General features: G+C 40.6%; 200 protein-coding genes and 3 pseudogenes (1 of these 203 cut by a window edge). 86 read left to right on the top strand and 117 right to left on the bottom strand.

Annotation, left to right across the window (positions count from 1 at the left end):
- Positions 1 to 186: the 3' portion of a beta-carotene hydroxylase gene (crtR, locus tag VF06_RS04730; protein WP_099067356.1), read on the top strand. It extends 705 nt beyond the left edge of the window; the window shows 186 of its 891 coding nt (coding positions 706–891); its start codon lies off the left edge, out of view; it ends in the stop codon at positions 184 to 186.
- A 235-nt stretch (positions 187 to 421) separates the two neighbouring features.
- On the opposite strand, the gene aroH is transcribed toward crtR, so the two are convergent.
- The 3 genes from aroH to VF06_RS04715 form a co-directional block, all read right to left on the bottom strand.
- A complete protein-coding gene (gene aroH / locus VF06_RS04725) occupies positions 422 to 835 on the bottom strand; it encodes a chorismate mutase (RefSeq protein WP_099067355.1) in 414 nt (137 codons plus the stop codon).
- Positions 836 to 937: 102 nt separating this feature from the next.
- Positions 938 to 1,759 (bottom strand): signal peptide peptidase SppA, encoded by an 822-nt coding sequence (gene sppA, locus VF06_RS04720; protein WP_099067354.1) that lies wholly within the window; start codon positions 1,757 to 1,759, stop codon positions 938 to 940.
- 932 nt (positions 1,760 to 2,691) lie between these two features.
- Entirely contained in the window at positions 2,692 to 2,988 is a 297-nt protein-coding gene (locus VF06_RS04715) for a hypothetical protein (RefSeq protein ID WP_099067353.1), read from the bottom strand.
- 323 nt (positions 2,989 to 3,311) lie between these two features.
- Between VF06_RS04715 and VF06_RS42390 the strand changes: the two genes are divergently transcribed.
- The 5 genes from VF06_RS42390 (at position 3,312) to plsY (ending at position 7,305) form a co-directional block, all read left to right on the top strand.
- Positions 3,312 to 3,443 (top strand): hypothetical protein, encoded by a 132-nt coding sequence (locus VF06_RS42390; RefSeq protein WP_257207461.1) that lies wholly within the window; start codon positions 3,312 to 3,314, stop codon positions 3,441 to 3,443.
- A 27-nt stretch (positions 3,444 to 3,470) separates the two neighbouring features.
- Entirely contained in the window at positions 3,471 to 4,268 is a 798-nt protein-coding gene (locus tag VF06_RS04710; protein ID WP_099067352.1) for an MlaE family lipid ABC transporter permease subunit, read from the top strand.
- A gap of 359 nt (positions 4,269 to 4,627) precedes the next feature.
- A complete protein-coding gene (locus VF06_RS04705) occupies positions 4,628 to 5,044 on the top strand; it encodes a DUF3119 family protein (RefSeq protein WP_099067351.1) in 417 nt (138 codons plus the stop codon).
- 194 nt (positions 5,045 to 5,238) lie between these two features.
- A complete protein-coding gene (locus VF06_RS04700) occupies positions 5,239 to 6,516 on the top strand; it encodes a DUF3086 domain-containing protein (RefSeq protein ID WP_099067350.1) in 1,278 nt (425 codons plus the stop codon).
- 108 nt (positions 6,517 to 6,624) lie between these two features.
- Positions 6,625 to 7,305: a glycerol-3-phosphate 1-O-acyltransferase PlsY gene (gene plsY / locus VF06_RS04695; RefSeq protein WP_099067349.1), complete on the top strand. Its 681-nt coding sequence runs from the start codon at positions 6,625 to 6,627 to the stop codon at positions 7,303 to 7,305.
- Positions 7,306 to 7,332: 27 nt separating this feature from the next.
- Here the strand turns inward: plsY and VF06_RS04690 are convergent, their stop codons facing one another.
- From VF06_RS04690 to gloA, 21 genes are all read right to left on the bottom strand, one after another.
- Positions 7,333 to 8,724, bottom strand: a complete 1,392-nt coding sequence (locus VF06_RS04690; RefSeq protein WP_099067348.1) for a PP2C family protein-serine/threonine phosphatase — start codon at positions 8,722 to 8,724, stop codon at positions 7,333 to 7,335.
- Between the two features lie 715 nt (positions 8,725 to 9,439).
- On the bottom strand, positions 9,440 to 11,080 hold the full coding sequence (ftsY, locus tag VF06_RS04685) for a signal recognition particle-docking protein FtsY (protein WP_099067347.1): 1,641 nt from the start codon (positions 11,078 to 11,080) through the stop codon (positions 9,440 to 9,442).
- A gap of 178 nt (positions 11,081 to 11,258) precedes the next feature.
- On the bottom strand, positions 11,259 to 11,900 hold the full coding sequence (gene nusB / locus VF06_RS04680; RefSeq protein ID WP_099067346.1) for a transcription antitermination factor NusB: 642 nt from the start codon (positions 11,898 to 11,900) through the stop codon (positions 11,259 to 11,261).
- A 122-nt stretch (positions 11,901 to 12,022) separates the two neighbouring features.
- The gene (locus VF06_RS04675; RefSeq protein WP_099067345.1) at positions 12,023 to 12,736 is read right to left on the bottom strand and encodes a DUF502 domain-containing protein; all 714 of its coding nucleotides are present in this window, start codon (positions 12,734 to 12,736) and stop codon (positions 12,023 to 12,025) included.
- Positions 12,737 to 13,149: 413 nt separating this feature from the next.
- Positions 13,150 to 14,058 (bottom strand): glycosyltransferase family 2 protein, encoded by a 909-nt coding sequence (locus VF06_RS04670; RefSeq protein WP_099067344.1) that lies wholly within the window; start codon positions 14,056 to 14,058, stop codon positions 13,150 to 13,152.
- Between the two features lie 131 nt (positions 14,059 to 14,189).
- Positions 14,190 to 15,032, bottom strand: coding sequence for a hormogonium polysaccharide biosynthesis protein HpsJ (gene hpsJ-B / locus VF06_RS04665; RefSeq protein WP_099067343.1), 843 nt, complete (start codon positions 15,030 to 15,032; stop codon positions 14,190 to 14,192).
- Positions 15,033 to 15,399: 367 nt separating this feature from the next.
- Entirely contained in the window at positions 15,400 to 16,080 is a 681-nt protein-coding gene (locus tag VF06_RS04660; RefSeq protein ID WP_099067342.1) for a TIGR04282 family arsenosugar biosynthesis glycosyltransferase, read from the bottom strand.
- The gene (locus VF06_RS04655; protein WP_180267248.1) at positions 16,058 to 16,618 is read right to left on the bottom strand and encodes a pilus assembly FimT family protein; all 561 of its coding nucleotides are present in this window, start codon (positions 16,616 to 16,618) and stop codon (positions 16,058 to 16,060) included. The genes VF06_RS04660 and VF06_RS04655 overlap by 23 nt, the downstream gene beginning before the upstream one ends.
- A gap of 105 nt (positions 16,619 to 16,723) precedes the next feature.
- Positions 16,724 to 17,794 (bottom strand): glycosyltransferase, encoded by a 1,071-nt coding sequence (locus VF06_RS04650; protein WP_099067341.1) that lies wholly within the window; start codon positions 17,792 to 17,794, stop codon positions 16,724 to 16,726.
- A 1-nt stretch (position 17,795) separates the two neighbouring features.
- On the bottom strand, positions 17,796 to 18,836 hold the full coding sequence (gene hpsE / locus VF06_RS04645) for a hormogonium polysaccharide biosynthesis glycosyltransferase HpsE (RefSeq protein ID WP_306474298.1): 1,041 nt from the start codon (positions 18,834 to 18,836) through the stop codon (positions 17,796 to 17,798).
- The gene (gene hpsE / locus VF06_RS04640; protein WP_099067339.1) at positions 18,800 to 19,768 is read right to left on the bottom strand and encodes a hormogonium polysaccharide biosynthesis glycosyltransferase HpsE; all 969 of its coding nucleotides are present in this window, start codon (positions 19,766 to 19,768) and stop codon (positions 18,800 to 18,802) included. Before hpsE (VF06_RS04640) ends, hpsE (VF06_RS04645) begins: the two co-directional genes overlap by 37 nt.
- 310 nt (positions 19,769 to 20,078) lie before the next feature.
- Entirely contained in the window at positions 20,079 to 20,780 is a 702-nt protein-coding gene (locus VF06_RS04635) for a prepilin-type N-terminal cleavage/methylation domain-containing protein (RefSeq protein ID WP_099067338.1), read from the bottom strand.
- A gap of 37 nt (positions 20,781 to 20,817) precedes the next feature.
- A complete protein-coding gene (gene hpsC, locus VF06_RS04630; protein WP_099067337.1) occupies positions 20,818 to 21,816 on the bottom strand; it encodes a hormogonium polysaccharide secretion pseudopilin HpsC in 999 nt (332 codons plus the stop codon).
- Between the two features lie 143 nt (positions 21,817 to 21,959).
- Complete coding sequence (gene hpsB, locus VF06_RS04625; RefSeq protein WP_099067336.1) at positions 21,960 to 22,664, bottom strand: hormogonium polysaccharide secretion pseudopilin HpsB; 705 nt, start codon at positions 22,662 to 22,664, stop codon at positions 21,960 to 21,962.
- 30 nt (positions 22,665 to 22,694) lie between these two features.
- A complete protein-coding gene (gene hpsA / locus VF06_RS41930) occupies positions 22,695 to 27,272 on the bottom strand; it encodes a hormogonium polysaccharide biosynthesis protein HpsA (protein WP_099067335.1) in 4,578 nt (1,525 codons plus the stop codon).
- Positions 27,273 to 27,891: 619 nt separating this feature from the next.
- On the bottom strand, positions 27,892 to 31,422 hold the full coding sequence (gene metH / locus VF06_RS04615) for a methionine synthase (protein ID WP_099067334.1): 3,531 nt from the start codon (positions 31,420 to 31,422) through the stop codon (positions 27,892 to 27,894).
- Between the two features lie 281 nt (positions 31,423 to 31,703).
- The gene (locus VF06_RS04610) at positions 31,704 to 32,057 is read right to left on the bottom strand and encodes a type II toxin-antitoxin system PemK/MazF family toxin (protein WP_099067333.1); all 354 of its coding nucleotides are present in this window, start codon (positions 32,055 to 32,057) and stop codon (positions 31,704 to 31,706) included.
- Positions 32,038 to 32,241 carry a hypothetical protein gene (locus VF06_RS04605; protein WP_099067332.1) on the bottom strand — a complete coding sequence of 68 codons (204 nt, stop codon included), beginning with the start codon at positions 32,239 to 32,241 and terminating at the stop codon, positions 32,038 to 32,040. Before VF06_RS04605 ends, VF06_RS04610 begins: the two co-directional genes overlap by 20 nt.
- 158 nt (positions 32,242 to 32,399) lie before the next feature.
- Positions 32,400 to 35,042, bottom strand: coding sequence for an ATP-dependent chaperone ClpB (gene clpB / locus VF06_RS04600; RefSeq protein ID WP_099067331.1), 2,643 nt, complete (start codon positions 35,040 to 35,042; stop codon positions 32,400 to 32,402).
- Positions 35,043 to 35,044: 2 nt separating this feature from the next.
- Positions 35,045 to 35,176, bottom strand: coding sequence for a histidine kinase (locus VF06_RS04595; RefSeq protein ID WP_099067330.1), 132 nt, complete (start codon positions 35,174 to 35,176; stop codon positions 35,045 to 35,047).
- A 129-nt stretch (positions 35,177 to 35,305) separates the two neighbouring features.
- Positions 35,306 to 35,740, bottom strand: coding sequence for a lactoylglutathione lyase (gene gloA / locus VF06_RS04590; RefSeq protein ID WP_218963839.1), 435 nt, complete (start codon positions 35,738 to 35,740; stop codon positions 35,306 to 35,308).
- Between the two features lie 399 nt (positions 35,741 to 36,139).
- Between gloA and VF06_RS04585 the strand changes: the two genes are divergently transcribed.
- Positions 36,140 to 36,802, top strand: coding sequence for a class I SAM-dependent methyltransferase (locus tag VF06_RS04585; RefSeq protein ID WP_099067329.1), 663 nt, complete (start codon positions 36,140 to 36,142; stop codon positions 36,800 to 36,802).
- A gap of 940 nt (positions 36,803 to 37,742) precedes the next feature.
- A complete protein-coding gene (locus tag VF06_RS04580; protein WP_099067328.1) occupies positions 37,743 to 38,090 on the top strand; it encodes a hypothetical protein in 348 nt (115 codons plus the stop codon).
- On the opposite strand, the gene VF06_RS04575 is transcribed toward VF06_RS04580, so the two are convergent.
- The 4 genes from VF06_RS04575 to VF06_RS04560 form a co-directional block, all read right to left on the bottom strand.
- Entirely contained in the window at positions 38,087 to 39,241 is a 1,155-nt protein-coding gene (locus VF06_RS04575) for an amidohydrolase family protein (protein ID WP_099067327.1), read from the bottom strand. The genes VF06_RS04580 and VF06_RS04575 overlap by 4 nt on opposite strands.
- Before the next feature lie 118 nt (positions 39,242 to 39,359).
- Complete coding sequence (locus VF06_RS04570) at positions 39,360 to 41,933, bottom strand: GAF domain-containing protein (RefSeq protein ID WP_099067326.1); 2,574 nt, start codon at positions 41,931 to 41,933, stop codon at positions 39,360 to 39,362.
- Between the two features lie 92 nt (positions 41,934 to 42,025).
- Positions 42,026 to 43,375: a glutamine synthetase family protein gene (locus tag VF06_RS04565; RefSeq protein ID WP_099067325.1), complete on the bottom strand. Its 1,350-nt coding sequence runs from the start codon at positions 43,373 to 43,375 to the stop codon at positions 42,026 to 42,028.
- Positions 43,376 to 44,153: 778 nt separating this feature from the next.
- Positions 44,154 to 44,609, bottom strand: coding sequence for a DUF4385 domain-containing protein (locus tag VF06_RS04560; protein ID WP_099067324.1), 456 nt, complete (start codon positions 44,607 to 44,609; stop codon positions 44,154 to 44,156).
- A 168-nt stretch (positions 44,610 to 44,777) separates the two neighbouring features.
- On the opposite strand from VF06_RS04560, the gene VF06_RS04555 reads away from it, so the two are divergent.
- Complete coding sequence (locus VF06_RS04555) at positions 44,778 to 45,245, top strand: VOC family protein (protein ID WP_099067323.1); 468 nt, start codon at positions 44,778 to 44,780, stop codon at positions 45,243 to 45,245.
- 27 nt (positions 45,246 to 45,272) lie between these two features.
- Positions 45,273 to 45,566, top strand: a complete 294-nt coding sequence (locus tag VF06_RS04550; protein ID WP_099067322.1) for a hypothetical protein — start codon at positions 45,273 to 45,275, stop codon at positions 45,564 to 45,566.
- Positions 45,567 to 45,716: 150 nt separating this feature from the next.
- Here the strand turns inward: VF06_RS04550 and VF06_RS04545 are convergent, their stop codons facing one another.
- Positions 45,717 to 46,436: a class I SAM-dependent methyltransferase gene (locus tag VF06_RS04545; protein WP_371411459.1), complete on the bottom strand. Its 720-nt coding sequence runs from the start codon at positions 46,434 to 46,436 to the stop codon at positions 45,717 to 45,719.
- 45 nt (positions 46,437 to 46,481) lie between these two features.
- On the opposite strand from VF06_RS04545, the gene VF06_RS04540 reads away from it, so the two are divergent.
- Positions 46,482 to 47,300 (top strand): class I SAM-dependent methyltransferase, encoded by an 819-nt coding sequence (locus VF06_RS04540; RefSeq protein ID WP_099067320.1) that lies wholly within the window; start codon positions 46,482 to 46,484, stop codon positions 47,298 to 47,300.
- 360 nt (positions 47,301 to 47,660) lie between these two features.
- Positions 47,661 to 49,904: a cation:proton antiporter domain-containing protein gene (locus VF06_RS04535; RefSeq protein ID WP_257208110.1), complete on the top strand. Its 2,244-nt coding sequence runs from the start codon at positions 47,661 to 47,663 to the stop codon at positions 49,902 to 49,904.
- Between the two features lie 13 nt (positions 49,905 to 49,917).
- Here the strand turns inward: VF06_RS04535 and VF06_RS04530 are convergent, their stop codons facing one another.
- From VF06_RS04530 to VF06_RS04520, 3 genes are all read right to left on the bottom strand, one after another.
- Positions 49,918 to 51,486 (bottom strand): metallophosphoesterase family protein, encoded by a 1,569-nt coding sequence (locus VF06_RS04530; RefSeq protein WP_099067318.1) that lies wholly within the window; start codon positions 51,484 to 51,486, stop codon positions 49,918 to 49,920.
- A 173-nt stretch (positions 51,487 to 51,659) separates the two neighbouring features.
- Positions 51,660 to 52,085, bottom strand: coding sequence for a type II toxin-antitoxin system VapC family toxin (locus VF06_RS04525; RefSeq protein ID WP_099067317.1), 426 nt, complete (start codon positions 52,083 to 52,085; stop codon positions 51,660 to 51,662).
- A gap of 7 nt (positions 52,086 to 52,092) precedes the next feature.
- Positions 52,093 to 52,308 carry an antitoxin family protein gene (locus VF06_RS04520; protein ID WP_099067316.1) on the bottom strand — a complete coding sequence of 72 codons (216 nt, stop codon included), beginning with the start codon at positions 52,306 to 52,308 and terminating at the stop codon, positions 52,093 to 52,095.
- Between the two features lie 347 nt (positions 52,309 to 52,655).
- Between VF06_RS04520 and hflX the strand changes: the two genes are divergently transcribed.
- The 4 genes from hflX (at position 52,656) to gshB (ending at position 57,154) form a co-directional block, all read left to right on the top strand.
- Positions 52,656 to 54,404, top strand: coding sequence for a GTPase HflX (hflX, locus tag VF06_RS04515; RefSeq protein WP_099067315.1), 1,749 nt, complete (start codon positions 52,656 to 52,658; stop codon positions 54,402 to 54,404).
- A 249-nt stretch (positions 54,405 to 54,653) separates the two neighbouring features.
- Entirely contained in the window at positions 54,654 to 55,379 is a 726-nt protein-coding gene (locus tag VF06_RS04510) for a PEP-CTERM sorting domain-containing protein (protein WP_099067314.1), read from the top strand.
- A gap of 327 nt (positions 55,380 to 55,706) precedes the next feature.
- On the top strand, positions 55,707 to 55,979 hold the full coding sequence (gene grxC, locus VF06_RS04505; protein WP_099067313.1) for a glutaredoxin 3: 273 nt from the start codon (positions 55,707 to 55,709) through the stop codon (positions 55,977 to 55,979).
- A 200-nt stretch (positions 55,980 to 56,179) separates the two neighbouring features.
- Entirely contained in the window at positions 56,180 to 57,154 is a 975-nt protein-coding gene (gene gshB, locus VF06_RS04500; RefSeq protein ID WP_099067369.1) for a glutathione synthase, read from the top strand.
- 487 nt (positions 57,155 to 57,641) lie between these two features.
- On the opposite strand, the gene ftsZ is transcribed toward gshB, so the two are convergent.
- Both ftsZ and VF06_RS04490 read right to left on the bottom strand, forming a co-directional pair.
- The gene (ftsZ, locus tag VF06_RS04495; protein WP_099067312.1) at positions 57,642 to 58,943 is read right to left on the bottom strand and encodes a cell division protein FtsZ; all 1,302 of its coding nucleotides are present in this window, start codon (positions 58,941 to 58,943) and stop codon (positions 57,642 to 57,644) included.
- 1,067 nt (positions 58,944 to 60,010) lie between these two features.
- A complete protein-coding gene (locus VF06_RS04490; RefSeq protein ID WP_099067311.1) occupies positions 60,011 to 60,865 on the bottom strand; it encodes a cell division protein FtsQ/DivIB in 855 nt (284 codons plus the stop codon).
- Between the two features lie 978 nt (positions 60,866 to 61,843).
- Here VF06_RS04490 and VF06_RS04485 point away from each other — a divergent pair.
- Together VF06_RS04485 and VF06_RS04480 are read left to right on the top strand one after the other, a co-directional pair.
- Entirely contained in the window at positions 61,844 to 63,175 is a 1,332-nt protein-coding gene (locus tag VF06_RS04485) for a P-loop NTPase fold protein (RefSeq protein WP_099067310.1), read from the top strand.
- A gap of 87 nt (positions 63,176 to 63,262) precedes the next feature.
- Entirely contained in the window at positions 63,263 to 68,314 is a 5,052-nt protein-coding gene (locus tag VF06_RS04480) for a WD40 domain-containing protein (protein WP_099067309.1), read from the top strand.
- 54 nt (positions 68,315 to 68,368) lie between these two features.
- On the opposite strand, the gene VF06_RS04475 is transcribed toward VF06_RS04480, so the two are convergent.
- Complete coding sequence (locus tag VF06_RS04475; protein WP_099067308.1) at positions 68,369 to 68,716, bottom strand: hypothetical protein; 348 nt, start codon at positions 68,714 to 68,716, stop codon at positions 68,369 to 68,371.
- Between the two features lie 464 nt (positions 68,717 to 69,180).
- Here VF06_RS04475 and VF06_RS04470 point away from each other — a divergent pair, with 464 nt between their 5' ends.
- The 9 genes from VF06_RS04470 to VF06_RS04425 all read left to right on the top strand — a co-directional run bounded on the left by VF06_RS04470 (position 69,181) and on the right by VF06_RS04425 (position 80,610).
- A complete protein-coding gene (locus VF06_RS04470) occupies positions 69,181 to 70,014 on the top strand; it encodes a photosystem II manganese-stabilizing polypeptide (protein WP_099067307.1) in 834 nt (277 codons plus the stop codon).
- 716 nt (positions 70,015 to 70,730) lie between these two features.
- On the top strand, positions 70,731 to 71,507 hold the full coding sequence (locus tag VF06_RS04465) for an RNA polymerase sigma factor SigF (RefSeq protein WP_099066790.1): 777 nt from the start codon (positions 70,731 to 70,733) through the stop codon (positions 71,505 to 71,507).
- A gap of 165 nt (positions 71,508 to 71,672) precedes the next feature.
- Complete coding sequence (locus VF06_RS04460) at positions 71,673 to 72,539, top strand: hypothetical protein (protein WP_099066691.1); 867 nt, start codon at positions 71,673 to 71,675, stop codon at positions 72,537 to 72,539.
- A gap of 3 nt (positions 72,540 to 72,542) precedes the next feature.
- Positions 72,543 to 72,794, top strand: a complete 252-nt coding sequence (locus VF06_RS04455) for a hypothetical protein (RefSeq protein ID WP_099066692.1) — start codon at positions 72,543 to 72,545, stop codon at positions 72,792 to 72,794.
- A 478-nt stretch (positions 72,795 to 73,272) separates the two neighbouring features.
- Complete coding sequence (glyA, locus tag VF06_RS04450; protein ID WP_099066791.1) at positions 73,273 to 74,556, top strand: serine hydroxymethyltransferase; 1,284 nt, start codon at positions 73,273 to 73,275, stop codon at positions 74,554 to 74,556.
- 189 nt (positions 74,557 to 74,745) lie between these two features.
- Positions 74,746 to 75,996, top strand: coding sequence for a competence/damage-inducible protein A (locus VF06_RS04445; RefSeq protein ID WP_099066693.1), 1,251 nt, complete (start codon positions 74,746 to 74,748; stop codon positions 75,994 to 75,996).
- A gap of 491 nt (positions 75,997 to 76,487) precedes the next feature.
- The gene (locus tag VF06_RS04440) at positions 76,488 to 77,168 is read left to right on the top strand and encodes an OB-fold-containig protein (protein WP_099066694.1); all 681 of its coding nucleotides are present in this window, start codon (positions 76,488 to 76,490) and stop codon (positions 77,166 to 77,168) included.
- A gap of 20 nt (positions 77,169 to 77,188) precedes the next feature.
- Positions 77,189 to 79,123, top strand: coding sequence for a flotillin family protein (locus tag VF06_RS04435; RefSeq protein ID WP_099066695.1), 1,935 nt, complete (start codon positions 77,189 to 77,191; stop codon positions 79,121 to 79,123).
- 734 nt (positions 79,124 to 79,857) lie between these two features.
- Entirely contained in the window at positions 79,858 to 80,610 is a 753-nt protein-coding gene (locus VF06_RS04425) for a PEP-CTERM sorting domain-containing protein (RefSeq protein ID WP_099066697.1), read from the top strand.
- Positions 80,611 to 81,095: 485 nt separating this feature from the next.
- Here VF06_RS04425 and VF06_RS04420 read toward each other — a convergent pair whose 3' ends face one another.
- Entirely contained in the window at positions 81,096 to 81,446 is a 351-nt protein-coding gene (locus tag VF06_RS04420; RefSeq protein ID WP_096536804.1) for a carbon dioxide-concentrating mechanism protein CcmK, read from the bottom strand.
- A gap of 86 nt (positions 81,447 to 81,532) precedes the next feature.
- Positions 81,533 to 81,844: a carbon dioxide-concentrating mechanism protein CcmK gene (locus VF06_RS04415; RefSeq protein WP_099066698.1), complete on the bottom strand. Its 312-nt coding sequence runs from the start codon at positions 81,842 to 81,844 to the stop codon at positions 81,533 to 81,535.
- A gap of 318 nt (positions 81,845 to 82,162) precedes the next feature.
- On the opposite strand from VF06_RS04415, the gene VF06_RS04410 reads away from it, so the two are divergent.
- On the top strand, positions 82,163 to 83,053 hold the full coding sequence (locus tag VF06_RS04410; protein WP_099066699.1) for an alpha/beta fold hydrolase: 891 nt from the start codon (positions 82,163 to 82,165) through the stop codon (positions 83,051 to 83,053).
- A 144-nt stretch (positions 83,054 to 83,197) separates the two neighbouring features.
- On the opposite strand, the gene VF06_RS43475 is transcribed toward VF06_RS04410, so the two are convergent.
- The gene (locus VF06_RS43475; RefSeq protein ID WP_099066700.1) at positions 83,198 to 83,416 is read right to left on the bottom strand and encodes a helix-turn-helix domain-containing protein; all 219 of its coding nucleotides are present in this window, start codon (positions 83,414 to 83,416) and stop codon (positions 83,198 to 83,200) included.
- 172 nt (positions 83,417 to 83,588) lie between these two features.
- On the opposite strand from VF06_RS43475, the gene VF06_RS04400 reads away from it, so the two are divergent.
- Together VF06_RS04400 and VF06_RS38930 are read left to right on the top strand one after the other, a co-directional pair.
- Positions 83,589 to 84,173, top strand: coding sequence for a DUF2087 domain-containing protein (locus VF06_RS04400; protein ID WP_099066701.1), 585 nt, complete (start codon positions 83,589 to 83,591; stop codon positions 84,171 to 84,173).
- Complete coding sequence (locus tag VF06_RS38930; protein ID WP_143861626.1) at positions 84,158 to 84,313, top strand: DUF2087 domain-containing protein; 156 nt, start codon at positions 84,158 to 84,160, stop codon at positions 84,311 to 84,313. Before VF06_RS04400 ends, VF06_RS38930 begins: the two co-directional genes overlap by 16 nt.
- 17 nt (positions 84,314 to 84,330) lie before the next feature.
- Here VF06_RS38930 and VF06_RS04395 read toward each other — a convergent pair whose 3' ends face one another.
- The 4 genes from VF06_RS04395 to VF06_RS04380 form a co-directional block, all read right to left on the bottom strand.
- Positions 84,331 to 86,322 carry a HAMP domain-containing sensor histidine kinase gene (locus tag VF06_RS04395; RefSeq protein ID WP_099066702.1) on the bottom strand — a complete coding sequence of 664 codons (1,992 nt, stop codon included), beginning with the start codon at positions 86,320 to 86,322 and terminating at the stop codon, positions 84,331 to 84,333.
- Between the two features lie 12 nt (positions 86,323 to 86,334).
- Positions 86,335 to 87,204 carry a substrate-binding domain-containing protein gene (locus tag VF06_RS04390; RefSeq protein WP_099066703.1) on the bottom strand — a complete coding sequence of 290 codons (870 nt, stop codon included), beginning with the start codon at positions 87,202 to 87,204 and terminating at the stop codon, positions 86,335 to 86,337.
- Positions 87,205 to 87,579: 375 nt separating this feature from the next.
- Positions 87,580 to 88,362 (bottom strand): ABC transporter ATP-binding protein, encoded by a 783-nt coding sequence (locus VF06_RS04385; protein WP_099066704.1) that lies wholly within the window; start codon positions 88,360 to 88,362, stop codon positions 87,580 to 87,582.
- On the bottom strand, positions 88,352 to 89,485 hold the full coding sequence (locus tag VF06_RS04380) for a branched-chain amino acid ABC transporter permease (RefSeq protein ID WP_099066705.1): 1,134 nt from the start codon (positions 89,483 to 89,485) through the stop codon (positions 88,352 to 88,354). The genes VF06_RS04385 and VF06_RS04380 overlap by 11 nt, the downstream gene beginning before the upstream one ends.
- Positions 89,486 to 90,032: 547 nt before the next feature.
- Between VF06_RS04380 and VF06_RS04375 the strand changes: the two genes are divergently transcribed.
- The 3 genes from VF06_RS04375 (at position 90,033) to VF06_RS04365 (ending at position 92,291) form a co-directional block, all read left to right on the top strand.
- Positions 90,033 to 90,230 carry a hypothetical protein gene (locus VF06_RS04375; RefSeq protein ID WP_099066706.1) on the top strand — a complete coding sequence of 66 codons (198 nt, stop codon included), beginning with the start codon at positions 90,033 to 90,035 and terminating at the stop codon, positions 90,228 to 90,230.
- A 104-nt stretch (positions 90,231 to 90,334) separates the two neighbouring features.
- Positions 90,335 to 90,592 (top strand): cytotoxic translational repressor of toxin-antitoxin stability system, encoded by a 258-nt coding sequence (locus tag VF06_RS04370; protein ID WP_099066707.1) that lies wholly within the window; start codon positions 90,335 to 90,337, stop codon positions 90,590 to 90,592.
- 112 nt (positions 90,593 to 90,704) lie between these two features.
- Positions 90,705 to 92,291: a glucose-6-phosphate isomerase gene (locus tag VF06_RS04365; protein ID WP_099066708.1), complete on the top strand. Its 1,587-nt coding sequence runs from the start codon at positions 90,705 to 90,707 to the stop codon at positions 92,289 to 92,291.
- A 325-nt stretch (positions 92,292 to 92,616) separates the two neighbouring features.
- On the opposite strand, the gene VF06_RS04360 is transcribed toward VF06_RS04365, so the two are convergent.
- The 4 genes from VF06_RS04360 to VF06_RS04345 form a co-directional block, all read right to left on the bottom strand.
- Complete coding sequence (locus tag VF06_RS04360; RefSeq protein ID WP_099066709.1) at positions 92,617 to 93,273, bottom strand: Nif11-like leader peptide family natural product precursor; 657 nt, start codon at positions 93,271 to 93,273, stop codon at positions 92,617 to 92,619.
- Positions 93,274 to 93,693: 420 nt separating this feature from the next.
- A complete protein-coding gene (locus VF06_RS04355) occupies positions 93,694 to 95,154 on the bottom strand; it encodes a DUF1802 family protein (protein ID WP_099066710.1) in 1,461 nt (486 codons plus the stop codon).
- Between the two features lie 2 nt (positions 95,155 to 95,156).
- Entirely contained in the window at positions 95,157 to 97,145 is a 1,989-nt protein-coding gene (locus VF06_RS04350) for a P-loop NTPase fold protein (protein ID WP_099066711.1), read from the bottom strand.
- A gap of 46 nt (positions 97,146 to 97,191) precedes the next feature.
- On the bottom strand, positions 97,192 to 97,851 hold the full coding sequence (locus VF06_RS04345) for a hypothetical protein (protein WP_099066712.1): 660 nt from the start codon (positions 97,849 to 97,851) through the stop codon (positions 97,192 to 97,194).
- 338 nt (positions 97,852 to 98,189) lie between these two features.
- On the opposite strand from VF06_RS04345, the gene VF06_RS04340 reads away from it, so the two are divergent.
- Both VF06_RS04340 and VF06_RS04335 read left to right on the top strand, forming a co-directional pair.
- Positions 98,190 to 98,678, top strand: coding sequence for a hypothetical protein (locus VF06_RS04340; RefSeq protein ID WP_099066713.1), 489 nt, complete (start codon positions 98,190 to 98,192; stop codon positions 98,676 to 98,678).
- 76 nt (positions 98,679 to 98,754) lie between these two features.
- On the top strand, positions 98,755 to 99,084 hold the full coding sequence (locus tag VF06_RS04335) for a translation initiation factor (protein WP_099066714.1): 330 nt from the start codon (positions 98,755 to 98,757) through the stop codon (positions 99,082 to 99,084).
- A gap of 169 nt (positions 99,085 to 99,253) precedes the next feature.
- On the opposite strand, the gene mdh is transcribed toward VF06_RS04335, so the two are convergent.
- The 5 genes from mdh to VF06_RS04305 form a co-directional block, all read right to left on the bottom strand.
- Positions 99,254 to 100,228: a malate dehydrogenase gene (gene mdh, locus VF06_RS04330; protein WP_099066715.1), complete on the bottom strand. Its 975-nt coding sequence runs from the start codon at positions 100,226 to 100,228 to the stop codon at positions 99,254 to 99,256.
- A 341-nt stretch (positions 100,229 to 100,569) separates the two neighbouring features.
- Positions 100,570 to 100,785, bottom strand: coding sequence for an NAD(P)H-quinone oxidoreductase subunit O (locus VF06_RS04325; RefSeq protein ID WP_099066716.1), 216 nt, complete (start codon positions 100,783 to 100,785; stop codon positions 100,570 to 100,572).
- A gap of 254 nt (positions 100,786 to 101,039) precedes the next feature.
- Positions 101,040 to 101,966, bottom strand: a complete 927-nt coding sequence (locus tag VF06_RS04315; RefSeq protein WP_099066718.1) for a DNA-formamidopyrimidine glycosylase — start codon at positions 101,964 to 101,966, stop codon at positions 101,040 to 101,042.
- 255 nt (positions 101,967 to 102,221) lie between these two features.
- Complete coding sequence (locus VF06_RS04310) at positions 102,222 to 102,434, bottom strand: photosystem I reaction center subunit IV (protein ID WP_099066719.1); 213 nt, start codon at positions 102,432 to 102,434, stop codon at positions 102,222 to 102,224.
- A gap of 338 nt (positions 102,435 to 102,772) precedes the next feature.
- Positions 102,773 to 103,357 carry a PAP/fibrillin family protein gene (locus VF06_RS04305; protein WP_099066720.1) on the bottom strand — a complete coding sequence of 195 codons (585 nt, stop codon included), beginning with the start codon at positions 103,355 to 103,357 and terminating at the stop codon, positions 102,773 to 102,775.
- Positions 103,358 to 103,598: 241 nt separating this feature from the next.
- Between VF06_RS04305 and VF06_RS04300 the strand changes: the two genes are divergently transcribed.
- From VF06_RS04300 to VF06_RS04275, 6 genes are all read left to right on the top strand, one after another.
- Positions 103,599 to 103,838, top strand: a complete 240-nt coding sequence (locus VF06_RS04300) for a DUF3134 domain-containing protein (RefSeq protein WP_099066721.1) — start codon at positions 103,599 to 103,601, stop codon at positions 103,836 to 103,838.
- A gap of 80 nt (positions 103,839 to 103,918) precedes the next feature.
- Positions 103,919 to 105,022, top strand: a complete 1,104-nt coding sequence (gene mraY / locus VF06_RS04295) for a phospho-N-acetylmuramoyl-pentapeptide-transferase (protein ID WP_099066722.1) — start codon at positions 103,919 to 103,921, stop codon at positions 105,020 to 105,022.
- Between the two features lie 277 nt (positions 105,023 to 105,299).
- On the top strand, positions 105,300 to 105,572 hold the full coding sequence (locus VF06_RS04290) for a hypothetical protein (protein WP_099066723.1): 273 nt from the start codon (positions 105,300 to 105,302) through the stop codon (positions 105,570 to 105,572).
- On the top strand, positions 105,550 to 105,780 hold the full coding sequence (locus VF06_RS04285; RefSeq protein WP_218963824.1) for a hypothetical protein: 231 nt from the start codon (positions 105,550 to 105,552) through the stop codon (positions 105,778 to 105,780). Before VF06_RS04290 ends, VF06_RS04285 begins: the two co-directional genes overlap by 23 nt.
- Positions 105,781 to 105,970: 190 nt before the next feature.
- A complete protein-coding gene (locus VF06_RS04280) occupies positions 105,971 to 106,231 on the top strand; it encodes a type II toxin-antitoxin system ParD family antitoxin (RefSeq protein ID WP_099066725.1) in 261 nt (86 codons plus the stop codon).
- Positions 106,232 to 106,233: 2 nt separating this feature from the next.
- Complete coding sequence (locus VF06_RS04275; RefSeq protein ID WP_099066726.1) at positions 106,234 to 106,416, top strand: type II toxin-antitoxin system RelE/ParE family toxin; 183 nt, start codon at positions 106,234 to 106,236, stop codon at positions 106,414 to 106,416.
- Here the strand turns inward: VF06_RS04275 and VF06_RS04270 are convergent.
- From VF06_RS04270 to VF06_RS04245, 6 genes are all read right to left on the bottom strand, one after another.
- Entirely contained in the window at positions 106,383 to 107,009 is a 627-nt protein-coding gene (locus VF06_RS04270; protein WP_099066727.1) for a Uma2 family endonuclease, read from the bottom strand. The genes VF06_RS04275 and VF06_RS04270 overlap by 34 nt on opposite strands.
- A 388-nt stretch (positions 107,010 to 107,397) precedes the next feature.
- The gene (locus tag VF06_RS43470; RefSeq protein ID WP_371411455.1) at positions 107,398 to 107,835 is read right to left on the bottom strand and encodes a tetratricopeptide repeat protein; all 438 of its coding nucleotides are present in this window, start codon (positions 107,833 to 107,835) and stop codon (positions 107,398 to 107,400) included.
- Positions 107,836 to 107,886: 51 nt separating this feature from the next.
- Positions 107,887 to 108,390: a MogA/MoaB family molybdenum cofactor biosynthesis protein gene (locus VF06_RS04260; protein WP_099066728.1), complete on the bottom strand. Its 504-nt coding sequence runs from the start codon at positions 108,388 to 108,390 to the stop codon at positions 107,887 to 107,889.
- Positions 108,391 to 108,531: 141 nt separating this feature from the next.
- Positions 108,532 to 108,870, bottom strand: coding sequence for a photosystem II reaction center protein Psb28 (gene psb28 / locus VF06_RS04255; RefSeq protein ID WP_099066729.1), 339 nt, complete (start codon positions 108,868 to 108,870; stop codon positions 108,532 to 108,534).
- Between the two features lie 220 nt (positions 108,871 to 109,090).
- Positions 109,091 to 109,543, bottom strand: coding sequence for a D-aminoacyl-tRNA deacylase (gene dtd, locus VF06_RS04250; RefSeq protein WP_099066730.1), 453 nt, complete (start codon positions 109,541 to 109,543; stop codon positions 109,091 to 109,093).
- A 129-nt stretch (positions 109,544 to 109,672) separates the two neighbouring features.
- Positions 109,673 to 110,779, bottom strand: a complete 1,107-nt coding sequence (locus VF06_RS04245; protein WP_099066731.1) for a CobW family GTP-binding protein — start codon at positions 110,777 to 110,779, stop codon at positions 109,673 to 109,675.
- Between the two features lie 277 nt (positions 110,780 to 111,056).
- Between VF06_RS04245 and cysS the strand changes: the two genes are divergently transcribed.
- The 5 genes from cysS (at position 111,057) to grxD (ending at position 116,563) form a co-directional block, all read left to right on the top strand.
- A complete protein-coding gene (gene cysS, locus VF06_RS04240) occupies positions 111,057 to 112,532 on the top strand; it encodes a cysteine--tRNA ligase (protein WP_099066732.1) in 1,476 nt (491 codons plus the stop codon).
- A 142-nt stretch (positions 112,533 to 112,674) separates the two neighbouring features.
- Entirely contained in the window at positions 112,675 to 114,114 is a 1,440-nt protein-coding gene (locus VF06_RS04235; RefSeq protein WP_099066733.1) for a TldD/PmbA family protein, read from the top strand.
- A gap of 140 nt (positions 114,115 to 114,254) precedes the next feature.
- Positions 114,255 to 115,601, top strand: a complete 1,347-nt coding sequence (locus tag VF06_RS04230) for a TldD/PmbA family protein (protein ID WP_099066734.1) — start codon at positions 114,255 to 114,257, stop codon at positions 115,599 to 115,601.
- A 251-nt stretch (positions 115,602 to 115,852) separates the two neighbouring features.
- Entirely contained in the window at positions 115,853 to 116,110 is a 258-nt protein-coding gene (locus VF06_RS04225; RefSeq protein ID WP_099066735.1) for a BolA family protein, read from the top strand.
- 129 nt (positions 116,111 to 116,239) lie between these two features.
- Positions 116,240 to 116,563, top strand: a complete 324-nt coding sequence (grxD, locus tag VF06_RS04220) for a Grx4 family monothiol glutaredoxin (RefSeq protein WP_099066736.1) — start codon at positions 116,240 to 116,242, stop codon at positions 116,561 to 116,563.
- A 308-nt stretch (positions 116,564 to 116,871) separates the two neighbouring features.
- Here grxD and VF06_RS04215 read toward each other — a convergent pair whose 3' ends face one another.
- Entirely contained in the window at positions 116,872 to 117,120 is a 249-nt protein-coding gene (locus tag VF06_RS04215; RefSeq protein WP_099066737.1) for a DUF6761 family protein, read from the bottom strand.
- A gap of 581 nt (positions 117,121 to 117,701) precedes the next feature.
- Between VF06_RS04215 and VF06_RS04210 the strand changes: the two genes are divergently transcribed.
- Positions 117,702 to 118,472, top strand: coding sequence for a response regulator transcription factor (locus VF06_RS04210; protein ID WP_099066738.1), 771 nt, complete (start codon positions 117,702 to 117,704; stop codon positions 118,470 to 118,472).
- 80 nt (positions 118,473 to 118,552) lie between these two features.
- Here the strand turns inward: VF06_RS04210 and VF06_RS04205 are convergent, their stop codons facing one another.
- The 3 genes from VF06_RS04205 to VF06_RS04195 all read right to left on the bottom strand — a co-directional run bounded on the left by VF06_RS04205 (position 118,553) and on the right by VF06_RS04195 (position 120,564).
- Positions 118,553 to 119,332 (bottom strand): ABC transporter ATP-binding protein, encoded by a 780-nt coding sequence (locus tag VF06_RS04205; protein WP_099066739.1) that lies wholly within the window; start codon positions 119,330 to 119,332, stop codon positions 118,553 to 118,555.
- Between the two features lie 158 nt (positions 119,333 to 119,490).
- A complete protein-coding gene (locus VF06_RS04200; RefSeq protein ID WP_099066740.1) occupies positions 119,491 to 120,048 on the bottom strand; it encodes a hypothetical protein in 558 nt (185 codons plus the stop codon).
- A 54-nt stretch (positions 120,049 to 120,102) separates the two neighbouring features.
- A complete protein-coding gene (locus tag VF06_RS04195; protein WP_099066741.1) occupies positions 120,103 to 120,564 on the bottom strand; it encodes a DUF4079 domain-containing protein in 462 nt (153 codons plus the stop codon).
- 137 nt (positions 120,565 to 120,701) lie between these two features.
- Between VF06_RS04195 and VF06_RS04190 the strand changes: the two genes are divergently transcribed.
- A complete protein-coding gene (locus VF06_RS04190; RefSeq protein ID WP_099066742.1) occupies positions 120,702 to 120,911 on the top strand; it encodes a hypothetical protein in 210 nt (69 codons plus the stop codon).
- Positions 120,912 to 120,990: 79 nt separating this feature from the next.
- On the opposite strand, the gene VF06_RS04185 is transcribed toward VF06_RS04190, so the two are convergent.
- Positions 120,991 to 121,386, bottom strand: a complete 396-nt coding sequence (locus VF06_RS04185) for a DUF1830 domain-containing protein (protein ID WP_099066743.1) — start codon at positions 121,384 to 121,386, stop codon at positions 120,991 to 120,993.
- 587 nt (positions 121,387 to 121,973) lie between these two features.
- Here VF06_RS04185 and VF06_RS04180 point away from each other — a divergent pair.
- The 4 genes from VF06_RS04180 (at position 121,974) to VF06_RS04165 (ending at position 125,995) form a co-directional block, all read left to right on the top strand.
- Positions 121,974 to 123,566, top strand: a complete 1,593-nt coding sequence (locus VF06_RS04180; RefSeq protein ID WP_099066744.1) for a photosystem II high light acclimation radical SAM protein — start codon at positions 121,974 to 121,976, stop codon at positions 123,564 to 123,566.
- Between the two features lie 105 nt (positions 123,567 to 123,671).
- Positions 123,672 to 125,060: a DICT sensory domain-containing protein gene (locus VF06_RS04175; RefSeq protein ID WP_099066745.1), complete on the top strand. Its 1,389-nt coding sequence runs from the start codon at positions 123,672 to 123,674 to the stop codon at positions 125,058 to 125,060.
- The gene (locus VF06_RS04170) at positions 125,057 to 125,695 is read left to right on the top strand and encodes a pentapeptide repeat-containing protein (protein ID WP_099066746.1); all 639 of its coding nucleotides are present in this window, start codon (positions 125,057 to 125,059) and stop codon (positions 125,693 to 125,695) included. Before VF06_RS04175 ends, VF06_RS04170 begins: the two co-directional genes overlap by 4 nt.
- A gap of 57 nt (positions 125,696 to 125,752) precedes the next feature.
- Positions 125,753 to 125,995, top strand: a complete 243-nt coding sequence (locus VF06_RS04165; protein WP_099066747.1) for a hypothetical protein — start codon at positions 125,753 to 125,755, stop codon at positions 125,993 to 125,995.
- 11 nt (positions 125,996 to 126,006) lie between these two features.
- Here VF06_RS04165 and VF06_RS04160 read toward each other — a convergent pair whose 3' ends face one another.
- The 3 genes from VF06_RS04160 to clpS are packed head-to-tail and all read right to left on the bottom strand — an operon-like array spanning position 126,007 to position 128,157.
- Complete coding sequence (locus VF06_RS04160; protein WP_099066748.1) at positions 126,007 to 126,939, bottom strand: S1 RNA-binding domain-containing protein; 933 nt, start codon at positions 126,937 to 126,939, stop codon at positions 126,007 to 126,009.
- 56 nt (positions 126,940 to 126,995) lie between these two features.
- The gene (locus tag VF06_RS04155; RefSeq protein ID WP_099066749.1) at positions 126,996 to 127,826 is read right to left on the bottom strand and encodes a CPBP family intramembrane glutamic endopeptidase; all 831 of its coding nucleotides are present in this window, start codon (positions 127,824 to 127,826) and stop codon (positions 126,996 to 126,998) included.
- A 49-nt stretch (positions 127,827 to 127,875) separates the two neighbouring features.
- Complete coding sequence (gene clpS / locus VF06_RS04150; RefSeq protein WP_099066750.1) at positions 127,876 to 128,157, bottom strand: ATP-dependent Clp protease adapter ClpS; 282 nt, start codon at positions 128,155 to 128,157, stop codon at positions 127,876 to 127,878.
- Positions 128,158 to 128,456: 299 nt separating this feature from the next.
- Here clpS and VF06_RS04145 point away from each other — a divergent pair, with 299 nt between their 5' ends.
- Positions 128,457 to 128,828, top strand: a complete 372-nt coding sequence (locus VF06_RS04145) for a hypothetical protein (protein WP_180267251.1) — start codon at positions 128,457 to 128,459, stop codon at positions 128,826 to 128,828.
- Between the two features lie 112 nt (positions 128,829 to 128,940).
- Here the strand turns inward: VF06_RS04145 and VF06_RS04140 are convergent, their stop codons facing one another.
- The 3 genes from VF06_RS04140 to VF06_RS04135 all read right to left on the bottom strand — a co-directional run bounded on the left by VF06_RS04140 (position 128,941) and on the right by VF06_RS04135 (position 130,593).
- Positions 128,941 to 130,116, bottom strand: a complete 1,176-nt coding sequence (locus VF06_RS04140) for an LL-diaminopimelate aminotransferase (protein ID WP_099066751.1) — start codon at positions 130,114 to 130,116, stop codon at positions 128,941 to 128,943.
- 45 nt (positions 130,117 to 130,161) lie between these two features.
- The gene (locus VF06_RS42380) at positions 130,162 to 130,296 is read right to left on the bottom strand and encodes a hypothetical protein (RefSeq protein WP_257207463.1); all 135 of its coding nucleotides are present in this window, start codon (positions 130,294 to 130,296) and stop codon (positions 130,162 to 130,164) included.
- Between the two features lie 96 nt (positions 130,297 to 130,392).
- Positions 130,393 to 130,593 (bottom strand): hypothetical protein, encoded by a 201-nt coding sequence (locus VF06_RS04135; RefSeq protein WP_099066752.1) that lies wholly within the window; start codon positions 130,591 to 130,593, stop codon positions 130,393 to 130,395.
- 480 nt (positions 130,594 to 131,073) lie between these two features.
- Here VF06_RS04135 and VF06_RS04130 point away from each other — a divergent pair, with 480 nt between their 5' ends.
- The 4 genes from VF06_RS04130 (at position 131,074) to VF06_RS04115 (ending at position 138,758) form a co-directional block, all read left to right on the top strand.
- Positions 131,074 to 131,403: an STAS domain-containing protein gene (locus tag VF06_RS04130; protein WP_099066753.1), complete on the top strand. Its 330-nt coding sequence runs from the start codon at positions 131,074 to 131,076 to the stop codon at positions 131,401 to 131,403.
- 361 nt (positions 131,404 to 131,764) lie between these two features.
- Positions 131,765 to 134,473, top strand: a complete 2,709-nt coding sequence (locus VF06_RS04125) for a TIGR03936 family radical SAM-associated protein (protein ID WP_099066754.1) — start codon at positions 131,765 to 131,767, stop codon at positions 134,471 to 134,473.
- Between the two features lie 1,505 nt (positions 134,474 to 135,978).
- Complete coding sequence (gene rne / locus VF06_RS04120) at positions 135,979 to 138,072, top strand: ribonuclease E (protein WP_099066755.1); 2,094 nt, start codon at positions 135,979 to 135,981, stop codon at positions 138,070 to 138,072.
- An 8-nt stretch (positions 138,073 to 138,080) separates the two neighbouring features.
- Entirely contained in the window at positions 138,081 to 138,758 is a 678-nt protein-coding gene (locus VF06_RS04115; RefSeq protein ID WP_099066756.1) for a ribonuclease HII, read from the top strand.
- Positions 138,759 to 138,897: 139 nt separating this feature from the next.
- Here the strand turns inward: VF06_RS04115 and VF06_RS04110 are convergent, their stop codons facing one another.
- On the bottom strand, positions 138,898 to 139,485 hold the full coding sequence (locus tag VF06_RS04110) for a DUF1997 domain-containing protein (RefSeq protein WP_099066757.1): 588 nt from the start codon (positions 139,483 to 139,485) through the stop codon (positions 138,898 to 138,900).
- A 496-nt stretch (positions 139,486 to 139,981) separates the two neighbouring features.
- On the opposite strand from VF06_RS04110, the gene pheA reads away from it, so the two are divergent.
- Entirely contained in the window at positions 139,982 to 140,854 is an 873-nt protein-coding gene (gene pheA / locus VF06_RS04105) for a prephenate dehydratase (protein WP_099066758.1), read from the top strand.
- A gap of 50 nt (positions 140,855 to 140,904) precedes the next feature.
- Here pheA and VF06_RS04100 read toward each other — a convergent pair whose 3' ends face one another.
- The 9 genes from VF06_RS04100 to VF06_RS04060 form a co-directional block, all read right to left on the bottom strand.
- The gene (locus tag VF06_RS04100) at positions 140,905 to 141,552 is read right to left on the bottom strand and encodes an LON peptidase substrate-binding domain-containing protein (protein WP_099066759.1); all 648 of its coding nucleotides are present in this window, start codon (positions 141,550 to 141,552) and stop codon (positions 140,905 to 140,907) included.
- A gap of 227 nt (positions 141,553 to 141,779) precedes the next feature.
- On the bottom strand, positions 141,780 to 142,097 hold the full coding sequence (rpsJ, locus tag VF06_RS04095) for a 30S ribosomal protein S10 (RefSeq protein WP_008232935.1): 318 nt from the start codon (positions 142,095 to 142,097) through the stop codon (positions 141,780 to 141,782).
- 158 nt (positions 142,098 to 142,255) lie between these two features.
- The gene (gene tuf / locus VF06_RS04090; protein ID WP_099066760.1) at positions 142,256 to 143,485 is read right to left on the bottom strand and encodes an elongation factor Tu; all 1,230 of its coding nucleotides are present in this window, start codon (positions 143,483 to 143,485) and stop codon (positions 142,256 to 142,258) included.
- A 22-nt stretch (positions 143,486 to 143,507) separates the two neighbouring features.
- Entirely contained in the window at positions 143,508 to 145,586 is a 2,079-nt protein-coding gene (gene fusA, locus VF06_RS04085) for an elongation factor G (RefSeq protein ID WP_099066761.1), read from the bottom strand.
- Between the two features lie 137 nt (positions 145,587 to 145,723).
- Complete coding sequence (gene rpsG, locus VF06_RS04080; RefSeq protein ID WP_099066762.1) at positions 145,724 to 146,194, bottom strand: 30S ribosomal protein S7; 471 nt, start codon at positions 146,192 to 146,194, stop codon at positions 145,724 to 145,726.
- A 528-nt stretch (positions 146,195 to 146,722) separates the two neighbouring features.
- On the bottom strand, positions 146,723 to 147,106 hold the full coding sequence (rpsL, locus tag VF06_RS04075) for a 30S ribosomal protein S12 (RefSeq protein ID WP_099066763.1): 384 nt from the start codon (positions 147,104 to 147,106) through the stop codon (positions 146,723 to 146,725).
- A gap of 134 nt (positions 147,107 to 147,240) precedes the next feature.
- Positions 147,241 to 147,567, bottom strand: a complete 327-nt coding sequence (locus VF06_RS04070; RefSeq protein ID WP_099066764.1) for a HesB/IscA family protein — start codon at positions 147,565 to 147,567, stop codon at positions 147,241 to 147,243.
- 530 nt (positions 147,568 to 148,097) lie between these two features.
- Positions 148,098 to 148,517, bottom strand: coding sequence for a cupin domain-containing protein (locus VF06_RS04065; RefSeq protein WP_099066765.1), 420 nt, complete (start codon positions 148,515 to 148,517; stop codon positions 148,098 to 148,100).
- Positions 148,518 to 148,850: 333 nt separating this feature from the next.
- Positions 148,851 to 150,887, bottom strand: a complete 2,037-nt coding sequence (locus VF06_RS04060; protein ID WP_099066766.1) for a phosphodiester glycosidase family protein — start codon at positions 150,885 to 150,887, stop codon at positions 148,851 to 148,853.
- A gap of 742 nt (positions 150,888 to 151,629) precedes the next feature.
- Between VF06_RS04060 and gltB the strand changes: the two genes are divergently transcribed.
- Positions 151,630 to 156,333 carry a glutamate synthase large subunit gene (gltB, locus tag VF06_RS04055; protein WP_099066767.1) on the top strand — a complete coding sequence of 1,568 codons (4,704 nt, stop codon included), beginning with the start codon at positions 151,630 to 151,632 and terminating at the stop codon, positions 156,331 to 156,333.
- Positions 156,334 to 156,453: 120 nt separating this feature from the next.
- Here the strand turns inward: gltB and VF06_RS04050 are convergent, their stop codons facing one another.
- Complete coding sequence (locus VF06_RS04050; RefSeq protein WP_099066794.1) at positions 156,454 to 157,362, bottom strand: polysaccharide deacetylase family protein; 909 nt, start codon at positions 157,360 to 157,362, stop codon at positions 156,454 to 156,456.
- A 1,299-nt stretch (positions 157,363 to 158,661) separates the two neighbouring features.
- Between VF06_RS04050 and lepB the strand changes: the two genes are divergently transcribed.
- The gene (gene lepB / locus VF06_RS04045) at positions 158,662 to 159,234 is read left to right on the top strand and encodes a signal peptidase I (RefSeq protein ID WP_099066768.1); all 573 of its coding nucleotides are present in this window, start codon (positions 158,662 to 158,664) and stop codon (positions 159,232 to 159,234) included.
- 54 nt (positions 159,235 to 159,288) lie between these two features.
- Here lepB and VF06_RS04040 read toward each other — a convergent pair whose 3' ends face one another.
- Both VF06_RS04040 and VF06_RS04035 read right to left on the bottom strand, forming a co-directional pair.
- Positions 159,289 to 159,822: a ComEA family DNA-binding protein gene (locus VF06_RS04040; RefSeq protein ID WP_099066795.1), complete on the bottom strand. Its 534-nt coding sequence runs from the start codon at positions 159,820 to 159,822 to the stop codon at positions 159,289 to 159,291.
- A gap of 14 nt (positions 159,823 to 159,836) precedes the next feature.
- Positions 159,837 to 160,211: an NINE protein gene (locus VF06_RS04035; RefSeq protein ID WP_099066769.1), complete on the bottom strand. Its 375-nt coding sequence runs from the start codon at positions 160,209 to 160,211 to the stop codon at positions 159,837 to 159,839.
- A 293-nt stretch (positions 160,212 to 160,504) separates the two neighbouring features.
- Here VF06_RS04035 and VF06_RS04030 point away from each other — a divergent pair, with 293 nt between their 5' ends.
- Together VF06_RS04030 and VF06_RS04025 are read left to right on the top strand one after the other, a co-directional pair.
- Positions 160,505 to 161,437 (top strand): J domain-containing protein, encoded by a 933-nt coding sequence (locus tag VF06_RS04030; RefSeq protein WP_099066770.1) that lies wholly within the window; start codon positions 160,505 to 160,507, stop codon positions 161,435 to 161,437.
- Positions 161,438 to 161,562: 125 nt separating this feature from the next.
- Positions 161,563 to 161,886: a DUF1825 family protein gene (locus VF06_RS04025; RefSeq protein WP_096536737.1), complete on the top strand. Its 324-nt coding sequence runs from the start codon at positions 161,563 to 161,565 to the stop codon at positions 161,884 to 161,886.
- 198 nt (positions 161,887 to 162,084) lie between these two features.
- Here VF06_RS04025 and VF06_RS04020 read toward each other — a convergent pair whose 3' ends face one another.
- Positions 162,085 to 164,010 (bottom strand): transglycosylase domain-containing protein, encoded by a 1,926-nt coding sequence (locus VF06_RS04020; protein ID WP_099066771.1) that lies wholly within the window; start codon positions 164,008 to 164,010, stop codon positions 162,085 to 162,087.
- A gap of 174 nt (positions 164,011 to 164,184) precedes the next feature.
- Here VF06_RS04020 and tyrS point away from each other — a divergent pair, with 174 nt between their 5' ends.
- The 3 genes from tyrS to VF06_RS04005 all read left to right on the top strand — a co-directional run bounded on the left by tyrS (position 164,185) and on the right by VF06_RS04005 (position 166,785).
- A complete protein-coding gene (tyrS, locus tag VF06_RS04015; RefSeq protein ID WP_180267252.1) occupies positions 164,185 to 165,375 on the top strand; it encodes a tyrosine--tRNA ligase in 1,191 nt (396 codons plus the stop codon).
- Positions 165,376 to 165,389: 14 nt separating this feature from the next.
- Entirely contained in the window at positions 165,390 to 166,121 is a 732-nt protein-coding gene (gene pyrF / locus VF06_RS04010) for an orotidine-5'-phosphate decarboxylase (RefSeq protein ID WP_099066772.1), read from the top strand.
- A 76-nt stretch (positions 166,122 to 166,197) separates the two neighbouring features.
- Entirely contained in the window at positions 166,198 to 166,785 is a 588-nt protein-coding gene (locus VF06_RS04005) for a hypothetical protein (protein WP_099066773.1), read from the top strand.
- Here VF06_RS04005 and VF06_RS40300 read toward each other — a convergent pair.
- The 4 genes and pseudogenes from VF06_RS40300 to VF06_RS40285 form a co-directional block, all read right to left on the bottom strand.
- Positions 166,775 to 167,152, bottom strand: a complete 378-nt coding sequence (locus tag VF06_RS40300; protein WP_218963815.1) for a hypothetical protein — start codon at positions 167,150 to 167,152, stop codon at positions 166,775 to 166,777. The two genes, VF06_RS04005 and VF06_RS40300, sit on opposite strands and share 11 nt — an antisense overlap.
- A 683-nt stretch (positions 167,153 to 167,835) precedes the next feature.
- Positions 167,836 to 168,240: pseudogene (locus VF06_RS42375) on the bottom strand (uracil-DNA glycosylase); the annotation flags it as partial.
- Between the two features lie 234 nt (positions 168,241 to 168,474).
- Positions 168,475 to 169,152 (bottom strand): annotated as a pseudogene (locus VF06_RS42370) (hypothetical protein); the annotation flags it as partial.
- A gap of 48 nt (positions 169,153 to 169,200) precedes the next feature.
- Positions 169,201 to 169,590: pseudogene (locus VF06_RS40285) on the bottom strand (uracil-DNA glycosylase); the annotation flags it as partial.
- Between the two features lie 274 nt (positions 169,591 to 169,864).
- Here VF06_RS40285 and VF06_RS03990 point away from each other — a divergent pair.
- On the top strand, positions 169,865 to 170,539 hold the full coding sequence (locus VF06_RS03990; protein ID WP_099066775.1) for a phosphoribosyltransferase: 675 nt from the start codon (positions 169,865 to 169,867) through the stop codon (positions 170,537 to 170,539).
- Between the two features lie 33 nt (positions 170,540 to 170,572).
- Here VF06_RS03990 and VF06_RS03985 read toward each other — a convergent pair whose 3' ends face one another.
- Positions 170,573 to 170,752: a zinc ribbon domain-containing protein gene (locus VF06_RS03985; protein WP_099066776.1), complete on the bottom strand. Its 180-nt coding sequence runs from the start codon at positions 170,750 to 170,752 to the stop codon at positions 170,573 to 170,575.
- A gap of 923 nt (positions 170,753 to 171,675) precedes the next feature.
- On the opposite strand from VF06_RS03985, the gene VF06_RS03980 reads away from it, so the two are divergent.
- Positions 171,676 to 171,969, top strand: a complete 294-nt coding sequence (locus tag VF06_RS03980; RefSeq protein WP_099066777.1) for a hypothetical protein — start codon at positions 171,676 to 171,678, stop codon at positions 171,967 to 171,969.
- A gap of 207 nt (positions 171,970 to 172,176) precedes the next feature.
- On the opposite strand, the gene uvrC is transcribed toward VF06_RS03980, so the two are convergent.
- The 4 genes from uvrC to VF06_RS03960 form a co-directional block, all read right to left on the bottom strand.
- Positions 172,177 to 174,054, bottom strand: a complete 1,878-nt coding sequence (uvrC, locus tag VF06_RS03975; RefSeq protein WP_099066778.1) for an excinuclease ABC subunit UvrC — start codon at positions 174,052 to 174,054, stop codon at positions 172,177 to 172,179.
- A 583-nt stretch (positions 174,055 to 174,637) separates the two neighbouring features.
- Complete coding sequence (locus VF06_RS03970) at positions 174,638 to 175,069, bottom strand: NUDIX hydrolase (protein WP_099066779.1); 432 nt, start codon at positions 175,067 to 175,069, stop codon at positions 174,638 to 174,640.
- Between the two features lie 8 nt (positions 175,070 to 175,077).
- On the bottom strand, positions 175,078 to 175,530 hold the full coding sequence (locus VF06_RS03965; protein ID WP_099066780.1) for a DUF3531 family protein: 453 nt from the start codon (positions 175,528 to 175,530) through the stop codon (positions 175,078 to 175,080).
- Between the two features lie 161 nt (positions 175,531 to 175,691).
- Positions 175,692 to 176,624: a Sll0314/Alr1548 family TPR repeat-containing protein gene (locus VF06_RS03960; protein WP_099066781.1), complete on the bottom strand. Its 933-nt coding sequence runs from the start codon at positions 176,622 to 176,624 to the stop codon at positions 175,692 to 175,694.
- Between the two features lie 352 nt (positions 176,625 to 176,976).
- On the opposite strand from VF06_RS03960, the gene VF06_RS03955 reads away from it, so the two are divergent.
- From VF06_RS03955 to rsmG, 3 genes are read left to right on the top strand one after another with little or no spacing between them, the layout of a single operon-like run.
- Positions 176,977 to 177,651: an ABC transporter ATP-binding protein gene (locus VF06_RS03955; protein ID WP_099066782.1), complete on the top strand. Its 675-nt coding sequence runs from the start codon at positions 176,977 to 176,979 to the stop codon at positions 177,649 to 177,651.
- 1 nt (position 177,652) lies between these two features.
- On the top strand, positions 177,653 to 177,826 hold the full coding sequence (locus tag VF06_RS40275) for a hypothetical protein (RefSeq protein WP_180267851.1): 174 nt from the start codon (positions 177,653 to 177,655) through the stop codon (positions 177,824 to 177,826).
- Between the two features lie 31 nt (positions 177,827 to 177,857).
- A complete protein-coding gene (rsmG, locus tag VF06_RS03945) occupies positions 177,858 to 178,595 on the top strand; it encodes a 16S rRNA (guanine(527)-N(7))-methyltransferase RsmG (RefSeq protein ID WP_099066784.1) in 738 nt (245 codons plus the stop codon).
- Between the two features lie 158 nt (positions 178,596 to 178,753).
- Here rsmG and VF06_RS03940 read toward each other — a convergent pair whose 3' ends face one another.
- Positions 178,754 to 179,515: a superoxide dismutase gene (locus VF06_RS03940; RefSeq protein WP_099066785.1), complete on the bottom strand. Its 762-nt coding sequence runs from the start codon at positions 179,513 to 179,515 to the stop codon at positions 178,754 to 178,756.
- A 94-nt stretch (positions 179,516 to 179,609) separates the two neighbouring features.
- On the opposite strand from VF06_RS03940, the gene VF06_RS38915 reads away from it, so the two are divergent.
- Positions 179,610 to 179,795 (top strand): hypothetical protein, encoded by a 186-nt coding sequence (locus tag VF06_RS38915; RefSeq protein ID WP_143861622.1) that lies wholly within the window; start codon positions 179,610 to 179,612, stop codon positions 179,793 to 179,795.
- A 3-nt stretch (positions 179,796 to 179,798) separates the two neighbouring features.
- Here the strand turns inward: VF06_RS38915 and VF06_RS03935 are convergent, their stop codons facing one another.
- Positions 179,799 to 181,220, bottom strand: a complete 1,422-nt coding sequence (locus tag VF06_RS03935) for an NADP-dependent isocitrate dehydrogenase (protein ID WP_099066786.1) — start codon at positions 181,218 to 181,220, stop codon at positions 179,799 to 179,801.
- Positions 181,144 to 181,365 carry a hypothetical protein gene (locus VF06_RS38910; RefSeq protein ID WP_143873471.1) on the bottom strand — a complete coding sequence of 74 codons (222 nt, stop codon included), beginning with the start codon at positions 181,363 to 181,365 and terminating at the stop codon, positions 181,144 to 181,146. The genes VF06_RS03935 and VF06_RS38910 overlap by 77 nt, the downstream gene beginning before the upstream one ends.
- 196 nt (positions 181,366 to 181,561) lie before the next feature.
- On the opposite strand from VF06_RS38910, the gene VF06_RS03930 reads away from it, so the two are divergent.
- The 3 genes from VF06_RS03930 to VF06_RS03920 all read left to right on the top strand — a co-directional run bounded on the left by VF06_RS03930 (position 181,562) and on the right by VF06_RS03920 (position 184,801).
- Positions 181,562 to 182,281 carry a GUN4 domain-containing protein gene (locus tag VF06_RS03930; protein ID WP_099066787.1) on the top strand — a complete coding sequence of 240 codons (720 nt, stop codon included), beginning with the start codon at positions 181,562 to 181,564 and terminating at the stop codon, positions 182,279 to 182,281.
- A gap of 107 nt (positions 182,282 to 182,388) precedes the next feature.
- Positions 182,389 to 183,495, top strand: a complete 1,107-nt coding sequence (locus VF06_RS03925) for an ABC transporter ATP-binding protein (RefSeq protein ID WP_099066788.1) — start codon at positions 182,389 to 182,391, stop codon at positions 183,493 to 183,495.
- Between the two features lie 346 nt (positions 183,496 to 183,841).
- Complete coding sequence (locus tag VF06_RS03920) at positions 183,842 to 184,801, top strand: hypothetical protein (RefSeq protein ID WP_099066789.1); 960 nt, start codon at positions 183,842 to 183,844, stop codon at positions 184,799 to 184,801.
- A gap of 391 nt (positions 184,802 to 185,192) precedes the next feature.
- On the opposite strand, the gene VF06_RS03915 is transcribed toward VF06_RS03920, so the two are convergent.
- The 6 genes from VF06_RS03915 to VF06_RS03890 form a co-directional block, all read right to left on the bottom strand.
- The gene (locus VF06_RS03915; protein WP_099071913.1) at positions 185,193 to 185,840 is read right to left on the bottom strand and encodes an OmpA family protein; all 648 of its coding nucleotides are present in this window, start codon (positions 185,838 to 185,840) and stop codon (positions 185,193 to 185,195) included.
- 115 nt (positions 185,841 to 185,955) lie between these two features.
- Entirely contained in the window at positions 185,956 to 187,605 is a 1,650-nt protein-coding gene (locus tag VF06_RS03910; protein WP_099071912.1) for a hypothetical protein, read from the bottom strand.
- 67 nt (positions 187,606 to 187,672) lie between these two features.
- Positions 187,673 to 190,957, bottom strand: coding sequence for a tubulin-like doman-containing protein (locus VF06_RS03905; protein WP_099073177.1), 3,285 nt, complete (start codon positions 190,955 to 190,957; stop codon positions 187,673 to 187,675).
- Positions 190,958 to 190,976: 19 nt separating this feature from the next.
- Complete coding sequence (locus VF06_RS03900) at positions 190,977 to 192,116, bottom strand: hypothetical protein (protein WP_099071910.1); 1,140 nt, start codon at positions 192,114 to 192,116, stop codon at positions 190,977 to 190,979.
- Between the two features lie 338 nt (positions 192,117 to 192,454).
- On the bottom strand, positions 192,455 to 194,275 hold the full coding sequence (locus tag VF06_RS03895; RefSeq protein WP_099071909.1) for an ABC transporter ATP-binding protein: 1,821 nt from the start codon (positions 194,273 to 194,275) through the stop codon (positions 192,455 to 192,457).
- Between the two features lie 88 nt (positions 194,276 to 194,363).
- Positions 194,364 to 195,164 (bottom strand): DUF6816 family protein, encoded by an 801-nt coding sequence (locus VF06_RS03890; RefSeq protein ID WP_099071917.1) that lies wholly within the window; start codon positions 195,162 to 195,164, stop codon positions 194,364 to 194,366.
- A gap of 544 nt (positions 195,165 to 195,708) precedes the next feature.
- Here VF06_RS03890 and VF06_RS03885 point away from each other — a divergent pair.
- Positions 195,709 to 196,047 carry a carbon dioxide-concentrating mechanism protein CcmK gene (locus VF06_RS03885; RefSeq protein WP_099071908.1) on the top strand — a complete coding sequence of 113 codons (339 nt, stop codon included), beginning with the start codon at positions 195,709 to 195,711 and terminating at the stop codon, positions 196,045 to 196,047.
- Between the two features lie 68 nt (positions 196,048 to 196,115).
- Here the strand turns inward: VF06_RS03885 and VF06_RS03880 are convergent, their stop codons facing one another.
- The 7 genes from VF06_RS03880 to ffh form a co-directional block, all read right to left on the bottom strand.
- Positions 196,116 to 196,520: a ChuX/HutX family heme-like substrate-binding protein gene (locus tag VF06_RS03880; RefSeq protein ID WP_099071907.1), complete on the bottom strand. Its 405-nt coding sequence runs from the start codon at positions 196,518 to 196,520 to the stop codon at positions 196,116 to 196,118.
- A 137-nt stretch (positions 196,521 to 196,657) separates the two neighbouring features.
- Positions 196,658 to 197,611, bottom strand: a complete 954-nt coding sequence (locus VF06_RS03875) for a PhoH family protein (protein WP_099071906.1) — start codon at positions 197,609 to 197,611, stop codon at positions 196,658 to 196,660.
- Positions 197,612 to 197,792: 181 nt separating this feature from the next.
- Positions 197,793 to 197,966 carry a 30S ribosomal protein S21 gene (gene rpsU / locus VF06_RS03870; protein ID WP_099071905.1) on the bottom strand — a complete coding sequence of 58 codons (174 nt, stop codon included), beginning with the start codon at positions 197,964 to 197,966 and terminating at the stop codon, positions 197,793 to 197,795.
- Between the two features lie 176 nt (positions 197,967 to 198,142).
- Positions 198,143 to 198,577, bottom strand: a complete 435-nt coding sequence (locus VF06_RS03865; protein ID WP_099071904.1) for a KH domain-containing protein — start codon at positions 198,575 to 198,577, stop codon at positions 198,143 to 198,145.
- On the bottom strand, positions 198,540 to 198,800 hold the full coding sequence (gene rpsP, locus VF06_RS03860) for a 30S ribosomal protein S16 (RefSeq protein ID WP_073644048.1): 261 nt from the start codon (positions 198,798 to 198,800) through the stop codon (positions 198,540 to 198,542). Before rpsP ends, VF06_RS03865 begins: the two co-directional genes overlap by 38 nt.
- Positions 198,801 to 198,858: 58 nt before the next feature.
- Positions 198,859 to 199,041, bottom strand: a complete 183-nt coding sequence (locus tag VF06_RS38905) for a hypothetical protein (protein WP_143861621.1) — start codon at positions 199,039 to 199,041, stop codon at positions 198,859 to 198,861.
- A 24-nt stretch (positions 199,042 to 199,065) separates the two neighbouring features.
- The gene (gene ffh / locus VF06_RS03850) at positions 199,066 to 200,529 is read right to left on the bottom strand and encodes a signal recognition particle protein (RefSeq protein WP_099071902.1); all 1,464 of its coding nucleotides are present in this window, start codon (positions 200,527 to 200,529) and stop codon (positions 199,066 to 199,068) included.
- A 176-nt stretch (positions 200,530 to 200,705) separates the two neighbouring features.
- Here ffh and VF06_RS03845 point away from each other — a divergent pair, with 176 nt between their 5' ends.
- Together VF06_RS03845 and VF06_RS03835 are read left to right on the top strand one after the other, a co-directional pair.
- Positions 200,706 to 201,383: a Uma2 family endonuclease gene (locus VF06_RS03845; protein ID WP_244917923.1), complete on the top strand. Its 678-nt coding sequence runs from the start codon at positions 200,706 to 200,708 to the stop codon at positions 201,381 to 201,383.
- 231 nt (positions 201,384 to 201,614) lie between these two features.
- The gene (locus VF06_RS03835; RefSeq protein WP_099071901.1) at positions 201,615 to 202,259 is read left to right on the top strand and encodes a 2-hydroxychromene-2-carboxylate isomerase; all 645 of its coding nucleotides are present in this window, start codon (positions 201,615 to 201,617) and stop codon (positions 202,257 to 202,259) included.
- A gap of 53 nt (positions 202,260 to 202,312) precedes the next feature.
- Here VF06_RS03835 and VF06_RS03830 read toward each other — a convergent pair whose 3' ends face one another.
- Both VF06_RS03830 and VF06_RS43660 read right to left on the bottom strand, forming a co-directional pair.
- Positions 202,313 to 202,807 (bottom strand): hypothetical protein, encoded by a 495-nt coding sequence (locus VF06_RS03830; RefSeq protein ID WP_180267573.1) that lies wholly within the window; start codon positions 202,805 to 202,807, stop codon positions 202,313 to 202,315.
- Positions 202,808 to 202,881: 74 nt separating this feature from the next.
- Positions 202,882 to 203,247: a hypothetical protein gene (locus VF06_RS43660; RefSeq protein WP_503423043.1), complete on the bottom strand. Its 366-nt coding sequence runs from the start codon at positions 203,245 to 203,247 to the stop codon at positions 202,882 to 202,884.
- Positions 203,248 to 203,861: 614 nt separating this feature from the next.
- Here VF06_RS43660 and VF06_RS03820 point away from each other — a divergent pair.
- From VF06_RS03820 to VF06_RS03805, 4 genes are all read left to right on the top strand, one after another.
- Positions 203,862 to 204,596: a response regulator transcription factor gene (locus VF06_RS03820; protein WP_099071899.1), complete on the top strand. Its 735-nt coding sequence runs from the start codon at positions 203,862 to 203,864 to the stop codon at positions 204,594 to 204,596.
- Between the two features lie 48 nt (positions 204,597 to 204,644).
- The gene (locus VF06_RS03815) at positions 204,645 to 206,537 is read left to right on the top strand and encodes a sensor histidine kinase (protein ID WP_099071898.1); all 1,893 of its coding nucleotides are present in this window, start codon (positions 204,645 to 204,647) and stop codon (positions 206,535 to 206,537) included.
- Between the two features lie 75 nt (positions 206,538 to 206,612).
- Positions 206,613 to 207,350: a DUF928 domain-containing protein gene (locus VF06_RS03810; RefSeq protein ID WP_099071897.1), complete on the top strand. Its 738-nt coding sequence runs from the start codon at positions 206,613 to 206,615 to the stop codon at positions 207,348 to 207,350.
- Between the two features lie 248 nt (positions 207,351 to 207,598).
- Entirely contained in the window at positions 207,599 to 209,350 is a 1,752-nt protein-coding gene (locus VF06_RS03805; RefSeq protein ID WP_099072098.1) for a ShlB/FhaC/HecB family hemolysin secretion/activation protein, read from the top strand.
- Between the two features lie 31 nt (positions 209,351 to 209,381).
- On the opposite strand, the gene VF06_RS03800 is transcribed toward VF06_RS03805, so the two are convergent.
- Entirely contained in the window at positions 209,382 to 209,825 is a 444-nt protein-coding gene (locus VF06_RS03800; protein WP_099072089.1) for an aspartyl protease family protein, read from the bottom strand.
- 121 nt (positions 209,826 to 209,946) lie between these two features.
- Positions 209,947 to 213,201, bottom strand: a complete 3,255-nt coding sequence (locus tag VF06_RS03795; RefSeq protein ID WP_099072090.1) for a two-partner secretion domain-containing protein — start codon at positions 213,199 to 213,201, stop codon at positions 209,947 to 209,949.
- A 329-nt stretch (positions 213,202 to 213,530) separates the two neighbouring features.
- Between VF06_RS03795 and VF06_RS03790 the strand changes: the two genes are divergently transcribed.
- Positions 213,531 to 215,957 (top strand): S8 family serine peptidase, encoded by a 2,427-nt coding sequence (locus VF06_RS03790; RefSeq protein ID WP_099072091.1) that lies wholly within the window; start codon positions 213,531 to 213,533, stop codon positions 215,955 to 215,957.
- 29 nt (positions 215,958 to 215,986) lie between these two features.
- Here VF06_RS03790 and VF06_RS03785 read toward each other — a convergent pair whose 3' ends face one another.
- Positions 215,987 to 219,433 carry a two-partner secretion domain-containing protein gene (locus VF06_RS03785; protein WP_244917922.1) on the bottom strand — a complete coding sequence of 1,149 codons (3,447 nt, stop codon included), beginning with the start codon at positions 219,431 to 219,433 and terminating at the stop codon, positions 215,987 to 215,989.
- A gap of 341 nt (positions 219,434 to 219,774) precedes the next feature.
- Here VF06_RS03785 and VF06_RS03780 point away from each other — a divergent pair, with 341 nt between their 5' ends.
- Both VF06_RS03780 and VF06_RS03775 read left to right on the top strand, forming a co-directional pair.
- Positions 219,775 to 220,659 carry an isopenicillin N synthase family dioxygenase gene (locus VF06_RS03780; RefSeq protein WP_099072093.1) on the top strand — a complete coding sequence of 295 codons (885 nt, stop codon included), beginning with the start codon at positions 219,775 to 219,777 and terminating at the stop codon, positions 220,657 to 220,659.
- A gap of 241 nt (positions 220,660 to 220,900) precedes the next feature.
- Positions 220,901 to 222,025, top strand: a complete 1,125-nt coding sequence (locus VF06_RS03775; RefSeq protein ID WP_099072094.1) for an NAD(P)/FAD-dependent oxidoreductase — start codon at positions 220,901 to 220,903, stop codon at positions 222,023 to 222,025.
- Positions 222,026 to 222,124: 99 nt separating this feature from the next.
- Here VF06_RS03775 and VF06_RS03770 read toward each other — a convergent pair whose 3' ends face one another.
- A complete protein-coding gene (locus VF06_RS03770) occupies positions 222,125 to 224,728 on the bottom strand; it encodes a CHAT domain-containing protein (RefSeq protein WP_244917921.1) in 2,604 nt (867 codons plus the stop codon).
- A gap of 320 nt (positions 224,729 to 225,048) precedes the next feature.
- Between VF06_RS03770 and VF06_RS03765 the strand changes: the two genes are divergently transcribed.
- Complete coding sequence (locus VF06_RS03765; protein WP_143861620.1) at positions 225,049 to 225,558, top strand: hypothetical protein; 510 nt, start codon at positions 225,049 to 225,051, stop codon at positions 225,556 to 225,558.
- Positions 225,559 to 225,978: 420 nt separating this feature from the next.
- A complete protein-coding gene (locus tag VF06_RS03760; RefSeq protein WP_099076631.1) occupies positions 225,979 to 226,488 on the top strand; it encodes a GNAT family N-acetyltransferase in 510 nt (169 codons plus the stop codon).
- A gap of 382 nt (positions 226,489 to 226,870) precedes the next feature.
- Here the strand turns inward: VF06_RS03760 and VF06_RS03750 are convergent, their stop codons facing one another.
- From VF06_RS03750 to VF06_RS03735, 4 genes are all read right to left on the bottom strand, one after another.
- Positions 226,871 to 227,275, bottom strand: a complete 405-nt coding sequence (locus VF06_RS03750) for a hypothetical protein (protein ID WP_099072932.1) — start codon at positions 227,273 to 227,275, stop codon at positions 226,871 to 226,873.
- Positions 227,276 to 228,103: 828 nt separating this feature from the next.
- A complete protein-coding gene (locus VF06_RS03745; RefSeq protein ID WP_099072933.1) occupies positions 228,104 to 228,304 on the bottom strand; it encodes a cyanobactin biosynthesis PatC/TenC/TruC family protein in 201 nt (66 codons plus the stop codon).
- A 70-nt stretch (positions 228,305 to 228,374) separates the two neighbouring features.
- Positions 228,375 to 229,277, bottom strand: a complete 903-nt coding sequence (locus VF06_RS03740) for a LynF/TruF/PatF family peptide O-prenyltransferase (RefSeq protein ID WP_099072934.1) — start codon at positions 229,275 to 229,277, stop codon at positions 228,375 to 228,377.
- Positions 229,278 to 229,494: 217 nt separating this feature from the next.
- A complete protein-coding gene (locus tag VF06_RS03735) occupies positions 229,495 to 230,397 on the bottom strand; it encodes a LynF/TruF/PatF family peptide O-prenyltransferase (protein ID WP_099072935.1) in 903 nt (300 codons plus the stop codon).
- Positions 230,398 to 230,686: the final 289 nt, after the last annotated feature.

Here is a 230,686-nt window from a genome sequence, read left to right as displayed (position 1 = left end):
CACTTAATTCATCATTTATGGCCTTCTATTCCTTGGTATAATTACCAGCCTACTTATTACTTGATGAAGCCTCTTTTAGATGAAAAAGGTTGTTATCAGACTTCTGGTTTGTTACAAAAAAAAGACTTTTTTGAATTTCTTTATGACATTTTTTTAGGAATTAGATTTAATCATCATAAGGAATAGTGTTGTTAGATAAAGCGATCGCTACGTGACAACAGTACATCATGAGCAACACAAGCCTTCAAAATCAACTGAGTGCGATCGCTGTACAATTCCATATTTTTGAATGTGTTCCTTCAATGGCAAATCACAACAAAAAGTTAGTAATATTTTCCCATCAATAACACCACGTTCAGCAGCCCAATTACCAATGTAATAGTTTATTCAATTTTCTTTTTTACATATTTGTCTAAATAATTTACACTTTTGACTTAACTGCTGGCTGTGAAGTTTGTAAAGACTGTGGCAAACTCCAGTCTGGACGCAAGCTAGCGGCATTGCGTAAATAAATATGATGAATTGAGGCGGAAGCTGGCAGGTAGGCGTGAATTAAGAAGCGGATACAGCGCTGTAAACTGCCTTCGACATGCATTTGTTGGACATCTAACATTGCCACATTATCCCAACCCGGACGCGATCTGGCGATGGCAGCCGGAAAAATAGCATCTAAATCCCGTGTCACTGAAAAAGTGACACTAATAATGTCACTCGTTTGGAATTGATTCCGGTTTTCTAGTTCATCAAGTAATTCTGTAACCACTTCTCGCATTGCTTCAACAGTATTTTCGGCAACTGTTGTTGCCCCGCGAATAGCCCGCATTTGCCACTCCACGCCAAAATCCTCCTTAAAACAGAAAAGTTAGGAGTCAGGAGTTAGGAGTTAGGAGTTAGGAGTTAAAACTCTTAACTTCTGACTCTTAACTCCTAACTGATGTTAGGGTCGATACAACCACAAGGGTAAACCACTAGTAGACATTTCAAATTCCAGCCAATCTATTCCAGATCGAAGTCCGGATGAAACCTGGCGGCTCCCTGGTAGAACCCGACTCAATAACGGTTTACGTTCTTCTAGGGTATAGCAAAGAGTTTTTTCTGGATCGAGTCCCACTAGTTCTGCTGTCCAACGACGGGCATCTTCTTCTGTACCCAGGCGGTCTACAATACCTAATTCTAGGGCTTGCTGCCCAGTAAAAATCCGTCCATCGGCGAAACTTCTAACGGTTTCTACTGCCAAAGAACGGGCATCAGCTACTGTTTGGACAAACTGCTGATAACTTGTGTCAATCAATTCTTGAAGAATGTTTGCTTCTGGTGGAGTTAGTTCTCGGTCAAAAGCCAAAATATCTTTGTAAGGGCCGGACTTAATTACCTTAAAAGAAACGCCGATTTTTTCTAATAAGCGTTCCAAATTATTCCCACGCAGAATCACACCAATACTACCTGTAATCGTACCTGGGTTAGCCATGATGTGTTCGGCTCCCATACCGATGTAGACTCCTCCAGAAGCCGAAATATTGCCAAAGCTGGCAACGATTTTAATTTTTTCCCGCAAACGCTTGAGGGCACTGTAGATTTCTTGAGAATCTCCCACTGTACCGCCAGGGCTATCGATACGCAGTAATAAAGCCGGAAATTTTTTTTCTTCTACAGTTTTCAGGGCTTCTAAGACGCGTTTGCGAGTAGCGCCGGCGATCGCACCAGTAATTTCAATGCGCGCAATTTGTTTCTTAAACTTGGGCTTAAACGGCCAAACCATGAGTTATCAACATACCTCGTAATAAACTTAATATAAGATGCCCAGCGCTCAAACGACTTTCTTTGTTCTGTGAAAAAACATCAGCAGGGATAATTTCCTGAAAATTTTAATAAATTTTTTGTATTTCCAGAGACTTTGATGTGGCATTTTCGCTGGATGCTGATGGAGTTGTTGTAGATTGTGGCTAATATAAAATACCAAATTCTAGTTTAGCGTCCACTGGGATCGTTAATAAAGGCTATGTTCGCTATTCTTCCGACTGGAAAATTGCAGAATATTTGGTGTCATCCTATTTCAGCAAATAAATGATACAAATCATTTCTCCTGTTGCGTCTTTACTGAATAGTCCTGAAACTTGAGTAAATTTATCAACATTAAAGTGAAATCGTGTTACAAAAATCATACTTGATTGAGTGAAAAACTCGCCCTTACATTAAAAAGGTTGATTCCTTACTTACTACCCAAACAAATAATTTTATCAATCGAGTCAGATTCTTATTATGGTCACACATTTAGGCTAGTTATGAGATTTTAAGTTTGTAGTAAGGACTTTAGTCCTCTAATAAGGACTGAAGTCCTTACTACAAGCAAAAAAAATGATTTTTTGTGACACTTGCGTAAGTCCTGTTAGAAATGAATAACTAATAATTTAAGAAGTATTTAATGAGTAATTTTAACTAATAAAAAACTTATTGAACAAAACTAATGACTATCTATAGAACTCCTATTTAATTGGGTGAAAATAACTCCGTACACCTATATTCTCTGAAACCCTTTTGCCTGTTGCCTATTGGCTATTGCCTGACTACGCATCATTTGAGATATCAAACCGGATTCCTATAGAATGCTCTAGCAAGACTTTGACTTTGGTCAACATAACTTTTTTAGTTTTGTCAATTCATGAGTATCTCAATCAAAGCTATTTTCACTACTTAAGAATCGATTCGTAAAATTTGACCCCGATAACAAACGTAAATGTCAAACAGGGTACCAACAAAACCACAGGTTAAACTGATGACAAATAATCCTCGTAGAGGAGTACCACTACCGAAAGTGGCGAGAAAATGGACAATTCCAGTTGCGATGGCCTCAGTTAAATCTTGTAAGCCAGGAAACTGACCGATTACGAACAACAACAGCAATCCTGTGCCAACCAGAAAAATCGGAGCGACAAAACTAAAAACGAACGTTAGTACCAAGGAGCGGAGAAAGTTAGTGAAAATAGTCATTGAACACAAACTCCGTGAATGAAGATGACAATAGCTAGATAGAGGTTTGTCATTTTCTACAATACGTGCGATCGCTTGCAAGCAGGCAATCTGTCAAAAATCTTAAGTTTTCATTAAAAGAAACTGCCACAAGTTACGCCACATTCCAAAGATATTAAAAACCACTTAGATTTACAAAACACTTGTATAGCAAGGCTTACAGCCGAAGTTAGCACCTATTAATTTCTCACGAACGCGTTTAATACCAGCTTTATTTTCTGAGAACATCTTTAAACTAAGTTAATCTTCTGGGGTTTCAATTGGGCAGTGGGGAGGTGGGGGAGATGGGGAGATGGGGAGTGAGGGAGCAAAGGAACAGGGGAGATGAGTTTTTCCCCTCTGCCCCATGCCCAATGCCCCATGCCCCATTCCCCAATGCCCCATTCCCCATTCCCCATTACTTCCGCTATTCTTAAGGCAGTTACCGAGTTAGCTACAGAACATTGAACCAGACTACATCCAAATCCAGTTTAGGAGAGTGGAGTCAGCGATTGCTGGCAGCGATTTTTTTGGGTGGGCAAGTACTAGTTCACCTATTAAGGGGTAAAATCCATCGGCGCAACACCATAGAGCAAATGGCAACAGTTGGGCCAGATTCCCTTTTTATTGCTTTATTAACGGCTATTTTCGTGGGCGCGGTGTTTACCATCCAGGTAGCACGAGAATTTATTAATTTTGGTGCAGGAAACATTATTGGCGGAGTACTTTCCGTGGCTTTGACACGAGAACTTTCTCCTGTATTAACAGCAGTGGTTTTGGCGGGGCGAGTGGGTTCTGCCTTTGCAGCAGAAATAGGTACTATGCGGGTAACAGAACAAATCGATGCTATGTTGATGCTCAGAACAGATCCAATCGATTATCTAGTTATTCCCCGCGTCCTTGCTTGTTTGTTGATGCTACCAATTTTAACCCTATTGTCTTTGGTCACAGGGATGTTTGGGGGATTTCTAGTTGCGACAAGTATTTACAACCTATCTGATACAGTGTTTCTAGACTCAGCCCGTGACTTTCTTCGCGCTTGGGATATTGTGAGTGCCACTATCAAAGCGTGCTGCTTTGGTATTCTCATCGCTGTAATTGGTTGCAGTTGGGGCTTGACAACGACAGGAGGAGCTAAAGGTGTAGGACAGTCTACTACAACTGCTGTTGTGACTGCCTTGCTAATTATCTTTGTTAGCAACTTCTTTCTTTCTTGGTTAATGTTTCAAGGAACTGGCAGTGCATTCCTGCAAGGATTCTAAAAGTTAAGAGTTGAGATTAAAAGTTAAGAGTTAAGAGTGAGGAGTTAAGAGTTAAGAGTTGAGATTAAAAGTTGAGAATTAAGAGTGAGGAGTTATCAGTGATGGCAGGGAACAGGCAATAAGCAAAAAGTAACAGGCAAAGAAAGTCTCATCAGGTCAGGGTTTTAGGAGCAGTTTATGTCTTAAACTATGTTTTAACCGCTATATGAGTCAAAGCTCCTAACTCCTAACTCCTAACCCCTAACTCCTAACCCCTAACCCCTAACTCCTAACTCCTAACCCCTAACCCCTAACTCCTAACTCCTAACTCCTAACCCCTAACCTCTAACTCCTAACCCCTAACTCCTAAAATAAAAGAGATATGTAGTAACAAAGCAGGATTTAAGACTGTGACCACTTCATTTGCCCCTAACTCCACTGCAACTGTGGAACTCAAGCCTAGTTACAATATACCTGTGGTGTTGGCGATCGCTGCTATTCCACTAATATTGCTACAACCGTGGATAGGCTCTATTGTCATGCTGTTTGGCTTGTTTTTGATGTTTCAAACCTTAACACTGCGCTTGCAATTTACCGCTACCGATTTAGATATTTACAGAGGCGAAAAATTGATTCGACGTTTTCCCTACCAGGAATGGCAAAATTGGCGTATCTTCTGGAATAAAGTCCCCATATTGTTTTACTTTAAAGAAGTTAAAAGCATTCACTTTTTGCCTATTTTATTTGACCCCAACACCTTGAAAACTTGCTTGGAACAACGTTGTCCGCATATTTAGTACTAAGTCTTGACTCACAAAAGATTTGAGCGGTAAAAGCCGCCGCTCAAATTTATGTAGTAATGACAAGTAGTTCTAATCTATACTCAAAGCCTAAAATTGAGTACCTCCCAAAACTTAGAACTTTGAAAGCTTGTTAATTGTAATATTTCTGAAAGTTATTTATTCGCATCATAGGAATTACAGTATTGTTTATGAACCCAGAGGCATCTCAAACCCCAGAACCAATTGATGAATGGTTGACACAAGAAGAACAAACCAATGGAGTCGAACATCCAACAAACCCATCTGTTGATTCACTGCCAGAAACAGCACCTATTGGCTCATCAGAAGAGGACGCAAGTTTTGATTCAACTATTTCTAATACAGCCGATGAGGTAAATTCTACGGTAGAGCCAACAGAAAGTTCCAATGGCGAATTTTTACAGCAGTTGGAACCGGAAACTGCCACACTGGGTTCAGACACATTAAAATCAGAAGACAGTTTATTATACGTTGCAACAGAGCAGCGAGTAGCAAAGTTGCAGAGTACTGAAGCAGCACTGAAAGAAGAAATAGCTAACCTGCAAGCTTCTTACAAAATCCTTCAGGCACAATTGAGTGAAACTCAAACTTCTCTGGGACAACTCGTAAAAGAATCACTAGTGCAGTTAGAACAACGCAAACAAGCCCTGCAAATTTCCATAGAACAGCTTGAACGTCGTCAAGAACGTATCCGCAACGAAATGCGAACCACTTTTGCGGGAGCATCCCAAGACTTGGCAATTCGAGTGCAGGGTTTTAAAGATTATCTCACGGGTAGCTTACAGGATTTGGCCGCTGCTGCTGAGCAGCTGCAACTAACGCCAGCTGTGGTGGAAAGAGAAAAACCGAATATCAAAGAGGTGAAACCAGCCGAACCTCAACCAGGAATACCGCAATTTGCCCAACAACAGTTTCAAGATACTACAAAGCAAATTCGCCGTTTAATTGACCAATACCGCAATAAGCCAGATTACTATGGCCCCGCTTGGCAGTTACGCCGGACGTTTGAGCCAGTCCATGCAGAACGAGTTTCTAATTGGTTTTTCAGCCAAGGAGGACGGGGTGCTTTGCGGACGATGGGTAGTCGCTTGCAGAATATCCTAATTGCCTCTGCTGCAATTTCGATATTACACAAGCTGTATGGCGATCGCGTCCGTACTTTAGTTTTAGCTAATACACCAGAGCGATTAGGTGAATGGCGTCGCGGCTTGCAAGACTGCCTGGGAATAGGTCGCCCAGATTTTGGCCCAGACAGAGGCGTGGTATTATTTGAGGCATCGGAAGCTGTAGCCCAAAAAGCAGATCGGTTGGTAAAAGCCAATCAATTGCCTTTAATTATTATTGATGATTCAGAAGAGCAAATCAGTTTGTCTCTGCTGCAATTTCCTCTATGGTTAGCCTTTGCCCCCGACCCCAAAACAGTGAGAAACTATGATGATGACTTTTAATTTAGTCATTGGGCATAGGTCATAGGGCATAGGGCATTGGGAAAGAGTTTTTGAATTTTGAATACTTCGGCTGCGCTCAGTACAAGTTTTGAATTTTGAATTGTTATCATGGCTATCTGGTTAACTCTGTGCGGAGTAACTGTATTTATAGCTTACCTACTGGGTTCCTTTCCCACCGGGTACATTGCTGTCAAGCAGTTAAAAGGTATTGATATTCGAGAAGTTGGTTCTGGTTCCACTGGCGCAACAAATGTGCTAAGAACTTTGGGTAAAGGGCCAGGAGCATTCGTTTTAGTACTTGATTCCTTGAAGGGAGCATTAGCGATCGCTCTTGGTTATTGGTTGTTCAATTTTGCCACTAGTCAAAATATTATCCCTCCAACGGTAGATGTAAAATTATGGCAACCGTGGGTAGTAACTTTAGTTGGTTTAGCTGCGATTCTTGGACATAGTAAATCAATTTTTTTAGGCTTCACTGGTGGTAAATCCGTTGCTACCAGCTTGGGGATTTTGTTGGCAATGAATTGGCAGGTAGGTTTGGCAACAGCAGGTGTATTTGCCGTTGTTGTAGCTATATCGCGGATTGTTTCTTTGAGTTCAATAGCAGGGGCGATGGCTGTTTCTATTTTTATGTTGCTTTTGCGTCAACCTTTACCATATATTTTGTTTGGTATTGCTGGTGGGTTATATGTGATTTTGCGCCATCGTAGTAACATAGAACGACTAATTGCTGGCACTGAGCCAAAAATTGGGCAAAATTTATCCACAGAACCGAAACAAACTGCATAGTTAGCAATAGGCAATAGCCTGCCATAACTAAAGAATTTGCAAAACAACTAGTGTCATATCATCGGTATTTTGCTTATCAGCACCGATGAATTTCTGAACTTGGTCGAATAAATAATCGACAATTTCCTGCGGCCCGTTGCAGTATTTACAAGCTGTATTGAAATCAGCAATAAAGTTTTCTTCGTCAAAGCGATCGCCACTAGCTGCCGCAGCATCCGTCAAACCATCTGTATAGTAAATAATTGTATCTCCAGGTTCTAGCTGTGCCTGGGCATCTTCATATTGGCTGTTAGCATCTAAACCAATCAGCATTCCTAAAGTATCTAAACGGCTAACAGTTTTCGTAGCGGCGTGCCACCATAAGGGAGGGTTGTGTGCTGCATTGCTATAAGACAAAACTCGATTATGGGGATTATATTCTGAGTAAAAAAGCGTTACAAAGCGATGCGAATTTTCTAAATCCGCATACATAACTCGATTTAAGTTTTGTAGAATTCCGGCTGGAGAATTACCGTGTAAAACTTCTCCTCGTAGCATTCCCCGCATCATTGTCATAATCAGCCCAGCGGGAACACCTTTGCCCATAACATCTCCAATCACCAAACCCCAACGACCAGTTCCTGTGCCATTTTTAGCGTTTGACTGAATTTGATTATTATTAGTAGCAATAAAGTCGTAATAATCTCCACCTACCCGATTGGCAGGTTTACAACGTGCTGCCAAGACTGCACCAGGTATTGTAGGACATTGCCGCGGCAGAAGTCGCCGTTGAATTTCTGCGCCAATCTCTAGTTCTTGGTCTAAACGTTCTTTTTTTCTCAGTTCTACAGCTAGTTCATCGTTTTCGATGGCTACTGCTGTTTGGTCTGCCACTAACCTAACTAATTTTTGCCTGGTTTCCGTCCAGCTATATTCCGGATCGCGACTCAAAACATACAGCCAACCCCTTTCTGTATGCTTGACTAAAATCGCCGTTCCAAAGATTTGCACATCTGGCCCCAAATAGCGATGCATTTGGTCATCCAAAATCCCTGTAGTACTTGCTAAAGGGGCAGCGTTGGGTACAAGTGTGATTTGACTGCTAGCTATTTCTAGTGCCTTGCGGATATTCTTTCGCTGGTGGCTATCTTGCCAGTGTAGTTGTTCTAACCTGACTTGACCATTAGGTTTGTAAAGAAACAAGGCGCTACCATCAGCATCTGTGACCCTTGTTGCCATCAGCGGAATCAGTTCCAAAAACTGATTCAAATTGTTGAAGCTTCTAAGTGCGAATCCAAGAGAACTGAGCAAATCTTGAATTTTATTCTGTTCCCGGTGCAACCTTGCCACGAGTTCTTTCAGCGCTACGACTGGTGTGACATCAGTCGTGGCACTACTATTGTTGTCAGTGGGTTGAGAGGGCAGTTGAGACACAGGCACAGTTTTTTTACACTTTATTTTTGGTAGGTTTGAAATTATTTATAAATTTTGTCGCTTTAATATTGCTAAACCATATTTAGACAAGACTTGTGATTTTAGCAAGAGTATAAAGACGTAACAGGTAAATTTTATGAGTATTTTATTTGCTAATTACATTCTTGATTCCAGATTCCTCAGTTGTAATTCTATATTTTTAATCAAAATCTAATCTCTCAAAAATCGTAATTTGGGATGACACTTGGCGGGGTTTTTCATTTTTTCATAACTGAAGTGCCAAAACATATCTCTCTAGTTGTAAAAATATTTTAATCAAAGAATAATTACTCAGGTTTTTAGAGGAAGTGTTGGTTTTGTCCTTCATCATTTCTTCATAATGACCAATGACTAGTAACCAAATGTTTTAAATTTCCAGATTTACTTCACAAAAGATTATTGGATACTTTCGGGAGTATTAGATTTAAAGAGGCTTGAGAGTGGGGAAGCATTTTAATCACAGGAGTTGATGATTTTAGGACTTAAACTGTTTCCGGTATTTTGTTTGTGGTTAATTCCAGCGATAATATCAGATTAAGTGACTCCTAAATGTATCATTTTGTCAACCAAATTTTTAAGCTCAATTTTTCGGACTACTCATCTGTCAAGCCAAGTTTGCAGAATTTAAAACAGTCCATATCCCCCATCCCTCTCAAGTTGCCACTTTTGACTTAAGGAATTGCTAACCGCTTAACAGGGCTTCAACAAACTCGTAGCTAGAAAAGGGGCGGAGGTCTTCAATACCTTCACCAGCACCAATAAAGCGAATGGGTAAACCTAATTGTTGCACAACAGCAAGGGCAACACCGCCTTTGGCAGTGCCATCAAGCTTGGTTAAGACAACGCCACTTAGTTGGGCAGCTTGGGAGAAAACTTCAGCTTGCCGCAGTCCATTTTGACCTAAAGTGGCATCTAGAACCAACAGTGATTCTACTTTTGCATTTGGGGCTTTTTTATCGATAATTCGGCGAATTTTACTGAGTTCGTCCATTAAATTTTTCTTATTTTGCAGTCGCCCAGCAGTATCTACGAGAAGTAATTCTGTTTGACGTGCTTGGGCGGCAGCGATCGCATCGAATACAACTGCTGCTGGATCTGTATTCTTTCCGGGATTGGCAATGACTTCAACGCCACTTCTGCTACCCCAAACTTTGACTTGTTCTACAGCCGCAGCACGGAAAGTGTCTGCTGCTCCAATCAAACATTTATAACCAGATTTTTGCCCCAGGTGGGCAATTTTGCCAATGGTGGTGGTTTTGCCAGCACCATTTACCCCAGTGATTAACCAAATGTTTAAAGTTTCTTTTTCTGGGGCAAAGCTAGATTTGTGGGATGTTTTGTTTGGTGCATCTAGCATATCCCGGAGAATTTTTTTCAAATAAGCGATCGCTTCTTCTGGCGGAGTGACTTCTTGGAGTAATTTTTTTTGTAGGGCATCGATAATCAAATCTGTGGCTTCTACTCCCACATCAGCTTGCAGCAGCAACGACTCTATTTCTGATACCGCAGCTTGGTTAAGGGGCCCTTGGCCAACGATCGCTTTTAGTTGGTTGAGGATGTTACGGCGAGTTTTATCTAAACCTTGCCGCAGCTTTTTGAGCCAGGTAATTTCTTCAATAGAAACGTCTTGTGCGCGTCTACCTTGGGCTGCTAACACTTCCGCTGACCAGACAAATCCATCATCAAATACTAGTTCGGGGATTTCCTCTTCTGTTTTTGATGCTGGCTGTACTACCTCTGGTTCTGGGACTTCAATGGCGCTGGCTATGAGTTGTTCCAGCTTTGCTTGCCGTTCCGCCGCCGCACGTTCTAGGAAGGATGGTGCTGTTGGCTGTGTTGCCTCTGGCGTAGTTTGTGGTTCAACGGGTGTTGTCTGTACTTCACTTGTGGTTAATTCTGAGCTGGAGACATCCGGTTCCTTAGTAATTGCAGCCACTACAGAATCTTCTGTAGTTTCTTCCTCTGTAGTAGATTCTTCTGTGGTTGTGTGGATATCTTGTACCTGTGTTGCTTCTGGGCTGGTGACAGCAGGTTCCTCAGTAACTTGAGTTTCTACAGTTTCTTGAGAAGTTGTAGTTTCAGTAGCCTCAGCGGCTTCTGTTGATGAATCAGGCGGAGTTTCTACTGTCTGAGATTGTTGTTTTTGTTGGATATTTTTGTAAGCAGCTTTAGCGAACGCTAACAAGTCTGCTGTTGTACTATCTGAGGAAGTTTCGGCTGTCTCTGGTTGGGGTTCTTGTACAGCAGGAGTTTCTTCCTGCTTCTCAACAGAGGAGGAGTCAGACGGATCGTTATATTGACGGCGGAACCAGTTAAAAACCATTGCAGCAGTATTACTTGTTGTTATAAGTTACGAATTATGAGTTTAATTTAACTTGTACCAAATGGGGCATTGGGCATTGGGAAGAAGCAGTTCTTGGCAGAGGGTAAGATTTTCTCCCCTGCTCCCCTACCTCCCTCATCTCCTCCTCTCCCTGACTTGAGAAATTAAGTATAAAAAACTATGCACTTTTCTTTTGCTCGCTAACTCGGCGTAAAACACCGTTAATAAACCGATGACCTTCGTCTCCACTGTACCGTTTAGCTAGCTCCACAGCTTCGTTAATGGCAATACTATCTGGAACTCCTAAGAATTTCATTTCTGCTACAGCGATTTGCAAGATATCCCGGTCAATTTGAGCAAGGCGAGTTACTTGCCAATCTACCAGGGCATTGGATATGAGTTCATCTATAATTTGTCGGTTTTCGTTCACTGTAATTACAAGCTCTTTAGCGTAATTGCGAACTCCCTTATCCTGATTAGCTAGCTGAATTAATTCTGGAAAATCAACGGCAGTACCCAACTGATTAATCGCTGTTTGGGTACATGCGATGGCCTCTTGCAGCATGGTTCTAGCAGTGTTGAGGTCAGAGGCGCGAGTTTGGCTACTCAAAAGGCGATCGTTACTGCGTTGCAGTTCACCTGCGGCATTATTTAGGGTATCTTGCACTTCTGAAGTCAAGGTGCGTACTGCTCCTAGCACCAACTTTGATACTAGTTGCTCGTCTTCTAATTTATCTAATTTCTTCGGGCTGACTGGCAGTTGGCTAAGGCTTAAAAGTGCCAATTCACGAGCAATTTGCTGGGGTTTACGAGGTTGCATAAAAGTGAAGGGTGATTGTGCAAGAATTGATTAACCAGGAGTGACAAGCTTATCAGTCTATCAATTTTGGCACAGTCAAACAACAAAATTACGCATTTGCTTGTGACTTTGCCTGATAGAGTTTAAGTTTCTTCTACGTGAATCACTTGCTGTCTGGTTGCGTCGTGTTTCATTTCCAATGTCGAGTCTTTGGGTAAAATCAACGGCGTATTGGGGGCGACAATTCCACCTGACACAACTATTTTAAAAGCGTCTTCAATGGACATGGAAAGGTTCACCACTTCATCCTCTGGAACGGCTGCATACCATCCAGTAGTGGGATTTGGAGTGGTGGGAATAAAAACACTCAGCATCGGACGAGACATTTGGGCTTGGATATCACTGCTGATTGCACCAGTTACAAAGGCGATGGCCCAAATTCCTCGGCGCGGATACTCCACTAAAACTACACGCCGAAATTTGCCATTGGAGTCTTTGAGTATTGTTTCTAAAAGCTGTTTGAGTGTTTTATATACCTGTCCAGCTAGAGGAATTGCCTGTAATAAACGCTCACCGAAATCTAACAACCAACGCCCAAAAATATTTCTAGCCATTAAGCCAATTACGAGAATACTCAGCAATGGTACGGCTAGACCTACTAATAGATTCAGTATATTTACTAAGATGGGATGTAAGCCATCAAAGGGATTCAGTTGTTTAGGAATTTGGGTGAGAAAGTTGATTACCCAATTCGCAATGGTAATTGTTAGCCAGATGGTAGTTGCTAGAGGAATGACTACCAACAAACCAGCAATCAGGTCATTTTTTAAGTCCTGCTTTAGGCGATCGATTACCAAGCGCCGATTCTCCTGTTTTAAGCTATTTTCCTACAAGAATACACACAGAAATGAATTAACTGAATAACCACTGGCTATTCTGAGAAGATGTTACTTTTCTTTATATAACTTGTAAATGATTGTTACAAGTTTCTCAAGTTATTACTAATTTATCGCGTAGAGTGAAAAGTTGCTCATGATTCTCAAAGCACGACTGGGTAAGCTGAAGAATTATTTTGTTTGCTCAATTCTTGACACATTGCCGAGAACAGCTTTTGTGAAAAAACTGCGTTAAAAATATTAACTTCTTCTAAAGAAAGCACGTATAGGGACGCACAGCTAGCTGTGCGTCCCTATAAATGGCTATTTTCTTATGAATTCTGATAAATGCGATCCTACGGCGAGGGCTTTGCCCAACCTAGTAACTTTAGTCTTTAAATTACATCAGCGTGTGTGGATTCTGAACTCCCGCACTGCACCTGTTGTGTGCTTTCCTGAGCCACTGTTGCTTTTGTGTTTAAGTCAGGTTGTGGTAGATACTTCATTTCCCAAACTTTGAGCAAAATCAAGTATTCGTAAAATGCTTGCAATGTACACCAAGCAAGACCCGCACTTCCGTCTAAGCAACCGCCCAAAAGAAAATACATATATATAAAGCGTAACAAAGGTCTAGCAGGCAGACGCAGAGACAAATCTTTGAGAGCGCGGCGTCTTTCGACTTCTGATTTGCCAAAAAATAGCTCTTGCCAGTTTATCTTACCTTGTTCTAATTGATATAAAGTTTCTTGAGCCTCATCAGTGGAATAACGGTTATGCTTTTCAATCCAGCGAGTTAAGCCTTTGCTACAAGTATAGTGGGGATATGTTTCTTTTAAAAAGCTAGTTGCACCGTCACAAACTTCTCGTTCAGTGTGGCCGTAGTCAGTGAACCAAACTTTACCGTGACGAAACAAGCGCATTTGATAACGGGGATACTGCGTGCTGTAACGAATCCAGTGATTCATGAACATAACGCGTTCAGCGACATAGTAGCCGATGTAGTCTGGACTTTGACTTGCCTTTTGGCATTCCGCGAACAATTCCGGTGTCATCCGCTCATCAGCTTCCAGAATGTAAACCCATTGATACTTTGGGGGAATAGACTCTAGCATCCAGGTACGTTGGCGTCCGTGGCTTTCAAAGGCGTGTTGGACAACGCGGATGGGATAGCGATTAGCGATTTCCACAGTGCGATCGCTACTGCATGAGTCTACAACAATGATGTCATCAGATAGCATCGCTGATTCGATACAAGCAGCAATATCTAATTCTTCGTTATATGTCAGTATGTAAATTGAGAACATTCCCCAGGTTTTATACTTATAAAGTTAAAATTTATTGGGCATAGGGCATAGGGCATAGGGCATTGGACAGTCAACAGTCAACAGATAACTGTCATCTCCCCATCTCCCCATCTCCCCATCTCCCGAAAAAATTAGCGCGCACTAGCTTTGGGTTTACCACCTTGTAAAGCACCCCTGCTTCTTAAGCCTACCCAGCCGATGATGATGTAACCAATAGACAACAGTAAACTGCTAATACCAATCCGCAATCCAGACTTCCATGCACTATCTCTAGCTTGTTTATCAGCTTCATCCCTGCGTTGGCGAATTTGGCTCAATTGTTGAGTTCTTAAGGTCTGAATATCTGTTTGTTGTTCGATGGCTTTGTCAAGTGCTTGGGGATCTGTTTTAGCCTTTTTTAGTAAGTCCTTGATAGCTGGAGGAACTTGGGAACTTTCAAGTGCTTGCTTGTATCTTTGGTCGTCTTTGAGTAATTCTGTAAACTGAGCTTTGGTCTGAGTTCGCAGTTGTTCTAGCTGGGTTTTTCCTTGTTCGGTATTTAGTTGTGCTTGCAATTGCGATAAGCGATTGTTAAGTTGATTTTCTGCTTGATCTGCTTCTTCGATAATTCGGTTCACTGTTTGATTTTTGGCTTGATTCACATTATTAAGATGCAGAGGAAAAATCAGTAAGAACATCAAGCCTAAAATACTTGAGAGAATTAGAGCCGGAAATCTTAAGTCAACACCTTGGGTGCGATCGCTTCCTGCTTCAGCGCTATCAATCCAATAGCCAGCGAACAAAAGCCCCAAACCCACCAAAGGAACAATTCCCCGATCCACTAGTGCTGTTGCCAAATTTATTTGCCATCCGCGATCGGTCGGTTGAAAAGGCAACAAGAGAATCAAAAAGTCAACAAAAAACGACAAAATGCAGATTATTCCAACTACCTTAACAGTGAGGGCAGTACTCACGGAAGTAAAACGGTTAACCATAGTTTTTCAAACTTGCAGTCAATACGAATGATTTTCATATTTCAAGTTACTCGAATATTGTGCCCATGACCGTAACTGTTCTATAGAAACACAAATCAGATTCAAGAATTGTGAACTTTCTGGCCTCTTGGTTTTCAACTAGGCCACAGTAACATTTGTTATGCCCGGTGTCTTCAGAAAATTCCTAGTGTTTGAAGATACGAAGTTTATGCGGGGCTGTAGATTCAGATTCTCGATTTCTCGTTAAAGTTAGATTTCTAGAGACTTAAGGGAAAAGAGGCACAAATTTAGGTAGCTATGGCGACTTGAAGGAAGTAATGCCCAAAGCTTTAACTTCTTCACCGCGTCGCCGTACTTTCTTGTTACTTTATCCTTCTGTCACAAAGGATTGTTGCCAAATACATAGATCCTCTGGTCGGTCAACGTCAGCCAAAGACACCAAATTCACATATGATAAATTAACTTTCTGGGCAATCTCCACAGTTTTCTGGAATACGTTAGCAGTTCCCCACTCGATATTAGCGAATAATTCGGGAATGAGTTGCCGCAAACCAATTAAGTAATATCCACCGTCCAATGCTGGGCCAAGTACGAGGTCAAAGGTGCGTAACTTATCAAAGGCTGTTGCTAAAATTTCAGCATTTAGTCCAGGGCAATCTGTACCGATGATAATTGCTTTTTCTGCACCAGATTGAAAAGCTTGGAGGAGCGATCGCGCCATCCGCAAACCTAGATCTCCTTCCCCTTGAGGCTGGTAAACTAAATCCGACCCCAACCATTTTTGCATCAGTTGTAAATCGCCATCGGAAAACCATATTTCTACAGATATGTCAATGGCTTTTTGCAATTGTTTAACCTGCAATATTGTGTGTTCAGTCATTCGGCGTTGAAGATTAGCAGCGCCAACAGATCCCAAAACAGGTATCAGCCGGGTTTTCGTCTTACCTGGTTCAGGGTAGCGAGTAAAAATAATCAAGCGTTGTTTTGAGCTACGCAATACTTTACTTGAAGAAACTAAGAATATATTAATAGCAATACTTACCCCCATCGGCTCTAGTATGTTCCTTTGCAGTTCGTATTGCTCCTATGATTGTAGAAACAATAACACAACGCTTCGCTTTACCACCAGACTTACTCGATAGGGTAATTCGTCCTAAATCTTTAGCGTTACCTCTGTAGTCAAATCTAACTTGCTGTACTGTAGTGAGGGCTTCAAAGTTTGTCTCCGAATCAAGGCGCACATTGCCATCTAAATTATTCCAATTTGCATTAGATGGGCTTACTGTAGCAGGATGAACAGCCCATTGAACAATGCCGTTTTGCTCGCGAAAACTAGCTTGCCAAGTCGATTTTTCTTTGGTTGCTTGTGTTTGAGCTTGCCGCATCGCATAGTAAACTTCGCTTTGAGCAGTATTAAGTTGGCGAGTAGCCACAAAAGTTATCCAGTTCGGTATTCCTAGTGCGGCTAATAAACCAATCAGTACAACAATTACTAAAGTTTCAAGGACAGTAAAACCACTACTATAGCGATTATTCAAAACATTCTTTGTATTAACTAGAAACGGTAAATACACCTGGGTATTCATTGTTAGTTTCTGGTCTTTTTTCAAGTACAAGAATTATGCAGGCTTGGTTATTTTTTGAGACTGGATGTAAACGTTTAAGGGTATAGATCTAAGCATTTTGAAAACTTACACCTCTATACCCTTACAGCCTTTCCCAAACTTTTGATTTTTCGGATCGCTGCGTAAGTCCTGAACCACCCAGTTATTGAGTAATATTTCAGTTTTTTCGCTTTTGAGTTGACGCTGGCTAGTAATACTGTGAAAGAAGGTAGGCAGTATGATAATTATGAGAATTTTCAATAATAATTTCGAGCTAAAATTTATATTTTGAAATCTTGAAGAATCATGAATAAAATATCTCCACAAAAATTTAGCTGCGGTTATACCTTTTTTGCGGTTTAATGGCTTTTGCAAAGCTTTACAAGTAAGATATTTATATAGATTTGCAATGCTTATGCTCCAATTTTGCTTGAATGTTGATGGTCTTTCTTGATATGCTCTTTCAAGTAACTGCAAGCAAGCTTTTTCTTGTCTGACAAGATTTGAAGAAACTGAATTAGCACTAATTCGGTATAATATTTGCACAGATGGCACACAGACGAAATCAAATTTAGATGCTAATCGCAGCCACATATCCCAATCCTGAGCCGCAGCTAGAGATTCATCAAAGCCACCTAATGAATTTAAAGCTGTTCTATAAATTAAAGGATTAGAGCCATTCTCTAGAAAGTTACTAACTAATAAATTTTCGTAAACATCTCCATTGATATTTATGCGTTTACCTGAAAGGACATAATCACCATTGATATCAATGTAATCAGTCCAACTATAAGCAACTTTAGCACTCAAATTTTTTTCCAGAGCTTTTAATTGAGATTCAAGTTTATTAGGTGTCCAAAGATCGTCAGCATCTAGGAAACTAACAAATTCTCCAACTGCAAGTTTTAGTCCTCTGTTACGACTGACATTTCCACCTGCATTAGAATAAGAAAATACTTTGATTCGTGGGTCTTGAATTTGCTTAACAATATCCAGAGTAGAATCTTGCGAACCATCATTAATTACAATTAATTCTAAATCAGTAAAAGTTTGATTTAAAACAGAATTAATTGTATGAATAATAGTATTTTCACTATTGTAAGCAGGTATAATTACAGAAATTTTTGGTAAGTTTTGGCTTTGGCTACAATTAATCATTTTATATGGCTGCCTTGTTTTTGAATAGTTTCCTTAAATTACATTTCAAGTAATAAAAAGGACTTATCATACTAGCCAAATAAAATTCCATTTCAACAACTGCAATTAGATTGTGTTTTAATTGTCCTTTATATTGAACAAGAGACTGTAATACTCGCCGTAAATTTCCTAAAACAGTTTTGACAAATACTATTGGCTTTTGCCAATTTTTAGCATTTATTAACCTGAGTTGAAAAATACATAAACCACAACCACGTGCAAGATTTATTAGATAATCTTTTTCAAATCGCCAGCTTGGTATTTGGTGGTAAGTATGCATGGTTGGATTATACCAAATTTGCCAGCCGGCATTGTGTATATAAAGTAATGGTTCATAATCTTCACCTTGCACTAAAGTCCCAGGTAACTTACCGCTTAAAATAGGCCGTTCTGGTACGTTTTCACGCCACGCTTTTTTGCGAATAATAAGTGCTGCACCAGGGGGAAGCCTTAAATTATCTACATCAAATAAATATGGTTTTGAACCATGTTCTCTGATAGCAAGAAACCCTTGAATTTTTTCAAAGTTCTCTGGCGGTTTTACTTGAAAATCACCATGAATTTGTCCACTCCAAACACCAGCTTGAGGATACTCTAATCCAAAAGCATATCCTTGGGCTAACCAATCAGGTGCAGGTAAGTTATCATCATCTAAAAATGCAATTAGCTCGCCTCTAGCTTCCTTTCCTGCTCGCAATCGTGCAAAAGCCGCTCCTTGTTCTTTTTCAAAGACATATCTTAAATGGCAATTTCCATCATATAGTTGTTGATAATTTTGGATGATTTCAGATGTATTGTCAGAACTATTATTATCGATAATAAGAACTTCCCATTTAAGATTTTGTACATCTGTTTGGGTTAATAGCTTATCCAAAATCTTAGGTAAACGGCTTGCTCCGTTATATGTAGGAATAGCTACAGTAATATCTAATTTTTCATTCGCTGATTCAGGCATGATTATTAATGTTATGATAATTTGTCTTTCAAATAACCATTCTTCCAAAGATAAAAAGGACTTATTAAACTACTTAAAAAAAGTTGCATTTCGCAAGCAGCTACTAAATCATCTTTTAACTGAGTCCGATATTTAAGCAAATGTAAAGTTATTTTACGTAGGTCATTAATCATGTATGCTAAAAAAGCGATCGGTCTATAGTAAGGTTGTATATTTACCATTCTAGTTACATAACGACTGAGTCCAATTCCGCGAAAAAATGGAATTAAATAATCTTTTTGTAATCGAGAATTTGGTATTTTGTGAGAAATTTCCATTTCTGGGTTATACCAAATTTCCCATCCTGCTTTTTGAATATAAGACAACATTTCTAAATCTTCGCTGGTAAGCATATTACCTTTAACTCTGCCAGTTAAAATGCACTTATCTGGTAAGCTTTCTAGCCAAGCTTGTTTACGGACAACGAGTCCAGCGGAAGGAGGTAATAATTTATTTTTAGCTTCATATAATAAAGGTAAATTACCTCGTTCCGTAATTGCTAAAAATGGAGCGATTCTCTGAAAATTTTGTGGTGGTTGTACTTCCCAATCAGGATGAATTTGGCTACCATAAGCCCCTACTTTGGGATATTTTTGGGCAAAACTATAAGCTGCGGCTACCCAATTTGATATTGGGTAATTATCATCATCTAGAAAACCTATCAATTTACCTTTAGCTTCTGCTACTGCTTTTTTGCGTGCATAAGCCGCACCTTGCTTTACTTCAAAGCAGTACTTTAAGGGGTAAGGACATTGCCAATTTTTTTGATAAGCTTGAACAATTTTAGCCGTGTTATCAGTGCTGTTATTGTCTACAACTATAATTTCCCAAGATAAATTTTCCGTATGAAGTTGATTTTTTAGCCGCTCTAGTAGTTCAGGCAAACGACTTTCACCGTTGTAAGTTGGGATAGCTACAGTAAAATCTAAGCAATCAGTCATGATGTGAAAGTATATTTTGAGATTTTGATAGATAGGTAGATATGGCTAAACATTAAATAAAATCCTCATTGGTAGTCAGCGCTTAATAGCTGATTCAGGATTATCGTGACTAAAGTCATGACTACAAACTTTAATTTATTTATGCCTAATTAATTACTTATTCTGCGAATCTCCAATCTGTAACGCAGTAATCAACAAATCAAATCGATAGAATAAAAAACTACACCTGATGCTTCAATTTTGCTATCAATGTGCAGTTTTATGTTCAGTATTATTTCGTATTTTTATAAATTTTTGCTATGAAAATTACTTAATTACATTTGGAGTCTTTTCCTGTAATCATTGAGCCTAACAAAGTTTGGACAATCACGCATCGCTTGACGCTACTAGCAGATGTAGAATTTGCAGCACTTGGTATAGCTACCACAATTTTTAATCCAGGTGGCTCTGTTGAACCTGTTGGGATTGTGCCAAAGTTTGCATTTGGTAGAGTTCCCATATAGTTAAAGGTAATTTTATATAATGTGTTTAAAGGGTAATCTACAGGAGAATTTTCAGTAAGTTTAGCTGTGTTTTCTCCACTCAGATTTCCGCCCAGAAGTAATTTCTCAGAATCGACTCCTACATCCGTTCCCAAAGGTTTCCATGTAGAGATTTCAGCATCAGTAAAATTACTACCATCACTCTTTTTAGTAGGATAAATGGCAACCTCTACATTTTGGGTTGTGTCAACTTTCCGAAAACTGACACTGTAACTAAGTTTTTTCTTTTGGGCTTCTCGTTGTGCTTCCTGTAGTGCAGCTAAAACAGCATCATTAGCTTTATTTACTCGCTGTCGATTTACAAAGGCAAGCCAACCAGGAGCAGCGATCGCTGCTAAAACTGCAATAATTAACACCACTACAAGTACTTCTATTAAAGTAAAACCAGCATCAGATTGAGGATGAAATCGCTCCTTGGCGTCTTGATTACAGATCCTAGTGTGCAATAACTTTAAAGTTAGGTTGTCCATAATCCCCCACCATTTATTGTGGTGTGTATTGTTAAGTTCATCTTGTAAATAAATATCCCCGTCCTTGGACGCGGACGCTTGCTGTGGGAAAATAAGTTTTGTTATTTGAAGAGTAATCAAAATTACTATTTTGCAACCGAGCTAGTGCATTGCCTCGTAAAAATACCTGTGCTGCTGTATTAGCAACATCAATACAAGCATAAAAGCCCATAAAACTACCTTTCCTAAGCGTTCCAGAAGGGCAAGTAAGACTTGTCGAGCCAATAGAGGTTTGATCGATAAAATCGATTAGTACCACAGGTTGTTGAGTGTAAGCTGACGAAACTGTTTTCCATGAATTCATTTGTTGAGTTATACCTGCGGCACCTGGTAGATTCAGGTTAAAACGCTGAAAACCAGCATCGGGGCAATGGTTAGTATCAACATATTTATCATTTGGATAATCAGTACCACAACTGACACCACCAGCAACGAGAACTCCATCACTAATTTCAAATCGTGCAATTCGAGCTGCTTTTGACCAAGTGGTGCTATTATCTTTGATTAAATAATAGGAAACTAGTGAGTAAACAAAAGTGTCATCTTTGCTTGTTACCGTGCTAGAAGGTGTAATAGCATTTTGAATAAACTTACGTTTCCAAAAAACCAAAATTGGTTCGCAAGTAACACCTGTAGCAGAAGAATCACAAACACCAGCTTTTTTAATAGGAGGTATTTGGTCTTTAATTCCTGAGTTTGTTGGGGTAGTGTTTGAATTGGTAGTTAATGCAGTTGCATTATATATGTAAACAGCTTGTTGTAAATCATTGGCAATGTAATCAGCTGCCATCTGGATTTCTTGTTCAGAATTTGCCTTTGCTTGCTCCTTCTGATCTGTACTGAGAATATTAATCATGAATCCTAGCAGTGGTGTCAGCACTAAGAATGCTAGCAACAAAGCCACCAAAAGTTCTATCAGGGTAAAACCATTAACTTGTCGAATAAACTTAGAGTGTTTCAGCTGAATGCTAAGAAGAAATCTGAATAAATTCTTCATAACTATGGTCTGCTCCTTAGTGATAGAACACACCTATAAAATAATGGTGTACGCTTAGACGATGAATTCACAATGTTAACCATTACAGTTGTTAAATGACTACCTTATTAAAAGTCTTATCTTTTAATATCGCTGCATAGAAATTAATTACAAGTGGTGTTACTAGTAGTGCTGCTAGTAATAGCAAGACGTTGACACAGAGCATTGAAAGAAGTATTTCTAGAGCCAATTTCGGTTGTCATTTCTACTAATGGCGATTGACGATCGCCTAAAGTTCCAGTGAAAGTGTTTTGTGTTTTCTTGTCAGTACCATTGCTAGCTTTGGCATTAGTGAAATCAATATCTGACCGATAAACGCGAATTCCTAGACGGTAACCATCTTTTGGTATACCTGTGCTATCAGCTGGGGTGCTTCCTCTTACTATAATTTTTGCAGCCTGGATGTAAAATATTTTGTCTGGGTTGCTTGTACAATCTGGATCTTTTAGAACAGCTAAGTTGTTGTTTGTGTCTTTTGTCACGCAATATAAATATTGCGATGTTGATGTTACAGGAGCTTGCATATTTGCAGTGTTAAGTAAATTGCCACCTAATGTTCCATTCTGTTCAATAGTAGTAGCAGGAGTTGTCACTGCTCCTGTTTTCACACCATCAATGAAAGTTCTGGCAGCTTGCGTGGCTAGTTCGACCCGTTTTGATTGAACGCGAGTTGCTGTTGCAATTATGATGGTAGGTGCGATCGCTGCCAGCAAAATAGTAATTAATAGTATTGCTACCAGCGACTCAATGATCGTAAAACCAGCCTCATCAGATGGGTGACTTACTTGCTGTTGTTTGCGCTTAATCATAGTTATTCACCAGTTTCTAGAAATTGAAGATTAACTACAGCCACGACGCTGCTCGGCATCGAGAAGATAATTACTATCTGAAGCTTTTTTGGCACACAACAACGTTTGCACCCATGCATCATCTCGGCCAACTTCACGGAAGTATTCATTGGGTTTGTCATCTGGTGTTATCGCTAACTTTTGAGAAAATGCATCTGGTGATTGCGACAGCAAGCCAACATCGTAACCCCACTGCCTTTTAGGAGCTAGATAAAAAGGTATTTGACCACCAGAATTAGTGAGCGGATATGCTGCCAAAGATGAGCCATTTAAGTATGCTACAAATGGTGCAGTTGCATAGGCACTACGAGATCTTTGAATAAAGGAGCCATTAATCTTAGCCGCAATAGCAGCATTTACGTCTCCAGTTGGGTTCCAATTCTCTAAGAACCGAACAAAATTATGTAAACCACCATTATCTTCTGTAGGGCGGGCTGGTGTATCTCCTCCTGCTGCGGCTAGGTTAAAGGTGGTAGGTGTTGCCCACTGCATCCAATAAGTATTCTGTGTATTGCCAGGGCCCATTAGGTTACTCTGTCCTGATGGTGATGCTGCTTGATCGTTAGTGCTGAAAGCCACATTAATTTGTAACACTGGCGATAAAATTGGTTGGATTGTTGTATTAGCAGTAAATGTTGTTGGTGAAAATATTGGGGGATTATTGACATCACTGCTGTTTGATTTGAACCATAGAGCATTAGCTGTCAAATCTGGTCTATTGCTAGCACTAAAACTACTCAGTAGAAATGAAGTGATTTGCCCGCTCTTGATACCTATAATCGTTGGTTGATTGCTACTAAGCGTGAGTTGTCCCAATGTACTAACATCTGTACTACGGAGAAAGGCAACACGCCGAGGATAGCTCAGATATTTAGAATTAGTTGGTAATTTTGCTGTTGTACCTGCTAAATGTGTAGCTAGAGAAAAAGTTTGTCCAGGAGTACCAGTAACATCCGAGGCTCTGAGACCTGCTGGATATGCAGCAAGGTCGCCAGGTAGTGTTACCCACCAATCAGTACCCGGATCGCAAGCTGAAACAGGTAGTTTCGGACAAACTTCCATTAAATATTCTGGTTTTAAATTACTTGTATCATTTATCCTTCGCTGGATGGGTGTAACAAAGTTATTGAGGTAAGAACTACTTTTACTGCTAAGGGGCAAGCCATCACTACCATACCAAGCAGCATTGATAACATTGGCGTTGTTGGTAGCAAACCCATTGTTCCGAAATGCAGTAATTGAAGGGTTATCCCCCAGGTTATTATTTAGATCATAGTCTCCATCACTGCGGTAACCCCCGTTAAAGTTATTAGAAAGAAGCGTAATAGCATCTGACAACACACTGGCAGGTCGCCATTGATCTCCATCTGGCCGACACTTGTTTGGTAGCCTGGTGTCTTCTTTACGACAAGCAAACTGAGTATTACGGGTTGATGCAGTGCGAGAGTAAAAATTGCTCCAATCACTAGCTAGAGCTGTTGTAAACTCTTCTTGGCTATGTATATTAAAGTCACCTCTAATATACACGGGTAAATTAGAAGCTAGAATCAAACCTTTTTCTCCATCTCTGTAATCACTTGTACGCCAAATTGGGTTGCCATTGATCAACGCAATGGCGTTAGGACGGCGAGTTGGGTCAAGTCTAAAGTCTACAGGGCTATTTAATTTTTGAGTATCTTTTTTGTTCTGTTTTTGTGTATCTGTGTCCGATGCTGTAATCCCAGCAGCAGCACTCAAATCTAAAAGTGCATCATCCCGCGTAGCGTAAATAATACCGCTATTAGGAATTAAATATTCTTGTGGTGTTGCTGTACCATAAGTTGTTGTCCGTAACTTACTAATGTCTAATACAGTGGCACGAATTTCTAGGGGTTGGCGGTTTTCTTTAGCAAGTTCGTAATCTGTAGATGGGTTTGCTACAGTTCCAGTACCATCTCCATTGACACCATCGGCGTTGGTAAATGTTTCTACACCAGCGGTTGATACGTCTCTATGAATTGCTTTAATCTGCCTTGCATCTAAAAAGGCAGTTTCGTAAATTGCACCATGAGGGATAACGGTATTATCTGGGTTGCCGATAGTACCGTCTAATATTTGGGCGGCACAAATGGCAGCATCAATGGCAGACTGCTCTGAAATTGTCCGAGAGGAAGCTGTTTTTGGCAGAGCGTTGCTCAGTAATTCATTCACCAACCGCCCATTGGGATACTTTAAACTAGCTTGGTAGTCTAGTAAATACTGATAGTCAGAAACAGTCTTTGTTGGAGCTGCGTAAACAATACCATTGTGGGATCTACCATCTGTGGCTTTGTCATAGATAAAACCTGTCGCAGAGGGAAGACTATTGAGGTTCTTAGCTGTAGTGCTATTAGTAGGGTCATAGTAACTACTTATACAAGCAATTGGTGTAGGGGTTTTTGAGTCGTAGCCACTTTTTTGGTAGTGATAAACTGCTGTGGCCCGCATCCGTAAATATGGTTGAGTTGATACTTGGATTGTTGAGTAGTCAAAACCGCCTGCTATATCTCTAGCATCAACGCTTGTTCCAACAGTAGCTGATTCCGAAGGTACTGGCATCATATCTGACCAGATTTTGGTTACAGCTCCGGTGAACTGTGCTTGGGAGCTACTAACAATCAAATTACTAGGTAAATAAATCCCTGCACCAGTTACTACCCTTAAACCACCTACAGGATCTTGGGGTGTAGTTGGTACTGTAGCAGCTGCCGATTCCCAGTCACCATCTCGGTCAACAGTTCCTAAATCAGCTAGTTGCTGTACGCGACTACGGCGATTGCGAGTTCCAGTGCCATCATCCCAGTTAATATCTTTAATATCTTGGGTATCTGTACTATCCGAACCAATAAATCTCGTCCCGTTCCACCACAATGCAGGTAGGTTATTACCAAGCAAAATGCGATCGCCAATATACTGTTCTTTACCTAGTTGTTGTTGCTTAGTTGGCTCTGTAGCACTAGGTAACAGTTTAGTACTATCAGAAGTATTAGGCTTGAGCGTTAAATTCGCATAATTAGTTCTAGTTTTACCATCACTGGGATCGAAGGGATAAACCCAAGTGTCTGGTGGACGTAGTGAATCACCACTAGTTCCTCCTAGTACTGTAGTGCTAGTATAAGTCCCTAATGCATTTCCACCAAAACCAATCTCAGCATAGGGTACACGCCGTGTACGTTTTTTAAAATAAAGTGCTAGCTGGTTATTACGGATACTAGCTTGTAGCTCTGTGGAGGCAGTGGATGTATCTAACTTTAATACTTTTAGTTGCTGTGCGATGCCATCTTTGACTTCTTGTGGGTCAGTAGATGCAGAGTTAGTAGCCTGTGCCTGCACTAAAAGATTAATTCGCTGTACATAAGCTAAACTATTATACGCAAGCTTATTGGCTGTTCCATTTACTGATTTGTTATCTCTAACCCCATAAGAAGTATTTGGATTAGCTCCTTTGCCTTGAAATAAATGCACTAAAGTACTTACGTTTGCATCATCAGTATCACTGGTGAAAAGACCTGCACCTAAATTGCCACCAACAACAATTTTGGCGTTCTCATCATCATAGAAGCAGGAATTTTTACTACTGACCTGATACAATGTGACTCCATTACCATTACTACCAGTGAGGAAGTTACTATTAGTTAATATCCGTCCGTTGAGATTAAATATAGGGCCGGGAGTAAGTTCTATATCATCCTCATAAACCACTGCATTGTTAACTAGCGGTAGTTGTACGCGGTCTTGTTGATACTCTAAACCTGAAAAGCCTTTATTCCCTTTAAAAGGTTCGTAGTCAGTCGTAGGTGGGTTAGTGATGGGAACATTAGCGGTATAAACAAAAAAGCTTTTCTTGAGCTTACCAGCAATATTAAACCAGCCAGTACTCCCCACTAAAGTAGCACTCGTTCCTAGAGTATCTTCACAACCGTTGCTCACACTACCAGAGGTCATGGGTGGAGTTCTGGCCTCTAGAGGATTTCTCGCACGATTATATGTGCCGCTAGTTATAGGCGGATTTCGGAAATAAATTCCATAAAGAGTATAGGTGTCAAATTTGCCATTGTTATCTGTATCGATGGGGAACATCCACGCACTTGGTAGTGCTGTTTGACCGGTATAATTCAGATTTAATTGAGTTTCATCACCAAAAGTGTATTCTGTCAAATAATTTTTTAAAGTACTCTCCAAAGCTGTATCTGAAGGTGTGGCTCGTGGTAATCGGCGATCGTCAAATAGTTTGTCTAATTTAGCTCTGGCACGGTCGATCGCTGGGGTAGCAGCATTCAAAACAGCTTGATTTACCCTGACGTTACTAGCGTTTTTAGAACGCTCAAATGAGCGAAACAAAATTGCAGTTGTTAACAATACAACTACCAAAGTTACCATTGCCACTGTTGGTAGCACAAAGCCAGCATTCGGTGAAATGCGTTTTCTTCTCGTGAGAAAGATAGTCCGTAAGAGCCAAACAATTCGCTTGTTAATGGCAGATAAAAATTTATTGCCAATGAGTTTGAAGGTTCTTTGAATTACCTTGACTAGCTTATTTTTTTCAGACATAGCTGCTTTCCTGTCAAGTGGTTTTACCAGATTTTTAATTTTTACGAAATTTTTAATTAGACCTGAATTTTTTTTCTCAGGCAAAGGATGAGAGTATGTTTATGCCACTAGTACATTTTGTTTGACAAATTTTAAAATCAAAGACTACACACAAAAGACAATTTATTAAAGTTATATCATTCATGAATTTTTGATTTGATCCGGTAAATACTGATTTTTTCAAAACTATTCCCATTGATTCTGATGAATAATAAGAACAGAATTGGACGGTAAATTTGCGGAAATGTACTTTATTGGTAGGTCAATTTATAAAGATGATGTTAGAAAAACAAGCTTATAATACCCACTTATTAAAGAAAGATATCAGTTCCGTCCAGATTTATAGTTTCCTGGAGCAATTATGAATTTTGTGATTTAGGATTATTAATTACCAATAGCGAGTAGGGTAGCACAGCCTAGCTGTACTACCCTACGAAAGATTTATACCTCAATACGGTTTAGATAAGCCTGTTTTTTCTTCCCCGTGTTCCCTATTCCTTTACTTCCACAAACAAACTTTCTTAATACAAGCGTATTAATTTATAGGTGCAAGTGACAACCGCTATGGGGTACGGGAATTCTACGCGCTAAAGTATTTCGCTACTGGATGGTAGGTAATTATCGCTGTTGTAGACTGTTCTGGATAAAGTTGTTCGCTTTCATCCATATATAAGTTAATTCTGTCAGTCTGCAATAACTCCAGTTGCTTGTACTGATCTTGGATATTTGGGCAGGCGGGATAGCCAAAACTATACCGGGAACCACGATAGCGTTGTGCCAATATATCCCGGATGTTATCGGGTTCCTCGGCAGCAAAGCCTAACTCATGGCGAATTCTAGCGTGTGTCCACTCTGCCAATGCCTCTGCCATCTGCACTGCCATACCGTGGAAATACAGATAATCGGTGTATTGATTCTCTGCAAACAGCTTTTGAGCAAATTCTGTGGCAATTTCACCCACAGTCACCGCCTGCATGGGGAAGACATCAATGATTCCCGATTCTTTGGGTGCAAAGAAATCTGCTATGCACAGCCGTCTTAATGACTTTTGTCTGGGAAACTCGAAAGTTGCGATTTGTTGCAATTGGTTCTCTGGGTTATATATATAGAGAGAATTTCCCTCGGCTTGACAAGGAAAATAACCATAAATCACTTGCGGATGTAAGAGATTTTCGTCAATGATTCGCTGTTTCCAAGTTTCTAAAACTGGGTAGACTTTTTGGGTCAAGAAAGCTTGATATTCTTCCTTGGATTGGTCTTTTGGTTTGCGGAATTGCCATTGTCCGGCTATCAGTGCTTGCAAATCCAAGTGCCAGAATATTTCCTCTATGGGAATATCACTAGGCTGCAATAATTTTGTTCCCCAGAAAGGTGGTGTCGGGCGTTCAATATCTGTGGCTACTGCTTCAGAACGTCTTGTATCTATCTGTTTTGGTTCTGTAGATACTGTTTCTTGAGGAGTTATGGTTGCTGATTCTTTGTGACCATTGGTGGAAACTCCAGCAGTTTCAACTTCGTTTAAAAATCCCTGCAAATCATCCCAGTTACCAGTGGTTTTCGCTGGCATTAATTTATCCATGAAATGCAAGTCAGAAAAGGCATCTTTGCCATAAACTACTTGACCTTTGTAGGTGTTTTGGCAATCTTCATGGACAAATTTGGGAGTTAAGGCTGCACCGCCTAAAATCACAGGGACGGTAATTCCCTTTTCGTTAAATACCTCCAAATTCTCTTTCATAAAAGCGGTGGATTTTACTAGTAAACCACTCATGGCAATACAATCGGCTTTGTGCTGTTTGTAAGCCTCAATGATGTTTTCCACCGGCTGTTTAATTCCCAGGTTAATTACTTTGTAGCCGTTGTTGGATAAGATGATGTCTACTAAGTTTTTCCCAATGTCGTGGACATCGCCTTTAACTGTGGCAATGATAAAGGTTCCCTTAGAATTGTTGCCTGATTCGGATTTTTCCATGAATGGTTCTAAAAATGCCACCGCTGATTTCATGGTTTCGGCAGACTGTAACACGAAGGGTAGTTGCATTTGTCCAGAACCGAATAATTCCCCGACAACTTTCATGCCATCCAAGAGGAAGGTGTTGATAATTTCTAAAGGGGGATATTGTTCTAAGGCTTTTTTGAGGTTTTCTTCTAAGCCGATGCGTTCGCCGTCGATGATGTGGCGTTTAAGGCGTTCTTCGATGGGGAGACTTTCATCTAAGGAGCGATCGCGTTTTGTCGTCACCCCCGCAAACAATGTGGTAAGCTCTGCCAAAGGATCGTAAACGCAAACATCACCTTCAAATCTCCGCTGGTCATAAATCAATTGGCGACAAATTTCTTGATGCCGTTCTTCAATCTTGGACAGCGGTAAAATCTTGCTGGCGCTGACAATTGCGGCATCCATTCCGACTTTCATGGCTTCGTGCAAAAACACTGAGTTCAGCACTATCCGCGCTGCGGGATTTAAACCGAAGGAAATATTAGACACACCCAAAACTACATGACACCCAGGCAATTCTTGGCGAATGCGTTGAATAGCTTCTACGGTAGCTTTGCCGTTTTCTCGGTCTTCTTCTATCCCCGTGGAAATTGGTAGAGCTAGGGTATCAAAGAATATTTCTGTGGCTGGTATGCCGTATTCTACAGCTTGGCGGTAAGCGCGTTGGGCAATTTGAAACTTTTTCTCGGCTGTGCGCGCCATGCCTTCTTCGTCAATTGTACCAATGACGACGCCAGCACCATACTTTTTCGCCAATTCCAGGACTTTTAAAAAGCGTGGTTCGCCGTCTTCGTAGTTGGTGGAGTTGAGTAAACATTTACCGCCGGCTACCTTTAAACCTGCTTCCATTTTTTCCCATTCGGTGGAGTCAAGCATTAAAGGCAATGTGACGTTATTAACTAGGCGCGAAACGAGTTCGTGCATATCTCGCACACCGTTGCGTCCCACATAATCGACGTTGACATCGAGGATGTGTGCGCCTTCTTTGACTTGTGCCCTGGCCATTGACACGAGTCCGTCCCAATCTTCGGCGTTTAGTAAATCACGGCATTTCTTGGAACCACTGGCGTTGAGGCGTTCGCCGATAATCAAGAAGGAATTATCTTGCTCGTAGGGCTGAGTGGTGTAAATTGATGCGGCTGCTGGTTCTAAAGTAGGCTGTCTAACTTTTGGCTTTAAATCTTTGGCGATTTCTGCCAATTGTTGAATGTGTTCTGGGCGAGTCCCACAGCAACCCCCTATCACTTGGACACCCAAATCTTCAACAAAATGCATTAGCGCCATACGTAATTCCAACGGTGTGAGGCGGTAGTGTGCTTGACCGCCGACGTTCTCTGGTAAACCTGCGTTGGGAATACAGGAGACGATGAAAGGTGAATGTTCTGCCAGATACTTGATATGTGGTTTCATCAAGTCCGGGCCTGTGGCGCAGTTTAAGCCGAGAATGTCAATTGGGTATGGTTCTAAAATTGTCAGCACAGCGCTGATTTCTGAACCCACCAACATTGTGCCCATGCTTTCCATTGTCACAGACACCATCAACGGACGGCGATCGCCTTTTTTCGCAAACACTTCTTCAATGCCATTCAGCGCCGCTTTGATTTGCAGCACATCTTGGCAAGTTTCCACCAGAAATAAATCCACACCACCATCCCACAGCGCTTCTGCTTGTTCGGCAAAAGAGGCTTTCATGGTGTCAAAGTCAATGTGTCCCAAGGTGGGTAGTTTGGTTGTGGGGCCGATGGAACCAGCGACAAACCGGGGTTTTTCGGGAGTGGAAAATTCTGCGGCCACACGCTTGGCGAGTTCTGCGGCTGTTTTGCTGAGGTAGTAGGCTTTGTCTGCTAAGTCATATTCTGCCAGCACAATGGAAGTACTGCCAAAGGTATCGGTTTCGATGACATCAGCACCAGCGGCGAGAAAGTCACGGTGAACTTTAGCCACAGCTTCCGGTTTGGTGTGGACTAAGTATTCGTTGCAACCCTCGTATTGTGCGCCGCCAAAGTCTTCTGCTGTCAGGTTTTGGGTTTGCAGGTTGGTTCCCATTGCACCGTCAAAGACGAGGACTGGGCTATCTGGACTACGCAGGCGTTCAAGGAAAGGATGAGTCATATTTTCCTAGAAAAAATGAGGAAATCAAGTGAGTCTTGTGATACTCGACTTACTTTATTATTTTCCAAAATTTTGCAAGTTTCAGCAGTGTTTATTCTCAAGTCATACCATTTTGGATTTTGCGAAAAGTTAAGAGCGCCGGAAGCTGGCGCTCTTAACTTTTCAAGACGGATTTTAGATTTTGGATTCTGAATCACCTTGTGTGTAAAGCTGTGAAGCTAACGGAACAGGGAACGGGAAACAGAGGGGAGAAAAAACAGGCTTACCTGAAATGTATTGATTTATAATTCCAAAGCTGCTGTTAGACAAAAATTCACCTGATTAATTGCTTCAGATGAAAGAAAACCCAGCTTTCTAATAATCATGGAATTATTCAAAGTGAAAATTGACTCACAGCGAACCACAGACTCAATCCTGATACCTGCATTGGCAATTTCATCACCTGTTATTAAGTATTGCGTCACGCTTAAAGGACGATTAGTGTTGGAAGTACAAGGCACAATCATTAAATCATCAAGAATTTGGTTCAATTGATTTGCCGAAATTACAACAGCAGGGCGAACTTTAAACTGTGTCAATTTAGTCGAAGGCATGGGGATTCGACATAGTACAACATCACCGCGCTGTAAATTCATCAGCAAATACTTCGTCGTAAATATCATTTTCAGTACTTACCCAATCCCGATAAGCCTGAGATTCAACAGTAGAATGAACAGATTTTTTTGCACTTTTGAGCGAAAGAGCGAAATCCAGCAGTGTTGATAACTGGTCATCGTTTAGTTGCTCGATCGCATTTAGAAGTTCTTGACGAATACTCATGGAATGACTAGCTGCTAACTATCTTAATGGTATGCCATGAGGCGATCGCCTTTAATTTTGTGAAGTGCGTAGGCATACCCCATCGTAGATATCGCTATTATCAGTGAATGAAGTGGAGACGTTGCGATGCAACGTCTCTACATGTTTGTGTATGTAGTCTACGTAGCAATTTGTGTGACTGATACTTTCACTGGCACTTTTTTAGTGAAAGACAGGCCGTTTTCACTTGTGTCAATGAAAATCGTGTCTCCAGAAATAAAGGCATTTTCCAATAACTTGGTAGCCAGGGGGTTTTCTACTTCTCGCTGAATGGCGCGTTTGAGTGGGCGGGCACCGTAAACTGGGTCATAGCCTGCTTCTACTAAATAATCAGAAGCAGCTGGGGAGATTTCCAAGAAGATTTTTTGATCGCGGAGGAGATTTTCTACTCGTTTGAGTTGAATGCGGATAATGTGCCGCATTTCCGAACGGCTGAGGGTATGGAAGAGAATAGGATCGTCGATGCGGTTGAGAAATTCGGGGCGAAAATGCGATCGCAAGTTGTCCATTACCCGCTTCTTCATGGTTTCATATTTGGAATCATCACCGGAGACATCCAATATATGTTCGCTACCAATGTTACTAGTCATGACAATGACGGTGTTACGAAAATCTACCATTCTTCCTTGGGAATCAGTAATTCTGCCGTCATCTAAAACTTGCAACAAAATATTAAACACATCTGGATGTGCCTTTTCTACTTCATCCAACAGCACCACTGAGTAGGGTTTCCGGCGAATCGCTTCCGAAAGTTGACCGCCTTCTTCGTAGCCGATGTATCCCGGAGGCGCTCCTACTAACCGTGAAACTGAGTGTTTTTCCATATACTCGGACATATCCAGGCGCACCAGTGCGTCATCGGAATCAAAGAGAAACTGAGCTAAAGCACGGGCGAGTTCGGTTTTACCAACGCCTGTAGGCCCCATGAACAAAAATGAACCAATGGGACGAGAGGGGTCTTTCATCCCTGCACGGGCGCGGCGAATTGCGGCTGCCACTGCGGCGACTGCTTCTTCTTGACCAATGACTCGTTGATGCAAATGACTTTCCAGTTGCAGTAATTTTTGGCGTTCCGATTCCAAGAGGCGATTGACGGGAATTCCTGTCCACTTGGCGACGATTTCGGCAATATCGGCTTCGGTGACTTGTTCGCGCAACAAAGTAGAACCTTGGCTTTGAATTTCTAAAAGTTTGGTTTCTTTGGCTTCGCGATCGCGTTGCACTCCTTCTAATTTGCCATACTTCAGTTGTGCAGCTTTATTCAAATCGTAGGCGCGTTCTGCTTGTTCGATTTGCACTCGCAGGGCGTCTTCTTCTTTCTTTAAAGCACTTATGGCTTCTAATAGTTGCTTTTCACCTTGCCATTGGTCGTTAAATATATGCTGCTTTTCCGTTAAGTTGGCGATTTCTTGCTCGATTCGCTGCAAACGTTCTCGCGTTTGGGGAGTACCTTTTTCTTCACCAGCTAATGACAGCTTTTCCATTTCTAACTGCATGAGGCGGCGGTCAATGGTTTCTAGTTCGGCTGGTTTGGAGGTAATCTCCATTTTTAGTTGGGCGGCGGCTTCATCTACTAAGTCTATGGCTTTATCTGGTAAAAAGCGATCGCTAATATAACGCGCTGATAAAGTTGCTGCGGCTACCAAAGCCGAATCAGAAATTTTGACGTTGTGATGCACTTCATAACGTTCTTTCAATCCCCGCAGAATGGAAATCGTATTTTCCACGCTTGGCTGATCGACAAATACTTGCTGAAAGCGGCGTTCTAGGGCCGCGTCTTTCTCTATGTGTTTGCGGAATTCATCTAAAGTAGTAGCGCCAATGCAACGCAATTCTCCCCGCGCCAGCATTGGTTTAAGTAAATTTCCCGCATCCATCGCCCCTTGTTGATTGGAACCCGTACCCACTACGGTGTGTAATTCGTCAATAAACAGGACAATTTTACCGTCTGATTCCATGACTTCCCGGAGAACAGATTTCAACCGGTCTTCAAACTCACCCCGGTATTTTGCCCCAGCAATTAAGCTACCCATATCTAAAGAAATCAGCTGGCGATTTTTCAGAGATTCGGGAACATCACCATTGACCATGCGTTGTGCTAAAGCTTCAGCGATCGCAGTTTTACCAACTCCCGGTTCCCCAATCAACACCGGATTATTCTTGCTGCGGCGAGACAATACCTGAATTACCCGGCGAATTTCATCATCACGCCCAATCACCGGGTCAAGTTTCCCGGCTTTTGCCTGTTCTGTCAAATCCCTACCAAACTTTTGTAAAGCTTCATAGCGGGATTCTGGGTTTTGGTCTGTTACCTTTTGACTCCCGCGAACAGTTTTGATTGCAGCTTCTAACTTCGCTGCATCTGCATTAAAGCCCTTGAGTATCCGCCGTCCAACCCGTTCATCCTCAGCAAAAGCCAGCAGAATATGTTCCACAGAAATGTAGGAATCTTTCATTTTGGCTCGAATTTCCTCAGCTTGGTCTAGTAAAACATCTAAACCGCGACCAAGGTAAAGCTGATCGCTTTTACCAACTTTTGGCTGACGTTGGGTAAAAGCTTCTAGTTGTTGCTGCAAGCGAATTGGATCGACTTCAGCCCTAGCCAAAATACGTATTGCTAGACTAGTGGGTTCTTCTAGGAGGGCAATAATTAAATGTTCAACATCTAATTGCTGTTGTTGATAAGCACGAACAATATCCTGAGATTTAACAATCCCTTCCCAGGCTTTATCTGTAAATTTATTAGGATCTGTAGGTTGCATCTTTAAAATTTTCTATTTGAGATTTTTATGTTAGGGATTTGGGCATGGGGCATGGGGCATGGGGCATGGAACATTATTGTTGATGAATTATTCTCCTTGTCTCCCTTGTCTCCCTTGTCTTCCCCATTCCCCATCTATTCCCTAATTTAAAACGAAAACATGGCTCTGCCAGATGGTGCTATTGGAGCGATGTCTACGAGGGGCTAGGCCTATACTGTTGACGTTACCCATCAATGACAGTATATAGATTATTACTGTGAGAATTACTGGCTTACAAGTTGCTCTTGTGGTTCTTGTTTGATAGCAGATCCTTGAGTTCCCAGTTGAATCAGTTCAATTTTATACCCGTCTGGATCTTCAATAAAAGCGATAACTGTAGAACCATGTTTCATTGGCCCTGGTTCTCGGACGATTTTACCGCCTTGATTGCGGATTTCTTCACACTTAGTGTAAATATCATCAACTCCAAGAGCAATATGACCGTAAGCATTGCCCAATTCGTATTTTTCCACTCCCCAGTTGTAAGTTAATTCAATCACTGTATTATCGCTTTCGTCACCATAACCCACAAAAGCCAGGGTAAATTCTCCTCCTGGATAATCTTTTCGGCGCAGTAATTTCATACCCAGAACTTCACAATAAAATTTTAACGACTCTTCAAGGTTTCCCACCCGCAACATTGTATGTAGTAATCGCATATTGATTTGGCTGTGTTGAGTTTTGCTTTCTGCCAACATTTTACAGAAGTTGCAAACAAACCCCATCCATTGAAAGTGTATTGTTTTGAAATTCTCAAACGAGGAAAGTCATTAGTGGGGAGGTGGGGAGACAAGGGAGGTAGGGAGGTGGGGAGACAAGGGAGGTGGGGAGATAGGGGAGAATCATAACTTGTCATATCATGTCCGGTAAATTACTTGTGATATGTCATTGCGAGTGCAACGAAGTGGAACGACGCAATCGCAAGGATTCTGCGATTACTTCACTTCGCTATCGCTACGTACCCTGCGGGAACGCCAAGGGCGAACGTAATGACAAGCATTTAGCCGGACTTGATATCAGTCATCAGTCAACACGCCAGTGCCAAAACTCGAAGTATTATGACAACCCAAACACTAGGACTCGAACAAAATTTATATGACTATTTACTGTCGATTTCTCTTCGAGAACCGGAAGTTTTAACTCAATTGAGGCAAGAAACAGCGCAGTATCCAGTAGGTAGAATGCAGATTGCTCCGGAACAAGGTCAGTTTCTTGCTTTGCTGGTGCAATTGTTGGGAGCAAGGAAAACTTTGGATATTGGTGTATTTACGGGCTATAGTTCTTTGGTGGTGGCGTTGGCGTTACCGAAGGACGGTAAGGTGGTAGCTTGTGATATTAGTGAAGAATTTACAGCGATCGCTCGACGTTATTGGCAACAAGCAGGAGTAGCAAGTAAAATTCAACTGCACATTGCTCCAGCTTTGGATACTTTAGATTGGCTATTGGCAACAGGAGAAGCAGAAACTTTTGATTTTGCTTTCATTGATGCAGATAAGAGAAATTATGATGCCTATTATGAGCGATCGCTGCAATTAGTACGTCCGGGGGGATTGATTGTTATTGATAATGTCCTGTGGTCTGGCAGGGTCGCCAACCCCCAAGTACAGGATAATAGAACTAAAAGAATGCGTGCTTTTAATCAGAAGTTGCATCAAGATGAGCGAGTTAACCTGAGTGTAATTGCGATCGCTGATGGATTGACTCTAGCTCTCAAAAAGTAATCTTTTTTGAAAGTTAAGTTGTTGACTGTTGACTGTTGACTGTTAACAGTTATAGGAGTCATATTTGATTTTTGTGAAGCTAGGTACACTTTTATTTATTTTTACCTGTTAAGAGTTCCCCATTCCTCACCTCAAAAAAATGCCTAATTAATTTTGACCAGATACTTGTGTTAATCGTGACTTACGCAAAAACTCTTGGAAATTCTTATTTCTTTGTGTCTATGCGTTCTTTGCGGTTAGTTTTTCATGATTTTGCGTCAGTCCTGATTAACTCTCATTAATTTTATTTATTAAATTAACAATTAAAAATATTTGTTTTTCTCTGAAATTTTTTCTAACATATTTTTATATGAATCTAATTAGCTAAAAGCAAGTGAAACTTTAGCTGGTGATTTAAAGAAAAAAGCTGAAAAATACCATATCAAATCCAGCAGATTTGAATAAGTAACAATAGGATAATCTTGCTACCAAAAAGTTGTTTTGGTTATAAATTTCGATGTCTTGAAAAAGCATCTTTAGTTTTCAGTTATAGCTATAGGTACACAGCGAAAAGTTTGTAGCTTGTTTCCCGCAGGTTGCGCCTGTTTCCGGTGTTCAAAGCTTTTCAAGTCAAAAGTTTACCCAATTTGATTAGTGATGTACTCGTACCTCACGAAATTGAGAGACGCTATATGAATTTATGGTGTCAGTTTCATCAAATCTAAATATGTTGTTAGTAGGAATTTTATGATGCTAAAAATACCTAGATATTTTCCAGTTGAAAACAAGAATCAGAAAACATCAAGCGACACAATAACTCCTTTTCAAAATTTGCCTAAAACTGATTCCAATATTAATTACCTGAAATCCTTTGATACTGCTTTTATTGCATATTACATGATGGGTTTTGGGAATTTTTAAATTTTCAAGCAGCTACAAACTTTCTGGCGAGGATAAAATTATGAAATTTAGAGCTTTAGTAAATTCTGCTTTAATTATTGCCTCTATAACTTTTATGCCTGCAATTGCTGGCGCTCAAACAGTCAAAAACAATCATAACGGCAGTTATCTACAACCATTTAATATTGTCTTTCTTGCTTATCAAGGATATTTGGAAGGACAAGGTATTCCCAGTATGGGCACTTTGTTATATCAATATCAAATAGGAAAAGTGACTGCAAAAGATGTAGTTGAGGCTGCCATAAAGGCGAAGAAGTTACCAGCAGAAGTTATAAATGATGAATATTATCTCAGCGCAGTTGAGTTACAATTATCATCATTAGGGAATGGTAATAAGTTACGTAACTAATAGGATTTGGGATTGTCAAGGCGAGTGGAGCTAATTTTTCGCGTATACAAAGCCAAGGCATTTTGACGTAAAATTGCCAATGCGATCGCCTCTGCTTCACTCGCAGTAATATCAGAATCTTGAATTGCTTGTTCTAGTACTTCCGCCAACAGCTGACGCCCCCATTTTGCCGCCAAATAATACAACTCTGGAATTGAGTGTGCATCAGAGGAATACATCAATTTACTCGTAGGAGTTAATTCTAATAATTGGTGTATAGTGTCTCGCATTCCAGATACACTTAAGAATGGTATTGCTAAACCAAAATCCAAATAAACTTGAGGATAAACAGAGGCAAGATATCCCGCTTCTCGCATATAAGGATAGGAAGCGTGTAGCAGTACAATTGGTGCATGGCGATATTGTGGTGATTCGAGGAGCGATCGCAAATGTAAAGGATTCGCCAATCGTAAATCTAAATCTGGATCGCCGTAGCCAGTATGTAATTGTATTGGTAGCCTATATTTAGCAGCAATTAACAACGCTTGTTGTAACAAAAAATCAATCAGTGGTTTGTTTACCAGCCGCAGAGGTTGATTTTGCACCTGTTGTTTTAACTGATAAAAGTTAGTAGCAGCCACATCCGTAGCAACAAATTGAATGTCTAAGCCAGTGCGGTAACAAACAATGCTTTTAAAAGCTACAACTTCATTTGGTGGCGGGTCAATTTGGCTGGTAAATGTTTGCACAAAAGTATCAAAATCTTCGATTTGAGGAATCAACTGTTCTGCTAATACTTCCAAACGCAAAATTCTTTGCACTGAAGTAAATTTTTCATGCCATGATATGGGCAAAATATTTTCTGGTTGCAATCCATCATCTAAATAAATCGCTTCCAAGTTAGCAGCACTGAAATAAAGTTGTGTTAAATTTTCTAGTCCCAAGTTTTCGCGACGTGCCAAAATTGCTGCTTCCTGAGGTTCACATGCTAATAAAGTGGCAATTTCTCTTAAGCTGCGCCGATAAAAGAAAGTTTGGCGGGCATGATAATTGATAATTTCCGAATCATAGCCTTCGGTAAAAGCAGCAGCATAAGGATAACGCTTAGCTACTTCAGGTCGTAACAAATTGTGCGCGTGTTGGTCAATTAAGGGAATATCAGCAAGATTCATAAGAATAAGCAATAGTGCGCCCTGTAGAGACGTTGCACTGCAACGTCTGTACAACGTCTTTACAACGTCTGTGCAACGTCTCTACAACGTTTGTGCAACGTCTGTGCAACGTCTCTACTCAGTTATTTTCAGCAGCTTGATACGCTTGTAAAAGCCTAGCATGGTCGAGAGTAAATCCTACTTGCATGGCTATTTGGGCAAATAAATCAATCTCAGGCTGTTCCCAGTCACGGGGGGCAGAACACTGATGTCCAATCAACAAGCCAAATAGTTGCTCATCTTTGATAATGGGTGCAACTAAATTTGCTTTCACACTAAAGGATTCCAGCAAGGTAATATGGCAGTCTGTTAAACCTGCTTGATAAATGTTCTTAATTGCCACAACCTGACCAGATTTGTACTTTTCCACATAGGTTTGAGTGAAACAGGGGTCATGGATTTTAGACCGCAAAACTTTGGGATAACCGGGAACCACTGATTCTGCAATGATAATGCCGAACCAATTGGCGTAAAAGCTATAAATCAACACTCGGTCGATACTAAGTGCTTTGCGAACTTCTTCCACAGTGGTTTTGAGGATATCTTCTTCTTTGAGTGATTGGCGAATGCTGCGGGTAATATCCATCAATAACTGACTTCGCATACTTTCAGCGTTGATTCGTTGCAGCAGTCTAGCATGGTCAAGAGCAAATCCCACTTGGATGGCTATTTGGGCAAATAAATCAATCTCGGACTGTTGCCAATTTCGGGGTCTAGAACATTGATGTGCGATTAACAAGCCGAATAGCTGTTGATCTTTAATAATGGGTGCAACCAAGTTTGCTTTTACACCAAAGGATTCTAGCAGGCTAATCTCAGAATCATCCAAACCGATTTGATAAATGTTGTTTACGGCTAAAACGCGTCCGGATTGATAATCTTGTAGATAGCCTTGACCTAAACATAGGTCTTGGACTTCAGCTCGTAAAATTTTTGGGTAGGTGAGAACAACAGATTCGGCAATTACGGTTCCAGACCAATTAGGATTAAAGCTATAAACCAGCACTCTATCAGCGCTGAGTACTTTACGAACTTCTTCTACAGTGATTTTCAGGACATCTTCTTCGTTAAGTGATTGGCGAATGCTGCGGATAATATCTGCTAGTAACTGACTTTGCACAGCTTCCGCTTCGATGCGTTGTAGCAGTCTCGCATGGTCGAGAGCAAATCCCACTTGGATGGCTATTTGGGAAAATAAATCAATCTCAGACTGTTGCCAATTACGGGGTCTAGAGCAATGATGTGCAATTAATAAGCCAAATAGCTGTTTATCTTTAATAATCGGTGCAACTAAATTTGCTTTGACGGCAAAAGATTCCAGCAAGTTGATGTGACAATCAGTCAAACCTGCTTGGTAAATGTTGTTTGTGGCTTGAACGCGTCCAGACTGATACTTTTGTACGTAACCTTGACCAAAACATGGGTCTTCAATTTCAGACCGCAAAACTTTTGGATAACCTGGAATCACTGATTCGGCAATTATAATTCCAGACCAATCAGGATTAAAGCTATAAACTAGCACTCGGTCAGTACTAAGTAATTTACGGACTTCTTCTACAGTTATTTTCAGAACATCTTCTTCATTGAGGGATTGGCGAATCCTACGGGTAATTTCTATAAATAGCTGAGCTTTATTCGCTTTAGTATCTACCTGTTCTAGAACCGTGGCATAATCAAGGGCAAAACCGATTTGCATACCTATGTGAGTGAATAAATCAATTTCAGATTGCTGCCAAAAGCGAATTCTAGAACACTGATGTGCAATTAATAAACCGAATAATTGTTTATCTTTGAAAATAGGCGCTACTAAACTAGATTTGACAGCAAATTGCTCTAGTAAATCAATATCAGCATCTGTAAGATCTGATTTATAAATATTATCAATGGTGCGGATAGTACCATTTTGATATTTTTCTATGTATCCCGCCTCTAACCCAGGATCGGAGACTGTAACCCCCAATATTTTTGGTAACCCTGGTGCTACTGATTCTGTGATAAAGCTGCCATTAGAGTTGGAATTGAAGGAAAAAATAGTTACGCGATCGAGGTTTAAAGCTCTACGAATTTCTTCTGAGGTCGTTTTAAGAACGTCTTCCTCGTTGAATGATTCTCGAACCCAACGGGTAATTTTGAGCGATAGTTGCGAGTAATCAGTTTCGGCTGCTTTTTCCTGTTCCAAAACTGAAAGCAAGTTTGTGAATAAGCTGATGTTTCTTTCTAACATCACTAATTCATCATTACTGGCAATATAAACTTGAGTAAACTCACTATCTGGACGCAGCTTATTTTTGATGGCGTTAGTAGTTTCAGCAGCGTTTTTGATTCGCGTAACAGTTCGATTAACTACAAAAGTTGCCACCGCACCCGCCAAAACTGCTGTGACTCCGACACCAGTTAATAAAAGTGATAGTTTTCTTTCTAAAGCTAGTTCAATTTCTGTTGAACTTTTGCCATTGTCAAGTCTTACTTGCGGGATTTTTTTAGTAATTATATCAATACCGGAATAGTAAGTAACTGTTCCAATTGCAACTACAGGTAGGACACTGATACTTAGTGCCCAAATTATAGCTTTAGTCTTTAAACTCCATTTTTGTTGCCACAGATTTTGCTGACGATTTCGTCTTGCTTGATTTTGAGAAAAAGACTTATTCATAAATGAAACCTGAATGCGTTGCAATGTAGCAAGTCAAGTAAATAACTTCTTATTATCATTACCTAATAATTTTTGTGAAAACTACTACAAGTTTAGTATTTCTCTAATAAAAGTTTGACTTCTGCTTGTAATTCCCAATCTTTCATTGCTTCCCACTCAGCTTGACGCACTGCTAAAAAGGCTTGTGACAATTGTGGGTTCAAAGCAATTAAAAGCATGTTATCGCGCTTCAAAAATTCTAGGGCTTCACCCAAGTTTTGTGGTAAAAGGTCAATACCATTGGTATGACGTTCTTCAATTGGCAAATGTCCGGGATCTTGTGTAACGGGATTCCCTGGTTTGAGGTTTCGTTGCACGCCGTCGATTCCGGCTGCAATTACAGCACCTAAAGCCAGGTAAGGATTAGCCGATGCATCAACGGTTTTTAACTCAAAATGGGTGGAACCATTGAATGCAGGATTGCTTGGTACTCTCACAGCTGCTTCTCGGTTGTCTAGTCCCCAACAACGAAAAGCACCACTCCAACAGTGGGGGCGGATGCGGCGGTAAGAATTAGTACTAGGGGTAGTCAAGGCCATCAGTGCCGGCAAACGATCTAGAATACCAGCGATAAATGCTTCGCCTATGGGGGAAATACCGCAGACACCTTGGGGGTCTGGTAAGAGATTTTGACCGTTACGCCAAATACTAAGATGAATGTGACAACCGCTACCAGCTGCATCAGCAAAAATTTTCGGTAAGAAAGAGGCTGTAAGGTTGTGTTGATGAGCGATCGCTTTGACGGTTTCTCTAAAAGTAATCTGCCAGTCTGCTGCCTGTAAAGCATTAGTATACCGTATGGAGATTTCCTGTTGACCTGGGCCGGATTCTGGATAATACTGCTCCACAGGAATTCCTTGGCTAATGAGTGCTTGGGCAATTTCATCAATTACTACTCGATTTCTATCCATTGCTTGGGTAGAAGCGAAAACCGTAGAATCTGCGGCTACAATTCCCTGTGATGTTTGCTGTAACAGGTAAAACTCATTTTCAAATGCAGCACGAATTTCTAAACCTTCCCGTCTGGCGGCTTCAATCATTCGCACTAAAAAATTACGCGGACACAATGCCCAAGGACTACCATCAAGTACCATGTTTCCCATGATAGAAGCATGTCCTGGAGCGTAGGGTAAAGGAGTGAAGCTAAACCAATCTGGTATTAAGCGGATTTCACCTACTGGACTAAGACCAGTTTCAGGAATAACAGCATCATACATTACAGGTACTCCCTGCTGTCCTGCGGAAATGCCTACGCCATAGTTAAAGTAATGAGATAACATTTCCACATGAACCGCTTTACCACGAATGATGTTAGCGTTATCACACCAGAGAATACGAACAAACTTGATTCCAGCTTCTTCAAGAGATTTTTTAACTTTCTTAAACGCTTTATTTGCTGCCATTTTTGCAGAATACGCAATGACTTTGTGAAAATTATCGTGTTTTTGGTTGAATTTGACAATTTTTTGACTTCAATTTCTTTTGAAAGAAAGAACACGTAACAGATAATATTAATTTATAGTGATTATAAACACACAAATAATTACGTGGTTTTTCGGTTATATTCCAATACAGTTCAGATAAGGGACTTCTAAATAAAAAAATATTCCATAGAAGACTGTTGACTGTTGACTGGTGATGCTTGACTCAGAATAATTTATTTTTTGGAGTTCCTTAAGCCTGTTTTTTCTTGTCCTTGTCCCCTGTTCCCTTACCTCCACACATCAAGTTTCTTAATACCAAGCGTATTGGCTATATAGTAATCCGATTTGATTCCTGAAATTATCTGCGTAGGTAGGGAACAGGGAATAGGGAACAGGGAACAGAAAAGAAGGGTATAGATGTGTACTGAATCTTGTTCAAAAATCAAATAGGAGTCCTATATTCCCCTTCTCTACTAGCTTGAAAGTGTGGAGTAGAAAGTAGGGAATGAGAAAAGACTACTGGTTCATCGCATTAGTTACGAGGGGTAAATAAGTTTGTAGTTAGGACTTTAGTCCTTGATTTTTAAGCACTGAAGTGCTTACTACAAACTCATCAAAATTAATACGATAGACCACTACTTTCATATTTGACCCTGAAACTTGCTTTATCTAGACTGCCTTTTACAAGTTAAAATGACAGTCAACAATCAACAGTCAACAGTCAACAGCAATATTTTTCACAACTTAAATAATATTCCTATAATTCATACTTTTGTTTATGTCTTGCTAAAAGTTGGATATATTTTTCGTTTGTTTTTGCTTGCAGCCATTTAGCTTTAAATATAGCTGCTGATTCTGCTTTTATTGGGTCTACTTCATAAGGTAAAATTTCTTGAGATGAACCTTTTTTATATTTCCTGCCACTTTTATGATTAGCATAACGGCGGGAGCGAGTATAACCCATTTGCATAAATTTTCGCGCCATATCTGCTCCAACAAAATCATTTTGTTCTAAATAAGCAAGAAACATTTCATAGATTTTTTCGCTAGATTCTTTGGCAATTTCAGGGGTTTTGAATCGCCAGTGAGGAAGAATTTCTGATTTGTATGGTTCTATTAAAAGTACACCCTGCTCGCCTTTGCCAATGCGATAGAGTTCGGGATGTTGGCGAAAATCGATATTTTGAAAGTCTAAGGAATAATCAAAAGGCATAGGAAAACAGAATTCAGGAGTCAAAATAAATCATCTGCTGGATTTTCTAGCACTTGGATAGAAAATTTATTGTGAATTTTGACTCTTTTGTTGATAGGTTCTCATTAGGAATAGTAAACTTTAAGAAAAAAGTTCAACTTCTATCTCTGTAGGGAAATTTTGTTTACTATGCTATCTAGCAGTCAATGTGCAAACAGTGTCCTTGTTCCAGGGGATTTGCGGAAAGTGCATCATATTGCGCTCAATGTCAAGGATATGCAAGCTTCCCGACATTTTTACGGGACTATTCTAGGTTTGCATGAACTTACCGGCGACGAAGTACCCGCAACCTTGGTGGAATTGGTGGCATCTGGAAAAGTAGCGAATTTCATCACCCCAGATGGTACGATATTGGATTTATTTGGGGAACCAGAATTATCACCACCAGATCCCAATCCTGAAAAGACATTTACTAGAGCCTATCATTTGGCTTTTGATATCGAGCCGCAGTTATTCGATCGCGCCGTGGCAGTAATCAGAGAAAATAAAATAGCGATCGCTCACGGCCCAGTCAGTCGTCCCACTGGTAGAGGTGTGTATTTCTATGACCCAGATGGCTTTATGATTGAAATTCGTTGCGATCCAGAAGCTAGCTAATTCAGGAGTAATCACAAAATATCTCTTATGAGCGCGAAACTCACGCAAATATTCAAAGTAATTGAAGACACAATTACCAAACCGCCGATTCCCCACGAACCATACAAACAATCATTAAAGGCCTGGGCGATGTATTGTCTGCGGGACAGAGGTTTTAAGGTTGTTTATGCCCAAAATGCCGACTTTGCTATTGAAACTAAAGGTGAAGAAAAACTCTATTTTAAAGTTTCCAATAGCGATGATGATTTAGATAATTCTATTAGCTGGATAGTTTGGGATAGTACAACCAAAACCGCGACTTTTGTACCTCAAAATATATAGCGATTCTAAATAATTTGTGAAATATTACTTTGGATTGTTGAATGTTGACAGTTGACAGTTAACCGTCAACATTCAACAGTGAACAAACTTAACAAACAACTGTGCAATTTAAAAGCCCAGTAGCTTATTTTATTATGACTTGCTGGATATTTATTTCGCCAACAAATCACTACCATTGGGTTTTTCAAACACCATTAAATGCTGTTGAGGTAACAAATTTTTAGTTTCGCGCCAAACTAAACCAACAGCTTGCATTTCTTTGCGGGCTTGTTTTTGAGTCATTTTATGCAGAGGTTTAATCATGATAAAAGGATTTTCACCCCGATACTCAACTAATACTACCCTCCCTCCAGGTTTCAGTGCTTTGACAATTTTTTGCATCACTTCTTGGGGATATGCCAATTCATGATATGCATCTACCATTAATGCCAAATCAATACTTTCAGATGGTAAATTTGGGTCAGTGAGAGTTGCTAAAACAGGCTCAACATTGGTAATATTTTTCTCTTGTTTGAACAATTCAATAATTTCTAACATTTCTGGCTGAACATCAACAGCCAACACTTTGCCTTTTGTTAACAGTGGCGCGATGCGAAAACTTAAATAACCAGTACCAGCACCAATATCTGCTACCACATTGTCAGGTTTCAGGTTCAGGATGCTAACGATTTTACTTGGCTGTTCTTCCACTTCTCGCTTCGGTCTTTCTAGCCAACCGGCACCGGTGTATCCCATAACTTTGGCAATTTCTCGCCCCATGTAATATTTGCCGATCCCATCTGGACTATGGATGATATGCTCTTCGTAAACAATGGGTAAAGAGGCGGCTTGTGCTATCAAGGTTGGATTTAGCAACAAGCAACTCAACATCACACCAAGAGTTACTATAAAGTGTAGAAAAATTGACATTTACTTATGACTGATGTGGATAGTTATAAACAGCAACTAAAAGAATTTTATGGTAGTAGAACTACTTATGATCGTGAAGAAGGTACTCGCCATCCTCTAGATGCCAAAATTTTACTTGAATTTGTACCTCTACACTCAGGTCAGAAAATCCTTGATGTGGCCACTGGAACAGGTTTAGTAGCGATACCCGCAGCAAAAAAAGTTGGATCTGAAGGCTATGTCATTGGGATTGACATGACCCCTGGAATGTTGCATCAAGCAAGACAAAAAATTACAGCAAAAAAATTACAAAATATAGAATTGATAGAGGCAGATGCTGAAGATTTCAATTTTAGTGATAGTAGTTTTGATGTTGTCTTTTGCTGTGAGGCGATTGTACTTTTTCCTGATATCCTCGCTGCTTTACAAAAGTGGTATCGCTTCCTAAAAATAGGAGGGTTTGTGGCATTTACTTGTCCTCCCGAAACTGCTTATATGGCCTCTCTTCAGCAAAGAATCTGCGCTAAAGTTTTGGGTGTATCGCTACCACATATCCTTGAACCACTTGGAACTACAGAAAAATGTCGTAAATTGCTCACTCAAGCAGGTTTTAAAGATATCGAAATTAAAATTGAACCATCAGGACGTTATCGGCCTGTAACAGATAACAGATTATCACAGACAATAAATAATATAAATTTTAAAGGTCATCCTTTATTGTCAAAATTATCACCAGAACAATTAAATCAGTTGCAAGTTGAATACAAAGCAGAAATTGAAAAACTAGCAACTGCTCAAGGTATTTGGGAAGACACCACAAAATTCTTTGTTCGCGCTCAAAAATAAGTTGATGAGCTTGGCTACTGAACTGAGAACTCAAGGAAGCATCTCAATTTTGCAAAAATATACAAAAATCATGCAAAAATCCTTTTGAACTCTCTTATCTTTGTGTCCGATTCTGCGGGAAGTCGCTAACGCGTCTATGCGTCCTTTGTGGTTTGTTGATTCAATCTTTGAGGTAAGTTACAATCTCGTAGTTTAATAAACTTGCCCATTTGCAATGCTCCCAAGCTCAAGGCGATCGCTCATCATAATCATACCTTTTGGAATCAAATTTTAATCTTCTAGAGTGATGTGGAAGTAAACACTAACACTCTTTACTGAAAGCTAGCTTTTTCAAAATTTTTTATGCAAAACCTATCCCTAATGTTACTGCCTGTACTAGCTACACAGAAAGGAGCAGGTGCTAGTCTGATTAAACCTCTCGGTCATCACGAACTGCTGTTGGTGCTGGTACAACTGTCGCTGTTGCTTTTAGTAGCGCGGGGATTAGGTGAGTTCATGCGCCGGATTAACCAACCACCCGTTGTTGGAGAATTACTGGCTGGTGTGCTGCTTGGCCCTTCTTTATTTGGTTTGCTTTTTCCAGACTTACAGGCGCATATCTTTCCCAAAAGCCAAGAACAGTCTGATTTACTTTCAGTAATTTCTTGGTTAGGGGTGTTATTTTTGCTGATTGTGACAGGTCTAGAGACAGATCTAAAACTGATTCTGCGTAAAGGTAAAACGGCTTTGCTGATTTCACTCGGTGGAATTATTGTCCCTTTTATCACCGGATTTGGACTAGGCTGGCTATTGCCAGATAGTTTTTTAGCCGACCCAGAAAAGCGACTGGTATTCAGTCTGTTTATCGCCACAGCAATGAGTATTTCAGCAGTACCTGTGATTGCTAAGGTGTTGATGGACTTGAACCTGATTCGCCGTGACATTGGTCAAGTTACCTTAGCAGCCGGTATGACCGACGACACCATTGGCTGGATTTTACTTTCTGTGGTTTCGGGTTTAGCTAGCAGCGGCAAATTTGACTTTGGGACAATTTTCCACTCCGTGAGTGCAGCAGTATTGTTTCTCGGCATTGCCTTTACAATTGGGCGTACCATCGTAGACCAGATTTTGCGCTGGGTTGATGACTACGTTGGCGGCATCGCTGCTAGTATGTCGGTTGTGCTGGTTCTTTCACTCTCCGCAGCAGCATTCACCCACGCATTAGGACTAGAAGCAGCCTTGGGTGCTTTCGTGTTGGGGATTCTGGCGGGACAATCCCGCCGCTTTAGTAGTGAAGCTGGACACATGCTAGAAGTATTCACAGCCAGCTTTTTAGCGCCAATTTTCTTTGCCGCCGCTGGCTTGAAAGTTAACTTGCTAGCCCTATTAGTTCCCCAGACCTTGATATTTGGTTTGATTGTGCTTGCTGTGGCCTGTATTGGTAAATTTACGGGTGCTTATCTTGGTTCTCGTGTAGGGGGGTTGAGCCATTGGGAAGCTTTAGCAATGGGTTCCGGGATGAATGCGCGTGGAGCAATGGAGATTGTTGTTGCCACAATTGGTTTATCTTTGGGAGTCCTCAATCCGCAGATGTACTCAATTATAGTCATGGTGGCGATCGTAACTTCTTTAATGGCTCCAGCACTCTTACGTTTCACCCTGTCGAAGGTGGTTATGGGTGAAGAGGAAGCTCGACGTTTAGAGCAAGAAGAACAGTATAGCCGTAGCTTTATCAAGCGGATACATCGTATTTTAGTGCCGACTAGCGGCGGAAGTAACATCCAACTTGCAGCCCAGTTAGTTGGTTATATGGCTCATCAAAACCAGGTAGAAGTCACAGCTTTATACGCTTTGAGCGACAAGCAGCCCCCAAAGAAAGCACGTCGTACAGCAACCCAAGTGAAAGATACTGCTGCTGAGGAAGCTCTTGCTTGTGTGACTGAGGAAATGCAATTATCTGCTGATACCACCTTACAAATAAAAACGGAGTCTGGGCACAGTAAGGCAGAGGTGATTCTGAATGAAGCAAACAAAAACTATGACTTAATTGTACTGGGAGCTTCTGAACAGATACGCCCTCAAAAAGCATTGTTCAATTTACTTGTTGACCGAGTAGTGCAAGAAGCCCCTTGTGCAACAATGGTGGTGAAGTCGCACCTACCCCAGCCCCAAGGTGAGACATGCAAAATCGCTCAACAACAGCTGAAAAACATTCTTGTGCCAACAGTGGGCACAGAATACAGTAAAAATGCTGTAGAAGTAGCAAGTACCATCGCCGCTCACACTGGGGCAGTAGTCACTATTGTCAACGTGATTAACTTACCACAGGTTGAGTATATTCTTTACGAACAGCGATCGCTAGCTCCAGTAAAGGAAATCGCGGAAGATCTGTTAGAACAGCAAGCAGCAATTGGTCGTAATTTAGGCGCTGATGTCCAAACTTATATCCTTCAAGGAACCAGCCCAGAAAAGGAAATCCTCAAGTTTGCCCAAAGCAAACAGGCTGACTTAATTGTTTTAGGGAGCAATATCCGAATGGTTACGGGTCGTGTTTTCTTCGGTCATAGAGTAGATGCAATTCTCAATAAAGCACACTGTCCAGTAGCTGTGATTACTGGGCCATAGTCTTTTTAACTGCCTAAATCACAAAAGATTCAAATTCCCTGTTATACCATTCTTCACCAATACGCTCAGTAACTAGCGGTTTGACAATAAACTTCGGTGGACTACCATCTAATACATCAATCCGCACGCCAGAGTAAGGCAGTCGCTTTTGTAAATTGTATTTATAGCGACCAATAAAAAGCTTAGAATCAGCAATTTTACGACTGCGATCGCCAGCCATTTCTGCAAAAGTCTCCATCAATTCAGTGCCCTCTTGCCGTTGATACCGGGGGCGATGACCGCTACCACCAGAGATAATGCAATTAATGTGGGAATCCGCAAATCCTGTGTCAGTTGTGCGGAGATATTCCAAACAATGGGCGTGACCGTTTAAAATCAAATCCACTATGGGGCGCTCTTTTATTAAAGAACCAAGAGTTTTAGCCACTTGTTCAAACACCAAGCGCAAACGATGGCGAACCGCTAAGGTTTGTGCCTGATGCCACTTGGTAGCTTCTGTAACATAGGGTGGATGGTGGAAAAAGATTACGCGTCCCCGCACCTCGGAGGTATTCCAAGACTCAATAAGTCTAGTTCGTAACCATTCTAGTTGTTCAAAATCGATGGTAAGTATTTTCTCTGATGCTAGTTGTTTTTCAATATCGATTTTAATTTCATCAATTTGGTCTAATTTAGCACTCAGTTCATCTAGTTTTTCCGCTTCAGTAGGTTTATCAGGATTGAGTCCATCGCATATTTTCAAAATTTGCAATTCTTCTGTATCTATTTCATGACGGCGCTTTTGCAATTCCTGACGGTAAATCTCTCCCTCTTGAGTTGCAGGTAAAGGTGATGGTGTATTAAATGTATTAGAATCCAGTGCGAAAAAGTCGATTCCCCCGTAACGAAACGTATAATAGCGATTGGGTAAACGGGTGAATTTTCCCGGCTCGTAGCGCAAACAGCGTCCTGTGTCAGTTTTAGCAGTGTAGTGTCGATCTAAATGCCGTTCTAACTCTTGGGAAGACATCCCCGCAGTGTAATCCATAAACGCCCGTGCATAGGCATTCCCTTGATAGGAACCATGCCAGCCAATCTCAATATCTTTGTACTTCAACAGCCGACGTAGAGACCATGTTGTACCCGTAAATAAACGGTACAAGAACGGCACATCGTAGTAATCATGATTACCAAGTACTGGCAAGAATGGTAGGTTAAACACCATTTGGTTATAGGAAATGCTTTTGGGGTTGTGGCCACCTACAAGAAATTCCCGATAAGGCTGAATAAAATTTGTTGAGTAATACTCATGAGAACCCACCACATAAATTACATCTCCTGTGTGCAACACAAAACTGCAATCCTCACGGTGAGGAAGCATCAGTTCGGCAACTTTTCGCTGGGGGTGGTGTGGAGAATGGGATTTAGTACCAGAATCACCGATAACCATAAAAGAAAATTCTGGACTATGATTTTTGCCATCGTCGATGGCCAAAGTGGTTTGGTCAATTCCCCGTTGCACAAAACTCGGATGCATCCACCGCACCCGTTCCTTCATCTTCTGAATTTTCACAGGAATCGGTGGATCGAAAATCAAATTCATGGCTGATAACTCGTGAAAGCCTAACGCACAAGCTGATTGTAACGGAATAATAAGGAGTGTTGATTGTTGACTGTTGACTGTTGATTGGGTACTGAGAAGATATTTCTAAATATTTATTTACTATTACCTAGTTGCTAGACCTTATTTTTCAGTCAACAGTTAACACTCAACAGTCAGGGCAAATTTTCTCGCAATAATGCTCGAAACCCTGCTTGTTGAAAATGCTCGTCAGCAGTTAAGGCCTCGGTAATTCCGCTATATTCCATGACAATAAAAGATATGCAATCGCCAAATCCCCATTCTTTCTCAGTGCGATCGCAATAAAGTTGAAAAGCACGTTCGTAGATTTCTTGGGAAAGGGGGACAATTTCGACTTTCGAGTCTGCTACCAAAGAATTCAATAATATAATCGCTGCCTGACGATAAGGTAGCTGGCATAGGGCATTGCCAATTTCCAACATCACAGCTTGTGTTGTCACTAAACGAGTTTCTGCCGCTTGTAACATTTTAGCGAGATGTAAAGCTCGGTGATGCAAGCGATCGCTTGGTGCAGATAAGGCAATAGCAAATGATGTATCCAGAAAAACTTCAGAATGCATGAAAAGTTTATTTAGCGTATAAATACTTGTCTATATTGGCAGACCAATCACTTGGCCCTTGCAGACTAAGCGATGGTGCTGTTTGCAAAAATGATACTGTTTCATGTTCGCTGGGCGGTAAAATTTCAATACTGATTCGCACGCGGGTATTAGTTGGCAGCACGATGGGTTCAGACGGATAAAACACTTTGCCATTAAATATGGCTGTAATTTTTTCTACCATTTCCTCAAAAAATTCTTTTAGTCTATCCTAAGCTGGTTGCGGGAATACGGGTAGGTTAAGTTGGGCATTGGGTATGTTGACAGTTGACAGTTGACAGTTGACAGGGGATTTATTATTCTCCCCTACCCCCCCTGCCCATCTCCCTTGTCCCCCTTGTCTGCCTCATCTCCCCATGCCCAATGCCCCATGCCCCATGCCCTATTCCCAACCTCAACCAATAATCTCCCTGCGTAAGTTCCGAATAATTGAGATTTCATCCCTCAAAGGAAAGAGTTTGCACCCCTTAGCCTGTTGTAAAATAGACTAAAGAAGGATTCGGGGGGCCATTTAACTGGTCAGAAACGCCTATAGAGACTATCTTTGGAAATCTCCAAGGTCTAAAGACCAGCCAGCTGAAACAACTACAGCGGCTTTATCACCAGCGCATACCAGGCGATCGCATCACCACGTCTGAATTTTCCCAGCGTCTGGCAGCAATCAGTACAGAACTCAATCACCCTGTGTGTGCCTATCTCAACCGTCGCGGACAAGTGATTCGTGTTGGGGTAGGCACGCCGCGTCAAACGCAAATTCCACCTTTGGAATTACCTCGTTATGGCGCAGAACGACTCAGTGGTATTCGTTGTATCGCCACTCATCTTAAGTCTGAACCGCCCAATGAAGCGGCACTCACGGCTATGGCACTACAACGTTTAGATGCTTTGGTAGTGCTAAATATTACCGGAACAGGATTTACCCGGCGGGGAGGCGGCGCTACTGGCTACGTCAAAGAAGCTTATTTGGCTCATCTGACGCCGCAACAAGACTCGCGGACTTTGATTACAAGTCCTGCTGGCTTCAACATAGAACACAAGCAAGTCCAATCTCCGAGTTGGAATATATCGCCTCCTCTGGATTTGGAAGAACTGGCACAGCAGGATTTAATCGACTTGGTGGAAAATCTGGAAGCCGAATTCCAGCGAGAATTTGTCGCCCAAGAAGTAGATGCTGACCACGATCGCGTGTTAATTGTGGGGTTAATGACTGATGAAATGACCCCCCAACAATTCCAAGACACCCTAGCGGAATTGGCTCGTTTAGTTGACACCGCTGGGGGAGATGTATTACAGACAATACAACAAAAGCGATCGCGCATTCATCCCCAAACAGTAGTCGGCGAAGGCAAAGTCCAAGAAATCGCCCTCACAGCCCAAACACTGGGAGTAAATCTCGTCGTCTTTGACCGCGACCTCTCACCCTCCCAAGTCCGCAACTTAGAAGCGCAAATTGGTGTCCGCGTAGTTGACCGTACCGAAGTAATTTTAGATATCTTCGCCCAACGCGCCCAATCCCGTGCCGGTAAATTGCAAGTAGAACTAGCACAGTTGGAATATATGCAGCCGCGACTAACTGGTAGAGGTCGCGCCATGTCCCGACTCGGTGGTGGTATTGGGACTCGTGGCCCTGGTGAAACTAAACTAGAAACTGAACGACGTGCGATCGGGCAACGGATTTCGCGATTACAAAAAGAAGTTAACCAGTTACAAGCGCATCGTTCGCGCTTACGACAACGACGACAGCATCGAGAAGTTCCTTCAGTAGCTTTGGTTGGTTATACCAATGCTGGTAAATCTACTTTGCTAAATGCTCTGACTAATGCAGAAGTTTATACAGCCGACCAGCTATTTGCCACTCTCGATCCTACTACCCGCCGCCTAGTAATTCCTCATGGCGAAACTGATGAACCTCAAGAAATTCTGATTACAGATACAGTGGGATTCATACACGAACTACCTCCATCCTTAATGGATGCCTTCCGCGCCACTTTGGAGGAAGTTACAGAAGCCGATGCCCTACTGCATTTAGTAGATTTATCTCATCCAGCTTGGTTGCGTCATATTCGTTCGGTTAGGGAAATTCTCGCACAAATGCCAGTCACTCCCGGCCCGGCGCTGGTTGTTTTTAATAAAATCGATCGAGCCACTAGTGAGACACTGGCTTTGGCTAGAGAAGAGTTTCCTTTGGCGGTGTTTATTTCTGCTAGTCAGAGGTTGGGATTAGAAACTTTACGTCAGCGCCTTGGGCAACTGATTGAATATGCGGTTGATTGTGGATAAATACTGAAATCAAATAAGTTTTTAATTATCAAATCACCCAGTATTATTACTGGGTGATTTTATTATGTGAAGAGAAAAATGAAGTCTTTTTGAATATGAGTCTTGTATTGTGGACAACTTAAAATCCAGTATTTAGAGTGGGAGAAGGCTTTTCACTCGGTGCATCTGATTATACATGGATAGCAAGCAGCAAATTCCCATAACTACCAACAAAGTCTTACCATTTCGTTTTCCAAAACATTGATTAACATGAAACATTTATTTTCCACCGCAGCAATACCTTCGTTTTTAGCTGCTACTGCCGTTGTGATATCGTCTTCTGCCTTTTCCCCAGCTAATGCCGCTTCGATGAGTTTTACTATTAACGACTTCACCGGCGCGGATACTAGGGTAAAATTTACCTTAGATGATGCAGCAGCAGGGTCAGGCAAAATTCAGTTTAAAGTAGATTATTTATCTACTGGCAGTAACACAATTGCTGACATTCGCGGTATTTTCTTCAACATTAAAGATGACTCACTCCTCAGTGGTCTCAAAGTAGTCGGTACAGATATAACAGCCAGCAAATTTGGCCCTGCTGGAACAATTAACTCCATTGGTAGCGGTAGTAACAATTTAAATGGTGGTGGCGGCTTCTTTGATGCCGGGGTAGAAATTGGTCAAGAAGGTATCGGTCAAGGAAAAGGTGACATTCAGTCTACGATCTTTACCCTATCCCATACTTCCCAAGCTTTAACATTGGCTCAATTTTCTGAGCAAGACTTTGGGGTGCGGTTAATGAGCGTCGGTTCTGGAAACAATCGCAACGGAAGTAGCAAGCTCAAAGGACAAGCCCCTTACTACACTCCTCCCCCACCTCCACCAAAAAAAGTACCTGAACCTAGTACAGTAGCTGCCCTTGGGCTATTTGCTCTGGGTGCGCTGAAAGTAGCAAAGAAAAAAACTTTAGCGCCAACTTCAATAGCAGTTTCCTAAAAACTGCATAATGACACACCAGTTATATTCCCTAAGAGAATACAATGTCTAGTTATTCTTTTAGTAGAATCGGGTGTGTCTTTTTTAATCTTATAGATTTCTTGATTCATCAGATACTCAAATATACTTTTAGTAATTCATATATATTAATGATTTTGACATCAACATTATCTCAGCCGAAAGCCTAAAGTTATTATTTTCTGACTAACTTTTATTGTTGCGAAACCAGTTAGCTATTTCTCAAAATCAAATCAAAACAAAATGGGGCAGCTACACTCCATAACAAAGTTCTAAAATTAAGGAGTATTAAATCATTTTGAGGACTTTATGGCTGCAAAAGTAGAAATTTACACTTGGAGGACTTGCCCATTTTGCATCCGTGCTAAAAATCTGCTGAGAAACAAGGGAGTTGAATTTATCGAATACAGCATTGACGGAGATGAGGCAGCCAGAAATAAAATGGCTCAAAGAGCAAATGGACGCCGTTCTTTACCGCAAATTTTCATCAATGACGAGCATGTTGGTGGTTGTGATGATATCCACGCTTTAGATAATCAAGGTAAGCTAGACGAACTACTAACTTCTAGCAATAGCGTTTAGTTCAAAAAATATCGCTCTTTCTGGCGACAAGCCGCTGGACATACACGGCAGTCGCTACAATTCTCGAAAAGTAAGGCAGTGCAAAAGCGCTGTCTATTAAAATATTAGGTTCTAAGCTATGCCCATACATCAATTGGTGAGAACATCAGGAGATAATAGTTGAATAACCATTTAATTTTCTGGTGATTGAGGCAGACAGCGTGAAACTGGCTTTTATCATTGATCCCATCCATCAGCTTGACCCGTGTCATGATACTAGCGTTGCCCTGATGGAAGCAGCGCAAATCCTGGGACACGAAGTTTGGGTGACTCAGACAAATCTGTTGAGTGTGGTCGGGAGCAAAGCTTGGGCTGTCCTACAGCAAGTCGAACTTGTACCGGTGGAATTGGATGAGGGACGCTGGATAGCAGCGAATCCTTGGTATAAGTTGAGCCAACGCTTTTTCGCTTCCTTAGAAACAATGGATGCCGTATTCATGCGGACAGATCCACCGGTCAATGATTCCTACCTGTACGCTACCTATATTCTCGATTACATTGACCAAAATCAAACTTTGGTGATTAATAGTCCTAGCGGTATTCGAGGGGCTAATGAAAAAATGTACGCCCTCCAGTTTACCAAAGCAATTCCAGAAACCATTGTTAGTGCTGATAAGCAGTTTATTAGAGAATTTGTGGCAGCAAAGGGGACTGCGGTTCTCAAACCATTGGGTAACAAAGCTGGGGAAGGAATTTTGATTTTGCAATCAAGCGATCGCAATTTCAACTCCATTATCGAACTCAGTACTCTCCAAGGTAAAGTACCAGTGATGGTGCAGACTTATCTACCACAGGCAAAGGAAGGAGATAAACGAATTATCTTACTCAATGGCGAACCCATAGGTGCCCTGAATCGCCTTTCCAGTGGCACTGACTTTCGCAATAATATGGCCACTGGTGGTACAGTTGCCCAAACCGAAATTACTCCAAGAGAGCATGAAATCTGCACCCAAATAGCTGAACGTTTACGCCAAGAAGGCTTAATTTTTGTGGGTATTGATGTTATCGGTGGCTACCTGACTGAAGTTAACGTCACCAGCCCCACTGGTATTCGTGAGATTGACCGCTTAGATGGTACTCGTCTGGCTCATCAGGTGATTCAATGGATTGAAGAAATTTTAAAAATTAAAAAATAATTTTTATTTGTGTCCTATTCTTAGCAAATATACTGAGTTAGGACACTTGCATAATTTTTTCACGCTACTTAATACCAAATCAAAATTGGCGTATTAAGAAAGGCGACATAACAAGGGTTTGGCAGCATGTATCTGTTGCATTGTTTCTTTCAGTTGGTATAAAATTAAGTAAACATATTTCTTGAGTTAAATAAATTACAATCATAGATGTAGCCATATCTACAAGGAGCAAGGTCTACATACACATCCTGAGTCGAGCGGGTCGTTCTGCTTTTTTGACAAAAGCACAGCTAGACATGGAAATCAGTGGATTCCTGCCCAAGTTGATTTTGTAAGTAGCGTTGAGAAATTTTTCTACCAATTAGCAATATTAGGGATGGCAACGTATTGCTTACCCCTACCTTTGGTAAAACCCTGAAACTAGCAGATTTTATACAACACTCAGCCTGGTCTAAGACTATGAAGTTAATCTCAAATCCAAAATTTCTTAATTCCGTGGTGTACGTCGGTTTTTCAGAAAATCAGGTATGTCTAGTCCCAGTTTTTCTTTTGGTTCTGGAATGGGAGTAGGGCCTGGAGTTGGAGTTGGAGGATTAATTGTGGGTTGTTGTGTTGTTGGTCGCTTGGGAGTATTGGGTGCTACCCGAACATTAGCCACGCTTTGTTGTGGTGCTGTTTGTACTTCACCTGTAAACCCAGTAGCAATCACAGTAATTCTGACCTCGCCTTGGAGTCTGTCATCAATGACAGCGCCAAAAATAATATTAGCGTTGGGATCGACTACTTCATAGATTGCTTCTGCGGCAGCGTTCACTTCATGCAAAGTCAAGTCAGTACCACCAGTAATATTAAAGACTACACCTCTAGCGCCTTCAATGGAGCATTCTAGCAAAGGAGAGGAAATAGCTGCGATCGCCGCTTCTCTGGCTCTAGATTTTCCAGAGCTAACACCGATTCCCATCAATGCCGATCCTGCATCTGCCATTACAGCTCGTACATCCGCAAAGTCAACGTTTACCAATCCGGGGATCGTGATGATATCAGAAATACCTTGCACCCCTTGACGCAGCACATCATCTGCATAACGAAAAGCTTCTTGTACCGGGGTTTGTTCCGGGATCACTTCCAGGAGTTTGTTATTGGGGATAATAATCAGCGTATCTACCCTACTTTTTAGTCCTTCAATACCTTGTTCTGCTTGGCTGGTGCGGCGGCGTCCCTCAAAAACAAATGGACGTGTAACCACGCCAACAGTCAGAGCGCCCATTTCTTTGGCTACTTCGGCCACAATGGGAGCTGCACCTGTTCCAGTACCACCTCCCATACCAGCAGTGATAAATACTAGGTCTGCACCCTCTAAAGCCGTGGCAATTTCATCTCGTGATTCCTCAGCCGCCTTTTGACCAATGGCAGGATTACCACCTGCTCCCAAACCCCGTGTCAGCTTCTGTCCAATTTGTAATCGACTAGGAGCGCCAGCTAGAGTTAGGGCTTGAGCATCAGTATTAATTGACCAAAACTCTACACCAGAGACATCAGACTCGATCATCCGATTAACAGCATTACCACCACCACCACCGACACCAATTACTTTAATATTGGCAACCCGACCGGGGACAATTTCCCCAATGCGGCTGTTTTCAGGAGAAATCTTCTTATTATCGTGATTTTGTCCGAAGTTCAACCCAGAGTTAAAGGGATTGGTGGAGTTAACTGCCAAAGAGAAACCGGGCTGTCCGGTAGATTGGGAATCTTTATAGGTAAGTCCTTGGTTATTATCAAGTGTCATTGGATTTGTGAGAGGTAGATAAACGACTTTTTGGGGTGTTATTCAACTAAGAGTCAACTATAGTTTGACACTGCCATAACATTGTGGCAGTGTTTTTTATTGTTTTCACTACTGCCAAGCCTAACAGAATTCGTTGTGCGAAAATTTACTCTGGGGTACGCTTTTAAAATAGGCGATGGCACAACAAATTCTACAGAAGTAGAATTCCATCTTACGTAGTCAAATATAGCCACACTACTACAGATATGTCTGAACAACAATAATTTCTGCATAATGTTGAATACATTGCAATACCTACATGTATCTAAAAGCCTTCTGTATAACTTCAACCAGATATTAATCTGTTCATTTTCCTCCGTAGATGGCATAACTTGTAAGCACACACTACATTGGATTTTTTTTGCCTTAATAATATTGTTAATAGATTTCACCATTGGGGATGATTGCAATTTAAGACACAAAATTTACATGATACTTACTTATCCTAGAGATGGAAGTAAGGAATAATTTGCTTGTCAGACTATACCTGATTAATTTGTTATTTGGGGAGTCTTAATGGACACTTTGTTGTAGCAATAGTCTAGTATAAGAGACTATGTGAGTTGCACCGACAACAAAAGATCGAAATCTCTCTTGCTACACCCTGTTTGGCCAGTTCCAAAGTGTCTTAAAAAGACTAAAGTCAGAGCATTCTCGGCTTTGCACTTTCATAGCGGCCTCAACCATTTTCAGAGATTGTTCTCTGCTTGTGAGTCAGATTTTAATGGAAAACTCAAACATTTTTCTGCTTTTTGCACTGGGTTTAGTTGCAGAATGTATGGCAGAAAGTGTTTGCACGCTAGATGTCATCACTAGATTGTCTGGCATCTTGCACCCCACTACATAGATATTAGGAGCGCAACTACGGGCTTTTTGACTCACAATGGAGATTTTACGATCGGTCTTTTCATTTTAATTAGAAGTTAATGCCGATTTTCCTGCGGTTTGCGAGAAAGCTAAAAATAATAAATATATTTATCAGCATAAAGCTTCTTAATTTACTAAGAGCGCTGAACATATCAGACAGTCTAAATGTTTCCAGGGATTTTGGGAGTTAATTTGGAATTTTTTTGGTTCATTTGTACTAATGGTAATTCGGGATTTTTCAAATCAATATACTCTATTTCGCCAGAATTGAGTTTTGCTGTTATGTGGCGCATTTGAGCTAGTACCTTGATTTGTTCTGATAATTGCGGCCCTGGAGTGCCAAGATGCACGTTTCCTAATTCTGTTTTTAAAATTAAATTCGTTGGATTTTGGCAATCAATTTCCATCACTTTCACCAGGCTTTGACTGATAGCTTGATGAATTTGATTCCAATAGAGGCAGTATTGTTTTGGCAATCCAATAACTCTGAGATTGGGTAATTTTCTGGTGGGGTTGAGTGATGTATATTTTTCTAAGGGTATCCAAACTCCACTTGCATCTAGTAAGCCAATTGTGACTTTTTTGTTACTAGTGCTTTGATTTTGGACTGTTGGTGTTTGAGTCACCGCCACAGGTACTCGTTCTTGGATGTCAACAATCAACCCAGGAGGAAATAGGCGGCGTCTAACGGTGGCATTGGCAATAGTTGGTTGTTGCTTCAAGGAATTGGCGATGGCCGACGGTTCAATTCGCCACAATGACTGGGGGTAAGACAGCACCAATAGCGATCGAGTTGTTTCATCCGACAGTAATTTATTGCCTGATTTCATCACTATTTGCTTAGAAGCTTTGAGCATCCACATTGGTTGGACTGCCACCCACAGCAATCCACTGGCCAAACTGGTAATGGCAATGGTTCGCCAAATCGCCTGAATAATTTTCATCTGCCTTTGCCGACGTAATTTTTTACGACGCTGGGCTAGATCCGTGCGGGAAACTGATATTATGCCAGCCATTCAAACCCCTTTTTCCTTGCAGTCCAAAATCCTTGACGTATTTGTATCATTAATTAATTTCAGTAAACACTGTCGGCATCTGTTAGCCGTACTCCTCAAGACTTTTTTTATTTTTAGTAACACTTTACAGTAACTAAACAAAAATCGTGGCGCTAGTCATTAGTGGTTATTAAAGTTTCCGGTGTCCATTTTGAACTGACTGTAGTCTTTTTGACAAGTTTTCATCTAACTTTCTTCTCTCAATGATTACGAAATATTAATTGAAATATTTAAAATTTTGTTTTATTGACAAATACAATGTGAAATGATAGATGAAAATTTACTAGATTTATGTATACATTGCTATAATTAATACCAGTCCTACCTCATGAGCTATACAAACTGAAAATCATCTAGTCTAGTAGTTTTTGCGACTTGTTAAGTTTAGGATTAACATTTGTGCTAAGCAAACCAAGAGGACAAAGGCATCAGGGAAAACCCGCGATCTCAAACAGTTTACCTGCCACTTTTTTTCTTTTTGTTCAAGCCAAAGCTAGAGATTGTCAAAACCTCAATAGCAGGTGTAAAAAGGACAGATATGCTTAGCGTTATTAGGGTCAATTAAATCTCTACCATATACTCACAGTTACTCGGTGTAGGCTCGCTAGGAGTACTGTCTGTTGCAAGACACTACCAACTTGCAAACTAAGCGTGTGCCTAAATGTAGGCTAGAGATTACTTGTATAAAAAATACAAATTTAATTGCATCTACACACACATCACAAACCCCTTCGAGTAGGGAACTCTTAAGAGGGAACAGGAAACAGCGATCGAAAACTTTAGTTCTGGGTCTAAAGCCCAATTTAAAAAAGACGTTTTTATCAGACGCAAAGCGCGAGGAAAAACGGCGTCCTTGTCATAATCCCACGCTATGGCGTATGGGTTTCCCTGTTTCCTGTTCTCCCAACACTGTTTTCTCTGAAATAGACCTCAACATACATGAGAATGACATTAAATTTGTCACGTTTTTATAAAGCATGTAATCCTAGCTACACATTAAATGTAAGTAACGTGCTAGATCGGCAGTATTACATAGATTTTGCTGATGTACGTGGTTGCAAGATTGTAGAAGAATTGCAACGGACAATCTGTCGTATTTCCCCTGACGAGCCAACCTGCCAGTTATTTACTGGTCACATTGGCTGCGGTAAATCCACAGAGTTGCAGCGCCTGAAAACAGAACTAGAATTGGCGGGATTTCATGTAGTTTATTTTGAGTCCAGTCAAGATTTAGACATGGCGGATATTGATGTCAGCGATATTTTGCTGAGTGTAGCGCGTCAAGTCAGTATTAGTTTAGAAGGGATTGGTATCAAACTCAAACCTGGTTACTTTAGCAATTTGTTTAAAGAAGTAGGCGATTTTTTGCAAAGTCCCATAGAAATTTCAGCAGAAGCAGAGTTGTCCTTAGGAATTGCTAAAATTACCGCCAAAACCAAAGATAGCAATCAGCTGCGTAATCAACTGAGGCAATATCTCGAACCACGCACCAACAGTATTTTGCAAGCGATTAACGAAGAAATTTTAGAAAAAGCTGTTAATCAGCTCAAACTGCGCGGTCAAAAAGGACTGGTAGTGATTGTAGATAACTTAGATCGAGTGGATATGCGTCCCTTAGCATCAGGGCGATCGCAACCAGAGTACCTATTTATCGACCGAGGCGAACAGTTACGCCGACTCAAATGCCACCTAGTTTACACAATTCCCCTAGCACTAATTTTTTCTAATGAGTACGAGACACTGAAAAATCGCTTGGGGGGAGGGATTGCCCCCAAAGTATTACCGATGGTGCTGCTGCGACAAAGAGATGGTAGTGATTATGAACCAGGGATGTCATTGGTACGCCAGTTAGTCTTAGCCAGGGCTTTTCCAGAGGTTCCTTTAGATACAAGACTCTCACTCATTACAGAATTATTCGATAACTCCCAAACCTTGGATCGCTTATGTCGCGTTAGCGGCGGCCACATTCGTAACTTATTGGGTTTACTTTATAGCTGTCTGCAACGACAAGATCCGCCGTTTTCTAGCGACTGCTTAGAAGCTGTGATTAAAGACTACCGTGATGATTTGCTATTAGCTATTGATGAATCCCAATGGGAATTATTGTTTGAAGTAGTACAACAGCAGAGAGTTAAAGGCGAGTCTGACTACCAAAGCTTACTACGAAGCATGTATCTGTTTGAATATCGCGATCCTGTGGGGCGCTGGTTTGGTATCAGTCCAGCCTTAGCAGAAACAGAAAAAGTTTTGGCTTGGCAACAAAACCAATAACACTGGCTTGAAAATAGGGTTGACTGGTGACTGGGGACTGAGCAGCTTTGTCCCTCATCTTCCTCATCCCCCAATGCCCAATGCCCAATGCCCAATGCCCCATACCCAATGACCAAAGAAAATCAACATACTTTGCAAAGACTGATTAGAGCGATCGCCCTTTCTGAGGGTCAATTTGCTTTGATTTTAGTCCGGTGTAATTACGGGCAGCTACGGGAGCAAATGTTAGAAAATATTCGCTCCCTGACTCAAGACATCAATATTAGAGAAATCTTTCTCAATCCATCAACTACTTCCTTACACAACACAATAATTTCAGAATTATTTCTGGATAATCCCGTGGTTGTCACAGACTCTTTGCCATCAGCTGTCATGATTTTTGGTATTGAGTCAATTATCGACCTAGAAAACTTACTTACAGGCATCAACCAAGCACGAGATATCTATGCTGCAACTTTTCCATTCCCAGTAGTATTGTGGCTACAAGATGAAGTAGCATCATTGCTTTCCAGATTAGCCCCTGATTTCAAAAGCTGGGCTGCAACCACTATTAAGTTTGAAATGGCAAAAACAGATTTAATTGCTTTAATTAATCAAGAAGCAGAATCTTTATTTGCCAAAGTTTTAGAAGCAGGTGCTGAAACATTTTTATCTAATGCTTCTCTACATTTAGATCCCAAATCCCAACATCGCCACGAAATAGAATCAGCGCGTAACGATTTGCTGCGCTTGTATGGTATTCAATTAACACCAGGATTAGAAGCGAGTCTAGAGTTTGTTTTAGGGCGAGATAAATATGCTAACGATCAAATTAATGGTGCTTTAGCCAATTATCAAAGAAGCCTAGCATTGTGGCAGAAAGAAACAAGAAGAGTAGCACAGTTGGAAAGTGGCAAAGTCCGGAAAATTAGCGAACAATTACTTTTATCCCCTTCATCCTCTTCATCTCCCACCTTGCGGGAAAATAAAATTACATCTTCCTTACCTTTACTAAAACAAGCAATAGTACTATTTCATCTGGGACTATGTTATCGGCGGATGGCAGACTTAAATCACAGTGCTGATAGTAGCTATTGTCAACATGCTCTTTTATGGTTTAAACAGTGCCTAGAAATATTAGAAGAAGTAGAAAGAGAAGATTTAGTTGCGAAATTTATTTCACCTGTTTGTGAAATGCTACAACGTTTACAAGCTTGGGGTGAATTAAAACAATTAGCTCAAAAATCATTACGTCTACACAAAATTTATGGAAATGCCTTACAAATTGCTCAAAATTATGGTTTTTTAGCGAATGTAGCGGCTTATGAATCAAATTGGGTATTGGCTCATGAACTAGCAAATACAGCACTTTCTATCTGTGAAGCAGCAACAGAAGTTTCCCAAAGAGAAGAAAGTTGGTATCTTCTATTATTAGCGCGTACACAGAGGCATTTAGGCGAGTGGGAAGAAGCGATCGATAACTTGGAATGGGCGAAGGTAGTTTGCGAACTGCAACATCAGCCATCACTTTACATAGAAATTTTAGAGGAATTGCGATCGCTTTACTTTTTTGAGCGTCACGACTACACAGAAGCCTTCAAGCTCAAACGGGAAAAAATTCAAATAGAACACCAATATGGCTTTCGCGCCTTCGTTGGTGCTAGTCAATTACAACCACAACGCTCTAAAATTAACCCAGTATTAGAAGCTGATAAAATATCGTTTATTCCTGAGGAAGTCGCCCAGGAAATATCTGCTTCTGGACGACAACAGGATGTTAATCGCTTAATTGAAAGAATTGCTCGCGCTGACTACAAACTCACAGTAATTTATGGACAATCTGGTGTCGGAAAGAGTTCAATTCTCAAAGCTGGTTTAGTACCAGCACTCAGAAGAAAAGCCATCGGCGAACGCATTCCCATACCTATTGTTTTATCTGTTTATACTGATTGGGTGACAGTTTTAGTAAGCAGTATTAACCAAGCTATAGCACACACAGGAATATCCATTAATCTGGACTATACACCTAATATCCTGCTTGAAAATATTCGCTTGGCAACTGAGCGCAATCATACAATAATTCTGATATTCGACCAATTTGAAGAATTTTTCTTTGTTAGCAGTCCTAGCACACAAAGAATAGAATTTTATAAATTTTTTAGTGAATGTTTAAATATTCCCTATGTCAAAATTATTCTTTCATTGCGAGAAGATTATTTACATTATTTATTAGAATTTGAACGCTTGAGTCAGAAAAATACTACTGAAATATATGACTTAGGAGTCATTAATCAAAATATTCTCGACAAAGATATTCGTTACTATTTAGGAAAATTTTCTCGACAGGATGCCAAAGCGATAATTTATAGTCTGACTCAACGTTCTCATTATGAATTGAGTGATGAATTAATTAATCGATTAGTAGAAGATTTAACAGGAGAACTAGACGAAGTACATCCAATTGAATTACAAATAGTCGGCGCTCAACTAGAAATAGAAAACATTACCACACTGGCACAATATAAACTTTGCGGAGGCTGGACAAAATTAGTGGAGCGCTGGCTAGGAGAAGTAATCAAAGATTGCGGTCAGGAAAATGAAAAATTAAGTTGGAAATTATTATTTGAATTAACTGATGAAAAAGGCACGCGACCATTAAAAACTAAAGGCGATTTAGCTGCTGCACTAGCTAATAATCAAGATATCGATACAATATCAAATTTTAACAGAGTTGGCGAACTGATTTTAGAAATATTGGTAGGTTCGGGGCTGGTGTTGCGAGTCAGAGAAGAATTAGGCGATCGCTACCAGTTAGTTCACGATTATTTAGTTGAACCAATTCGCCAAAAAAACAATTATGGAATTGCAGCCGAATTAGAAAAAATCAAGCTAGAAAAAAAGAAAGCAGAAGTAGCTCAAAAACTTAGTCAACAGCAACTCAATTTAATTTTACAAAGACGGTTAAAAGAAGCACGCATAGCAGGCGTAGTGCTGTCAATCATGGGGGGAACGATAGCAGCATTATGGTGGCAAGCTGACATACAGAAAAGAGCAGCAATTAGCCAAACTTTACGAGCTGAACGCAGTGAAACCAACTTAAAAATTAGTGCGATCGCAGCTGCTAGCGAAGCTTTATTTGCTTCTAATAAAGAATTTGATGCCTTATTAGAAAGTTTACGGGCTTGGAGACGACTTGAAAAGGCAGACTTTGTGCAACCAGACACCCGAATGCGGGTAATCACAGCCCTGCAACAAGCGGTTTATGGAGTAACCGAGGTCAACCGCTTAGAAGGGCACACCGATATTGTCTGGGGAATAGCTTTCAGCCCAGATGGCCAGTTACTAGCATCAGGAAGTCGAGATCGGACAGTAAAACTTTGGCGTCCCAATGGAACCTTACTCCAAACCCTCAAAGGTCATAATGACGCGATAACCGCCGTTAGTTTCAGCCCTGATGGGAAAACCCTAGCCTCCGCCAGTCTTGATAAAACAGTGCAAATCTGGCGTCAAAACCCCATTACGGGTGAGTTTTATCCCCAACCATATAAAACTTTAAAAACACATGGAGATTGGGTTTATAGCGTTAATTTCAGTCCTGATGGCGAGTTATTAGCCACCGCCAGTAAGGATGCAACGATCAAACTTTGGCACAAAGACGGTAGCCTCGTAAAAATACTCAGGGGACACGATGGCTGGGTTAACTGGGTAAACTTTAGTCCTGACGGGCAATTCCTCGCCTCAGCAAGTGACGATAAAACAGTAAAAATCTGGCGACGTGATGGTAGCTTGCTTAGAACTTTGCAGGGACATCAACAAGGTGTAACGGTGGTTGCTTTCAGTCCTGACGGGAAATTGTTAGCGTCGGGAGGCCGAGACAAAACAGTAAGACTTTGGCGGCGAGAGGAAAACAACAGTGCTATTAATTTTGTTCTTTACAAAACATTACACCACCATAGCGACACAGTATGGAGTTTAAGCTTTAGTTTTGATGGTCAAAAATTAGCTTCTGGAAGTGAAGACAACACCATAAATCTCTGGAGTATCACTGGCAGCTTACTTAAAACCTTTAAAGGACACAACGATGGCGTTGCTAGTGTAGCTTTCAGTCCCGATAATAAATTGCTGGCTTCGGGAAGTTTTGACAAAAACATCAAACTCTGGAGTTTAGATGCGCCAACACCGTCTATTCTCCAAGGGCATAAAAATCGAGTTTTGAGCGTTGCTTGGAGTCCCAATGGCCAGATGCTAGCTTCTGGTAGTAGCGATCGCACCGTCAAACTTTGGCAAAGAGACACCACCAGTGGTGAAGTCAAAACCAGACTTTATAAAACCTTGGTCGGGCATACAGATAAAGTTCCTAGTGTTAGTTTTGACCCTAGAGGTGAAATGCTAGCTTCCGGAAGTTATGACAAAACTGTGAAACTTTGGCGGCTTGACGGTACTTCAATCGCGACTCTCTACGGACATAGTGATAGCGTTATGAGCGTAAATTTCAGCCCAGATGGCGAGTTTTTGGCATCAGCTAGTAAAGATAAAACGATAAAGATTTGGAATCGTCAAGGCAAGTTACTCAAAACCCTAGTGGGGCATCACGGCTGGGTGAATAGTGTGAGTTTCAGCCCTGATAATCAGTTTTTAGCCTCTGCCAGCGATGACCAAACAGTAAAACTTTGGCGGCGAGATGGCACGTTACTCAAAACTTTTTCGCCCCATGACAGTTGGGTGTTGAGTGTTAGCTTTAGTCCCACTGATGAATTGCTAGCTTCTGCTAGTTGGGACAACACTGTAAAACTTTGGCGACGGGATGGTACATTGCTAAAAACCTTGTTAAAGGGCTACAGCGATAGCGTCAATGCCGTTTCTTTCAGTCCTAATGGGAAATTACTCGCCGCCGCTAGTTGGGACGGTACAGTGAAACTCTGGAGCCGTGAAGGCAAATTAATCAAAAGCCTCAACGGGCATCACGCTCCAGTATTAAGTGTCAGCTTTAGTCCAGATGGTCAAACACTAGCATCAGCTAGTAATGACAATACGATAATTCTCTGGAATTTAAATCTTCATGACTTAGTTGCTCGCGGTTGCCAGTGGGTGGATGATTACCTCAAACATAACCGCAATATAGAACAGCGCGATCGCCATATTTGTGATGGCATACTCTAGGCAAAGGGGCATAGGGCATTGGTTTTTTACGAATGAGTAATGACTCTTGGTGGATTAACTAAAGGAGGGATCGTTTTCCAAAAGCTCAGGGCTATTTCCTTTGGTGTCTTCTTCAGGAAAATTCGCCAAAAAAGCTTGTAATCTCATCCGCTCAATATAAGGCCAGCCTCCCTCAGATTCAATATCTTTCAGCAGTGAGTAGAGTTGGCGACGGTTAACAGGCAAACTCTGTTGAAAAACCCCATCTCGAATTTCTCGGTGTAACTGCTCTAATTTTCGTAGCAAAGACAAAAGAGCTACAGTGTCGCCTTGACAGCTATCAACTGTATCATGAACCACAGTTGCGATCGCTTGCAATTTAGAAAGCAAATTTTCTGAGTCAATAGTTTTGTTGTTGTTCATCCCATCCTTTCCGTGTAAATGAGGTCAACTCAAATTTACCGGAGATTTTTAATTTTCCCTAGTTTGCCGGCTTGATTGATTGGCCTCACTTGACCCAAGTAGACCAACACCCTGTAGAATTTTCCAGAAGTTTTTTCAACTCTTTGCGTCCCCGCGTCCCCGTGTCTTCCACTTTCAACTTCTTCAATCACGACTGAATATAACTAGATTTGTATTTTTGTGAAAAACATTTGCGATCGCTTCTAAAACAGCGCAGTACCGTTTAGCACAGCCTTCACGGGAGCTAGAGGGGATCGGAACATTGTTGCTTGAGACTAGAGTACTTTGATTTTGAGTTAAAAAAAATCGTATGATCTGGCTGATTTACCCATCAAACAATAGGCGTATGTAGTGGCGTCACATACATAACACAGTTCGATGCAGTTTTACAACTTAGATATTAATTTTTGAGATTGAGGTTGACCATGAGGTATCGCGCTTTAATTGTGGCATTCTTGGCTTTATGCCTGGGGCTAATAACTGCTTGTAGTGATGCTCCTACTACTAGTAGTGGTAGGGATGTACTCACTTACGAACAAATTCGAGGCACTGGCTTGGCTAACAAATGCCCTCAACTATCAGAAACAAGTCGTGGTTCTATTCCCCTTGATTCTAGCCAGTCATACACCATCAAAGAACTTTGCTTAGAACCAACTAGTTTCTTCGTCAAAGAAGAACCTGCTAACAAACGCCAAGAAGCAGAATTTGTTGCTGGCAAACTGTTGACTAGATACACTTCCACCATTGACCAGGTACAAGGCGACCTAAAAATCAACTCAGATAATAGCCTGACTTTTGTGGAAACTGATGGTCTTGACTTCCAAGCCATTACCGTGCAACTCCCTGGTGGTGAGCGAGTACCTTTCCTCTTCACCATCAAAAACTTGGTTGCTCAAACCCAACCCAAATTGACCAGTATTAATACCTCCACTGATTTTGAAGGTAGTTTCAAAGTTCCTTCTTACCGTGGTGCTGCTTTCCTAGATCCCAAAGGTCGTGGTGTGGTTAGTGGCTATGATAACGCCGTAGCTCTACCTGCCCAAGCCGATGACGAAGAACTCACCCGTACTAACGTCAAGCGTGCAGAAATTCTCAACGGTAAGATTTCTCTGCAAATAGCCAAGGTGGATAGCGGTAGCGGTGAAATTGCTGGTACTTTCGAGAGCGAACAGCCATCTGATACTGATTTAGGTGCTGGCGAACCTAAAGAAGTTAAGATTCGCGGTATATTCTACGGTCGGGTTGAAACCAAATCATAGCCAAATTCTTTTGAGTTTTGTAACTGATTGGCATTCAGAACTACAATTCTGTCAGCATCAGCTTTCATCACAAGAGTTAACCCCTTACCCCCTTATTTTTTGGAGTAAGTAGGTTTTTACCAAATGGCTATAAATTAACTACAAAAAAGGGCAAAATGCCCTTTTTTTATTAATTGCGTAAATATACATACTCTTTTTTAATTTTTATTTAATAATTTTTGGATAATTAATGAATTTATCGAACTATATATGTAATTTTACTGTGAATTCAAATTTTACTTTTCCAATAAACTTTTTACTTTTTGAATTTTGTTTATAGAAGTCAATTTGAGAATGAATGGAATAAATTAAGTACAATCTCGGTTTGATATTTGGTAATTAATTATATATTTTATTTCTATGTAGTTTTTCAAATCCAACTACAGATCGTACCCAAATTAATTGCAGAATAAATCACAAATCAGAATTTAGGATCGTCTTTGGCTCTGCTCTGGATTCTTAAGTTTTGCTGGATACAAAACTAAATCGAACTTATTTCAGCCATTTAAATATTGCTAAATTGTCAAGTGAATAATGGTAAATTTCTAAAAAATTTTGTTATTTACCATCAATTTACTAGGGCATACAGCACGATATTGTCTTTAATATCATGTGCGATCGCAGCTGAGTTTAAGCGCGAGTTATTAATTCTTTATTTACTCAATAAACCCGGTGCTATGCCTACCACAGTCACCAATGAATTAAAACATGAAATTTGGCAGTTGTTACGAGAATATCAGCAATCTCGCTCTGAAAATGTTCGCAATCAACTGGTAAAACTCAATTTTGGACTTGTGAGAAAAGAAGCTCACTATTGGACAAATCAATGTCATGAAACCTATGATGATTTGCTCCAAGTTGGATGTTTGGGTTTAATTAGGGCTATTGAAAGATTTGAACTTTCCAAGGGACATGCCTTTAGTTCCTATGCTCTTCCCTATATTCGAGGCGAAATTCAACACTATCTGCGAGATAAAGGCGTCACAGTGCGAATTCCTCGCAGATGGTTAGCACTGCAACAACAAGCAATAGGAATTTCACGTTGTTGGCGTGAAACACATAATCGCCAACCAACAGATTCCGAATTAGCAGCAGCACTAAAAATTTCTCCCACCGAATGGCAAGAGATCAAATTAGCATGGGTGAATCGCGCTCCCTTGAGTTTAGATGTGCCAGTCCAAGATGGAGAAGAAGGTTCTACTTGTTTAGGAGAATTAGTTCCAGATCCTCACTATCGCAGCTTTCAATTAGCACAAGAAGACCAACTTCGCTTGCAACAGGCATTGGTTCAGCTAGAAAAACGCACTCGCGATGTCTTGGAATGCGTGTTTTTGCAAGATTTGACACAAAAGCAAGTAGCTGAACATCTGGGCATTAGTGTAGTAACTGTTTCCCGTAGAGTTAAGAAAGGCTTGGATTTGATGAAACAGCTCATGGGTGTAGCAGAGGATTAACTGCCAACAAAGTAAAACCGCAGTTATGCTGGGTTGACGGTAGAAAAAATAACCATTGAAAATCCAAAAATTAGGTTATAACGGGAAAAGACTTTGCCTTGAAGAGAAATTTCAGGCATGTTAATTTCAATTCTTCAATTCTCCAATGGCTTTTGAGAAAGACTCATGGGCAGAAATTTAACAATTACAATTGCAGCTATTTTTAGCTTGGCCATCGCTGGATGTGCTTCTGAAGAAACACCACAAGCCATAGAGCCGACACCAATTCCGAAAATAGCAAAAAAGTCGCAAACAGCGGCTCAATCCTTCAAAAATCCAGTGATACCTGCTAAACAGGTTTCACAAGTTTCTTCTCCTAGTCTGAGCTTAATTCAATCTACTAATCCTACAGAACGGGCACGAATCGTTTTGGTATCAAAAAATCGCACTGACCCCTTTGCCCAAATTTTTGGACAGACGGTTACTGGAGTACCAAAAACATCCATAAGACCTGTTCCTGTATTACCTAAGCTACCTACTGCATCAATCCCAGGGCGAAAACTGCCAACGAGTACCATAGCTTCAAATCAAAAGAAAAATACCGTTGCTGTTGTACCGAAAAAAGCCAATGCTACCTTAACTTCAGTTTTGCCTAAGGTTTTGCCTCAAGTGGTGCCGAACCCAACTTTAGTATCTGTATTGCCACCTGCACCACAACCTGACTTAGCAAGGGCAGTGGTTGTGACTGGTGTAGTTCTCATTACTAAAGAACCCCAGGCAATTATTAAAGTACCGGATGAACCCACGAGTCGTTACGTCCAGGCAGGACAGCGATTAGCAAATGGCGTACTAATTAAACGCATTGAAATGAATGGAGGTTCCAATCCGATTGTGATTTTGGAACAAAATGGCATCGAAGTTGCCAAAATGGTAGGGGAAGGGCCTGTCAACTCAACGCCATCAGCAGCAACCCCATCAGCGGCATCTGCAACTGGCAATCCTATTTTAGGAACAACAGCCCCCCAAAATCCAATTAATGTGGGAGCTTCATAAAAGATGGAAACTAAGGAAACAATTGAATTCCCTGGTTTGCCTTTAGCAGTTTATCGAGAAATCGCGGCGCATTTACGTCAAGTGGAAGGGGTAGAAGTAGATTTAATTCCCCAGTCATCTCAACAGTTTGATTACAATCAAAGCCAAATTGGCGGCTTAGGGATTACGCGCTCAGCAAACTCTACTTTAGAAAGTCAGCAACGAGTTAACCAGATTTTGGCTTACTATCAAAATCGCTATCTGAATCCTATTTGATTTGTGAAAATAGCAAACCTCTGACTCCCGACTTCTCTGAGAAATCGGGAGTCTTGTTATTTGATTTAAGCAGGACTTACGCAGCGAGATTATTTGTTGAGGTCGGGAATAGGGCATTGGGCATTGGGCATAGGGGATTTTTTCTTGCACAATGCCCCATATACAGCCCAAACCCTTAATTTTTCGTTTACCATGCGTAACTTCTATTAACGTGAATTCGACAGATTCCAAAGAAACGCTCTCTGTGGGAACCTCTCCCCGCTTCGGGAAGAGAAACTTGAATAACGCAGGGTGAAAAAGCAACGTTATGATTGTTAATGCATTAATCGAGCTTGAGTTTAACTTTAATTCAATTAATTGCCTTTCTAGAGCAGTCAAAAACCATTGAACTACTTTGAGCTATGGACGCTTGACTGTTGTTTAGGTGCTGATACAACTAAAATCAGCCGTTGTCCAAATTTCCATAAGGATAATCGAAGTGACTAAGACTAATTCAGATTTTCTCATCTCCAGCGATCCGGCGATCGCGGGGTTAATCAACGACGAACTACAGCGTCAGCAAGACCATTTGGAGTTGATTGCTAGTGAAAACTTTACTTCGCCTGCGGTACTGGCAGCTCAAGGTTCAGTACTGACAAATAAATACGCCGAAGGACTGCCTGGTAAACGCTACTATGGCGGTTGTGAGTTTATCGACAAAATTGAGCAACTGGCCATTGACCGTGCTAAACAACTGTTTGGGGCTGCCCATGCCAATGTACAACCTCATTCTGGGGCACAAGCGAATTTTGCTGTATTTCTGACCCTCCTAGAACCAGGGGACAAAATTATGGGGATGGATTTGTCTCATGGCGGACATCTCACCCACGGTTCTCCTGTAAACGTCTCAGGTAAGTGGTTCCAAGTTAGTCATTACGGTGTCAGCAAACAGACAGAACAACTTGACTATGACCAAATTCGGGAGCTGGCGCTAAGGGAGCGTCCTAAGCTGCTGATTTGTGGTTATTCCGCTTATCCCCGTATCATCGATTTTGAAAAATTCCGTAGTATTGCTGATGAAGTCGGCGCTTATTTACTTGCTGATATTGCCCATATCGCTGGTTTAGTTGCTAGTGGTCTTCATCCAGACCCGATTCCTCATTGTCATGTTGTAACAACAACTACCCATAAAACTCTACGCGGCCCTAGAAGTGGTTTAATCTTGACTGGAGATGCAGAACTGGGTAAAAAGCTTGATAAATCAGTTTTTCCTGGCAGCCAGGGCGGGCCATTGGAACATGTGATTGCTGCTAAGGCAGTAGCTTTTGGAGAAGCCCTCAAGCCAGAGTTTAAAACCTATTCTGCCCAAGTGATTGAAAATGCTCGTGCTTTGGCAGAACAATTACAAAATCGCGGCTTAAAGTTAGTATCTGATGGCACTGATAACCATTTAATGCTGGTAGATTTACGTTCTATTGGTATGACCGGTAAGCAAGCCGATCAACTAGTCAGCCGTGTGAATATTACTGCTAACAAAAATACTGTTCCCTTCGATCCGCAGTCGCCATTTGTGACCAGTGGTCTAAGGTTAGGTTCCCCAGCAATGACAACACGGGGCTTAGGAGTAGCAGAGTTTACCGAAATAGCAAATATTATCGCCGATCGCCTGCTTTCTCCAGATTCCGAAGAAGTCGCCCAAGATTGTAAACGCCGGGTGGCTGCATTGTGCGATCGCTTCCCCTTATATCCTCACTTGCAAATTCCAGTACCAGCACTAGTGTGAAATGATAGTTAGGAGTTAAGAGTTAAGAGTGATGAGTTTTAAGTTTTCCACTCCCAACTCATACCAGCCATAGCCTGAGATGATACTTAGAGAGTTAAGAGTGATAAATTTTAACTCCTAACTCCTAACTCCTACCTCCTAACTCCTACCTCCTAACTCCTAACTCCTAACTCTTAACTATTCCTTCCAATGAGTGCAGAAATTATTTGTGTTGGTACAGAATTGCTACTAGGAGACATCCTCAATGGCAATGCTCAATTTTTGGCGCAACAATTAGCCCAGTTAGGTATTCCCCATTATTATCAAACTGTGGTTGGTGATAATCCAGAACGGTTAAAGCAAGTTATAGAAATTGCTATTTCCAGGGCACAAATTCTGATTTTTACTGGTGGTCTTGGCCCCACTCCAGATGACCTCACTTGTGAAACTATCGCCGATTTTTTTCAAGCCCCCTTGGTAGAAGACCCAGAAATTATCGAAGATATAACCAAGAAATTCGCCCAACGTGGTCGAGTAATGTCACCAAGTAACCGCAAGCAGGCTTTAATTCCGCAAGGGGCGGAAATTCTACCCAATCCCACTGGAACTGCACCAGGTATCATTTGGCAACCCCGTCCAGAAATCACGATTTTTACTTTTCCTGGGGTTCCCAGTGAAATGCACCCGATGTGGAAAGAAACAGCCGTTCCCTTTCTCAAAAGTCAAGGTTGGGGTAAGGAAATTATTTACAGCCGCAGTTTAAAGTTTTGGGGTATTGGTGAATCTGCTTTAGCGGAAAAGGTTGCTTCTTATTTAAATTTGCCAAATCCCACCGTAGCCACCTATGCAGGTAAAGGGGAAGTCAGATTGCGAGTTTCTGCAAAAGCAAATTCAGAAGCAGCGGCAGAAGCTTTGATTGCACCTGTGGAAAAACAAATTAAAGAAATCGCTGGGCTGGATTTTTACGGTATCAATGATGATAATCTTGCTTTTGTTGTTGGTGAGTTATTGCGTGGATCAAAAGAAACGCTTTCAGTGGCAGAATCTTGCACTGGTGGTGGACTAGGGCAAATGTTAACAGAGATTTCTGGGAGTTCTGATTACTTTTGGGGTGGAGTCATTTCTTATGACAATTCAGCGAAGGTTAAGTTGCTAGGAGTTCACCAGGAAGATTTAGATAAATTTGGTGCGGTAAGTGCTACCGTTGCAGAACAAATGGCAATTGGAGTTAAAACCCGACTTTCTACAACTTGGGGATTGAGTATCACTGGTATTGCTGGCCCTACTGGGGGAACAGATACTAAACCAGTGGGTTTGGTTTATGTCGGTTTGGCTGGGCCGAAGGATGAAGTGGCAAGTTTTGAGTATCATTTTGGTGCGGCGCGAGGACGTTCTCTGATTCGCCATGTGAGTGCAAATGCAGCGTTGGATAGTTTGCGACGGAGGTTGTTAACAAGGTAGCAACTAATTAATATTTATCATTACCAGCAAAGTGAAGTAATCGCCAAAACTCTGGGATTGCTTCCCTACACTTCGTTTCGGTCGCAATGACAATATCAGCGTTGGGTAAGTCCTATATTTGCTGAATTCAGATTGCTAATTTTTAAAAATTTTAAGATTTATATTATTTTACTAGATAAATAATCCTAGCTCTTTCGTTATGGGCAACTATTCATAAAATGGACATGGAATTTTATGTATTATTTTTGTAGTATAATACGAGAGAGTCAGAATTTAGAGGTCTTAGAGTCACATGGTTATAAGTCTTTATCAGCTTTTTTCTGAACTTACCGCTTTTATTGGTCAACTTTAACAATAAAAAATAAAGACCTTAGTCGTCAAAATTATCCAATTTAATTTTGCACAATTGCAAGCATTAAAGAAATTCGGAATTTTCTTGGAAGAGTATTATATATTACTAAACTACCAGCACATATCATTAACGAAATATTATGCTGTTTAGTCTCAACAACTTGCCCTATTGGATTTTTCTAGGAATGGGAATTTTGCTGTTCTTTTTTATGATAATTTCCGGTGGTGGAGGGGAAGATTTTGATATTGATGCAGATGTGGATGTAGATGCAGATGTAGACGCAGATAGCAATCACGAATTGGGTTTTGGGCAATTCTTGGGATGGGCTGGAATTGGAAAAGCTCCATTAATATTGTTACTGGCTACAGATTTGAGTTTGTGGGGTCTTTTGGGGTGGATGTTGAATGTTTGGATTGGTGGAGTTTCTAATAATATTGGGAGCTTTATCGGCAGCATTATATTATTTGGTTCACTAATTATTAGTTTATTATTGGGAGGATTAATAGCGCAACCAATTGGGAAAATATTTGCCGAATTTGGCGAAGATGTGAGTAGCGATCGCTTAATAGGTTGCATTGGAATTGTCACATCAGCTTATATTCCAACTCAGAATCAGGGCAGAATTGGACAAGTAGATGTGCTAGATGCAAAACGCAATCTTTTAACTATTAGTGCTGTTTTACCAGACTGGGTAACTGTTGCACCACAACGCGGAGAAAGAGTTTTAATTATTGAACATCAAGCACAAATTTACGTAGTTATTGCTAAAGATAGTCACGATGAAGAATACTGGTTAACAAATTCATCTCGAAGGGATTAAATTTATTAAGAGGTAAAAAGATGCTTTTTTGGTTGACTTTTCTTCAGTATTTACCGAGTGTTAAAATCGCTGAAATTCCAGAGATTAAATTGCAACAACAAAAACAAATAACATTAATTGACCAAACACTTCCAGTAAAAGTTATGCCTAGTTTTGCTCAAATCGATGGTGGATTAGTTTTTCCAGCCGTGATTGGTGGCTTAGTTTTGTTACTCTTATTCAGCTTGTTTGCTTACACGCGGGTTTATGTAGTGACACCCAACAACGAAGCTTTCGTCAGGACTGGGGGTCTTTTTATTAAAAAGAAAGCGGTAATTCTCTATGGCGGTTGTATTATTTTACCGGGATTTCATCAGCTAACACGTGTACCTCTGCGAGAAATTTCCATTGATGTGGAACGGACTGGTAAACTTGCAGTCCGGACTAAAGATTATTTACGAGCAGATATCCGCGTAACTTTTTATGTGTGTATTAATGCCTCAGAAGAAGATGTCTTGACAGCAGCCGCTAGACTCTCTCAAAGTGGTACTAAAATTACTCCTGAAGATATCAAAAATGCTTTAGAAAAAAGAGCAGATGACGCAATTAGAGCGGCAGCTAAAACTAAAGAGTTAGCAGAAATTGATTCTGATAAATTGGGTTTTGCTCAAGAAGTTTTGAACTTAGTCGGCCCGGATTTAAAAAAAGTCGGCTTAACTTTAAATAATATTGCCATTTCGGAAATATTAGAAAGTGTTACCTACGATCCAGATAACTTTTTTGATGCCCAAGGCGTGCGTTTGCGAACCGAAATTATTCAGCGTTCGATTCAACAAAAGCGAGAAGTAGAGTTAGCAACCCAAGTAACGATTGAGCAAAAAGAACTGGATGCCGAAAAGCGATCGCTACAAATTGCCCAAGAACAAGAAAGTGCGAAACTAGAGCAAAAATTACAAGTAGAAGCACTCAAAGCACAGCGAGAACGGGAAATTCAAGAATCCAAAGACAGGGAAGCTGCAACAGTACGCAGAACTAAAATTTTACAAGAAAAATCAGTTGAAGAAGAAGAAATTCGCAAAAAATTAGCGGTGCAACAAAGCCAAATTGAAGCTGATATTGCTCTGGAAGAACGCAATAAACAGCTAAAGGTAGTACAAGCACTGCAAAAACAAGAATCCGAACTCGCAGAGATTACACGCCAACAAACTGTAGAATCAGGAAAATTACAGGCACAAGTGCAGATAGTGGAGTCAGAACGACTGGCAAAACTAGCTCAAGAAGATGTGGCCATCGCCATTGCCAATAAAAAACGCGAAAGCTTTGTAGCACAAGCAGAACAAGCCAAAGCAGAAGAATCAGTTAAAACCGCCAGTGAAGTGGAAAAAGCGCAACGCAACCAACGCCTATCAATCATTGCTGCGGAACGAGAAGCGCAAGAAAAAAATATTAGCGATCGCAATGTCGTCGAAATTGATGCTTTCCGCCGTCGTCGCCAAGCTGAAATCGCCCAAGAAGCAGCAGAATTAGAAGCAGAAGCAATTCGCACTTTAGCAGCAGCTAACCGCGATCAAGTTTTAGCCGAAGCCGAAGGTATTCGCGCCAAAATTGCTGCGGAAAATTCCATTAGTAATGCCAATCTCACTGCCAAAATTATTACAACTATTTGGCCAGAATTAGCCGACAAACTACCAGAAATTCTGACTGCCTTAGCACCACAACCAGGAGTTTTAGGAGATACTCGCATTTATTCATTCCCTGGTGCAAATGGCAGCAACGGCAGTCAAGATATTAACAAATTGCTACTATCTACTAGCGGACTTTCCTTAATCAATACCTTACTGGAAGAAGGTAAATTAGGCGAACTCATAGGTCAAATCAATCAGTTAGTGCGTGGTAATAACCAAGTAATAACTAGCACATTAACTCACCCCACCTTAGAAAATCCGTCAATACCAACTGATGGAAAGAATTTGTAATTCGCGCATTATTATGAATTAAACGCTAAAACCCTTGATTTATCCTTGTATAGACTAGCAATTGCAACCTCTCTATAGAACGGATAATTATTGTAGGACTTACGCAAAAACTCTCTGAAACTCTTATTTCTCCGTGGCCTCTGTGTCCTCTGTGGTTGGATTTTCCGTTACCTGTGCGTAAGTCCTGTATTGATATTTCGTTGATTTGAATAATTCACATCAGACGTAATTCATTTTTTTGACACCCCCGTTGTTTTATAAACGGGGGATTCTTCCATCACAAGGAATTCAATGATTTTAACCTCACAATAGATTGAACTTATTTTGCAAGTTGTTCATGTCTTTAGCAGCCATCATCAAGCAGAAATGACTCAAATTGTCATTGCCACCGAAACGGAGTGCAGACAAGCAATCTCAACGTCAGGGGAGATGACTACGCTATCGCTCGCCATGATGAAATTAGGTGATTTTTGCGTAAGTCCTGGGAGTAAAAATATAGTTTCTTTATGTAGAGGATATTCTTTCATTAAGATTTTATAATCCTTGGTAAATATAAATAATAACTTCATTATTTGGCAGTATAAATAGCATTTTGAAGCAGATATAGATTGATAAATTTACTCAAATATTGATTGGAGTATGAGACATAAATCTAGTAATTATGCCCTGTTCTTTTCTGACGGCTAAATCACATAATTGATGCAGAACAAAGAAAAAACAGGAACTCAAAACAGATGTCTTTTAATAAAATTGCTTCTATTATTGCTCTCTCTACAATTGCTTCTATTGGTTATGCTGGTTCAGCACATGCTTTAGGATTTACATATGAAGCTGGATCTTACCGCCAATCTACAGTAACAAATGAAGGTGTTTTTTCTAGCAACGTTAATAGTCCAGGTTATACAACCTTTGATTTTAATAATAGTCAAATACCAGGCAATGACCTAGTAAAATATTCTTTTTCTAAAGGTACTTATTCTACCACAGCTTATTCTGGTCAAACTGGTATTTATTCAGATGTTTGGGCACCTTCTGGCGCTAATGCAGAAGTCAACCAAACTAATTATTTAGCAGTTTTCTCTGATAGCGATACCATCATTGAAGCCCAGGGTAATAATACTTTTAGTTATTTCGGTTTTGATGCAGGGGCTTTAAGTGTAGGCAACACATTGAAATTCTTCAATGGCACTACTTTAATCAGAGAATTGACATACGAAATACTGAATGGAACCGCTACTGTTGGAGCCTCCCAACACGGTGGTCAAAAGAATGGCTTCTTTGAGTTTTTCTCAGAAGGTGCCAATGACAAGTTTAATAAAATTGTCATTTCTCAAACAGAAGGTGGCGGCTTTGAAAGTGATAACCATACATTTCGTGTTGAAAGTGTGCCTGAACCTAGTGTTACTTTAGGTATGCTAGCTGTAGGCGGCTTATTTCTACGCAAACGTAAAAACCAAAAATTACAAGCCGCAAAAGAATCTGCTTGAACAAAAGTTTAGTTTTGGTATAGCAAGGTACTGGGGATTAGGGACTGATGACCTTATAAGACAAAAGTAAAAAATTAAAAGGCACTCATATAGAAAAAGTGCTGGTACTAAGCCCCCAACTTTGTTATGGAACGAAATAAAAACATTTATTTCGAGACCTGGAGAGTGAAGAAATAAGACGTTGATTATAAATCCCCTAAATTTATTTATGGGGATTATTTTTTTACTTTTTACTTTTTAGTATCTCAAGAATACAGGAATCCTATTTGATTTTTGAACAAAATTCTGTACACTTTACTCTTTTATTGAATTCTAGTATTTTGAATGGCGATCGCTATTCAAAATAAATAATACAGATATTATTAGTTTTGATATTTGAGCAAAGCCAAAGACACTTGACTTCCAAAGAAGCAATAGCGTAGCGTTAGCGAGCCTGCGAGCGTCTGACTCCGCCAACGCCAAAAGAGAAAAAACTGGATTTGATGTTATCGTCCGTTGGAGGATCTAACAATGGGGTTTTCTACAGATTCTCGATATTGTTGGACTTCTTCTGTATAAGCAATTGGTAGAACAGCTTCAACGTTTTCATGGGGACGAGGAATAATCACCCAAGATTCTAAGGTACCGCCATAAACATTTTCTGCGGCTTCAACACCAGCAGCCATAGCTGTTTTGACTTCAGAAACATCACCACGAATATTAACTGTAAAGCGAGCGCTACCAACTCGGATGTAACCAACCAGAGTGACTCGACCGGCTTTTACCATAGCGTCTGCTGCTGCTAGCACAGCAGGAAAACCTTTAGTTTCCAGCGATCCGACTGCTTGTAGGGACATTAGTAATCTCCTGTATGAATAAATGATATGTGGCGCGACAAATTAACTGTACGAAGCTTCGCTACAGATTGTGATGGCGAAATTGCCTAGAAAATACGGAAAGGTTCTGATTTTTGAGTGAAATGGATTGGTAATATAGTTTCCACATTTTCCGGGGGATTGGGAACTATATAGTGAGTGATTACTGTTTCAGCCTTTACTTGCTCTCCAGCATCAATACCTTCTGCAACAGCTCTTTTTACTTCAGCAACTTGTCCCCGGACGGCTACTACAAAGCGGCCGCTCTCAGCTAGACCATAATACACCAGCGTGACTGCGGCAGATTTCACCATTGCATCTGCCGCAGCTAAGACACTAGGAAATCCTAAAGTTTCAATTACGCCAACCGCCATCGGCATGGCATTAGCTCCTGAGTCAATAAATAATAAGTGATATTTATTGTACGTGGGTTTAGTCCCAATTTTGACATTTTGGCAAACTTTCTTTAATGGCAGGTGTTGGGGTAGTAGGCAACACAGAGGTATACTATTTGGGATTTTAAATTGAAAATGCCTTTATAGTTTTTGGTTTTATGAATCTATATGTAGCAGTATTTTTACAGTTGAATGATGTTTTATACATTAAAAATATTAATTAATAGTATTAGTCAATGTAATTTTGTAATTTAAAAAAATCGGCGATGTTTAGCAGTGACCTAGTACGATAAACTGATATTTATGTTTCCAAATTTTCTTCCTCAAACAGTTGGGCAGCTAACAGAACCAGCGTCCATAACTCTGGCTCAGAATATTCAAACAACTGCTCTCACTACGCCTTTAACTAATGAACCAATTACCACAGCTTATGTTAAGCAAGGGAGTGGTGGTACTCCGATTTTACTAATTCACGGTTTTGATAGTTCTGTATTAGAATTCCGTCGGCTTTTGCCATTGCTTGCTGGCAATAATGAAACTTGGGCAGTGGATTTGTTGGGTTTTGGCTTTACAGATAGACTATCAGGAATTGCCTATAGCCCGTCTGCAATTAAAATCCATCTTTATGATTTTTGGAAAAGCTTGATTAACCAACCTGTAATTTTGGTGGGTGCTTCAATGGGGGGTGCTACGGCCATTGATTTAGCTTTGAGTTATCCAGAATTAGTGAAGAAGTTAGTGTTAATTGATAGTGCTGGTTTGGCTGGTGGTTCGCCATTAAGTAAATTAATGTTTCCACCATTGGATTATTTAGCAACTCAGTTTTTGAGTAATATGAAAGTGCGCGATCGCATTGCCCGCATTGGATATAAAAATCAAAGTCTTGCCTCTTTGGATGCTTTATATTGCAGTGCATTACACCTACAAATGCCCAATTGGCATCAAGCTTTAATTGCTTTCACTAAAAGTGGTGGTTATAGTGCTTTTAGATTCAAAAAAATATCACAAATTCTGCAACCAACGCTAATTTTATGGGGAGATTCCGATAAAATTTTAGGTATTAAAGATGCCATAAGATTTAAAAGAGCAATTCCCCAAAGTACCCTAATCTGGATTCAAGATTGTGGCCATCTTCCTCACTTAGAACAACCACAAATCACCGCCCAGAATATTTTAAAATTTTCTAGTGAGTGATATTAATGAAAAAGTAAAAAGATAATCTCCATCAATTAATTTAGGAAATTATCTTTTTACTTCTGGGCTTTCTGTTCTCAAGTTAACGCCAATGAGCAACGCGCTTTGCCCTTATGAAGTTGTGTTCTACCCAATCATGAATAACTATAAAAGTGGTCTGATTCTAGCTCTATAGTCCATCAAGGCTCCTTGGCTAACCACAGTCCGTCCATTTCTTCTAGTAGTGGGAATCTGTCCTCTTTGCAGAGCCATGTATAGAGTACTCTGGTCTACACCTAAAAATCTCGCTGCTTGTACGAGTGAAGTACCCTGTTGAAGGATACTCCCTCTTCTTCTGTTCCTAAATGATGAGGGACGTGTCATGGCGAAATGTAAAGAACAACTTAAGAAATCTCAATTTTCTACGAAAAAAATCTAAGAATTAACATTAATTCACAATTAGCCAACATTAAGCAATGCTGTGTCAGAAGAGGACAGCAAAGCTAATTTGATTTTTTTCTAATTAGATCGAGATCTAATTTGATTATAACAAATTATGGAGAAAGAACAGTTTCAGACCCTGCTGCGATTTTTCAAAGCTTTAGCAGACGAAAGCAGATTGAAGATTGTGGGCATTCTGGCGAATCAGGAGTGCAGCGTCGAAGAATTGGCTGTGTTATTGCAACTCAAAGAACCCACAGTATCCCATCATCTAGCAAAACTTAAGGAACTCAATTTAGTGACTATGCGCCCTGAGGGTAATAGTCGCCTGTACCAGTTGGATAGCAACGTTTTGCAAAGCATCAGTAAGCAAATTTTTACACCGGAGCAAATTGCTTCTTTGATTAACGACGTAGATACTGAAGCTTGGGAAAACAAAGTATTGAAAAACTATTTTGATGGCGATGTTTTTGACAACAGCTGTGTCCAACACCTCAAAGAAATCCCTGCTAGCCGCAAAAAGCGCTTGGTAATTCTCAAGTGGTTAGCAAATAGATTTGAAATTGGGATTCAGTATCCAGAGCGCGCAGTCAATGAAATTCTCAAGCGCTACTATCCTGACTACGCCACTCTCAGACGGGAATTGATAGACTACCAGTTGATGCAGCGAGAGAATGGGGTTTATTGGCGTTCCGATTGATCGGTGATGTGGTTGAATTAATTAAAATACGACGGGAGTTGATTGGCTATCAGTTAATGCAGCGAGACAATGGAGTTTATTGGCGTATGACACAGGTGTGGGAACAAGATCGAAGAGCAAGTTTTGTGCCAAGTATTTAGCTTTTAAAGGCTGCTACTTAAACTCCTCGAATTGGAATTGCAATTACAAACTCTGTACCTTGTCCAGGTGATGAAATGCACCGTAAATATCCCCCATGTTTTTCAGTAATAATTTGGTAGCTAATTGATAATCCCATACCAGTTCCTTTACCAACTGGCTTAGTGGTGAAAAAAGGGTCAAATATATGTGACTGGATTGCTTCTGGAATCCCTATACCATTATCTACAATTTGAATAACGACATTTTCATTCATCTGGGCTGAAGAAATGCGAATTATCGGATCTGGACAAAAACCATTTTGAAAAGCCTCTTCTAAAGCATCAATGGCATTTGCCAAAATGTTCATAAATACCTGATTTAATTGTCCTGCAAAGCATTGGATTTTGGGAATTTCACTATACTCTTTAACCACTGTAATTTTAGGGCGAGCGCTTTGGGATTTGAGGCGGTGTTGCAAAATCAACAAAGTGCTGTCAATTCCTTCATGGATATCAGCGTTTTTAAACTCGGCTTCATCCAAACGCGAGAAAATTCTTAAGCTGAGGACAATTTCCCGGATGCGATTGGCTCCAATCTTCATGGAAGTCAACATTTTAGGTAAATCTTCTGTTAAATATTCAATATCAGCTTCTTGTTTAGCATTTTGAATCTCTGGTTCTGGGTAGGGATAATGTTTTTGGTAAAGTTCCAGTAACCACAGTAATTGTTGAGTGTAATCATCAGTGTGCTTAAGATTACCGTAAATGAAGTTCACTGGATTATTGATTTCATGAGCAATACCAGCAACTAAATGTCCCAAAGAAGACATTTTTTCGTTCTGAATTAATTGAGATTGGGTACGTCTAAGTTCCTGTAAAGTGTGCTTGAGATCGATATTTTTTTGTCGCAGTGCTTGAGTTCTTTCTTCTATTTTTTCTTCTAGCGTTCGGCTATATACCTCTAGCTTTTGGTTCGCTTCATATTGTTCTGCTAGCAACCGTTTTACTTGTTGAATTAACTGGTTAAAGGAAATGGCTAATATTCCAACCTCATCTTCACTCGTTACCGGAGCTTGGAGATTAAAATTAGATTCTTGAGTGACTCTTTGTGCAACATGTGTGACGGCTTTGAGGTGATGAGTAATTGTTCGCGCAATTAAAAATCCAACAACTCCTAAAATACTGCTTCCCAACAAAAACAACAGTCCTAAATGTTGCCATAACCTATATTCAGCAACCTCTAGCATCGAGATCGAATACAACACTGTGGTTGTTAAAGACTGACTAGCTCCTGTAAATACGATGCTTTTAGCTAAATAGTTTTTGTTGTCAAGAGTGATTAGTGTAGCAGACAAATTAGGAGGAGGAAGTTGCCAATTTTTACCCTTGGTTGTCAATAAAGTTGTAGCAACTATACGATTTTGTCTATGGATAATCAGGTGTTTGGAGGAACCAGCAGCAATTTTTTGGAGCAGGGTATCGTCTACTAAATTACCAATAATAATTCCTCCCAAGAGTCCTGCTGATGATTTGATTCCATTTGTCACCACTTGGAGAACTTGTTGCTGGCCTTCTACATCTACCAAATCGACTAAATGCGCTCCTTTGCTAGCAGTATTAGTAATGACTTTGTCTAGAAACTTAGTTTGACTCAATGAGTTATTTCGTAAATCTACAAGAACATTGCCTTGAGTATCGATTACCTTAATCCAATCCAATTTCAAAATAGACTTTAACGGTAGTAATATCTGCAAAAGCAAGCCTTGGTTACGCTGTTCAACTGCTTGATTCAGCATATCTCGATTAGCAATTAGCTCGATTTCAGTTTCCAGTGTTTGCTGTTCATACTGAAAATCCCGATCGACTCGTTCTGTAAAACTTTCGATTTGTTGGCGAAAATTTTGATTCAAACTATCCGTGAACCACTGTCCTATCACTACTAAGCCCAGCAGGAATATACTCAGACAAACTGCAAGCAGAGGTAGAACAATTTTTTGGCTGAGCCTCATTCCTCTGAAAAATCTCTGCATGATATATTCAATTTATTTAGTAGGAATAAAGCCATTATTTTTTAGTATTTTTTTACCTTCTGCACTAAAGATAAAATCAATAAAATCCTGAGTGGTCGCTGAAGGCGCTTTTTCCCAGATAATACCTATGTGACGAACCATTTGGTATTCACCGTTAGCAAAGTTTTGCGCTTTGGGAGCAACACCATTAAGATTGAGATGATTGACAGGCAATTTGTTGATGAGGGAAGATGCCAAAGAAAAAGTGCCGATGGAATTAGGAGTACTTTGTAAGGTTTCAATCAATTCTCCTTCTTTGTTCAAAATCACAGCTTTCGTTGTGGTTTTATCGTCTCCCAAATAATATTTTCGCAATAATTTTTTCGCTGACTCATCTTCGGGTCTATCTAACAATAAAATGTTTGCATTAGCACCACCTAATTCTCGCCAATTGGTGATGTCACCTTTGTAAATTGCTTTTAATTGTTCAGTTGATAAATTAATAACATTTTTGACATTTTTATTCGTGGCAACAACTAACAAATCTTGTGCTATTTGCCGATATTGAATTTTACCGTTATCTTCTTCTGGTTTAAGTTGGTGACTGCTACCAGCGATGTCAACAATATCGTTTTTTAACGCTGCGATCGCTCCTTCGGATTGGGTATTAGAAATAAATTCGATTTTGACATTTTGATTTTCAGATTGATAAGCTTGTGCTAAAAGTTTTAAAACAGTTACAGTGGAGCTAGAACCCCCGATTTTAATAACTGTTTTAGCTTGAGAATCAGTTTTTTTAATAACTTGAGAAGAATTTGTTGTTTCAGTCCATTGGATTGAAGTACAACTGCAAAGTGCAAAGAAAATAATTCCGATAATTATTGAGTCAAAAATATTTTTCATAAATGAGTCTTGAAAGATGCAAAACTTGATATGTGGTCTAGGCTCAATACTGGTCGAATTTTGCATTTTTAATTCGGCATTTGGTTTAGAAAAAAGGTTAAAGGTTTTTTATTTTCCCTTTACCCTTCCCCTTTTTTCCTTAACCCACAAGTATTTGGTCTAGGCTTTCATAGTTTAATATTCCCGAATATTCATAAAATTTAACAGGTCAGTGGGTAAGCAATGTAAAGACCGCATAAATTATTGATAGGGAGACTTAAACAAATACTTTTACAGGTTTTATGGATGAATAATCGTGAATTACGACATCCCCGATTTTTGTAGGAAGTCGGGGATCTGTCGTTTTCATGAGCAAATATATTTTTACTCCGCAAATTATTTTCCCAAATAAGCTTCGAGAACTTTGGCATTGTTTTGAATTTCTGCTGGCGTACCGTCTGCTAAATTCTGTCCTTCAGCAAGTACCCAAACACGATCGCACAAGGACATAATCACATCCATGTTGTGTTCGATAATCAAAAAGGTCATGCCATCTTGGCGGTTCCAAGCGAGAATGCGATCGCAAATATCATCAATTAATCTGGGATTTACCCCTGCTGCTGGTTCATCCAACAAAATTAACTTGGGATTAGTCATCAGGGCGCGTCCCATTTCCAATAGTTTGCGCTGTCCGCCAGACAAACCACCAGCATAATCATAGGCTTTCTTTGCCAAGCCCACCGACTCTAACAAAAACATTGCTCTCTCTTGGAGTTGCTTTTCTTCCTTGGCGACGATGTGTGGTTGTAATTGCACTTGCCAAAAGTTTTCACCAGTTTGTTTTTGCGCCGCCAACAACATATTTTCTAACACCGACAACCGCGAAAGAGTGCGTGCAACTTGAAAGGTGCGTACTACTCCTTGTTGGGCGATTTGATATGGTTGCAAATTATGAATCGGTTCGCCGTCAAAAATCACTCGTCCTTTATCTGGGCGGATAAAGTTAGAGAGTAAATTAAATAAAGTGGTTTTCCCAGCACCATTGGGGCCAATTAAACCCGTGATGCTGCCTTTAGCAACTTCGATTTTCGCTTCATTAACTGCTTTTATACCGCCAAAGCTTTTACAAAGTCCAGTGGCTGCTAGCAAAGGAAGTGGTGATGATTGGTTATTTACCAAGGGTGAGTTCCTCCTTTTTCCCTAAGATACCTTGAGGACGCCAAATCATCAGTACCATTAAAATTAATCCGATTACCATGATGCGAAATGCACCCAAACGTGCTTCATCAAGGGGGACAATTCTCGGCAAAACTTCTCGCGTGATGGCATCATAAGCAAAGAAAATTACTGCGCCTAAAATAGTGCCGATGTTATTCCCAGAACCGCCCAAAATTACCATAATCCAAGTATCAAAGGTCAGTTGTGGTTGAAAATTATCCGGATATATAGCGCCGAGTTGCCAAGCGAAAAAAGCACCAGCGATACCAGCGATGGCACCTCCCAACATCAGAGATTGTAATTTATACCAAAAGACATTTTTTCCCAATGCTTTGGGAATTTCTTCATCTTCGCGGATAGCTTTGAGAATTCTACCCCAAGGCGATCGCACTAAAATTTCTAAGCGCCAGAATACCAATGCTAAAACTAACAGCAACACGAACATCAAACCTGCTTTGGGGTTGTAATTATACAATCCAATTACCCCAGAAATATAAATTGCTGCTGCCAAAATTGCTAACAAAATTCCCACTACCAAACGCGATGTTAATTCTTGTTTGCTAGTCATCCTTTGACCTAAATCGGTGGTGCGAGATACTTGAGTGGTACGAATCCAGCGCCATAAAGTCAAGAAAGTGACAACCACCACCAACGTTAACACTCCAATCATCACTAATCTTAAAAACAAACTCGGCTGTGTGTCCCAAGGTATGGGATAACTTTGGACACCAAAGGCCCCAGAAACCCAAGAATTTCCTACAGGTAATTCCTGATTATTTACTACTAAACGAATTAATTCTCCTGTACCGATGGTGACAATTGCCAGGTAATCTTCCCGCAAGCGCAGAGTTGCAAAACCAATAATCAAACCCAACAAAGCGGCTACCATTGCTCCAATGACTGCCGATATCAGTAAAGGAACGCCCTTTAAGCTTAACAACACAGTTGTGTATGCTCCCAGCGTCATAAAAGCAACATGACCAAAATTAATTAATCCCGTGAAACCCCACTGTAAATTCAGTCCGAGAGCGAATAAGGCAAAACTGGCTGTAGAAATTGCTAAGAAAATCAGGTATTCAACCATATTAAAAGTTAGGAGACGCGATGAATCGCGTCTGTACAAGAGTCATGAGTCTGTTCAATCTACCATTCAGAAATAGATTTTACAGGCTTTTATTTTAAGTTTGCGTTTTGTGGACTGCGATGGAACCAGCCATTAATTGAGTTTAGTCCTCTTGAGAAGATTTCAAGGCTTTCCCAATCAAAAAATTGGAACTTCTCTTGTGGGGTGGGCGTCTCGCCCGCCCGTAAACAAGGGCGGACAAGATGTCCACCCCACAATATTGGATTTTGATAATTTATTTCAAGGTGAAAGTTGAGCCTCAGAAAGTCAACATTGAGCCTCAGAAGGTGAAATTTTATCTTCCCACACGGTCTTGTACGCTTGATTAGACCGACATAGCACAATCCAATTGAGATAAACCTATTGCCTTACCTCTACAAAGGTGATTTCCAATCCAAAACCCAAAATTGTATTAGCTTGATAGTAATAATGCATTGTCGTTAAGCCTGGGGAAATTTTTGGGAATACTATTTACTGTTAGTGTTTGGTTGTAGGGAAGAATTGACCTATGAATTTGTTGCGACTGAGAATGCATCATTTAATCGAGCAGTTAGCCGACGAGGATCTGCAAAGCATTTGGGACGTTCTTGAAGCTTTACATTGTGACTTTTATATGCTTAAAGCCATACAAAAAGTCAAGCGATCGCAGCAACCGTGGGACATTTTAACCCATGATGAAGCAATACGATTGTTAATGTTTTTCTGATGCAGCAGTGCTTTCAATCTCGTTTTGGTATGCGTAGCTTGCTTGTTTTCAGGAGTAGACAATCCCAAATCCCAAATTTAAAATCCAAAATGGTATAACGCCTAGTGAGTGTGGAAGTGCGCTATGCAAGGTCTTTTTTGCTAGACCTGAAAAATTTAGAACCTGCTGCTTACGAGCGGGTGTATGATTTTGTGTTTACCGAGTTTACCCAAAACTGGCAGTTGAGCGGACTAAAAGAACTACGACAGCTTGATAGTGAAGGGATTTTTCACCGCTTTACTCTAGATAATTATCTGATTGGTATAGAAATTAGGGGTGGAATCGTCAAATTTTTGCGTGTCATCCCTATGCCAGATGTTTAAAGGAAAGAGTTAAGGGAACACTTAAAACTGTAAACTGTATAAGGCTAGGCAGGGATCGCTATTACGTTCCATTAAACTGGTTTTTGAAAAACACTTTATTTGAGATTTCCCTATGGATGCTAGGGCACTTTGGCAACGATACCAAAACTGGTTATATTTCCACGAGGGATTAGGACTGTACTTAGATGTAAGTCGAATGCGGTTCGATGATGCCTTTGTGGAGTCGTTGCGGCCGAAGTTTGACAAGGCGTTTGCGGATATGGCTCAACTGGAGAAGGGAGCGATCGCAAATCCTGATGAAAACCGCATGGTTGGACACTATTGGCTGCGAAATCCTGATTTAGCACCAACTCCAGAACTGACACAAGAAATTGTCCAAACCCTCGAACAAATTGAAGCCTTTGCGGAAAAAGTCCAAACAGGTGCTATTCATCCTCCCAGAGCGAGCCGTTTTACGGATATTATTTCTATTGGTATTGGTGGTTCCGCCCTCGGCCCCCAATTCGTTGCTGAAGCTTTGGCGCTTGATTTCCCGCCCCTGAAAATTCACTTTATTGATAACACCGATCCCGCAGGTATCGATCGCCTCCTCAATCATTTGCGAAACAACCTCGCCAGTACTCTAGTATTGGTAATCTCCAAATCTGGGGGCACACCAGAACCTCGCAACGGCATGATTGAAGTTAAAAAAGCCTACGCCGGTCACAATTTGGACTTTGCTCAATATGCAGTAGCTATTACTAGCCCTGATAGCAACCTCGATAAGGTAGCGAAAGAAGAAGGTTGGTTGGCGAGGTTTCCCATGTACGATTGGGTGGGAGGACGCACCTCAGAAATGTCTGCTGTGGGGCTAGTACCAGCAGCACTGCAAGGCATTGATATCCGTGCCATGCTGCAAGGCGCAAAAGAAATGGATGATGCCACCCGCGTCGCAGATGTCAAGACTAACCCAGCGGCTTTGCTTGCTTTGTCTTGGTACTTTGCTGGCAATGGCAAGGGTGAAAAAGACATGGTTGTTCTACCTTACAAAGACAGCTTATTGTTATTCAGCCGCTATCTGCAACAGCTGGTGATGGAATCCTTGGGCAAGGAAAAAGACTTAGACGGCAACACTGTCTATCAAGGCATCGCCGTTTATGGTAACAAAGGCTCAACAGATCAACATGCTTACGTCCAGCAGTTACGGGAAGGAGTGCCGAATTTCTTTGCTACCTTGATTGAAGTTCTAGAAGATCGTCAAGGGCCATCAGCAGAAATAGATCCAGGAGTCACATCCGGTGATTATCTTTCCGGTTTTCTCCAAGGAAGCCGACAAGCACTTTATGAAAATCAGCGCGATTCAATAACAGTCACTATTCCCCAAGTTAACGCCCGCACTGTAGGCGCATTAATCGCTTTGTATGAGCGTGCTGTTGGTTTATATGCTAGCTTGGTCAACATCAACGCCTACCATCAACCAGGGGTAGAAGCTGGCAAAAAAGCCGCCGCCGGTATTCTGGACTTGCAAACACGAGTAGTAGCAGTGCTACAAAAAGAAAAAGCAGCCCTTTCTTTGGAAGAACTTGCCGAAAAAGCTGGTGCATCAGACCAAGTTGAGGCGATTTACAAGATTTTGCGTCATCTCCATACCAATCAGCGTGGTGTGGTTTTGCAAGGTGATTTTCATAAACCCAGCAGTTTGACGGTTTCTGCTAGCTGATAACTTTAGTGCAGATATCATCAAATTTTAGATTTACAATTTTGGATTTTGGATTAAATATTCAAAATCCAAAGTTGTAAAGAGAATTTTCAATTCTGCATTCTTCAATTATGAATTGCCATTAACTGGTGGTCAAAGTAGCCTCTAGATAAAAAACACTGGCGCAAAAAATAGGAAGTATCGTCTATATCCCGATTCGTAAATATGAAAGCGGAGGGTTTATTCAAATGCCAAAATGATGGCACAAGTCGCCAATTTTGCGTTAGGAATAAACAGATATTTTTCAGTTGTTATTTTATAAACCACAACTCAGATTACTAGACTCTTACACCTGACTCAATAGGCGTTGGTTAAAGTAACTCTTGGGTAAAAAGCAGCGATCGGGTAAGAAAGGATTGTTGATATTTTGAGATAAAAAAGTACCCGGCTTATCTCGATGACAAAATGGCGCTACAATTCCCCAATCTTCTGCCAGCCAAATCCAGTATCCTGTTTCAATCCTGCCATAGTTTGATACTGTCAGAATTTCACCAACACTATTATTAATAGAGACTAATTCAGATGAAGATTTAATTTCAGTTAATAGCCAAGCTAATTCATCTACAGAAAAATAATAACCATTCTCGGCAGCTATGTTGACAAAATTCTGTGGACTTTTAGCAGTTAGCAATTTCTCTTTGAGAGACGGCGTTTTTTGTGCTAAATCAAAAAGATCCCAAATTTGTTTTCTAGTGATTAAAAACCAGGCAAGTTCATCCGCGGTTATATTATAACCATTCTCTGTAGCTAACTTCAGAAATGGCTCAAGACTATCAGTTTCTCCAAGTCGATATTTGAGTACGAAAGTCTGCTCAATCAATGACAAAAAATCAATAATTTTTTGCCATGTAACTCTGTTAAAATTATGATTAGCTTTTATTCTTCCTTTCCAATAATTGTATTTATCCTCTTGAAGAAAAAAGTTCCAAATTTGATAGTACATGACTCATTTTCCTAAGTCTTAAACTTGCTACTCAATTTTTATTAGTGAATACCAGTGTAGTAAGTATAAGAAGACTCATCGACAGTATTTAGTTGATTATTGACTGTAAATGAAAGTACACAGTAACTAAGTATGAATTTTGTGTAAAGTTTATTACTAAAAATCACAAATACTGAGAAAAATTCAAAATAGCGATGCTGAATACAACCATCCCTTGTTGTTAATCATAATACAGCAATTTTCAGGTAAATAAAATACACACGTAGTATCCTACGGTAACGCAAAGCCTACGCCCTTACAATTACCCGTACCTCACAAAGTTACAATTTGTTATATGAAGAAAGTTAAAGCAGCATCAAGAGGTAGAGTAAACTATGGCAATATTATTTCTCCACAAGCAAGCTAGGATTTATTGGCAATTTATTTTAGAGTAATAGCTAAATCACGTAAAAAATAAAAGCGATCGCTCTTCCAATCACTACCTTTAATTCGTCCTAAATAGCCTGTTAATGGTGAAGAAAGTTCTATTAAAATTTCGTGCATTTCGTCTGTTTTTAATGCCTGCGGTGGAAGCGAACCGAAGTAAGCACCATGTAAAGCTTCGACACCAGCAGATTCTGTGCCTGAGTTTTGCAAATAATTTTTGACAAGTTCGATAATGTGCGATCGCAACTTAATCGCTCTCTCCAATTTATCAATATATTCATCAATTTTGTAGTCAATTTGCCCAGGTTGTAGATATTGCTGTAATTCAACTAAATTAATAGCACCTGGGTATTTTGCTTTAAATTCAACGAGCTTTTGTAAAGTCATAGCATTAATAATACTTACTTCCCATTCTTTAGCGGCTTTTAGTGTATCTGGAGATGGATTACCAGGGCCAATTACTAACTTAGCTGAAGTTAATAGTTGAGTTTTACCTAAATGCATCCCACCAAGTTTTAGTAATTCTTCAACAGTTCGACTCGGAATCAGCTTACCCGCCTTACACTCACAAATAATAGGGTAAGGTTTTGAACAATATAAATCTAAGCCTCCAGCACCACCTTTGAAAGCACTTTCAACTTTGAAGCCTAAAAACTCTAGACTTTGACGTGCGATATTTTCAAAATCTGTACCAGCTTGGTAGTTGCTTTTTTTCTCGTCTTGTTCGATACTGCGATCGCCTAATTTTGCAATATCATTTATCCAAGCTAAATTTGCATCGGGTTGCTTAATTAGCTTGTCACTACTCCAACCTAAAAATACTTTGATATCATCGTCTAATTGTTTCGCTGCTGGTTGGCTAATGATTAGAGAAGCGATCGCACTTTGTAATTCTTCAAGTTCAGGATGCAGTGGTGGCTGTAGATTTTCTAATTGATGCTTGCGTTGGGTGAAAGTGCGATCGGTTAAAATTGGGTTGTCTTCAGACACATTTAGCGAAGGACGCAAAGGCAAAAAATGACTATTTTGAGATTGCGAAAGAATATCCAAATAGTCAGATAGCAGATAAACACGTAAGTAAGCCAGAAAAATGTGAGGTCGTTGCCCAAGTGATAGTTGTAATGCTTCTTTTGTCCAGACTGTTAATTGTGACAAAGTATCAAATAGTTCCGGAGAATACATTTTGCACCCTTCACACCTAGCCCAAGCTTTTATCACAACATTATCACAAGGTATTTTGGCTAAAGTTGTTTGAGTAATAGTCAAAAAACTTGAGCGATAATAACGCTGATGAGGTTGTAAGTTAATTGATAAATTGGTTGGATAAAGGGCAAATTGCCGCCCCGGATTAATGAATATTCGAGGTATTACAGCAATCATTCGCCCTTGTATTAATGCTTCAATATCACAAGCTGGTAAGGATAAGGCTGTTTCAAGTAGAACTGATTTACTCATGTTTAATTCAACAACTCACTCAGATCATCTGAGTTATCCATATCTTCTATAGTAGATGGGTTAAGGAAGTCGTTTAATAATTCTTCTCCCTCAATAGTTTCTTCATCTATCTGACCAGAAGGATCGCTCAAAATTTCTAGTAACAAAGGATTTTCACGAGTAAACATTCTGGAAAATTCTAAAATTTGTTCTTCACTTAGTTGATAGTTTGCGCGGTTGTTATAAACAGAACAGAAGTAAATTAATTCTCTAATTTCTTCAATTTTTAAATCCACATGTTCCCCACCAAGCTCTTCTACCAGTTTTTTTAGATAACTGTAAGAATCCCAACTTTTGTAAATCTTATTTGCTTTAGAACGGACTAAACAACCTCGCGTTATATCAAATGTTTTATATTCAATTAAACGCCACATTCCTGCTCCTACTGCTCTTCCATGTGAATACTGTAGAACGGCGACCCCAATTTTGAAAACTTTGTCTTTTTCTTTGCCAATTACTTTAAAGCTTATCCAACCCTGGTTTTTTGACTTTGGTTCAACGTCAGTAATATCTTCGATTATTACTTCCTCTAATTTTTCACCTGTCGAAGTTTCACATTCTAATTTCTGACCTTTCAAACTCTGAAAGCCAAAACGTAAAGCATTGATAATCAGAGAGTTATTTTTTTCATCGAGATAATCTCCACGATCTACCTTACTTTCTCTTTCTAAAGCCAAGTAAAATCTTTGTAATGGATCTTGTGGCAGTATCTCATCATCAACTTTAAAGTTTTCAGCACACCAGTTTAAAGCTTCCCTTACGGTTAGTCCGTTCTTGCCATATTTTCTTAGCTCACTTTCTTCAAATGGGTAAAGCGGGTTATGAGGCTTTAAATTTTTTTCCTCATAAAATTCTCTTAGCCAAAGGGTGACTAAATCGACCATAGAATCGCCACTAAGAGTTTTTAAATCTATTGGTTTTCGTTGCGTGTATTTTGAAACTCGATCGGGAGTTCCACCTGGCATTAGATTTACCTTATTTATCCATGTATCACTCAACATGACTGTGAGAATAACAAGACCTCTACCGAGGGCAGATGGTTCGAGAGTATCATGTAGACGTTTTACTAAATCAGCAATTACCTGTGGGGTTGTCAACCCATCAACATTACAGTTGTTTTCTACATCTATTTCATCAAAGCAGATCACAACGGGGTTATAATAGCTCACTAAATTCAATATTTGCTGAATATTCTTCAGGGCTTCAGATTCCCTATCTTGACTAGCTTTACTAGGATTAGGTAATCCTAATTCGTTAGCATTAGAACTTGCTAATTCATCACCAGACAACCATTTAATTGCAAAAGACGCTTGAGTTTCTGAAAGAGTCCATAAAATAGCCCTCAGAATATAAGGATCTGCATTTGGTTTTGTTTTCAGAACTTCTTTAATCAGCCTGTCCATCAAATTTTTGTTCCTAGCTGACCAGCTTGAACACACTTTGTCAAATCTTTCAACTAGTACCTGAGAGCAAAGACTCGGAAAATTGGAATCTATAGCTTTAAAGCCTTCATTGGCCATTGCAGCAGCCACTTCCTGCCATTGCATTACTCCTTGACTACCAGTGTTACTGAAGCTATCCGCCAAGGTTTGCTGGAACTGGTATTTAACTAGGTTTAAATCCGTATAGTTGTTAACACCTGCATAAACGAACAGAGCCGTTCCATTTGCTCTCAGTTGATGGCGAATGCGACTAAGGATATGAGTTTTACCCACACCCTGTTGAGCTGTAATGGCAATTGATGTCACCTTCTCTTGAGTAGATTGGCTAGTACGCACCAGATCAATTGCTTGAAAAACTGCATCAGAAGCGTGGGCATTTAAAGTTGGCACATCGGGGAATCCTTTTCCCCAGACATCCTGTTCTTTCACTATCCCAGCGTTGATAAACGGGTTATGGTTTCTGATGGCGGTGTTAAGGGCTTCTTTTGGAGAAACAGCTGAACTGTCCATAGTAATTTTGTCTGAGGTAAGGAGCTACATTGAAATTCAAAGAAATTTAGGAATTTAAAAGCTTGGTGTAGTAACGCAATCCACCACCAGGAACTGTTATTGAGTCGTCGCGTTTATCTGGGGTGATGTCTCGCATTTCTCCCGCCATCAGCTGCAAAACATCTTTTTCCTGCATTTCTAGTAGCCACTTGCTGAACTCTGTGCGACTAACCCGATCGCCTATTTCTCTTCTAATGCGGTAAATTGGCACTAAATTATTAAAGTTGTACTCATAGTTCAACTTGTCGTAGACTTCCAACGCTGCTGACTTAAACTCGTCGTAAGAAGCGATCGCCCCAGTTTTCCCATTAACTGTTACACTTGCGCTAGCTACCCCAACATTAATCTGGCTAATCCATTTCACCAACGCATTCGCCACCCAAGTGCCAACAATCGTCCCTTCAAACTTAAAACCATCACTCCTCAAACCCTCACCCAATACCTCTAAACCCTTGGGAGATATCAGAGAATATCCCTTTTTAGAAATAGCGATCGCTCCTTGCTTCTGTAATTCCTCGAATATTCCTTGATAATCTGCTACCTTCTTGGTTTTTGATACAATTCGTTTTGTGAGTAAACCTTTACTTACTTGCTGCTTAATTCCACCCAAATCCCACAAAGCTAAAAGCACGCGAGTTTTACTTTGGATTGTGTTTTTAGTCGTCATATTTAGTGTATTTTTTGACAAATATCATCGTAGTACCTGTATCTTTGTAAATTATTCAGCGATGTAAAAATAACCGAGAAATTGCTGAAAAATTTTATCTTTCAAAACAAAAAATTCATCAAAAATCAACAAGATATTTCGTTGGGATGAAGGGAGTTTCTCTCAAAGGCAAGATGGAATATTCAAGAAACTTGCTCATCATATTAATGAAATGCTTTAGTTGTGCTGTTGTAAATCAGCAGTAAATGTTTTTGTAATTCCAGGTAAACTAACAGGAACTCTAACTCTGTGGCTACAACAGCAAGGCTTTTAGTAAACGTAGGTGATGATGAGATCCGATGATTACAATATTTAAAGAACGTAAAGTAGTTTCACGTTTGCTGGCTGTATTGCTCTCGGCATTGCTAACAGTGCCATTGCTGAGTAGCTGCGGAGGCGGTTCCCGGAGTGCCAATGTACCACCACCTGTGGATGATACTGTTGGTAGAACAGTGAGCGATCGCAGCGCGCAACCCGAAGTTAAAAAGGGCTTGTCTGGGGGACAAAAAGTGGCGATTTTGGCAGGTGCAGCAGCACTTTACTACCTCTATAACCAGCATAAAAATGCTCCACAAGAAGGAGCGCAAGGTAAATACTATCTTTCCAAAAATGGGCGTGTATACTACCGCGATGCTGAACATCGTGCCCATTGGGTAACTCCACCACCAGAAGGAATTCGAGTACCTGAATCTGAAGCGCGACAGTACCAAGATTTCCAAGGTTATAACGGACGATCCACAGGCCGCGACCTCAGTAACTTAGTTTCATTAGCAGCACCAGGACTTTAGATCGGCAAAGCCTGTTCCGAGAGGATAACGCCGATCGCTCATGTCGGAAACACGAACTTAAATCAGGAGACAAATCATGGTAGATGACTTTTTGCGAAAGGCGAAAGATTTCCTCTTGGGGTCAAACCGGGACGAAGCTGAAATAGATGAATATCGCGATCGCAACGTCCGCCCAGCTAGCGAAGATCCTTACGGCGACCCCGCAGACATCGCATCTTATGGTGATGTTCGTCCAGCCAGCGAAGACCCCTACGGCGACCCCGCAGACATCGCATCTTACGGAGATGTCCGTCCAGCTAGCGAAGACCCCTACGGCGACCCCGCAGATATAGGATCTTACGGCGATGTCCGTCCAGCCAGCGAAGACCCCTATGGCGACCCCGCAGACCAGGATTACCGCCGTTAAAATCAAGCTAATATTTTATGAAACTGCCCACAAATAAAAACTGTGGGCATTTTCATCACTTAACCAGACTTCCAAATCAAAAATCTTTCACTGTTCACAGTCAACGGTCAACAATCAACAGTCATCATTTAGTTAAATTCAAGCAGTTATTTTTATTTCTTGGATTTCCCTAATTGTTAATCAAAATTTCCTGCGATCGCTCAATATTTTTCCGTACAGATTGAGCGGATGTATGCAAAGCTTCTCTTTCTTCATCAGTGAGATTTAATTCCAACACCCTCTCAATTCCACCGCATCCCAAGCGACAGGGAACACCAATTACAACATCTTCTAAACCGTATTCCCCTTGCAGATAAGCCGCCACCGGCAACAATCTCGATTGATTTAATAAAATTGATTCTACCATTACACTAGTAGCCGACGCCGGAGCAAAAAAAGCACCACCAGTCTGCATTAATTCCACAATTTCAGCACCACCATTGCGAGTTCTTTCCACCAAACGTGCAATTATAGTTGCATCCAACAATTCCGTGATGGGAATGCCGTTAACAGTCGCATAACGAGACAAAGGCACCATTAAATCGCCGTGGCTACCCAATACCATTGCTTTGACATCAGCCGGTAAAACCCCTAATTCGAGGGCAATGAAAGTTTCAAACCGCGCAGAATCCAACACACCAGCCATACCCATAATTCGACTGCGTGGTAAACCAGTTGCTTCCCAAGCCAAATAAGTCATCACATCCAAAGGATTGGTAACGACAATAAAAATAGCATTGGGAGAGTGAGCGATCGCATTTTTTGACGCTTCCACTACAATCTTGGCATTAGTTTTCAGCAAATCATCCCGACTCATACCAGGTTTTCGGGGAATTCCTGCGGTAATCACCACAATTTGCGAACCAGATGTATCAGCATAATTATTTGTGCCAATAATCTGACGATTATGTAATTCAATTCCCCTAGCTTCAACCAAATCCAATGCTAGACCTTGGGGCATTCCCGCAATGATATCCAGCAAAACCACATCCGCTAGGTTTTTCTCCGCAATCCGTTGGGCTAAAGTACTGCCAACCCTACCCGCACCAACAATAGTGACACGGGGTAAATTACACAAAATTGGCGAGTTAGAAGAAAAAGACATAAATTAAAGAAGAATACAGAATTCAGAATTCAGAATTCAGAATCAATTAGTTGGGAGTAGTACCCACCACTAATTCTAGACCACCAAATTTTAAATTTTGTAGGTAAGTAGATAGTCATGATTAAATCTAAGATGTCATTGCGAGCGAAGCGAAGCAATCCCAGAGACTTTGCGATTGCTTCGCTTCGCTCGCAATGACAGAACATATTATATTTATTTATGTCCATCTACTTAACTTAAACTTCTTTATTCATCCACCAGTCAGAAAAAATTCAGAATCCAGAAGACATAATAAATAGTTAATTTTGACTCCTGAATTCAGAATTCTGAATTCTTTTTTCTTATTTAAACTCTTCAAGTTGATCTACACGTAACCAAATATTTGGTGTTGGCACTTTCCCAAACTTCACAAGTGCATAATCACCCTTAAGGTCTACAACTTCGCCCTTAGAATCAAATAAATAGGGAGGAAAACGAGTATCACTAGCTTTTGCTTCCAGACTGTTCTCCAATTTCTCGCGCACAGCACGAACCATATCCCCTTTTTTGACTGCCATGAATTCCCCTCTCAAAGAATGTAACTTGTTTTATCTGCATTTTACGAGACTTAGAACTCATAAGTCATTAGGCATGGGGCATTGGGCATTGGGCATTGGGCATKGGGCATTGGGCATKGGGCATTGGGCATGGGGTAAGGRGGAAAGGTTWAATTTATCYCTTTACCCTTTCCCCTTTACCCTTTCCCCTTTMCCCTTTMCCCTTTCCCCTTTCCCCTTTCCCCTACCTCCCCATCTCCCCATCTCCCCACTCCCTACCCCCTTTGACACTGGGGACAAAAGTGACTCGATCGCCCAGCTAGTTTAATCCGCATAATCGGTGTATCGCAAATTCGACAAAGTTCTCCGGCGCGGTTATAAACCCAAGCTACGCCTCCGTAGTTGCCATTAACGCCCTTAACATTGAGAAAATTACTAAAAGTCGTACCACCAGCTTCAATACTGGTTTCTAAAACTTGAATTATCGCTGTTCGTAAATTCTCGATTTGCTTTAGCTGCAAATCAGTACACAATGTTTCAGGTAAAATTCGACTTTTAAATAGTGCTTCATCGGCGTAAATATTACCTAATCCCGCCACCACCGACTGATCCAATAGCGCAGTCTTAATGGGACGGCGACGCTTTTGGAGTTTCCCTGCTAGATACTCAACGGTGAATTCATCGGCAAATGGGTCGGCTGCCAATTTTGCCAAACCTGTGATGACGCTTTCCACAGGAACACCAGGGGGAACCCACCACATTTGTCCAAAGGTGCGCTGATCCACAAATCGTAATTCTTGGCGATCGCCAAAGAATAATCTAACTCGCGTGTGCTTGTGTAATGGTTCATCTCGATCCACCCACAGTAGTTGACCAGTCATTCGCAAATGAACCCCTAGCCAAGCGATGGGGGGAGACGCGGAGAGTGGGAGACGCAATGAGGCGGGGAAAGAATTCTCCGTGTCCCCGTGTCCCCGTGTCCCCGTGTCCTTTTCTACGGGTGTGAGTTCAGCTACGAGATACTTGCCGCGACGATGCCAAATAGCGATGGCATTATTTTTGATTCCATCAATAAACTCACCGACAGAAAACGGGTAGGCGATGGTGCGATCGAGCAGCACATCTCCACCCGTAATTTTTTGGTTGAGGGTCAATTGATTTAGACCCCTTCGGACTGTTTCAACTTCAGGCAATTCAGGCATTCAAGCTGATTAAGCAAGCAAATATTAGTGTATTTGGGGAGTTAAGCAAACCAAGATGACACAGTATGTAAACATCCGTAGGTGGCTTTACCATACTACTCTAACCAGAAACCGTAAATACCCGCAGGGCGGCTTCTTATAGATTAGGATAGGCTAAGAGCAAGGATGAAAGAACTGAAAGTTTCATATTTCAGATTTCATACTTGAGACTTCCCTTCATCATCCCATTAAGCAATCCCCTTGTGGATTTGTTGCTTATTTTTTCGCTTTAGGCTTTGGTGCTTCGACTTCTAATAGTTCGTCTTCTGCGAAGTTGTTGGTATTGATACCGGAGTAGTTGACCTTTTCAAAACGGACAATTACTGGGTATTTGATGCCGCTTTGATCGATAGAAGCCACGGTTCCTACATCTTGAAACCAGTAGGATTCAGGGCGGAGAATACGTACCTTAGAGCCACGTTGAACCATGATTACTTTCCCTTTTTATGATCGATTGCCAATTTTAGAGGGCTAATTGATTTCACTCTACAACCTGAAGGTCGCAGCAAGAGCCTTTGTTAAGTTATTTGTCTGAATTAGGTTGTAGGGTATGGGGGATGGGGCATGGGGCATGGGGAGGTAGGAGACGAGGGGGACAAGGGAGACAAGGAAGACAAGGGAGAAAAATTGCTACCTAGTCTCCCCCATCTCCCTCATCTCCCCCATCTCCCCACCTCCCCACCCCAATCCAAAACAGTGTTTAAACCTTCTTGACAAAGTTGTCGTTATAACGTACCTTCGTTCGCAAACAGTATTTTTGCATAAGCTTATGTTTTACTCAATACGAACACATTTCCCTCGTTACCTCTACCGATTCGCAAATCGTTATCTATATAAGTAATATCTAACCAGCCTTCCTGTCGATTGTTGTTGATAGCATAATCAATTGCCGGAAATTTTTTACCTGCTTCAATTTGTTGGATAAAAGTTGCCGGAGAATTGTATTCTATTAAACGTTGTAAGCCAATAATAGAGCGCTCAAATTTTACTTGGACGCGTCGATGTGAAACTGGCTCAAATTTTGCAGCAACACTGACTAAACCTTCTAAATAAGGAAAGCCGTAGATTTCTGCAATGTTGTAAACTCTGGTAGTTTCTACCCGAATACACTGATAAATTTGACCGAGTTTGCAAAAAGGCAAACGATCTAAGTTCAAAATGCCCTGGCTAGTGGTGTATAGTAATCGCCAATTGCCATCAAGCAATTCCTTTGCTTCTAATGGACGAGGTGTAGGATTATTGTCTTCTAAGTTAGCGATCGCTGCTAAGATAGCCTGTTTCTGTGCTTCAGTCGCCAATAAACCGCGATTTGTACCAGCGATGGCATCAATAAGAGCCGTTTTTCCCAGCATAGTCTGTGACCTCAAAAATCACTTTCTTTTCATCAGCATAAACAAGTTATTCATCACCTATGTGTAAAGCCAAAAAAATTACTAATAACCACTTTCCGTAAACCATAAGCTTATTAAATAAAAATTTCTATCTCAATGCGGATTTATCAACTCAAGGGTTGAAAGGATAACTAAATTAATCCGTGTCAAGTGATAGACTCTAAATGTCAAGTTACGTAAACCTTTTGTTGTCTTCCTCGATATGTTGAACTCTCCATTACGTGAAGAACCTCGTAATCAACGAGCTGGTGTCATCCCCCTGAAGCAAGAATCCTCCCTTCTAGATTGGTTACAAAGTAACGGTCGTCTCATAGCGCGTGACGTTCACGAACCGGATTTTCAAGATGATGAAGAAGAAATAGACTCCCTCATGGGGGTAGAAGATGGAATCGGCGATTACGACCTTGATGATGACGACGATATTGGAATCGCTGAAGACTAATAATTTTGTCTTGGGGAACTTGGTAATATACCTGGTTTCTGGTATTTACTTTTGTAAGTGTGGAGTGAAGGGAAACTTCTGTGGACGCTAAATTATCTCCTGAGCAAGGATTAAACATTTCTGGAATCGCTCTAGCCTCTTTATTAGCCTTAGGGTTAGGCACAACCGCATTTTTCTTGGATTGGCTGGCCAATAGGTTACCCTGGCACGCTATGTCCTTAACGTTGCCATTATTATTGTCTGCGCTGGCTTCAGGTATCGCTGGTTATTTAATAATACCTATACTACAAGCACTGAAAACTGGACAAATCATCCGTGAAGATGGGCCCCAAGCTCATCTTAAAAAAGCAGGGACTCCCACAATGGGCGGCATATTTTTTATCCCTGTAGCTGTGATACTTGCCTGTGTATTGTCTAATTTTGCTACAGAAGTGCTTGCAGTTTCAGCATTAACAATCAGCTACGGGTTGATTGGCTGGCTCGACGATTGGCAAATTCTCCGTCGTAAATCAAATAAAGGTATATCTCCCAGGATGAAGCTGGGTTTACAAATCAGTTTTGCGGTGGTGTTTTGCCTATGGCTGATGTTTAATCAACCTTCTAATATTACAAATATAGCTCTGCCTTGGGTTAGCTTGACACTACCTTTGGGTTTCTTATTCTGGCCTCTGGCAGGTTTTGTGCTAGTTGCAGAAAGTAATGCTACTAATTTAACTGATGGTATTGATGGCTTAGCAGGGGGAACAGTAGCCATCGCGTTTTTAGCCTTAGGCGCTCTCATCGCACCCACAGCACCAGGTTTGATGATTTTCTGTGCTGCATTAAGTGGCGGTTGTTTGGGTTTCTTAGCCCATAATCGGAACCCAGCCCGCGTTTTCATGGGAGATACTGGTTCCCTGGCGCTAGGAGGAGCTTTAGCCGCTGTGGCGCTGTTAACAAATAGCTTAGTAGCCCTGTTCATTCTCAGCGGTATCTTCTTCGTAGAAACTTTATCTGTAATGGCACAAGTAAGTTACTACAAAGCCACCAAAGGCCCCGATGGCAAAGGCAAGCGTCTTTTCAAAATGGCACCGCTACACCATCATTTAGAACTAACAGGCTGGTCAGAATTGCAAGTAGTTGGAGTGTTTTATATCATCGGTGCAATTTTAGCTGTTATTTGTTTAGCGATCGCTCCATTCTAAAAATTGTTGAAAAACTAATTTAAGAAAAAAACCCCGAATCTTCGAGGTTTTTTTATTTGGAATCTGCATTACTCCACAGAACCCCAAAACCAGTTGCCTAAAGCACCGGGTTCCTTTTCAGTGAGAAATTCTCTCTTAGCAGAAACAAACTCTTGTAGCGATGTCTAAGGGCGGGCTACGCCTACGCCTTGATAACACCATCATTCAACTGAGGTAACCCGTCAGAGTCATCAATTTTTTAACGTAAGATAAAACTGGTAGCACAAGGCGAGATTTCATGGCGATAAGATTTATTCTGAGCGACTATGTTGAGGTAGCGATCGCCCAGGCAATTTATGACAAACTCGAAGATGGCACTTTTGCAGGTAAGATTCCTGCTTGTAAAGGAGTTATTGCTTTTGGTGTAACTTTGCGCGAGTGTGAAAATGAGTTGCGTTCCACACTCGAAGACTGGATTCTGCTTGGCTTAAAGCTCGGACATCCTCTACCAGTTATTGATAATATCGATCTAAATCAGGAGCCAACCCTTGAGCCGATGGATACCTTGTAAGCGTCGAGATTTTGTCAATAAATTGCGACAACTTGGCTTTGAAGGGGCTTTTGCTGGGACAAGACATCAGTTTATGGTGTATGGAAAACATCGTCTCACTATTCCCTCTAATGATGAGTATTCTGTACCGCAATTGCGGATGATGATTGGGGAAATTGAGGTGATTTTAGAACGGGAAATCACGCTCCAAGAATGGAATAGCCTTTAAGATTTGCCAAGAAGCGTAGGCGTAGCCCAACCCAGGCATCGCACTTCATCTAGTTTAATGAAATTTAGTCCTATAACCGATGTCTCTTGACTCGCTGCTTTGCGTCTACGCACCCTAGTTTACAATCTAAAAGCGAGCGATCGCTATAGTAAAATGTAGTCATGTTGATTAAAATATTATCTTCCATGTTATGAATATATTTTTAACTCCAGAACTAGAGCAGTTTATCCAATCAACAGTAAAGCAAGGTAGATATTCATCTGCTTCTGAGGTAATTTGCGCCGCCTTGCAACTGCTAGAAGAATGGGAAATAAAGCGTTTAGTGCGATTAGAGGAACTCCGCAAAGAAATTGGTATTGGAATTGAACAATCCGATCGCGGTGATGTGTTTGATGGGGAAGAAGTATTAAGAGAATTACGTGAAGAAATTCAACAAGCGCAGCAGAGTTAAGCATGAGCAGATATGTTTTGAGTGCTGCTGCCAAGCAAGACTTAAAAGATATAAAAAACTATATAAGTCGATTTAATTTAGGTGCAGCTAGTCGTTTTCTTGATGCTAGTGATAAAACTTGTCGAATTTCATTAATAGTTTTGATCGCATCTCATCCTTGCAAAACTTCAGCAGCAGTTAACTGAAGATTAGCAAAAATTGAAGAGACAATCGCACTTTCTCCCTGATAAACTCGCTCATCATAAAATCCCTCAACCCATTCCAAAACTGTCACCTTTTGGGCGATAGGATCGACAATCCAATACTCCGCAATACCCCGCGCTGCATACTCAGAACGCTTGTAACGATAATCCCGATTTTCCTGATTCGGACTCACCCTTACGGGTTCGTCAGTTGCTTCAACGCGGGGAACCCGCGCAACGCACTGACTCACCACCTCAACCACCAACAACGGCGGCGGCATATCCATCAAAATTAGCGATCGTGTAGCAACTTGCATTACCATCGCCAACTCTTCGGAAAACACCACCAAATCAGGAACACGCACCCCTACCATCCGACTATTTACAGCAATTTCTGTTTTCATACTCAAGCGGTAATAGGGAATACCTAATTTAGAAAAATAGATTAATAAAAACGTCGCTATTCGCCGATTTAGCTCACTTTCAAAAGGCATAACAATTAATTCCCCATTCTCCAATTCATATAAAGTATCCGTACCGTCATCAAATTGAAGAAATTCTTCAAAAGTCATTTTTTTAGTACTTGCAACTGTCATAACTATTTCTCCCATAAATCGCTTGTATTAACTATTTTAACAATGCGCCTAATTTCTCCATTCCCTGCTGAATTTCCACCTCAGAACAAAAGCGATCGCCCCCAAAACACCATCATTCCACCTCAGAACACAAAACTTCGAGTCAAAAGGTAGAGCGATCGCCTTTACAACACCATCATTCCACCTCAGAACAAGAACGTTCTCGTTTGGAACAAGAACATTCTCATTTCAAACGAGAACATTCTCACTTGAAACAGGAATGTTCTCACTTGAAACAGGAATGTTCTCACTTGAAACAGGAACATTCTTGTTTGGAACACGAAACTTCGAGTTCAGAACGCGAAACTTGGAGATAGAAGCTTGATTGATGAGGTTGGGAACTTGAATTTTACTGTTGTGAGTTGAGGCGATCGCGCAAATTCGCTAAACCTCTACCAACAGTAACAGTATTTGGATGATTCACCCCTAATCGGCGCTCAAAAATATCTAAAGCTTTCAGGTACAGAGGTTCCGCTTCGCTGTATCTGCCTTGGTCACGGTAGAGTGCCGCTAGGTGTGCTTGCAATTGCTTGGCAAAGGCTTCGTCTTCCTCCATCTGCGTTTCCAGTTCATCCTGGAACTTAGATTGATTCTTGTCTGTGGGATTTTCTTCGGCTCGTTTGAGTATTCCTTCTGTTCCCGCCCCTTGGAATTTCTGCCGAATCGCATTCAGTAGTTGAGCAAGTTGTTGTGAAATCCCTTGTCCTAAAGTTTTTCCGCCTTCCTTCAAAGCTTCTGAGAAAATGAGAGTTGCGATCGCTGCGGCTGTCAGTGATACTGGCTCCATAGGTTTAGCTATAATTACGCGATTATACTTAAATATTCACCAGTCTAAACTCTATTTCCGCATTTGACTTACTAAATGAGCTAGTTCGGGTAAAATCAGTTTTTCCATACCTAACCGCACGGCATTACTGGAACCAGGAAGCGAGAAGATTAATTTATTTTGATAAATACCTGCCACGGCGCGAGAAGCGATCGCCCGCGAGCCAATTTCTTGATAACTTAAAAAACGAAATAACTCACCAAATCCCGGCAAGGTTTTCTCTAATAATTGCTCAATTGCATCATAGGTAGTATCTCTCGGTGCAATACCGGTACCGCCATTGAAAATTACAGCATCCAAATTTGCACTTTTACCCAGATTTTCTATCTGCTGTTGAATCTGTGTTGGTTCATCTTTAATAATCGCATAGGCTCCGACAGCATGGTTAGCAGCAATGAGTAACTGCTGAATTAGCTGACCACTTTTGTCTGTTTTTGCCGTGCGTGTATCGCTGACAGTGACCACAGCACAAATTAGTGTAATTTCAGAGGAGTTTGGGTGGGGTTGTTGTGTCATGGGGAGTGGGGAGTGGGGAGATGGGGGAAAGAGGAAAGGGTAAAGGGTAAAGGGTAAAGGGTAAAGGGATAAATTAAACCTTTCCCCCTTACCCCTTTCCCTTTCACCATGCCCCATGCCCCATACCCCATACCCTATGCCCTATTCATTTTTACTAAGTCCAAGACCGTTTTCATCGCCATACCGCTTCATAAAGCGCATAAAGCGATCCCATTCTTCAGGAGATTTCATAATATAAACTGCTTCTAATCCTTCTGGTCTTCCGTTAATAAATTTAGCCTTAACTTCACGGGTGATGATTTCGCCTTCTTCATCAATTAGGTACATTCCGGTGATGTCGTCGGTACTGCCTTGGTCTAAAATCTTCGGATTTTCAAAAAAAAATGTTGCCGTGCCAGTTTCACCACTGCGCCCTCTCGTCAAACGCACGTCTGGAACTACTTCTTCGTTAACACCCCTAGCAAACTGTATTTTGGCCATGATAAATGAATTTAAACTTTTGCGATCGTTAGTTTAATATTCTCTCATCAATTAGAACTTCACGGTCTAGAGGCGACTACGATTGATGTTTTTCAAGTGTTGAGGGTTGACGGTTGACGGTTGACGGTTGACTAGTGACACTTTGATCGAGACCTCATCCTTAAGAAAGGAGGTTGGACTTATCGGTTAACTGTCATCAATCAACAGTTAACAGTCAAGGTTAAGTTGCTTCTTTTTCAAGTAACAAAGTCACCGGGCCATCGTTTTCAATTGAGACTTCCATCATTGCACCAAATTGGCCAGTTTTGACTTGTAAACCACTGGCTATTAATTTGGTAACAAAACGATTATATAAATCTTCTGCTGATTGGGGGGCGGCTGAGCGGTCAAAAGAAGGGCGGCGACCTTTGCGACAATCACCGTAAAGGGTAAACTGACTGACTACTAATAACTCACCATCAATTTCTTGTACAGATTTTGAAAAGCGTTCGTTTCCTTCTTCATCAGGAAATAGACGCAATTCTAAGCACTTACGCACCATCCAGTCGAGTTCAGCATCGGTATCGGTCTTAGCAATACCTACAAGTAAGTTGAGTCCCCGTCCAATTTTGCCGATGATTTCGCCGTTAACGATAACCTGAGATGATTTAACTCGCTGGATGACAACACGCATAAAAAATTATGAGGTTCAGATGAGATGATAATGCGATCGCTAAATTATCACGCATCTGAGGGAACTCAAAAAATAAACCTTGACTGTTAACTGTCAACCGTCAACAGTCAACAGTATTTGGAAGTCCCTTTATTTGCCAAACCCTTTACCGCGACTATTAGAAGGTAAGCAAACGCAGTTTTCGATTTGAGCAATTAAAGTTTCACGATCCAGATTTTGACCAATCAGCACTAGTTGGTTTTTGGGTTGACCTTGCCAATCATCATCATCCAAGGTGAAGCGTTTACCACAGAGGTGGAAAATATGACGCTTCGGACTTTCATCAAACCACATAATCCCCTTGGCTCGGAAGATGCTTGATGGCAGTTGGTTATCTAAGAAATACTGAAACTTCCTAATAGACAAAGGTTTGTCACTCTGGAAAGAAATGGAAGTGAAGCCATCATTTTCTAAATGGTCTGAGTGATGGTGATGGTGGTGGTCGTGGTCATGGTCGTGATGGTCATGACCGCACGTTGAGTGGTCGTGGTCGTGGTGGTCGTGATGGTCGTGATGGTCGTGTTGATCTGCTGCTGTGTCAAAATATTTATCAGACTCAAACAGACCGACACTGAGAATTAATGGCAGTGGCACTTGCGATCGCGTGGTACGGAGAATTCTTGCTTCTTCTTTAACTTCGTTAATTTTCCTCTCTAATTCATTCAAAGTAGCTTCATCAACCAAATCTGTTTTATTCAGAATAATTACATCACCGTAGGCAATCTGGCTGTATGCTGCTTGGGAATTAAACAAATCTAAGCTGTAATTTGCCGCATCTACAACGGTGATAATTGAATCTAAGCGAGTTAGATCCCGCAATTCTGTACCCAAAAATGTCAGGGCTACTGGTAGTGGATCTGCCAGTCCAGTTGTTTCAACTACTAAGTAATCTAAATTTTCTTGGCGTTCTAAAACTTTGTAAACTGCATCTACTAAATCATTATTAATAGTGCAGCAGATACAACCATTATTTAGTTCCACCATGTTCTCACCAGTGGAAACGATTAGCTCGTTGTCGATGCCGATTTCACCAAACTCATTCACTAAAACAGCGGTCTTTAAACCCTGTTGGTTATTAAGGATATGATTAAGTAAAGTCGTTTTACCACTACCAAGGAAACCCGTGATAATTGTTACTGGCATTCCTTGTTTCGGTGTATCCATTGCCTGAGATTCGGAAGTAGCTGCTGATTGCATAGCGCTGTTATCAAAAAAATCAAAAATAGTAATGTAGCGCAGATAGTCCAGAAAACAAAAGTAGAGACTCGATTCATCGCGTCTGTACAAAAGTCAAAAGTAGAGACGCGTTAATTGCGTCTGTACAAAAGTCACGCATAATTGTATCTTCGGCTTTTGCACCATTTTTAATGGTCTGTTTATTTCTGCCGTGCTGTACTAGCATAGGGATGCTGGACTGTCATCCCAGTTGCTTACTTTATTATTGCGTATCTCTCTATTTCAGCATTAGTTGATTATGACCCTAACCCTATACAATACCCTCACCCGTCGTCAAGAACCGTTTGAAACAGTGGAACCAGGCAAGGTTAAGATGTATTACTGCGGCGTGACGGTATATGATTATTGCCATTTGGGTCATGCCAGAGCTTGCATTGTTTGGGATGTAGTACGTCGATACCTCCAGTTTATCGGCTATGAAGTACGTTATATTCAAAATTTTACTGATATTGATGACAAAATTCTCAATCGAGCCTGTGCTGAGCATTCATCAATGGAAGCCGTAGCCGATCGCTTTATCAAAGCATATTTTGAGGACATGGCACGCTTGGGAATCAAAGAAGCGGATGAATATCCCCGTGCTACTCATACAATGAATGGAATTTTGCGCTTAATTCACGATTTAGAAAATAAAGGTTTTGCTTACCCTGCTGACGGCGATGTGTATTATGCAGTGCGGCAGTTTTCTGAGTATGGCAAGCTTTCCGGACGCAAGTTAGAAGATATGCAAGCCGGAGCTAGCGATCGCGTCAACGTCGAAGATCCAGAATACCAGAAAAAGAAAGACCCCTTTGATTTTGCTTTGTGGAAAGCAGCAAAACCAGGAGAACCAGCTTGGAAGTCACCTTGGGGTGCGGGGCGTCCGGGGTGGCACATTGAATGCTCGGCCATGGTGCGCGATCGCTTGGGTGATACCATAGATATTCACGCTGGCGGTGCTGACTTAATTTTTCCCCACCACGAAAACGAAATTGCTCAATCCGAGGCTGTCACAGGAAAACCCCTAGCACGTTACTGGTTGCATAACGGCATGGTGAAAGTTGATGGTGAAAAAATGTCTAAATCCTTGGGCAACTTTATCACCATTCGAGAATTGCTGGATCGAGGAGTTGACCCGATGGCAGTGCGCTTATTAGTGCTAACAGCCCAATATCGCACACCCATCGATTTTACCGACGAAGCGATCGCAGATAAAACAAACGCTTGGCACACCCTAAAAGCAGGTTTACTTTTTGGCTACCAATACGGCAAACAACTTGGCTGGGAATTAGAAAATCGAGAAAATTCCCCAATCCAAAATCCAAAATTTAAAATCCAAAATTCACACGTTGAGCGTTTCCAAGAACTCGTCAATGATGACTTTAATTTTCCTGGTGGCTTAACAGTGCTGTTTGAATTGGCAAAAGAACTCCAACGTCAAGGAAATATTCTTGTGCATCAAGGCAAAACCGAAACACCGCCACAAGAGTTACAACACCAATGGCAAACACTAGTCACATTAGCTGGAGTATTGGGTTTAGAAGCCAAACCAGAAGCAGAAACTTCCACAATACAAGGTTTAAGCGATGCAGAAATTGACGCAAAAATTCAACAAAGACAAGCAGCACGTCAAGCCAGAGATTTTGCCGAAAGCGATCGCATTCGCAACGAATTGCAAGCCCAAGGTATTACGCTAATTGATAGCCGTGAAGGCACACGTTGGCATAGAAATTAGAGAAAGACAAGGGAGACAAGGTAGACAAGCGAGACAAGGAGAATAATTTTTAACTCCTAACTCCCAACTCCCAACTCCCCAATGCTCAATGCTCAATGCCCCATGCCCCATGCCCCATGCCCTATTCCCCATTCCTTAAATTATGTTGTCTGAACTCAAAAAAGCGATCGCTAGTTTCGATATTCCTGCTGATTGGATTGGTATCAGAGCTGTTAAGGAAACTTCTACAAATCGTTTAGTGCGTGATGGCTTACCCCAAGCCAACGGTAAATCTTTTACCGTGGGAGCCATGCTAGAAGTTTTAGTGAATGGCTGTTTAGGTTATGCAGCTACCAACTCCCTAGAATTGCCATCTTTACAAGCTGCTGCCCAAATAGCCTATAAACAGGCACTAGCAGCTAGTGAATGGTGGATATATCCCTTCCGTGAAACTGAGCGCCCTAAAGTCGTTGGTGAATATAACTCTCCATTCCTTGAGTCATTGGATGCTTTAACTCCTGGAGAAATCAACGATTTATTAGTTCGCATTTGCCAAACTCTAAAAGTTGACGACCAAATTGTCCAAACCATCGCTGGTGTCAGCACAAACGAGAAGGAGTCATGGTTTGTCAGCAGCAATGGCTCGGAAGTCTATCAAAAATTTCTATCCATCGGCACTCATTACGGAGCCACTGCACAAGATGGGCCAATTGTACAGCAACGCACCTACAACGGCGCTCAAGCAAACTGTTATCAAGGCGGGCTAGAACTGTTAAAACAAGAGAATTTATGGCATCGGGTACGACAAATTGGCGAACAAGCAATAGAACTTTTAACAGCAGAAGAATGCCCAAGCACCCGTACCAATTTAGTTTTAGCGCCAGACCAAATGATGCTGCAAATTCATGAAAGTGTCGGGCATCCCCTAGAAATTGACCGCATTTTGGGAGATGAACGAAACTATGCCGGGGGCAGTTTTGTCAGCAAAAGTGATTTTGGCAAACTAGTATATGGTTCGCCCTTAATGAATATTACCTTTGACCCCACCGTCCCTGGTGAATTTGCCAGCTATGGCTTTGATGATACCGGCGCTGTGGCAACACGAGAGTATTTAATCAAAGAAGGCGTACTGCAACGCGGTTTGGGTAGCTTAGAGAGTCAAGCTAGAGCAGGTGTACCTGGTGTCGCCTGTGCCCGTGCTTCCTCGTGGAATCGACCAGCGATCGACCGTATGGCTAACTTGAATTTAGAGCCTCTAGACGCTGGTTTTGAAGACATTATTGGTGGCATAGAACATGGCGTTTATATGGAATCTAATCGTTCTTGGTCAATTGACGATCGCCGTTATAAATTCCAATTTGGTTGCGAATATGCCAAATTAATCGAAAACGGTAAATTTACCAAAACCCTCCGCAATCCCAACTATCGCGCCACAACACCAGAGTTTTGGCATAGCTTAATTAAAGTAGGAAATGCCAACAACTGGGAAATGTACGGTACTCCATATTGTGGCAAAGGAGAACCAAATCAAGCTATTTGGGTAGGACACGGTTCTCCTGTTTGTGTATTTGCTAATGTCGAAGTTTTTGGTGGAGGAAGTTGAAAGATAAAAAATTTCAGAGTGAGGAGTTAGGAGTTAAGAGTTAGGAATTAGAAATTAAAAAACTTTCTTTGAACTTTAATTAATAACTTCTCACTCATCACTCCTAATTTTTAAACTATCCCATATTAATAGTAATATCTATGAAACTTGAGGAATTATCTACTTTAGAAGTTAGCTTTAATCAATTGATTGAAACTCTGCTTCTGAAAAAATCAACAGATGAAGAATTCACTGTCAGGCTCAGTAGCGAACGCAGTCAATTTACTCGTTTCAATCATGCAAAAGTGCGACAAACTGGTTATGTTGCTGATGGTTGGATCGAACTAACTTTGATGAAAGACCAGCGCAGTAGTTTTCGACAATTTCCCTTTACTGGAAATTGGGAGAGAGACTGGCAGTTAGCTTATAGCGCTTTGCAAGAACTACGAGATGAAATAATTCTATTACCCATCGATCCATATTTAGTTTTGCCCTCAGGAAATAATACTAGTCGCGAAATCCATTCTGGAAATTTATTGCCAGAAGAAGCAGTGGTAACCACTGTTCTAGAATTAATTTCCGAACTAGATTTTACTGGCATATATGCCGGGGGAGTTGTAATTAAAGCCTATGGTGATTCTAGCGGTCAAAAACATTGGTTTGCTACTGATTCTTTTACCTTAGATTATTCTTTATTTATTACATCTGGGCAAGCAGTTAAAGGTACGTTTGCAGGTAGCGATTGGGATAAAACTGCATACATAGCTAAAATCAATGAAGCAAAAAAACAATTAAAACTCCTTTCTCGTCCATCCAAAGAATTACCAAGAGGACAGTACAAAACTTATTTTGCTCCTGCTGCTGTTGCAGATTTATCAATGATGCTTTCTTGGGGTTCTGTCAGCGAAGCTGATATTCAACAAGGCAACAGTTCTTTAGCTGCTTTATGTCGTCAAGAGAAACAACTGTCTGCAAAATTCACTTTAAAAGAAAATTTTCAACGGGGATTAGTACCACGATTTAATGAATTAGGTGAAATCGCAGCCCTAGAGTTACCAATTATAGAAAAAGGAGATTTAGTCAACACTCTAGTGAATTCTCGTACTGCTAAGGAATATGGAAAAATAGCCAATGGTGCTAATGGTTCAGAGACGTTACGTGCCCCAGAAGTGAGTCCTGGTAATTTAGTATTTGAACAAATTCTTCCCAGTTTAGATACAGGATTATATGTATCGAATTTGCATTACTTGAATTGGAGCGATCGCCAAACAGGTAGAATCACAGGGATGACCCGTTATGCTTGTTTTTGGGTAGAAAACGGAGAAATTATCGCACCCATTGAAAACCTCCGTTTTGATGAAAGTCTCTACCGCTTTTGGGGAGAAAACCTCATAGATTTGACTACTTTTCAAGAATTTATCCCTGAAGTTGGAACATACGAAAGTCGTCAACTAGGAGGTGGTTTAGTTCCCGGTATGTTGGTGGAAGATTTTACCTACACACTGTAAATAAGCATTATATCTCTTGCAAAAGTGCTTTTTGCATAAGTCGGGAAAAGCGGAAAGGTTAAAGGGGAAAGGAAAAACACAAAATCTTTCCCCCTTTCCCCTTACCCTTTCCCCTACTTATGCAAGAAGTCTATTGATTATAGGAATCCTATTTGATTTATACCCCATGCCCCATGCCCCATACGCAAATTGCATAGGGATTTACTCTATATCTGCTAATAATAGAGGAGTAGGTTTTTTCAGGAATTGGGATGATTAGTCCACAGCAGGTTGAGGCAATGATTGTGGCGGAACTGCCAGACGCCCAAGTTCAGGTGCAAGACTTGACTGGTGGTAATGACCACTATCAGGTGACAGTAGTTTCATCGCACTTTGCAGGTAAAGGACTAGTGCAACAGCACCAATTAATTTATGGTGCGTTGCAACAAGCAATATCGAGTCAAGCAATTCACGCTTTGTCTCTAAAAACATATACTCCTGAAGCTTGGCAAGCAAAATCAGCTTCGTAAATATAAAGTTAGGAGTTATTAGTACAGACGCCATTAGCTGCATCTGTACAAAAGTTAGGAGTAATACATTTTTTACTTTTTACTCCTAATTCCTGATTGTTCAGTGCAATATTAGGAAACATAAATACCATGACACCAGAACTCAAAGAGAAAATCGATCAATTGGTAGAAGATAACAAGATTTTGGTTTTCATTAAGGGAACCAAGTTAATGCCCCAGTGTGGTTTCTCCAACAATGTTGTCCAAATTCTCAATAGCTTGGGAGTTCCTTTTGAGGCCGTTAACGTTTTAGCAGACGATGAAATCCGTCAAGGAATTAAAGAATACTCCAACTGGCAGACATTTCCCCAGGTGTATATTGATGGTGAATTCATTGGCGGTTCTGACATTATGATTGAACTCTACCAACAAGGGGAATTACAGCAAAAGGTAGAAGTCGCATTAGCTTCCTAAGCATTGGGTATGGGGAAGAAGACAAGGAAGACAAGGGGGACAAGGGGGACAAGGTAGCATAGCAATTTTTCTCCCCATCTCCCCATCTCCCCATCTCCCCATCTCCCCATCTCCCCATCTCCCCAACCCCCATAGCCGAAAATCCCCTCAGTCGCATTGGCAAGACCAATACAGGGCTGAGGGGATTAGTTTTATCAACACAATATCTCCAAAATTTCACACCACAACAACCCGTTGACCAATACAAATAATATGCTATAATTATCTGCGTTGATTTACGGTTACTATTAATTACCAAGCAAGCGATATTAGTAGTAATCAGGTTGTGGCTGCGCTTGCGGCATTTCAAAATTTGATGCATCGTACAAGTAGCGGCTGGCTTCCTCTTCTAAACGATGAATCAAATAAGGTTCAATAGCGTTGCCATGTCGCAGTGCGGCTAGATATCCATCCAAATACATCCGCATATCATCCATACGATAACCGCGATTCCATAACTCGACGAAGGCGTCAGTGAGTCTTTGGTAATAGCGGATGGTTTGTGTGTCTTGGAGCATAACTGCTGTATTAATGTCTTTGGAATGAGAATTGTAAATGATTCAAGTTCAAATGTGAAGTGTAATTTTACTTTGGGATCAATTAAAAATAAACATATGTCCTTCGGGTAGTACTCTCCTAGTAGCTACAGACTAATTTAATCGTATTCCAGAAAACACTTATTTTTGCGATCTGCTAAGGGATTTTTATGATTTGACCTCCCAGCAGAGAGATTTTATTAGTGCTATATTCATGGATGTAAGCACCAAATCTCTTCCTCAAGAATCAGTTTTCCATTAGGCTGGAAAGCTTTTTTGTTAAGGATTCGCTATTTTGGTTATGGTTGTTGGATCTCATAGCCATCAAAAAACAGAATATTTAAGCTAGAAGAACTTTTGATAAGTTCCACAAGTCTTTTTATAAGTTTAACAAAAATTTAAGAATATTTCTAATGCCTTTTTGTAAAGGACAAATTAAAGATATTGGCACTTTTTTTATGAGGAAATGTAAAGCTAATAGCAATTGAAGTAACAAAGGCTACAAAACCTTAGACATGGGCTTGTTACTTTGAAAGTCATCGACGCTAAGGGGTCTTGCCACCGTGGGTTCGGTTTGTATAGAAATCATTGAAGGGAATCCCCATCTCAGGTCGTTGCTAGGTTGGCACTTGCAACAACTAGAATACCGGGTGCATCAAGCTGCCAGTATTTATCAAGCAAGGGAAGTATTTTTAAGCCATCAACCAACACTCGTGGTTTTGGATGCCGATCTTCCTGACGGTGACGGCATTGAATTTTGTCGTTGGTTGCATCGTCAGCAACAGCCATTAATTTTAATGCTATCTGCCCGCAATAGTGAAGCTGATGTTGTGGCAGGTTTGAAGGCGGGTGCAGATGATTACTTGAGCAAACCTTTTGGGATGCAAGAGTTTTTAGCACGGGTAGAGGCACTGATTCGCCGTAAGCGTACACCGACTGCACCAGCATATTTGGATTATGGTACTTTGCAAATCGATTTAGTTCAGCGCCGCGTCCGCTTTCAAGGAGAGTTCATTGACTTAACGCCCCAGGAATTTAGCTTACTGTACGTTTTAGCACAAGCCGGGGGAGTGCCTCTGAGTAGGTCGGAATTGCTGCGTCGTGCTTGGCCTGATGCCATCGATAACCCTCGTACCATTGATACTCACGTTTTGTCGCTGCGGAAAAAAGTTGAACTCGATCCCCGACAACCCAGCTTGATTCAGACTATCCGCAATGTGGGATACCGTTTTAACATGGAAATTTTGAATAGCAACCTTCCACAGTCACAAACAAAGTTAACCAGAGAGAGATTTAGTAATCAACGTTCAACGCTTAGTAGTAGTCAAGTGTAAAGGGGCATGGGGCATGGGAAAGATAGGTAAAATTATTACTAATTTCTAACTCGTGTCTCCTGTTTCATTAATCCAAAAATTTAAAATTCAAAATCGTCTTGAGATTGTGCTTTTATCAAAGTTTCTCGTAATTCATGCCAGTTGATTTCAGAAACTCTTTGGTTTGTTGATAAATGACCTTGCTGTAAGTGTAATAATCGAGTGCAAAATATCTGGGCTAAATCAAGTTGCTGATTTACCATCAAAATCGTGGTTTGATGGTTTTGACTCAACTGGATTAAGATTTGTATTAAATGGGAAGCTGCACCAGCATCTAGGGCAGATGTTGGCTCGTCTAATAGTAAAATTTTAGGCTGGATGAGTAAGGCACGAGCCATCGCTACTAGTTGTCGTTGTCCCGCAGAAAGTTGCACCTCTGTTCGACCTAGCCATTCATGAGGAATGTGCATTTGTTCTGTCCAGTAATTGATTCTTTCTTCAATTGCCTGTTTGGACAAACCACGCAGAACCAAAGGATAAGCCAAAGCTTGCCCTACTGTCATCCCCAACAACTTTGATTCTTGCAATACAAGTGTCGCCATCTGACGTAGTTGGATGACAGGAATTTGGCGATACTCTTGATTTTCTAAATAAATTTTGCCACTAGTGGGTTCAATGAGGCGGTTTATCAGGCGTAGCAACGAAGTTTTACCAGCGCCCACTGCGCCTACAATGGCAATACGTTCGCTCTGCAATACTTCAAAGGAAATATCCTGCAATATCGGATATCCCTGCTGATTCCCTGAAGCTTGGGTTTTCAGTTTTGTAAACAGATTAACTTGTTCTAGCCTGAGTATGGCTTTTGCTGTGACACTATTCAAGGGGAATGGGGAGTAGGGAGTGGGGATATGGCTTCGCCAAGGCAAAATGGGTAAAGATAGAGGAAAACATGAAAGGTAAAAGGGATGTATGTAGGGTTTATTCCCTTTCCCCTTTGCCCCTTTCCCTTTTCCCTACCCGAAGGGTTTTGCCCTATGCCCTATTTTATAGTTAAAGCTGTGGCGATCGCCCAACCATCAACCAACAGTAACAATAGTGTAAAACCTAGTAAAATCGCATACATCCACGGTTGTGCTAAAGGACGAACGTCTGTAGTGTCGATGTTGGTTTTTGCTTGGACAATCTGCACTAAACGAGCAAATCCAGCTACACGCATTGGTAGTAGATAAGCTTTGCCATCTTGGCTGAGGAAATAATAAACTAGACCTCCTTGACCAGTACTCCGAGGTTTTAACTCTTTGACTTCTGACCAAGGTAAAAACCAGCCTTTACGAAAAAAGCGGGGTACCCAACGGGGGTAAGTAACTTGAATTCCTTGTTCGTCCACTAGGACTTGTTCGGTCAACACTGCGTACAAGCCAACAAAGCCAATGCCAATTCCTATCCACAATAATGCTGGAGGTACTGGTGCGGCTGTTACCTGGGATAAAAAAGGTAATGGAACTGTGAGTGCTATGTATAGACTCAGCAGCGTTATCCGAATCAAAGGAGAAAGGTGAAAAACAGAAGCTGAGGTATTGGCTGAATTTGCTGTCACGGCTCAATTACAATGCTTTTCTTCATTGTAGGATAGCTTTTGGTCTTACCTCGTTTAAGGTAAATACTTTTGGACGACACTCCAGCCTGTAACGGATACCCAGGTAAATCCCACAAATAAAATAATATTTACGCCCACGTGTAAAGGTCTAGCCCAAGGTCGTGTGGGACTAATTTGGATTGCACTGAAAGCAGACACCAAAACCAAGGCTACCACAATCAATCCAGCTGCCAAGTGTGAGGAGTGTCCCAGAGAACCAAAATGACCCAAAGTGCCAACAATGCCGATGGCCAGCAGTAGTAGCACTAAACTTACCATACTGATGCCCATTAGATAGTGTAGCGATCGCACTCCTCTATTTCCGCCCATGAATAACGGAATAAAAGGAAATTGCAGCGAAGTCCTCGCTTGAAACATCCAAACGCCAGTGACTGCTAACATCAGGTATGCCAGCAGGGACAACCCCATCGACCAGGCGGCGATTTTCCACAACCAAAGAAATGAAGGCAGATTCATAAGTATTGATTGTAGATGACAATGGGGCATTGGGCATTGGGCATGGCGCATTGGGAAGAGAATTAAGGGACTTCCATCAATCGCTATGTAGGTGGTAGGGGAGACAAGGAAGCAGGGGGAGCAGGGGAGATGGGGAGATGGGGAGATGGGGAGATGGGAAGATGGGGAGATGGGGAGTGTGGGGAGTGTGGGGAGTGTGGGGAGTGTGGGGAGTGTGGGGAGTGTGGGGGGAAAGATTTTTTCACCATCCTCCCACACCTCCCACACCTCCGTCTCCTCCCACACCTCCCACACTTCCTGCTTGCCCCATGCCCAATGCCCCATGCCCCATGCCCCATGACCAATGACCAATGACTAATGACTAATGACTAATAAAAAAAAGGCTGCTGAATTCAGCAACCCTGAAATTGAGCCAAATTGTTTTTTTTAATCAACAGCTGCTAAACCAGCGACTTGTAAGGGTTTTATACTATCTCCGGTATTTGTTTTAAGTTGCTGCACCATTGCTTTGGTATCTATTGGTTCTTTTCCAAATGATGAGTCTGTATCTAACTCAGAATAGCTAGGTTCATCGAGCATCAGGCGATCGCACGGAATCTTATCGGATAAAATTGCACTAGCCATCATACCCGTATGAATCTCCAGTTGAGCTTTTCGCGGAGCTTCAAACACTAGGCGTTGTCCTGGAAAAACAACCCTTTCAAAATACCAATTGGGAATATTAGAGATGCGAGCTACCTGTATTTTGCTCGTGGCATTAATGTAGCAGCAGAGAATTTTCCCCGATTGCTCAGGTGGTAGAGGATCTAAAATTTGAGCCATAACTGCTGAGGAGCTTTACGCCACAATTTTACATTAGACTTCTCAAGCCTAGCACTGACTGATCCCCAGTTGCTGTAACTGTGAATACCAACTGAATATTTGTAGATTATTTCTACCTAAAGAAATATTTATGGTTATGAAAATTTTGTAATTATTTATGCCTTTTTCGCAATTATACACTATATGTAAAAGCTTTAGATATTTTTACTCAGCATCAAAGCTTTAATTTTGCCAAGCCAGATAAATAGGACATTAATCTGACGATGATCCCTTTGCTTTCCTCTTTGCGAACAAGTCAGTTTTGCTGTTCGATCTATCCCAAGATTAATACGCTCAGATGGTCGCTTAATGAATAAACTCAATGTTATCGTAAAGCTATATGAAAAATATCTTCATAAATCTCTGTCTGTCATATGCATTTTGTGTGGAAAGTAACTTTATTGATGCTGAAAATTGGAAACTAAAATTTGATGTTTACCAATAATCGGCTTGAATGTCAAGTGAAATTCTGATAGATAAAAGTACCAAAAACAAAAATCCCCCTTAAATACTGAAGTTTTTCCTCGTTCTCTCCCAGCATTGGCAAGATGGCAGTCAAAATACCCACAATGGAAAATCGAATTCTTTATGTTCGCCTTCCCTGTAACCCCATCTTTCCCATTGGGGTTGTGTACTTGAGCGATGGCGTCCACAAGCAATTTCCCAACATCGAACAGCGCATTTTTGATTTGGGAACAGTACCACCTTTAGACTACACCTCGGCTTTGGATCGGTGTATCGATGAATTTAAACCCACACTACTAGTATTTTCTTGGCGGGATATTCAAATTTATGCCCCAGTGGGCGGGCGTGGCGGTAACCCGCTACAAAACGCTTTTGAATTTTACTACGCCCAGAATCCTCTATTAAAACTACGTGGGGCATTGGGCGGTTTGCGAATCTTCATCGCTTACTATATAGAGTTGTGGCGTAACCTGGGCTTAATCAAACGTGGTTTAAAGCGTGCCCAAAAATATCATGCTGATGCTCGTGCAGTTGTGGGTGGTGGTGCAGTCAGCGTATTTTACGAACAATTGGGTAAAAGCTTACCCCAAGGAACAATTATTTCTGTGGGTGAAGGGGAAACTCTGCTGGAAAAACTTTTAAGCGGCCAAGAGTTTCGAGATGAGCGTTGTTATGTTGTGGGAGAATCTCAACCACGAAAACGCCTAATTCACGAACAACCCACACCCATAGAAAAAACAGCTTGCAACTACGACTATATCGAAAGTATCTGGCCGGAGTTTAACTATTATCTGCAAGAGCAAGACTTTTATATAGGCGTACAAACCAAGCGCGGTTGTCCTCACAACTGTTGCTATTGCGTTTATACAGTTGTTGAAGGCAAACAAGTACGCATCAATCCAGCAGATGAAGTAGTTGCCGAGATGCGCCAATTATACGATCGCGGCATTCGCAACTTCTGGTTTACCGATGCCCAATTCATCCCCGCCCGCAAATTTATCGACGATGCTATAGAACTCTTGCAAAAAATCGTCGATTCTGGTATGACAGACATCCATTGGGCGGCTTACATTCGAGCTGACAATTTAACACCGCAATTGTGTGAATTGATGGTGAAAACCGGGATGAATTACTTTGAAATTGGCATCACCAGTGGTTCCCAAGAACTCGTGCGGAAAATGCGAATGGGTTATAACCTCCGAACCGTTTTACAAAACTGTCGTGACTTAAAAGCTGCTGGTTTCAATGACTTGGTTTCCGTTAATTATTCCTTTAATGTCATTGACGAACGTCCCGAAACCATCCGCCAAACCATTGCTTACCACCGAGAACTAGAACGAATTTTTGGTGCTGATAAAGTCGAACCTGCCATCTTCTTTATTGGACTCCAACCACATACCCATTTAGAAGAATATGCCTTCAAAGAAGGCATCCTCAAACCAGGGTATAATCCAATGAGCCTGATGCCGTGGACAGCCAAAAAACTGCTTTGGAACCCTGAACCCCTTGGTTCATTCTTTGGAGAAGTCTGTTTACAAGCTTGGCAACAAAATCCCAACGACTTCGGCCGTGAAGTCATGAATATTTTAGAAGAAAAACTGGGTTGTGCCGACTTAGAAGCAGCACTTTCTTCACCAATAGAGAAGAAAAAAAAACAGCTAGCGGGTGTATCCTAGAAAACATAAAAAAATATGGGGACATTCAGAATTAAAAATTTTGAATTTCTCCGCCTTCTTTTCCTCAACGCCTGAAGCGGTTCGTTTTTATAAAATCCCAAACTCATGTTAGAAGGTTCAATTCTACAAAAGCTGGAAATAGCTCATCGCCACAGCACCAGGCCAATTCGATTCGGGGTGTACTATAAAAATACCCTAGTATCCCTCTGCCATGCCCTAGAAGATCATATCCTAGCAGACGACGATCGCCCTTTAGTCATCACAGCCTTCCAACAGGGGAAATGGTATCTGCAAGAAGCCGAACGATATGCAGACATCGCCCAACGCAGCCGCGAGATTGTAATTATGGCTGGCACTGACGCTGGCTTTGCCGAACATCCTACAAGCCTGCTACCGAATGTAGACTTAGTAGCATTAGATTCAGCCGATCCTGTAGCACAAGAGTGGCACTTAATTATTTTGTCGCCAACCTACACAGCAATGGTAATTTGTCAAGAGTTATCAGAGGCTGATTATGGCAAAAGTGGAATACCGACATCAGACTTAGAGCGCAAATTCTATGGGTTGTGGACATTTGAGCCAGAGTTAGTGCAAGAGACAGCAGAAATAGCGATCGCTCACATCAAAAAATACAACCCAGAACTGGCGAATCAACTCATTGCCCATAGAGAGGCGATCGTACCGTCCACTGCCAGATTAGAAAACTTAGGTGCAGTTGTCTCCCGCGTAGTCGATTATCTCCAGACTGGGCAAGACAATTTATCCATCCCCACAGCCCTTGGTCAACAAACCCTAGACCGGAACTTAGTTTCTAACGAAATTCAAGCATTTTTGCGGATGGCACAACTGCTGGATATAGCAGATGTCAACAATCCAATGGCAGCAGCCGAAGTAGTGGCACTTGCCGAAGTTGTGGCGCAGCTTTTAGATCTTCCTGCATGGCAGATTAAGAGATTGCGGCTAGCAGCTTTGTTGCACCGCATAGATCCACTACAAAAAGCAGAAAGCGTTTTGACTTCTGGTAAAATACCAACACATTCTCAAGAAGATGCCCCCAGCTGTCCTTTAATACCAGGGGCACAGGTATTGCGAACCATGCCACGACTGCGAGCAGTTGCTCAAATTATTACTCATCAAACCGAATGGTGGAATGGCACAGGGGAACCAGCAGGTTTAGCTGGAGATGAAATTCCCCTGGAGTCGAGAATTTTGGCATTATTGGCAGACTTTCAGTGGCGAGTAAATCAGCGAAAATCTTCAAATCAAAGTCGCCAAGAAATATTTACTCAAGCTTTAGATGAATGTAGGCAGCAACAATCAACCCGCTTTGACCCTAAACTTATAGATACCCTAGCTTTATTAGTTATGGGTTTACAGCAGGGACTCGATTTACCCTTCATGACACCCAAAGTTAGCAGCGGCGTCTGGCTACTTGATTCACAATGGGATAGCCACAGCAAGACAAGTGAAGAGATTGGTACTTACTACAAATGAATATTGAAGCTATCAAATTAGGAAAACTCAAACAACTCCCAGGGGCAAATTTAGAAGACGAGGAACTTTCCCGACTGGATTTAAACCGAATTAATCTTGCTGGTGCCACCCTTGTCGGTGTTAACTTCGCTGCTTCTAAACTCGAAGGCGGGCATTTAGAGGGAGCGAATTTAATGGGGGCGAACCTCCAAGGAACCGACTTGCGGGCGAACCTCATGGGAGCAAACCTGATGCAAGCAGATTTAACCGGTGCTGACTTGCGGGGTAGCAATCTGCGGGGTGCTAACTTGATGGGAGCCAGACTCAGCGATGTATCCTTGGCGGGTGCTTTCATCAGCGGTGCCAACTTAATGAATGTGAACTTGCAAGGTGTGGATTTGCGCGGTGCTGACTTGCGCGGTGCAAACCTGACTGGGGCAAATCTCAAAGGCGCAGACTTGAGTCGCGCTGATTTGCAAGGGGCATTATTGAGCGAAGCAAACCTTGAAGAAGCTGACTTACGCGGCGCTAATTTGGCAGGAGCGAATTTTACAGGGGCGAATTTGCTGTGTGCAGAGTTAGAAGGTGCAAATTTAAGCGGCGTTAATTTGGATAAGGCGTGCGTGGTGGGTACAGTGGTTGAAACGCGGGCGTAAATATTGCCCCAAAAAACCGCCTATGCCGATTATTTGTATTTTTGAGGACTACTCAGAATGACACCCATCGCCCAACAAGTTGCAATTACCGCGATCGTTCCCATGCTGACTGCGATCGCAAATCGGCAATGGGAACAGTTCAAAAAACTGGAGGCAGATTTTGTATCTCAGTATGGGATAGAGGTTTGGCAAGAAGTTTTTAATTTCCGTCTCAAGTCAGCACTAGATAAAGATTCTGACAGATGGCTACTTATCCAGTGGTGTAGTGAGGGAATTATTTCAGTCAAAAATGTGGGGTAGGTCTAACATTCTTAACTTCCACAACTTTCTAGAATAACTCGACCATTTTTACGATCTAGTTCGGCGATCGTTGCTTTTAAATTGTCATTAATTTTGAAAAATTGCTTTGGATGGTTAACAGATGGATGGAACATTTTTGAGGTCGGTAACAAAGCATATAAATCTCCAATATCAACGAAAACACCATAATCTTTGATGCTCCGTATAGTACCGCTAACAACTTGACCAACCTGCAATAGTCTGAGTCTGATTGAAACAGAGCGATGGAGCACTACTAAGCGATTATACTCCTCTTTCACTTCTATAATTTTGAGCGGAAGTTCCTCCCCTACTACTAATTCCTCTCTATGCTTATCAACATGAGTAAGAATTACTCCACACAAACCCTCTATTTTCACTAATGCACCCCTTGAAGTTTTTTTAAGGATTTTTCCATATACTGTTACGTCCTCAGTCTGTAATTGTCGTACCCGTTCCCATGCTGTTCGCATTTCTAGTTTGCGAATTGAAAAAGAAACAGTTGGAGGATGTTCTTGAGAACATAAAAACCAGGAAATCCTTACTGATAAACCATGTCTATGAATATCAAGAAGTTTAGTGTGTACGATTAGGTCTTCTCTATTTATTGAATGACCACATTTTTCAGAAGCCAAATCCAATGCAGTCTCGTACAAGCGATCGCTATCTTTCAGTGTCTCAGGCGAACAATTGGAGAAGAAAATATCGTGTTCGCCATCGTAATTTCCTACAACCAAAAATCCTCTGATTTGATTTAGTTGCACGGCTTCTTCCGGGGTCTGAATCTCAGCGAATGATAGCTCTATTAATGGCACAAAAGCTAGTTTATCTTTATCAAAATCAACTAAAACGCCTGTTGGTTCGAGCTTAATAATTTTTCCAGCGACGATATTGCCAACTTGAAAGTTAGCTAAAGTGAAGCTCATAATATACTGCGATTAGTATGCATCATTATATAAACAATATAATAACGCTCATATTATTAAACAAGCGATCGCCGAGATTGCCCCCATATCAAAAACGCTAGTATACTCATCAAAAATACCCCCATCACTCCTTGTAAAGGATTATTATTCACACCAGTTACCCAATCAGGAACTTGACCAGAATATTTCACTAATTTCCCCACATTAATAATGTAGTAACCCCAGACTAAACCACCATGCAAACCAATGGGAAAACCTAAGCGTCCTCTATGCCAACGCTTTCCCCATACCTGCGTTAACCCCAGCAATACTAAAGCTGGAAATTGCGGCAATGTCTGAATAATTACTGCTAACGGTTTAATAAAGTGCAAAGTTGCAAATGCGATCGCATCTGTCCACAATGCCACAGGCGGACTGTAATCTCGTTGTAATTCATCTAGCAACCAACCCCGAAATAACAATTCCTCAGCAAAACCAACGCCCAAAGCGACAATTAAACCCTCTAAAATTACTTTTAGTAAAAAAACTTTTGGTTGTTGCCAGACTAACCAACCCAAAAAACCTTGTATCCCAAAAAGTATCAGAATATTAATTATCCCCACAGCCAAACCACGGATTAAATCCACACCGTTTTGTCGCGTGAATTCTAAGCCATAATGTCCGAGAATTTGGGGCTGCTGATAGACGTGCTTACCCCATAGCCTCAACAGAGTAATAAATAATCCATATAACAATACCATTGTCAATATACTTACTAAATTTGAATTATTTATTAGTAAGTAAATTGGTGCGGCTAAGGGCAACCATAGCAGCAACAAAATCCCAATAAAATAACCCAGCCTAATAGGGGCAGGGCGTTCGGCTAAACGGACAAGGTTTTTTTTCATACAAAATTCAGTCAGCGATCGCTAATGACCAATGACCAATGACTAATAACTATTCATCAGGTTCAATCGTGCTACTTAAACCGTGACTTTTCAATGTTTCGCAATAGAACTCAGCATGTTCCTGAGCGCAAGTAATAACTAAAGCCATTCCATTAGTATGGGCTTCCATCATGATGCTAACAGCTTGGGGTTGAGTAAGGCTCGGCACAGTGGTTATTAATACCTGTACCACGTACTCCATAGAGTTGTAGTCATCGTTATGGAGCAAAACGCGATAGCGAGGCGCGAGCTTGCGGGACGTAGAACGCTTTTCTATGGTTTCAACTGACACTGCTCTTTGCTCTTTAATCGTTAATTCACTACAACAAAGCCTCTGTTTAGCGATGGCTTAACAGTTATTTACCTATTCTATAGTATTTCCGTCGAGATACTATGCCAGAAAACCCTTTGCTGTTGGGGATTAGTCCCATTAGTTTTGCGTAGGCACTGATAAACCATATCTCTAAGACATCGTTGCCGTGAGAGTGCTACCCTAATGTTACAGAAGCTTCCTTTCAAAGGAGCACATTCTCAGTTTTAAATTCAACAACTTACAAAACAATTTTTATTGCCACCCAAACTGTCTAAATGATGGACATTAACTTAGATTTTCTTCAACCGGGACAAATTGTGTCTTTGAAGCATGGTGAGAAAAATCTATATGCAGAAGTCATTCAATTTGTAGTTTCTCGCCAGTTGTGCTGGGTGCGTCCTTTATTAATGGTCACCATCATTGAAGAATCCCCCGTGATTACCGATTTACGCGATGCATCTGACTTACTCTGGCCTGCCGATTTATTTCAACCAGCTTTAGACACAGAAGTAATCACCTTATTGAGCCAAATTTTTGCAAAACAACCAAAAACAGAGCTTGACTCAACCGCCAAACAGCAACTCAATCAGTTTATTCATCAACTTTGGCAAGCATATCAAGAGGGACTGGGCATGGGGCATGGGGCATAGGGCAAACAGGGGGTGTGGGTAGTGTGGGAGGTGTGGGGGGATGGGGAAGAAATCTTTCCCCCCTATCTCCCTATCTCCCCATCTCCCCATCTCCCCAGTCCCCAGTCCCTAATCACACATAACGAATACCAGCATCTCTCATCCGTTGAATTCCTTCTCGCAATCGTTCATCAGAGATAGTTAAAGCAATTCGGAAAAAGCCTTCCCCATATACACCATAACCACTGCCAGGAGGCACAACAATGCCACATTTGTCAAGTAGCAAATTCACAAATTCTATTGAAGAATATCCTCCAGGAACAGGTGTCCAGACATAAAGGGTAGCTTTAGGAGGCTGAATTGCCCAACCTAGAGATTGCAATCCGTTGATGATAATGTCACGGCGATTTTGGTAAACCGACATAATGGCTTGGAGTTCTGTCTCTGTGGTATTAGAATAAGCTGCGATCGCCGCTTGTTGAATTGCCTTAAATACCCCAGAATCAACGTTAGTTTTTACCTGCGCTAATCCTTGAATTCCCACGGAATTACCAGCAACAAACCCCACTCGCCAACCTGTCATGTTGTATGACTTAGACAAACTGTGAAATTCCAGAGCCACGTCTTTGGCACCCGGAATTTGCAGCACACTAGGTGGTTTGTAGCCATCGTATGCCATTTCTGAATAAGCATGATCGTGGCATAACAAGATATCATACTGCTTGCAGAAAGCTACCAATTCTTCCAAAAATTCTAGTGTTGCCAACGCCCCAGTGGGATTATTTGGATAATTAATCCACAACAGCTTTGCTTTGTGAGCTACTTCTTCGGGTATGCTACTCAAATCAGGCAAAAAACCGTTTTCTGCCTTCAAGGGCATAGCAAAAGACTCACCACCAGCAAAGATTGTCGAAGTTCGATATACAGGATAACCAGGATCTGGTATTAATGTATAGTCTCCTGGTTCCACAAATGCTAAGAAAGTATTATGAATTGCTTCTTTAGAACCAATTGAAGAAACAATTTCTGTATCGGGGTTCAAGCCCGTTACACCAAACCGATTTTCCATCCACTTAGCCGCTGTCTCCCTGAATTCCTTCGTACCTCGATAGGGCGGATAGTTATGCATAGAAGCATCCTCAATCGCCTCATGCATTACCTGGAGAATATGATTAGGAGTCGGTTTATCTGGATCGCCAATACCCATATTAATGATGTCAACTCCCTGAGCAATGAGTTCATTCTGCCTCTGGATTATTTCAGCAAACAGATAGGGAGGAATTTTTTCTAGGCGTTTAGCGAACTGCATGGCTATTTATGAAGAATGCACAATCAAGATGGTCTTTAGCACAGTTTACGCCACCTTAGTATTTAAATAATCAATCTTATATAAAAATAAAACTAATGATTGTGCCCTTACTGTTGCCGTCGTATTTCCAGAAAGTACACGGTTAACAGCACCTTTACAAGGCTCTTCTTCCTGAGCCATGCGGGAGCTATCATAACTATTCTTTAAGTCTGATTGCTCTCGTTATGATTCAATTAACTTCATCAGCTAAAAACCTCTATACCTGAAGACAGAGGATTAGTATCCAAGGCTAGAAACCAACTGAATTCGACCAGCATCCATCTCTGACATTAATAATTCTAAAGCTTCGTAGTCAACGTCAGAAATATAACCAAGTTGAGTCAGTTCTAAGTTAATTTCATTTTCTATTTCAGGAGTTAATTTTTTAATATCAAGAGCTTTTTCTACCAATTTACGAATAGCGTACCTAGTTCTCATAAGTAATAACCTACGTCTATTATGATATTAATTATTCCAGATAATTCTAAGTATAAAAAGCGATCGCATACTACTTTCTTTAGTGATATAGATCACAATTTAGATTAACTAGACAAACAATTTGTGGTGATTTTGGCTAATATCATCAATATCATCAGTAACAGTAAAGTGTGAGATTTAACCTACCGTTAAGACTTGGCTAAATTAGCTTAAGTTATAGACTAGGCAAGTTTCCTCAGGAAAGTTACGGATAATTTTTCTGTTTTACTGCTGTCTATGTTGATTGTTTTTGAACTGAGATAAAAAAAAAGTATATATGAACACATTTTAAACTGGAATTATGACAATCTTTAAACAGACATACAAAAGCAATAAAGATTCAGCAAAGAAACCTAAGACATATGGTCGATGCAACAAAAAAAAGTTTATGTTCAAATAATTCTTACCTTGACGCTTCAATAATTCTCATAGGATGTAACCATGCAAGCAGTGCTTCAGTATCCCAAAATTGCGGTTATTCAACCACAAGGCTCTTTGAATGCTGCAAACGCTTTAGAAGTTGAACGAGATCTGACCACAGAGCTAACAAAAAATGATATTTCCATCTTGATGGTAGATCTAGGGGCAGTAGAATCCTTAGACAGCGCAGGGTTGATGGCATTATTATCTGTGCACAAACTAGCTCTGAGTTTAGAAAGGAGTTTTCGACTTTGCAATATCGCTCCCTCAGTGAAGATTATTTTTGAACTGACGCAGCTCGATAGAGTTTTTGAAATTTTAGAAAGCGAAACTGACTTATCTGCAACATAAATTCATATAAAAACTATCTAAAACAAACAAAATTCAGGTGTGGAGTGGACTTTATGTAAAGGAGTTATAAGTTGCAACGATAAATTTTGTTCAAAGGCCTGATTCGATGCTAAGGTTGGGTTTTAGCAAAATCAAAAAGTTTCTGCCTGCGGAAGGCGGGTGCCTGGGTTCCAGTTTTGACTGGATAAAGGGGGAAACCCCTCCAGATGCTGTGTAAGTCTTGGAGCGTTTTGGGTAACGCACATTGTTTTTACAATGTCCCCAACAAAGCAACGGCAAGTGAGACGGGAAGCCTACACTGTACCGAAAGTCAGTGTAGGTACTTCACTAACTTTAATTAAGGTAGCTCGAAGATAGCACAGTGGCTGTTGCAGTTGAAAAGCTAATAACACCGGATATTTTAAAACCAGGGCGTTACTTGGGTAACGAGCGCTTAGCAGTACACAAACCTTGGGAGACGACTACAATCCGCTGGGTGTTAACTTACCCAGAAGTCTATGAAGTCGGTGCATCGAATTTAGGGCACATCATTTTATATAACATTTTGAATGCCCAAAAGAGCCAGTTGTGCGATCGCGCCTACTTACCAGGACAAGATCTATCAGCAAAACTACGGGAAACCAATACACCGTTATTTGCGGTAGAGTCAAAGCGATCGCTAACAGAATTCGACATTTTAGGCTTTAGCCTCAGTTACGAACTGGGTGCAACAAATATCCTAGAAATGTTGGATTTGGCGGGAATTCCTTTAACATGGCAAGAGAGAAGAGACGTGGGGACGCGAGGACACGGAGACACGGAGAATAAAGAAAATATCACCGCGTCTCCCCATCCCCCCGTCACCGCGTCCTCTTCTTACCCGTTAATTTTTGCTGGAGGACAGACAGCAACATCAAATCCTGAGCCTTACGCTGACTTCTTCGACTTTTTCGCTCTTGGAGATGGAGAAGAATTACTACCAGAAATTGGTTTGGTATTAGAAGAAGGCAAAAAAGCTCTTTTGAGCCGGGAAGAATTGTTACTAGACTTGGCACAAATCCCAGGCGTATACGTGCCTCAGTTTTACCAGATGGCAGACGATGGCTCAGTTCATCCTCTGCGTCCAGATGTCCCCAAGCGAATTCTGCGAAGAGTTGCAACTCCCATCCCAGCATATTCTATTGGCTTGGTTCCCTATGTAGAAACAGTACATGACCGCTTGACCATTGAAATTCGCCGTGGCTGTACTCGTGGCTGTCGCTTCTGTCAACCAGGAATGCTGACTCGACCGGCACGGGATGTAGAACCCGATAAAGTGGTAGAAGCAATTGAACAAGGGATGCGGGCAACCGGTTACAATGAGTTTTCCTTACTTTCCTTGAGTTGTTCTGATTATTTATCCCTACCAGCGGTGGGGATGGAAATTAAAAATCGCTTAAGAAATGAAAACATTTCTCTGACTCTACCCAGCCAACGAGTAGACAGATTTGATGAAAATATTGCTAATATCCTTGGAGGTACGCGGCAAGGTGGGCTGACCTTTGCTCCAGAAGCTGGAACTCAGCGGATGCGAGACATCGTGAATAAAGGTCTGACAAATGAAGAATTGTTGCGGGGAGTGAAAACCGCTTGGGAACAAGGTTGGGAAAAAATTAAGCTCTATTTTATGATTGGCTTGCCAGGTGAGACAGATGCTGATGTCTTGGGCATTGCCGAAACAGTAAGTTGGCTACAGCGTGAATGTCGGGGCAAAGGCAGAAAACCCCTAAACTTTAATTTGACAATTTCTAACTTTACTCCCAAGCCCCACACGCCATTTCAGTGGCACTCAGTTTCCACCAGTGAATTTAAGCGCAAACAAAACCTGCTGCGGCAAGAATTCCGTCGGATAAAGGGAGCAAAGGCAAATTTTACCGATGTCCGGATTTCGGCAATGGAAGATTTTATCGGGCGAGGCGATCGCACTTTGGGCAAAGTACTGCGTCGCGCCTGGGAATTGGGTGCAGGGATGGATTCGTGGTATGACAATTTAGATAAAGCTTTTACTGCTTGGGAAGATGCGATCGCCCAAGCCGATCTAGATTGGAAATACCGCCAAATCGAAAACGGCGAATGGAATGTATTTCAAAAAGAGGAGCAGAGTGGAGAATTCCTAACTCCCGACTCGCGACTCGCGACTCCCCACTCCTTCGACGCTCCTCTACCTTGGGATCATATTGATACCGGCATTGACAAAAAATGGCTTAAAGAAGACTTGGAACGCGCTTTAGCAGCCGCAATTGTACCCGACTGCTCCTTTGAAGGCTGTTCTCACTGTGGCGTTTGTGGCACTGATTTTGGCCACAATATCGTCATTGAACCACCTGCTGTGCCAAAATTCGCTGGCGAATTTGTCCCTAACACCACTAGAACACAACGAATACGAGTTTGGTTTGGTAAACAAGGAAACATGGCTTTGGTGAGCCATCTCGATTTAATCCGTTTATTCGATCGAGTTGTGCGGCGAGCAGGGTTGCCAATTGCCTTCACTGGTGGATTTCATCCAATGCCGCGAATTTCTCTAGCCACGGCTTTAGCTTTAGGAGCAACTAGCAGTGGTGAAATTGCGGATTTTGAATTAACAATGCCAGTACCAGTTGATACTTTTCAAGAAAAACTAGCGAAAGAAATGCCCATAGACATACCTATATATTATGTGGCGCAAATTGATGTAAAAGCGAAAGCCGCTAGCCAACTTTTGGAAGCCGCAGAGTATTTGATGACTGTGGCAGCAGCAAATGAAGTGACACCTGCACAATGGCAAAACTGGATTGATAGCATTAAAGCCAAAGACGAACTCTGGTACGAGCAAACAACCAAGTCAGGCAAAAGCCAGTTAATAAATCTGCGCGATCGCTTGTTTGAATTGGAATTGGTAGAAACCGACAAGAATAGGGCAGAATGTATATCTGTTATTCGTTATCTAGGCAGCTACCGCCAAGATGGTTGGCTCTTACGTCCAGAACAAATCGTGTTTATGTTAGAGGCAGTAGCTAATGTAGAATTTCAAATCCTACACATCCACCGCAATCGCCTAGTTTTAGGGGTATAATCCCTCTATGGCAACTTGCTAGTAGTTGTCATAAGATAGCACATCATAGGAATTGATTTTTAGCAAGGTTGCGTTAGAATGAGATGAAGAGAAATTTTCTGGCGCTGCATTGAATTAGCTGGTTCACTACCCTCGCATTCAGGGGGCGAAAGCAAAGATATTAGAGTGCAACTTCTAGGATTTTATCCCAGACAAACTGAGGCAGATTAAAGAACACACACTCTCTCTATAGCTAACTTGTGAATCAGTAACGAACAGCAGGCTCGGTTAGGTTCTCTAACTCCATGCTTTTTAAACAACTGCTGAATGTCTAATCCACAGTAGTGCCTAAGAGCCAGTACTTTACTCTTGTAGAGTTGTACTCCTTTGGATAACTCGCTGTGAAACCAACTGCCATCGGCTATGCCGACTTATAGACGCCCACAGACGCGCAAAGCCAAAGCGCAGTTTGCTGCAGGCCAGAGCAACTTCAAGCAGAGTAGCAACTGGTATTGCTGAATATAACCCTAAGGATAAATCTGGGGAATGGAAAATAGAAGTAGTTTTTTTTTGTTAACGACTTCAGTAGGTTACTCTCAAATCAAATATCCTGAGTTAAAAGTTGACTCAGGATTTAGTACTCTCAACTCAGAACTCTCTTTCAAAGAGGGTATGACATCACAAATCAACCACTGACGGTTGATTTAATTGCTTAAACAATATGAATATGCAGCCGTTCTGGAATAATCAAGCGTGTGAAAGCTCTTATGAGTACCAATAGCTATTTAACTGAGAAGCTAGGGTTGACTTGCAATTTTCAATTTTAGATTTTGCATTCGCGTAGCGTGTCCGAGACAAAATTTGAGTCAGTCGTTTGGGTGGGTTTTTGTATTTGTAGGTTGGCATTTGAGTGGAGGAAACCTCTAGTCAAAGCTTTTCAAGACAGATTTTAGATTGTTTTTTCGTTTATGCCCCACCTTTATAGGTGGAAGTAATGTTAAATCATCAATCTAAAATCCTTAAGCTTATTACCCTTGTGTTCTGCTTCAATCCAAAAGACGCTACTCGTCGGCGTCTCGTAGAGAAGCTTGCCGTTCGCGTTAGCGTCCCTTAGGGAAGGAGAAGGTTTTACTCTGCGCTATCGTAAATCTAAAATCCAAAATTGCTTGACGATGGTTATTACCAGTAGCGTCTTTTGAGACTTACAGGAATAAAAGGTATAATATCGAACTGGAATTTCACTGAAAATGAAAACTGACGCAAAGACGAGGCATGTGCTAACAACGGGTTCTCCGACTTATTTGCCTTTGGCGTTTCCTTTCCCGCAAGATAGGTTGGCAAAATGCCGTGTCAAAAGAGGTTTGAGCTAAGGCTAAAGATTTCTCCCTTTGGAGTACGAAATGATAGCTGTAAGATTGTCTCAAAAGACACGGGGATGCCAGGAGCTTTCATTAATAAGTAATCAACCGGACTTGATACAACAAACCTCTAGACCTGTTAGTGCTGCCAATTTTTGAGGAAATTGAATGCCAAAACAAATTATTATCGCGGAGCAGCACCAAATTGCTGCGGTTTTTTCTGAAGATCAGATACAGGAACTGGTGGTTGCTACCGGTCATCATCAAATAGGCGATATCTACTTAGGAGTAGTAGAAAACGTATTACCTGGAATAGATGCTGCTTTTGTCAACATTGGCGACCCAGAACGCAACGGCTTTATTCACGTTACAGACTTGGGGCCATTAAAGCTAAAGCGTACCGCAGCGGCAATTACAGAACTATTAGCACCACAACAGAAGGTGTTGGTGCAAGTGATGAAAGAGCCAACGGGTACAAAAGGGCCGAGGCTAACAGGTAATATCACCTTACCAGGACGCTATGTAGTGCTGATGCCCTATGGCAGAGGCGTAAATTTATCCCGACGGATTAAAAGTGAAAGCGAGCGCAACCGTTTGCGGGCGCTAGCAATTTTGATTAAACCAGCGGGAATGGGTTTGCTGGTGCGTACAGAAGCAGAAGGCAAACCAGAAGAAGCGATTATGGAAGATTTAGAGGTGCTGCAAAAGCAGTGGGAGGCAATCCAACAGGAAGCCCATTCCACCCGTGCCCCAGCACTGCTCAACCGAGACGATGATTTCATTCAGCGCGTATTGCGAGATATGTACGGCGCAGATGTGAATCGGATTGTTGTGGATTCCAGCACTGGTTTGAAGCGAGTTAAGCAGTATTTACAGAACTGGAGTGGAGGCCAAACACCCCAAGGACTGTTAATCGATCATCATCGCGATCGCTCGCCAATTTTAGAGTATTTCCGGATTAACGCCGCCATTAGAGAAGCCCTCAAACCAAGGGTAGACCTACCTTCTGGAGGTTACATCATCATTCAACCGACTGAGGCATTAACAGTAATTGATGTTAACTCAGGTTCGTTTACGCGATCGGCAACAGCTAGAGAAACGGTTTTGTGGACAAACTGTGAAGCTGCAACAGAAATTGCTAGGCAGTTACGTCTGCGAAATATTGCTGGGGTGATTGTCGTTGATTTTATAGATATGGAATCACGACGCGACCAGCTGCAAGTCCTAGAACACTTTAATAAAGCACTCAAAGCAGACAAAGCTCGTCCCCAGATTGCTCAACTAACTGAACTAGGTTTGGTAGAGTTGACTCGTAAGCGTCAGGGTCAAAATATTTACGAATTGTTTGGTGAAACTTGCCCCACCTGTGGTGGTTTAGGACATACCGTGCGTCTGCCTGGAGAAATCGAAAACCGATTTCCACCGCCAACAGAAATGCCAGAGCGCGAGCGTTTTGTTTCTCCTCTGCCTCACAGAGAACCCCGCCAGCCATCTCCCCGCATTCCAGAACCACGAGAAACCTATGATGGATTTGGGGAACCATTTGATGGTGATTCGGAATTGAGTAATCTCAATCTCATCAATCATCCAAGTTATCAAGAACTTAACGATAATAAGCGTCGTACCCGGACTCGTCGCAGTCGAATTGGTGCTATCAACGGATTAAACGGCAAAGATGAAACCCGGACTGGTACTAATCCACTAGCTTTTGTCAACGAGCCAGACTTAGACCTTGATGGTGAGCCAGAACTGGGAGTAACACCAGAAATTCCCTCACCTAATCTTGGTAAGCCAGGTTGGAGTGAAAGAATAGAGCGCACTAAAATTACCAAGGCAGAGCCAATCAAACCAGTGGTGGAACCACCGGAAATTAGGACTGTAGAAATGACACTCCAAGAACAGGATATGTTTGCCTTGATGGGAATCTCTCCCTTGGTGAAATTAGAGCAAGAAGTTAAAAATCCCAAATCTGTGATTATTAACGTGATTCAGCCCGGACAACAGTCAACAATGCCGACTGAATCAATCCCAGAACCAATTATTGCTCAAAGAGCAACATCTGAATTAACTCCCAGTAAAGTACCGATACCAAAAATTGTTGAGCCAGAACAAAAATCCTCAATCCCAGAGACAACTGAACTATCAGGGTTTACTGACAGCCCTTCGACACCCGTGGCAAACCTAGATGAAAGTGATGCAAGTAGCACCACTACAGCCAACCGTCGCCGCCGCCGTCGTTCCTCAGCGATGGACGACAATTAATTTGCCTTATGGTAGAAACGCAGCAAACAGCTGCTGATTGTTCGCCAGCACTTCTGGAAGAATCCAGTTGGCTTGAGTTTTCTACCTTCTCAGGGATTTCTGGGCTAGTTGCAGGTGTCGATGAAGTAGGGCGAGGTGCTTTATTTGGCCCTGTGGTGGCCGCAGCCGTAATCCTGCCAGATTATGCTTTGCCAAAACTAATGGCAGCTAAAATTAAAGACAGTAAAAAGTTGTCTAGTCAAAGAAGGACTCAGCTAGCACAGCAAATTTGTGGGCTAGCTGTAGATTGGAAAATTGGGTATGCTTCCACTACGGAAATTGACAAGATAAATATTTTGCAAGCAACGCTGTTAGCGATGAAGCGGGCTGTACTGAAGTTAAAAGTACAGCCTGCACTGTGCTTAATTGATGGAAATCAATCAATCAAAGATTTGCCAGTGCCCCAACAAACAATAGTCAAAGGAGACGAGCGATCGCTAGCTATTGCCTCTGCCAGTATTGTTGCTAAAGTATGGCGTGACGATCTGATAATGCGTTTAGCATTGAAATATCCGATGTACAACCTGGAGTGTAACAAGGGTTATGGTAGCCAACAGCACTTACTTGCTCTGCAAGAATACGGTGCATCTCCCTTACATCGCAAGTCATTTCGTCCTTGCCAAATTAAAGTAATCAATGGTGATTAATACAATAGACCTCTTGCAATCAATTGCTTTTTGGACTCTTGTGGTCAAAGGGAATCATGTTAAAGGGGAAAGGGAAAATACCAAACATGCACCCCCTTTCCCCTTCCCCTTTTCCCGACTTATGCAAGAAGTCTAATAATTACTCCGCATTGAATATCGGCAATTCACTGCTGTCACCGTCAATTCCTTGATTTTTCGTTTGTGATTTCACCCAATAGCGATAATCTGCCAAAAGCTGATGTGATAGGCGTTGCTTGATCGTTAATAGCACACTTTTAAGCAAAGCATTACCAGTAGCCTCTAAAATTGGCTTGGGAGTCAAGGAAAATGGCGGTGGCAAATCTATCTGTACTTCTAAATCAGCTCTTCCTTGTAAGCGAGTACCTGTGCTTACCTCTTTGGGAGATAAATGCCCTTTTAAATTGAGAGCAAAGCGCTGATTAATGTACTCGAAACCCAGAATTTCACAACCTAGCGATCGCAAATAAATTATGTCATTTGACTCTGCCCAAACTCTCATGTCCACAGTCGGTTGAATACTCAGTGACATAAAAGTCAGCGGACGCATTTTTAAGCGAAATATCTCTTCTGAAAGTTGCTGAATGCGACTATTGTCAACCAACGCCCTAACTAGACGTTGAGGCTGACGCAAATAGTACTGAATTGGAATAGGCTCCTCTTGAACAGCTATTTCAACCGATTGGGAAGCACTAAATCGGGTAGCCATGAGCGAATAAAAATATATGTTTCTTAATTTTAATATTTTTTAACAACTTAGATCTGATGACATAAAAGTAAAAACTTTATTTACCATCAAAATTATACTTGTTGATGACCTATACGCGATCGCCAAAAAGTTGGTACGCTCATTATTATCTTTTCTGAGAAAAAGTTCGGATTAAATAAATGTTGACAAAAATATACAGTTATGCGCATACAAATTACATCAGCTAATAAAATTTATCTTTAATCTTCAGATAAATTTAAGCAAACAGCCACTTGCAAATCTGACTATTAGAGAATTGCTATGAATACTTTATTTACCGACTTTAAAGTAAAAAAATATGCAATTACTACTGACTACCATCCCTCAACGACCATGTGCTGTTATTTATTTTTTTTAGTTCATTTATTTGGGATAAAAATATCTAGGATAAAATTCTTTTTTACAAATTCTTTTCAACATCCAGTACCAGTGAAACTATCAACTCAAGGCTAATGGCATGACTATATCGATCGCACATTTAGGGCCAACTGGCACTTATTCCGAACAAGCTGCTGTTATTTATGTGAACTGGCTAACCAAAAATACGGTAATTGAAACTATTTTATGCCCTTATCCCAGTATTTCCCAATCACTGCACGCGGTTGCTAAAGGTCAAGCCCATTTGGCTGTTGTACCTGTGGAAAATTCGATTGAAGGAAGTGTCACTATGACACTAGATACAGTTTGGCAGTTAGATGGGTTGCGAATTCAGTTGGCTTTGGTATTACCCATTGTTCATAATTTAATTTCCTGTGCCACTAGCTTAGATAATATTCAAACTGTTTACTCTCATCCCCAAGCTTTAGCACAATGTCAGGTATGGTTAGAACGATTCCTTCCAAGAGTACAGATTATTGCCAATAATTCTACAACCGAAGCATTAGAGCGATTAGAACAAGAGCCAACAACAGCAACTATCGCCTCTAGTAGAGCAGCTCAACTCTACAATCTGCCCATCCTTACCAGCGGTATTAATGACTATCCAGAAAACTTTACTCGTTTTTGGGTAATAAGTCAGGGAATACCAGACGCTAAATATCAGATTTCTGAACTAACTTATAGTCACACATCTTTAGCTTTTAGTGTGCCTGCCAACATCCCAGGAGCATTAGTCAAACCTTTACAGATCTTTGCTGAATTAGGAATTAACCTGAGTCGAATTGAGTCTCGTCCAACAAAGCGATCGCTAGGGGAATATTTGTTTTTTATTGATGTAGAAGCAGACGCTAATGAAACACAAATGCAATCTGCTTTAGCAGAATTAACTAACCATACAGAAATTCTCAGGATTTTGGGAACTTACAATGTTTTACCAGCAAGTGTTCTTTAGTCATTTGTCAATTGTCATTTGACAAATAACCAATGACTAATAACTACTCATCATTTATCATTAAATGTATCTTTCAGAACAGATCTAGCTGCCAAGTGATTACGAGTAGAAGTTAAAATTTCTGCTTCCCGCTCTAGACGAGTTGCAGTATCTTGCATTTCTAGTAATAACTGTTGTTCTGCGGCAACACCATAAAGATTACTTGCTACCCAATAAGATAACTCGATTGGGAGATCTGGTAAATCTTCTGGTAACTCAATATTTTGTTCTGTTAATTTAGCTGACAGACGTACAACATCCCGTAGCAGTTGTTCTACTTCTGAAGACAAAGGCCGTAAATCTTTAGTTGGTGGATGATCTTCAATCCACTCTACCAAACCAACGCGGTATGGCTTTTCACGAACGTATTCTAATACACGAAATCTTTGCTGTCCCAAGGTCAGCATTTTCATCCTATCGTCTGGTAGCCGCTGATGATGAACGATTTCGGCACAGCAGCCAGTGTTTGCAATAGTACCTTTAACTGGATCGAACATTAAAACACCGAACCTGCGATCGCTCTCCAAAATCGTGTTCATCATGATTCGGTAGCGAAATTCAAAGATGTGCAGGGGCAATGGTCTAGTAGGAAACAGAACTACTTCGGGTAACGGGAACAGAGGTAGTTCGCGGACTGCAATTTTAGAAGATGATGCCATTGTTACCTTGGTATAAACTGAATCTTTAAAATTTATTTTTCTCTGCTTTTCCCGTACTTTGTCTACATTCTATCATTTGTTCTGCGGCTAAATAAAAAGCCCTGAGATATATTTCTTCAGGGCAAAGTAAATATTCATACTAATTTCATTAGTTTTTTGTCATTTATCCTTTGTCCTTTATTTATTGACAAATTGCTAATGACCAATAACTAATGAATAATAACGAATTAAAGTTTGACTTCGATATCTACACCAGATGGAAGATCTAATTTCATCAAAGCATCAATAGTTTTAGAAGATGGCTGGTAAATATCAATAATCCGGCGATGAGTGCGGGTTTCAAAGTGTTCCCGCGAATCTTTATCTACGTGAGGCGATCGCAGCACGCAGTAGATTCGGCGTTTTGTCGGTAAAGGAATAGGCCCGATCGCTGTAGCATTGGTGCGGTTAGCGGTGTCTACAATCTTCTCGCAAGATGTATCTAATAAGCGTCGATCAAAAGCTTGTAAGCGAATTCTAATTTTCTGCTGCTGTAGAGTTGCCATCTTTAGTTGTCCAGGTTCTGCGTAATTAGGGGAGTGGTAAACGGGGAAGGGAGCTTCGGTATCTTTTTTTTTACTCCCTACTCCCTTTATTTCAAGGAAGAGAAAGGAGCAGAGTGGAACTATACCATCTCTGCTCCTTTGTTATGAGCAAAAAGGTGCTATTTCACAATTTTGGAGACGACACCAGCACCAATGGTGCGACCACCTTCACGAATAGCGAAGCGCATTCCTTGTTCAATAGCGATCGGGCTGATCAATTCTACAGTCACTTTAATGCGATCGCCTGGCATCACCATTTCTACATCTTTGCCATCATCAGAGGTGAAGGCTTTGATTGTGCCGGTCACATCTGTTGTCCGCACGTAGAACTGAGGACGGTAACCAGCGAAGAATGGTGTCTTCCGACCACCTTCTTTGTCAGTTAATACGTAAACTTCACCTTCAAATTGAGTGTGAGGCGTAATCGAACCAGGTTTGGCTATTACCATACCGCGCTCTACGTCTTCTTTTTTCAGACCGCGTAGCAGTACACCGGCGTTATCCCCAGCCAAGCCTTCATCAAGGCTTTTCTTGAACATTTCGATCCCGGTGACGGTGGTGGTACGAGTTTCTCTCAAACCAATTAGTTCTACAGTATCGTTGACCTTGACTTTGCCTCTTTCGATACGTCCAGTAGCAACTGTACCACGACCTGTGATGGTAAATACGTCTTCTACAGCCATCAGGAAAGGCTTATCAACATCCCGTTCTGGAGTCGGGATGTAAGAATCAACAGCATCCATCAGTTCGTAGATTTTGTCTACCCACTGATTTTCTCCCCGTTGGGTCTTGGGATTTTTGGTCATTGCTTCCAGAGCTTGCAGACCGGAACCTTTGATGATGGGAATATCATCACCAGGGAAATCGTAGCTAGAAAGCAATTCCCGCAGTTCTAGTTCCACTAGTTCCAGCAGTTCTGGGTCATCCATCAAGTCTTCTTTGTTTAAGAAGACAACCAGACTGGGAACCCCTACCTGTTTTGCCAGCAGGATGTGTTCGCGGGTTTGGGGCATAGGACCATCGGTAGCAGCAACTACAAGGATGGCACCATCCATTTGCGCTGCACCGGTGATCATGTTTTTCACATAGTCAGCGTGTCCGGGACAGTCTACGTGAGCATAATGGCGCTTTTCGGTTTCATACTCTACGTGAGCGGTATTGATGGTAATACCCCGTGCCTTTTCTTCTGGCGCGTTATCGATCTGGTCGTAGCCTTTAGCTACAGCCTGACCAAGAGCCGCCAATGTCATGGTGATGGCTGCTGTTAATGTGGTTTTACCGTGGTCAACGTGACCAACTGTACCGATATTAATGTGGGGTTTAGTCCTTTCAAACTTTGCGCGTGCCATGAATCCTTGTTTCCTTTTTTAATTAAGCGTTCCCTTTGCTTTTTGCAATGATAGTTTCAGCTACGCTCTTGGGTACCTCTTCATAATGGCTGAACTCCATTGTGAAGATACCCCGACCTTGGGTCTTCGACCGGATATCAGTGGCGTAGCCGAACATGGTTGCCAGTGGAACTTTAGATGCCACCTTCGAGAGTCCCTGTTCAGTGCTTTGGCTTTCAATCTGCCCCCGACGAGAGATGAGGTCGCCAATGACGTTCCCCATAAAATCTTCAGGAACTTCCACTTCAACTTTCATCATAGGCTCTAATAGTACTGGTGAAGCTTTAAGCACAGCTTCTTTCATTGCCATTGAGCCAGCAATTTTGAAAGCCATTTCTGAAGAGTCCACATCGTGGTATGACCCATCAACCAACGTCGCTTTGACATCAATCAACGGATATCCAGCTAAAAACCCGCTTTCGCAACTTTCTTTCATTCCTTGTTCTGCGGGGCTAATGTACTCTTTTGGTACGACACCACCAACAATTTTGGAGACGAACTCAAAGCCGCTGCCAGGTTCTCCGGGTTCTAAATCGATCACTACGTGACCGTATTGACCTTTACCACCGCTTTGGCGGATGAATTTACCTTCGACTCTGGTTACATGCTTACGAATTGTTTCGCGGTAAGCTACTTGGGGCGCACCAACATTTGCTTCCACTTTGAATTCGCGTAACATCCGATCTACCAGAATTTCTAGGTGTAGTTCTCCCATCCCAGCAATTACGGTTTGGTTAGTTTCTGGATCGACGCTGACGCGGAAGGTTGGGTCTTCTTCTGAGAGAGATTGCAGAGCTTTGGACAGTTTGTCCATGTCATTCTTGGTTTTGGGTTCAACCGCTACCGAGATTACAGGCTCAGGAATGAATAGAGATTCCAGAATTACTGGCGAACCATCATCACAGAGCGTGTCACCTGTCAAGGTGTCTTTCAATCCCAGAGCTGCTCCCAAATCGCCCGCACGCAATTCTTCGACATCTTGCCGTTCATCTGCCTTCATCAGAACTAAGCGAGAAATCCGTTCTTTCTTATTCTTAGTAGCGTTGAGGACGTAGCTACCCTTTTTCAGCACTCCAGAATAAACTCGAACAAATGTCAGACGCCCGTAAGGGTCGGCCATAATCTTGAATGCCAGAGCTGATAGGGGTTCGTTGTCATCAGCCCGCCGTTCAACAGTATCGCCATTGGGCAGTATGCCTTGAATTGGCGGCACTTCACTTGGTGCAGGTAGGTAATCTACAACTGCATCCAGCATTAACTGTACGCCTTTATTTTTAAATGCCGAGCCACAAAGTACTGGCACAATCGTACCTGCAATTGTACCTTTACGTAGAGCAGTACGGATTTCATCTTCTGTAAGTTCTTCTCCATCGAAGTACTTAGTCATCAGATCGTCATCGGTTTCTGCTACTGCTTCGATGAGCTTGGTACGGTATTCTTCTACCAGTTCTTGCAAGTCGGTGGGGATATCCGCTTCTTGGATATCAGTTCCTTGGTCGTTGTTATAGATATAGGCACGCAACCTTACCAAGTCAACAATGCCCTTGAAGTCGTTTTCGCTACCAATTGGCAGTTGAATAGCGATCGCATTTGCCCGCAGGCGATCGCGCATTTGCTCGTGAACTTTATAAAAGTTCGCTCCTGTACGATCCATCTTGTTGATGAAGGCGATCCGAGGCACTTTGTAGCGGTCTGCTTGACGCCACACTGTCTCAGATTGCGGTTGTACCCCGCCCACAGAACAAAATACCGCGATTACACCATCCAACACGCGCATGGAACGCTCAACTTCAATGGTGAAGTCTACGTGACCCGGAGTATCGATAATGTTAATTTGATGATCTTTCCAGCTGGTACTGATAGCAGCAGCAGTAATGGTAATTCCCCGCTCCCGCTCTTGATCCATCCAGTCTGTGACGGCAGTTCCTTCATGAACTTCGCCAATTTTATGAATTATCCCAGAGTAAAATAATATTCTCTCTGTTGTTGTTGTTTTGCCCGCATCTATGTGCGCCGCAATACCGATGTTGCGTACTTTCTCTAGCGGGATCGTGCGTGCCACAATTACCTCCTATTGTTTTGGCCTCATGATATCTTGTATATTACTCTTTGTTAAGATTCTATACTTTTACGGAAAACCGCCTTTTTTGTAAATCTGACGATATACCGCTTGAGGATTACGATATATCGTTTTTCTAGCTAGTAACGATAATGTGCAAATGCTTTGTTAGCTTCGGCCATCCGATGCGTTTCTTCCCGCTTACGAATTGCATTTCCAGTTTCGTTAGCAGCATCCATTAACTCATTTGCTAGTTTGCTTGCCATTGTGCGCCCTGGTCGAGAGCGAGAAAATTGCACCAGCCAACGGAGTGCTAGGGTAGTACCCCGTTCGGAACGCACTTCCATTGGTACTTGGTAGGTTGCTCCACCTACTCGTCGAGCCTTGACTTCTACTAAAGGCGTAGCGTTCCGCACCGCTCTTTCAAAAGTTTCTAAGGCATTATTACCAGTGCGTTCTTCAATGGTCTTTAATGCATCATAAACAATTCTGGCAGCAAGGGATTTCTTGCCATGACGCATGATCCGCCTGATCATCATGCTCACAAGGCGACTATTATATACGGAGTCAGACGGAACTGGGCGCCTTTGAATTACACCACGACGAGACATACTTCACCTTTAATTCGGATTTGGCAACGATTTTATATGCTATCAGACACCGGAAACTAAAAGCGGTGGAACCCAACCCTCAGACTTCCTCATTTTTTTGAGCGTTACAGCTGCCAATTTTGGATTTTGGATTTTGGATTTTGGATTAAAATTTTTCGTTAATATGCCCTTAACCTAACGGTTAGAACAAATCAAAAATCAAGAGCGTGTAAGTTTCATTTTCTTGAAATTTCGATCAATCTCAAATCACAAATCTCAAATTGCTTGACTTGCTAAGAGCAACTGAATACTCAAGGCGACAAGATTCTAAACCTTAATGTCTAAACGAGAATTCTGCTATTTTTACAGCATTCTCCTCAGAAATTCTACACTTGCTCGCTGAGTGTAGGGTGTAGCTTGCTTGATTGCTTCAAACAAATAAAACAGTCTTGATGACTGTTGCAAGAACACAAGTGGCGTTCGCTTTTTTTCCCTGAGCCTTTGTAGAACAGACGATTAATCGTGTTTAGCGCGATTAATCGCCTAATCCTATTTTTTCACTTCTTTGGGACGCTTGGTTCCATACTTGGAACGGCCTTGCTTGCGGTCTTTGACTCCGGCTGTATCCAAGGTGCCACGGATAATGTGGTATCTCACGCCTGGTAAGTCCTTAACCCGGCCGCCACGAATCATGACAACTGAGTGTTCTTGCAAATTGTGACCAATCCCTGGAATGTAAGCTGTAACTTCAAAACCAGAGGTAAGTCTTACCCTTGCTACTTTGCGTAGAGCTGAGTTAGGCTTCTTTGGTGTGGTCGTGTATACTCTGGTACAAACTCCCCGACGTTGGGGGCATTGTTTCAGAGCCGGGGACTTGGTTTTCTGACGCGCTTGTTCGCGTTCATTACGTATTAGCTGCTGTATTGTTGGCATGAGTTACAGCGCGTAAAGCTGCTTATGGTCTAAGTTTTAACAAATCCTGATTATATCTTTTTTTTGGGTTTTATGTCAATTGTTATTTGTCCCTAGTCATTTGTAAAGCGGAAATAATGAGTAATTACCAATGACTAATTACTTATGGAGAAAGAATTGCCACAGGTACATGTAGCGATCGCCTGGGGATTATGAAAGCGAAAACCACCACCCATCAAGTCTTCTGAATAATCTACTGTCAAACCGTTGAGTTGATTTAGGCTTTGGGCATCTACAATTACTTGCACTTCGTCGAAGTCAAAAATGCGATCGCCAACTTTTATTGCTTCATCGAAGGACATATCATAAAAAAAACCTGAACAGCCACCTGGTTTTACTGCTAATCGAAACAAGACATTTGGCTGCTGCTTGGACTTAATTCGCACGATTTCACTCGCGGCTGCTTGACTCAGATGAATCATGAAATTCGTTTTTGCAACTGAATAACCTACGTTTATTTTACAGATTGGTTGACCCCAAAATGCTGTACTTACCAAAATTCTATGTATAAATACGCTTTAATTTTCATATCTAGAGAATTCATTTATACACTACAATTTAAACTTTAAAGGACAAATGAACATTTTTGTCAACGAGCAATTTTGTTTTAGAGGTGGTAAATGTTGAGTTATTCGTTTTATTCAGATGAAGACGATCGATTTTGACTTCACTAAATACTTACTCAACAGATTTATGGCTCTGATTACATATTACTACATTTATATGACCCTTTGGGTTCGGCAGTGACGCTCCTGCGTCGCTAATGCAACCGACGTAAACTGCTAGGACTGCTATTGTGTCACTGCCTAACTTTTTGTGTCTTCTTCAATAAAATAATGCACTCCCCACCTTAACTAGGCAGGGACTCATAACATGCAGTAGTTACTAAAGACGATTTGCACAAAAATGTATTCTATTTTCAATTTAGAGCTTGTATGACGCTCTTTTGGTTCTAATCCTTGGTACGAGCATAATCGTCTTGGTAGCGAATAATATCGTCTTCGCCTAAATATTCACCATTTTGTACCTCAATCAACACCAAAGGAATCACGCCAGGATTCTCTAAACGGTGAGCTGTACATTGGGGTACATAAGTTGACTCATTATTACTCAATAATACTTCTTGCTCGCCACAAATTACCCTAGCTGTACCAGAGACGACAATCCAGTGTTCGCTGCGATGATGATGCATTTGTAAACTGAGGCGGTGTCCAGGCTTGACTTCGATGCGCTTGATTTTGTATCCACGTCCTTCTTCCAAGACTGTAAAAGCACCCCAAGGACGTAACTCAGTGGTAGCAATACTTTTGGAACTAATAGCTGGAGATATGTGTAGAGTCTCAGTCTGTGTAATTTCTTGATATCGAGCCATAGTAACCTCATTTGAAGACATAACAAACCATCAGTACTCTTAAAATTTTGATGAACAATTCTGGTGCTATCTCGCTACCTGAAAAACCAGAATTTCGTTGCACTTTGCTAAAGATAACAAAATCAATCCCTATGGTGTAAACTGTCACTGATTAAAAGATATAGGTCTACACTAAGTCTTCATCAACCAAAATGGCGGCTTGTTGTAAACTTTAAAAAAGGGCTGATAAATAGGGAATAAAGAATAATATTCATTAAAATTAATTAAAAATACATTCTTCAATCCCAAACACTCAATCCCTATTTCAAATACACATTCTCCGATACCAATTCCTCATTTTTGTAGGAAAATACCGATACCATTATGAACGCGGGCAGCAGTACTCGGAAAACGGTCGAGTAGTTGTCCTCCTAAGTAAAGACTGGTGGAACTACCACCGTCTAAATTTAGGGCGTCCACACACCCCATTTGTTGCAGTAGTTGGGCGTGTTCTGCCAAGGTAGGGCCATAACCACCCACACGATTATGGACAGCAGCGATTGTTAGTGTGCCTGTTGGCGTTGTGCAAATACCGCTACGAATAGCTTTTTCTGCAATAAAGGCATTGCTGAATTTTTCAGCTTTGGCATCAAGGACAATTTGACGATTTTTGATTAACAGCGGCCCTGCTGCGATAATGTGGGGATAACGATTAAAATCAGCAGGAGTTGTATTGCTGGAAATGCTGACTGTGGTGCCAACAGGTAACTGTGAGGCACTAGCAGTAGCGCTGGCGCGTAAGGTTAGCAGATACCCGTCCGAGGGAATAGGAATCGCTTGCTCGCCAACTTTGCCGCCTGGTAGCTGATTAGTAATTCGATTTTTTTGTACTACTAGGATAATTTCATTGTCTGTTAGAGGTGTGTAAGTAGTTCCCCAAGCAGGAGTATAACGAGCAATACCACTTTGGACATAACCACTATTGAGAAAGAGAATTGGTAAGCGTTGGTTATTGGTAGCGCTCAAAGTTTCTTCTAAAGTGAGGCGATGGAAGTAAAATTGACCGGAATTATTCCAAGCGATGGCTCCTCGGTTGAGAATAGGGCCTGATAACCACTGACCATCTCGGCGAATCGCACCCAAGGGTAATCTGTTATTGCGGTTAAAATAACCACCGTTAATTGCAGCTACCGCTAAGTAACGTTGTGCTGTTTGAATTAAGGGAGCAGTACCAATAAGTGTGTTAGGACTAACCCACATCGGTTTTAAGGTTAACCCGACTCTACGGGGATTAATTTCTAGCCAAACCACCGGAAAGCGTTCTGCACCCAAGTTAATATAACGCTGTCGCCAGCGTAATCCTGGTGCCCAAGTAATATCTCGCTCTTCTAAAGGATCGGGTCGAATGTCAATAATCAGGCGATGGGGGTTTGCTACAGTATTCACTTGAGGTGATAAACCAAAGGGAACACTCAAGCGAATAATGGTTTGGTTCTTCACCACTTCTACTTTTTGAATTAATGGTTCTGGGGCTGGTATTGGTGGTGTAAGTGGCGATAATTGTTTGAGTAGATCTGGCAGTAGTGTTGGTGGTGGTTGGGGAGTATAGCGTTGTATTAATGCGGGATCGGCCATTGCATCCAGGGTAACCATCCACTCGCGATTTGGTGGTGTGGTGGATTTTGGTGGTGGTGTGTCTGGGTCTGGGGATGCAGTGGGAATTGTTTTCACAGTTGCTCCTTGTGCAACTTGCCAAGGAGTTGGACGATCTAAATCGACAACAATCCGAGTTGGTTGCAAAGGAGGAAGATTTGCATCTGAAGGTTGCTGGTTTTGAACAATGTTAATTACTTGGGCTTTTGGGGTGGCGATCGCTAGTATGTTACCATTGGCTTGGATTTGCCATCCCGCTGCTTGGGCAAAATTCGTAATATCTAGATAGCGATATCCCTTTAGTAGGGTAGTGCTTAAAACTAATGGCTTGCTCGCCAAGGAGAACCATTGTATTGGTTGCCTAGTCCAATCGCTACTGTTTAAAAAATTTACTCCTATTAATTGCCGGAATGCGCCGTCACTGATGTGAGTTGTGATTTGGTTGGCTGTTCCAGGTCGCTGTAACCAAGTTCCTGACAAGGTACGCCCATTTAGAGAAATTTGATTACCAGACAAAGGCGATGACACTGCTGGTAAAGGAGATGTCGGCGTCTGTGAAGTTAATCTTGGTATTTGACGATCGTTTTTTAGGGACTCCTGGGCGTTAACATGGGTAGTAGCCAAGCAGACCACTGTCAAAAGTAGTGATGACAAAGTATCTTGCATTAACTTCGCATTCCCAATTAGTGACATCACACAGGAGTATTGTTGTTGGCAACAATTCGGCACTTTTACCATAATTTACTAGGTATTTTTCAAAACTATCACCCAAGGTATAAACTAACTAATTATTTGCAAAGATAAAAATATCAGTTTTTTTTGCGAAAAAACGTGATAATCTATATATTGGATTGTTGTCTCTTGTAAAGAGAAAAAGTAATTTAGCTGCCTAAACGACTGTAAGCAAGTGTTCTAACTGGCACTAATAGCGGCCGCACTATACACGGTAGTGTTGGTTATCAAAACTGGATTAGGATATTTAATCCTCATTGTTAGTTGCGACTGTTGCTACTCCAATGGGGCGTAATTGCTAGTGAGACAGGTGGCGACTGGTAAAGAGAAATTTTTGGGAATTGTCAAATGGGTATATGTTGTAATACGCTGATTTTATTGCTAGATCGGGATAATTTTGATTTTCAAACCTAGTGCAGCGTTAAGTGATTTATATAAAATGAGCCAAAGCAAGTAGCTAATATGCATCTGGAAAGAGGGAATTGAGAAAATACTTAGCTTCACAGTATAAGAGAAAAAATGTCAGGGCAATCACAATGTCTTGGCAAAAATAACTTGTCGGATCATAGTATAAATACATAAAACTACGTAAAGATTTTAACACGGGTTAACTAAAAAGTAAAACCGAAGTTAAAATTTTTTTTCCCTAAATTTTCAGCATTGTTGATGTATTTTGGCTCCGCTAAATTGAAAAATTTTTCTCATAAGTAGTGGCAAAATTGGTAACTCAATAGTTCAGGTACATGGTATGAATAATAAATCGATGAATCAAGACCAGAAAATCACAGCAGACATTGACTCAAGAAATACCAGCCAGGGGCAAAGGTGGTTAGTAGAGGAACGAGATGCCTGTGGTGTAGGTTTCATTGCTCATCGCCAAAATCATGCCAGCCACGAAATTGTCGAAAAAGCTTTAGCTGCTTTAACCTGTCTAGAACATCGGGGAGGTTGTAGTGCAGACCAAGATTCTGGAGATGGTGCGGGAGTATTGACAGCTATTCCTTGGGAGTTGTTGCAACAAGAGTTTTCCCAAAGAGGCCAGGAATTGCGATGTACTAGCAACAAAGCTGTGGGGATGATATTCTTACCACAAGACCAACAAGCTGCTCAAAAAGCTAGGAAGCTAGTTGAGCAAGTAGCTGCCCAAGAAAAACTGACTGTACTGGGATGGCGAGTAGTGCCAGTACAACCTAATCTACTTGGTATACAAGCAAGAGAAAATCAACCCCAGATCGAACAAGTAATCTTCGCCTGTGAAGATAAAAGCGGCGATGAACTAGAACGTCAGTTGTACATTACTCGTCGCCGCATTGAAAAAGCTCGACACAACGTCTCAGAAGAATTTTACATCTGCTCTTTGTCAAGCCGGACAATTGTTTACAAAGGTATGGTGCGTTCGGCTGTATTGGGTGAGTTTTATCAAGATTTGCAAAATCCAGCTTACAAAAGTGCCTTTGCTGCTTATCACCGCCGCTTTAGTACCAACACGATGCCCAAGTGGCCGCTAGCTCAGCCAATGCGACTTTTGGGTCACAATGGCGAAATCAACACCTTGTTGGGTAACATCAACTGGATGATGGCACGAGAAGCTACCCTGAATCATCCAGTGTGGGGCGATGGCATTAACGAACTTAAGCCATTAGTCCACGTTGATAATAGCGACTCAGCTACTTTAGATAACGTGCTGGAATTGCTGGTGCGTTCTGGACGCAGCCCCTTGGAAGCTTTAATGATTATGGTTCCAGAGGCTTACAAAAATCAGCCTTCTTTAAACGAATATCCAGAAATTGTTGATTTCTACGAGTATTACAGCGGTCTACAAGAAGCCTGGGATGGCCCAGCACTTTTAGTATTTAGTGATGGTCAAAAAGTCGGAGCGACACTAGATAGAAATGGATTAAGACCAGCTCGTTATCTAATTACCGAAGATGACTACATTGTTGTGGCCTCTGAAGCAGGAGTAGTGGACTTCCCAGAAGCCAAGATTATAGAGAAAGGTAGACTAGGCCCAGGGCAAATGATTGCCGTGGACTTAGTAAATCATGAAGTGCTGAAAAATTGGGAGATCAAGCAACGCATCGCCAAGCAGCATCCCTATGGAAAATGGCTGCAACAGTACCGTCAAGACTTGAAATCATTGGTCATTACTCAGACATCATCAACAAATGGCAATGGTAATGACCAAGGACAATTGCATATTGACAAGCAAAGCTTACTCCAGCGGCAAACAGCCTTTGGTTACACCACCGAAGATGTGGAAATGGTGATTCAACCAATGGCGATCGCAGGTTCAGAACCCACTTTCTGTATGGGAGATGATATTCCCCTAGCAGTATTGTCAGAAAAGCCCCACCTACTTTATGACTACTTCAAACAGCGCTTTGCTCAGGTAACCAACCCAGCCATCGATCCCCTACGGGAAAAGCTGGTGATGTCTTTGAAAGTCGAGTTGGGCGAACGGGGTAACTTATTAGAACCAAAGCCAGAATATGCTCGGAGATTGAAACTTGAGTCGCCAGTATTGAACGAAACAGAATTAGAGGCGATTAAGTTATCAGGATTTGCCACAGCCGAGTTATCAACTTTATTTGCCATTGCTAACGGGCCAGAAGGATTAAAAGCTGCTGTAGAGGCATTACAAGCACAAGCCGCACAATCAGTGCAAGCAGGTGCCAAGATTTTAATCTTAAGCGACAAAATACCCCCAACCCCCCTTAATAACCAGGGCCACGAGGGTATCAACACAGAATACACTTACATTCCTCCACTGTTAGCAGTGGGCGCTGTGCATCACCACCTGATTCGTGAAGGGTTGCGAATGAAAACATCCCTGATTGCCAATACCGCCCAATGCTGGAGTACGCATCATTTTGCTTGTCTAATTGGCTATGGAGCAGGTGCTGTTTGTCCGTATATGGCTTTGGACACAGTGCGTGATTGGTGGTCAGACCCCAAAACTAAAAAGTTGATGGAGGTAAAAAAAGTTGCTTCTATTACCTTGGAGCAAGCTCTAGGAAATTATCGCAAAGCAGTAGAGTCAGGTTTATTAAAAATTCTCTCCAAAATGGGAATTTCCCTACTCTCCAGCTATCAAGCAGCGCAAATTTTTGAAGCCATCGGTATTGGTAAAGATTTAATCGATTTGGGATTTTGTGGTACGACTTCCCGCATTGGTGGTTTGAGTGTCAGCGAACTGGCTTTAGAAGTGCTTTCATTCCATAGCAAAGCCTTCCCCGAACTGACAACTAACAAATTAGAAAACCTGGGCTTTGTACAGTATCGTCCTAAGGGCGAGTACCACATGAATAGCCCGGAAATGGTGAAGGCGTTGCATAAAGCTTTAGATGGCAAAAACTACGACCACTACGAAGTTTACAAACAGCACCTCCAAGGCAGACCGCTAACGGCTTTGCGTGACTTGCTCGACTTCCAAGGCGATCGCCCCGCAATTCCCCTAGAAGAAGTAGAATCAGTATCTGAAATTGTCCAGCGCTTCTGTACTGGCGGCATGTCCTTGGGTGCTTTGTCAAGAGAAGCACATGAAACTTTAGCGATCGCCATGAACCGCATTGGTGGCAAATCTAACTCTGGGGAAGGCGGCGAAGACCCAGTGCGCTATACAGTCCTAGATGATGTAGATGAATCTGGACACTCACCAACTCTACCTCATTTAAAAGGCTTGCGAAATGGCGATCGCGCCTATAGTGCCATCAAGCAAGTTGCATCGGGACGCTTTGGTGTCACCCCAGAGTATTTAGTCAACGCCAAACAAATTGAAATCAAAATTGCCCAAGGTGCCAAGCCTGGGGAAGGCGGACAACTACCAGGGCCAAAGGTGAGCCAATACATCGCCATGTTAAGGCGCTCTAAGCCCGGTGTAACACTGATTTCGCCACCACCGCACCATGATATTTATTCCATTGAAGACTTAGCCCAGTTGATTTTTGACTTACATCAAATTAACCCGAAAGCAAAAGTATCAGTGAAACTGGTTGCAGAAGTTGGTATCGGGACGATCGCTGCGGGTGTAGCTAAAGCCAACGCTGATATTATCCAGATTTCTGGTCACGATGGAGGGACAGGTGCATCGCCACTCAGTTCTATTAAACATGCAGGTTCGCCTTGGGAACTAGGTTTAAGTGAAGTGCATCGGGTTTTGATGGAAAATAGTTTGCGCGATCGGGTAATTTTACGCGTCGATGGCGGCCTCAAGAGTGGCTGGGATGTGGTAATAGGTGCATTGATGGGTGCTGAAGAATTCGGTTTTGGCTCCATTGCCATGATTGCTGAAGGCTGCATTATGGCGCGTATTTGCCATACGAATAATTGCCCTGTGGGAGTAGCTTCCCAAAAAGAAGAACTCCGCAAGCGATTTACAGGAATCCCAGAACAAGTCGTCAACTTCTTCTACTTCATTGCCGAAGAAGTGCGGAGTTTATTAGCACGACTCGGCTACCGTTCTTTGTCAGAAATTATCGGACGTGCAGATTTATTGACAATGCGTCCAGAGGTAAAACTTACCAAAACCCAATCCCTAAATCTCAACTGTTTACTCCAGCTACCAGACAGCAGAGAAAATCGTCGCTGGTTAGTACATGAACAAGTCCACAGCAACGGCGTAGTTTTGGATGATAAATTCCTTGCTGATGCTGACATTCAAGCTGCTATCAAAAACCAATCCAGTGTGACCAAGACCTTCCCCATAGTCAACACTGACAGAACAGTAGGTGCTAGATTAGCAGGGGCGATCGCTTCCCAGTATGGCGATAGCGGTTTTGAAGGACAAATTAATCTCAAATTCACAGGTAGTGTTGGACAAAGCTTTGGTGCTTTCAACCTCCCAGGCATCATTCTTACCTTGGAAGGAGAGGCAAACGACTACGTAGGTAAAGGAATGCATGGTGGGGAAATCATCATCAAACCTCCATCTGATGCCATTTACAATTCATCGCAAAACGTCATAGTTGGCAATACCTGTCTTTATGGCGCTACTGGCGGTACATTATTTGCCAATGGTTTAGCAGGAGAGCGCTTTGCTGTGAGAAACTCCAAAGGTGTAGCAGTTATTGAAGGCGCTGGGGATCACTGCTGTGAGTACATGACTGGTGGTGCGATTGTCGTTCTTGGTAAAGTAGGACGTAACGTCGCGGCTGGAATGACCGGTGGACTCGCATACTTTTTAGATGAAGACGGTTCCTTCCCTGAATTAGTCAACCCAGAAATTGTCAAAATGCAGCGAGTGATTACCCAAGCAGGTGCAAAGCAGTTGCAAGAGTTAATCAAAACTCATGCAGAACGCACTGGTTCACCAAAAGCGAAGAAAATTCTGCAAAATTGGCAAGAATTCTTGCCCAAATTCTGGCAGTTGGTTCCGCCTTCGGAAGCTGATAGTCCAGAGGCCGATCCTCAAAAAGAAACAACTGAATTCAGTTTAGTCACCAGTAGTCATTAACAAACAACAAAGATCCCCGACTTCTTTAAGAGGTAGGGGATCTGTAGCTTATAACTTCAATAAAACGGCAATTAGTATTAGTCAATTACTATTGGGCAATAAGTTCATAATTAATAACTATTACTTTTTCTTAGCAAGTAATTGTATCTCTTTATCTTCTATTTCCAATAGTTCTGGAACAGTAACAAACCGATAACCTTGCTTTCTCAGGTTACTAATAATTTCTGGTAAAGCTTGCACAGTTCTAGAACGATTACCACCACCATCGTGCATTAGCACAATGCCACCAGGTCTAGAATCTTTGATGACATTATTAATTAACTTTGGTACAGCTGGTAGTTTATAGTCCGTGGAGTCAGCTGACCACATTACTACAGTATACTTTTGGGCTTTGGCATAACCAACTAGCCCATTGTGCATCATCCCGCCGGGAGGACGGAACAGAGTTGTTTTCACTCCTGTAACTTGATAAATTAAGTCTGCCGTACGGTCTATTTCAAAGGCAGCTGCCTGCTGATTAAAGAAGTGATACCAGTGATGCCAAGTATGGTTGGCAATCACATGACCTTGAGCTACGATTTCTTTGCCTAATTCTGGATAATTTTTTAGGTTTTGCCCAACAACAAAAAATGTCCCTTTAATATTATTTGATTTGAGAATATCTAGTACTTGTTTTGTAGTTTGAGGCCAAGGGCCATCATCAAAGGTAAGAGCAATGACTTTCTCTGGTTGAGTAAATTTTGCTTCTTTAATTATCGTTCCTTGAAAACGGGATGGTACAGGGTAGGAGAAGCCTTTTATTTGTGCTTGTTGTTGCCAAATGGTCAACATCGCACCCTTGAATTTCTCAATGCGCTGCTGAGTTCCTGTGTTTGCAGATACATTATTGACACTGATATTTGGTCTAATCTGAGCTTCCGAAGTATTAGGTCTGAGAAGCATCATGACACCAACACTAAAAACACCACCCAAAGCAAGTAACCCAATTAATATCCCTTCTGGCCAAAAAAACGGCTTATTATTTTCCACCATCTAGCTCCTTCACCAAGAAAACCATCCTACGTATATGACAGTACGTTCTAGCACATATTTTTTTAGATATTTAAAAAACCAATGGTTTGTATAATTCTGAAAATTAGAACCAATGACACAGATTTTACAAGTTGAATTGAAAATTAAATGTTTAATTTTCACTGAATCATAAACAATGGAGTCTGCACTTACTGGTTACCATTGCTAGTCTTTGGAAGGAGCATAATTTAGATAATTCACCACACGTGTAAATCCTCTTAAGAAAAGTTTTGAATGTACTGTTGTTTTTTACTAGCTACGCCACTAATATACTTTCGATGGATACCAAATCAGTTCAATTCAAACTGTCAAGGCTACAAATCTTATCTTTTGCAAGCTCTCATTGTTACAGGAAAGTTATATTTAATTAATTTACAGAACAACTGACACTTTGTAAGTTGTTTGAAAAAACACTTTAATAAAGTATTTAGTTATAAAAATTATAAAATATATTTTACTGCCTAATGACATTGGTTCCCTTTTAAGAAAAAATTAAATTTTCACCTCAGAGAATATTACTTTGTAATTTTTATCAAATAGAGAGACGGAAATTAATTCAATATAGTTTCTCATTGCCGAGGGGCACTTAGTCGTTAATCTGGATACTTTTTACTTATTTAGCAAAAATAATTGTATTAGCGGATTAACTCTATTTTTGATGTTGAAACTTTAGTAAAAATTGCTACTTACTTTTTATCTGCTATCGTTACTCTTGATAACTAAAGAGGCTTATACATTATTGATATTACAATTTAATATCCGTTGTTACCGTAAAATTACGTAACTTCATCGCACTTCCTTCGACAATTTGCGAAAATCTTAATAGTCTGTCACAAAACCATTAAAACATTAAATATTCTATTTAAATCGAATGTTTCTTGACTAATTACACTCAATCCAGTTAACTTTTGCTCTCGTAGAAAAAACCGACTGGCTATATAGTTTTACAGTCGGCAACTAGCTTTTTTTAGCAGGAGGTAGCAAAGCTGAAAATTATTTAGTGACTTGCCTTATAATTGCAGCAATTAGAATTAAAATTTTTAATTGTCTATTTAAGAGCGTTAAGCTCCAGCCTATGTTCCCTGAAACAGGTCATAGTTGACTTTCGGCAGTTTTGCATAGTTTTGGTAGATGCAATAACTGTATTATTTAATCTATGTATTAATTAGGAAGAAACTCAGCTTGCTTATCAGTATACCTTTGAAAGCAAAATAATCAAGGTATTTGTTCCACTTCTTTAACTGGCTAAAAATTTCTATGATTCCTCACGAAAGTGATGCACAAAAAGAGCGCGCGCCTTTAAAAGTATGGCGTAGTTGGCAAGAAAATCTAATTTTAGTGGCCATCGCCTTATGTTTGGCACTCCTAATTCGGACTTTTATCGCCGAACCTCGTTACATACCTTCTGATTCGATGTTACCCACCTTACATACTGGCGATCGCTTGGTGGTGGAAAAAATCTCCTATCATTTTCACCCCCCCATAACTGGAGATATTATCGTTTTTCAGCCACCCGCAGAACTACAACGTCGAGGATATCCCCAAGACCAAGCCTTCATTAAGCGAGTCATTGGTCAACCTGGTGAGGTAATTAGTGTTGTTAGGGGCCAAGTTTATATCAACGGCCAACCCTTAGCAGAAGACTACATTGCTGAACCAGCAAATCAGCCGTTTCAGCCTGTAAAAGTTCCAAAAGACCAATTTTTCGTTATGGGAGATAACCGCAACGACAGTAACGACTCTCGTTATTGGGGCTTTTTACCCAGAAAAAATATCATTGGTCGGGCTACATTTCGCTTTTGGCCTCTAGATAGGATTGGCTTGATTTAACTAGTAAGTAGTCAGTTGTTTGTGATTAAAACTGGCTACTTAATAAATAAGCAATTAGAAACGCAGAAAATACATTAGTTGAGAGATCGCATCACCAGGTAGTTCTAATCGTCGCTGGAAATCAGCCAAGTTATGAAAAGGGCCGGCAGATTGGCGATTTTGCACCACTGCTTGCGCTAGAGACAAATCGATAAAGGGAACTTTTGCTAAACTTTCAACTGTTGCTGTGTTCGGATTAATTAAATTTGTTGGAGAATCTAAAGATTCGTGGTCATAATAATTAAAATTTAATAGCGGTTTTAATGGTTCGAGTCGCGGGGAAGGTATAGTCAAAGCCGCAGCGATATCTTCAATACAGTAAAATTTCACACCAGAACGTGAAAGTTCCACAAGCGATCGCGCTTGGTGAATTGATAAACCAGGTAAGCGCAACCAATCATCTACAGTTGCTTGATTAGCATCAATACGAATGCCTAATTGTGCGGCGATCTGGATTTCTTCCCCAGATTGCAACCGATAGTAGGGATCTTTGAGCAACTTGGCACGGAGTTTTTGCAGTTTCAAATTGAAAGGTAGCCAATTGTTCATGATTGTCGCTAATATCAAGAAATTTGGTCTAACAGTTGGCGGCGTTTTTGCTCAAATTCATATTCGGAGATTAGTCCATCTTGGCGTAAAGCATCAAGTTCGCGCAAAGCATCAGCAACTGCTCCTACTTGATTACTCACTCGCTGTGAATTCCTGAGAGCTGACTTGCCGAGATTAAAATTGCGATCGAAAGCTTCTTCGTCTTGGGCTAGATACCAAACTCCCTCAATAGCACTAGCTACCTTGGGGATAGGCGTCCACGAAAGCAAGACATACAAAATACCCCACAGGTGCTGTCCCAAATAAAATTTATGTAATCCGGAAATTGTCAGCGTGCCAGAAAAAGCTAGAACAGCGGCAACACTTCGGCTCTTGCGCTTAGTCAACATATTCTTAAAAAATATACCAGTACCACAGTTCCTACAATAAAATAGCCATTACGAATTCAAAATTTGCAATCAAGAAATATAATGGTGGCAATCATTTTGAATATATTGCTAAGTTTTTACTTAAATAGTGGTCATCTAATTTTATTTTAGTCAACTAGTCTACCTTGTCTTGATGATTTTTGGGTGGAAAACCCCAGGATTTAAAGTTTGACAATCAACTTGAGTAGGTGTCACATGAGTGGGCATTTGGCTTTGATGGTAATTTTTAGTTTTTAAGCGATGGGATTACTACAATGTCACAAACTTTCCTACCACCGAAATGGACTGAACAGCTTTGCGATCCTTATGCTGTACTAGGAATTTCTGTGACTGCTGACGATCGCCAGATTCTCAAACGCTATCACACTTTAGCAAAACTGCTACATCCCGATCGCCATACCAAAAGCAGCAACCGAGACCAAGAATTAGCAACGGCAATATTTAGCCATTTAATCAATCCAGCTTACGAGCAGTTAAAAAATCAACACAAGCGCTTTAGTGCCATAGCCATGCTACTTTCAGAAGCAAGAGTGTTGAAGGAGCAAGCTTTGTCTTCTGAAAGTGTCCTATTCCAAGAGATTCGGGAAATGACTGCACCCCAAGCAGAGTTATTTTACGAAGAAGCGATGGCCTGCTATGCAGAAGCTCAATACAAATCACTACATCAGTTTTATCAAGTAACCCAACAAATCAGGATACTGAATTTAGTTTATTTACAGCTGCATAAATCTAATCTATTGCTACCTCAAGAACCTCTCCCCATTATCTCCAAGGTAGAAGTTAAACTAGTTCAAGTGACATTAAGTGAAGAAACTAATGTCAAACCAGTTTTGAAAAATTACGCTCAACGCCACTACGAGCGAGCTATTGAATATATTAAACTAACCAAATGGACGCTAGCTGTCCAAGAACTGCGAGATGCCATCAAGTTAGAGCCTCATAATAGTGATTATCACGCCTTATTAGGTTTTGTACATCTGCGACAGAAATTACTAGGGATGGCTAGGGTTTACGTTACTCAAGCATTAAAACTTGACCCCCAACATTCACTAGCTTTGAAATGCGCTACCAGATTGAAAATTCAACCTGGTGAAAACCGCAATCCGAAATCAATTGCTAAAGCTTTGAGTATTGCAGCTTTATTAGGTGGATTTAAAAACGGGAAACGTTCTCAAGTCAAGTGTTGAAATTTCGGTAATAAACCGTACTCAAACCGAAGCTTGTCCACTATATTACTCCCCTAGACTAGAATAAAAATAGAAGTCAAACTATTAAGCTACTGAGTCTGGGCGCTCAGTTTTATATAGGCAACATGGGATTCTTCGATTCTGAAATAGTTCAGCAAGAAGCAAAGCAGTTGTTTGATGATTATCAAGCACTTATCAAGCTTGGCAACAGCTATGGGAAATTTGACCGCGAGGGCAAAAAGTTATTTATTGAGCAAATGGAAGCCATGATGGATCGGTATCGCATCTTTATGAAGCGCTTCGAGCTATCAGAAGACTTCATGGCACAAATGACAGTAGAGCAACTGAAAACCCAGTTAGGTCAGTTTGGTGTTACTCCCCAACAAATGTTTGACCAAATGCACCTCACTTTAGAACGGATGAAAGCCGAGCTAGAAAAACAGCCTTAACATGAAGTTAGGAGTTGGGAGTTGGGAGTTGGGAGTTAAAATTTATGTGAATCAAGTCTTGAAAGCTTCGTTACTTCCTTAATTTATCCAAAATTATAATTTTGCTTAATTTTGGAAAAATTCATTTAACTAGAGGTAAACCAATATCAGGTGGGAGTTACTTAATAACTCCTAACTCTTAACTCCTAACTCCTAACTCTAATTAGACTTGGGACGGGGAAACTGGGAAGGTGACTTGAAGTTTTCTACAGGCACATTTTTGAGTGCCTTTTCCATAAAATCTTTCCAAATAGGAGCAACCATACCGCCGCCTGTAGCACGGCTAGCTAATTGTCTGTTGTCGTCTCTTCCTACCCAAACAGCAGTAGTTAACTGCGGTACAGTACCAACATACCAAATATCTTTTTCTGAGGAAGTTGTACCAGTCTTACCAGCACTGGGACGATTTATAGCAGCACCTTTACCAGTACCACTGGTAACTACTGTTCGCATCACATCAATAATAGCTGCGGAAGCCCAAGGATCGAGAACTAGTTGCGGTTTAGGAGTATTATCTAGTAATACATTGCCACTACTATCACTAACGCGGGCAATTACAGTAGGTGCAGACTGCCAGCCATAATTAGCAAAGGTAGCATAGGCACTAGCCATTTCTAATGGCGTGACACCAATTGCCCCCAGAGGTAGCGAGGTCACGGGTTCCATTGGACTCATAATCCCCAAGGTACGGCAGGTTTCTATAACTCGATTCATTCCCACAGCCTTACCAATTTTAATCACAGGAATATTCCGTGACTGCGCTAGAGCTGTGCGAATTGGCATCGGGCCGCTAAAACTGCCATCGTAATTCCTGGGAGAATACCAACCACTACCATCTTGATATCTAACTGGAGAATCTACCACTGTTGTATCCGGCCCATATTTACCAGTAGCAAAAGCAGTATAGTAGACGAAGGGTTTAAAAGAAGAACCGGGCTGTCGCTGAGCTTGAGTTGCTCGGTTGAATTCACTGACTTTCGGATCTACACCACCCACCAAGGCTTTGATAAAATGCGTGCGCGGATCGATAGCCACCAAAGCAATTTGATTCTTTGATAATCCCTGCCCCAGCAGTGATTTATGCCACTTGACGACAGTTTCCTCTGCCATAGTCTGAAAATTGGCGTCAACCGTAGTTTGTACCCGCATTCCACCCTTGAGTAGTGCCTCGCGGCCAAACTTCTTAGCCAATTCCTGCGCTACAGTGTTGGTGATATAAGGTAGGGCACTACCTTGAAAGGATTTGATTTTGCCAAGTTTGATTTCTTGCTTGAGGGCATCGTCATACTCTTGCTGGTTAATCCAATTCATTTCCAGCATTCGTCCCAGTACTTCTTTTTGTTTCTGTTTTGCCAGCTTCATACTCGCAAACGGGCTGAATTCTTCTGGTGCTTGAATCAAACCAGCCATCATTGCTGACTCGCCCAAGGTTAAATATTCTGCTGACTTATTAAAGTAACTGCGAGCCGCAGTCTGTACACCATAATTGTTATGACCCCAATAAACTTGATTGAGGTACATTTCTAAAATTTGGTCTTTGGTAAGAATTTGCTCTAACCGAATTGCTAGCACTCCTTCGGCTAACTTCCGGGTAAAGGCACGCTTGCGAGTCAAAAATAAGTTTTTTACTAACTGCATAGTAACAGTAGAGCCACCTTCGCGGACTCCACCTGCCACAGCGTTAACTACTACAGCACGTCCAACACCAGTGGGGTTAATACCGTGATGAGTGTAGAAGTGGCTATCTTCACTTGCCAATACTGCCCGTTTGAGATTTGGGGAAATTCTATCTAAGGGAACTACTTCTCGGTTGGCTTCCCCGTGGACACTAGCTAAAAGTTTACCCTTAATGTCATAAATGTAAGTCGTTTCTGAAGGAAAGAAATTACGTAGCTGTCTGACATCTGGCAAATTACGGAAACTAATGGCTAAACCAACCAGTCCTCCGGCTACAATGGAACTTGCCAGCATGGTGATTGAAAGCAGAGTCCCGCCAGTTACCTGGCCGACTCCCTTCAAAAACTCGAAACCTGATGAAGCCCGACGTTGCGGCTGCTTATCTTCAAAAGTCCTAGACGACGACACGGCGATTTCACTTCCTCAACTTGTAAATTTAACTGTAATTAATTGGGCGAAGCAAGGCGGTTAATTTTTTGCAATTATAGTAGTTTGGCAGATGAGAAAGTGGATAAATTGCAAGTGCTTATAACCAACTTAACTTCTAGTGTACAAAGCATAGCTAACGATGGATTTTCTGGTATGACGCAAGATATGAATTGGTTGCGTCGTGGTGTAGTAGAAGTTTTCCCACAACCAGCTGATAATAACAGTGAAAGTCTAGAAAAGCGCTTATTAACTACAAACCAACCTTTGAGGATTAAATTAGGAATCGATCCCACAGGCACTGATATTCATCTAGGTCATAGCATACCAGTACGAAAACTGCGAGCTTTTCAAGATGCTGGTCATACAGCAGTTCTAATTATTGGCGATTTTACGGCACGCATTGGCGATCCGACTGGTAAATCAGAGGTGCGTCGTCAGCTTACAGAAGCAGAAGTAGCCCACAATGCCCAGACTTATCTTGACCAAGTACGTCCTATCTTGGATTTTGACACACCAGGACGGTTAGAGGTGCGCTATAACTCCCAATGGCTTTCCCAGCTAAACTTAGAGAAAATTTTGGAGTTACTTTCCACCATGACGGTCGGGCAGATGTTAGCTAAAGAAGGATTTGCCGATCGCTATAAAAAAGAGAATCCGATTTTTATCCATGAGTTCCTGTACCCCTTGATGCAAGGTTATGATTCTGTTGCTGTGAAGGCAGATGTGGAATTAGGAGGAACCGATCAAAAATTTAACATTGCTGTGGGCAGAGATTTACAACGTCATTTTGGTCAAAAGCCACAGTTTGGAATGCTGCTGCCGATTTTAATTGGTACTGATGGCGTGCAAAAAATGTCCAAGTCATTAGGTAATTATATTGCCTTATCAGAACACCCAGGACAAAAGTATCAAAAATTACAGGGTGTTCCTGATGGGCTATTGGATCAATATTTTGAACTATTGACGGATTTACCTTTAGACAAATTGCCAGAAAATCCCCGCGATCGCCAAACACTTTTAGCATGGGAAGTTGTGAAATACTACCACGGGGAAACAGCAGCCCAAGAAGCCAAAGAAGCTGCCCAAAGCGGCGGTAAGCAAGGTGCAGTTCCAGAATTCTCTCTAGCTGGGGTATCGCAATTTCCTGTGAAGTTAGCTTATCTTCTTAATGTCACTGGCTTGTGCAAAAGTACAGGGGAAGGCAAGCGGAAAATTCAAGAAGGTGGAGTACGTTTAGATGGCGATCGCATTTCTGATGTCGATACCACTTTCGCAGCTACTAGTGATTTACAAGGTAAAGTTTTACAAGTCGGCAAAAATAAATTTGTGCGTTTAGTGCTTTAGATAAGGAGTAGGGAATGGGGAGTGGGGAATTGGCTCAACAACGAGTGATTGTGGCTTTGGATGTGCCAGACGAAGAAAGTGCCATCGCCCTTGTGGATCGACTTGAGGATGTTACTTTCTTCAAAGTAGGCTTAGAGTTGTTTACCAGCACCGGGCCAAAAATTCTGGAAATGCTCAAGTCTCGCCAAAAAAGCATTTTCCTAGATTTAAAGTTTGACGATATCCCCAATACTGTCGCGGGTGCTTGTCGTAGTGCAGCTCGTTATGGAGTAGATTTATTGACGATTCATGCTACATGTGGTAGAGAAGCTCTGAAAGCAGCAACAGAGGCGGCACAAGTAGGAGCAGCACAAGCGGGTGTAAAACCACCGAAGTTAATTGCTATTACTTTATTAACAAGCATTTCGGCTCGACAACTGGCTTTTGACTTAAAAATTCCCTTAGAGTTGCCAGAATACGCTTTAGAAATGGCACTCATGGCTCAAGAATCAGGGTTAGATGGGGTAGTTTGTTCGCCTCAAGAAGTGGTACAGCTACGGCAAAGTTGTGGAGATGACTTTTTATTAGTTTGTCCCGGTATCAGACCAACTTGGGCAGATAAAGCCGATCAAAAGCGATCGCTCACTCCAGCACAAGCGATTGTTGCTGGGGCAAATTATCTAGTGATTGGGCGTCCCATCACCACTGCTGCCGATCCAGAACTAGCTTGGAAAAGAATTTCTGAGGATTTGAGTGCCATCGCATGAAGCCAGAAATCAGCAACAAAACAAGGGTAAACCCCATAGATAAATAAAAAATGTAGTAAGCCGTCTAAATTTATTTATGGGGATTATCTTCTTACTTTTTACTTTTTACTTTTTACTTTTTAACCCTAACCCCTCTTTGCTAGCACAGGAGGGAAACATAGATACTGGGGCAAAATCTTCCTGTTCCGAGCAAAATTTAGAAACATTGACTACGCAGTTATTACAAGATTTGCCCAGTTATACTAACCGCGTCATTCAACGCGCCCGCCGTCGCAACCGCAGCGCTGATGTATACAGTTATATCCTGGTAGCAGGAAAACCTGAATTTACTCCCCTACCCCTTAACCTTGAAGAATATAGTAAAGATGCTCCTGAAAGTTCTATGTCGGGAGTTGAACAAGTTTTTTTTACCACCTTAGGGCGTCAGTATATCGGTAAGACCGCAGTAGAATTACAAGAATTTCACTGGCTATTGTTAACTAAAACTAAAATTGGTTGGCGTATAGTGATGATGTTTTCTCAAACTGGTTCTTATTCAAAAAAACAGCCACTATCTCCGCCACGTGATAGTAGTAATGGTGCGATCGCTCAAGGAGTTCAAGCTTGGTTACGCGACTGTCAGGCTGGAAGTGTGCGTAACCGGACAATCAAGCCTAGAGTTTGATTTTCATAACTGTCACTTTAGTCCCAGCTACTGCTGCCAGAATCACAGCTACTACTGCCGGAATCATAGCTGCTACTGCCGGAATCATAGCTACTACTGCCGGAATCATAGCTACTACTGCCGGAATCATAGCTGCTACTGCCGGAATCATAGCTACTACTGCTAGAGTCACAGCTATTACTGCCAGAATCATAACTACTGCTGTAGTCATAGTTGCTGTGATTGTAGTTACTGTTGCCAGATTCGCAGCTATGATTTCTGTGGTCATCATAGCTACTGTTGCCAGATTCGCAGCTATGATTTTTGTGGTCATCATAGCTAGTACTGTAGCTTTGGTAAATACTGGGATAATATATTTGAGTATCATCAACAGACGAAGTACTGCTGCTATTACTAGAAGAATTACTAAAGTTGCCTTTATGACTTTTACGGTAACTCTTTTTACTAGATGAATCAGCACGTTTGATGAAAGCTATCAAACCCAGCACAATTAGTAAAAATACGATTAAGCCCCACATACTTATTCTCCTTTGCTAATGTTCTCAAGCTTAATAAGCTGACGAGAGCTAGAGTATAGCTTCAGTTGCGTAAATCGTTTTTCCGGATTTCATCAAACTTGAGAGGTCTAGTCAGTAATAAAGGAGATGTAAAGGACTTAAAGATATTTTGCTGTGAGAATTTGACCTAGTTGAAAACTGTTATGGGATGTAGATTTTATCGAACAGAATTCAGGAGTCAGGAGTCAGAATTCAGAATGAATTCTGTATGACTGGCGGATGAATGACCGGGTTTAAGACCCCCACTAAATTGAAAATTTAGTGGTCTTCAATCAGTCGCGGGTCTGAATCCCCGACTGATTTATTCTGACTCCTGAATTCTGACTTCTGAATTCTTCTTCAAGCCAAAGTTATGCCAAATGTACGCAGATTAAAAATTTTTATTTTGACTTTTTTCATTTCCTTTGAGTCAGTATCAACACGTAAATAATTATGTGTAATTACTGATATCAAGGTTCTATCGCGAAAAAAGTCTGCTATGAATCCACTAACATCAGGTGGTTTTTGTGATTTCATCTAACTTGGCACGCACGGCTTGGATGTCCTGCCACATCAACCATTTCGGGCTACCTCTTTCTTTAGAAGGGTTACGCAGCAAATAGGAAGGATGAAAAATTGGCATACACAAACGCCCTTCCCACTCTAGCCACTGTCCGCGAATTTTCGTAATCGCCCGCTTATCGCCAGTTAAACTTTTGAGGGCAGTTGCACCCGTTAACAGAATGATTTTCGGGTCAACTAGGCGAATTTGTTCTAGTAAGTAGGGTTTGCAAGCCGTTATTTCTTGTGTAGTAGGTACACGATTCTCAGGTGGGCGGCAATTATGTACAACACCTGCGGGTGTCACAAAATTGGCTGTGTCTTCAACATCAATACAGTAAACTACGTCAAAATCTGGCTTTGGTGGTAATAGTTTTTTAATAACTGGTTTCCAGTAGGTGACAACTGCTTCTTCTTGATAAACTTCTATGTTAAATGGAATACTATGCAGTTCCTCTGGCAATTTATATCGCATAGAGGCAGGAATGTATTCAGCAATATTTTCTAAAAAGCGAATGCCTTCACCATATCTAAAAAATAGCCTCCAAGTAGACTTAAAAACTGCGTATGTTCTGTAGCCTTGAGTCTCAAAATATTTAACAACTTTTTGAGCCGTTTCTGGTGTGATGTTTCCTAAAGCAATTTCAACGTCAATACTTTTTCTGATTTGCCCATCTTTGGTTTTTGTTCGCCAATAACCATCATCCATGTACCAAATAGCTAACCCAAAGTTGTCTAGTTTTTCTAGTGCTGTTATGGGAAAATCTTTTTTATTATTGGGATACCATTCCTCGCGTAGGTCGTGCAAATAATAGGTTTTTGCCAGTCCCATACTCAGAGATTGATAAGTTTTGCCATTTTGTGACTTGGCTAGATATTCTTTTACCTGTGGTCGAAAACCATTTAGTACTCTTGCTTTGAGTTTTAAATAAGCTGCTTGTTGAATACTATGATTTTCCAAAAACTGACCAGTGGAACTAATACAAGCATCACCTAGTAAAGACCCTAGTAATACTTGTAACCCTCTGCTTCCAGGAGCAGGTGTACCAGTTGCAACTAAGTCATCGTCTTGTAATTCTTCAACGGGAATCCAGCCTCTACGGGTAAGTACTGGATGATCTGCTGTGGCAATATAGCCAACTTCACCTTTGTTGTTACATTTACCATCTGGAAAAAAGACTTTGTAAAGCTGCCTTCCTGCAAGCTTAGACCGATACCAACCAGTTACTTGTTTCCAAACCAAGCTGCCATTAGGATCGACACTCAACACTTTACCTGACCACTGATTTTTGACAATCCAGTTAAGTCGTTTAGAACCTTCTTCTGTGATGATTCTCGTATAACCAGCGAGACATTTGTTGATGTTGGCAATGTATACATCTTGCTCAGTACTCAAATTCACAGATGCGAGAATTTTCTCTAGCAACTGCCCTGATTTGCCTACAAATGGTAAACCCGTTTCGTCTTCATTTTGGCCAGGGGCTTCTCCTACAACCATTATTGGGGCTTTGAGGTTACCGCGTCCGACGACGGCGTGGGTACGAGTGTTTCCCAGTACACATCGGTGGCAGCGATCGCAATGCTGCGCCAACTCAGTCATGGTGGAATAGGTACCGGGAGGGATAGAAATCTTAGCGTCTGTGGGAATTAGGTCTTGTTGGTTAAAGCTTGAGTCGTCGAAGAGGCTAAGTTGATTTTCGCTGCTCATGAAAATTTATGATTTTGGTATCAGCACCAGCAGTCTTATTTGATTTAAGTTTGTCTTTAGGGAACTCCAAAAAATAAATTATTCCAGTTAATGCGTTGAAGGTTGACTGTTAATTGTCAACAATAGCAGTGGAATATTTTTTTACTTGGAAGTCCCTTAGTGAGAGACTGATGGGAATACTTAATTATTTATACAAATCTTATTCTATCAGTTAATTTCAGACAAAATTCAGTCATGATAAAGGCAGTGCCGTCCTAAGACGCTAGGGGAAACCATGTCATATACCCCACTTTTTGCCGATCGCATCCATGCGGGTGAAGAATTGGCGCAAGTAATTCACGATCTTTTGACTCAGCAAACCATTGATTCTGGGGTAAAGCCTATACCAATCGTTTATGCTTTGCCAAGGGGGGGTATACCAGTAGCAGCACCAATAGCACGTCTTTTGGGTTGTCCTTTAACCATAGTTGTAGCTAAAAAAATTAGTCATCCAGAAAACCCAGAGTTGGCTATTGGCGCAGTCACTAGTTCTGGAAATATTCTTTGGACTGAGCAAAAACTTTTTAGCTCCAAACATGATGCGCGCTGGCGAGAAGCGGCTTTAACTAAAGCTATTAAGCAAGCTCAGTCCCTAGAGGAGCAATTAATTTCTGCTTGTCCTCAAGTGAATATAAAGGATGCTACGGCAATTTTGGTTGATGATGGCATTGCCACAGGTATGACTATGGCAGTTGCTTGCAGTGCCATCAAGGCCCTTTCACCTAGAGCAATTTGGCTGTGTACTCCGCTAGCACCACAAAAATTGCTACCTTGGTTGAATCAATGGGGCGATCGCATAATTGTTTTGAAAACACCGGAACCTTTCTGGAGTGTAAGTAATTTTTATGCACAATTTCCCCAGGTCAACACATTAGAAGCTCTCCGATATCTCCAGCAACAACAACAATAGCCAACACAAATTCGTGTGAGTAATTTTGAATTTTTACTTTCTTGCAAGAATTCCTGGCGCGTAAGCCTCAATTACTTTCCCAGTGCGAGTGCAGCTAATCATCAAGTAATCACAACTTGGGCATTGTGTCCGAGTTAATTCATTATCAGTAATAAAATAACGCTCCGCTTGGCTACCACAATTTGGGCAGTAAATCTTCTGTACTGTCTGCATTTTTAAGATCCCTGGTTGTAATTATTTTTTATTTGCTAAAACTGCTACTTAAACCAGTTAAAAATTCTGGTTCGACCCAACTTAACAAACTGCTGTGAAATTAGCTAATGATTTTAAACAAAATTTCAGGTTTGAAAAATTTTGGATATCTTAAATCTATTATCGTCAAATTTACGTGATTTTACCCTCCTACTTTAGATACATAAATTAAATTTTTAATAAATTTCGTTTAGAGATTCCGCGATCCCTATGGTTAATGCCTTGAGAGAGATTGATTTTCAATGATTGTAGAGAAAAACAAAAAAAGCCATTCTAGTATTCAAAAATTAAAATTCAAAAATTACTGTATCTTTGGTTACAAAATATCTGTCTTAAGATTTAGTTAATATTTACTAACGAGATTTATAAGATTAAATTCTGACCAGATAATATTTCATCGAAAGAAACATACGGAGTGGGTACAGACGGTTTAGCCAATTTGCGTAACATAACTTTACAATGTGTCCGAATTTCCACGTATCTCGAACTAAAAATTCCCAACGTACTTATTCCCGACGCATCGCTTTAATCTTACTCTCACTACTGATGGTGTCCTGAAATTTCTAGCTCGTACTAAAAATCCTTAATTGAACAGTATTGCTTTTTAGATACTATTTAACTTATGGCAATTTTGAGGTAAATAGACCGCGTTGTAGGGGCTTTACAGCTAGCTGTGCGTCCCTACCGAAAATTGTGGTTCAAATAGATGAAAAACGCTGTAAGAATTTCATTGCCAAAATATAATGATAGACCGTACCTTTTTTTTACTTGTTCTAGTTTTCATAGGAATACCATTAAGCGTTTTATTCGCATACTTTGGGTTGAATTATTCAGGATTCTGCTTCGCCAAGATGCGTTATCTAAGCGATGAAGAGAGGTTCCGAATGGTTTTTGATTATCAAAACGAGCGAACAGATTTAGGACGAAGCAGTTACAACTACATCAAATATGAAAGTTTTGATGAATATATCAAAGAAAATCCAGACTGCTGTTCTATCAATACTGGTGGGCCTTACGAGATTCGACAGCCTTCGTTTTTAGATCGGATATTTGGATATGATGCTCCCGATGTCATAGTTATTAAATTCAAAGTGCGTTATTTAGATGAAAACGGTAATAAGAGATCGTTTGAAACGCATTTTGAAAATACTTTACAAAATTGTGGGCATCCCCAATGAGGATTTTCTCTATTAGGGATTACCAAGAAATAAATTATCCAATTTTGTGGGGTGAACCGGAAAGTCCGCCCCAAGCCTTGGGCGGGCGAGACGCCCACCCCACACGAAAAATTGTATGTTTTTTTATTTGGAAGTTCCTTAAACAGCAGTAACGTGCAAAGGACAGGTATGAAGCCAATCTAAAATCCTTGCATTATTTGGCTGATATCAAGATGGATGAAAATAATCGTAAATTTCTTGAGCCAAACGCGGCCCGATTCCGGGAACTTCGGCGAGTTGCGCGGTTGTTGCTTGGCGAATATAATCAACCGAGCGAAAATGTCCTAGTAGCTGCTTTTGTCGATGATGTCCTAAACCAGGAATTTCATCTAAACGCGATCGCTTTAATTTATCACTGCGTTGCTGACGATGGAAAGTGACTGCAAATCGATGCGCTTCATCCCGCAGTCGTCGCAATAGCTGTACCCCTGGTTGTTCTGCGTCAGTGGTTAATGGTTGAGATTCTCCTGGTAAAAAAATCTCTTCTCGCTGCTTCGCTAAACTCACAACTCGCAAGTCTTCCAATAAATTCATTTCTTGCAAAACAGCGACAACTGAAGATAATTGACCTTTACCGCCATCAATCATAATTAAATCGGGCCAGTCAGGATTACCCAAACGTGTTAATTGCGGATCTTCGGCATACTTGCGAAACCGACGTTGGATAACTTCCGCTAGACTAGCGAAATCATCCGAATGTCCGGCTGTAACTGTGGGATTTTTGATTTTGTAATGGCGATAGTACTGTTTGGCGGGTAACCCGTCGATAAACACGACTTGGGAAGCTACAGCATTTGAGCCTTGGATATGGGAAATGTCATAACCTTCGATGCGGTGGGGTACATCTGGTAAATCTAGAATAGTCGCTAAATCTTGCATTGCTTGGTGATTGCGATCGCCCAGTTTTTGCATTCTTTGTAATTCATAGTGGGCATTTCGCTCTACCATCTCTATTAATTCTGCCTTAGTTTGCCGCAAAGGAGCCAAAATCGTCACTTTTCTCCCTTTACGTTCAGTTAAGACATCTGCCAAGATTTCTGCATCTGGTAATTCATGCTGTACTAAAATTTCTGTGGGTATTTCCACAGAGTCAGCAGTTTGGTAATGTTCTTCTAAGGCTCGTTGTAAAATTGCTCCTGGTTCTGCATGAGCATCCGCCACAAACGCCAAGCGTCCCACCAATTGTCCTGCACGAATTTGGAAGAGTTGAATGCAGGCGTGTTGGGCGTCAGCTGCTAAGGCGATGGCATCCCGCGAAACTGTATCATCTGGTAAGGATACTTTTTGGTCAGCCGTCAGCGATTTTAACCCAGAAATTTGATCGCGAATTCGTGCTGCTGATTCAAAATTCAAGTCCTCAGCAGCAGTGTTCATTTGTTGAGTCAAAACATCAATTAACTCTTGAGTCCGACCTTGGAACACCATCGCGATTTTTTGGACAATTTTGCGATACTCTTCTGGTGAAATCAGGTGTTGACACACACCCGGACAACGCCCTAAATCATAATTTAAGCAAGGACGGTCTTTGAAAAGTGGTTGGGGTCGTTGTCGCTGGGGAAAGATGCGCTTACACAAACGTAAAATTTCTCGCAACAAACCAGCATCGGTATAGGGTCCATAAAATTTATCTTTTTCTTTGCCTAACTGGCGTTTTCGAGTGATAAAAATCCGTGGATAATCTTCCGACCAAGTGATGCAGAGATACGGATATTTTTTATCATCTTTGAGCAGGACGTTAAAGTATGGCTGGTGTTGCTTAATTAAATTAGCTTCCAGTGCCAAGGCTTCGGATTCTGTATCAGTGACAATGAACTCAATTTCTGTCACCAATTTTACCATTGTGGCGATGCGTTCGCTTTTGTTGTATCCATCCCGGAAATAGGAACGCACCCGCGATCGCAACTTACGCGATTTACCTATGTATATAATGCGATCGCTTTTGTCCCGCATGAAATAAACCCCTGGTTCTGGTGGAATTTCTGCAAGACGGCTTTCCAGTCGTTCCGGCTCTTTAACTAGTGGTAGTATTTGAGTGGATATTGTCACAAGCAAAATTAATTAATCTTTCTCTATTTTAAGAAAAATTCTTTTTTCTTGCGGATTTGATGAAGCTTTGTCAAGTAAATATACTTACTTCAGCCGATAATTCATCTTATAAAAGATAGAACTTACGCAACACCGATATTGTCATTGCAACCGTAACGAAGTGTAGTGGCGTGTCTAGACTAAAATGTTGCAATAAACAATGTTTTTAGTTGAGACCACGCGGTAGGGGCGCAAAGCCTTCCGCCCCTACAATGATTCGATTTGAAAATGTGTATTCCATTCAATTGAAAACCGCCATATTTACTTTATAAATAGGCTCTAACTGTTAACAGTCAACAGCGATATTTTTCACAACTAAAATAGATTGCTATATCATAATCAGGACTTACGCAAAAATAACGTAATTGGGTCATTACGAGCGATAGCGTACTCCTACCCAGAAGCAAGCTACGCGGAGCGTCTCGTAGAGAAGTAATCCCCCCTGACGCTGGGATTGCTTCCCTACACTGCGTTTCGGTCGCAATGACAATATCGGCGTTGCGTAAGTCTTAATAATTTATGTCTCGAATTTAGGCTAGCTAATTTACAAGTATTCAAAAAAAATCTCTGGAACCAATCTTAACTCTCCAGATTGAAAGCGAGAAATATCGATCCATAATGCCCGATGTTTGTGTTTCCCTGACTCAGAGAAAATCAAACTTTCTAAAGTATAAAACTTAGGATCGGCAAAGTCACATTGATAAAGTTGAATAATTTCATGTCCTTGTTTACCGTTGAAGATAAACAAATTTTCTATACAGCCTAGATAGTGAATATTAGTTAACTCTGCTTGAATTTCTTCTTGAAACTCCCTTTGTAGCGCATCACGGCTAGTTTCACCAAAATCAACGCCACCGCCCAAAGCCCGATAAAATATTTCTTGCTTTGCAGGATCGTAGCCTTCAGAAACGAAAATGCGTTCGCCATCTCGAATTAGTCCTAAAGCTAATACTCGAATTTGGCCGGGTTTACTCATTGTTGGGATTAGTTATCGTAAATAGAATAAGAGCGGCTTTCGCTATCCTCAACTGGCCAATCTTCGTTTTCGCCGCCGATGTACAAGTCTTCAATGGTGACATATTCCTCACTTAGTTGTGTGAGAGCATTGATTAAAATATCAATGGCGATCGCATCACTAGTTCCCAAATCAAACCAACAACGCGCCCACTGTCCTTCATATTCAAATTCACCCATATTATGCATCAAGGCTAGTAAGCTTTTGTCATATCCTTGGGAATCATAATTCATGTAACTGATATCAAGTCCAGTTTCCTGTACTTGGAGATTTTCGGCGTTAAAAGCACCCAATTTACCAAGATAAAACCAGGAATCAAAGGCTTCTTCTACATACTGTTTTTCACGTTCAGAAGGGATGGTACTGAATTTTAACCAAATCCAGACATCAAAAGGATTAAATTCGCGGAATTGAATTTGCATTTTAATTAAATATTCCAATGATTTTGACTCAACACAAGCATATCAGAGTAGGGAATGGGGAATGGGGAATGGGGATGAGGGAGACAAAGGAGACAAGGGAGACAAGGGAGAAAGATTGCTATTTTTTCTCCAATGCCCGATGCCCGATGCCCAATGCTCTGTTACCTTGAATTATTTAGACTCAGAGCATTTTTACGTTCGCTTTCGATTTGTTTGACTAAATTACTTGGAAGTTGGGATTTTTTAGTCAATGCTTTATCAAAATTAGCGATCGCTTCCTTAATTATTTGCTGACTTTTTTCCTTTTCCCCCAGTCGTCTGAGAATTTGGGCTTTGAGATAGTAAATTTCTGGATTGTCGCCTCCGCTTTCGATGGCACGGTCAACATACTCTAGAGCCTGAGGATACCGTTTTAAGTCGCGATAGGCAAGAGCAATACCCCGATGTACGAGATATTGAGGAGCAGCATTTTCTTGTAAGCGCCCAATTGCTTGATCTGGACTAGCAAAAGGTAAATTAACCGCCAATAATAAATCCATATAACCCTTGATTAAATTTAGTTCTGGATCGTTGGCAGAAATGGCTTCAGCTTTGTCTAAATATTGGTAAACTTGCCGCAAGCGACCAAAAGCTTGTGGTACACCGTTGACTGTACCTTCACGGATGAGAATTAAAGAACCCTCTAAAAAATGACCAACGGCAGTGTATAAATTTCCGCGTAATGGATCAGTGGGAATCAATTTTTGTGCGCTTTCCAAGGTTTTCTGGCTGTAGGTTTTTAATTTACCCCAATCTTTATTTCCGTATGCTAAAGACGCCTTCATGGCGTAAGCTAGAGGTTCATTTGGCTCTTTGGCTAGTGCTTGTTCGAGGTAACGTTCGGCTGCTGGATAATTGCCTTGTTGGAAAATCGCTTCAAAAGCTGCTTGAGTTTGGTCGCCAATTCGGTGAGGTTTCTCGCTGCGAAAGGGATCGCCAGCCAAGGAGGGATTGATCAAAAGATTAAGTGCGATGGCCGCCCCAAAACCCACCTGAACCAATAAGTTGAGCTTAGCAAACACCACCGATTGATAACGGGAAAACCTTTTAGCCATTTTAACTCTCAGAATAATTGCTGTTGAAATAGTTGTATGTGTTACTTAGAATGCAAAAAATAGTTAATTTCAGCTTGTGTCTGCTTCAGGCAAAATTTTCTATCAAGGTTGACTTGGGTAATTTTTTGATGTTCCCAAGCATGTTGTAGCCATTGTTTTCGGGTAAGTCTGCCACAATGGAGAAAAAGTACTTAAGTTCATGCCACTCGTAAAAACTAATGAAATTTGACGTTAACTGTTGAGGGTTAACAATTAACAGTCAACGCTTATTAAAGGCTTTTTTTGCTGAATTTTCCAGCTGCTCTTGGTGTAATTAATCAGTAATTCGCTGACTTTTTGGTAATCTTAACAAATGCTCTATCTCCGAAATCTAATTTATCACCCCACAGCGTGCCCAACAGCGATTCTCAAATCGATCAACTTAGAATTAGCACCCCAGCAGCTAGGTTTGATTATTGGCCCTAGTGGTTCAGGTAAAAGTACTTTGCTAGAAATTTTATCTGGACTAGCTGAACCTACCTCCGGGGGACTGTTTTGGCGAGAACAAGAATTGATTCCCGAACAGCTACAACAATTAGCTGGCTTAGTGTTTCAGTTTCCAGAGCGACATTTTTGCGGGAGTACGATTTTAGAAGAATTGCGTTTGGGACATCCTGAATTAGGATCGGATCGAGTTAGACATGCCCTGAGTGAGGTGGGATTAGAACATTTATCCCTTTCCACCGCCCCCCATGCTTTGAGTGGAGGTCAGCAGCGACGTTTAGCTTTAGCAGTGCAATTAATTCGTCAGCCAAATGTACTGTTATTGGATGAACCCACCGCTGGTTTAGATTGGTCAATGCGCCGCCAGCTGGTAAATTTATTAGCAAAACTCAAACAAGATTGGACGCTGTTAATAGTGACACACGATGCTGGAGATTTATTAGCGATCGCAGATCGTTGCTGGACACTCAACCACGGCGAACTACAATCAGTTGACCCAAAAACATTAGAAGCCAAGGGTAAAGAACCTTTACCGGCGGTATGAGTTGGGGAGATTGGGAGATAGGGAGATGGGGGAGATGGGGAAGACAAGGGAGACAAGGGAGATAAGGGAGATGGGGGGCTGGGGAGATGAGTTTTTCCCCTCTGCCCAATGCCCAATGCCCAATGACCAATGCCCAATGCCCAATGCCCAATGCCCAATGCCCAATGCCCAATGACCAATCCCCAATGCCCAATGACTAATGACTAATGACTAACTCATTGCCTGAAATGGCAGAAATTTGGCAGCAAACTCTCAATTGGCAACCAAGTGCCCATCAGCAGGGGCAATTTCAGAGGCTTTATCACTTAATCCTAGAAGGTAACCGCCAATTAAATTTAACTCGCATCACTGACCCCCAAGAGTTTTGGGAAAAACATCTCTGGGATTCACTACGAGGAATTGCACTAAAGGGAGAATTTATTACTTCTCTTAAAGAAGGTGCATCTGTAATTGATATTGGTACGGGTGCGGGTTTTCCCGGTATTCCAGTGACAATTATTGCACCTAATTGCACAATTACTTTGATGGATTCAACCCGCAAAAAAATTACTTTTATTGAAACAGTCTTAACTGAACTTGCCCTGACAAATGCTAAAACTCTTGTGGCTAGGGCTGAAGAAATTGGTCAGCAACCCAAACACCGACAAGCTTATGATGTTGCCTTAATCCGTGCTGTGGGCACAGCTTCTGTTTGTGCAGAATATACACTACCACTGCTCAAACAGGGAGGTTTAGCCATAATTTATCGTGGTAATTGGACAGAAGATGAAACCACTGGTTTAGAAAATGCTGTTAAGCAATTAGGCGGCGTTATTGAAGCGATCGAAAAATTTACAACACCTTTGAGCCAAAGCATTCGCCACTGTGTCTATTTGCGTAAGGTAGCCAGTACACCAGTTCAGTTTCCTCGTGCTACTGGTGTACCTACTCAAAAGCCTCTTTAACTATCAAATTCCCAAGCATCAGTAAAAAATATTTTATTGCTGTTGTTGACTGTTGACTGTTAACGGTTGACAGTCAACAGTCAACGACCTCAAGGGGAAGAATTTATTTTTTGGAGTTACCTGGGCGTGTAATTATTTTTTCTCCCCACCACTTCTATCTAAGCAAATTTAAATTTTTTAGCGTCTGCAAACCGCTTGTTAATTTCATCCCAATTAACAACGTTCCACCATGCTTCCAAGTAATCAGCGCGACGGTTTTGGTAGTTGAGATAATATGCGTGTTCCCATACGTCATTTCCCAGGATGGGATATTGACCTTGACTGAGGGGACTATCTTGATTAGCTGTAGAAGTTACTTGTAATTTGCCATCTTTGTTACGCACTAGCCAAACCCAACCACTACCAAAACGACCAGCACCAGCTTCGTTGAACTGTTTTTTGAAGGCTGCAAAACTACCAAAGTTTTGGTTAATAGCCGAGGCTATATCTCCTGTTGGTTCTCCACCACCTTTGGGTTTCATAATTTGCCAGAACATCGAATGATTCACATGACCACCGCCGTTATTTTGCACTGTTTTGCGAATGTCTTGTGGTACTGTGTTAAGTCTTTGCAAAAGTTCTTCTACACTTTTACTTTTGAGTTCTGGATATTTTTCTAATGCCCCATTCAGATTTTTGACATAAGTTGCGTGGTGTTTATCGTGATGAAACTGCATTGTTTTGGCATCAATGTGTGGTTCTAGTGCTTCGTAGGGGTAAGGTAACGGTGGTAGTTGGATGGCACCTGTTGTATTTGGTGTTGTGTCAGGAGTTCGAGTGTTTTCTGGAGGAGAATTTTCTGCTAATGCACAAGCATCTAACGCAAATGCACCAGCACCTGCTGTGAGTAAAAACAAGAAATAACGTCGATTAATAGCCATATTGGTTTTTGCAGGAAATCTATGTCAATTACTTCGTCGTTTTTATTTTCTTAGATTCTGGCTGCAAAAAATTGGGGAAGTGGGGAGTGGGGAGATGGGGAGATGGGGAGCAGGGGAGATGGGGAGATGGGGAGAGGGGGGAGACAAGGAGAGAAGTCTGAGCGGAGGTTTCCGACCATCAGAACTTCGGAGAGAAAGATTGCTACCTTGTCTACCTTGTCTACCTTGTCTACCTTGTCCTCTTCCCATGCCCAATGCCCAATGCCCCATGCCCCATTAACAATTAATCAAAATGCTGAATTATGGCGTCGGCAAATTCAGAACATTTTAAGGGTTCAACAGGCGGTTCTAGCAATCGTGCTAAATCGTAGGTGACTTGAGAGTTGGCGATCGCATCTCCTAAACCTTTCTTAATTAGGTCTGCGGCTTCTTGCCAACCCAGATATTCCAGCATCATCACACCGGACAAAATCACTGAACCAGGGTTAATTTTATCTAACCCGGCGTGTTTGGGTGCGGTGCCGTGGGTGGCTTCAAATATGGCACTGCTATCGCCAATATTTGCCCCTGGCCCCATTCCTAACCCACCGACAATAGCAGCCGCAGCATCAGACAGGTAATCGCCGTTTAAGTTCATTGTGGCCAGAATCGAATACTCATCAGGTCTGGTTTGGATTTGTTGAAAAATACTGTCAGCAATCCGGTCGTTCACCAAAATTTTATCTTTCCATTTGCCGTCACCGTGGGTTGCCCAAATTGAGTTAAGAACTGTTTCAACTTCCTTGACAATTTGTGCTTTCTTCTCATCGGTAAGAGCATCAAACCCCGGATCGATTTGACGGGCATTTTCTTCTAAGGAAATATTGGGATTTTTTTCCTTGTTGCTCAAAATCCAAGATTCCCGTTCGGTGACAGTTTCTTGGCGAAATTCGGTGGTTGCTAGTTCGTAACCCCAATCGCGGAAAGCGCCTTCGGTGTATTTCATGATGTTGCCTTTATGCACCAAAGTCACTTGTTGCTTGTGTTTGGGCAATTGCAAAGCATGTTTTATGGCGCGTCTAACTAGGCGTTGGGAACCAGTTTTACTGATGGGTTTAACACCGATACCAGCATCGAGGGGAATTTGTTTTTTCCCGTGTTCTGGGGTGGCGGGGATAAGTTCCTCATTGAGAATTTTAATTAAGCGATCGCCAATTTCACTGCCTTGTCGCCACTCAATGCCTAAATAAATATCTTCCGTATTCTCTCGATAAACAATTACATCCAGTTTTTCTGGATTTTTGTGGGGTGAGGGTGTCCCTGCATAGTAGCGACAAGGACGCACGCAAGCATACAAGTCAAAAATTTGCCGTAATGCCACATTCAAAGAACGAATACCGCCGCCCACTGGGGTAGTCAAAGGCCCTTTAATGGCTACACCATATTCTTCGATTGCCGTTAGAGTGTCTTGAGGTAAATACTGATAAGTGCCGTATAAATCGCAAGCTTCATCCCCAGCGTAAACCTTAAACCAACTAATTTGACGCTGACCTTTGTATGCTTTAGCTACCGCAGCATCTAGCACCTTTTGGGTAGCAGGCCAGATATCTATCCCTGTACCGTCACCCCGAATAAAAGGGATAATTGGATTATCTGGTACGATGGGTTCGCCGTTTTTGAAGGTGATTTTTGCTCCAGTCGTAGGAGGGGTAATCTTTTCGTACATACTTTAACACTCCTAAAAAATATGCTATTGGAATTGGGCATGGGGCGTGGGGCATGGGGCATGGGGCATGGGGCATGGGGCATTGGGCAGAGGGGAAAAACTCATCTCCCCATCTCCCCTGCTCCCCATCTCCCCTGCTCCCCATCTCCCCAGTCCCCTGAAGCGCAGATTTTCCCCCTATTTCCTTGTACATTATTTGCGGATCTAGTGTGGGATTGGGTGAAGCGATCGCAATTTTGTACGATCAAAAATAGTAAACTACTTTTCGCTATCACTGCTTCACCTAAGAGAATGCTCGATGGTGACCGCTTTTTTACGCTAGAGCTAATACGAGTAATGGCATGACAGACCCAATGATTTTATCAGGCTCTCCCACTGACATCGACTCCCTCCGACAACCATTAATCGCTGGGTCTATTCAAGTCCAACAACAAACTATCTCACAGCTAGCACAGTTGGGCGATGGGGGATTAGATGTGTTAATGGAATTTTTGCTGAAACGACGTGAGAATCAACCAACTTGGATTGATGGCAAAGCATACCAAGTACTTTACAAGTCTGATGCACCCCAGGCTAAAGAATTTCTGCTCTCGTGGTTTCCTGAGGGAATTGTACCTCTAAAATCAGAGCGCGGGATTAATTACAATCCTTTGCAACAGCTATTGGCACAGCAAGATTTCCAAGCAGCCGATCGCACGACCATCGAAAAAATGTGTGAAATCTCAGGGCCTACTGCTGTACAGCGCAAATGGTTGTATTTTACTGAGGTAGAAAATTACCCTGCTGTGGATTTACAAACCATTAACAATCTGTGGCTAGTCCACTCCGAAGGGAAATTTGGCTTTTCAGTACAGCGAGAAATTTGGTTGAGTTTGGGGAAAAACTGGGAGAATTTCTGGCCGAAAATTGGCTGGAAACAAGGTAATAATTGGACTCGCTACCCCCATGAGTTTACGTGGGATTTAAGCGCACCTAGAGGTCATTTGCCCCTGTCTAATCAACTGCGGGGAGTGCGAGTTTTTGCTTCTTTATTGTCTCATGCTGCTTGGACGCAGTTATGAGTTAGGAGTTATGAGTGATGAGTTGAAGAGATTTTAAATTGAAAACTCAAAACTCAAAACTTAAAATTCCTAACTCCTAACTCCTAACTATTAACTTGAATTCGATAATGGCAAACGTTCGTTTAGAAGATATTAAGCGTAGATTTAATAATGTCACCGCTATCGAGGACATTACCTTTGAAATTCCCGATGGAGAATTTTGGGTTTTAGTGGGGCCATCTGGTTGTGGTAAGTCTACAATTTTACGAACGATCGCTGGTTTGGAGAGCGCGACTTCTGGCAAACTCTTTATTGGCGATCGCTTGGTAAATAATATCCCAGCCAGACAACGAGATGTGGCGATGGTATTCCAAAACTACGCTCTTTATCCTCACATGACGGTAGCCCAAAACATTGCTTTTGGGTTACAGATGCGTCAGGTTGACTCGAAGATTATTCAAGAAAGAGTCATGAATGTGGCGCGATCGCTGATGATAGAAAACCTCCTAGATCGCAAACCCAAACAACTTTCTGGGGGACAACAACAACGAGTAGCTTTAGGAAGGGCGATCGCCCGCGAACCACAAGTTTTTTTACTTGATGAACCTTTGTCTAATTTAGATGCTCAATTGCGAGATGACACCAGAGCAGAATTAAAACAATTACATCAACAATTGGGCATCACCACAATCTACGTTACCCACGATCAAGTGGAAGCAATGACTTTGGCTGATAAAATTGTGGTGCTAAATCGCGGACGCATTCAACAAATTGGCGATCCCCAAAGCATTTATGCCAGTCCAGCTAATCAAATGGTGGCCACTTTTTTAGGTAGTCCACCCATGAATATTTTGCCTGTAATTTATCAGAATCTGAGTTTTGATGTGAGTGGACAATTATTTCCCATTCCCACATTTGTGAAGGAAAAATTAAAATTGCGTCAAGGACAAAGTTTGAATTTGGGAATTAGACCGGAACATCTAAAAATCAATACTGATTCTCAATTGAGGAGTGAAAACTCAGCAATCTTACAGGTTGAAGTAAAAGTGGTGGAACCTTTAGGAAGGGAAACTTTGATTCGCGCGGGTTTACCTGGTTCGACGACGGTGTTAAATATTCAGACTAGTGGGGATATGCGTTTGCGTCTTGGCGATCGCCTTTCTCTAGAATTAGATTTAAATGAATTATTTGTATTCGATCCCAACACGGGAGATAAAATTTTCCCTCATGAATAGAGGAGGATTTGACGCAGCCGGATACTCATCAGATATCAAAACCTTGTAGAGACGTTGCAATTGCAACGTCTCTACATCTGTGTAATATAATACTATCAGGCAATCAACCTCTACCAAATGGGGTATCTTGCTACAGATTTCTGTTTTGTGTCGCCTCAGATAGTCTAAAAATTAAAAACTATAATACATTTTGTTACAGAATTAGATTCCCCCTACTAATGGTGATACAGTCTCCTTGCCAAAACTCAATAGGAGGCTTTATTTTGTGATTTTATTTGGCAACTGATATTTTTACTCGTAAAATCGAAGACAAGGTCAAGGTCAGTAGAAAAGAGTTCCTAAATTAATGAATCCGTCAATAACTCAGGGTGTAAGAGCTATTAATAAACCCCAGATGATAGACAGAATAAACGATATAGCCTGGCAAGCTCACCAGGGTAGCGTGGCGGCGATTATTCAGCTATTAAACGAAAAGCTGTCTAATTCAGGCGTTAGAACCAGAGCCATTTTTGCTAATGGCGTCTTACAACTGTTATGTGAAGCAGCGAAGGTAGAACAACTAGAGCAATCCTCGCTAGTGGAACAAATCCAGCAAATTTTGGAATCCACTGCACCGCGTCATATTCGCCGAGTCAACATCAATAGTAGAATAGTTCGCGAACAGCAATTACTTTGGTTAAAGGAAATATCTAGCGATCCTGAGAATCAATTGCTGTGGTCACAGGAAATTACATTAATTCAGCCAAGTATCATAAAACAACTAATTAGTGATTTCACACAAGCCCAAGCGGAACTAGGAAAACCAAATTTTGTTAAAACTCCAGTTTCTCGTTCTTTGGTACTAGTTAACAAAGAAAAACACAAAAATAAACGTAAAAACAAGAAGGTATTAGCCGCAGTTAGTCTTTGTTCTTTGTTGTTGCTTGGTTGGTTTGTATACGCCAAGTTAGGTAACAAAATAAAAAACCCAATGCAACCAGAGGTTTCCAAATCTTTAACAACACAAAGTACTAAAGAAAATCAAATTCCAGTAACACTAATTACTCCTAATAATAGTGTTTTTGAATCACCTGACGATCCATTTGGAACGGCTGTGCGAATTGCCAACCAAGCCTCTGCATCTGGGAAAGTAGCCACAAGTTCAACTCAGTGGTTAGAGATAGCTGCTAAATGGCAACGTGCTTCAGATTTAATGAGTACTGTACCAACAAATCACAATCGCTATCAGGAAGCTAAGATTCGGACTCAACTATATAAAAAATATAGTGAGGCAGCACAAAAAGAAGCATATAAGAGTAAATCTTAGTAACATTTTGTGTGAAATCCTAGCGTTTCTCAATGCTCTAGCTAGCAAAGTAAATATCAACGCAAGCAAAGTCTTGGCAAATTTAATTAGTTGTTTATTTGACAGCCTTTTCCATCTATAGGAATCCGGTTTGATGTCTGAAATTATTTGTGTAGTCAGGCAAAAAGCAATAGGCAACAGGCAAAAGGGTTTCAGAGAATATGGATGTACGGAGTTATTTTCAAAAATCAAATAGGAGTCTTTTTTTTGCAGCAGATATTTCGTAGGGGCGCAGCAATGCTGCGCCCCTACAGGGTTATTGGACTACCCAAAAATTGCTGCAATCTTAAAAATAAATTTTTCCTGTTTGAATAAATATTTTAAATAGTAGTTGAAAAATTTTAATTCTCAATTATTTTACTTCTCGCACTTCACCAAGACGTGTAAAACGAATTTCAATGCGTCGTCGGTTTGGTTCAGACTGACGTTTTTGTTGTGGAATGGGAGCAAATTCACCACTTGGTAATATTAATTGTGCCGCAGAATAGGCGCGAAATCTGATACCAGCCATTTTATTTTGTTGTTGAATTTTTAGTAGTTCTTTTACCACTGCAAGAGAACGCATTAATCCTAAATCAGCGTTAGAACCAGGCTTAAGTGTACTAACTGAACCTCCTTGGTTAGCTGCTACTTCTAAATTGTTGTCTAAATTACTGCTGATAATGCCAATGGGTTGTTCATCAGTGTGTCCAATAACTTCAACTGTATTAATGTTGTAAGTTTTGGCGGTTTTTTCTATATCAGGTACGAGTTTATTTGTAATAAAATTCAACATGGTTGGTGGAATTACAGCGCTACCTGGATCGAATCTAGAATTTTCATCTTTAATGAGTAAAATGGGTGGGGTTCCTGGATTAGTTATTTGCGATATTGTATATTTGGTGCTGGCTAGTAGCAATAATAGCAGTAAAATCATGAAGGCATTAGACATTAAGTCTGTAAAAGCCGGCCAAATATTTAAATCTTCATTGTAGTCAGTATGTCGCGAACGACGAACCATAAATTTTATTAATTTGGGATTTTAGATTTTCGATTAAATAAAATAATTGATTACAAAGCATTACTAGCAATTTCAAATAATAGACTACATACAAATTTTTATTAATATTCAAAATTTAATTTGTGTTTATTTGCTTTTCCATTTTTTGTCTCAATTGAGAAATTTCATTTTTGATATTATTGACATCTTGATTGAATTGTTGAACATTACTAATTAACATTTCTATACCTTGTTTATTTATTTCTGTTTGTTGAATAATTCCCTTAATTATCATAGCACTGACATTTTTGTATTCAGTATTAAATTTTTCATTGTTATTTTCAATAATATCGATAAAATCTGATTTCGACATATCCATTTTGACAATTAACTGATTGGCAAATCCTTCAAAATTGGTGACTACGGTTTTAATTTGTTGGTTGTTATAACCGATTTGCTGTGATAAATTTAAAATTAGGCGATCGCCTAATGTTTCAACCGCTAAATTAGTTTGTTCTGTATGGTTTTTGACAAGTTCTACTAATTTTGTAAAAGTCTCAGATTTACTAACAATTTCTTTCTCTAACTTGTCAAGTTTATTAATTGCTCTTGAAAAACTATTTGCTCCCTGTTTGAGTTGGGGAATAATCTCACCCAGGGAGTTTTGATTATTTTGATGCAACTCTAAAACTTGAATTGCAGTTTGATTGCTACTTTTAATATCTAATCCTAAAGCAGTTAATTCTCCACTACAACGCTGCACTTCTACTACTGCTTGTTGAATGAATTTAGTAGTCTCGGCTAAACTGGCAGCAGATTGGGAAAATCTTTCTTGTATGGTAGCCAAATCGCCCGTAGCTGCTGATAATTTTTGCGGAAACTGACTCTTAGCAAATATTTCCGCAGACTGTTTAAATACATCAGATTTTTTATTCAGTTCATCAATTGTGTGTTTAAATTCATTAGCAGCCGCAGATATAGTCCCAGCAGCTTCATAAAATCTTTCATAAACTTGTGTGGCTAAATGACGAGCTTCTTCATTCCCTTGCTTCATTTCTTTAACTACACTTTTCATCGGTTCTTCTATTGCTTGCCGCATTGTAGAACCAAATCTAGTTAAAAATTGATCTTGCTGGGATACCATTTTATTGACAATTTTATCAAGGCGAGTATCACCTTGTACTTTAGGATGGTAAATATTATCTAGATAATCTTCCAGGGAACTAATAAGTCTATATTTAGCAAAACTAGTATTTTTCAACCAATTAAATAATGTTAATACAGTACTAAAAAAAAGTCCCGTTAAGCTTGTGATGAAAGCAATACTCATACCTTCCAACGGTTTTTTTAATTCCGCAAGTAAACCACTAACATTAGTACTATTCGTTTGATTGATTGTTTGACTAAGTGTACCTAAATTAATCGTAATGCCAAAAAAAGTACCAAGTAACCCAAAAGCTAAGAGTAAATTGGGGAGAATACGACAAAAATAATCTATTTGTTCGCAGGTAAATCCCCCAACTTTTTCTTGGCTATAAATTTGGTCTATTAATGCAGCTGTATTAACTTGGTCTAAATTGCTACTAGCTTCTTTAAATCTTTCTTGTAATTTGTCTACTATTTTGGGTTGCTGTCCAGATGGTTGTCTATTAATTAATCTTCTTACCTTTTCTTCTAAATTTATCAGATGTCGATGGAGAGCTAAGCGATAAAAAATGGTAGTGATAGATGGTAAAACTACAAATAAAAGGGTGAGAATAATTAACTCAAGAGGTATTGGTGGCATGAAAATAATTTGTGAATTTGTAAGGATATATAAAATAGTTTGGTGTTCGCCAAACTAAAAAATAGACTTATAAAGGGTACTGAGCGAAGATTCTTTGTTTTTCGCGATCGTATTCTTCTTCTGTAATCAATTCATCAGCTAAATCTTGTTTAAGACGTTCTAATTCTGAGCGTCTTTTCGCACGATTATCAGTATAATCTAATCTGGATGCGTGATTAATAGAATCTAGTGGAGAATCAATCACGATTTCATCACTAAATGCTGGCTGATTTCCTATATTCTTGGTTGGCGTAATACTACGATTTTGTAAATTTTTAAATCGCTCATTTATCTTTTTACGAAAGCGATTGATGATTCCCTCTTTAGCTGTAGGGTCAATATTGGGGGAAATTCCAATTACTGCTATTTTATAGGGGTAATTAGGATGATCTTCCGGCAAACTATGTACTTCTTCAATAAACTGTTTAAGTTTGGGTGAATATGTACTATCCCACAGTTCAGGTTCTCTGGCAATGACAGCAATTTCATTATCTAAAAGCTGTTGCAAAGCTTCAGTCATATCCTGGCGGTTAGCAAGTTCCTCTAAAGCTTGACTCCACTCTAGACTTAAACCAGCAATATTATAGCTATAGCGTAATTGATCGTAATATTGAAATTCTAATTGTTTATTTTCCTGATTATTTGTTAATAATTCCAATGCTAGAGAAGGATAAAAAATATCCTCTAATTCTTCCATTTTTTTGGCATCAGGCGGGATGATATCGGGAAAAGAAACGTTATGATCGTTATGCAGAAAAGAAGAAGCAGAATGTTGTTCTCGTAAATACGGATTCCTCATTTTTTCCAGACTACTAATTAATCTGAGAGGAAAACCCGCATATTCATTAACAATTAAAATTTCGTCTTCTGCTTGTGTTGCTTTTAAAACACTTGGTTCGACTCCGATATCTTGTGTGAGTAAAGTTTTAAACTGTCGAACTTCTGAATCATCTGTATCTTTAAAACCGACTAATTTACTACTTTTAGCCGGGTCTTCACGAAAATAAGGATCGCTTAAATTCAAACGCAACAGTGGTTCTGCTTCTTGCATCACTTGTGCTAAACGAGTTGAACGCACTGCTAACGAGTAGTTCTGCATAAATCGCTTAATCACAGAATTGACAATATTAATACTTCGAGAAGCAAATAATTTATCAACTTTCAGATCGATTTCTTTTTGCAACTGGTCTACAGTACTGCGTTCTCTATTAATAAAACTTGCTAAAGATTGTCCTCTACCAGTTTGTTCTGTAATTGTGGAACTAACTAACACAAATTGCCGACGGGAATCATCTGTAGGTAAAATAGTTTGATAGCAGCTATCAATATCTTCACTATCAAATATTGCTTCACCGCTCATTTCGTCAAAATTCAATTGTCTCAAGTCCCTATCTTGCTTTTCGTAGAAACTTTGTAAATCTTCTACTAAGCTATTAAATGCTGCAACTTGAGTTGCTCTTTCTTGGACGTGCTTTTGTAACTGATTCACAATTTTTAGCGCTTCTTGCACAATTGTGACATCGAAGTTATGCTGAATAATTTTGCAGGCTTCCTGGATTGATTTTCTAGCTTCGTCTTGAAATTGACTATTTTTATTATTTAGTAAAGGAATACTCGCTTTTTGTTCGATATCCTCCATTGTTTGTTCGGTATCGCGCCATCTCCTTTCTAAATCTTCTATAATTCTCATCCCTCCATTATCAGTAATTTTTTCTTGCAAATTTAGCTGATAGTTATGCAATTCATGTTGTAATGCATCTAGCCAATCACGGGTACTTTTAATCGAAAAATTAGCATCTGTGGGTGTAAGTAATTGACTGAGATATTCATCAATATTAGTTTTGAGTTCCTTAGCAATATTGGGAGAAACCTGTATTAATTTTGTCAGCCAAATTCCCCTAGTGCTTTCAGTTTCACCAGGCTGGACTTTACGGAATTGTTCTCTAAATTCTCTTGGCAATTGTCCGCGAATATCAGTGCGATTTTCGCGCTTTTGACACTCGGAAATTTGTCGTTCTAGTTTATTTCTCCAAGCGCTGATAGTATTGCGAAAACTCTTATTATTTTCTTGGACTGATTCTGCGAGTTTGCTAGTAAAGTTATCCTTGCTTTCTGGGTCGTTATGCCAATGATTTTGAATCAGAAATTGTTCGATTAAATTTAAGGGATCTGGACTTTGACCTTTGCCGTTTAACCAAAATTTAACTAGTTCCAAACTAACGCGGTTCAAAGCAATTTGCACTATAGTATCGCGGGGAAAATAAATAGCTGCTAAGCCAAATGTTAAGTAACGCTGGGTATTAGGACGCGGGTGTTTATCCCATTGAATCATGTGTTGAAGAAAATTGTCTCTACTAGCTTTAATTGCTGGTGCTAATTCACTAGAAAAATCGAGAGCAATTTTATGAGCAATGACGTTACATAGCTTACCTTGGAAAAGAATCGAATATTCGCCTCCAGTTTGACTAGATACTAAATATGTATAGTCAAAAGGCGGACGCTGTTCTTGAATAAAAGTTAAATTTGCAATGTCATAAAAAGCTTCAAATTTTGTCCCTGGCGTACTATAGTAATTTAATTCTTTGAGAGCAGCATAGGTATTGGCGCTCATACTAGGAGCATTGCCATATAATTCTGGACTAACGATTAAATAGCTGAATATTTGCGCGCTTTGGTCGCCATAAAGATGCCGCAGACTATAAGCAATATCCAAAAACATACCGCTACCAGTACCGCCACAAAGAGAACCAACTACAAAAATGCTCAGTCCTGGTTCGACTCTCAAACCTGCTTTTAGCAATAAAGAATCATGTCCTCTAGTGCGTCTTTCTGCGCTTTCAATTGATGTTTTAATCTTTTGATAATTATGAAAAAAAGCTAGTCTTCCTACAGGTCGAATACCTTTTGCACCTTCTTCAACTGCTTTAATATTTCGCAATAATTGTGGTGGAAACCATCTACCAATATGGTCATAAGGGCCGTGACGAGTATATTCTGAGCGTCGCTCCAATCCTTGAATAAACATACTAACTTCATTGGAGGACATTGTAGCACTGACTTTTTCTGCCTCTTTAAAGCTGAGGTCTACACCATGATAGGTACTTCCTGTGCGAATACCAGTTATTTGGGTTGCGGCTTTATCTGTGTCAATGTGAATGAAACTGACAATTGGCAAGTTGCTTAAATCACCATAACGGTCAACAATTAACCGTCGAATTCTCATTAATACATCGCGTCCAGTACCACCCAAACCAATACAAATTGTGCGATTAATTCCCCGATATTGAAATTCATTTGTAGTTGCTTGACTCATAATATGCACCTAATAAGAATTATTTTTTAAGTTTAATAATGATTTCGTAGTCGCGGTTGCGATATGGACAATTAATGCGAAATTTAGATTTATTTATCAGAGTACGCGAGGTAATTTCGCGCTCGTCGTAATAAATTGCTGCCAAATTAGTTGGCACTAAATAAAGTTTTTCACCTTTGCGCTCTAAATATGCTCTAACTTCTTCTCCTGGACAATCAATAGAATCTACACAAGTGGAATCATATTCACCAATTGCAATTCTTTTATTATTTGGCAAAGTACATTTTTGGTCTTCTGGCTTGGCTGTGACTTCAAAATCGACTATTAATTCCCATTTTTTTCGCAATCGATATACTTTTAATCCAGCTAAAATAAGTGCAATAAATATTAATATTGAGAATAATCCAGGCAACCATAATTTTTTCACTAAATAAGGCGTAACTAAACAGGTTTCTTGATTACCTGGTGCTGGCGTGCAAAATTCCTGGACTGTAGGAGCAATGTCTACTACTGTGAGTTTATATTCTTGATTATTCTGTGTTTTAATTGATAGCGATCGCCTATTAATCGGTAAACTATTAATCCATGCTTGTCGTTGTTGGCTTTCTGGAGAATCTGCTAGGCGAAAGGGACTACCAGCAGGTGTTTCTATCCAAGTATCTGAGGTAATTCCTGGTTTTGTAAATAAAGGTGCATCACTAATCCAAACCACTGATTGCGGCTTGATGTTTTGATTTGCTTGTAGGCGATTTTGATTAATCTGAGCTAGACCTTGATAAATAGTCAACTCAGCTTGCTGAATATCTGTACCGTAATATCTCAGGTCTGGGGAAGGAATTTTTCCTAAAATTTTGTCAATATTTTCTTGATTTTGACTACTAAAATGTATCGGTGTGCCCAACGGATTTGCATCCGATTTCACCTCATTTAAAACTATATCTTGAGCAAAAGGAATAACGTATACAGTATCTCCGGGTTTGAGGCTATCGGTAATAATTTGACGTAAGCGAATACGACCTTCATCATTCAATCCCACGCTTTCTGTCAAATCAATGGCTAAGACAACATCTCGTCCACCACCCAAAATGGCAACTAAATCTAAGCCAACTTTTTGTGTAGAAGTAAGTGTTTGCCCCGGAGTAATTTTGTTTGTATCCACAAATAATACAAATTATTAAATAATGTATCAAACTTTTTATATAAATATTTAGTAAATGTAATTTGTGCTTTCATCTTCACATAAAAATGGTCATAATAAAAACTCCAACCATATTATTTACGCACTCGCGAATAGTTAAGCTTTGCTTTTTGCGTTACTCAGACAAAGAAAGTTCAGTATGCGATAACTTTTGCTTGAAGTCTATTATCACATACTGTATACATTATGACTGGTGACTGAAAATTTATAGTATTGTTGGGAAAAGGGTTTTTATTTGCCCTTTCCCCTTTACCCCTTAGCCTTTTCCCCACTTCTCTTAGAACGCCAGATAATTTGGCCTAATTTAAAAGTTCTCCAGTTTCTTGGAGGGAGTGCAAGCGGCGATAAATACCCTCGTGACGTAAAAGTTCGTCGTGGCTACCCACTTCTACAATCTTTCCTTGGTCTAGCACTACAATCTTATCTGCTTCCCGTACTGTACTCAGACGGTGGGCGATGACAATGGTGGTACAAGTACCTTGGATCGATCGCATTGCTAGCTGAATTGAACGTTCTGACTCATAATCTAAGCTGGAGGTGGCTTCGTCAAAAACCAGCACGTCTGGTTTTACTAACAACGCCCTGGCAATTCCCAAACGTTGTCTTTGTCCTCCAGATAAGCGAACGCCTCGTTCTCCAACAACGGTGTAATAACCTTGGGGTAAGTGCTGCACCACTTCATCGACTCTCGCAATTTGACAAGCTTCTCGAACCTCCTCTAAACTGGCATCCCGCTTACCATAGGTGAGATTTTCCAATAGCGTACCGTTAAAAACGTCTACTTCTTGATGAACGATCGCTAATCTTCGTCTATATTTACCCACATCTAAAGTGCGAATATCTTGACCATCAATGAAAATTTCACCCGATTGAGGTTCAAAATATCGCAACAGCAATTTCACTAAAGTAGACTTTCCAGAACCAGAACGCCCCACTAATGCCACTGTTTGATATGGCTCAATCAACAAGTTAATGTCTTGCAAAACTTGAAGATTGGGATTATATCCAAAATTGACATGGAAAAATTCAATTTTTCCAGTGAATTTATAAGCTGATTCTGTCTGATTATTCTCTTCTACAAGACCAACAGAATCTTCTCCAGTTGGTTCTTGAAGAAATTCGTGAAACCGCAACATGGAAGAATAACGACGGGCAAAGCTTTCTGCCAAAGTACTAATAGGTTCTAGTTCGGCATAAGCCATGCTAGAAAGAGTTAGAACCATGATAAAATGACCGAGAGAAATTCTCCCGTCCACCGTTGCTGCTAAAGTTAATCCCAAAATTGCAAACACACAAAACTGAATTACGCTTCTTTGCCAAATAGACAGTTTCACATAACCTACGTGGACGCGATCGATAACTAGTCTTAGTTCCCGATCTAATCTCTGGTTTTGTCGCTTCAATTCCTTAGCTTCTGTAGCAAAGGCTTTCACAGTTTTGATATTCGTAATCAATTCGGAAGTGCGGCTTTCGGTATCTTCCATATATTTATCTAGAAGAGTTTCGTGCCAAATTAGCCGCTGTAAGTGCTTCAATGTGAAGCCAAGAATAAACACAAAAGAAATTAAATACAAAACCGCAATTCGCCATTCGATGACTAAAATAAACACAAAAATTGCCAGTACACGAATCAATTTAGGAATCAACTGTCCGGCAATTTCGGGATATGAAAAAGTATGGTTCCCAATACCTCTAGCTACGCGCCCAGCAATGCGTCCCGGATTATTTTCATCATAAAATTCTAGTGGCAGGGTGAGAATTTTTTCGATGGCTGTTTGGCTTTGATAGCGACGCCGCCTTAAAGCAATAGCCCAATGAAACCAAATTGTTAACCAAGGTTGTGTAGGCGCTCTCACTACAGTGACAACAAAAATTAAACCTAGTAATACTCCCAAAGATAGAGATTTATTCACTGGGTAATTTATGATGTCAGAAAAAGTTGCAATGGCACTTGCAAGGGGTTTATCCAAGGGTTCATTGGACAAAACATTTAAAATCTGCCCAATCACATAAGGTACAACTAAATCAATAATTTCGTAAATGCTAGATGCTGTGATACTGAAAACACTCTGCTTCCAGTCAGCACGAAAGTAACTGACAATATCTCGAAATGTCGCCATGATGCACACCTTCCAAGAGCGCGATCGTGAGCTTGGAACTTACAAGTTACAAGTATACTACAAAATAGTCAAGGGCTAAAAGTTGAAATCATTCCTTTGAATTAGTAAGCATTTGTGCGGGGACAAATTGCAAATGATAGCGATAAAGAGCTACTGGGCGAGAAGCTGCGTTAAAATAATTCGGATCTTGGGGTGAAAGATAAACAGCAGTGACTTGATCCGCTTCAATTGCTGGATTATCCGCTATCACTTTGTGGTAAGCCGTGGTAGATTCTACAGAATTTAAATAAGGACGAGAACTGCCTTTAAATAGTTGTTGAAATACTTCTGTTGTCACAAACTTACCATCAGCAGTAGTTTCTGTAGCCCGTGCAGTAACAGTGGAAACTAGCTGGCGACTGCTACGCAAAAATGTAATTTGACGATTAGGTGAATCTGGATCTACTTTAACTGCTAACACCGCTTCATTTCCTAAAGAAGCCCGTGCCAAATTCAAACTATTAAATGCTCTATCTGCTACTAAAATTGGTGATTTGCTATCTACCCAAGGAAGTATTTTAAATCCAGTATTACGTGGTTGTTCTTTGATAAATCTTACTAGAAAACTTACAGGTTGATTCAATTGTCGGCGATTACCTTCAAACCCCGGCGTCACAATATCTGGAGCTAAAGGCGCAACCAAATCTATTAACGTACTTGTTACCTCCCAAGTGCCAGCCATCCACTCAGGGTAAACTAAATCACCTGATGCTGGTTGTACGGAAGTTAATTTTTCCCACTGAGGAAAGTTAGCTAAGCGTTGAGACAACTCCCCTGCAACGGCTTCACCACTTCCTAAGAAGAATAAAATCAGCAAACAAAAACTCCAAATACTCCTAATTATAAACATGAGTAGTTTTGTATTAAACATTGATTATTTATTGATTAAAAATGAATATAGCAGTCTGATTTGATTAATGAACTGATCTATATAGGTAGGTAAGAGGCAAGAGGCAATAGGCAACAAAGTTATAAAAGAATAAAGTGTACGGAATTTTGTTCAAAAATCAAATAGGATTCCTATATATAGAACTCATATTTGATTTGGTGAAAAAACGATTTACTCCTGCAACAGCTTGATTCCCTATTCCCTGCCCATACTGTAGGATTTCATAACTCAAATCAGATTCCTATATGAGATAATAAAACACTTAGAGATATTGCCTATTTTTGAAATAGAGAATATACCTTAATAACTAACTTTATACCCGTTCCAAAAATCTTTGCAACAAAATGAATTAGCCGTAGTGGTGTACAATTTTACAGCCCTACCAACATACAATCCTCAATTCTGTTACAAGTATGACCGAAAGCCCAAAGGATACAAACCCCTGAATTTATTGATGGGGATGATTAATTTTGAATTTTGAATTTTGAATTCGGAGCAAAGCGACGTGACATTGGCACTAGGTATGATTGAAGTTTACGGCGTTCCCACAGCAGTTGAAGTGGGAGATGCCATGTGTAAAGCTGCCCGTGTGACGCTTGTGGGGTATGAAAATACTGATTTGGGACGAATTACTGTGTTAATTCGTGGAGTTGTGGGCGAGGTGGATGTGGCAATAACCGCAGGACTAAAGGCAGCCTTGCGTGTAAACGGTGGTGAGGTGCTTTCTCAGCATATTATTCCCCGCCCCCACGAAAATTTAGAATATGTTTTACCCATTTATCGCAGTGCCAATGTGGAACAATTTAGCGCAGATATTCGATTTCCTCCACCCCTGTCTGTGTAGATACGTAGCATTGCTACGTCTCTACAAAGGTTTCGGATAAGGCAGAATTAATTTCATCAAATGTCTAATTAAATTTCAGCTGGTAAAGGTTGCCAAATTTCACCGTACTTTTCTTTTAAAGCTTGCCAATTTTCCACTTGTCCTGGTTCATATTCTCCTGGCTTACCCCATTGCAAAAATAAGCTTAAAGCTGGCTCTTGTTTATCATCTAAAAAACGAATAGCATAAGTTGTAAAATTACCTCTTTTTGCTTCCCCTGTTTCAAATTTTACTTGAATAATTCTGTCCATATTCAAGTGAAATTCAAAACCTTCGGTGTGCATATTTGCATATTTACCCTTGGGTAATTCTGCATAAAATAGTTTTTCTAACTTACCCCTTGCTTCCAAAACAGCAGCACTGCTAGTAACAATTAGACGCAAAGTTCCTAGATTTTCACAAGCTGCTAAAAATTCTTTTAATGTTGTGGTCATTAGTCATTAGTCCTTAGTCATTAGTTATTGGGCATTGGGCATGGGGCATGGGGCATTGGGCATGAAAAAAGGCAGAAGGACAGAAGAGAAATCTAAAGCTCCTCTGCTCCCTCATCTCCATGCCCCATGCCCCATATCTATTTTTCATGTTGTTCATAAGCAGCGACAATTCGCTGAACTAATGGATGGCGAACAACATCTTTTTGGGAAAATTCACAAAAGGCGATGCCTTCTACATGTTTTAAAATTTGCAATGCTATTGTTAGGCCTGATGGTTGGTTGAGTGGCAAATCTGTTTGGGTAATATCGCCTGTAATTACCATTTTGGAACGAAAGCCCAAACGAGTTAAAACCATTTTCATCTGACCTGGTGTAGTATTTTGGGCTTCATCTACAATTACAAAGGCATTATTCAGAGTACGTCCCCGCATATAAGCCAGTGGTGCAACTTCAATGACACCGCGTTCCATTAAATTGGGTACTTTTTCGGGGTCGATGAATTCGTAAATAGCGTCGTAAAGTGGGCGGAGGTAGGGATTGACTTTCTGTTGCAAGTCTCCAGGTAAAAAGCCGAGTCGTTCGCCTGCTTCTACGGCAGGACGAGTTAAAATGAGTTTTTCAAATTGATTGGCTAGGAGTGCTTGGACGGCCACAACCACAGCCAGATAAGTCTTACCAGTACCGGCAGGCCCAATACCAAAGGTGAGGTCTCGCTTGCGTATTGCCTCGATGTATTGACGTTGACGAAAGGTTTTGGCGCGAATTTCTTCGCCTCGGCGGCTTCTGGCGAGGACATCTCGTTGTAAATCTTGCAGTTCGCCTTGCCGATCGCCATCTATGGCTTGACGAGCTGTTAAAATATCGGCACTGGATATTGTATTGCCTTTAGTCCACAGTTCTTCAAGCGATCGCACTAATTTCGTCGCCAGTTCAATTTGCTTATCTGTACCAGAAATCAGTAATTCTTGTCCGCGCAACACTAAATTAGCTCCTGTTTGCCGAGATAGAAATTTGAGATTTTCTTCTCCATCTCCTGCAAGAGCGATGGCACTGGAAATATTCGGCAACTGAATTGTTGAAGCACCTACCATAAGTAATTTTAGATTTGAGTCGCACCCTTGGTGCGCTTTGAGCACAACTTAAATTTGGGATTTGGAAATTATTTTTTTGGTATTGCTAATTTCATGCATGAAAACGTGGGTGCGCGATTTCAAAATCTTTTTAGAGACGTTGCAATTGCAACGTCTCTAAAACTAAGGTTTCTTTGATTTATTAACGAACAACTTTACGTGCGAGTTCCGCTTTACGCTTCCGCCGCAAACTGGGTTTTTCGTATCTTTCACGACGTTTGATTTCGGATAAAATTCCGGCTTTTTGAATTTTCTTTTTAAAGCGTCTTAGTGCCGAGTCAATTGACTCATTTTCACCCAAACGAATTTCAGCCACTCCCTGGTTCACCTCCTTACAGGGATTATCACAGTTGTATATGACTATCAGCTAGTTTCATCAGTATGTAATTGATGGCAAGAGTCAAAAAAATAGATCTTTGCTACTTTCCATCTCCACAAAAATTCTGAGCGGAGGTAACCACAACCGCTCAGACTTGTTTTTCTAGTTTTAATCTAGCGGATGCGGGGTTTAACAATGGGTTTGGGCCCATTTGTTCGCGGTTCTCTTGTTTTTGGTGGTGGCGGCGATCGATCCTCTGTGTCTTCATCAAAAGACATACCCTCCCGACCTGGAGTAGTGCTGCCGTAGATATCCAGATATACTGATTGCCCAGCTGCGGCTGCGGCTGCGGCAATTACTGTACGAATTGCCTGAATATTACGTCCTCCTCGACCAAACACTTTTCCTTTATCTGTGCTGTCAAAGGCGATGCGAATCCAAACCCGATTTAGGGTTTGGGAAATTTCACTATCGACGCTTAAAGTCTCTGGAGATTCTAAAAACGGCTGTACCAAAAACTTAACAAGCCCAACATAATTGGGACTAGCTTTTGGGGAGTTTGTTCCGAAATTATGATGCGGCTGTGGCACTGACCTGTTCAAAAACATTGGCTTTTACTAAGATGCGACGTACCGTGTCAGTAGGTTGAGCGCCTTGTTGTAGTCGCTTGACGATGCCGGGAACATCTAGTCGCACTTCATCAGTTCTGGGGTTGTAGAATCCCAACTCTTCTAGGGGACGACCATCGCGACGAGCGAGGCTATTAATGGCGACAATGCGGTAACTTGCTTCCCGCTTTTTACCGTATCGCTTCAAGCGCAGTTTGATCATGGTTGAAGAATCATTCTCCTGTTATTAGGTATGCCGAAATGCTAATTTTAGCACTGGTCTAGTGTTTGATGCTATTTTCTGGGCATTGGGCATTGGGCATTGGGCATTGGGCATTGGGCATTGGGCAAGCAGGAGGTGTGGGAGGTGTGGGAGGATGGGGAAGAAATCTTTCCCCCCACACTCCCCACACTTCCTTGTCTCCCCATCTCCCCATCTCCCCATCTCCCCATCTCTCCCCCATGCCCCATGCCCCCTGTCCAACAACTTAAAGATTACCGAACCCTTTTTTCTTTTTATCTTTCTTTTTCTTTTTCGCGGCTGGGGCACCAGCGTTGTAACCACGCCATCCGGGGGCTGCGGCACGATTGCCTCCTCCTCCAAAGGGGCTGCCCATACCGCCACCAAACATTCCTGGCATTCCGGGTAAGCCGCCACCTTGACCCATTTGTTGCATGAGCGATCGCATTTTTTGAAAGTCAGCTACTAGTTTGCTCACGTCGGGTTCTTTGTAGCCTGAACCAGCAGCAATCCGTCGTCGCCTACTGGGAGAACTGGCTAATAAATCGGGGTCTTGGCGTTCTTGGCGGGTCATGGAGTTAATCATGGCTTCACAGCGCTTGAGTTGGGTTTCTCCATGTTTTAGCTGGTCGTCTGATAGCTTGTTCATCCCTGGAATCAGCTTCATGATTCCTCCCAGGGAACCCATGTTTTTCAACAAACGCAGCTGTTTGAGAAAGTCGGTAAAGTCAAACTTCGCCGTCAGGATTTTCTCCTGCATTTTCTCGGCATCTGCTAAATCAATTTCTTCCTGGGCTTTTTCTACTAAGGTGAGAACATCACCCATTCCCAGAATCCGGGATGCCATGCGATCTGGATAAAAGGGTTGCAGTGCCTCGACTTTTTCACCCACCCCTACAAATTTAATTGGCGCTCCCGAAATCCGTCGCACTGACAGCGCCGCACCACCACGGCTATCGCCATCAAGTTTGGTGAGAATCGCCCCAGTAATTCCGATTTCGTCATGGAAAGTGCGGGTCAAATTGGCTGCTTCTTGCCCGGTCATGGCGTCAACCACCAACAAAGTTTCGTGGGGTTGGACTATTTGTTTGATGCGGGCTAATTCCGCCATCATGTCTTCATCAATTTGCAGCCGCCCAGCAGTATCGATAATTACTGTATTTACACCTTCTGCTTTGGCGCGTTCTACACCTTGCCGTGCGATTTCTACAGGGTCGGCATCGCTTCCGAGTTCAAAAACTGGTACGTCAATTTGCTTACCCAGTGTTATCAACTGGTCGATCGCTGCTGGGCGATATACGTCTGTGGCCACCAACAAGCAACTACGGTCTAATTTCCTCAGATGTAAAGCTAACTTCGCAGTTGCTGTGGTTTTACCAGTACCTTGCAGCCCTGCCATTAGCACAATAGTAGGTTGTTCTTGGGCTTCTACTAAAGGAACATTCTCATCCCCCATCACCTGCACTAGCTCATCGTGAACAATTTTGATGAACTGTTGGTCAGGTCGCACGCCGGAGATTACCTCGGCTCCCTGTGCCTTGGTTTCGACTTCGGTAATAAAATCTTTGACTACCTGGAGATTGACATCTGCTTCCAACAAAGCGCGGCGTACTTCCCGCAAAGCGTCTTGAATGTTGGATTGAGAAATTTTGTCTTGTCCCCGCAGTTTTTTCCAGGCGGCTTCTAAACGGTCAGATAAAGCATCAAACATAATGTAATTACAGGTAGTTCGCCAGTGAGGAATTCTAAAGCGCCGATGAATGCGATTCAGATTTTCCGGTAAAGTTTCAACGTGCTATCTACCAGCTTAGTAGTTTTCACCCCGACTGTAGCAACTAGATACCTACATTTATAGAAGATTGAGTTTAAAGTACAGTAAGAGTAAGAATGGTTATTGTACAGCGAGAATCTACATCGCATACCGCTATGGTTAGCAACACACTGCTTGAACCTACAGAAATCATCCATTTATCAGGTATCAGTTGGCAAACTTATGAGAACTTGCTAGCTGAACTTAGTGTTAATCGCCGCCTTAGGCTTACTTACAATCGAGGTAGTCTAGAAATCATGGCTCCTTCACCTGAACATGAACGATACAAAAGAATTGCGGGTCGATTTGTCGAAACTCTCGCGGAAGAACTAAAAGTTAGAATTGAGTGCCTTGGTTCTACTACTTTCAAGCGCCCAGAACTGAGTGGCGCAGAACCAGATGAATGTTTTTACATTGAAAATATTAATGCTATAAAAGGCAAAAAAAGAATAGATTTAGCGCAAGACCCGCCGCCAGATTTGGTAGTGGAAATTGATATTACTAGCAGTTCTATAAATCGCTTTCAAGTCTATGCTGATATGGGTGTGCCTGAAATCTGGCGATATGATGGTAAAGATTTTAGTATTAACGTTTTACAAAATCAAAAATATATATCTGTTGAACAAAGTTTAGCATTTCCTAATCTGCCACTAACAGAGATTTCTAATTTTTTAGAGAAGGTGGAAGAAAAAGATTATTTAGAATTAGTTCAAGAATTTCGTCAATGGGTTAAAAGCAAAATTGTCAGAATTTAGAATTCAGAATTCAGAACTCAGAAGTCAGAAGTCAGAATTCAGAAGTCAGAATTCAGAATTCAGAAGTCAGAAGTCAGAAGTCAGAAGTCAGAAGTCAGAAGTCAGAATTCAGAACTCAGAAGTCAGAAGTCAAAAGTCAGAAGTCAGAATTAAGAAGTCAGAATTAAGAAGTCAGAATTAAGAATACTTTGATACCGGAATTAAATTTTTAATACGATTATAAAAGAATTTATGTCGCAGCGAATCAAAGTTTACTCTTACTCGATATATCACTCAGCAAATTCATACATTGGCATCATTCTTGCCCAAAGAGCATTACAGGGATTATCTGTTGATATTGAACGACGACCAATTTACATTCCTAAGGAGCGGGGTATTAAGGTAGCCGATTTGCAAGGAGGAAGTGAAAGCGCCGCCGTGTCGTTGTATCACAAAGAAGATTGTCTGCGGTGGGCAAAAAAGTACGGTATTGAAATTCGACTCAAGGAACTTGATGAATTCCGCAGGTGGGTAAAGCGCTGGCAAGAAATGGAATTTAGTCGGGAAGAACTTCCCGCTAGAGCATACTACGCTGCTCGTGGAAGCGGGAAGGAGCATCTTTTGGATGCTGCTTTTTATCGAGCCAGCTATGTTGACTTACTTGATGTCAACGATGAATCTGTAATTAAAAAAGTTGCTGATGATGTGGGATTGAATGGCGATCGCATTTTAGAATTAGCTTACGGCGAAGCAGCTAAACAAGCCGTAATTGAAGCTTTAGCGGAATACGAACAATTTGGCTGCCCTGGTGTACCAACTTGGGTGGTGGAAGGCGAAAAATTTTGGGGCAAGGATCGTGTTGACTGGCTTGCTGAAAAAGTCAGACAACTATCCTAAATATGCCCCTAACACACCTACAAGAATTTTATTTTTAGTATTCTCTGTCTTTGTTAAGAGCCAGTCTTTGAGGATTGAGTTGCTGGTTTTGAGCGCTGCTGTTGATAAAAGCGGACAACTTTTTGCACATAATCACCAGTGAAGCCTTTGTTGCAGCCTGTATAGTTGCCAGTCATCCACCAACAAGCAGCACCACGCACAGATGCAATTTCATTTTTGGTGACGGCGAACTGATTGGTTAATTCACGGCGGGTGATACATGATACAACGGAGCGGGCGATCGCAGGGCTGTTTTCAAATTGTGTCGGTGTTAGTTCTCGTTTGAGACAAGTCCTTGACCAGCCTTTGAGGGTTTCTGGTTTGACTTGCCATTCACTATAAAGCCCATCGTTGGGATTTTTTGTTTGGGGTGCGGCTTGTCGCAATGCTTCTACCATCGCTGCTACTTGGGCATCAGAAACCGGCTGTTGTGCTTGAGCTAATGATGGTAATAGTCCTAAGCTGACAATAACTCCACTCAGGAGTACTGGGATATTTTTTTTGCTCATGAATTTGGAATTATTTTGAGATATCGCCAGGTATCATATTATATGATTTTTAACTTTCTATCTGGTTAGGCGAGCTAAGAAAAAACGTAAATATTGGTATTGCTCAGAGAAACTCCGGTGTTGAGAGTTGCAATTTGGGTTTGGGCTATTGCTCCTGTGCCATCAGAATCGAAGAATAAATAACCGTTATTTTGATTGAAGATAAATCTGGTATCAGTTGTTGTTGCTGCTGTACCTAAAGCGAATTGATTAACAGCGATCGCACCACCAATTAGTCCACCGCCAAAACCAGGGCTGTAGATCAAAATTGTATCATCAAGGGCGTTAAAATCAGTAATTGTGTCACTTGCTTCAGTGGGAGAGTAGAAAGTAAAGAAATCATATCCCGCTCCACCAACTAGAATATCGTTGCCAGTTCCGCCAACTAGGATGTCATTGATAAGGGAATAAATAATCAGCAGGAAAAGTAACCATATATAGTATTCCTATTTTATTTTTCAACAAAATTCAGTACATTTAATCTTTTATAATTCTTTTGCCTTTTGCCTACTACACAAATAATTTCAGGAATCAAACTGGATTGCTATATTTATCTCCTTAATTGTGGAAGTCTCCAAAAGAATGTAGAGGCGTAAAGCTATACGCCCCTACAGTTGAGTCATTTGTTAGGAACAATTCTGTCGATTTACTGAATGTACTTACCTACACAAAATAGAATAGAGAAAGTATTAATATAATTCACGTACCTTTGCTGCTGGCTGAGATACAGCATGGTGTATCCGAGATTGCAGAAAACTGTATTGCAATTTCAAAAATGTGTTGCAAAAATTACAATACTCCATTAGGGACTTCCAAGAAGACTGTTGACCGTTGACGGTTGACAGTCAACAGTATCCAGGGCGTTGGACGGGTTCGTCTGCTTGAATCAACTGGCGTTCAACAACCTGAACCGGAATCATTTATTTTTTGGAGTTACCTTACTTATAAAGTAAATATAAAAACAATGAGTAAACAAAGTGCCATCCTATAGGATGCACTATATGAAGGTATAAAAATGATTAAAGCCTATGCTAATACATTAATGAAAAGTCAAGATTTACCTGAATCACCAGCAATGAAAATTTTACTTATTGATGACCACCAATTAATCTTGACTGCAACCTTTAATTTACTGCAACAAGAATATCCGAATGCAGATATTATCAAAGTTAGAAGTGTATTTGAGGCTCTCAGTAAAATTGGGACTGGGGTTATCAATAAAAGTGGGACTTGTGGCTTTGACTTGATTGTTATGGATTTATCTATACCAGAAGCAACGGGAATGACAGCCCAAATTGATACAGGTATTAACTTAATTCAACAGTTACTCAAGCAATATCCCCAACAAAATTTGATGGTGCAAAGCAGTTATGTCAAGGCTTTGGTGAGGATAAAACATGAGATTGACGAGCATCAAGGTGGATTTGCGATCGCAGATAAAGGATTATCAGAACAGGAAATGTTATCTCGCGTTTACATAGCACTCCAAGGTGCAACTCATACACAGGATATCAAAAATGGTTTGGAACTCAAACCAGAGTGGTTAGAAGTTTTAAGATTAGCCTTTGAAGAAGGATTAACAGATAAGTTAATCTCGGAACGAATGTATAGATCTGAACGTGCAATCAGGGCATATTGGACAAAAATTCAAGATGTTCTCGGACTTTATCCAGAAGACTGTAAAAGAGAAGGTAAAAATATCCGCATTCAAACAGAAATCCGCGCTCGCCAAGAGGGACTAATTGATTAGTTATCGTCAAAATTCAGAATTGAAACATAAATTCAACTCAAAATTTTTATGGTGTGGGTTAATTGGAGAAGGATTCAAAATGAAATCAAAATTTTGTTACTGGCGTCACTTCCAGGAACTACATTTTTAATTGTGATTGTAATTGCACGTTTATATGGATTTTTACAAGATTTTGAATTGACGGCATTAGACACATTCTTACGTTGGCGTCCTGGGGAAGTAACTGATGACAAAGTTGTGATTGTGGGTATTAATGAAGAAGATATTCGTAGTGTTGGTAAATATCCCATTCCTGATAGAGAAATTGCAGCAGTAATAGAAAAAATACAAAAATATAAACCCGTCGCCATTGGTTTGGATATATTTAGAAATTTCCCTGTTGAACCAGGTCATCAAGAATTAATAAAAGTATTTCAAAAGTATCCAAATATCATTGGGATTGAAAAAATACTACCTCCAGATTTAATTTCACCACCACCACAATTACCGCCAAAGCAAATAGGTTTTTCTGATATCATCGCAGATAAGGATAATAAATACCGCCGCTACCTCCTTTGGACACCATCACCTAAAAATCCTCAAAATCCTGAAGAAGATAAATTCTCCTTGGGACTACAGTTAGCACAAGCTTATTTATCTCATGAAAATATTAATATGCAAACGGGGATAGTTGATAAAAATACAATTAGATTTAAAACTACAGAACTACCGCGTTTTTTATCTAACACTGGAGGATATATAAATGAAAATGACAGTGGTTTAAAAATATTAATTAATTTCCGCTCTGGTAAGAAGCCATTTCATATTTTATCGTTAAATGATATCAAAGCTGAAAACATTAATCCTAATTTACTACAAAATAAAGTAGTAATAATTGGAATTACTGCTATTAGTAGCACTGATTTTGTCAATACTTCTGCAACCATCGAGCAAAAAATACGCGGACAAATATCTGGAGTAGAATTTCACGCTCATGCTTGTTCTCAAATAATTAATGCAGTGATTAACGGACGACCATTGTTAAAAGTTTGGTCGGAGGAATGGGAATATATATGGATAATAGCTTGTGGCTTTTATCCGATAATTATTTTTTCACTAACACAATCTTTATGGAAGAACTTGTTAGCTGTTGTAGTTGTAGCTTTCGCCTTATTTGGTTTAGCTTTAGTACTTATAGAATATGGTTGGTGGATTCCCATTGCACCAGGGTTATTAACTTTGATAATTAATGGTTTAGGTTTGAGTGGTTTTGCATTTGCCTTATATCAACACAATCAATTATTTAATATTAAAATGAACGAACGCCAACATACAATTGAACATGCATTTACTGTAATTCATAATGGCCCTCTACAAACTTTAGCCAATGTCTTAAGACAGATGCAAGCTCAAGATTGGCCTTATCAAGAATTAAAATTACAGTTAGAAAAACTCAATTATGAAATTCGCGAAATTGGTGAATATCTAAAGCTTGAGGCTTTATCTGAAGAAGAAAGTCTCCGTTTAGGTAGTGGCTTAAAACTTGATTTAAAATGTCCAATCCATGAGCTTTTTTATGCAGTGTATACTAGCACCCTGGAACGCCAAGATTTAGAATACTTGAAAAATATTAAAGTTAAAATTCGTACTTTTGAACCAGTAGATGATAAATGTTTGAGCGTAAATATTAAACAGGAACTTTGTTTATTCTTAGAAGAAGCTTTATGCAACGTAGGTAAACATGCTAAAGGTGTCAAACGCATCGAAGCTATTGGTAAAAAATATGAAGATTTTTATATCCTGAAAATTCAGGATAACGGGCCGGGACTGATTTCATCCTTTGAAAATAAAGGAACAAAACAACTGAAAAACATTGCTAAAAACTTGGGAGGTGATTTTCGGCGTGAAAGTATTGCTCCCAAAGGAACGGTGTGCGAAATAAGCTGGAGATTAAGAAAATAGTAATACTTGTACTACGTAGTAACCGGAGGGTGATAAATTTATTGCAATATTCCTTTGTTCAAATATGAGGCTTAAATGTCACGATTATTTAACAAAACTCTTACTATCAATTTAGTAACTGGTTCTTTTGTGGGTTTGTTATTGTTTTTACCAGCAATAGCAGCTGCTAATTTTAGACCAAGCGATCGCCAACCTGCAAGCGACTACACCAGAAGCGGCGGTGGTAGAGGTTGTCCGAATTCAAAGAATCAAATTCCTTTAACATTACTTGCGCCTAAAACATATATTGGCTATACAGCTTCCACGCGTCCCACTTTTGTGGGTTATGTATCTAGTTCTCATGAAATCGAATTTCAAATTTTTGAGTTTGTTTCCAACAAAACAGTCACTCCATTAAGCAATCCTATTAAACAAAAAACATCACCAGGTATTTTCCAAGTATATCTTCCAGAAAATTATCCCCAATTAACTGTAGGCAAAAAATACTTTTGGCAAGTAGCAATTAGTTGTCCGGGAGACGATTTAGTAGAAAGATCTGAATTTATGGTTGTAGAAATTCCATCTACAATCGAAAACAAATTGTTAACTACAATCAATGGGTTGCAAAAATCAAATACCTACGCCGCCGCAAATTTGTGGTATGAAGCCTTAGCAGAAGCACTCAAATCAAGCAATTCTCAAAAATTGGGACAAGTAGGCTCAAATCTTATTCAAGAATTTGCTAAGTATGAGTTAGTTAGAGATAAAGACAATGAAGAATTAGTTAAAAAGCGAATAGTAAATTTGCAAAGAATTGCCAATCAAGAAAAGTGATGTTTTGGGTTGATTGTTGACAGTTGACAGTTGATAGACAACATCAATGATGATGCAATTTAAATAAATCTGGTGAAAGTCTTGTGGGGTGGACATCTTGTCCGCCCTATCTATATAATTTTCATGCAAATTTCATTTTATAAATAGCTTTTATATCAAGAAATAAAAATATCACAACACACTAGCATTCTCAATTAATTGCCAACAAAAAATTATAATAAAAATCTGAAATTAATCATTTAAATTTAATGAAAAATAATAATTTCCAATCAAAAAATAAACACAAAAAATCGAAACTTCAGCGCTACAGCATATCCCTAATCTTGGGTTTAATTATCTTCCCTAGTGTTGTATCTGCTCAATCTACTCCCCCACCAGGAGTTAATATTCCGCCAACAACACCAGAAATTCTCGACCAAACAATTCCTAAACCAACTCCCTCACCAACTCCTCCCCCGACTCCTCCCGCAGCTTCTCCACAGATTTTGAATTCTCCAGAGACACCAACATCACCAGATACGAGTTTTCCTAATAGTGAAAGTTTTCTAGTGAAAAAAGTTGAAGTTCTGGGGGCTACAGTTTTAAAAGATAAAATTGCAGCGTTAGTCAAGTTATTAGAAAATCGTCAAGTAACTTTTGCAGACTTGATTCAACTGCGTTCGGATATTACCGACCTATACATCAAAAACGGCTATGTCACCAGCGGTGCATTTTTACCCAACAATCAAAATCTCACTGATGGTGTCGTCCAAATTCAAGTAGTAGAAGGAGAACTCGAAAAAATTGAACTAGGGGGATTAAGGAGATTACAACCAGTATACGTGCGATCGCGTCTGCAAAAAGCCTCCTCTACACCCTTAAATCAAAAACGTTTAGAACAAGCACTGCAACTATTACAACTCGATCCTTTAATTGAACGGGTAAACGCACAGTTAACCGCCGGTAGCACTCCCGGTAGTAATATCTTACAAGTCACAATTACCGAAGCGGCTGCATTTCATGGCGGAGTATTTGTAGCTAACAATCAAACCCCCAGTATTGGTTCTACCCAAGCAGGAGTATTTCTCAGCCATGATAACTTGTTGGGTTTTGGGGATAGTTTTACTGCTGAATATGGCATTACTGAAGGACTGAATATATATAATGTCAGCTATACAATTCCCATAAATCCAAATAACGGTACTCTTGCTTTTCGCGTCAATAACAGCGACAGCCGCATCATTGAAGATGAATTTCGCGAATTAGATATTAAAAGTGACGCACAAACTTATTCTTTTAATTATCGTCAACCTTTGTATCGCAAACCGCAATCTGAATTTGCCATTGGTTTAGGATTAGATTTACGCCGCAGTCAAACATTTTTACTCAATGACATTCCTTTTTCTTTTTCTGAAGGGCCAGAAAACGGTTTGTCAAAAGTTACAGTCATTCGTTTTTCACAAGACTGGGTGGAACGCAGTGCAAAAAGAGTTTTAGCTGCACGTTCTCAATTTAGTCTTGGTATTGGTGCTTTTGACGCTACAGTTAACGACTCAGGTACTGACGGAAGATTCTTTTCGTGGCTGGGACAATTTCAATGGGTACAACGCCTATCACCAGGAACAATTTTATTAGGTAGATTAAATGCACAACTCACAGGAGATTCTTTATTATCTTTAGAAAAATTTAGTATTGGTGGTTTTGATACAGTGCGCGGCTACCGTCAAAATGAATTTGTGGCAGACAATGGAATTACAGCTTCAGTTGAAGCTCGGATTCCTTTAACTTCTGCCAATACATTACAAATTGCGCCTTTTTTTGATGTCGGTACAGCGTGGAATAATCGTGGTACTTCCCGTTCAGAAACCTTTGCAAGTTTGGGGTTAGGTTTAATTTGGCAACCAATTCGAGATTTAAATATACGTTTAGATTATGGTATTCCGTTAATAGATGTGAATAGTGGAGGGAATACTCTGCAAGATAATGGTCTTATTTTTTCGCTGCGATATCAGGCGTTTTAAGGTGTAATAATTCATGCTAATTATACTGTAATTACAAAACCATTAAATAAGTATCTTTTCCTTCCACTGGCAAAACTCGCAATTTTTGATTCACCAAATCCGATTCTAATCCTAAATCTTCTAAAGGTATTAAGCCTAATAAAGCATCTGAACCTTCTGGTAATTCAATACAATTAAATATCCCTTCTCTTCCTTCAACTGCAAGATTTAACATTTTAAAAATCCGAGCTTTGTGTACTCCCGTAGCAATTTTAACGTCTACTTCTCCTTGAAGAGGCAATCCTAAATCAAGAATAATATTTTTAGGTAAGCAAAGCCTGGTTGCACCTGTGTCAACTAAAACATCATGTAAAGTAATTGAGCGTATTTGTTCTACTGGAATAAATCCTCTTTCTGCAAGAATTTGGTCTATTTGGTTAGTAATAGTGATTGTGGTAGTTACTTTGCCCATTTTTTCAGTTTCGCTCAATTTCATACTATTTTCCTATAAATTAGTGAGGTTGATGATTGAATATATATTTACATGTTATTTAATTTTGTGAAAAATCAGATACCCGACTTCTTTAAGAAGTCGGGTATCTCAAACCTCAATAAGTTCAATGACATTCTCGGCTCATCACTAAATCGCCGTTTGCTAGTCGGTATACTCCTTGGGGTTCAACAATCAAGTCACCTTTTTTCCACTGTTGTGTTGTATTATCATTACTGATATTTTGTACATCACCTGTAGAATAATTTGAAGCGGAGGCATTATCAGGACGAGTAGGTAAACCACCAACACCTGTAATTAAAAAAGTACCTTCTTGTTTGGAACTACGAGCGATGCAACTATTAGCAATTAGGGCATCAGTATTAATAGGATTCTCTTGTAATTCTGTGAGGCTGTTTTGGATAAAAGTGATGTCAGGCACGCCGATGATATTACCAGATATTGCACCACTGGCGTTAATATCAGCACTATTATTATTAGTTAATGATTGAAGAGTATTTCCATCAGTTGATGTTTGCATCGGGCTATATAATGGTGAAGTCAATAAAACACGGGTATTAAAAGTAATATTGCCACCTTGACCTTCTGGGGCAAATGCCAAAATGTCGCTATCTTCTAAGGCAATGATAGTATTAGCATTTAAGTTAATATTACCTCCATTTGCTTGACCTGTAGAAAGGTCAGTGCGGATGTCACTGTTATTACGCAGACTGATATTTCTCGCAGTAATATTGATATTACCACCGCCTGCTTGTTCAGCCCTGGCGCTGATAAAGCTATTATTTGCAGTGTAATCTCCTGTTGCAATAATATTAATATTACCTGCAATACCTTGTCCCTCACTACGTACAGTCACCCCAGCGCCATTAGCTACATTGAAGTTATTTGTGAATAAAGATATTGTCCCACCATTACCAATAGAATTGGGATTCGTGCCTGCAAATATAGCTGCGTTAATATTCTCAGCAATTACACCAGAAATACTTATACTATCTTTAGCGTTTATATTAATATTACCAGCATTCCCACTACTGCTAGTTGAGTTGAGAATTCGTCCGCCATTCAACACTTCAAATGTACGAGCATTGATGGTGATATTACCCCCATTACTAGAATTACTTGTACTAGCACTAATTTCGCCCCTGTCTGCTAAACGAAAAGAACCTGTGTTAATTGTAATGTTTCCTGGTTTTCCAATACTTCCATTGTCGCTTCTAACTGATATTAAGCTAGGAAATTTATTTGCATCTAATCCAGAAATAATTACAGCATCGGCAGCATTAATGCGAACATTTCCACCCTCGCCTTGTCCTCCAGGGAGATTTCCATTTGGCTCACTAATACCTGCAATAATTTGACCGCCATTTGTTAAGGTCAATTTTGATGTATTAATCTGAATATCTCCGGCTTTCCCCACAGCACCTTCTCTGATATCACTAGTGATAACGCTATCGTCAATAACTATTCCATCTGTACTATTGATAATGACATTGCCTCCATTCCCCTTACCGAAAGTTTCAGCACTTATACCTCCACCAATGAATTGTAAAAATTTAGTATTAATAGTTATATTACCTGCATCATTACCTTCGCTGAAAGTTAAAAAGCCGGTTACAAAAACATTTGTTTCTGTACCATCTATTTCTATGCCATCACTAGCAGTAATAGTTATGTTTCCCCCGCGGCCGACTTTTCCTTGTCCTTCTCCTCCAGATTGAGCAGCTATAAATGCACCATTTTTTAATAATATTCGTTCTGCTTCAATACTAATATTTCCTCCATTACCAACAGAATTATTTGTCTGTGATTTCAATGCATTCGATGAGATAAAAGAGTTATTTTCTATTCTCAGTTCTTTAACTTTAATATTAATATTTCCAGCATTACCGCTGCCAAAAGTACTTGCTGATATGTTCGAGAAACCATTATTCAGAATTAAGCGATTAGCAATAATTGATAAATTACCTGCGTTTTCTTGACCGTCAGTAATTGACGATATTATTGCTGTATCATTCAAAATAATTGAATCATCAGCTTTAATTTTAATCTCTCCAGGTTTGCCTGCAAAAATATTCCTAGAAGTTATCAAAGCACCATCTGAAAGCAAAACATTTTGAGCTTGTATATTAATACCACTACTGCTGCCATCAGTCCGTGTTTGGGATCTAACTACTTCTGAAGAAGATGTGAATTCTGCTGAAAAAGCCTGACTTATAACTTGGCTATTAATAAGAGAAATTGTATCTTCAACTTTGATATTAACCCCACCTGCGTTACCTTTTGTAGCAGTGGAATTAATTGAACTTCCATTAAAAATTTCTAGGAATTGGGCAGAAATATTGACGTTTCCTGTATTTCCTGTTCCAATTCCAACACTAGCAATAGAACTTTCATTTTCTAAGCGAATAATTCCATCTGCATTAATGAAAACATCACCTGCTTGAGTTTCAGCAGTACCTTGATTTCTAGGTATAGATGTATAAATACTACTAGAGTTTGCTAGGCTAAGATTATTTGCATTCACTACAACATTACCAGTGCTTGTACCAAGAGTAAACGCACTAGAAACATTCACAAATGAGATATCTGTTTTTGCTACACCATCAGGAAAAGTTAAGCTGAATTTGTTGTTATCAATATTGAGTCCTACTGTTCCTGCTGCGGTTAATCCACCAATCTCTACCCTACCATCTCGTGCTGCAACTAATCCTCCATCCATGAAGATTTGCCCGGTAGATTCAGGTGTAGGTGACACACGTCCACCAAGTAATATTAAACTTTTATTGTTCGGCACTGCTAAAATACCTCGATTTTCAATCGAGTTTATACCTTGATTGGCAATTTGGTTAAACAAAAAGGCTGTAGGATTAATACTAAGTAAAGTATTTTGGGGTGTAACTTGTGAAGTTAAAGAAAATTCAGCACCACCAGGAAATTGAATTGCATTAGCTGTGGTAGCTACAAAGGAACCACCAATATTTAATTGGGCATTTTTTCCAAAAATAATGCCGTTGGGATTCATCAAAAATAAATTAGCAGCACCTTGGGCATAAATCAATCCTTGAATATTAGATGTTGTTCGACCAGTTACCCGTGCAAAGATATTACTAATGGTGGAATCGTTGAGAAAAATTGCTCCGCCATCGTTAGGAATACTAAAACTGCTGAAGCTGTGGAATAGATTTGTATTGCCAACTGTTGTGCCACCTGAAATATAAGAACCTAAGCCAATATCTGTAATTTGTGTGCCTGAAGTTTGGTCAGATGTTACTTGAGCTAAGGCGCTGGCATTTGTTATAAAACTTAAATTAATTAATATCCCCAAGCGGCAATACCAATTTAAATAAAATTGATTAATCATAGCTTTTACTCGTGCGTGTCAGTTGCAACAAACGATTTTTAGTTTGAAGCCTACAGTAATAAATGGCAACTTTGCATAGATGAGTATAAAAAGCAATACACTTTTATGCACTTTTACATACACAATCGTGCTGATATCGATACTGAAAGTTGCATCTGAGTTTGCATGAAAGCTGAAGGACTAATTTCTGTGTTTTTCGTACTCTGTGAGTTGTCGAAGATTTTCAGTGTCAAAAAATAGCCATCAAGTCTGAGCAAATATCACATATTTTTAGTGCATCAGACAGTTTCCCAGCATTGAAATATTTCCAGAATTCCAGAGATAAACTTATGCCTACCTTTCCTTCCGATAACCTATTTAGCCAGCAATGGTATCTCTACAACTACATATCTGTTGGCAACTATAACTATCGCGGTCTTGATATCAATGTAGTTAATGTTTGGGATGACTATACAGGGCGCGGTGTTCTAGTTGGTGTGCTTGATGATGGATTTGATTATACTCACTATGATTTAAATAATAATTACGACACCACGAGAGATTATGACAGTATTAACCAAGATTCCGATCCTTTCCCAGTTCTGACTGATGATAATCACGGGACAGCAGTAGCAGGTATTATCGCGGCTGAGGCGAATGGTGTTGGTACTGTGGGGGTGGCTTTCAATGCACAGATTACAGGTATCAGAGCTATTCCTGGTTCTACTAATGCTTTAATTAATGCTCTGTCGCGGCTTGCAAGTTTTGATGTTGTCAACAATAGCTGGGGTTATACTAAGTCTTTTGTTGATAATTTTTATACTATCCCACAATTAGGACAAGCGATCGCCAATGCTGCTGCTAATGGACGTAATGGATTAGGAACAGCGATTGTATTTGCTGCCGGTAACTCTCGTGAAGAAGGAGATAATACTAACTACCACAACTTTCAAAATTCTCGCTACGTCATTAGTGTAGCTGCACTTGATGATGATGGCTGGGCAACTTCATACAGTACTCCTGGTGCTTCTATTCTAGTTTCTGCCTTTGGTAGTGAATATGGCAGTATTGTCACTACCGATCGCTTAGGATCTGCTGGTTATAGTTATACAGACTACACTGGCGATTTTAATGGCACTTCAGCCGCAGCCCCTCAAGTTTCTGGCGTAGTAGCCTTAATGTTGGAAGCAAACCGCAATTTAGGTTATCGAGATATCCAAGAAATTCTTGCTTATTCTGCTCGTCGCAACGATCCTAATAATTACGCGGGTAAGTTTATTTGGCAATATAACGGTGCTAAAAACTGGAATGGCGGAGGTTTACACGTCAGCCACGACTATGGATTTGGTTTGGTAGATGCTCTTGCTGCTGTGCGTTTAGCAGAGACTTGGCAAACACAAAGTCGATTTAACAATGAGCAGCGTCTTTCCTATAATTCAGGTAATTTAGGTTGGACTATTCCAGATAATAATACAATAGGAATTAGTCATACTTTTACTGTTGCTGCGGGTTTAGATGTTGATTGGGTGGAAGTAGAACTCAATCTGACTCATCCGTTTCGGGGCGATTTGATTGTAGATTTGATTTCTCCCAGTGGAATTATCAGCCGTTTGATCGACCAGCCGGGTAATAAGCAGGATGATGGAGATAATATTGTGTTTAAACTTTCCAGTACGCAACACTGGGGAGAAAGCAGTGCTGGTAATTGGACGCTCAGAATCAAGGATTTAGGCCCTACAGATATCGGCATTCTCAACAATTGGAAATTACATTTATATGGCGATGCCGATACTGTCAACGACACTTATTTCTACACTAATGAGTATGGTATCTATGGTGCAACCACACTAACCGATAGTTCTGGGACTGATACAATTAATGCGGCGGCCATTACTTCCAACTCTTACCTCAACTTGAATCCAGGTTCTACAAGTACCCTCAATGGAACTAACTTGACTATCAGTTCAGGAACTGTCATCGAAAATGCTTTTACTGGCGATGGTAACGACACAATCATTGGTAATACTGCTAACAATGCCTTAAATGGTGGTAGAGGTAATGACACCCTCACGGGTGGCGCTGGTAATGATACGCTCAATGGTGGTGCTGGTAATAACACGCTCTACGGTGGCACTGGCAACGATCGCTATGTGTTCGCTGATGATGATTACATAACTATCACTGAGTATGCCAATGAAGGTGTAGACACAGTTGAATCTTTTTACACCTTTGATTTAGGCCCAGCTTATCTGGAAAACCTGATTCTAAAAGGTACAACCGCAATTAACGGCATTGGGAACACTCTCAATAACTCGATCGCAGGTAATGGTGCTAACAATAACCTCAATGGAGGTACGGGAAATGACACCCTAACTGGGGGTGGTGGTAACGATACATTAATTGGTGGTACTGGTAATGATGTCCTTGTTGGTGGTACTGGCAACGATACATTAACAGGTGGTAGTGGTAGCGATCGCTTTACATTCAACTCTCGCAGCGAAGGAATCGACCGCATTACTGATTTTAGCGTAGTTGATGATACGATTTATGTCTCTGCGGCTGGTTTTGGTGGCGGATTAGTTGCTGGTGCTGCCATCGCTGTTAATCAATTTTTCTTGGGTTCCGCAGCAACTACAAGCAGCCAAAGATTTCTCTATGATAAAGGTAACGGTTCTCTGTTCTTTGACCAAGATGGTACAGGAGCGATCGCTAAAATCCAAATTGCCACACTCAACACTGGATTGTCTCTAACCAACGCAGATATTTTCGCTGCTTAAAATCTTTTGGGGTAGGCATCTTGCCTGCCCTAATCACATTCTCGACTCATCACCAATTGTCCGTTCTCTAGTCGGTATACTCCTTGTGGTTCAATAATCAAGTCGCCCTTTTTCCACTGTTGTGTTTCATCATTAACAGTAACATTTTGGACATCGCTTGTAGCATAAGTTGAACCTGAAGCATCCCCAGGACGACGAGGTAAACCACCAGCACCTGTGATTAAAAAAGTCCCTTTCTGCTTTTGATTTCGGGCTATACAACTGTTAGCGATTAGATTATTGGTGTCAATGGGATTAGATTGTAATTCTGTAAGACTGTTTTCAATAAAAGTGATATCAGGCACACCAATGATATCACCAGAAATTACACCAGTAGCATTAATGTCAGAACGGTTATTATTATTTAGTGACTGAAGACTATTGCTGTCAGCTAATGTTTGTGTAGGATTATATAGAGCATCGCTAAACAAAGCACGGGTGCTAAAAATGATATCACCACCTTGACCTTCTGATGCAAAAGCGAGAATATCGCTATCTTCTAAGGCAATAATAGTATCAGCACTGAGGAAAATATTACCACCACTACGTTGACCTGTTGATAAATCAGTGCGAATATCACTATTATTCCGCAAGCGAATATTTTTGGAGCTAATATTAATATTGCCACCGCCTGATTGTTCGGATCTGGCAGTCACTAAACCATTATTTGCAGCATAATTATTTGTGGCAATAATATTAATATTACCTGCGATTCCTTCTCCTTGACTAAGTGTAGAAATAGTGACAGGAGTAGGAAAATTTGAGTTAATTGCAGATAAATTAAAGTCAGTTGTGAATAAAGATATCGTCCCACCATCACCGCGAGAAATAGTACCTGCAAATAAACCAGTGGAACGATCTAAATTTGTGTTAGTAGCAATGGTAATTTTATCCCTAGCATTAATAGTGATATCACCTGCTTTACCACTACCATCAGTTCCTGTAACCACAAATCCACCATTTAATATTTCAGCCACACGGGCATTAACAGTTACATTACCTGCATTGCTAGAATTTTGTGTAATTGATGATATTATACCTTTATCTGTTATCCGAAAATCATCTGTATTAATGATGATATCTCCTCCCTGACCAAATGCTCCAGTTTGTGTTTCTGTTGATATTGAACTACTAATTCCATTTGCATCAGTTCCTGAAATACTCACTGCATTTGTAGCGTTGATGCGAATATTTCCACCCCTACCTTGTCCCCCTGGTAAATCTCCCACTGCTCGAAAAATTGCACTATCAATTGCACCGCCATTAACTAAAGTGAGTCTTTGAGTTTGAATATTAATCTCTCCAGCATCGCCGACTCCACGAGAACCTACTCGGCTATTGATAACACCATTATCAACTATTACTTGCTCGTTACTGAATATAGAGATATTACCTGCATTACCTTTACCGAAAGTACCAGATGAAATAAACGCATTGGTTAGTTGTAAAAATTTAGTGTTAATTGTTAATTTGCCGCCATCACCGACAGCAATGACATCATTATCAAAAGCTTCAACTCCTGTGAAGATTGCGCTAGGGGAATTAATATTTGAACTAATTAACTCTATAGAATCTGAAGCATTGATAATAATATTACCAGCATCTCCTCCTAAGTTATTGGCAGCTTCTGTTGTGATAATACCGCCATCCCTAACAATCAAATTTTTGGTGTTCAAGGTTATATTACCAGCAGAACTACTACTCAAAGTTCTTGTATTAATTCCAGTTATTCTATCCTTTGCACCTTTTGTATCTATCTCTATCAAATCAGTAGCCGTAATATTAATATCTCCCCCAAAACCAATTGTTTCTCCTGGTTCTGGTGCGCCAGAGTTAGAAGCAATAGCTCCCAAATTTGTGAGAGTAATTCTTTCTGTTACAATCTTGATATTGCCACCATTACCTACATTAGAAATAACTTCTGGAAAAGAGAAGGCACTTGCAGAAATATCAGAATTATCTATGCTAATGTTACGAGCAGTAATATTGATATTGCCACCATTCCCACTGCCAAATCTACCAAAAGCACCGGATGATATTTGAGAGTTATTCTCAAGGTTTAAATCATTAGTAGTAATTGATAAATTACCCGCTTTATTTCCTCCAAGATTGGCTGTAAAAATGCTGGAAAAATTATTTAAATTAATCGAATCGGTAGTTGTAATGTTAATATCTCCAGAAGTGTTAGTTAAGAAATTTGTAGTACTGATTACAGCATTATCAGCAAGTAAAAGATTTTGGGCTTGAATATTAATACCGCCAGCCAAAATAGAACTATTCACAAACTCATCATTAATTCCAGATAAAAAAACTGTATTATCAACTTCAATATTAATAGTTCCTGAGTTACCTTGTGTAGCACTTGCATTGATTGTACTACCATTAATCAATTGCAATGATTGAGCAACAATATTGATATCTCCACTATTACCAATTCCTGATGAAATATTTCCCAAATTACTTCCTTGGGCAACTGTTACAATTCCAGTAGCATTGATGGAAATATCACCTGATTTCGTGTCAGGATTGCCTTGATTAGGAAGTATACCTGCATTTAAAGAACTAGAATTCACTAAACTCAGATTATTGGCATTAACTACAACATCACCGCCACCTCCACCAAAGGCAACAGCGGCGGCATTATTTATTAATGTAATATCTGTTCTTGCTATGTCCTGAGGAAAACTTAAGCTCAAATTATCGCCATTAACATTAATTCCTACACTTCCAGGTGCATTTAAACCGCCGATTTCAACCCGGCCACCGAATGCACCAATTCTTCCTGCATCCATTAGGATTTGTCCAGTAGATTCAGGAGTAGGTGTAACGTTACCGCCAAGTAAAATTAAGCTTTTATTGTCAGGAACTAATAAGAAAGTAGAATAATTTTCAATAGAATTTGCTCCTTGATTAGCAATTTGATTAAATAAAAATGCTGTGGGATTAATACTGAGTAATTCGTTATTGGGTGTAACTGGTGAAGTTAAAGAAAATTCAGCCCCACCAGGAAACTGAATTGCATTAGCTGTGGTAGCAACAAAGGAACCGCCAACATTTAATCGAGCATTTTCTCCAAATATAATGCCGTTGGGGTTAAGCAAAAATAAATTAGCAGTACCTTGAGTGTTAATCACTCCCTGAATATTAGAAGGTAGTCCACCTGTTACCCGTGCCAAGATATTAATAATGCTGGAATCGTTGAAAAAAATTGCAGCACCTCCATTAGGAATACTGAAGCTGCTAAAACTATGAAACAAATTTGTGTTACCAACAGTTGTACCATTGAAAATAAAAGAGTTGCGGCCTATATCTATAACTTGTGTTCCCAAGGTTTCATCCGGTGTCACTTGAGCAGAGGCGCTGATATTTGTTGTCAAAGCAAAACTCAGCATTAGCCCAAATGGCAGATGCAATTTTGAATAATATTGATTAGTCACAATTCTAGATAACTGCTTTTAATGGTGTAATTAAAGACCTACAAATAGTAGCTTGTTTCGATTAATATGTAAATATACTGTTTTAATTTTGTTAAAATTCAGCAACTTAATCCAATAGCTTTTATAAAATAAATCTTAGGTATAGTAGTGGGTTACGATTATAGCCTAACGCACCCTAGTGGCGTGGCAAAACTCAAATTTTACATTAGCTTTCCTTTTGTGGGATGGGCTTCTAGCCTGCCCTGTAAAATGCCCACCCTACAATAAAAATAATTGCAACATTATAGCCTTGCCACCAGGCTATAAATTGTTAATTATTTACACAATATCTTGAATTATCAATGGTTACAATTCCAGTAATTGATTTGTCTGCTTTCACTAATGGCAATGCAACAACTAGGCAAGGTGTTGTTAAACAAATTTATCAGGCTTGTCATGAAATCGGTTTTATGTACTTGCAAAATTCAGAAATATCAAAAGATTTAATCGAGCAAGTATTCATTTACAGTAAATCTTTTTTTAATTTACCTTTAGAAGTTAAACAAAAGCAAGCTTGGAGTGATGAATTTAATAATACAGGCTATGTTGCTGTAGAGAGAGAACGTCTTGACCCGAATAAACCAGGTGATTTAAAAGAAGCGTTTAATGTCAGCAAACAAGGTGCTGTGGGTGTGGATGCTTGTGTTGTGGCTTTTTATGACAGTTGCACACAATTGGCTAACACGGTGTTGCAAACATTTGCTTTGGCGTTGGAATTACCAGAAGATTTTTTTACCACCAGACACAGCCAACACAATCATACCTTGCGTTTTCTCCATTATCCCCCATTGCAAACACCACCCAAACCCGCACAAGTACGTGCAGGGGAACATTCCGATTATGGCAGTATTACTTTACTTTTCCAAGATCGTATCGGCGGCTTGGAAGTACAAACAACCACAGGAGAATGGATTGGTGCGGCTGCAATACCTGATACTGTGATAGTGAATACTGGCGATTTAATGCAGAGGTGGACAAATAATGTATTTTGTTCGACTAAGCACCGGGTAATGATTCCCAAGGACGACAGGGTAAACCAGTCTCGCTATTCTATTGCTTTTTTCTGCCATCCTAATGATGATGTAGAAATTGCTTGTTTGGAAAGTTGCCAAAAAGAAAACTCATCTATTTATCCTCCCATCCTTGCGGGAGAATATCTTTTACAACGGTTACAAGCAACATATTAAATAGAATTCAAGAGTCAGAATTCAGAATAAATTGCAGTCCGAGTGGCGAATAAATAAACAGCAAACATAGCAGCAAATCTACAGACATTTGCTGAAAATTAATGTAGAGACGTAGCATTGCTACGTCTCTACAAGGGTTTTGGGTTTCTTAATGCTATATAATTTGGTCATGCTATTGTTGACACACTGATTCCTAAATTCTGAATTCTGAATTCTGAATTCTGAATTCTTTGCTCTTATTATGAAAACTTACGATTGGATTGTGGTTGGTGGTGGGATTACGGGTGCTACGCTGGCTTATGAGTTAAGGAAAGCAGGCTTTGGCGTACTTTTGCTGGAAGAATATCAAATACCACAGAATGCAACTCGCTATAGTTATGGTGGGCTTGCTTATTGGGCGGGTAATACACCATTAACTCAGCAATTGTGTGAAGATGCGATCGCTCGCTACCATATCCTACCTCAAGAGTTAGACGCTGATATTGAATTTCGGGAATTAGATTTATTACTAACGATTTCAGCAGGTAGCAATGCTGAGGCGATCGCTAAATTATATAGTAATTGTGCTGTTGTACCGCGTTTACTCACCCCAAAAGCAGCTGGTGAATTGGAACCACTGCTAAATCAACAGGCCATATCTGGGGCTTTAACTGTTAAACACGGTCATATTCATCCACAAAAAACCGCACAAGCCTACATTCAAGCTTTTTTGCGTGGTGGAGGTGAAGTACAAGTTAATAAAGTATTGCAAATATTGGAAAATGGCGTACAAACAACTAACGCAACTTACCACAGCGCAAATATCGCCATCTGTGCGGGTGGACTTAGCCGCCAGCTACTAAAATCAGCTGGTATTTCCTTTAAGATATATTTTACCCACGCAGAAATCATTGAAACTGCACCAGTTGATGTCAGGTTACGCACCTTAGTTATGCCCGCAAATGTGCAACGATATTACTTAGAAAGCCAATCCACGGAATTTGAGCAATTGTGGAATGAACCAGGTAATGAACCAATACCAGCAATATTAGATGCTGGTGCAATTCAGTTTCAAGATGGTAGCTTGCGTTTGGGTCAAATTAGCCGTGTACTCACAGATCCTAATGCTGAGGTCAATTCACAGGCTAGCGAACAATGGTTACGAGAAAGTGTGGCGGAAATTTTACCAGCTTTGGGGAATTTACCAGGAACTTGGCATCATTGCTTAGTGGCATTTAGTAACAATCAAATTCCTTTTATGGGTGCTATTCCTGGATTTGAAAACATTCATGTGTTTTCTGGATTTAGCAATCCCCTCGTCATTGTACCACCCTTAGCAGAGCGTTTTGCTAAATTTGCAGCTGGTAAGGAAGATACAATTATTTAGAGAAATAATATCATATCATGTCCGCCTAATCACTTATTATTAAAATCTCTCCGCGTCCCCGCGTCCCCGTGTCTCCATGTCAGTCTAAACAATAATTCTTTACAGCCAATTTCCAATAATAATAAATGGTGCCCAATAATAGGGGTGATTATATTGGATGTCAATTTCAGTTGTTTTTGCATTAATCAGTTTCAATTGAGCAAGTTGTAAAGCTTGTGCTTTAGTGATTTTTGGTTGACGTAATTGATTATAAAACTCTGCAACTAAATTGGCTGTAGACTCATCCCCCACAGACCATAATGAAGCCATTGCACTTTTAGCACCAGCTTGTAATGCTACACCTGCTAACCCTAGGGTTGACCTATCGTCACCAACTGCTGTTTGACAAGCGGTGAGTGCTAATAATTCAACTAAGTTAGAATTATTATTAGTTTCACGCAGTAAAGTTTCTAGTTGATTAATTGTGAGTTTGTCATTATTTCCTGTGACCAGGAATGTATCTTCGGGAATTGTGCCGAATTGTGCGTGGGTTGCAACGTGAATAATTGGATAGGCTGTGTTTTGGATTTCTTTTTTTAAATTACTAATTGTAAAATCTTGATTTTCTAATTTTTTAGTATTGGGAAATTGTTCTTGGATGCTTTTAGTTTCTAAAGGAACATTTATTAATGGTTCAAACAATACATCATCAATTTGTATTTCTTTGCTGACAGCTAAAACTAAGGCTTTAGTTGATTTGAAATTAACTTTTTGTGTGGAGGTTAATTGTAAGCTTGGTGTAGTGGCGATCGCATATTTTTCAATCAAATATTTCTTGCCTATTTTGTCATAAAGTGCAGCCATCGGTACATTACGTAAAAAGCTATCTTGGATAAATACTAAAGTTTGAATTTTTTGAGCTTCTAAATATTTTTCCAAGGGACGAATAATTAATTCATAAAGGTTTTCAGCATCTTTGGTATTATAAATAATATCTCGCTTTCCTCTAATTAACCCATCGTAGAAGTTTTTAATGTTTTGACTAAGAGTTTCCCGGCTTTTATCTATCCATTCTAAATGCGTTTCTTGATTAGGTAAACTTAAGATAATTCCTGTCTTATCTTTGAGGACTATCGAACTAATAAAAGCAGAATCCTCTTCTACAATTTCGGCGATATTTCTGTTTTCGATGGCGGTTAAGATACAATCATTCCCAAAGTAATTTTGAATTTCTGCTAACCTGAGAGAATTTATTGTAGTTAAGGCAGAATTAAATTCTGGTTTATTCAGTTCTTTATTACTAGTAATATTTGTAGAAGCAAATTCTAATTGAAGTTGTGCTAGCTGACGATACACAGGCTCAATGATATCCCGAAAATCGAATTGAAAATCCCGGTCGGCAATGAGAATGTCACTGCGTAATTGTTCTAGAATATTGTATGCGCGTTGATAAAAAGGAAGTGCCTTAGTATCTTGATTTTCTGCTTTTAAAATTCTCCCGGCTTGCCATTCCCATAAATATAAGCTATCTTTAGCCTTTAATTTTTGATCTGCTAACAAAATTGCTTTATTAGTAAATTCCCAAGCTAATTTATAATTTTTTTCTTGACACTCATAAAAATGACCAAACGCTCCCAAAGCATAAGATTCAGAACGGTAGTCTTCCAGCCTTTGAGAAATTTTGATAGCTTGGTTAAATAATTCCTTGGCTTGGGCATTTGGTAATTTTGATTTTGTTAAACATTGAGTAAATGGCGAACTTAATTCTTCATCAACACCGGGTAAATTTGCTAAATCGATGGCGCTATATACTTTATTCACAGAATCAGGTAATTTATCCAATAGTCCTAAAGCTGCTTGGATATTTACCTCAAATTCATTCTGGGGTATTAAGCTAATTGTTTTCGAGCGATAAAAAAGCTGAATTTGATTGAGTAGACTTCGCATTTCCCCAGATTTATTATCTTGTTGACGAGCTTCTTTGAGGCTTGCTTGAAAATATTCCAGGGCTTGTTGATAATCATTGTTGGCGTTTTGTTGGAATTCAGTTGCTCTCGAAACACTTTGTTGTTGAGCAGATTTCGCACGTAAATTCCAAAGTTGGGCACGGCTGGCGCGAGCATTACCTAAACTATTAAGGATGGCAAAATTATATGTTTGATTATCACTTTTTTTAGCAGCTTCCAGATATTGAATTGCTACATCATAATTCCCTCGAAGCCGATAAGTTTCACCCAGACTTCCTAATGCTGCAATTTCTCCGACTTTATCTTGTTGTTGTGTAGCTATCTGTAATGCACTACCTTGCTGACAAGTTAAGTTTTCAATATTTTTTATATCAGAAGCACCACATAAAAAATTAATAGCTTTGGCTGTTTGCCCAACATTACTGTAAACTTGGGCTATCTCTGTTAATACCCGCCCTACTTTTAGCCAGTTTTGTTGAGAGCGATAGTAATTATTAACTTTATCCCAATAATTCAGGGCTTGCTCATTTTCACCCAATTGTTGATAAGTTCGTGCTAAATTTTCACTCACAACAGTGACATGATTATAGTTTTTCTGTTGTTCGTATAGCTTTAAAGCTGCTTCCCAAGATTGAATTGCAGCCTGAAAGTTTCCTGTTTTATAACTTTCAACTCCTCTGTTAACTAATTTATCAGCATCAATGGCTTGAGCTTGGACTAAGTTGCCCATACTCACTTGTGGAATGATTAATTGCACATTATTTAACCATACACAAAAAGTGAAACTGACAAAAAATAAAATTGTTAACCAATAATGAGTAGTTGATTTAGAAAATATTTTATTCACGATAGTGCACAGATGAATAGGAATAACAAGTAGATTTATTAAAAATAAAATCAGATAAATTGCATATTTGTCAACTAATTCTAAAAATATTTACGTAAGAAATCATTCATAGCAAAATTAACGTATGTTAACTATGTAGTTTTCTGCAATTTTCCAAACATCATTATGTATTTCTCAGATTTGATTTATCAAGTAAATATATAAGAGGCTAAATTACTTTCTAGTAAATCATGATGAATAAGTTGCACAAATTACTCATAACTACCACAGTCATAGCATTCTTTACTAGTATTCCCTTTGGTGAAACAGTGGTTCAAGCGCAAGAAGCAGCATATCTGCAATGCATCAAAGAATATACTAATTTAGGTATCTCAGCAGATGCGGCTTTAGCTGAATGCCAAAAAACTAGTTTAGCTGAGTGCGTTCAACGTTTAATTACTCAAAAATATGTGGCTAAATCAGTATCAGAATTGAATGGACGTTACTTAATTGATTTGGGTGCGAGTGAGACAACATGGCTAGAAGGTAACGGATGGAGAAGCAAAAAATGTAGTCCCAACACCGAAGGGCCATCTAAAAAACAAACCCAGCAATTTATCTCAGGGACTTCGACCGAAACCGTTCTCTATGAGTGGTTTAGACAGGGCTGGTGCAAAGAACCACAAATAGATTTAGGTAAAAGTTACTCTGTTGATGAAGCAAAAACAATTTGTGAATTAGGTTTACAGCCAAAAGAATAAAGTGCGATCGGTGCATTTATATCTTTTTTAATTACCTGAGTAAAAATACAATTATTCTAGTGGCGTGGTAAGGCTAAAATTGTGCATTAAATCGCCTTATGCAAAAGAAGCACAAGCACTTTATCGTGAATTTAGCTTCTACAATAAACTTCTTGCAAAATTCGGGAAAAGGGGAAGGGGAAAGGTTTGCTATTTTCCCTTTCCCCGGTTGGTGAGCTTGTCGAACCATTAACCCCTTCGGGGTTCGCCAGTCGCTCATGGGGGAAACCCCCAAGACCGCGCTGGCTCACCTTTTCCCTTTGACCACAAAAGTGCAAAAAGCAATGAAAGCAAGAAGTGTAATATCGAGCCATATTTAGAAAAAACAGAGATTCCGTTAGAATATCGAGCAAACTAGATTTTTATGGAATTGATTTTAAAATGATAAATATCCGTCCTGAAACTTTGACAGACTACCCAGCAATAGCCCAGGTGAATACTTTAGCTTTTGGTCAAGATAACGAAGCCAAATTGGTGGAACGAATACGTCATTCTGACCGTTATATTCCAGAACTTTCGCTAGTTGCTGAAATTGAAGGTATGGTAGTCGGTCACATCTTATTTAGCTATATTGACCTGGCGAAGGAACAAACATTACAAGTACTTGGTTTAGCACCTTTAGCAATTCGTCCGGAGTTTCAAAGACAAGGAATTGGTAGTGCATTAATCAAAGCAGGCTTAGAAATAGCAGAAACAAAAAAAGAAGCCATAGTAATTGTACTAGGTCATCCAGAATTTTATACCCGCTTTGGCTTTCAGACTTCTGTGCTTTATGGAATTGAATCTCCCTTTCCAGTACCAGAAGAATTCTTTATGGTTAAACCACTGCAAAGTTATCAAGAAAGGTATAAGGGGAAGGTTGTTTATCCACCAGCTTTTGATGGAGTGTAGTATTAATCTTCAAAATATAGTTTCTTTAAAGGGGAAAGGGGAAAGGGGAAAGGGGAAGGAAAGGRGAAAGGGGAAAGGGGAAAGGGGAAAGGGGAAAGGGGAAAGGGGAAAGGRGAAAGGGGAAAGGGGAAAGGGGAAAGGGGAAAGGTTTCAAATACATCCTTTACCCCTTACCCCTTAATCTTTTCCCAGACCACAAGGGAAGTTCATACTGCTTATCCGAACCGTATTGAGACTACTAGTGCTGCAATTGGTGAATTGAAACAGCACTTGGGTTGAACTCACTGTTATGCATCTTACAATTTTATATAAAAAATATACCTAACCCTGGGGGCTGAGAACCCTGACTTCTCTTAGAAGTCAGAGTTCTAACCTATCAATACTAGGACAGACCAGTAGATTGAGAATTTTGACTAGCTGCTTTATTCGCGGCTGTTTTTAAGCGAGTTGCTCTACTTTTACGTAGAATTTCACTTCTACGAACTCCCCCAGCCATTTGATATTCACGGCTGTCTTTGCCGTATTTAAAGCCAATCCCCATCATCATATTCTCACAGTAACTTACCAATTTTTTTTCTAACTGTTCAACTTCTATTTTGGAAGAGTCAATCGTGCTGAGAATAGTATTGTGATTTTCTAACTTAGTGCGTAACTCTTCAATTAATTGTGCGAATTTGATGGTGTTGTAATTATCTCCAATATCTAAATTGGTATCTATTGCTTTGACACCAGCAAATTTTAACTCGGCATTTTCTAGAACGCGAGATGTGCGTTTTCTTTGAGACATAAATTTACTACTTTTTGAAGTTTATAAAATTACTATGCACTACTTAAACTACATTTTGGCTCAGCAAAATCCACAAATATTGTCAGATTCTAATCCAATAGCACAAATATAGATGGTGTGTTGCGTTTTACGACAACGCACCTTACTACAGAAGAAGCATTAGTGACTTCAGAACATACCGGACTTACTAAAACATGTTGATTAGTGACTCCAGAACATGCTGGACTTACTAAAACATGTTGATTAGTGACTCCAGAACATACCGGACTTACTAAAACATGTTGATTAATAAATTAACAACAAATTTATTGAGGAAGACTTATTGTTTACTTATCATTCAATGACTTTGTATAAATAACAAATGAATTTTTCTAGAACAGCTTAATTTTTATTTATCTAAAAACAAAAATCTCGGGAAAAACATGTCCATGTATAAACTCAGCTTAAGTTGTTTTAGCTTCGAGTTCTTGTGGACTTATTGAAGAATGAGTTTTTGTAGAAAAGGATCTGAAAGTTTGTGAATGGATGTTGCAAGTCGTCAAAGTAGGATGGCGTGACAAGGCTAAAATATTGCAATAAATTTTATTGTGGGATGGGTGTCCTCACCCGTCCGGGCGGGCAAGATGCCCACCCCACAAGAGCTAAATTTTATGCACTAATTTAGCTAGGACACGCTAGTAGGATGGCGATCGCACTTATAATTAATTTTTAAAAGTAGGGTGCGTTGTCACGCGCTGCAACGCACCAGCTAAAGACTCAGAGTTGTAAAGAAGGGCTGACAAGATGTCCAACCCACAAGTAGTAATTAATTTCTTGGAAGTCTCTTAATCAAGACCAAATCCGACCCCTGCGGAAAGGTTTGCGTTCTTTGTCTGAATTGGCTTGTGCTTTTAACATTTCTTGCCACCAGAAACCATAATCCTCTAAACCAGTGGCTAACAAATGAGATTCAACTTTTTTGGGAATTCCTTCTGGTTGTTTTTTTGGAGTTGGTTCTGAGTTTTCTGGGGTTTGCTGCTTCTTAGCCATGATAATTCACTCTCCTAATTTGATTTTTTAGATTACTTGGATCGACTTGCCCTTATTTAAAATCAAAATATTAATTCATATCATAATATAATTTCACATGCTCAATCGCCCGTCCATAAAAATTGTGTTCGGGAATGCCCACTGTCAAAGATTTAATAGGCTGATGGCGATAATAAGCATGAATTTTCTTAGTCATCTCATTACCGAGATTATCTACAAAACTATTGGGGTCATGGACATAATCAAAATAAAGAATATTACTTTCATTCGCTTCACTAAAACCTACTTGAAAAACTGCACATTGCTGTAGTAGCGGTAAAGCACGAGGCGGTAAGAGTGGGATTATTCGATCGCGGATATGAACCTGCTGCAACTCATCTTGACTGATGATTGGATAAACCTCTATTTCGCTTTCACCATTGAAAAATAAATCAAAACCTACTTGCAGTTTATCATTAACTAAAAATGCCCGCAATGTTGGACTATCACCACACAAAGCAATAGCTGTTTCTACTTTTTCAGGAGCATTTTTGAGCCAAACATACAGCTTTAGACGCGACTCAGTAATTACTGTACGGGCATCTATGGCAACAGCCATCAAAATAATACCTTGAAAGTCAGAAATACTACCAAAAAATTGCTGAATATGGTGATAATTGAGCTTAACTTCTGGTCGGCTTTCCACTTGACGAAAAAAGTTAAGGGCAGTTTGTAGTTGTTGCTGTGGATTATAAAGCAGTTGAGCTTCTTCTAATGAAGGAAATCTCAAACAGAACCGAGCCGGATATATTTCATCTTTATCTACATTAGAAAGAATGTAAAACAAACCTCTTTTTTTAGCCTCTACTTCTACGAAATCCTCAAAAATTTTAAGGGGATAGAGGTCTTCGTAAATATCAAAGGCAAGTTTATGTTTACCAATGTATTCTAAGTAACGTTCGCTATTAGTTTTAATCGGGTTATATGTCACCATAATTTTGATTTTTATTTAAGTTTGTGTTACAAAAAAAGGGAACAGGGAACAGGGAATAGGCAACAGATAAGAAACTAAAGTTTCAGAGTTTAGAGCTTCAGTCAAAAAAACAGTGTCATTACTTCAATCTCATGCTTAAAAGCCATGAGTTTTTTCTGTTCCCTGTTGCCCGTTCCCTGTTCCCTCTGAATTAGTTTTTTCCTTTTTTTGATATACATTACTTCTTAAAGTAGTAAAGCTTCACTTTCTCAATAGAGCTAGCGTATAAGTCTTTTTCAGAAACACCAACTAGTACATGTTGTACAGGTTGGTGGCGATAATAGGCATGAACTTTTTTTGCCATTTCATTACCAAGATTATCGATAAAGGTATTGGGGTCGCGAACAAAATCGAAATAAAGAATATTACTTTTATTAGCCGGACTAATTCCTATTTGCAAGACTTCACACTGCTTTAGTAGCGGTAAAGCACGGGGGGGTAAAAGTGGTAATATCCTGCTTTGGATATCAGCTCGTTTCAACTCTTCTTGATAGATAGTTGGATAAACCTCGATTTCACTGCGTCCATCTAAATAAAAGTCAAAACCTACTAATAAATCATTGTTCACTAAGAATGCTCGTAATGTTGGACTATCACCAGACAAAGCAATGGCAGATTCTATTTTGTCAGGGGCATCATGCAGATGAATAAACAGCTTTAAACGGGATTCACTAATTTCTGTCTGTGCATCTACACCCACAGCAATAAAATAAATCCCTCCAAAGTCAGGATTCTTGCCAAAAAACTTTTCAAGCAGATGATAATTGACCTTGACTTCTGCTCGACCTTCCACTTTACGAAAGAAATCAAAAGCTGCTTCGAGTTGCTGTTGGGGGTTGTGAAGCGATTGCAAATCGTCTTGTGTAGGAAATAAAAGAGCGAACCGAGCCGGAGACAATTCATCTTTAGTTACATTACAACCACAGCGAAACATGCCTCCTTGCCTACCCTCTACTTGTACAAAATCCTCAAAAAGTTTAACGGGATATAGGTCTTCGTAAATGTCAAAGGCACGTTTATGTTTACCAATGTATTCTAAATAAGGTTCGCTATCAACTTGAATCGGTTTATAAGTCACCATAATTTATTTTTTTACCCTGCCGATATATAAAAGCTTGGGTAGTCATTACCCACCCTAGAAAATATTTTTTTAGAATCAAATATTTAGTGAAGGACTTACAGGACTTTGCAACTAAACAAACTACACATCTCAATATTATAAGTAGATGGACATAAATAAATATAATATGTTCTGTCATTGCGTTCGCGTAGCGTCTCGTAGAGAGCGAAGCGAAGCAATCGCAAAGTCTCTGGGATTGCTTCGCTTCGCTCGCAATGACATCTTAGATTTAATCATGACTATCTACTTA

This window comes from Nostoc linckia z4 (assembly GCF_002608075.1).
Classification (GTDB): domain Bacteria; phylum Cyanobacteriota; class Cyanobacteriia; order Cyanobacteriales; family Nostocaceae; genus Nostoc; species Nostoc linckia.
The sequence above is the reverse complement of the archived record's forward strand: the minus strand, read 5'-3'. Positions and strand labels throughout refer to the sequence as shown.

What these genes read in the sequence shown, in the direction of transcription:
- VF06_RS04655 (WP_180267248.1), bottom strand. Translation starts at nt 16,618, where the DNA reads ATGAATACCCAGGTGTATTTACCGTTTCTAGTTAATACAAAGAATGTT.
- VF06_RS04460 (WP_099066691.1), top strand. Translation starts at nt 71,673, where the DNA reads ATGGGCAGAAATTTAACAATTACAATTGCAGCTATTTTTAGCTTGGCC.
- VF06_RS04260 (WP_099066728.1), bottom strand. Translation starts at nt 108,390, where the DNA reads ATGACACAACAACCCCACCCAAACTCCTCTGAAATTACACTAATTTGT.
- tyrS (WP_180267252.1), top strand. Translation starts at nt 164,185, where the DNA reads ATGACGCAAGATATGAATTGGTTGCGTCGTGGTGTAGTAGAAGTTTTC.
- VF06_RS04520 (WP_099067316.1), bottom strand. Translation starts at nt 52,308, where the DNA reads ATGGTAGAAAAAATTACAGCCATATTTAATGGCAAAGTGTTTTATCCG.
- VF06_RS04550 (WP_099067322.1), top strand. Translation starts at nt 45,273, where the DNA reads ATGAGCGCGAAACTCACGCAAATATTCAAAGTAATTGAAGACACAATT.
- VF06_RS04155 (WP_099066749.1), bottom strand. Translation starts at nt 127,826, where the DNA reads ATGAAAAAAAACCTTGTCCGTTTAGCCGAACGCCCTGCCCCTATTAGG.
- VF06_RS04235 (WP_099066733.1), top strand. Translation starts at nt 112,675, where the DNA reads ATGTTGTCTGAACTCAAAAAAGCGATCGCTAGTTTCGATATTCCTGCT.
- VF06_RS04190 (WP_099066742.1), top strand. Translation starts at nt 120,702, where the DNA reads ATGGGGAGATGGGGAGATGGGAAGATGGGGAGATGGGGAGTGTGGGGA.
- lepB (WP_099066768.1), top strand. Translation starts at nt 158,662, where the DNA reads ATGATTCCTCACGAAAGTGATGCACAAAAAGAGCGCGCGCCTTTAAAA.
- VF06_RS04375 (WP_099066706.1), top strand. Translation starts at nt 90,033, where the DNA reads ATGAATTTGTTGCGACTGAGAATGCATCATTTAATCGAGCAGTTAGCC.
- VF06_RS03780 (WP_099072093.1), top strand. Translation starts at nt 219,775, where the DNA reads ATGGTTACAATTCCAGTAATTGATTTGTCTGCTTTCACTAATGGCAAT.
- mdh (WP_099066715.1), bottom strand. Translation starts at nt 100,228, where the DNA reads ATGTCTTTTTCTTCTAACTCGCCAATTTTGTGTAATTTACCCCGTGTC.
- VF06_RS04280 (WP_099066725.1), top strand. Translation starts at nt 105,971, where the DNA reads ATGAATATATTTTTAACTCCAGAACTAGAGCAGTTTATCCAATCAACA.
- VF06_RS03895 (WP_099071909.1), bottom strand. Translation starts at nt 194,275, where the DNA reads ATGGCGACATTTCGAGATATTGTCAGTTACTTTCGTGCTGACTGGAAG.
- rsmG (WP_099066784.1), top strand. Translation starts at nt 177,858, where the DNA reads ATGACTAACTCATTGCCTGAAATGGCAGAAATTTGGCAGCAAACTCTC.
- VF06_RS38905 (WP_143861621.1), bottom strand. Translation starts at nt 199,041, where the DNA reads ATGGGGGAGAGATGGGGAGATGGGGAGATGGGGAGATGGGGAGACAAG.
- pheA (WP_099066758.1), top strand. Translation starts at nt 139,982, where the DNA reads ATGACTATATCGATCGCACATTTAGGGCCAACTGGCACTTATTCCGAA.
- VF06_RS42380 (WP_257207463.1), bottom strand. Translation starts at nt 130,296, where the DNA reads ATGGCTCAGGAAGAAGAGCCTTGTAAAGGTGCTGTTAACCGTGTACTT.
- VF06_RS04290 (WP_099066723.1), top strand. Translation starts at nt 105,300, where the DNA reads ATGGCGATAAGATTTATTCTGAGCGACTATGTTGAGGTAGCGATCGCC.
- ffh (WP_099071902.1), bottom strand. Translation starts at nt 200,529, where the DNA reads ATGTTTGATGCTTTATCTGACCGTTTAGAAGCCGCCTGGAAAAAACTG.
- metH (WP_099067334.1), bottom strand. Translation starts at nt 31,422, where the DNA reads ATGACTCATCCTTTCCTTGAACGCCTGCGTAGTCCAGATAGCCCAGTC.
- grxD (WP_099066736.1), top strand. Translation starts at nt 116,240, where the DNA reads ATGACACCAGAACTCAAAGAGAAAATCGATCAATTGGTAGAAGATAAC.
- VF06_RS04360 (WP_099066709.1), bottom strand. Translation starts at nt 93,273, where the DNA reads ATGTACTATCAAATTTGGAACTTTTTTCTTCAAGAGGATAAATACAAT.
- VF06_RS04530 (WP_099067318.1), bottom strand. Translation starts at nt 51,486, where the DNA reads ATGAATTTGATTTTCGATCCACCGATTCCTGTGAAAATTCAGAAGATG.
- VF06_RS03930 (WP_099066787.1), top strand. Translation starts at nt 181,562, where the DNA reads ATGACAGACCCAATGATTTTATCAGGCTCTCCCACTGACATCGACTCC.
- VF06_RS43470 (WP_371411455.1), bottom strand. Translation starts at nt 107,835, where the DNA reads ATGGAGCCAGTATCACTGACAGCCGCAGCGATCGCAACTCTCATTTTC.
- VF06_RS03965 (WP_099066780.1), bottom strand. Translation starts at nt 175,530, where the DNA reads ATGCAAATTCAATTCCGCGAATTTAATCCTTTTGATGTCTGGATTTGG.
- VF06_RS04140 (WP_099066751.1), bottom strand. Translation starts at nt 130,116, where the DNA reads ATGCAGTTCGCTAAACGCCTAGAAAAAATTCCTCCCTATCTGTTTGCT.
- VF06_RS04195 (WP_099066741.1), bottom strand. Translation starts at nt 120,564, where the DNA reads ATGAATCTGCCTTCATTTCTTTGGTTGTGGAAAATCGCCGCCTGGTCG.
- VF06_RS04485 (WP_099067310.1), top strand. Translation starts at nt 61,844, where the DNA reads ATGAGAATGACATTAAATTTGTCACGTTTTTATAAAGCATGTAATCCT.
- plsY (WP_099067349.1), top strand. Translation starts at nt 6,625, where the DNA reads ATGGCTATCTGGTTAACTCTGTGCGGAGTAACTGTATTTATAGCTTAC.
- VF06_RS04030 (WP_099066770.1), top strand. Translation starts at nt 160,505, where the DNA reads ATGTCACAAACTTTCCTACCACCGAAATGGACTGAACAGCTTTGCGAT.
- VF06_RS04275 (WP_099066726.1), top strand. Translation starts at nt 106,234, where the DNA reads ATGAGCAGATATGTTTTGAGTGCTGCTGCCAAGCAAGACTTAAAAGAT.
- VF06_RS04580 (WP_099067328.1), top strand. Translation starts at nt 37,743, where the DNA reads ATGAAATTTAGAGCTTTAGTAAATTCTGCTTTAATTATTGCCTCTATA.
- VF06_RS03775 (WP_099072094.1), top strand. Translation starts at nt 220,901, where the DNA reads ATGAAAACTTACGATTGGATTGTGGTTGGTGGTGGGATTACGGGTGCT.
- VF06_RS04025 (WP_096536737.1), top strand. Translation starts at nt 161,563, where the DNA reads ATGGGATTCTTCGATTCTGAAATAGTTCAGCAAGAAGCAAAGCAGTTG.
- VF06_RS04350 (WP_099066711.1), bottom strand. Translation starts at nt 97,145, where the DNA reads ATGGACAGTTCAGCTGTTTCTCCAAAAGAAGCCCTTAACACCGCCATC.
- VF06_RS04070 (WP_099066764.1), bottom strand. Translation starts at nt 147,567, where the DNA reads ATGATTCATCTGAGTCAAGCAGCCGCGAGTGAAATCGTGCGAATTAAG.
- VF06_RS04365 (WP_099066708.1), top strand. Translation starts at nt 90,705, where the DNA reads ATGGATGCTAGGGCACTTTGGCAACGATACCAAAACTGGTTATATTTC.
- VF06_RS04060 (WP_099066766.1), bottom strand. Translation starts at nt 150,887, where the DNA reads ATGGTAAAAGTGCCGAATTGTTGCCAACAACAATACTCCTGTGTGATG.
- VF06_RS04535 (WP_257208110.1), top strand. Translation starts at nt 47,661, where the DNA reads ATGTTACTGCCTGTACTAGCTACACAGAAAGGAGCAGGTGCTAGTCTG.
- VF06_RS03750 (WP_099072932.1), bottom strand. Translation starts at nt 227,275, where the DNA reads ATGTCTCAAAGAAAACGCACATCTCGCGTTCTAGAAAATGCCGAGTTA.
- VF06_RS04315 (WP_099066718.1), bottom strand. Translation starts at nt 101,966, where the DNA reads ATGCCTGAATTGCCTGAAGTTGAAACAGTCCGAAGGGGTCTAAATCAA.
- VF06_RS04490 (WP_099067311.1), bottom strand. Translation starts at nt 60,865, where the DNA reads ATGGCTGGCATAATATCAGTTTCCCGCACGGATCTAGCCCAGCGTCGT.
- VF06_RS03820 (WP_099071899.1), top strand. Translation starts at nt 203,862, where the DNA reads ATGATTAAAGCCTATGCTAATACATTAATGAAAAGTCAAGATTTACCT.
- pyrF (WP_099066772.1), top strand. Translation starts at nt 165,390, where the DNA reads ATGGGGAGTGGGGAATTGGCTCAACAACGAGTGATTGTGGCTTTGGAT.
- VF06_RS04465 (WP_099066790.1), top strand. Translation starts at nt 70,731, where the DNA reads ATGCCTACCACAGTCACCAATGAATTAAAACATGAAATTTGGCAGTTG.
- VF06_RS03935 (WP_099066786.1), bottom strand. Translation starts at nt 181,220, where the DNA reads ATGTACGAAAAGATTACCCCTCCTACGACTGGAGCAAAAATCACCTTC.
- VF06_RS04510 (WP_099067314.1), top strand. Translation starts at nt 54,654, where the DNA reads ATGAAACATTTATTTTCCACCGCAGCAATACCTTCGTTTTTAGCTGCT.
- VF06_RS04035 (WP_099066769.1), bottom strand. Translation starts at nt 160,211, where the DNA reads ATGTTGACTAAGCGCAAGAGCCGAAGTGTTGCCGCTGTTCTAGCTTTT.
- VF06_RS04560 (WP_099067324.1), bottom strand. Translation starts at nt 44,609, where the DNA reads ATGCCTTTTGATTATTCCTTAGACTTTCAAAATATCGATTTTCGCCAA.
- VF06_RS04635 (WP_099067338.1), bottom strand. Translation starts at nt 20,780, where the DNA reads ATGGACAACCTAACTTTAAAGTTATTGCACACTAGGATCTGTAATCAA.
- VF06_RS38910 (WP_143873471.1), bottom strand. Translation starts at nt 181,365, where the DNA reads ATGGGGAGCAGGGGAGATGGGGAGCAGGGGAGATGGGGAGATGAGTTT.
- VF06_RS03960 (WP_099066781.1), bottom strand. Translation starts at nt 176,624, where the DNA reads ATGGCTAAAAGGTTTTCCCGTTATCAATCGGTGGTGTTTGCTAAGCTC.
- clpB (WP_099067331.1), bottom strand. Translation starts at nt 35,042, where the DNA reads ATGCAACCTACAGATCCTAATAAATTTACAGATAAAGCCTGGGAAGGG.
- VF06_RS03740 (WP_099072934.1), bottom strand. Translation starts at nt 229,277, where the DNA reads ATGGTGACATATAACCCGATTAAAACTAATAGCGAACGTTACTTAGAA.
- VF06_RS43475 (WP_099066700.1), bottom strand. Translation starts at nt 83,416, where the DNA reads ATGACACGTCCCTCATCATTTAGGAACAGAAGAAGAGGGAGTATCCTT.
- VF06_RS04230 (WP_099066734.1), top strand. Translation starts at nt 114,255, where the DNA reads ATGAAACTTGAGGAATTATCTACTTTAGAAGTTAGCTTTAATCAATTG.
- VF06_RS03765 (WP_143861620.1), top strand. Translation starts at nt 225,049, where the DNA reads ATGATGAATAAGTTGCACAAATTACTCATAACTACCACAGTCATAGCA.
- VF06_RS04470 (WP_099067307.1), top strand. Translation starts at nt 69,181, where the DNA reads ATGAGGTATCGCGCTTTAATTGTGGCATTCTTGGCTTTATGCCTGGGG.
- VF06_RS03910 (WP_099071912.1), bottom strand. Translation starts at nt 187,605, where the DNA reads ATGCCACCAATACCTCTTGAGTTAATTATTCTCACCCTTTTATTTGTA.
- VF06_RS04040 (WP_099066795.1), bottom strand. Translation starts at nt 159,822, where the DNA reads ATGAACAATTGGCTACCTTTCAATTTGAAACTGCAAAAACTCCGTGCC.
- ftsY (WP_099067347.1), bottom strand. Translation starts at nt 11,080, where the DNA reads ATGGTTTTTAACTGGTTCCGCCGTCAATATAACGATCCGTCTGACTCC.
- VF06_RS03925 (WP_099066788.1), top strand. Translation starts at nt 182,389, where the DNA reads ATGGCAAACGTTCGTTTAGAAGATATTAAGCGTAGATTTAATAATGTC.
- rpsL (WP_099066763.1), bottom strand. Translation starts at nt 147,106, where the DNA reads ATGCCAACAATACAGCAGCTAATACGTAATGAACGCGAACAAGCGCGT.
- cysS (WP_099066732.1), top strand. Translation starts at nt 111,057, where the DNA reads ATGACCCTAACCCTATACAATACCCTCACCCGTCGTCAAGAACCGTTT.
- tuf (WP_099066760.1), bottom strand. Translation starts at nt 143,485, where the DNA reads ATGGCACGCGCAAAGTTTGAAAGGACTAAACCCCACATTAATATCGGT.
- VF06_RS04555 (WP_099067323.1), top strand. Translation starts at nt 44,778, where the DNA reads ATGCTATCTAGCAGTCAATGTGCAAACAGTGTCCTTGTTCCAGGGGAT.
- VF06_RS04660 (WP_099067342.1), bottom strand. Translation starts at nt 16,080, where the DNA reads ATGGGGGTAAGTATTGCTATTAATATATTCTTAGTTTCTTCAAGTAAA.
- VF06_RS04605 (WP_099067332.1), bottom strand. Translation starts at nt 32,241, where the DNA reads ATGAGTATTCGTCAAGAACTTCTAAATGCGATCGAGCAACTAAACGAT.
- VF06_RS04300 (WP_099066721.1), top strand. Translation starts at nt 103,599, where the DNA reads ATGTTGAACTCTCCATTACGTGAAGAACCTCGTAATCAACGAGCTGGT.
- VF06_RS03745 (WP_099072933.1), bottom strand. Translation starts at nt 228,304, where the DNA reads ATGGCTAAGAAGCAGCAAACCCCAGAAAACTCAGAACCAACTCCAAAA.
- VF06_RS03980 (WP_099066777.1), top strand. Translation starts at nt 171,676, where the DNA reads ATGGTTTTTGATTATCAAAACGAGCGAACAGATTTAGGACGAAGCAGT.
- VF06_RS03970 (WP_099066779.1), bottom strand. Translation starts at nt 175,069, where the DNA reads ATGAGTAAACCCGGCCAAATTCGAGTATTAGCTTTAGGACTAATTCGA.
- VF06_RS04445 (WP_099066693.1), top strand. Translation starts at nt 74,746, where the DNA reads ATGAGTGCAGAAATTATTTGTGTTGGTACAGAATTGCTACTAGGAGAC.
- VF06_RS04215 (WP_099066737.1), bottom strand. Translation starts at nt 117,120, where the DNA reads ATGCTCCAAGACACACAAACCATCCGCTATTACCAAAGACTCACTGAC.
- VF06_RS03830 (WP_180267573.1), bottom strand. Translation starts at nt 202,807, where the DNA reads ATGAGCAAAAAAAATATCCCAGTACTCCTGAGTGGAGTTATTGTCAGC.
- VF06_RS03915 (WP_099071913.1), bottom strand. Translation starts at nt 185,840, where the DNA reads ATGGTTCGTCGTTCGCGACATACTGACTACAATGAAGATTTAAATATT.
- sppA (WP_099067354.1), bottom strand. Translation starts at nt 1,759, where the DNA reads ATGGTTTGGCCGTTTAAGCCCAAGTTTAAGAAACAAATTGCGCGCATT.
- VF06_RS04165 (WP_099066747.1), top strand. Translation starts at nt 125,753, where the DNA reads ATGACACCCATCGCCCAACAAGTTGCAATTACCGCGATCGTTCCCATG.
- VF06_RS04650 (WP_099067341.1), bottom strand. Translation starts at nt 17,794, where the DNA reads ATGATTAATTGTAGCCAAAGCCAAAACTTACCAAAAATTTCTGTAATT.
- VF06_RS04305 (WP_099066720.1), bottom strand. Translation starts at nt 103,357, where the DNA reads ATGCTGGGAAAAACGGCTCTTATTGATGCCATCGCTGGTACAAATCGC.
- psb28 (WP_099066729.1), bottom strand. Translation starts at nt 108,870, where the DNA reads ATGGCCAAAATACAGTTTGCTAGGGGTGTTAACGAAGAAGTAGTTCCA.
- VF06_RS42390 (WP_257207461.1), top strand. Translation starts at nt 3,312, where the DNA reads ATGGGGAGATGGGGAGTGAGGGAGCAAAGGAACAGGGGAGATGAGTTT.
- VF06_RS04410 (WP_099066699.1), top strand. Translation starts at nt 82,163, where the DNA reads ATGTTTCCAAATTTTCTTCCTCAAACAGTTGGGCAGCTAACAGAACCA.
- VF06_RS04225 (WP_099066735.1), top strand. Translation starts at nt 115,853, where the DNA reads ATGATTAGTCCACAGCAGGTTGAGGCAATGATTGTGGCGGAACTGCCA.
- VF06_RS04175 (WP_099066745.1), top strand. Translation starts at nt 123,672, where the DNA reads ATGTTAGAAGGTTCAATTCTACAAAAGCTGGAAATAGCTCATCGCCAC.
- VF06_RS04420 (WP_096536804.1), bottom strand. Translation starts at nt 81,446, where the DNA reads ATGTCCCTACAAGCAGTCGGATCGCTGGAAACTAAAGGTTTTCCTGCT.
- VF06_RS04480 (WP_099067309.1), top strand. Translation starts at nt 63,263, where the DNA reads ATGCCCAATGCCCCATACCCAATGACCAAAGAAAATCAACATACTTTG.
- hpsC (WP_099067337.1), bottom strand. Translation starts at nt 21,816, where the DNA reads ATGAAGAATTTATTCAGATTTCTTCTTAGCATTCAGCTGAAACACTCT.
- rpsJ (WP_008232935.1), bottom strand. Translation starts at nt 142,097, where the DNA reads ATGGCAACTCTACAGCAGCAGAAAATTAGAATTCGCTTACAAGCTTTT.
- VF06_RS04245 (WP_099066731.1), bottom strand. Translation starts at nt 110,779, where the DNA reads ATGCAATCAGCAGCTACTTCCGAATCTCAGGCAATGGATACACCGAAA.
- VF06_RS04540 (WP_099067320.1), top strand. Translation starts at nt 46,482, where the DNA reads ATGACTGATGTGGATAGTTATAAACAGCAACTAAAAGAATTTTATGGT.
- VF06_RS04525 (WP_099067317.1), bottom strand. Translation starts at nt 52,085, where the DNA reads ATGCATTCTGAAGTTTTTCTGGATACATCATTTGCTATTGCCTTATCT.
- VF06_RS04570 (WP_099067326.1), bottom strand. Translation starts at nt 41,933, where the DNA reads ATGAATAAGTCTTTTTCTCAAAATCAAGCAAGACGAAATCGTCAGCAA.
- VF06_RS03735 (WP_099072935.1), bottom strand. Translation starts at nt 230,397, where the DNA reads ATGGTGACTTATAAACCGATTCAAGTTGATAGCGAACCTTATTTAGAA.
- VF06_RS03985 (WP_099066776.1), bottom strand. Translation starts at nt 170,752, where the DNA reads ATGCAGACAGTACAGAAGATTTACTGCCCAAATTGTGGTAGCCAAGCG.
- VF06_RS03795 (WP_099072090.1), bottom strand. Translation starts at nt 213,201, where the DNA reads ATGATTAATCAATTTTATTTAAATTGGTATTGCCGCTTGGGGATATTA.
- VF06_RS04340 (WP_099066713.1), top strand. Translation starts at nt 98,190, where the DNA reads ATGATTACAATATTTAAAGAACGTAAAGTAGTTTCACGTTTGCTGGCT.
- VF06_RS04325 (WP_099066716.1), bottom strand. Translation starts at nt 100,785, where the DNA reads ATGGCAGTCAAAAAAGGGGATATGGTTCGTGCTGTGCGCGAGAAATTG.
- VF06_RS04475 (WP_099067308.1), bottom strand. Translation starts at nt 68,716, where the DNA reads ATGAACAACAACAAAACTATTGACTCAGAAAATTTGCTTTCTAAATTG.
- VF06_RS03955 (WP_099066782.1), top strand. Translation starts at nt 176,977, where the DNA reads ATGCTCTATCTCCGAAATCTAATTTATCACCCCACAGCGTGCCCAACA.
- VF06_RS40300 (WP_218963815.1), bottom strand. Translation starts at nt 167,152, where the DNA reads ATGATACTCAAATATATTATCCCAGTATTTACCAAAGCTACAGTACTA.
- VF06_RS03790 (WP_099072091.1), top strand. Translation starts at nt 213,531, where the DNA reads ATGCCTACCTTTCCTTCCGATAACCTATTTAGCCAGCAATGGTATCTC.
- VF06_RS04670 (WP_099067344.1), bottom strand. Translation starts at nt 14,058, where the DNA reads ATGTTCTCAATTTACATACTGACATATAACGAAGAATTAGATATTGCT.
- VF06_RS04425 (WP_099066697.1), top strand. Translation starts at nt 79,858, where the DNA reads ATGTCTTTTAATAAAATTGCTTCTATTATTGCTCTCTCTACAATTGCT.
- VF06_RS04160 (WP_099066748.1), bottom strand. Translation starts at nt 126,939, where the DNA reads ATGAGCTTCACTTTAGCTAACTTTCAAGTTGGCAATATCGTCGCTGGA.
- VF06_RS38915 (WP_143861622.1), top strand. Translation starts at nt 179,610, where the DNA reads ATGGGGAGATGGGGAGCAGGGGAGATGGGGAGATGGGGAGAGGGGGGA.
- VF06_RS03810 (WP_099071897.1), top strand. Translation starts at nt 206,613, where the DNA reads ATGTCACGATTATTTAACAAAACTCTTACTATCAATTTAGTAACTGGT.
- VF06_RS03845 (WP_244917923.1), top strand. Translation starts at nt 200,706, where the DNA reads ATGGTTATTGTACAGCGAGAATCTACATCGCATACCGCTATGGTTAGC.
- hpsE (WP_099067339.1), bottom strand. Translation starts at nt 19,768, where the DNA reads ATGACTGATTGCTTAGATTTTACTGTAGCTATCCCAACTTACAACGGT.
- VF06_RS04545 (WP_371411459.1), bottom strand. Translation starts at nt 46,436, where the DNA reads ATGTTGAGTTGCTTGTTGCTAAATCCAACCTTGATAGCACAAGCCGCC.
- VF06_RS04180 (WP_099066744.1), top strand. Translation starts at nt 121,974, where the DNA reads ATGGCAGTCAAAATACCCACAATGGAAAATCGAATTCTTTATGTTCGC.
- VF06_RS03760 (WP_099076631.1), top strand. Translation starts at nt 225,979, where the DNA reads ATGATAAATATCCGTCCTGAAACTTTGACAGACTACCCAGCAATAGCC.
- VF06_RS03800 (WP_099072089.1), bottom strand. Translation starts at nt 209,825, where the DNA reads ATGAAATTGAGCGAAACTGAAAAAATGGGCAAAGTAACTACCACAATC.
- VF06_RS04065 (WP_099066765.1), bottom strand. Translation starts at nt 148,517, where the DNA reads ATGGCTCGATATCAAGAAATTACACAGACTGAGACTCTACACATATCT.
- VF06_RS03990 (WP_099066775.1), top strand. Translation starts at nt 169,865, where the DNA reads ATGTCATATACCCCACTTTTTGCCGATCGCATCCATGCGGGTGAAGAA.
- gltB (WP_099066767.1), top strand. Translation starts at nt 151,630, where the DNA reads ATGAATAATAAATCGATGAATCAAGACCAGAAAATCACAGCAGACATT.
- VF06_RS03835 (WP_099071901.1), top strand. Translation starts at nt 201,615, where the DNA reads ATGTCGCAGCGAATCAAAGTTTACTCTTACTCGATATATCACTCAGCA.
- VF06_RS03805 (WP_099072098.1), top strand. Translation starts at nt 207,599, where the DNA reads ATGAAAAATAATAATTTCCAATCAAAAAATAAACACAAAAAATCGAAA.
- VF06_RS04715 (WP_099067353.1), bottom strand. Translation starts at nt 2,988, where the DNA reads ATGACTATTTTCACTAACTTTCTCCGCTCCTTGGTACTAACGTTCGTT.
- dtd (WP_099066730.1), bottom strand. Translation starts at nt 109,543, where the DNA reads ATGCGTGTTGTCATCCAGCGAGTTAAATCATCTCAGGTTATCGTTAAC.
- hpsA (WP_099067335.1), bottom strand. Translation starts at nt 27,272, where the DNA reads ATGTCTGAAAAAAATAAGCTAGTCAAGGTAATTCAAAGAACCTTCAAA.
- VF06_RS04335 (WP_099066714.1), top strand. Translation starts at nt 98,755, where the DNA reads ATGGTAGATGACTTTTTGCGAAAGGCGAAAGATTTCCTCTTGGGGTCA.
- rne (WP_099066755.1), top strand. Translation starts at nt 135,979, where the DNA reads ATGCCAAAACAAATTATTATCGCGGAGCAGCACCAAATTGCTGCGGTT.
- VF06_RS03875 (WP_099071906.1), bottom strand. Translation starts at nt 197,611, where the DNA reads ATGGTAGGTGCTTCAACAATTCAGTTGCCGAATATTTCCAGTGCCATC.
- VF06_RS04310 (WP_099066719.1), bottom strand. Translation starts at nt 102,434, where the DNA reads ATGGTTCAACGTGGCTCTAAGGTACGTATTCTCCGCCCTGAATCCTAC.
- VF06_RS04170 (WP_099066746.1), top strand. Translation starts at nt 125,057, where the DNA reads ATGAATATTGAAGCTATCAAATTAGGAAAACTCAAACAACTCCCAGGG.
- VF06_RS04565 (WP_099067325.1), bottom strand. Translation starts at nt 43,375, where the DNA reads ATGGCAGCAAATAAAGCGTTTAAGAAAGTTAAAAAATCTCTTGAAGAA.
- VF06_RS04115 (WP_099066756.1), top strand. Translation starts at nt 138,081, where the DNA reads ATGGTAGAAACGCAGCAAACAGCTGCTGATTGTTCGCCAGCACTTCTG.
- VF06_RS04345 (WP_099066712.1), bottom strand. Translation starts at nt 97,851, where the DNA reads ATGACGACTAAAAACACAATCCAAAGTAAAACTCGCGTGCTTTTAGCT.
- VF06_RS03920 (WP_099066789.1), top strand. Translation starts at nt 183,842, where the DNA reads ATGAATCCGTCAATAACTCAGGGTGTAAGAGCTATTAATAAACCCCAG.
- VF06_RS04355 (WP_099066710.1), bottom strand. Translation starts at nt 95,154, where the DNA reads ATGAGTAAATCAGTTCTACTTGAAACAGCCTTATCCTTACCAGCTTGT.
- VF06_RS04415 (WP_099066698.1), bottom strand. Translation starts at nt 81,844, where the DNA reads ATGCCGATGGCGGTTGGCGTAATTGAAACTTTAGGATTTCCTAGTGTC.
- VF06_RS03905 (WP_099073177.1), bottom strand. Translation starts at nt 190,957, where the DNA reads ATGAGTCAAGCAACTACAAATGAATTTCAATATCGGGGAATTAATCGC.
- VF06_RS03880 (WP_099071907.1), bottom strand. Translation starts at nt 196,520, where the DNA reads ATGACCACAACATTAAAAGAATTTTTAGCAGCTTGTGAAAATCTAGGA.
- VF06_RS04005 (WP_099066773.1), top strand. Translation starts at nt 166,198, where the DNA reads ATGGGGATTATCTTCTTACTTTTTACTTTTTACTTTTTACTTTTTAAC.
- hpsB (WP_099067336.1), bottom strand. Translation starts at nt 22,664, where the DNA reads ATGATTAAGCGCAAACAACAGCAAGTAAGTCACCCATCTGATGAGGCT.
- rpsP (WP_073644048.1), bottom strand. Translation starts at nt 198,800, where the DNA reads ATGATCAAACTGCGCTTGAAGCGATACGGTAAAAAGCGGGAAGCAAGT.
- VF06_RS03890 (WP_099071917.1), bottom strand. Translation starts at nt 195,164, where the DNA reads ATGTTTATAATTAGGAGTATTTGGAGTTTTTGTTTGCTGATTTTATTC.
- VF06_RS04145 (WP_180267251.1), top strand. Translation starts at nt 128,457, where the DNA reads ATGGACATTAACTTAGATTTTCTTCAACCGGGACAAATTGTGTCTTTG.
- VF06_RS04400 (WP_099066701.1), top strand. Translation starts at nt 83,589, where the DNA reads ATGGAGAAAGAACAGTTTCAGACCCTGCTGCGATTTTTCAAAGCTTTA.
- VF06_RS04435 (WP_099066695.1), top strand. Translation starts at nt 77,189, where the DNA reads ATGCTTTTTTGGTTGACTTTTCTTCAGTATTTACCGAGTGTTAAAATC.
- rpsG (WP_099066762.1), bottom strand. Translation starts at nt 146,194, where the DNA reads ATGTCTCGTCGTGGTGTAATTCAAAGGCGCCCAGTTCCGTCTGACTCC.
- VF06_RS04700 (WP_099067350.1), top strand. Translation starts at nt 5,239, where the DNA reads ATGAACCCAGAGGCATCTCAAACCCCAGAACCAATTGATGAATGGTTG.
- VF06_RS04395 (WP_099066702.1), bottom strand. Translation starts at nt 86,322, where the DNA reads ATGCAGAGATTTTTCAGAGGAATGAGGCTCAGCCAAAAAATTGTTCTA.
- VF06_RS03815 (WP_099071898.1), top strand. Translation starts at nt 204,645, where the DNA reads ATGGTGTGGGTTAATTGGAGAAGGATTCAAAATGAAATCAAAATTTTG.
- VF06_RS04380 (WP_099066705.1), bottom strand. Translation starts at nt 89,485, where the DNA reads ATGGTTGAATACCTGATTTTCTTAGCAATTTCTACAGCCAGTTTTGCC.
- VF06_RS04100 (WP_099066759.1), bottom strand. Translation starts at nt 141,552, where the DNA reads ATGGCATCATCTTCTAAAATTGCAGTCCGCGAACTACCTCTGTTCCCG.
- VF06_RS04595 (WP_099067330.1), bottom strand. Translation starts at nt 35,176, where the DNA reads ATGGGGAATGGGGAAGACAAGGGAGACAAGGGAGACAAGGAGAATAAT.
- grxC (WP_099067313.1), top strand. Translation starts at nt 55,707, where the DNA reads ATGGCTGCAAAAGTAGAAATTTACACTTGGAGGACTTGCCCATTTTGC.
- VF06_RS04110 (WP_099066757.1), bottom strand. Translation starts at nt 139,485, where the DNA reads ATGGCTACCCGATTTAGTGCTTCCCAATCGGTTGAAATAGCTGTTCAA.
- VF06_RS04185 (WP_099066743.1), bottom strand. Translation starts at nt 121,386, where the DNA reads ATGGCTCAAATTTTAGATCCTCTACCACCTGAGCAATCGGGGAAAATT.
- VF06_RS03865 (WP_099071904.1), bottom strand. Translation starts at nt 198,577, where the DNA reads ATGTTTTTGAACAGGTCAGTGCCACAGCCGCATCATAATTTCGGAACA.
- VF06_RS04130 (WP_099066753.1), top strand. Translation starts at nt 131,074, where the DNA reads ATGCAAGCAGTGCTTCAGTATCCCAAAATTGCGGTTATTCAACCACAA.
- VF06_RS03940 (WP_099066785.1), bottom strand. Translation starts at nt 179,515, where the DNA reads ATGGCTATTAATCGACGTTATTTCTTGTTTTTACTCACAGCAGGTGCT.
- gloA (WP_218963839.1), bottom strand. Translation starts at nt 35,740, where the DNA reads ATGCGATTACTACATACAATGTTGCGGGTGGGAAACCTTGAAGAGTCG.
- VF06_RS04575 (WP_099067327.1), bottom strand. Translation starts at nt 39,241, where the DNA reads ATGAATCTTGCTGATATTCCCTTAATTGACCAACACGCGCACAATTTG.
- nusB (WP_099067346.1), bottom strand. Translation starts at nt 11,900, where the DNA reads ATGCAACCTCGTAAACCCCAGCAAATTGCTCGTGAATTGGCACTTTTA.
- hpsJ-B (WP_099067343.1), bottom strand. Translation starts at nt 15,032, where the DNA reads ATGGTTAACCGTTTTACTTCCGTGAGTACTGCCCTCACTGTTAAGGTA.
- VF06_RS04585 (WP_099067329.1), top strand. Translation starts at nt 36,140, where the DNA reads ATGACAACCCAAACACTAGGACTCGAACAAAATTTATATGACTATTTA.
- VF06_RS04270 (WP_099066727.1), bottom strand. Translation starts at nt 107,009, where the DNA reads ATGACAGTTGCAAGTACTAAAAAAATGACTTTTGAAGAATTTCTTCAA.
- VF06_RS04440 (WP_099066694.1), top strand. Translation starts at nt 76,488, where the DNA reads ATGCTGTTTAGTCTCAACAACTTGCCCTATTGGATTTTTCTAGGAATG.
- VF06_RS04610 (WP_099067333.1), bottom strand. Translation starts at nt 32,057, where the DNA reads ATGAATTTACAGCGCGGTGATGTTGTACTATGTCGAATCCCCATGCCT.
- VF06_RS04390 (WP_099066703.1), bottom strand. Translation starts at nt 87,204, where the DNA reads ATGAAAAATATTTTTGACTCAATAATTATCGGAATTATTTTCTTTGCA.
- VF06_RS04455 (WP_099066692.1), top strand. Translation starts at nt 72,543, where the DNA reads ATGGAAACTAAGGAAACAATTGAATTCCCTGGTTTGCCTTTAGCAGTT.
- ftsZ (WP_099067312.1), bottom strand. Translation starts at nt 58,943, where the DNA reads ATGACACTTGATAATAACCAAGGACTTACCTATAAAGATTCCCAATCT.
- VF06_RS04135 (WP_099066752.1), bottom strand. Translation starts at nt 130,593, where the DNA reads ATGAGAACTAGGTACGCTATTCGTAAATTGGTAGAAAAAGCTCTTGAT.